Raw genomic sequence first — 229,003 nt, forward strand, 5'->3', positions numbered from 1 at the left:
CTCCGCGCGGAAAACATCGATTTTTATCGGCAAAAACATCTTCTCGAATAACTCCCCGGGGATTCTACTGTCGCCCTCCGCATTCGGCTCATCGGCCAAAACGCTGCTCGATGAGATCAATTGCACGAGTGACGCCATCCTCGTTTTGCATCTGCATTCCGAGTTCGGCAGCCCGGCGGCGCATAGGCTCCGACTGCAGCACCGTGCAAATGGCTTGCGCCAGTTGCCGTGCTGTCACGGTATTCCTGTGCAAAACCTTGCCGGCGGCGCCAACACGCCTCAACTCGTCTCCCCAGAACTGCTGATCGAATGCATGCTCGACCACGATGGACGGACGTCCGGAGCGCAACGCAGAATGCGAAGTGCCGGCACCGCCGTGGTGGACGATCGCGGCACACTGCGAAAATACTTGCGCGTGCGGCGCCTGCATGCAGCGAAAGACATGCGAGGAGACGGCGACAGTTCCACCCGACTGGATCACGGCACGGCACCCTGCCAGTTCGACCGCTTCGCTCATCAAGGCCTCAAAGGATTCACCCTGAAACTGGGTCAGCGAGCCGAATGTCATGTAAAGCGGCGGCGCCCCGGCGTCGATGAAGTCCTGCAGACCTGGCGGCATCGGAATCGGGTGCGCGCCAGGAGGATAATGCAAGTCGCCGCAGATGTGGATGTGGGAACCCCAGTCGCCGCGTCGCGGACTCAGGGCGGGAGTGCATGCGATCAGGGTCAGGTCTTTCGATACATAGAGCTGTTCCTGCATGCTGGCCAGCGGTGGCAGGCCTTCACGCTGCCGCAGGACTTCGGCGCGGCTGAACATCTTCTTGCGGCCGACATAATCGCCGAGCTTCCAGGTCAGGCTGTTAAGAAAACCGCCCAGGCTCGGTCCGAACAGCGGAATTTCCCGGGTACTGACTGCAAGCGGGGCCAGCGCGATCGAAACACGCGGACAACCGGCCTTCTCCGCCGCCGTCAGCAACGTGTGGCAGACCATATGGCCGATCACGATGTCATTGTCGGCGCACAGCGCCTGAGAGGCTGCATACATGGCATCGAGGGCAGGATCAAAATAGCGCTGCATCACCAGCACGAACTGTTTCATCGGGTCGTTGGTGCGCACGATATCGACCAGTACCGGATCAAGCCCGTTCGGAAATCCATCGTAGGCGCGTACTGCGGCAAAACCGCCGGCAGCTGCATACCCCGCGTAATCCTTGTTATCGACACTGGTGTAGGCGACGGTCACCCGATGTCCGGCTGCCTGCAGGCCGTGCGCAAGCGCCATGAACGGCAGAATATCGCCGTCGCTGCCCCAGGTCTGGATTCCGATTTTCATGATGCCCTCACGGTTGCGGGAAACGGTCGCGCAGCAATGTAGCGACCAGTTCCACCATGCTGTTGACGTCGAAGTCGCTGTCGCGCAGCCCAGCCACCAATCCAAGCAGATAGAACGACCAGAAAGCCAGCGTGACTGACATGGCATCGTCGAACGGCGCAATTTCGCGCCGGTCTGCCGCAGCCACGAACAAGGTGGCGACCCGATCGAGGAAGGCCATGGTTTTGCCGTGCACGATGTCGCCGGCCGGCCCGCCAAGAAACAGCGACTCCTTGACGAGCACACGCGAAAACGCCTGGTGACGCGCATAATAGCCGTACAGATGCAGCAGAAGATGACGCAGTTGCTGATGAATGTTCTTTCTCGGCAGCGTCTCGAATGCCTGCTCGATGACCACGCTGATATCTCCCTCGAACGTGGCGACGAGAATGGCCGACTTGTCCGGGAAGTGCTTGAACAGCGTGCCCAGTCCCACGCCACAATGCCCGGCAAGCTGGCGCATGGTGGTGCCGTCATAGCCGTTCTGCTGAAACAGCGTATACGCAGAGGCGAGAATGAGCTTGCGCGTTTCCTCCTTCTGCCGGTCGCGATGTGTAGGTTTCTGTTCCGCTTGCATCATGAAGAGCTCGAATTGATTGAACATGAATTCTTAGTGAACATGTTCACCATAAATAAGCTTCATCTCCCTGTCAAGCCATGCGCTGCAATAGTCACAACACGCAGATAAAAAATAACGGCCGAAGCGATTTTGTATTTGCTACGCTATATCTCTGGCAGCAGGTGTGCACGAGCGCTTTTATATGAATGACAATCGCCCACCATTCCGTGTTGCCGTTTTACGTTGACCAGCTTGATGGAATTTCCATGAATCTCACCACTCCCGCCCTGCTGTTTCCGGCCATCTCGCTCCTTCTGGTGGCATTCACCAATCGCTTTCTGGTCACCGCGCAACTGATCCGCCAACTGCATGCGAAATATGAAACCGGCGCCAAGGATGTCGTCATCCGGCAGATTTCCAATCTTCGTACGCGCATCATGCTGATCCGTCGCATGCAGGCGCTGGGCGTATCGGCTTTCATCCTGTGCGCGCTGTCGATGTTCCTGATCTTCATCGACGTACAGGTCGTGGCGCAGGTGGTGTTCGGACTGAGCATCTTCCTGCTGGTGATGGCGCTGCTGTTTTCCCTCTATGAAATTTCGATCAGCACCAAGGCGATCGAGATCGAGATGGAGGACATGGAACACGCTCTCGGTCTGCACCGGGAACCATGAAACGGAATGCAGCGCGTGATACAGTAAGGTCTTGTTGTTTTCCGTTTGCGATGGCCCGCCCCTTTCAGCCAGCCCTCACATCGCAATCCCGTATTGCGTCATGAATCCACATATTCTCCCCATTGCCCGCAATGTCTTCGGCGAACCGCTGGTGCCGTGTTCCTTCGATCCGGTCACCGGCTTCTTCCGCGACGGCTGTTGCAAGACATGCGAGGATGACGTCGGCAACCATGTGGTCTGCGCGGTCATGAATCCGACCTTCCTGATGTTCAGCGAAGCGTCGGGCAACGATCTGAGTTCGCCGCGCCCGGGTTTTCCCGGCCTCCAACCGGGCGATCAGTGGTGCCTTTGCGCAAGCCGCTGGATCGAAGCCTGGCGTGCCGGCATGGCGCCGCAAGTCGTTTTGGAAAGTACCAATCAGGAAGTCCTGCAGCTCGTCAGTCTGGAAGTGCTCAAACGGCATGCCTATAAGCCGCGCGAGGAACAGGATTGCTGAGCTGCCACACGAAGATGCTGGAAAGCAACTTCAGGCAGTGATAAGCTGGCCCCATAACGATACGGAGACTGTTGGCCTTGACCATCATCCACAAACAAGTCGCGCTGCAGGATGCGGAGCCCGGCATGGTGCTGTCCGACGACCTGTTCGATTCGCAAGGGCAGACCCTGCTGCCGGCCGGCGCCACGCTGACCGAGCAAACCATCGCCTCGCTCGCGCGGCACGAGGTCGAATGGCTGCGTATCGAGGCAGGCAGAATGAGCCCAGAGGAAGAAGCAGCACAACGGGCCCATTACGCGCAACGCATCGCGCATCTGTTCCGTCACCAGGACGACAGCCCCGCCGCCGCGCTGCTGCACGCCTACATCCGCAAGTATCGACTCGGGGAGGAAGCGTGATGCCCAATCCGCCGGCTTCCCACTCCCTCGCGTTCGACCAGGTGATGCAGCAGATCCACGATCTGCCGACGCTACCCGTGATCGTGCAGGACCTGCTCAAGAGCATCGACAGCGACGACGCCGATATCCACCTGATCACCCGCAAGGTTTCCCAGGACCAGGCGCTGTCGGCCAAGGTCCTGCGCTTTGCCAACTCCTCCTTCTACGGCGTGCAGTCGCGCGTCACCACGATCCAGCAGGCCATCACGCTGATCGGCGTCGATGCCGTCAAGCACATGGCCAGTGCCAGCACCCTCACGCGACTGTTCCCGAGCGAACATCTGGCCGGACTAGATTTCACGGCGCTATGGCGGCATTCCGTCGCAACCGCGGTCTGCGCGCGCGTGCTGGCACGTCATCTGCATGTCAATCAGGATTACGCCTTTACCGCCGGTCTGATGCACGACATCGGCCGGCTCGTGCTGGTCATTTACTTTCGCGACCAATACCAGAAGGTGCTGGCCTATCGTGAAGAACAGGACAGCCATCTGATCGAAGCCGAACGCGACATCATGGGCATCGATTACGTGATGACCGGCGTGGCGCTGGCAACCCACTGGAATTTCTCGGACTCCATCCGCAACGCGATTGCCGGCCACTACCGTCCCGAGAACCAGAAGGTGCATTCGCTGGCCTCGATCGTTCACATTGCCAATGCGATCGTGCGCGCGCTCGACCTTTCCCGCGACGAAAACGATCTTGTGCCACCGCTTTCCCAGGCAGCATGGGACGATCTGGCCCTGAGCGAGGAAACCTATCTGCGCGTGTTCCACGAAACCGAGGTGATGTTCGAGGAAATCAGCAGAATTCTGCTGACCGACGACTGACCGTTGCACAAGTGGTGCGGAATGCCGCATCATGCACGTTGTAGCGGCACAACTGCCATCACAGCTTGCCCGCAGATTCCGCCATCCCCGAGCATATCGATGTCTTCACATACCTTCCTCTGGCACGACTACGAAACCTTTGGCGCACAGCCGCGCCGCGATCGTCCTGCCCAGTTTGCGGCGATCCGCACCGACGCCGAACTCAACGAGATCGGCGAACCGATCATGATCTATTGCAAGCCGGCCAACGATTTCCTGCCCGATCCGCAGGCATGCCTGATCACCGGCATCACGCCGCAGGTCTGCCTGGAACGCGGCATTCCCGAACATGCGTTCGCGGCAGAAATCGAAAAGGTGCTGTCGGCCACCGGCACCATCGGCGTCGGCTACAACACCATCCGCTTCGACGACGAAGTCACCCGCTTCCTGTTCTGGCGCAACCTGATCGATCCCTACGCGCGCGAATGGCAGAACAGCTGCGGCCGCTGGGACCTGCTCGACGTGGTGCGCACCGCCTACGCGCTGCGCCCGGAAGGCATCAACTGGCCGACGCATCCGGACGGCCGCCCGAGCTTCCGTCTGGAAGACCTGAGCAAGGCCAACGGCCTCGTGCACGAGGCCGCGCACGATGCGCTGTCCGACGTGCGCGCCACCATCGCGCTGGCGCGCCTGATCCGCCAAGAGCATCCCAAGTTGTTCGACTTCTGTCTGGGCCTGCACAAGAAGGACCGTGTGGCTGCCGAGATCGGCCTGCCGCAGCGCCGCCCGCTGCTGCACATCACCGGCATGTTCCCGGCCGAGCGCGGCTGCCTGGGCGTGGTATGGCCGCTGGCCGTGCATCCGACCAACCGCAACGAGGTGCTGGTATGGGACCTCAGCGAAGACCCGTCCGAACTGACGACGCTGGATGCGGAAACCATCCGCCAGCGCCTGTTCAGCCGCAGCGCCGACCTGCCGGAAGGCGTGACGCGCCTGCCGGTCAAGTCCATCCATCTCAACAAGTCACCCATCGTGATCGGCAATCTCAAGACGCTGTCGGCCGAGCTGTGTGCGAAGTGGAATATCTCGCTCGACGATGCGCTGCGCCATGCGGAGATCGCAGCAGCCGTACCCGACATGAGCGCGATCTGGCAGGACGTCTTCCAGCGCCCGCAGGAAGAAACGCCGGATGTCGATGAGGATCTCTACGGCGGCTTCATCGGCAACGGCGACCGCCGCCTGCTGCAGGATCTGCGCGCGCTGTCGCCGGAAAGACTGGCCGAGGCGCGACCGGCATTCGCCGATGTACGACTGGAAGAATTGGTGTGGCGCTACCGCGCGCGCAATTTCCCGCACACGCTGGACGAGGAAGAACAGGCGCGCTGGGAAGAACATCGCACCGCTCGCCTGTTCGAAGGCGCCGGCGGCGCGCGCACGATGGACGATCTGTTCGCGCAGATCGATGCGTTGTCGGAGACGGCAGACGAGCGCGCCGAAGCCATCCTGGGCGCGCTGTACGATTACGCCGAATCGATCGCGCCGGAAATTGCATGACCGACCGTTCTTGGTAATTTCCTCAAGAATGCGGGTTGACGGAGCCGGCTTGCGTCGGCTCGCGTATGATGGACACTTTCGGCACAACAGCGCCAGTTCGTTCATCGTTCCGCGATGAAACCGGCGTCAACCATCCACACCATGCACGACCAAGCCTTTTCCCGCCTGCAGGACGCCATGCAAGCCCTGCGCCAAAGCCGCATCTCGATTGCCGACTTCTGCCGCGTGTGGCGCAATGAAAACGCGCTTCTGCAGGCACTGCCTGCGCGCTTTGCCACCGTGATGGAAGACCTGCTCGGCCGGCTCGAGGCGGGCAGCCTGTTCACGGAAGAAAGCTGCTCCTTCAGCCAGATCGATCTGCTTGCCACGCTCGACACCTGGCTCGACAAGGCACAACAGACCCTGCGCTCTCCCTCCAACTGAACCACCGACATGCAACAGATCGATTTTGACCTCAACGACGAATACGTCGAACTGAACCAGCTGCTCAAGCTCGCCGGCCTCTGCGAAAGCGGCGGCGCGGGCAAGATGCTCGTCGCCAGCGGCAAGGTCCAGGTGGACGGCCGGCAGGAATTGCGCAAGACCTGCAAGATCCGCGCGGGCCAGGTCGTGCAGCTCGGCAATGTGCGCATTCGCGTCAACGCCGTATAGTTCAAGGCCGCACGCATGACTCGCGCATCGGAAGACACGGCAATGCATCCCGCGGAAAGACTGCTGTTCGTCGATCTTGAAACCACGGGGGCCAATGCCTTCAATGATCGCATCACGGAAATCGGCATCGTCACTGTCGAACCGGATGGCCGCATCGACCGCTGGTCCAGCCTTGTCAATCCTGGCGTGCCGATTTCTTCCTTCATCCGCCAGTTGACCGGCATCGACAACGCGATGGTCGCCGATGCACCTGCCTTCGGCGATCTGGCGCACGAACTGGATGCACGCCTGTCTCAAGGATTGTTCATCGCGCACAATGCGCGCTTCGACTACGGCTTCCTGCATCATGCATTTGTCCGTACCGGCCGCGCTTTACACGCCGAAGCGCTGTGCACCGTGAAACTGTCGCGGCGCCTGTATCCGCAGGAAAAGAAGCATAGCCTCGACACGCTGATCGCACGGCATGCGCTCGTTCCCGCAGCACGCCACCGCGCACTTGCCGATGCCGACCTGCTCTGGCAATTCTGGTGTCGGCTACAGGCCGTCATGCCGGCTGCCACGCTCGCGGATGCGGTGACCGCATTGCGCCATCTGCCAAAGATCCAGATGCCGGAAATCGCAACGGTGGAAACACATACCGTGGCCAGCGCCGCAGCATGATTGCGACGGGCGCTTCCAAAGACGTTCTGCAATTCCGGGAAGTCAGTCAGGAAAGATAACGGCCAGAGTGCACCGTCATGGTCGCACCGCGGATAGGTTCCGCCTCGGCAGATGCCAGATAAAGCGCGAGCATCGCCACTTCATAAGCCCTTCCGCCACGCTGCCCGATCGATGCGATCCGCTCTTCCTCGGAAATCACAGCCGGAGCCAATGGCCCTACATGCGCCGCGACAATGGTATTGAAGTTCGCCGATGAGCCAACCTGCAGGACTTCCATGACGGAAGACTTCTCTGCATGTTCGACAACACGGATGAGACGCGCCGAACACAGCGTCTGCAAATCACGAAGCCATTCGGCTCCGCAGGATCGATGGACGATCATGACGTCCGGCATGCCATATCGCGCATGGATATCCGCCATCGCCTGCCTCAATGCAGCCGCATCATCCATCTCGCACGTATCGATATCCGGCGACAGGTTCAACCCATGCATCTGCTGACGTGCCTGCACCAGATCGGCATCATGCGTAAGCAGTAATGCAATCCGATATCCGGCTTCCTCGAAACGGAAGCACACCGTTGCCACCGCGCTGTCGAGCTGATCGGCAAGAATCAGGCACAAACGCATGCTAGCGCTCGATCGCTATCGCGATGCCCATGCCGCCACCAATGCACAGGCTTGCCAGCCCCTTGCGCGCATCGCGCCGGACCATCTCGTGCAGCAGCGTCACCAGGATGCGACAACCGGAAGCGCCAATCGGATGCCCGATCGCGATCGCACCGCCGTTCACATTGATCTTGCCTGTGTCCCAGCCCATCTCGCGGTGCACGGCAATCGCCTGCGCCGCAAAGGCTTCATTGATTTCCATCAGATCGACCTCCTCGTGCGTCCAACCTGCCTTATGCAGACAACGCCGCACCGCGGGAATCGGCCCCAGGCCCATGAAAGCGGGATCTACACCGGCAGAAGAAACGGCCTTGATCGACGCCATCGGCTTCAACCCGAGCGCCTCGGCCTTCTTCCTGTGCATGAGGATGACCGCAGCGGCACCATCGTTGATACCGGCCGCATTACCCGCCGTAACTGTGCCGTCGTGCACGAAGGCGCGTGGCAAGGCCGCCAGCGCTTCGCGCGTCGTACCCGGACGGATGTATTCGTCACGCGCGAACGATGTCGCGGCCTTGCTGCCATTCGCCTGCACCGGAATGATCTCGTCGGCGAAGCGGCCCGCCTGCTGTGCTTCCGCCGCCTTGCGATGCGAGGCATAGGCGTATTCGTCTTGCTCCAGCCGCGTGATGCCGAAGCGCTGCGCGATGTTCTCTGCCGTCATGCCCATGTGATAGTGGTGATAAGCGTCAACCAGGCCATCCGTCAGCACGCTGTCCTTCAGCGCGACGTCACCGAGCCGCACGCCTTCGCGTCCCTGTTGCAGCAGGTGCGGCGCTGCACTCATGTTTTCCTGTCCACCCGCGATCACCACTTCGGCATCGCCGCATTGAATCGCCTGCGCGGCCAGTTGCACCGCTTTCAAGCCGCTGCCGCAGACCTTGTTGACGGTGAATGCCGGAATCATTTCGGGCAATCCCGCGCCCATTGCCGCCTGGCGCGCCGGATTCTGCCCGCAGCCCGCAGTCAGCACCTGACCAAGGATCACTTCGCTGATCTCTTCTGGCGCGATGTCGGTACCTGCCAGCAGCACACGAATCACTTCCGCGCCCAACACCGTCGCCGGCGTATGCGCCAATGCTCCGCGAAACTTGCCGACGGCGGTCCTGCCCGCCGCGACGATGACCACATCCGCCATCACTCCCCCGCTGTCTGATCCATATCGAATGCCGGTTATCTTGAATCCTTGGTACTCCCAAAAGGCCTGCCTGCATGGCATCGGGCTATCCGTTAATTCGCCACGTTATCGTCAAACGAAGCACAAGGCAAACCGAGGCGTCCGTCGGTGTGTAGAGGAAGAAGAATCCAAAGGAAGGAGTGAGAGATTGGGCCGCAGCGGAAGAATGGGGAGGCCTGAAGCCCGAGCCAGAGTCCGCCCCCCAAGCTTGAATCTAAAAGCCCAAAGCCCCGAAGCTTAAGCCTCAAAGCAAAAACCCCCACCAACGCATGTTGATGGGGGTTTTCTAATAAAAGCCTGACGATGACCTACTTTCACACTGGTTGCAGCACTATCATCGGCGCAAAGTCGTTTCACGGTCCTGTTCGGGATGGGAAGGGGTGGTACCAACTCGCTATGGTCATCAGGCATAACTTGTAAAGCTGCCTGCGTCACCGCTGAACCTGGTGAATCGCAAACAACCCAATCTGGAAGAAGTAAATATGGGTAATGATCGTGTCGCACCTGGCGAACACTATACTGAACTATAACTGTCAATGTTATAGGGACAAGCCTTACGGGCAATTAGTACTGGTTAGCTTAATGCATTACTGCACTTCCACACCCAGCCTATCAACGTCCTGGTCTCGAACGACCCTTCAAGGAGCTCAAGGCTCCGGGAAATCTCATCTTAAGGCAAGTTTCCCGCTTAGATGCTTTCAGCGGTTATCTCTTCCGAACTTAGCTACCCGGCAATGCCACTGGCGTGACAACCGGTACACCAGAGGTTCGTCCACTCCGGTCCTCTCGTACTAGGAGCAGCCCCCTTCAAATTTCCAACGCCCACGGCAGATAGGGACCAAACTGTCTCACGACGTTTTAAACCCAGCTCACGTACCACTTTAAATGGCGAACAGCCATACCCTTGGGACCGGCTACAGCCCCAGGATGTGATGAGCCGACATCGAGGTGCCAAACTCCCCCGTCGATATGAACTCTTGGGAGGAATCAGCCTGTTATCCCCAGAGTACCTTTTATCCGTTGAGCGATGGCCCTTCCATACAGAACCACCGGATCACTATGTCCTACTTTCGTACCTGCTCGACTTGTCAGTCTCGCAGTTAAGCACGCTTATGCCATTGCACTATTAGCACGATGTCCGACCGTACCTAGCGTACCTTCGAACTCCTCCGTTACACTTTGGGAGGAGACCGCCCCAGTCAAACTGCCTACCATGCACTGTCCCCGATCCGGATAACGGACCAAGGTTAGAACCTCAAACAAACCAGGGTGGTATTTCAAGGATGGCTCCACGAGAACTGGCGTCCCCGCTTCAAAGCCTCCCACCTATCCTACACAGATTGGTTCAAAGTCCAATGCAAAGCTACAGTAAAGGTTCATGGGGTCTTTCCGTCTAGCCGCGGGTAGATTGCATCATCACAAACACTTCAACTTCGCTGAGTCTCGGGAGGAGACAGTGTGGCCATCGTTACTCCATTCGTGCAGGTCGGAACTTACCCGACAAGGAATTTCGCTACCTTAGGACCGTTATAGTTACGGCCGCCGTTTACTGGGACTTCAATCAAGAGCTTGCACCCCATCATTTAATCTTCCAGCACCGGGCAGGAGTCACACCCTATACGTCCACTTTCGTGTTTGCAGAGTGCTGTGTTTTTATTAAACAGTCGCAGCCACCAATTTTTTGCAACCTCTTCGTCCTTCTGGCGCAGGCCAGTCAAACTACAAAGGCGTACCTTATCCCGAAGTTACGGTACCAATTTGCCGAGTTCCTTCTCCCGAGTTCTCTCAAGCGCCTTAGAATACTCATCTCGCCCACCTGTGTCGGTTTGCGGTACGGTCTCGTTAGACTGAAGCTTAGAGGCTTTTCTTGGAACCACTTCCAATTGCTTCGCGGCACAAGGCCACTCGTCACATACCCTTGAATTGCGCTGCCGGATTTGCCTAACAGCCTTCTTCGATACATGAACCGGGACATCCAACACCCGGACAACCTTCCGCGATCCGTCCCCCCATCGCATCTAACGACGGTGCAGGAATATTAACCTGCTTCCCATCAGCTACGCATCTCTGCCTCGCCTTAGGGGCCGACTCACCCTGCTCCGATGAACGTTGAACAGGAAACCTTGGGCTTACGGCGTGGAGGCTTTTCACCCCCATTATCGCTACTCATGTCAGCATTCGCACTTCTGATACCTCCAGCATCCTTTACAAGACACCTTCGCAGGCTTACAGAACGCTCTCCTACCATATGCATAAATGCATATCCGCAGCTTCGGTGACTGGCTTAGCCCCGTTACATCTTCCGCGCAGGACGACTCGATCAGTGAGCTATTACGCTTTCTTTAAAGGATGGCTGCTTCTAAGCCAACCTCCTGACTGTTTTAGCCTTCCCACTTCGTTTTCCACTTAGCCAATCTTTGGGACCTTAGCTGGCGGTCTGGGTTGTTTCCCTCTTGACGCCGGACGTTAGCACCCGACGTCTGTCTCCCAAGCTCGCACTCATCGGTATTCGGAGTTTGCAATGGTTTGGTAAGTCGCGATGACCCCCTAGCCATAACAGTGCTCTACCCCCGATGGTGATACTTGAGGCACTACCTAAATAGTTTTCGGAGAGAACCAGCTATTTCCAAGTTTGTTTAGCCTTTCACCCCTACCCACAGCTCATCCCCTAATTTTTCAACATTAGTGGGTTCGGTCCTCCAGTGCGTGTTACCGCACCTTCAACCTGGCCATGAGTAGATCACTTGGTTTCGGGTCTACACCCAGCGACTGAACGCCCTATTCGGACTCGATTTCTCTACGGCTTCCCTATACGGTTAACCTTGCCACTGAATGTAAGTCGCTGACCCATTATACAAAAGGTACGCAGTCACCCCACAAGGAGGCTCCTACTGTTTGTATGCACACGGTTTCAGGTTCTATTTCACTCCCCTCCCGGGGTTCTTTTCGCCTTTCCCTCACGGTACTGGTTCACTATCGGTCGATATCGAGTATTTAGCCTTGGAGGATGGTCCCCCCATGTTCAGACAGGATTTCACGTGTCCCGCCCTACTTGTCGCAAGCCTAGTTCCACACTACTGATTTCGCATAAGGGGCTATCACCCTCTATGGCCGCACTTTCCAGAGCGTTCTGCTATCAATAATGCTAAATCTTGCAGGCTGTTCCCATTTCGCTCGCCACTACTTTGGGAATCTCGGTTGATTTCTTTTCCTGCAGCTACTTAGATGTTTCAGTTCGCCGCGTTCGCTTCACATACCTATGTATTCAGTATGTGATGACCTAAAAGGCCGGGTTTCCCCATTCGGAAATCTGCGGATCAAAGCTCGTTTGCCAGCTCCCCGCAGCTTATCGCAAGCTACTACGTCCTTCATCGCCTGATATCGCCAAGGCATCCACCATGTGCACTTATTCACTTGTCCCTATAACGTTGACCTCTGTTGCCAGAGACGTCATAGAGTCTTTGAGTTTAGCGTTTGCCGTATTTCCAAAGCGAATCTTCTAAAACTTAAGATCACTTCGTAATACTTGGTTGATACAATCATTACCCATCGACGCCACCAACAATGCTTGCGCATCATCGATCACATCGATCAATAATCTTTACTTCTTCCAGATTGTTAAAGAACAAAAACAGCCAATGATCGTTAAACGATCAAACCTAAATCCAATCGCATCGCGATCGACTTAGGTTTGATGTCTTGGTGGAGGTTGACGGGATCGAACCGACGACCCCCTGCTTGCAAAGCAGGTGCTCTCCCAGCTGAGCTAAACCCCCAAATCCTGTACCACACATTCTTGGTGGGTCTGGTTGGGCTCGAACCAACGACCCCCGCGTTATCAACACGGTGCTCTAACCAACTGAGCTACAGACCCGTTCGGATCAGTACCAACCAGCATGCACAGACTTCACTGCTTGCCTGCACACTGCCGACATTCACTGTTCTTCTTCTACTCAACAGACCGATAAGTGTGAACGCTTGACTTTCGTGCGTACTCTAGAAAGGAGGTGATCCAGCCGCACCTTCCGATACGGCTACCTTGTTACGACTTCACCCCAGTCACGAATCCCACCGTGGTGAGCGCCCTCCTTGCGGTTAGGCTACCCACTTCTGGTGAAACCCGCTCCCATGGTGTGACGGGCGGTGTGTACAAGACCCGGGAACGTATTCACCGCGACATGCTGATCCGCGATTACTAGCGATTCCAACTTCATGCAGTCGAGTTGCAGACTGCAATCCGGACTACGATACACTTTCTGGGATTAGCTCCCCCTCGCGGGTTGGCGGCCCTCTGTATGTACCATTGTATGACGTGTGAAGCCCTACCCATAAGGGCCATGAGGACTTGACGTCATCCCCACCTTCCTCCGGTTTGTCACCGGCAGTCTCATTAGAGTGCCCTTTCGTAGCAACTAATGACAAGGGTTGCGCTCGTTGCGGGACTTAACCCAACATCTCACGACACGAGCTGACGACAGCCATGCAGCACCTGTGTTCCGATTCTCTTTCGAGCACTCCCTGATCTCTCAGGGATTCCGGACATGTCAAGGGTAGGTAAGGTTTTTCGCGTTGCATCGAATTAATCCACATCATCCACCGCTTGTGCGGGTCCCCGTCAATTCCTTTGAGTTTTAATCTTGCGACCGTACTCCCCAGGCGGTCAACTTCACGCGTTAGCTGCGTTACCAAGTCAATTAAGACCCGACAACTAGTTGACATCGTTTAGGGCGTGGACTACCAGGGTATCTAATCCTGTTTGCTCCCCACGCTTTCGTGCATGAGCGTCAGTGTTATCCCAGGGGGCTGCCTTCGCCATCGGTATTCCTCCACATCTCTACGCATTTCACTGCTACACGTGGAATTCTACCCCCCTCTGACACACTCTAGCCGTGCAGTCACAAATGCAATTCCCAGGTTAAGCCCGGGGATTTCACATCTGTCTTGCACAACCGCCTGCGCACGCTTTACGCCCAGTAATTCCGATTAACGCTCGCACCCTACGTATTACCGCGGCTGCTGGCACGTAGTTAGCCGGTGCTTATTCTTCAGGTACCGTCATTAGCAAGCGATATTAGCGCTCGCCGTTTCTTCCCTGACAAAAGAGCTTTACAACCCGAAGGCCTTCTTCACTCACGCGGCATTGCTGGATCAGGGTTGCCCCCATTGTCCAAAATTCCCCACTGCTGCCTCCCGTAGGAGTCTGGACCGTGTCTCAGTTCCAGTGTGGCTGGTCGTCCTCTCAGACCAGCTACTGATCGTCGCCTTGGTGAGCTCTTACCTCACCAACTAGCTAATCAGATATCGGCCGCTCCAATAGCGCGAGGTCCGAAGATCCCCCGCTTTCATCCGTAGATCGTATGCGGTATTAATCCGGCTTTCGCCGGGCTATCCCCCACTACTGGGTACGTTCCGATATATTACTCACCCGTTCGCCACTCGCCACCAGGAGCAAGCTCCCGTGCTGCCGTTCGACTTGCATGTGTAAGGCATGCCGCCAGCGTTCAATCTGAGCCAGGATCAAACTCTTCAGTTCAATCTCTGTTTTGTGGCTTTCGCCAGCTTCTTTCGAAGCGTCGCTCACTCAAAATACTGACAGATAATTTCTTACCTATATTCTTCGTGAGCATTTAATGTTTTGAGCTTCGGCAAAACTGCACCGCGCACTTCCATCAAACGCCCACACTTATCGGCTGTTAGTTTTTAAAGAACCTGTCTGCCAGACCTTCCGGCCTTCGCTGCGAAGCGTTGTGTTCGTCAGCAGCAGAGAAACGAGATTATGCGGTAGGTTTCGGTTCTCGTCAACATCTTTTTTAAAAGATTCGCTTCAATTTCTTTTTCGAAGCACCGTCAACAAAATACTCAAACCACCAGTCAAAAAAACCAGCCCTCCTCTCGGAAAACCGCCTCTTTCAACCCCCGTCTCGCAACGGGAGGCGAACTATATCAAACACCTTTGAAACTTGGCAAGCGCTTTTCGAGAAAAGCCTGCATTCCTTCCTTTTGGTCTTCGGTGGCGAAGGTGCCGTGAAACAGACGGCGCTCGAACAGCAGGCCTTCGCCGAGTGTCGTTTCGTAGGCGCGGTTGACGGATTCCTTGATCATCATGACGGTCGGCAGCGACATGGCGGCAATCACTTCGGCTGCGGCGAACGCTTCGTCCAGCAACCTGTCGGCCGGCACGATGCGCGAGACCAGGCCGGCGCGCTCCGCTTCTTCGGCGTCCATCATGCGCGCGGTCAGACACATGTCCATGGCCTTGGACTTGGAGATCGCGCGTGGCAGGCGCTGGGTGCCGCCGGCACCGGGAATGATGCCGAGCTTGATTTCGGGCTGACCGAACCTGGCGGTATCGGCGGCAATGATGAAGTCGCACATCATCGCAAGCTCGCAGCCGCCACCCAGGGCGTAGCCGGCGACGGCAGCGATCACCGGCTTGCGCACGCGTCGGATCTGCTCCCAGTTGCGCGTGATGAAATCGCTCTTGTATACGTCGGCGTAATTGAGTCCTGCCATTTCGGTGATGTCGGCACCGGCGGCAAAGGCTTTCTCGCTGCCGGTCAGGACGATGCAACCGACGTCGTCGCTGCCGTCGAACGCCAGCAGGGCGTGCCCCAGCTCTTCCATCTGCCGGTCGTTCAGCGCATTCAGGGCAGCCGGACGGTTCAGCGTCACCAGGCCGACCCGGCCGCGCGTCTCTACCAATATATGTTCGTATTGCATGCTCATCTCCCGAGAAGGAATCCTTATTTGGGCAGCAGCACCCACATGCTGCCGCGCTGTTTCATGCGGCCAGCGATCTCGCCGGCCTGCGCACCAAAGCCCCAGAAGAAATCGGCACGCACCGGATTCTTGATGGCACTGCCGGTGTCTTGCGCCATCACGAGGCGCTGCAGCAGTGTCTTGCTGCCGGGTTGGGTGGTGGCAAGGAAGACCGGCGCACCCAGCGGAATGTAGGCAGGATCGACGGCAATCGAACGCTGCGGCGTCAACGGCAGGCCCATCGCACCTTTCGGGCCGACGTTCGGATCGCTGATTGCTTCCTCGCGGAAGAAAATGTAGCGGGGATTGGCGTTCAGCAGTTCTTCCTGGCGCGACGGATTGGCGGCGACCCAGGCCTTGATGCCCTGCATGGAAGCCTGATCCATGGTCAGCTCGCCCTTGTCGATCAGATAGCGGCCAATGGATTTGTAAGGCTGGCCGTTCTGGTCGGCATAGGCGATGCGGATGACTTCGCCATGAGGCAGTTGCACGCGGCCGGAGCCTTGCACCTGCAGGAAGAAAGCCTCGATCGCATCATCCACCCAGACGATCTCCTTGCCGGCCAGCGCATTGGTGCGCATGAGCTCGGCACGCCCCGGATAGGCGACGACCTTCTTGCCTGCCAGCTTGCCACGCAGGTTCTGGCCCTTCAGATCCGGATAGATGGAGGTGAAGTCGATGGTCAGCAGGTCGTCGGGCGCGCGATGCAAAGGCGTCTGATAGACGCCGCCGCGCTTGCGCGCACCGCGCAGCAAGGGCTCGTAATAGCCGGTCACGGTGCCGGTCTGGGTGCCGTCGGTATTGTTGACCTGGTAGGGCGTGAAATTGGTTTCGAAGAAATTGCGGACTGCCGTATCGTCGCTGCCGTCGATGCGCTTGGCCGCATCGCAGGGCTTGCGCCAGTCGGGACGACGCGTCAGGATCGAGCACGACGACAGGAAGGCACTCCATGCCTCGCTGTGCCTGTCGGCCGACCATCCGGGCAGTTTGGCGAAACTCGATGGGCGCAATGCGGAACTGATGACGGTGCGCGGGCGGTCGATGGGCGGCGTGACGTCGTCCGGCTTGTCGGTGTCGGGCAGGGCCGGATGGCCGGGCGTGGTTTCGGGTTCGACCGGGGCCGGCTGGCGCGGCGTGGTGGTACAGGCGGCAAGCGCCAGCAGAAGCGATGCAAGTAAACTACGACGAAGAATCATGGACATAAGGAGAATGCAATGTGGCTGTTGTTTGTTGAAGCAGGCATCGCGCTGTTTCTGCTGGTGTTCATCGTCTGGTGGACCATGTTCGCCGGCCGGAAACCGCCGCGACCGCCTGCACGAAAACCTTTGCCGCCGGCAAAGGAGGAAGGCGAGCGACAGGATTAATGCAGCGTGCGCGGCAGCGACAGCACAAATTCGGGAATGACGGCTTCAAAGCGGTGCCCGTCCTCGGACACGCAGAAATACTCGCCGCGCATCGAACCCTGCGGCGTCGCCAGCGAGGTGCCGCTCGTGTATTCGAACTGTTCGCCCGGCCGCAGCAGCGGCTGGTTGCCGACCACGCCGAGTCCGCGCACCTCTTCGGTGTGGTTGTTGGCGTCGGTGATGATCCAGTGGCGCGAGATCAGCTGCGCCGGCACGCTGCCGGTATTGCGAATGGTGATCGCATAGGCGAACACGTAATGCGACCGCGCCGGATCGGATTGCTCTTCCAGATACTGCGTTTGCACCGTGACCGTGAATTGGTAGGAAGCCATCTCTTTCCTTGAAACCTTCGCAGCCCGGTGATCGAACGGCAAAAGCAGATTGAACATTGAAGAAGCGTACCGATTTGGCAACGGCCTATTGCACACGAAATCGGCAGGCGGCGCAAGCAGGCGCGCAGGACGGCAAGGTAGAATAGCGGCTTCCCGTTCCCCGATCATCATCATGACCTACCGCATCGCTCCCAGCATCCTGTCCGCCGACTTCGCCCGCCTGGGCGAGGAAGTGCGCAATGTCGTCGCCGCCGGCGCCGACATCATCCACTTCGACGTGATGGACAACCATTACGTTCCGAACCTGACGGTCGGCCCGCTGGTCTGCGAAGCGATCCGCCCGCACGTGCAGGTGCCGATCGACGTGCACCTGATGGTCAAGCCGGTTGACCGCATCATCCCCGACTTCGCCAAGGCCGGCGCCAACATCATCACCTTCCACCCGGAAGCGTCCGAGCACATCGACCGCTCGCTGCAACTGATCCGCGACAACGGCTGCAAGGCCGGTCTCGTGTTCAATCCGGCGACCTCGCTGCATTATCTCGAGCACGTGATGGACAAGCTGGACATCGTGCTGCTGATGTCGGTCAACCCGGGGTTCGGCGGCCAGTCGTTCATTCCGCACACGCTGAAGAAAATCGAGATGGTACGCAAGCTGATCGACGAATCGGGCCGCGACATCATGCTCGAGGTGGACGGCGGCATCAAGATCGACAACATCGAAGCCGTCGCGCGCGCCGGCGCCGACACCTTCGTCGCCGGCTCGGCCATCTTCGGCAAGCCGGACTACAAGGCCGTGATCGACGCCATGCGCGGCGAACTGGCAAAGGTCTAGATTCACGATGATCAATCAGCCTGCCGGATTCAGCAAAGAGTTCACCCACATTCGCGGTGTCATCGTCGATCTCGATGGCACCATGCTGCACACCGCGCAGGATCTGCATATCACCATCAACCGGGTACGGCATGACCTCGGCCTGTCGGCACTGACTCTCGAGACCGTGATCAGCTTCGTCGGCAAGGGTGCAGAAAACCTGGTGCGTTCTTCATTGCTTATCGACCAGCCGGAAGAACAGGTCAACGCCCGTTTTCCTGCCGCCATGCAGTTGTTCAACCTGCACTATCAGGAAATCAACGGCGACTACGCCACCGTTTATCCGGGCGTGCACGAAGGCTTGCAGGCCATGCAGGCAAAAGGGTTGCGCCTTGCCTGCGTGACCAACAAGCCGATGGATTTCACCATTCCATTGCTGTACAAGACCGGCCTGCGTGATTATTTCGAGGTGGTTTACGGCGGCGACTCGTTCTCGCGCAAGAAACCGGATCCCATGCAGTTGCTGCAGGTCTGCGCAGATTTTGCGCTGGAGCCGTTTGAAGTCGTCGCCATCGGCGACTCGATCAACGATGCGCAGGCGGCGCGCGCCGCCGGCTGCCGCGTGCTGACCGTGCCGTATGGCTACAACCACGGCCACGCTATACAGGAAGTTGACAGCGATGGTATAGTTTCCTCGCTGCTCGACGCAGCCCATCTTATTTCAACCTGAAACACACATGTCTTCTCCCGACAAAAAACGTTTCGCAACACCCGGCACGCATGAGGCCTGGCTGTGGCGACGCTGGCAATTCTGGCGCTGACCGCCACTTGCCGCCGATCGCGCACGCTTGTGCGAACGGCAACGTTTTTTGCAGTATCCGCTAAAGGATCAAACCGCTCGACTACAATAGCGGTCCGGAGAAAACCATGACTGAAACCGAATTCAACTCGCTGGCCGCGCAAGGCTACAACCGCATTCCGCTGGTCGCACAGGCCTTTGCCGATCTCGAAACCCCGCTGTCGCTGTATCTCAAGCTGGCACAGACGCGCAACGGTGGAAAAAACTCCTTCCTGCTCGAATCCGTGGTCGGCGGCGAACGCTTCGGCCGCTATTCCTTCATCGGCCTGCCCGCCAACACCCTGCTGCGCAGCTTCGGCACGCGCGTCGAGGTGGTGCGCGACGACCAGGTGATCGAAACCTTCGACGGCAATCCGCTCGATTTCATCGCCGACTATCAAGCGCGCTACAAGGTTGCGGTCGCGCCCGACATGCCGCGTTTCTGCGGCGGACTGGCCGGCTACTTCGGCTACGATGCCGTGCGCCACGTCGAGAAACGCCTCGCACACAGCGCGCCGAAGGACGACCTCGGCCTGCCGGAAATCCTGCTGCTGCTGACCGAGGAACTGGCCGTCATCGACAATCTCTCGGGCAAGCTTTATCTCATCATTTACGTCGATCCGGCGCAGCCGCAAGCCTTCGAGCAGGGCCGCAAGCGCCTGCAGGCACTGCGCGCCTCGCTGCACCAGGCGGTCGAAGCGCCGCTGACGCTGGCGTCCAAACGTACCGAAACCATCCGCGAATTCGACAAGGCAGATTACCTGGCCGCCGTCGCGCGCGCCAAGGAATACGTGATGGCCGGCGACCTGATGCAGGTGCAGATCGGCCAGCGCATCAAGAAGCCCTATACCGACGCGCCACTGACGCTGTACCGCGCGCTGCGCTCGCTGAATCCGTCGCCCTATATGTACTTCTACAACTTCGGCGACATGCAGATCGTCGGCTCGTCGCCCGAGATCCTGGTGCGCAACGAGTCGATCGCCGACAGCAGGAAGAAGGTCACGATCCGTCCGCTCGCCGGCACGCGCCCGCGCGGCGACACGCCAGAGAAAGATGCCGCGCTGGCCAAGGAACTGCTGGCCGATCCCAAGGAGATCGCCGAACACGTGATGCTGATCGATCTCGCGCGCAACGACATCGGCCGCATCGCCGAGATCGGCAGCGTGAAGGTCACCGACAAGTTGGTCATCGAAAAGTATTCGCACGTGCAGCACATCGTCTCCAACGTTGAAGGCACGCTGAAGGATGGCCTGACCAATCTCGACGTGCTGAAAGCCACCTTCCCGGCCGGCACGCTGTCCGGCGCGCCGAAAGTGCGCGCGATGGAAATCATCGACGAACTGGAACCGACCAAGCGCGGCATCTATGGCGGCGCCTGCGGCTACCTGTCGTTCGGCGGCGAGATGGACCTCGCGATCGCGATCCGCACCGGCGTCATCAAGGACGGCATGCTTTACGTACAGGCGGCCGCCGGCATCGTCGCCGATTCGGTGCCCGAGATGGAATGGCAGGAAACCGAGAACAAGGCCCGCGCTGTGCTTAGAGCCGCAGAGCAGGTGCAGGACGGCCTGGATGGAGAAATCTGACATGGCAAATATTCCACAAGCGGGCATTGTTGGGGCGAAGGCTAACCTGCGCAAAGCGCAGGTTAAGCGTAGCGGCCGTAGCCACAACTTCCATCGCGCCGTATTGCGCGCAGCGGAACAGGTACAAGACGGACTGGACGGGGAGATCTGACATGCTGCTCATGCTCGACAATTACGACTCCTTCACCTACAACCTCGTGCAGTATTTCGGCGAGCTCGGCGAGGACGTCCATACGGTGCGCAACGACGAGATCACGCTGGAAGAAATCGAAGCACTGAAGCCGGAACGCATCTGCATTTCGCCCGGCCCGTGTTCGCCGGCCGAAGCCGGCGTCTCGATCCCGGTGCTGCAGCACTTCGCCGGCAAGCTACCCATCCTCGGCGTGTGCCTCGGCCACCAGGCCATCGGCGCGGCGTTCGGCGGCAAGGTGGTGCGCGCGCAGCAGGTCATGCACGGCAAGACTTCGCCGATCGAACACACGGGCGTCGGCGTCTTCAAGGACCTGCCGAGCCCCTATACGGTGATTCGCTATCACTCGCTGGCGATCGAGCGCGCCTCGCTGCCCGACTGCCTGGAAGTGACGGCATGGACCGCCGACGGCGAGATCATGGGGGTGCGCCACAAGCAGTTCGACATCGAAGGCGTGCAATTCCATCCGGAATCCATCCTGTCCGAACACGGCCACGCGCTGCTGAAGAACTTTCTTGTCCGCTGATCCATAGAGAAAGAATCGCCATGCCCATTACCGAACAGGAAGCCCTGCTGCGCTGCATCGAACACCGCGAGATCTTCCACGACGAGATGCTGCATCTGTTCCGCAAGATCATGAGCGGCGAGATGTCGCCCGTCATGATCGCGGCGCTGACCATGGGCCTGCGCGTGAAGAAGGAAACCATCGGCGAGATCGCGGCGGCAGCGCAGGTCATGCGCGAATTCTCGACCAAGGTGCCGCTGGACGATACCGCCGGCCTGCTCGACATCGTCGGCACCGGCGGCGATGGCGCGCACACTTTCAACATTTCGACCGCCTCGATGTTCGTCGCGGCAGCGGCCGGCGCGCGTGTCGCCAAGCATGGCGGACGCAGCGTGTCGTCGTCGTCGGGCAGCGCCGACGTGCTCGAATCGCTGGGCGCCAACATCGATCTGAAGCCTGAATTGGTGGCCGAAGCGATCCGCCAGACCGGCATCGGCTTCATGTTCGCGCCCAATCACCATGCCGCGATGAAGCATGCGGCGCCGGTCCGCCGCGAACTCGGCGTGCGCACCATCTTCAATATCCTCGGCCCGCTGACCAATCCGGCCGGCGCGCCCAACATCCTGATGGGCGTGTTCCATCCGGACTTGGTCGGCATCCAGGTGCGCGTGCTGCAGCGCCTCGGCGCGCAGCACGCGGTCGTGGTCTGGGGCCGCGACAACATGGACGAGGTCTCGCTGGGCGCGGCCACCATGGTCGGCGAACTGGTTGACGGCAACATCCGCGAATACGAAATCCATCCCGAAGACTTCGGCCTGCAGATGACGTCCAGCCGCAACCTCAAGGTCGCGAACTCGGCCGAATCGAAGGCCAGGATCTTCGAGGCGCTCGACAACACCGACGGACCGGCACGCGACATCGTGGTGCTCAATGCCGGCACCGCACTGTATGCGGCCGGCGTCGCAACCTCGATCGCCGATGGCATGACCAAGGCGCGCGCCGTCATCGCGTCCGGCGCCGCGCGCGCCAAGCTCGAGCAGTTCGTGCGTGTGACGCAGGAACTGGGCAAGGCCTGAACCGCCCTTACTGGAAAAAACGCTGGGAAAGAACGATGTCAGACATTCTCAACAAGATCCTCGCCGTCAAGACTGAAGAAATCGCCGCGGCCAAGAAATACCGCAGCCTAGCCAGCCTGCGCGATGAAGTCGAATCCGACCGCGAGGCGCGCGCCGGATTGCGCGGCTTCGAGGCGGCCATGCGCGCCAAGATCGCCGACGGCCGCGCGGCGGTGATCGCAGAAGTGAAGAAGGCTTCGCCGTCCAAGGGCGTGCTGCGCCCGGACTTCCAACCCGCCGAGATCGCACAGAGCTACGCTGCGCATGGTGCGGCCTGCCTGTCGGTGCTGACCGACGTGCAATTCTTCCAGGGCGCGCCCGACTACCTGAAACAGGCGCGCGCCGCCTGTGCGCTGCCGGTGCTGCGCAAGGATTTCATCGTCGATCCGTATCAGATTTATGAAGCGCGTTCGTGGGGTGCCGATTGCATCCTGCTGATCGTCGCCGCGCTCGACCACGGCCTGATGGCCGAACTCGAAGCCTGCGCGCACGAGCTCGGCATGAACGTGCTGGTGGAAGTGCACGATGCCGACGAACTGACCGCCGCGCTGCGCCTGAAGACCGCCCTGCTCGGCATCAACAACCGCAACCTGCGCACCTTCGAGACCACGCTGCAGACCACGCTCGACCTGTTGCCGCGCATTTCGCCGGACAAGCTGGTGGTGACCGAATCGGGCATCCTCGGGCCGGACGATGTGAAGAAGATGCGCGATGCCGACGTGCACGCCTTCCTGGTCGGCGAAGCCTTCATGCGCGCCGCCGATCCGGGTACCGAACTGGCCAGACTGTTCAGCTGAAAAGGGAAGTCACGAAGAACATGCCGCGATGACGGGATTCCGCATCGCGGCATTTTTCATTTGCGGCGGAGCCAGCCCTCGCGCAAGGCCGGCTGTGCTGCCGGTTTCGCATCCAGCGCGAGCGTGACATTGGGGAAGTCCGATACCGCCATGCGCGCATCGAAGGTCAGCAATTCGTCACGGCGGAAAGCGTGGATCACGAAGCGGTCGCCGAGGCGGTAACGCGCCAGCAGCGCGTCGATGTTGCTGCCGTTCACGCGCAGGCCGTCGATGGCGACGATGATGTCGCCAGCCGACAGCCCCGCCTTCTGCGCCGCCGAACCCTCGAAGATGGTGCCGACCTTGCAGTCGTTGCCTTCGCGCACGGTGCGCATGCCGAGCGCGGCGCGGCCGCGGCTGCGTTCGTCCTTCAATGTCACGCCGAAAGGCGCGAGCAGGCGCGCCAGCGGCAGGTCATCGGTGCCGCGTACCCAGCGATCCAGCGTGCGCTTGAGCTTCAGGCCGGTGACGCTGTCGAACAGTGCATCGACTTCGTCCTCGGTGATGCCGCGGCCGCCACGTTCGGTATAGAAGTCGCGGCCGTACTGCTGCCACAGCGCGCGCATGACGTCGTCGAGTGATTTGGCGCCGCCGGTTTCGGCGCGTATCGTCAGGTCCAGCGCCAGCGCCACCAGCGAACCCTTGGTGTAGTAGCTGACGATGGCGTTGGTCGCGTTCTCGTCCTGGCGGTAATACTTGACCCACGCATCGAAGCTCGATTCGGCCACGCTCTGCCTGGTGCGGCCGGCGCCGCGCAGCACGCCGTTGACGGTCTTGGCGATGAGCTTCAGGTAGGCGGTCTCGTCGATCGCGCCGCTGCGTACCAGGATCAGGTCATCGTAATAACTCGTGAAGCCCTCGAACAGCCACAGCAGCGGCGTGTAGTTTTCCTTGCTCAGATCGTAGGGTGCGAAGGCGGCCGGCTTGATGCGCTTGACGTTCCAGGTATGGAAATACTCGTGGCTGCACAGGCCGAGGAAGGTGCGATAGCCTTCGCTCATCTCGCTTTTTCCCTTGACCGGCAGGTCGCCGCGCGAGCAGATCAGCGCGGTCGAGGCACGATGCTCGAGTCCGCCATAGCCCTCGCTGACCACCATCGTCATGAAGACGTAGCGGTCCATCGGCGCGCGCCGCGTGCGCGGCTCGAACAGCGCGATCTGCGCCTCGCAGATCTTCTTCAGGTCGGCCGTGATGCGATCGAGATCGAGGTTCGGCACCTTGCCCGTAAACACCACGTCGTGCTGCACGCCCCAGGCCTTGAAGGAGGCCAATGCGAAGGTGCCCATCTCGACCGGATGGTCGATGAGTTCGTCGTAATTCGCGGCGGCATAGGTGCCGAAGCCGTAGCGGCGCGCCTTCAGGCGCGGCATGGCAGTCGCCACGCGCCATTTGTCGTATTCGGCACCGGCCGGCTTGCGGATGTCGGCCACATGCTCGCTCTCCTCCTGGCCGTGCACGCGCAGGAACACGCTGGTGCCGTTGAAGAATCCATGTAGCTGGTCCAGATGCGCGGTGCGCACCGACAGGTCCCAGGCATAGACTTCGTACTCGAGCGTCAGCGGGCCGTCGCATGGCGCGGCCTGCCAGGTGTGCTTGTCGATCTTCTTCAGTGCGATCTTGCGGCGGCCGCAGGTGGCGGCGATCTGCACGATGTTCTTGGCGAATTCGCGGATCATGTAGCTGCCGGGAATCCAGGCCGGCAGCGAGAACAGCTGGCCTTGCGGATCGGGCGCGGCAACCGTGACGGTGACGCCGAACAGGTGGGCGGCGGGATTCTTGGGAACGATGGTGTAGTGGATGGAAGTCATCGGCACGAATGGTCGGCGGGAGAAGGCACTAGTGTAGCGGCATTGCCCGCCGCATGCAGGTGCGCCGGGCAAACGAAAGGCGCCGGCATCGGCTGATGCACGGCGCCTTGCGAAACGCACGGCTTACTTGATCGACGACAGCTTGGCTTCGAGCGCCTTGGTATCGATCGCGCCGGGGATGCGCGAACCGTCGGCGAAGATGATGGTCGGCGTGCCGGTTACTTTCATGCTGCGGCCCAATTCGATGACCTTCTCATGCGGCGTGGTGCAGTTGGCCGGCGCGGTCGGCGGCAGCTTGCCGTTCAGCATCCAGTCGCTCCATGCCTTGGAACGATCGGGCGCGCACCAGATGTTGCGCGACTTTTCGATCGAATCAGGCGACAGGATGTTATAGAAGAAGGTGTAGACGGTGATGTTGTCCACGTCTTCCAGCGTACGGCGGAAACGCTTGCAGTAGCCGCAGTTCGGATCCTCGAAGACTGCGATCACGCGCTTGCCGTTGCCCTTGACTTCCTTCATCGCCAGTTCGAGCGGCAGGTTGCCAAAGGTGACCTTGTTGATCTCGTCGAGGCGCGCCTTGGTGTAGTCCTGATAGGTGCGCGTATCGACCACGCGGCCAACGAACAGGTACTCGGCCTTGGCATCGGTATAAATGATGTCGCCGTTGACCTGCACTTCGAACAGGCCCGAGTAGGGCGTCTTGGTGACCGATTCGACCTTGGCTTCTTCGCCCAGGCGCGGCGTGATCGCCTTGCGTACCGCTGCCTCCTGCGCGGTTTCGGCCCAGGCGCTCATCGAGACCAGCGTTGCCAGCATGGCAGCTGCCCATGTTGCTGCTTTCATCATGTATCCGTTTCTAAGTGGGGAATTCAAAACGATTTGCCGACCGCATGGCCGATCAATCTCCGTTTTAGGACAGGCAAGCGGTTCACGAGGTTCAATCCGAGGTTGCGGGCGATGCGCACCGGCTCCAGATCGGTGCCGAACAGGCGCGCCAGACCGTCGGTCGTGACCTGCATCAGCAGGATGTCTTCCTTGCGCGCCCGCGCATAGCGCGACAGCACGCGTGCGTCGCCGCAGTCGCGATGCTCGCCGCGCGCGGCGACGATGCGCACCAGCGCCTCGACGTCGGCAAACCCGAGATTCATGCCATGCCCCGCGAGCGGATGCACGACGTGCGCGGCATCGCCGATCAATGCGGTGCGCGGTGCCGTGATCGCATGCGGGCGGATCAGCGAGAGCGGGAACGACTTTGCGACTTCCGGCTGCAGCGGCGTGAGCCGGCCCAGCGGTTCGGCCGCATAGGCAGCCAGGCGCTGCGCCAGATCGGGCAACGGCTCCTTCATCAACTGCTCGGCCAGCGCATCCGGCGCCGACCACACGAGCGAAACGCGATCATCGGGCAAGGGCAGCAGCGCGACGATGCCCTCCTGTGCCGAAAACCATTGATGCGCAACGCCGCGATGCGGTTTCTCGCAATGGAAATTGGTGACGATCGCGCGCTGGCCGTAGGAACGGTAATCGACGCCGATGTCCGATTGCGCGCGCACCCACGACTGTGCGCCGTCGGCGCCGACCAGCAGTTCGGCCGCAATGACGTCGCCATTGTCGAGCGTCACGCGCGCCGCCGCATCGCCGACCGCGATCGACACCGCGCGCCCCTGCACGAAGCGGATGTTGGATGCAAAGCGCAGCGCCGCATCCAGCGCCTGATTGAGATTGCGGTCCTCGACGATCCATGCCAGCGCACCGACGCGCGCACCGTAGGAATCGAAGGACAGCGCGCCGGCCTGCGCGCCATCGCCGCGCACGTCCATCGCATCGACCGGCGCCACGCGCGTTGCATCCAGCGCATCCCACACCTTGAGCGAGGACAGCAGGCCGTGCGCGGTATGGTTGACCGCATAGACGCGCACGTCCCAGTCGCCCTGCTGCACTGGTGCTTCGCGCTGCGGCCGCAGCAGCGTCACGCTCAATCCCGCCTGCGCAAAGCCGAGCGCCGCCACCTTGCCGATAGCGCCGTCGCCGACGATGCAGATGTCGCTTTGTATTTGCATGAGCTGTTCCCGGGGAGTTGAACAATGAGCGAACAATGAATGTTGCCACATTATAGCGGCTGCCTTCCCTGTCATTTGCATTCAATGCTTGCATATCCCGTCAGGTTTGCTATACTTGCCCGCCTTGGCCTGGTAGCTCAGTCGGTAGAGCAGAGGATTGAAAATCCTTGTGTCGGTGGTTCGATTCCGCCCCGGGCCACCAAGAACATCAAACGCCCGCCTGCATCATGCAGCGGGCGTTTTTGTTTTGGTCGTTCGCGGCATGAACTATCGCGCACCCAAAAAAAATCCGCCGACAGGCGGCTGTGGCAGCCGATGCAGGCGGACGATGGATGATGGCGGGCGCGATCTTGGCGATCACCCCGCCGCGACTTACCCGATAGCGGGCAGGAGCGGAATGCCCCAGTCGAACACGGCATTGAGAAACGCCACGAACAGCAGCGTGCCGAGCAGAACGCCGGTGCTGAACATCGCGATGGCTTTCAAATCTTCCTTGTCGCGAATATCAAGCCCATGGGACATATGCGGCAGATGCCAGGAATCAAAAATATGCGTATTCATGATTTACCTCCTGTTGGTCTGACTGCATGGGTACTGCGATTTCAGTATAGAAAAGCTTTGACGATAATCAACCAAATTTTCACAATTTCTTAACATTCAAAAAAACAGGTGCGGCGCTCGATGTCTGTAGGAAAAGACATCAAAATGACCGCAACAGATGTGAAAACTGTGACATTTTCCCCTTAATTTTGTGAAATATTGTCACATCGACCGGAAATGGCATGTACATAAAAATAGTTTTGTTAAATTAGGTACCAGATTCAATCCACAACTTGCCCCGCGCCATTTCGGCGCCATTCAACATTATGCGAATTGCCGTACTCGACGATGACCGCAGCCAGACGGATCTGGTGTGCCAGGTGCTCGGCGCTGCCGGTCATGCGTGCCATCCTTTCCAGCGCGGCCGCGACATGCTCAATCAACTGCGTCGTGAAAGTTTCGACATGCTCATCATCGACTGGCAGGTGCCTGACCTGAGCGGCGCCGATGTGCTGGCCTGGGCGCGCGAGAAGCTGGCGCCCAATCTTCCGGTACTGTTCATGACCAGCCGTTCCGGCGAAGATGACATCGTTGCCGGCCTCGCCGCCGGCGCCGACGATTACATGATCAAGCCGATCCGTCGCGGCGAATTGCTGGCGCGCGTGCAGGCCTTGCTGCGGCGCGCCTATCCGAGCCAGAATCCGGTCGAGCAGATCCAGTTCGGCAATTTCGTGTTCGAAACGCGCACCGGCCGCCTGACCGTATCGGGCACGCCGATCGAAGTCACGCAGAAGGAATTCGATCTCGCCCTGCTGTTCTTCCGCAATCTCGGACGGCCGCTGTCGCGCGCCTACATCCTCGAAGCGGTATGGGCACGCGATGTGGAGATTCCGTCGCGGACCATGGATACCCATGTCTCGCGCGTGAGGAGCAAGTTACAATTGCGGCCTGAGCATGGATTTCGTTTGGCTCCGGTCTATAGCTACGGCTACCGCCTGGAGCAGATAACCGCTTGATTGCGCCCGGGCTGCGCGGAGAGAGAAGCATGCGCATCACCCTTGAAAAATTGCGTTTCTTCACGGTGTTCCTCGTGACCGCCGTCCTGCTGTGGAACCATGCTGCCGCGCAACCGCCCGGCAGCATCGCCGTCACCCCGTCAGGCATCATCTATCACGCCAAGGCCGGCGATACTCTCATTTCCATCGCCAGCACTTACACCACCCGCAGCGCCAACTGGACCATTCTCGGTTCGCTCAATCGCATCGCACGCGACAAGGGCATCCCGATCGGCACCCCGATTATGATCCCGGCCGACCTGCTGCTGGACGAACCGGACGAAGGCAAGGTCATCGCCCGCAACGGCACCATCGTCGCCACCTATCCCGACGGCAGCACCAGCACGCTGAATGTCGGCAGCCGCATCGTCGAAGGCATGGTCCTCAATACCGGCGCCAACAGCTTTTTGACCGTGGCCTTGCCGGACCAGTCGCGCATCTCCATTCCATCCAACAGCCAGGCGCAGGTCGCCCTGTTGCGCAGGACGCTCTATACCGCCAGCCCGCGCGTGGAGATCGCCTTGCAGCAAGGCAGCGTGGTGTCCCGCGTCTCGCCGCTGCAAGCCAACAAGGGCAGCTACAAGGTGCGCACACCGGTATCCGTGGCCGGCGTGCGCGGCACCGAATTCCGCGTGCGGCTGGTCGATGGCGAAGCCGCGACCGAAGTGCTCGATGGTCGCGTGCTGGCAGCCCTGCCGCGCGAGGCCGACGGCAAGCTGCTGGAACGCGCCAAGGGGAATTTCACCGGTCGCACCGCACTGGGCCCGATCACCGACCTGCTGCCGCCACCGCAACTGGCGGGCATGCCATGGCGCTTGCAGGACCGCGCGCACTTTGCGCTGGCGCCGCTGAAGAGCGCCGACAGCTACCACGTGCAACTGGCCAGCGATGCCGACATGCTGAACATGATTGCCGAGGCCAGCGGCCCGGCGCACGACATCGTGCTCGACAACATTCAGGAAGGCAGCTACTTTGCGCGCCTGTCCGCCATCGATACCAACGGGCTGGAAGGCATGCCGCGTACCGTGGCCGTCACCATCCGCGATCGACGCGTGCCGCCAACGAGCCAGCCGGCCCAGCCCGCCCCGTTCGTGGCGAGCAGCGATCCCCAAGAACTGGTGCTGCGCTGGCCCGGCTCTCCCGACGGCAAATACAATGTGCAGGTTGCCCGCGACAGCGACTTCAGCTGGCTGACCTACAGCACCAACGTGACCGGCACCGAAGCACGCTTCCCGCGCCCGGCCTTTGGCACGTATTTCGCGCGCGTGCAGCACGTCGAGGCCGACGGCAGCAGCAGCGCCTACTCTTTCGCGCAGACCCTGATCGTGACCGACCAGTGGATCATCAACGACGGCCAGCCGTTGAGGCCGAATCTGTCCTCTTCCCGCAGCGAACGCTGATCGTCCGGCGCGATGGCGAACCGCTGGCTTTCTCCCTTTGCGCGTCTGGCTCTGCGCGAATGGCTGGCGCTGTTCGTCGGCCTGCTCGGCCTGACCATGGTACTGGGGTGGCAGAACGGCCTGGGGCGCCTCGACCAATCGCTTTACGACCTGTTCCTTTCCTCTCACAGCAAACCGGTACGCGATGACATCGTCATCGTCGCCATCGACGACTACAGCATCGCCCAGCTCGGCCGCTGGCCGTGGCCGCGCAAACATCATGCGCAGGTAATCGAACGGGTGGGCGATGCCGCGCCGCGCGCGATCGGTCTCGACGTCATTCTGTCCGAGGCCGCGCCCGATGCGGATGGCCGGCAAGGCGACGAAAGGATGCGTGCAGCACTGCAGCGTACGCCGAGCGTGCTGCCCGTGGTCATGACCAGCGCGGGCATGGGCGTGACGGCCGGCCTGCCGATCGCCGAACTGGCGCAGGCGGCGCGTGCGCTTGGCCATATCGATCTCGCGCATGACAGTGACGGCGTGGTGCGCAGCGTCTTTCTGCATGAGGGCCAACAGGACCGGCGCTGGCCGCAGTTCGCACTGGCTCTGCGCACGGTCGGAACCGCAGGTACCGGCGACATGCCGCGCAGCGCCGCAAGGACGATCGATGCCGACGACGACTGGGTACGCACCGACCGCATGTTCATTCCGTTCGATCGCGGTGTCGGCCGCTTTCCGACCATTCCCTATGTCTCGGTCCTGCGCGGCGAAGTAGCGGACAGCTTCTTCCATGGCAAGTACGTGCTGATCGGCGCCACCGCGCTCGGCATGGCCGACGCGTATCCGACGCCGGTATCCGGATCGGCGGGAGCCATGCCCGGCATCGAGATTCATGCCAATGTGCTGTCCAGCCTGCTGGAAGAACATCACATCGGCATCGCGGCGCCATGGCAAACCGCGCTCTTCAACGTCGCGCCGGTCTTCATGGTGCTGCTCGGCTGCCTGCTGCTCTCGCCGCGCCTGTCCTTGCTGGGAACCGGCGGTCTGGTACTGGTCACGCTGCTGGCCAGCTATATCGCCCTGCGCATGGGATTATGGCTGCCGCCATCGGCGGCGGTGCTGGTGCTGCTGCTGTCCTATCCCTTGTGGAGCTGGCGGCGCCTGGAGGCGGCCATCACCTATCTCGGCCAGGAGTTCATCCGCCTCGACAGCGAACCGCATCTGCTGCCGGAGTCGACCGCGCCCGCGTCCCGCGAGGTGGCAGACGTTCTCACGCAGCGCATCTCGGCCATGGAAAAAGCCGCGCACCGCGTGCGAGACCTGCGACAGTTCGTTTCCGACAGCCTGGACAGCCTGCCCGACGCCACGCTGGTAACCACCATCGATGGCCGCATCGTGCTGGCAAATCGCCATGCAGCCGACTACTGCCGCTCGCTTGGCCTGCACCAGACCGCCAGTCTCAGCATTTTCCAGATACTCGACCATTTGCATCATCCCAAACCGCTCAATCAGGGCACGGGCCAATCCTTCAAGTGGTCGGAGCTGTTCGATCTGCGATACGCCGCCGGCTATGCCGATGGCATTTCCACGCAGGATGCGCATGGTCGCGATCTGCTGGTGAAAAGCGCGCCTAGCCACTCGTCGGGCCACCAATTGATGGGCTGGATCGTGAGTCTGATCGACATTTCGACGATTCGCGCCGCCGAACGCAGCCGCGACGAAACCCTGCGCTTCCTGTCGCACGACATGCGCGGTCCGCAGGCTTCCATCCTGGCGCTGCTCGAACTGCAGAACGAGGCGGGCTCGGCCTTGCCGCTGGAAGAACTGTTTGCGCGCATCGAGAAGGCCTCGCGCCGCACCTTGGGCCTGGCCGACAACTTCGTGCAGCTGGCGCGCGCCGAATCGGACGAGTACCGCCTGGAAGAGATCGACTTCCACGATCTGCTGTTCGACGCCGCCGACGAGATCTGGTCGCTGGCCAAGAGCAAGCACATCACGGTGCAGGTGGACAACGCCGAAGACGATTGCGCGGTCAGCGTCGATCGCACGCTGATGACACGCGCCCTGACCAATCTGCTGTCCAATGCCATCAACTACAGTCCCGAACACACCACCATCCGTTGCACCATCCGGCGCCGCGAGACGCTGGTGAGCTGCAGCATTCGCGATCAGGGCTACGGCATCGCGCTCGAGGACCAGGCACGCCTGTTCCAGCGCTTCCAGCATATGGAATCGTCCGATCATGCGCGACATGATGGCGTCGGTCTCGGACTGGTGTTCGTGAAGACCGTCATCGAACGCCATCACGGCGACATCAGTTTTGTCAGCGCGCCAGGCGAAGGAACCACGTTCACGCTCACGCTTGCGTGCTGCACAGTTGCCTGAGAGCCACGCCGCACCGCCTCCTCATAGGGGGCGGCAGGCTATAATAGGAACGTTATTCCACGATGCGTGCCATTCATGCAACTCGTCGCCGTCGGCATCAACCACACCACCGCGCCCGTCTCCCTGCGCGAGAAGGTCGCGTTCCCGGCTGACCAGATCGGTCAGGCGGTCGCTTCGGCACGGTCGTGGTACGGCAATCGCGCTCCCAAGGTCTATAGCGACGAAGCGGCGATCCTCTCAACCTGCAACCGCACCGAACTCTATGCCGCCAGCCATCTGCCGGGCGGCGTCAACGAAGCGATCGACCTGACCGCGCACTTCCTCGCCGACTACCACAAGCTGCCCTATACCGATCTGCGTCCCTATCTGTATGCGCTGCCGCAGGAAAACGCGGTGCGTCATGCCTTCCGCGTCGCTTCCGGACTCGATTCGATGGTGCTCGGCGAACCGCAGATTCTCGGGCAGATGAAGGATGCAGTGCGGCAGGCGGAAGCCGCCGGCGGCCTCGGCACCTATCTGCACCAGATGTTCCAGCGCACCTTCGCGGTGGCCAAGGAAGTACGCAGCACCACCGAGATCGGCGCGCACAGTGTCTCGATGGCCGCCGCCGCGGTGCGGCTGTCGGAACGCATCTTCGATACGCTGGCCGAACAGCATGTGCTGTTCATCGGCGCCGGCGAGATGATCGAACTGTGCGCGACCCACTTCTCCGCGCAGAACGTCAAGTCGCTGACCATCGCCAATCGCACGCTGGAGCGCGGCGAATCGCTCGCGCACCGGCTCAGCGGCACCGCGATCCGTCTGGCCGACCTGCCCGATCAGCTTGCGCGCTACGACATCGTCATTTCCTCGACCGCCTCGTCGCTGCCCATCATCGGACTCGGCATGGTCGAGCGCGCGATCAAGGCGCGCCGCCACAAGCCGATGTTCATGGTCGATCTGGCCGTGCCGCGCGACATCGAAGCCGAAGTCGGCCGCCTGAACGACGTCTTCCTTTACACCGTCGACGATCTCGGCGCCTTCGTGCAGTCGGGCGTCGAACATCGGCAGGCCGCCGTCGCGCAGGCCGAGGCCATCATCGAACACCGCGTGCAATCCTTCATGCACTGGGTCGATGCACGCGCCGTGGTACCGCTGATCCAGGACCTGCAGGAATCCGGCGAAGCCATGCGCACCGCCGAACTCGAACGCGCACGCCGCCTGCTGGCCCGGGGCGAAGACATCGACACCGTGCTCGAAGCGCTCTCCAAGGGACTGACCGCCAAGTTCCTGCACGGTCCGCAGCAGGCGCTCAACAACGCCCAGGGCGACGAACGCGCGCGCCTCGCAGCCCTGCTGCCGCAACTGTTCCGCACCAAGCGCTAGCGACGCTGCACGCCTTCGCCTGCCTTGCAGGCAGTGCCGCGTCCGCCGCGGCTGCCTTACCTCTTCCACATTCAGGACCGATTCCCATGATGAAACCATCGATGCTTGCCAAGCTCGATCAATTGACGGAGCGCCTTGCCGAGCTGGACGCCCTGCTGATGCAGGAAAACGCCACGGCCGACATCAACCACTACCGCAAGATGACGCGCGAGCATGCCGAGCTCGGACCGCTGGTCGCGCTCTATCGCGACTACATGCAGGCGAACACGGATATCGAAGCCGCGCAGGACATGCTGTCCGATCCCGACATGAAGGAATTCGCACAGGAAGAGATCGAAGCCGCGCGCGCCCGCATGGAACAGCTCGAACTCGACCTGCAGAAGATGCTGCTGCCCAAGGACCCCAACGACGAACGCAATATCTTTCTCGAAATCCGCGCCGGCACCGGCGGCGACGAATCGGCGCTGTTCGCCGGCGACCTGCTGCGCATGTACACGCGCTACGCCGAACGCAACCGCTGGCAGGTCGAGATCGTCTCGGCATCGGAATCGGAACTCGGCGGCTATCGCGAGGTGATCGCGCGCATTGTCGGGCATGGCGCTTACTCGCGTCTCAAGTTCGAGTCGGGCGGTCACCGCGTGCAACGCGTGCCGGCCACCGAAACCCAGGGCCGCATCCACACCTCGGCCTGCACCGTGGCCGTGATGCCGGAAGCCGACGAGGTGGAGGATATCGACATCAACCCGGCCGACCTGCGCATCGACACCTTCCGCGCCTCGGGCGCCGGCGGCCAGCACATCAACAAGACCGATTCGGCGGTGCGCATCACGCACATTCCGAGCGGCATCGTGGTCGAATGCCAGGACGACCGCAGTCAGCACAAGAACAAGGCTCAGGCAATGAAGGTGCTGGCCGCACGCATCAAGGACGTGCAGCTGCGCGAACAGCAGTCGCAGGAAGCCGCCACGCGCAAGTCGCTGATCGGCTCGGGCGACCGCAGCGAGCGCATCCGCACCTACAATTTTCCGCAGGGCCGCATGACCGACCACCGCATCAACCTGACGCTGTACAAGCTCGACTTCATCATGGACGGCGACCTCAACGAACTGACCACCGCACTGACGACCGAACATCAGGCAGAATTGCTGGCATCGCTGGCCGACGCCAGTTGAGCCGGCACTGAAACCAAATGCACACCAACCCACTCTACTTCGGCATTCCCTTACGGACCGTCCAATGAAAACAACCAAGTCCCAGTTGATCGCGATCGGCCTGATTGCCATCGCCCTGCTTGCCTTTGCCCTTTATCTGCAGCACATCGAAGGCATGCAGCCATGCCCGCTGTGCGTGATCCAGCGTTACCTGTTCGCCGCCATCGCCGTGCTGAGTCTGGGTGCGGCCGCGCTGCCGCCGACGGGTGAGCGCATCGTCGCCGGCATCGGCGCGCTGACGGCGATCGCCGGCGCCGGCGTGGCGGGCTGGCACATTCACGTCAAGTCCAATCCCGACGTATCGTGCGGCATCGATCCGCTTGAAACTTCCCTGAATACCTTTCCGACCGCCGACTGGCTGCCCTTCCTGTTCAAGGCCGATGGCCTGTGCAGTACCGACTACGCGCCGATACTCGGCCTGTCGATCCCGCAATGGTCGCTGCTGTGGTTCGCCGTGCTCGGCGTGGTCATGATCCGCATTGCGCTCGCACGTCGCTGAAAGCGGACGCATGAATCCGATCGAGGCCGGCCTCACGCTGGAAGAGGTGTTGCGCATGGCCTTGCTGCCGCCGCTGGAAATGCGCCTGTTCCTCGAACGGACGCTGGCACTGACACGCGTGCAGCTCATCACGCAGTCGCACCGTACGCTGACCGAAGCGGAAGCCCATGCGCTGTCTCGGCTCGTCACGCGCCGGCTCGCCGGCGAACCGGTCGCCTACCTGCTCGGCGAACGCGAATTCTTCGGCCTGTCGTTCAAGGTCGATCCCTCGGTATTGATTCCACGCCCGGAGACCGAACTGCTGGTCGAACTGGCACTCGATCGTCTGCCTGCAGCCGGCCGGCTGCTCGACATGGGCACCGGCTCCGGCGCCATCGCAGTGGCCATTGCACACACACGGCCTGACGCCGTGGTCCATGCGCTGGATGTCAGTCCCGCCGCACTGGCAACGGCACGCGGCAATGCGCAACGAAATGGCACGACCGTCCATTTTCTGCAGAGCGACTGGTTTGCGGCGCTGGAAGACGATGCCGTCTTCGATCTCATCGTTTCCAACCCGCCCTACATTGTCGCCGGCGACCGCCATCTGGCAGAAGGCGATCTGCGCTTCGAGCCGGTTAACGCGTTGACCGATCACGGCGATGGCCTGTCGGCGCTACGCATTCTTTGCCAGCAAACACCCGCGCATCTTTCAGCGGGCGGCTGGCTGTTGATGGAACACGGATACGATCAGGCGAGTGCCGTGCGCGCCCTGCTTGCGCAGAGTGGATTCGAAGCAATCGAAAGCTGGCGCGATCTGGCCGGCATCGAGCGCGTCAGCGGCGGCCGCCTCGCGTCGCGTTGAGCAACGCGTCAGCCTGCCAATGCCGTATCCAGCAGGCGATGCAGCGTGTCGAAGTCCGGTTCGCCGACATAGCGCTTGATGACCTGTCCCTGCTTGTCGATCACCAGCGTGGTCGGCGTCAGCTTGATGTCGCCGAAGGCGCGCGCCAGTTCGCCACGGCTGTCGAGCGAGACCGTGAACGGCAGCTTGCGCGTCTCGACGAAGTTGAGCACGTAATTGGGCGGATCGTAGGCCATCGCCACTGCAATCAGCTCCAGCCCCTTGCCCTTGTATTTTTCGTAGGTGTCCACCAGTTCCGGCATCTCCTTGACGCAGGTCGTGCAGGAAGTGGCCCAGAAGTTCAGGATCGTCACCTTGCCGCGCAAATCCTGCGTGGTGATCCGCTGCCCCTGCAGATCGATGAAGGTGACGTCCGGAATCGTCTCCTTCTTCGTCAGCGAAAAATAGCCGACCGCGGCGATGAGCACGATCGCCACCAATGCGAGTATCGTCAGACCGCGACGACGGGAAGAGACGGCAGAAGTTTCTTGCATGATGGACAGTCACCGCAACAGTGGATGAGGACGCTCCATTATAGTCAGCCCGCCTGCAACGGACAGGCCGGCTGCACCATTCATTTCGACATCAGGTCCCGCATGCGACGGCGCATTTCGCGTTCGATGCGCTGCTCTTCCTTCCAGTCGTCGCGGATCGCGCGCCATAGCGAAATCGCCATCAGCACCACCACCAGCGCAAACGGCAATGCAAACACGATGGTTGCCGTCTGCAACGCATCGAGCCCGCCTGCCAGCAGCAGACTGATGGCAATGCCCGCCACCAGCACGCCCCATATGATCTTGATGCGCGACGACGGATCCGCCTGACCGCCGGTGCTCATCATGCCGAGCACCAGGATCGCCGAATCGCCCGAGGTGACGAAGAACACCAGCACCAGCACGGTGGCGATGACGGACATGATCAGGCCCAGCGGCATCTGCCCGAGCATGGTGAACAATGCCGTCGACAGATTCTCCTGCACCGCCTGCGCCATCGGCAGGCTCTGCCAGATTTCCATATGCAAGGCGGTACCGCCGAACACCGAGAACCAGACGAAGGCGGCCAGCGATGGCGCGATGACGGTGCCGATCACGAACTCGCGGATGGTGCGTCCGCGCGAGACGCGCGCGATGAACAGGCCGACGAACGGCGACCACGAAATCCACCAGGCCCAGTAGAACACGGTCCACTCGCCGACCCATTCGCTGTCGCGGAACGGCGTCATGCGCAGGCTCATCCGGACGAATTCGGTCAGGTAGTTGCCGAGCGTGCTGGTCAGCGTATCGATGATGGTCACCGTGGGACCGAGCACGAACACCATCAGGGTCAGGAAGGCGGCCAGCAGCATATTGGCCGACGACAGCCATTTGATGCCGCGCTCGACGCCGCTGATCGCGGAGACGATGAAGATCGCGGCCGTGACGACGATGATGACGATCTGCGCCGGCACCGAAACCGGCACGCCGAACACTACCGACAGCCCGCCATTGATCTGCAACGCGCCCATGCCGAGCGAGGCCGCCACACCGAAGGCGGTCGCGATCACGGCCAGGCCGTTGAAGATGCCGGACATGCGCTGGATCGGCCGCCACGGCAAGGCGCCGGTGGATTCGCTGACCAGCGAGACGCCGTCGCGGCGATAGAGAAAGAAGGCGATCGCGAGTGCGACGATGCTATAGACTGCCCATGGATGCACGCCCCAGTGAAAGAAGCTGTAGCGCATGGCGGCGCCTGCTGCCTCCGGCGTCAGCGGAAGAATGCCCGGCGACGGCTTGGCGTAGTGCGAGAGCGGCTCCGACACGCCCCAGAATACGAGGCCGATGCCCATGCCGGCCGCAAACAGCATGGCGAACCACGATGGCAGCGAGAAAGCGGGCTCTTCGTCTTCCTTGCCGAGCTTGAGGTTGCCATAGCGGCTCAATGCGAGGAACACCGAAAACAATACCAATCCCAGCACGACCCACAGATAGAGCCAGCCGAAATTCCTCGTGATCGCCGCCATGGCGAGATGGGATATGGAACCAAGCGTGGCTGGCGACAAGACGCCCCACAACACGACAGCGGATATCAGGCAGGCCGGAAAGAGCAACTGCATATCTTTCTCCTGAAAACAGACAAGCAGCACAAAGCGGACTTGCGGATGATGCGACAACCGGTCAACAGACCGATGAGCCTGGCGGCTCGTGAATGAAGAAGTGACATTGTACGCCTGTTGGACGCATGACCGGGCCGCGGTTGCCAAGCGGCGATCGAACGACCTTCAGTCTTCCGGCCAGCCGGATGCGATATAGACGGAGGCCACCGCCGCCGGCATCGGCACATCCATGGCCACGCATATCGCGCGCAGCAGGTCCGCCATCACCAGCTGCAGCGGCTTTCCGGGTTCGGCTGCCGCCAGCAGCCCCTTGATCAGCGCCGGCTTGAGCAGCGGCGCCAGTTGATCGACGCGCTCGAGCATGGCCGTGATCCGGGTGCGGCGCAAGGCGACCGGCGGCAGCAGGTCGCCGGGTTCCAGCGCCAATTGCGGACAGGCGCCGATGATGCGGGAAAACACCGCGGACGGCGGCTGCTTCTCGAGCGGCGCCACCACATGCGCCGCCAGCGAAAACAGGCCCATGCAGTCATGCCGCACGTCGGACAGGGAGTGGAAACGGATCGGCGCCGCGCGCTGGGCGCGCGCGTCAAGTCTGCGCAGCAGCACGATCTGCAAAATGAATTCCTGCAGCGTCACGCGCCGGTCTTCCGCAACCAGCCGTTCCACATGATCGAGCATCGCCATGTGCGCGCCGACCGGCAGCCGCCGCAATGCGGGAATCGACAGCTCCAGCAAGGGCAGACGGGCATTGTGCGGCAATGCGCGGATCGCGACCGCCATCGACAGGATGGCTTCGCTCTGCTGCGGCAGATGACGCTGCAGAAAATCGCGTTGTGCCTCCGCTTGCATGGTGCCGCTTTCCATGAACAGGGCCAGCACCAGCGCGACGGCGGCGTGCGGATCGTGCGCTGCCCGATCGATGTCCGGAGCCAGGCGAATCTGCCGCAAGGGACCATCGCCATAGGCCTGCGCCGCCGCGGCCGCGATGTCGCTCGCCGCCTCGCTCCTCGCAGCCTGCACTTCGACATCATCGACGTCGCTGGCGGTAAAGGACAGTTCCGGCAGGTGCCGTGCCGGTGCGGCGGTCGCCGCCCGCGATTCGGCTGCCGGCGCTTCCAGCCAGGTCCTGTTGCGACCGTAAATGCGATGCAGACGTTCCTGCAATGGCGGGTGCGTCGCGAACAGACCTTCGAGCAATCCCGGTTTGATCGCATTCAGAAAAAGATGCGAGAGATGCTCGGCATTGCCGTGCGCGATGCGCGCTTCTTCGCCGCCGTTGTGCACCAGCCCGCCGATCTTGCGCAGGGCATTGCCGATCCCGTCCGGATTGCGCGTGAACTGCACCGCGCTGGCATCGGCCAGGAACTCGCGCTGACGCGACACTGCCGCCTTGATCAGGCGCGCGAAGAAAAGACCGATATATCCGACCACGAACAGAACGCCGCCAGCCGCCACCACGAACAGATGAAACGGCATGCCGTCATTGCCGTCGCGCCGGCGTGGCGCGCCCAGCAGCGAGGAGCGCGTGCTGATTCCCATCATCTGCTGTCCGAAACCGGCCACCATCTGGATGCCGAACAGCACGCCGATCAGCTGCAGGTTAAGACGCATGTCGCCGTTCAGGATATGACTGAACTCGTGCGCCACCACGCCTTGCAGTTCGTCGCGCGACAGGCGCTCGAGCGTGCCGCGCGTCACCGCGATCACCGCCTCATTGAGACTGTGGCCGGCGGCAAAGGCATTGATCGACGGTTCGCGGTCGAGCACATAGATACGCGGACAGGCAATGCCCGATGCCAGCGCCATTTCCTCGACCACGTTGATCAGGCGACGTTCCTGCGCATCATGCGTGTCGGTGGCGAGCAGTCGCCCGCCCGCCATGCGCGCCACCGCGTCGCCACCCTCGCGCAGATTGAAGAATTCGACCAGCATGCCGCCCAGGATCAGCATGAGCGTCGCCAGCGTATTGGTCAGGAAAAAGTATTGCGGATAACCCTGTATGGCCTGCGCATGTCCCTGCAGCCAGCTCCACAGCAATGCCATGGTCACATTGACGGCAACGACGATGGCTGCAACGGCAAGGATGAACAGCGCGACCAGTTTTTTCGTCTGGCGCCGCGCCCTGTCCTGCTGCTCGAAGAACTTCATGAAGTGGAAAAGAAGATTGCCGTGCGCACCGCTGTATCCTCGCGCACGGGAAATGCCATGCTGCGTTCCTTCAGAACGACACCTTGACCGCCTTGCGCTCTTGCGCCGACTCGGTCGCCTCCAGCAGTTCCGCCGGTCGGAAACCGAAGGTGCCTGCGATCAGCGAACCCGGAAACTGCTCGATCGCCGTGTTGTAACTCATGACGCTGTCGTTGTACCCCTGTCGGGCGAAGGCGATGCGATTCTCGGTACTGGTCAGTTCCTCGCTCAACTGCATCATGGTCTGGTTGGCCTGCAGTTCCGGATACGATTCGGACAGTGCGAACAGCCGGCCCAGCGTCGCGCCCAGCGCGCCTTCGGCGGCCGCCACCTGGCGCACCGCCGCTGCATCGGTCGGATTGCCGGCCACCTTGCCGACCGCCGCTGCCGCCTGATTGCGCGCGGCGACCACGGCTTCCAGCGTCTCGCGTTCATGCGCCATGTAGGCGCGGGCCGTCTCCACCAGATTCGGAATCAGGTCATGCCGGCGCTTGAGCTGCACGTCGATCTGTGCGAACGCGTTGCGAAAATGATTGCGCAGGGCCACGATGCGGTTGTATATACCGATGGCCCAGAACACCACCAGTGCAACGATGGCCAGGACAGCAAGCACTGCAATCATCTCTTCTCCCCAATAAAAAAGCTGCCCGACTTGCGCCGGGCAGCTTCAATATACCATCCAATTATTTCTTTACGGAAACTTTTCTGTCATTCATCCAGTTGGGCATCGCGCACGGCCTTCCGCTGCGTATCCGGCGTGGAAGCCAATGCACGGTACTCTTCGTCGCTCAGGTATTCGAACACGCGCACCACTTTCTGTACACCGCTCACGCCGCGCACCACCTCGGTTGCCAGTTCTGCTTCCTGATGCGTGACACGGCCCATCAGATAGACGGTGCCGCTCTCGGTCACGACCTTGATCGCATTGACGTAGAGACCTTCCTTGTCGATCAGCGCCGCCTTGACCTTGCCGGTGATCAGCGTGTCGTTGGAACGCGACGTGAAGCTGGACGTGCCGGCCACCGCAAGCTCGTTGATGACTTCGCGCACGCCTTCGACGCTCGCCACTTCCTGTGCCGCAATAGCCTTCGATTGCTCATCGCGCACCTGGCCGGTCAGCAGCACGCGCCGGTTGAAGCTCGTGATCTTGACGTTGTCGCCAGCGGCCAGCTTGCTGTAGACGCGCTCGTCGCCCTTGAAGGAAATGGTCTTGTCGTCGGTCTGGGTACCCAGCGTGCGGCGGTCGGTAGCCGCCAGCGTTCCCACTACCGCAGCGCCGCCGAGCACGACCCCCGCGCACCCTTGCAGTGCCAGGACCGAGGCGCCGCACAACAGCGCCATGGCGACAGGACGTCGCACCGCAACCAGACAACGATTCAGATCAATCATGTTCATCCCCTCCGAAAAGTGCGACGTCGATGCCGTCGCACAAACAATGCAGCGTTAATGAATGTACTTCCTTGATGCGTGCCGCACGATCGTGCGGCACGCAAATATGGACGTCGGCATCGGTCAGCACCTTGCCGATCGCACCGCCTCCCTTTCCCGTCAGTGCCACTACCCGCATGTCCCGCTCCAGCGCCGCTTCGATCGCGGCCACCACATTGGCGGAATTGCCGGAAGTGGAAATCGCCAGCAGCACATCGCCGAACTGGCCGAATGCCTGCACCTGCTTGCTGAAAATTTCCTGAAAACCGTAATCGTTGCCGACGGCAGTCAGGATCGAGGTATCGGTCGTCAGTGTCATCGCCGGCAGCGGCAGGCGTTCGCGCTCGAAACGACCGACCAGCTGTGCCGCGAAATGCTGACAATCGGCGGCGGAGCCGCCGTTGCCGCAGGCGAGAATCCGGTTTCCATTAGACAAGGCGCCGAACATGAGTTCCACCGCCTGTGCAATCGGATGGGCAAGTTGGGAAGCGGCCTGGATTTTCAGCTCGGCGCTTTCGCGAAAATGGCCGAGTATGCGTTGAGTATTCATGATGGTCACGATTATAGAGCAGGCCATCGCCTGCCAATGGCATGGCACTCAGGTCTCGATCGCGTTTCTGAGCCAGTCCAGGACATCGCCGTCGATCGCGACCACGTCGAAGCGGCAGGGCGGCGGCTGGCGGTAGCGTTGCAGGAATATCTGGGCGGCCCCGATCAGGCGCCGCTGCTTGGCGGGCGTGACGCTGGCTGCCGCGCCGCCAAAGTCGCGACGCGCGCGTTTGCGCACCTCGACGAACACCAGCGTCGCGCCATCCTGCATGATCAGATCGATCTCGCCACCCTTGCAGAGGAAGTTGCGTTCGACCAGTTGCAGGCCATGCTGCCGCAGATGAAGCAGCGCGGCATCCTCGCCGCGGCTGCCTTCCTCCTGCCGTGCTGTTCGCGGACGCGGGAGGAAGGGAAGCGGCATGGCGCACATGACCTTGTTACTGCGGATCCAGCGGCCGCACCACGCCTTCGTGATAGATCGCCGGCTGCAACGTGCGCTCGAAACGCGGCGTGCCGCTGCCAAAGTGCACCGTCAGCTTGCCGGTCACACCGTCAATGGTGAAGTCGGTCTGGCGCAATGCAATGTTGTGCGCGACGCGATAGGCATCGATGCCGAGCGCATACAGGCGCTCGATATCGGTGCTGCGGCGCTGCTCGGGATTGGCCGGCAAATGCGGATAGGTCATCACCGCCGCATGGTCGGCCTGCAATTGCCATGGCATGTCGAGCAGCCGTACGCCCTCGAGATCGAGCAGCGGCGTGGCCGTTGCCCAGTCTTCGCGCGCGTGGGGATTCAATTGCGAAATGCCGTAGGTCGTCACCTCGCCGCCGATCGCCAATCGCAATTGCACGGTCTGTGCCGCGTCGAGCGCGACGAACAGCAGCGCCGGCCGCGCCGACTGGAGTCGGTTGCGCAGTTCGAGCAGACCATTGCCATCGATGAAGCCGCCGTTCATCGGCAACTCGACCGCTTCGGCCTGCAAGCCCATGCCACGCCATGCGGAGACGAAGGCAGCCGCCGCGCGGCGCTGCCACGATACGCCGGTCGAGATCGCCACGGCCTTCATCGCGCTCTTGCCGCTGCCGTTGAGCGCGGCAATCTGGCGCGCCTCATCCTCTACCGACAACCCCATTGCGAGCAGACCGGGCGACAGGCCGGCTTCGCTCGCCTCGGGCTGCGCCAGCGCGATGGTCGGCTTGACCACCGCGTGGCTCTGCACGATGGCAGTCACGCCGCTGCGCGTCAGCGGACCCACCACGATGTCGGCACCGGCGGCTGCCTGTTGATAGGCGATCAGAACGTCCTGCGGCACATCGCCGGTTTCAACGAGGTTGACCACGATATTGGCCGGCTCGTGCTGCCAGGCCGCCATGAATCCGGCGCGCACCGCGTTGGCGACGTGCACCAGTCCCTCGGACCGAGTCGGCAGCAGCAGCGCGATCCTGGTCGGCGCCACGATGGGCACCACTTCCGGCGCCAGCACCGGTTCCGGAATGGCACTGCCGACCGGTTCGTTGACGAACTGCTCGAGCGTGAGGTCGGTCTGCGCCAGCTGCATGCCGTCGAGCGACACCTGCGCGCCAGCGGCGACATCGTCGGCGAACGTTGCGTTTGCCCACACGGGAGCGCACAATCCGCTGATCAATCCCGCCAGTACGAAACCTCTCGCCCAATGTCCCAACATTCGAATCCTCCCATGACTGACCCTGCCGCCGATGCGGCTGCGATTGCACCGATTATGCATGATGTGGCGCAGCAGACTTTTCCTGCTGCCACATTATATGTGGTGGCCACACCGATAGGTAATGCCGGCGACATCTCGCTGCGCGCGCTGCACGTGCTGACCATTGCCGACGCCGTGGCCTGCGAGGACACGCGCAACACCGGCCACCTGCTGTCGCGCTACGGCCTGTCCAAGCCGCTGATCGCGGCGCACCAGCACAACGAGCGCGAGGTCGCCGAGCGGCTGATCGCGCGCCTGCAGCAGGGCGAGCGGATCGCGCTGGCGTCGGACGCCGGCACACCGGCGGTGTCCGATCCGGGCGCGCGCATCGTCGACGCCGTGCGCGCGGCCGGCTTGCGCGTGGTGCCGCTGCCCGGCGCCTGTGCCGCGATCGCCGCGCTGTCGGCCAGCGGCCTGCTCGACGACGGCTTCCATTTCGTCGGTTTTCTGCCGGCCAAGGCCGGGCAGCGCGAAACGATGCTGGCCGGACTGACTGCGGTGCGCGGCACGTTGATGTTTTACGAGGCACCGCATCGCATCGAGGAAACCACGGCGGCGCTGGCCGCCGCCTTTCCGCCCGAGCGGCAGATCGTCTTTGCGCGCGAGCTGACCAAACTGTTCGAGGAAATCCACCGCTGCGCACTGGCCGATGCCGGCGACTGGCTGGCGCAGGATGCTACGCGCCGCAAGGGCGAATTCGTGATCCTGCTGGCGGGTGCAGCGACCGACACCGACGACCGCCAGGCCGAGAGCGACCGCATCCTGTCCATCCTGCTGGAAGAATGCCCGGTCAAGCAGGCCGCCACGCTGGCGGCGCGCATCACGGGACAGAAGAAGAATGCGCTGTACGACCGCGCGCTGGAACTGAAAGCCGCCGGCAACGAATCGAGCCGGCTGGCATAGGAGCATGTCGCGCCGGCGTCAGCGCTGCACGATGAAAGGCTTGATGCCGCTGCTCTGCTCGACCTGACCGGCGATGGTCGCTGCGTCGTCGCGCGTGGCGAAGGGACCGCTGTAGATGCGATAGAGGTTGTCGACCGATTCCACATGCAGCGAAGCCAGCAGGTGCGCAGTGCTTTGCGACAGCCGTGCGCGCGCCGCTTCGGCATTGGCCGATTGCGAGTAGGCGCCGAACTGCAGGTAGTAGCCGGCAGCGGCCTGCGGCGCGGCGGGCTGGGTGGAAAGCGCAGGCGCAGGTGCCGTTACCGGCGCCGCACGCTGCATCGCATCGGCTTGCGGTGCAGCCGACACCGGCTGCAGCACAGGTGCCGCCAGCGTGCTGGACTGCACGCTCGGCACCAGCGAATCGCTTCCGGCCTCGACGCCGGCAACCGCAGTGCGGCTCCTCTTCTCGGCCAGGATGCGTTCGATATCGGCCGGCAGCAGCCGCTCGACTTCGAGTTCGGTGCTGCCATGGCTGATGTAGCCGAGGCGCAGCGCCGCCGTATAGGACAGATCGATCACGCGGCCAGAACGGAACGGGCCGCGGTCGTTGACCCGCACGATCACCTGCCGGCCGTTGCTGACGTTGGTCACGCGCGCATAGGACGGAATCGGCAGCGTCGGATGCGCGGCCGTCATCTTGTACATGTCGTACCGCTCGCCGGAGGAAGTTTTCTGGCCGTGGAATTTCTTGCCGTACCAGCTGCCATGGCCGCGCACCTTGTACGGGCGGTCATCGGTGAACGGAACGTAACGCTTGCCGAACACCACGTAGGGGCTGTTGCCGCGTTTCGAATACGGTTCGATGCGCGGTTCGGCATCGGCCACCTCCATCAACCCTTCCGGAATATTGTCGCCGGGACCATCGTCGAGATAGTAGCCGCCGCGCCCGGAACCTGCCGCCGGCAAGGCCGGATAACCGCTGGACTTGGTGCTGCCCGCCGTTTGCGCCGGCTTGCCCGAAGAAGAACTCGACGGCGGCGTGGTGCTGCAACCGGCCAGCAGCAGAAGCGTCAACGCAGACAGGACACCGGCTACCTGCGGACGGAAAAAGAATCTGGACAACATTGCTTCTCCTCGAAACGCCACGGCATGCGCGGCATTCAACTCTGCATCAGCTTGCGATGCCGCTGGATGCTCATCAGTATTCCGACGCCGAGGCCCAGCGTCACGAACGCCGTGCCGCCATAGCTGAAGAACGGCAGCGGCACACCGACGACGGGCAGAATACCACTGACCATGCCCATGTTCACGAAGGCGTAGGTAAAGAAGATCATCGCCAGCGCTCCGGCCAGCAGGCGAGTGAACAGCGTCGGCGCCTGCGCCGCGATCACCATGCCGCGCCCGACCAGCAGCAGGTACAGGATCAGCAGCACGACGTTGCCGATCAGTCCGAATTCCTCGGAATAGACGGCGAAGATGAAATCGGTGGTGCGTTCGGGAATGAACTCGAGATGCGCCTGCGTACCGTTGAGCCAGCCCTTGCCGGTCAGCCCGCCGGAACCGATCGCGATCGTCGACTGGATGATGTGGAAACCCTTGCCAAGCGGATCGGTGGTCGGATCGATCAGCGTCAGCACGCGGCCACGCTGGTAGTCGTGCAGCATCGACCACGCGATCGGCAGGCTCGCCAGCACCGCCACGATGCCGGCGGCAATCACCTTCCACGACAGGCCGGCGAAGAAGACCACGTAGAAGCCCGCGCCCAGCACCAGCAGCGCCGTGCCCAGATCGGGCTGGCGCATGATGAGCGCGACCGGCACCATCAGCAACACGCCGGCGATCACGAATTCGCGCCAGCGGGTCGACTCTTCGCGTTTCTGAAAGAACCAGGCCAGCATCATCGGCATCGCGATCTTCATGATCTCGGACGGCTGGATCACCACGCCGATATCGATCCAGCGCCGCGCGCCGTTGCGGATCAGGCCGAACTGCGCCACCGCCAGCAGCAGCACGACACCGCCGACATAGAGCGGCACCGCGAACCGCATCAGCAGTTGGGGCGGCACCAACGCAGCGATCCACATCACCAGCAGCGACAGCGTGATGTTGCGCAGATGGTCTTCGATACGGCCCGGGAAATCGATGCCTGCAGAATAAAGCGTGATCGTACCGACTGTCATGATCAGGATCACGATCAGCATCAGCGGCCCATCGAATACGCGCACGTAGGGCGCGATCAGCTGCAGTGGGGAACGTTTTTCGAGACTCGCCATGCCTACTCCACCATCTCGCCATCGAGCGCCATCATCACGGGCGCCGCGACCGGCTTGCCGTCCTTGTCTTCCGGACGCTTGCCGAGCAGGTAATAGTCGAGCGCCATCTTGGCGATCGGCGCGGCAGCTGCCGATCCGAATCCGCCGTTTTCGACGATCAGCGCAATCGCGATCCTGGGCTTGTCGATCGGCGCGAACGCCGTGTACAGCGAGTGATCGCGATGCCGATCCTTCATTTTCGACGCATCGTATTTTTCATTCTGCCTGATCGTGATTGCCTGCGCCGTTCCGGTCTTTCCGGCCGACTCGTAACCGGCATTGCGGAAGACGCGCGAACTCGTGCCTTCCTTGACCACGCCGGCCATGGCGTGCTTGACGAAGTCGATGTTCTCCTGCTTGAGCGGAATGCGGTAGCTCTCCTTGTGCACCGTCAGCGCGCGCTCTCCGCTCACGCCATCCTCAATGGATTGCACCAGATGCGGCTTCATGACCACGCCGTTGTTGGCAAGCGTGGCCGTCGCATGCGCGAGCTGCAATGGCGTGAAGGCGTTATAGCCCTGGCCGATGCCGATCGAAATCGTCTCGCCCGCGTACCAGCGCTTCTGCTCGGGCTTGCGATAGGCCTCGCGTTTCCACGCCGTCGAGGGCAACACGCCGCTACGCTCGAACTCGAGGTCGATGCCGGTCTTCTGGCCAAAGCCGAACGGCTTCATGAAATCGTGAATGGTATCGACACCGAGTTCACTGGCGAGAATGTAGTAATAGGTATTGCACGACTGCGCAATGGACTTGTACATGTCGACGATGCCATGGCCGTTGGGCTTGTCGTCGCGGAACCGGTGGTTGCCGAACCAGAAATAACCGGGGTCAACGATCGAATCCGAGGGCTTGCGCTTGCCCAGCTCCAATGCCGCCAGCGCCATGAAGGGCTTGTAGGTCGAACCCGGCGGATAGGCGCCCGACAGCGGGCGGTTCAGCAGCGGATGATCGGGCGAATTATTGAGTTCATCCCAGCTCTGCTGGTCGATGCCTTCGACGAACAGATTGGGATCGTAATTCGGCATCGAGACATAGGCGAGGATGTCGCCGGTTTCCGGCTCGATCGCGATCAGCGCACCGCGCCGGTCGCCGAAGGCCTGTTCGACCACCTTCTGCAGTTCGATGTCGATCGACAGGATCAGGTTGGAGCCGGGCGTGGCCGGCGTGCGCGACAGCGTGCGGATCGGCCGCCCGCCGGCCGAGACCTCGACCTCCTGATAGCCGGTGCGGCCGTGCAGGACTTCCTCGTAGCTGCGCTCCACGCCTTCCTTGCCGATATGCTCGGTGCCGCGATAGTTGGCCGATTCGCCATTTTCATCGATGCGCTTGACGTCGCGGTCGTTGATGCGTCCGATGTAGCCGATCACGTGCGCCGCGGTCGCGCCCTGCGGATACTGGCGGAACAGGCGCGCCTGCACTTCGACGCCGGGGAAGCGATAGCGCAGCGCCGAGAAGCGCGCGACTTCCTCGTCGGTCAGGCGCACGCGGATCGGCGAACTGGCGAGGTTGCGCGACTCTTCGCGCAGCTTGCGGAAGCGGCGGCGGTCACGCGGCGTGATCTCGACCACGGTCGCCAGCTCGTCGATCAGTTCCTCGAGATCGCCCTGGATCTTGGACGGCGTGATCTCCAGCGTGTAGGCCGAGAAATTGCGCGCCAGCACCACGCCGTTGCGGTCGGTAATCAGGCCGCGATTGGGCACGATGGGAATCACCGAGATGCGGTTGTCCTCGGCCTGCGCCACATAATCGTCGTGCTTGAATACCTGCAGCCAGAAGAAGCGCGCCGCCAGGCAGACGAACAGCACGAACACCAGCGCACCGGCCACCGACAGGCGCAGCCGGAAGCGATGCAACTCGCGTTCGGTATCCTTGAATTCAGTCATGCTTTTCCGGTAGCGGATCGCGCGCGGACGCGGACCTCAACATTCTCTCTTCATGACGCGCACGGCCGTCAAATCGGCCGCGTGTCGTCCTTGTCGGTGGCGCGGCGTTGCGGTGCCAGCAGCAGCCACGTGACGAACGGCCACAAGATGGCGGCCACCAGGCTCTCGGCAAAGATCAGCCAGCCCGGGAACGGGCCGCCCACCATCAGCCGCACCACCAGCCCGACCAGTTGCGCCAGCAACATCAGCGCGAACACATGCAATGCCTGCACTCCCATCGGAAACCACAGCACGCGACGGTGGATCATGATCGCGAAGTAGGACAGCAGCGTATAGGCCAGCGCGTTCTCGCCCAGCAGCGATGCATCGTGCACGTCCATCAGCAATCCCATGAAGAAGGCGATGCCGATACCGACCTTGCGCGGCTGATGGATGCTCCAGAACACCAGCGTCAGCGCGACGAAGTCAGGAATGCCGACCCACTGCCCCCATGGCAGCAGATTGAGCAGGAAGGCAATCAGCAGACTGAACGCGATGAACAGCGGGCTGGCCGGCAGCAGGATGTAATGCGGATGCTGGCTCATTGCGGCGCCTCCGGAGCGGTTTCTTCCTGCGCGGCAGGCGCTTCAGGCGCCTTTTCCTCCACTACGTCGCCGCGACTAGTCGCATGCTGCAGCAAGCCTTTCTTGCGGCCGGCCTGCTTGTTCTCATCGGGCGGACGCGGCTCGTACTTGTTTTCCACCAACAGGATCAGGAGCTGGCGATTGCGGTCGAAGCCGGCGGTCGGCTTGCAGACGATGCGCGCGAACATGTCCGACTTGCGCTCGACCTCGGTGACGGTCGCCACGGCCAGTCCCGCCGGATAGATGCCGTCGATGCCCGAAGTAACCAGCACATCGCCTTCCTGGATATCGACGTTGGACGGCTGGAACCGCAGTTCCAGCAGGTTCGACTGGCCACGGCCGTAGGCCACGCTGCGCAGGCCGTTGCGCACCACCTGCACCGGCAGCACCTGATCCTTGTCGGTCACCAGCGTGACTTCGGAACTGAACGGGAACACGCGCGTGACCTGCCCCACCACGCCGACATGGTCGATGACCGGCTGGCCGCGTTCGACGCCACTCTGGCTGCCGCGATCGAGCATGATCTTGCGCGTGAACGGATCGCGCGTGTCGTAGAGGATTTCGCCCATGATGGACTTGACCGGCAGGCGCTCCCTGGCTTCGAGCAGATTGCGCAACTGGGCGTTTTCCATCAGCAGCAACTGCCCCTGCTGCAAGGCGTGCGCATCGATGGTCTGTTGCCGCTTGAGTGCCTCGTTCTCGGCCTTGATGTCGGTCAGCGTGGTGAAATAGTCGCCCACGTAATACAGTACGTCGCGCGGCGCCATGGCAACGACCTGCAAGGGATAGAGTGCGGTGGACACCACCTGCCGTACCACGCCGAGCGTGCGCATGTGGGAATCGATGAACAGCAACACCAGCGCAATCAGTGCAAAGCACACCATCTTCGCGCGTGCCGAGGCACCTTGTTTGAAAAGCGGTGGTGGGCTGTATTCCATTTAATGCCTGGGGGAGCTGCCGGGGATGGCTGAAATGCGGGTCGCCAAAGTGCGGATCACGGACTGGCGCCGCCGGTCCTGCATGAGGCCGGCGGCGGCAAGAGACTCTGTTTCGCTACGGACTTTCTTCATCGGTTCATGCGTTCATCGAAGAATGCGCACAAGCCGGGACGATTACTCCTGCGAGAAGATCGAACCGAGCTTGTCCATGCGTTCGAGCGCCATGCCGGAGCCGCGCACCACGCAGGTCAGCGGATCTTCGGCGACGATGACCGGCAGGCCGGTCTCTTCCATCAGCAGGCGGTCGAGATCGCGCAGCAGCGCGCCGCCACCGGTCAGCATCATGCCCTTCTCGGCGATGTCGGCGCCAAGCTCCGGCGGCGTCTGCTCGAGCGCGTTCTTGACAGCCGATACGATGTTGTTGAGCGGATCGGTCAGCGCCTCGAGAATCTCGTTGCTCGAGATCGTGAACGAGCGCGGGATGCCTTCGGACAGGTTGCGGCCCTTGACTTCCATCTCGCGCACTTCGGCGCCCGGGAAGGCCGAACCGATTTCCTTCTTGATCGCCTCGGCGGTCTGTTCGCCGATCAGCATGCCGTAGTTGCGGCGGATGTAGTTGACGATGGCCTCGTCGAACTTGTCGCCGCCGACGCGGATCGAGCTGCGATAGACCATGCCGCCGAGCGAGATGATGCCGACTTCGGTAGTGCCGCCGCCGATGTCGACCACCATCGAGCCGGTCGCCTCGGCCACCGGCAGGCCGGCGCCGATCGCGGCCGCCATCGGCTCCTCGATCAGATAGACCTGCGCGGCACCGGCGCCCAGCGCCGATTCGCGGATCGCGCGGCGCTCGACCTGGGTCGAACCGCAGGGAACGCAGATGATGATGCGCGGCGAAGGCTTGAACAGCTTGGTGTCGTGCACCATGCGGATGAACTGCTTGAGCATCTGCTCGGTGACGGTGAAGTCGGCGATCACGCCATCCTTCATCGGGCGGATCGCCTCGATGTTGCCCGGCACCTTGCCCAGCATCTGCTTGGCTTCCTTGCCGACCGCCATGATGGTTTTCTTGCCATTGGGACCGCCCTGCTGACGGATCGCCACGACCGACGGCTCGTCCAGCACGATGCCGGCGCTGCGCACATAGATCAGCGTATTGGCGGTACCCAGATCGATCGCCAGATCGTTCGAAAAATAACTGCGTAAGAATCCAAACATGAATTGTCCTGAGGCGCGAACGAGCGCGCATGGGTCGATGAAAGACTGCTTAATTGGTCGCGTAAAGCGTATTCGTGCCGCGGCAAGTCCGCGTGGCAAGCTTGTTCTCGCGGCGCCGGCAAGGCATTAGCCGCGTATTCTACCTTATAATTCCGCTTGATTTGACCCACAAAAATCGCAAAAACAAGCGGCTTGTGCACGATCTTGCCGCCAACGGGCAGGAACAGACACGCATTTTGTCCAAACCGGTTTTTCTTAACATTTTGTCAGCGGCCCGGCCGCTTCCCGACCCATGTCTCTCGAACTTTCCGACGTCAAACGCCTATCGATCCTCGCGCAGATCGAACTGACCGACACCCAGTCTGCCCAGACACTGGACAAGCTCAACGGCATCTTCGCCCTCGTCGAGGAATTGCGCGCGATCGATACCAGCGGCGTCGAACCGCTGAACCACCCGATCGCCGCCGTGCTGCCCGAACTGTCGCTGCGCCTGCGCGAGGACGTCGCCAGCGAACCCGACCGCCGCGACAACTACCAGAAGCCGGCACCGGCCACGCAGGACGGCCTGTACCTGGTTCCCAAGGTCATCGAATAACAAAGACGGCAAGGCCCGCTCTGCCCTCGACGCCTGTTCGTCGCCACCGCATCCGATTCTCACCATGCACACCAAGACCCTCAAAGAACTCTCCGACCTGCTGCACGCCAAGGAAATCTCGGCGACCGAGCTGGCCTCGCTGTTCCTCGCGCGCATCCACGCCAGCGACCTCAACGCCTTCCTGCACGTGGACGACGAACTGACGCTGCAGCAGGCCAGACAGGCCGACCAGCGGCTGGCTGCCGGCGACGCCACCGCGCTGACCGGCATCCCGATCGCGCACAAGGACATCTTCGTCACGCGCGACTGGCGTTCGACCGCGGCCTCGAAGATGCTCGAAAACTACGTGAGTCCGTTCGATGCCACCGTGGTCGAGCGCTTTAATCAAGCCGGCACCGTCACGCTCGGCAAGCTCAACTGCGACGAGTTCGCGATGGGTTCGTCCAACGAGAATTCGTACTTCGGCGCGGTGAAGAATCCGTGGGACACCAGCGCGATTCCGGGCGGCTCGTCCGGCGGTTCGGCCGCCGCGATTGCCGCGCGCCTGGCACCGGCCGCCACTGCCACCGACACCGGCGGCTCGATCCGCCAGCCGGCCGCGCTGTGCGGCGTGACCGGCATCAAGCCGACCTACGGCCGCGTCTCGCGCTTCGGCATGATCGCGTTCGCGTCCTCGCTCGACCAGGGCGGTCCGATCGCGCAAACCGCCGAAGATTGCGGCCTGCTGCTCAACGCCATGTGCGGCTTCGACGAGCGCGATTCGACCAGCGTCGAGCGCCCGTCCGAGGATTTCACGCGCGAGCTGAACGCGCCGCTGCAGGGCCTGCGCATCGGCATTCCTCGCGAATACTTCGGCGAAGGCCTGGCAGCCGACGTCGAGCAGGCGGTACGCGCCGCGCTGACCGAGTTCGAGAAACTCGGCGCCACGCTGGTCGATATTTCGCTGCCCAAGACCGCGCTGTCGATCCCGACCTATTACGTGATCGCGCCGGCCGAAGCGTCGTCCAACCTGTCGCGCTTCGACGGCGTGCGCTACGGCTACCGCGCCAGCGACTACAAGGACCTGTCCGACATGTACCGCAAGACGCGCGCCGAAGGTTTCGGCGACGAGGTCAAGCGCCGCATCCTGGTCGGCGCCTACGTGCTGTCGCACGGTTATTACGATGCCTATTACGTGCAGGCGCAGAAGATCCGTCGCCTGATCGCGCAGGACTTCCAGCAGGCCTTCACCCAGTGCGACGTCATCATGGGGCCGGTCGCGCCGACCGTGGCGTGGGACCTCGGTGCGAAGGCCGACGATCCGGTCGCCAACTATCTGGCCGATATCTATACACTCTCGACCAGCCTCGCCGGCCTGCCCGGCATGTCGATTCCATGCGGCTTCGGTCAGGGCGAGAAAAACGGCAAGCGCCCGGTCGGCCTGCAGTTAATCGGCAATTATTTCGCGGAAGCGAAGCTGCTCAACGTCGCACACCAGTACCAGCAGGCGACCGACTGGCACGCGCGCCAGCCGGCCGGCATCTGAAGAACCAAACACATCAGCACACAACGCTCGAGAGCGAGGAAAACTATGCAGTGGGAAGTAGTCATCGGTATGGAAACGCATGCGCAGTTGACGACCGCATCCAAGATCTTCAGCGGTTCGCCGACGCGCTTCGGCGCCGCGCCCAATACGCAGACGTCGCCGGTCGATCTGGCATTGCCGGGCGCGCTGCCGGTCATGAACCGCGCCGCCGTCGAACGCGCGATCCAGTTCGGACTCGCGATCGATGCGCACATCGCGCCGACCTCGGTGTTCGCGCGCAAGAATTACTTCTATCCCGATCTGCCCAAGGGCTACCAGATCAGCCAGATGGACCTGCCGGTAGTGCAGGGCGGCAAGGTCTCGTTCGCGCTCGAGGTTGACGGCAAGACCGAGATCCGCTCGGTGCAATTGACGCGCGCGCATCTGGAAGAAGATGCCGGCAAGTCGCTGCACGAGGATTACCACGGCATGAGCGGCATCGACCTCAACCGTGCCGGCACGCCGCTGCTCGAGATCGTGACCGAACCCGACATGCGCAGCGCAGCCGAAGCGGTCGCCTACGCCAAGGCGCTGCACACGCTGGTGACCTGGCTGGGCATCTGCGACGGCAACATGCAGGAAGGCTCGTTCCGCTGCGATGCCAACGTCTCGGTACGCCCGGTCGGCCAGAAGGAATACGGCACGCGCTGCGAGATCAAGAACCTCAACTCGTTCCGCTTCCTCGAAGAGGCGATCAACTACGAGGTGCGCCGCCAGATCGAACTAATCGAGGACGGCGGCCGCGTAGTGCAGGCGACGCGCCTGTACGACCCGGACCGCAAGGAAACGCGCGAGATGCGCAGCAAGGAAGACGCGCAGGATTACCGCTACTTCCCCGATCCCGACCTGCCGCCGCTGGTCATCGGCGAGGAATGGATCGCGCGCGTAAAGGCCGCCATGCCGGAACTGCCGGGCGCGATGCGCGAACGCTTCGTGCGCGACTATGCGCTGTCCGAATACGATGCCGCCGTGCTCACGCAGTCGAAGGCGATGGCCGCCTACTTCGAAGCCGTGGTCGCCAAGGGCGGCAAGGATCAGGCCAAACCCGCCGCCAACTGGCTGATGGGCGACGTCGCCTCGACCCTGAACCGCGAAGGCATCGAGATCGACGCCGCACCTGTGCAGCCCGCGCAACTGTCGCTGCTGCTGCAGCGCATCACCGACGGCACCATCTCCAACAAGATCGCCAAGGAAGTGTTCGGCGGCATGTGGGAAGCGAAATCGGACAATGCCGCGCTGGCCGACGAGATCATCGAAGCCAAGGGCCTCAAGCAAATTTCCGACAGCGGCGCGCTCGAGAAGATCGTTGACGACGTGCTGGCCGCCAACGAGAAATCCGTCGCCGAATACCGCGCCGGCAAGGAACAGGCGATCAACGCGCTGATGGGCCAGGCGATGAAGGCCAGCCGCGGCAAGGCCAATCCGGCACAGCTGACGGAAATGCTGAAGAAGAAGCTGGCCTCCTGACCGCACGTGGCTCAACAAAAAAGCGCGCCGGCTGGCGCGCTTTTTTCATGCAGGAGCGATTCATGCGGATTCGCCTTCAAGCGCAGAACAAGGCGGAGTGCCGAAGGCAGTGCCGATGCACGGCAAGGTCCCCAACGCAGTTATGCGCTGGCGAATCCGTATCAGTCGAAGCGCGTGGTCTGCTTGCTGTCTTGCACGTACCAGATGACCAGCACGATCCAGCCGATGATCGGAACGAAACCGATCAGTTGCCACCAGCCGCTGCGATCGGTGTCGTGCAAGCGTCGCGCCGAGACCGCGATGTTCGGCAGCAGCAGCGCCAGCGACAACAGTTGCGGTAGCCGTTCGCTGATCAAACCCAGCACGAAGGCGGCGATCACGTTGAACAGCACCCACCACCAGAATTCCGAACGTGTGGCGCGGCCCTTGAAGTCGGCGTATTTTCTGAAGCAGGTACGTATCGATTCCGTGAACGTCATGATGCTCCCCTCTCCTTGTCGTTGCGGTGGCTGAATCCTGCCCGCATCATACGCTGCGCATGGCGCAATGGTGATTTTTTGGCAAACGCCGCATTGCAGGCGTGCGTTGCAAGAAAAAACGTCTGACTGCGCGCAATCTATTTTGCGGATTGCACGGACAACTGCCGGCCGGCGAGTTCGCGGTAACGCTGCAGGATGCTGTCGTACTTGCCGTTGAGGCGCACCAGATCGTCTTCGGCGTCCTGCAGGCTGCGGCCGATGGCGCGCATGCGCACTGCGGCGCGTTCCTGCGCGGCGGCATCGCCATCCGCCGCCTCCCATTCCTGCCGTGCAACCAGCAGCGCTCCCTTGTGCTGCACGACCAGGTTGCCGAGCGAGGCGCTTTCGCGCTGGCGTGCGACTTCGATGTCATCCTCGCTGCGGTAGCGCGACATCAGCGCATGGTCGGCACGCTGGCGTTCGCGACGCGCATCTTCCTCGGCCTGGCGCTGGCGCCGTTGCTGGTCGAGGACGCGCTGCTGTTCCGCCGTCGGCGGCGCCGCGATCTCGCGCCGGAACACACCGTTGCGGCCGTATTCGCGCACCGTGCGGTCGGCGCATTCGGGAATCGGACGGTCGGAGGTCAGGGTGCGGCCGGCGGCATCCTTGCAGGCAATGATGCCCGCGTGCGCCGCCATCGGGTACAGCAACCAGAGAACCAAGAGTTTTCCTGCCATACCCGCCATGCTGCCTCCCTGCTGCATCAGCTCACGCCATATCTCCTGCGATAGGCGGCCACCGCTTCCTTGTATTGCGCGAGCTCCGGATTGGCGCCCGCGTTGGAAATGTATTCGAACAGATCTTCCAGATTGCCGATCGACACCACCGGGATGCCGTAGGCCTTGCTCACTTCCTGCACCGCCGAATGCGCGGACAGCGCATCGTCCTTGCCCGAACGCTCCATGCGGTCGAGCGCGATCAGCACCGCGCATGGCGTGGCACCGGCGGCGCGGATCATATCGACCGATTCGCGCACCGAGGTGCCGGCCGAGATCACGTCGTCGATGATGACCACGCGTCCTTCGAGTTTGGCGCCGACGATGGTGCCGCCTTCGCCGTGGTCCTTCGCTTCCTTGCGGTTGAAGGCGAACGGCACGTCGCGTCCCTTGTTGGCCAGCGCCACCGCGGTCGCCGACGCCAGCGTGATGCCCTTGTAGGCGGGGCCGAACAGCATGTCGAATTCCACGCCCGATTCGAGCAGCGTCTGCGCATAGAACTCCGACAGGCGCGCCAGCGTGCCTCCCTGGCTGAACAGGCCGGCATTGAAAAAGTACGGCGAGGTGCGGCCTGCCTTGGTGACGAATTCGCCGAAGCGCAAGACGCCGGTTTCTACCGAAAATTGGATGAATTCCTGCCGTAAATTGTTCAAGACGACTCCGTAACGGGATGAAAAGTGACGAAATTTGTCGCGCCGCAGCGCGCCAGGGCCACATTTTAAATCCTTCCCGCCCGCGCAGGACCACAATGCAAGCCATGTGCCTGCCCTCCTGCCACGACGATTGCCGTGACGGCTGCCGGGGCCGGCCGGCGCCGAATCGGGTATCCTGTCGCCTCTTTCCGCATTGCCCACATCATGAAGATCATTTCCGCCAACCTGAACGGCATCCGCTCGGCTGCCAGAAAAGGCTTCTTCCCCTGGATGGCCGCCCAGAAAGCCGATTTCGTCTGCGTACAGGAACTCAAGGCGCAGGCCACCGACATGACGACCGAGTTCCTGACGCCGGAAGGCTATCTCGGTTACTTCCACTACGCCGAGAAGAAAGGCTATTCGGGCGCGGGCGTCTATTGCCGCCGCGAACCGGACAACGTGCAGATCGGCTTCAACTGCCCCGAGTTCGACGCCGAGGGCCGCTACGTGCAGTGCGACTTCGGCAACCTCAGCGTGATCTCGGTCTATTGTCCTTCCGGCTCGTCGAGCGAGGAACGGCAGCAGGCCAAGTTTCGCTTCATGGACCTGTTCCTGCCGCACCTGATCGAACTCAAGGCGCTGGGCCGCGAGTTCGTCATCTGCGGCGACTGGAACATCGCGCACAACGAGATCGACCTCAAGAACTACAAGGGCAACCGCAAGAATTCGGGTTTCCTGCCCGAGGAGCGCGCGTGGCTGACGCGCATCTTCGACGAGGTCGGCCTGGTCGATGTATTCCGCAAGATCGATGCGCGCCCCGAGCAATACACGTGGTGGAGCAACCGTGGCCAGGCCTGGGCCAAGAACGTCGGCTGGCGCATCGATTACCAGATCGCCACCCCCGAGTTCGCAGCGGCTGCGCAGAGCGTCGCCATCTACAAGGACGAGCGCTTCAGCGACCATGCGCCACTGACGATCGATTACAACTGGCCAGTCTGACGGCACGCCGCTTCATCGAGGCGTCATGAAGGCGCGCCATACTCGAAGGCCGATACAGGCGACACCGCCGTATCGGCTTTTTCAATTCGACTTTTCCAACCCGGCCTGTTCCGCTACGGCGTGCCAAGCGCAGCGCGCGCGGCCGCACTACAATGCCGTTTGCATCGCCCCAGTCCGGCTCATTCCATGTCTTCCGTCGTCATTCCTGCCCCCTCTCGTCTCACGCGCATCGCCGCACCCTTCCTGTTCATCCTGCTCGGCGTGATCTATGCGTCGTGGGCGGCGCGCATTCCGGCGATCCGCGACAACCTGACGCTCGATCCGGCGCAGCTCGGCTTCGTGCTGCTGGGCGCAGGCATCGGCGCGGTCACCTCGTTCCCGCTGGCGGCATGGATGGTTGACCGCTTCGGCGGACCGCGCGCTGCCTGGTATGCGGGGCTTGGCCTGCTGCTCACGTTGCCGTGCCTGGCACTGGCGCCCTCGCTGTTCTGGCTGATCGCGGCAGCGTTCTGCCTCGGCGCCGGCTCGGGCTGCTTCGACGTCGCCATCAATGCCATCGGCACCGAGCAGGAACGTCTGGCCGGGCGCTCCACCATGTCGCTGCTGCATGCATGGTTCTGTGTCGGCACGCTGTCCGGCGCGCTGCTGGGAGCGGCGATGGCCGGCATGGGCATCACGGTCGCCGTGCATTTCAGCCTGATCGCCATCGCCATGCTGCCGCTGCTCTATCTGTGCGCGCACAGCCTGCCGTCCATGCGCGCCGAACGCGATCCGACCCGCAAGCTGTTCGCGGTGGCGCACGGTCCGCTCGTGATGCTCGGCATCATCGGTTTCTGCGGCGCGGTGGCGGAAGGCTCGATCGCCGACTGGAGCGGCGTCTTCATGACTGACCGCCTGCACGTGCACGACGGCGTGGCACCGCTCGCCTTCGCCGGCTTCGCCTGCCTGATGCTGCTGGCGCGGCTGGTATGCGACCGATTCAAGGACCGCTTCGGCGCGCGCAGGGTGGTGGCGAGCGGCGCGCTCCTGGCCGCCGCCGGACTCGTGATCGCACTGCTGGCAGTCAATGTACCGGTCACGATCGCAGGCTTCGCCCTGGCCGGCGCCGGACTGGCCGCGGTATTTCCATTCGTGTTCAGCGCTGCCGGCCGTCACGGCTCGACCGCGCTGGCGGCGGTCGCCACCTTCAGCTACAGCGGCGGCCTGATCGGCCCGCCGGTGATCGGCTTCTTCGCGCATCACTGGGGCTTGTCGTTCGGCCTGTGCTTCGTCTCCGTGCTGGCGATCGGCATCGCGATTGCGGCCAGCCGCGCGCGCTGGCTCGAGTAAACGGCAAGAACCTCTCTGCCGGCCGCGATCAGACGGCGCCGATCACCCCGCCATCGTCACGCGTGATGAGCACGGTGGTCGAGCGCGGGCGCGTGACGCCATCGCTGGCCGGATAGCTGATGCCCGGATGCTGGATGTTGATCCACATCGCGCGGCTGTCGGGACTCCAGGTCAGGCCGGTGATTTCGCAGCCGCGCGGGCCGACCAGGAAGCGCCGCACCTCGCGCGTGGCCGGATCGGCGCACAGGAGCTGGTTGCAGCCCATGGTCTGCATCACCGGTTCGGCATCGTCGTAATCCGTCTCTATCCAGAGCCGCCCGTCCTTGTCGAAGGCGAGCCCGTCCGGCGAGGAAAACAGGTCGCCCTTGATGTTGCCGGTCAGATGCGCCGGCACCGGCCTGCCGTCGGCATCCTTGCTGCCGTCCGCCTCGCCCGCCAGCAGGAACAGTTCCCAGCGGAAGGTGGTGGCGGCCGGATGGTTGCCGGCTTCGTTGATGCGCAGGATCTGTCCGTGCAGGTTCTGCGGGCGCGGATTGGCGGCATCGACCGCGAACTTGTCGCCGCGCTGGTCGTTGTTGGTCAGCGTGACGAACACGTCGAGCGACTGCGGATGCACGGCAGCCCATTCCGGCCGGTCCATCGGCGTGGCGCCGAGCAGGTCGGCGGCGGCGCGCGCGTTGAGCAGCACCTCGGACTGGCTGGCGAAACCGTTCTCCGCAACCAGTCCTTCATTACCATGCACGAGCGCCTTCCATTCACCGGAACCGTCGGCCGCCAGCCTGGCGACGTACAGCGTGCCGCTGTCGAGCAGGTCGCGGTTGGCCGCCGGATTGGCGGCATCGTAACGGCCGGCCGGGACGAATTTATAAACGTATTCGCCGCGCGTATCGTCCCCGGAATAGAAGGCCATGCGGCCGTCGGCCGCCACCGACGGCGTGGCGCACTCGCGGCAGAAGCGGCCGAAGGCGGTACGCTTGACCGGCTTGCTGTTCGGGTCGAAGGGATCAATTTCCACCACCCAGCCGAAGCGATGCGGTTCGTTGACGTAGCCGCCGTGCGGTTGCGTCGCGTCGGGCGTGGCGTCGAAGCGCGGATCGGCGCTTTCCCACGAGTAGGTCTTGCTGGCGCTGCCGTTCGAGATGCCGTAGCGCTTGTGCGAAACGCGCTGCGCATAATCCTCGCGATCGCGGTTGACGAAATAGTTGTGCCAGTTTTCCTCGCACGCGAGATAGGTGCCCCACGGCGTGAAGCCGCGCGAACAGTTATTGAGCGTACCCAGCACCTCGCGCCCCGACGGATCGGCCGCCGTCTTCATCGATGCGTGGCCGGCCAGCGGTCCGCTGATGCGCATCGGCGTCAGCGCCGAGATGCGCCGGTTGTAGTGCGACGGATAGATGCGCTGCCACTGTCCCTGGGCATCCTTGCTCACCTCGATCACGCTCACGCCGTGCGCTGCCTGCTCCTTGCGCACCTCGGCCAGCGGCCGCCTGCCGCCGACTTTGCTCATGCCTTGCGGATGCAGGGTCGGGTTGACGTATTCGTGATTGATGACCAGCAGGCCGTGACGATCGGGATCGTCTGCGAACGGAAAATAATGCATGCCGTCGTGGTTCTCGCCCGCCTGCAGCGACTGCGCCTGCCAGCCGTCGCTGGCGTCGGCCTTCCAGGCCGGCGCACCACGCTCGACCGGATCGCCCCACGAGAAGAAGGCACGCGCGGTATAACCTTCGGCCACGATCACGCGATCGAATGCCGGATCCTGCTGCACCGGGATGCCGTCGAATCCGATCAGGCGCGCCGGCAGTTCGCCTGACGCCTTCTGCCCGCCTTCCAGCCCGCAGCCGCCGAGAAATCCCAGCGCCGCCACACCGAGGCCGCCCTTCAGGACATGGCGCCGTGTGACGCTGGAAAGAGCTGCCAGCGCCGGGTTGTTGCTGGGGTTGATCGCCAGATCGTCATGCGCCTGCATCTCCTGATGGAAGCGTGCGCATTCCTGTTCCATATGCTTTTTCATGGGTCATTCTTCATCGTTGAAAGTACCGGGCACCTGCTCGCGCCTATTGCACACCCTGCGCGATGCGGTACTGGAAAGTGTTGTTTACGTCGGGCACGGCCACGGCCCGGCCATCGATCACGCGCGGTTCGTAGCGGAATCCCCTGGCCGCCTCGAGCGAGGGGCGAATGAAGAGCGGATGACAGTCGCCCACCACCTGCGGCTGCTCGACGCGTCCCATGGCGTTGACCGTGTAGCTGACGGTGCAACTACCCTCGATGTTCTTGTCCAGCGCCCGTTGCGGATAGGCGGGCGCCTTCTTCTCGATGGGCAGATACTGCCGGCTGGCCGCCAGCCGCTCCGCTTCCATCTGCCGCACTCGCGCTGCCTGCTCGGCTGCCTCGCGCGCGCGTTGCTCGGTTCGTTGCTGATCAGCCTGACGCTGCGCCTCGGCCTCTCTCTGCACAGTATCGTCTTGCGATTCCTGCCGATCTTCGCGCGGTGCCGTCTCCGGCACGGCCTTGGTCTCCGGCTTCATCCGCTTGTGCGCCAGCTCGGCGCGCTCAGGGCTGGGCGGCGCGATCGGACGAGGCAATTCTTTCTTCTGCGGCGCAGGTTCAGGTGCCGCCGTCACCGGCTCGGCGACCGGCTGCGGTGCAGAGACAATCATCGCAATACGGATACTGGCAGGCGGCGGTGCGGGCGGCATCGGCGCCTGCCAGTTCAGCAACAACGAAGCACCGATCAGCAGGTGAAAGCCGATTGCCAGCCCGCCCGCCGTCAGCTTGCGAGCCGGCAGATCGGGCTTCATGGACAACGCAAACATCGGGCTCTCGGACATGGCCGCTGCACTCATTGCGGTGCCTCGGTGACCAGCCCGAGACTGCTGACGCCGCCGCGCTGCAGGGCGGCGATGCCGGCCACCACGGTCGCATAGTCGGCGGCGCGGTCGGCGCGCACATAGACCTGGGTGTCGCCGCGCTCGGCGATGATGGCGCCGACCTTGCGCATCATCTCGTCGAGGCCGACCGCGCTGTCGGTCTGCCGCGTGGTATCGAGTTCGCTGCCGAGGTTCCAGTAGTAGCTGCCATCGGCCTTGACCGACAGCGTCAGGATCTGGCGCTCGGCGTCCACCGGCAACGCCTCGCTGGCGACCTTCGGCAGTTCGAGCTTGACGCCCTGCAGCAGCATCGGCGTGGTCACCATGAAGATCACCAGCAGCACCAGCATGACGTCGATGTAGGGCACCACGTTCATCTCGGCCTTGGGACCGTACTTGCCTTGCGGTTTGCGCATGCCGTTCCGCTCCTTACGCCGCCATCGCTTCGGCCGGCCGGCGCACGGCGCCATGCAGGAGTCGATGCAGGCGCATCTGCAGCTCGTTGCCGAAATGGTAGTAATGCGCGCCCAGCGTGGCGGCACGCGCACTCAGGCGGTTGTAGGCGATGACGGCCGGAATCGCCGCGAACAGGCCGATGGCCGTGGCGATCAGCGCTTCGGCAATGCCGGGAGCGACGGTCGACAAGGTGGCCTGCTGCACCTGCGACAACCCGATGAAGGAATTCATGATGCCCCACACGGTGCCGAACAGACCGATGTAGGGGCTGACCGAACCGACCGTGGCGAGAATCGACAGGCCCTGCTCGAGCTGCGTTTCCTGTTCGCCGATGGCGACCAGCATGGCGCGCTCGACGCCTTCGCGCACTTCGTCGGCGGCCATGCCGGGTTCGCCCGCCAGCTGCAGGTATTCGTGGTAGCCGGCCAGGAACACCGGCAGCACGCCGCCGTCGTCCGGCGCGCGGCGCGTGTCCTGATACAGACGGTGCATGTCGGCCGTCTGGCGGAAGCGCGCGCGGAACTGTTGCAGTTCCTTTTCGCGCCGGCGCAGGCCCGCATTGCGCAGGATGATCAGATACCAGCTCAATACGGACGCCAGTACCAGGATCAGCATCACCGCCTGTACCAGCAGACTGGCGTCGGCGATCAGCCCCCAGATCGTCATGTGTTCAAGTGTGTCTTGCATGGGAGATTCCTCGCTGTCCGTCCCGCCGCATGCGAGCGGGACGCTTCATTGAATGACATTCATGTTGCAGCTTGATGACCACGGCGTTCATTCCAGTCCGAGCGCGTCAGCCACCGCCGACCACGGCAGGTACTTGTAATTCTGGTTGCCTTCCGGCATGCGCTTGCGGCCGTCCTGCACCACCAGCATGCCGCGCTGCCAGATGCCGCCGAGATTGGCCGAGGTCACCTCGAGGCCATCGGTTTCCGACACGCCGTCTATGCCCTTCTCGGCATCGAGGCCGATGCGGAAGGCGCCGCGCGGCGCATAGGGCGGCCTGCCATCGAGCACGACATAACTGTCGTTGCCCTGGCTCGAAATCACCAGATAATCGTTGCGCTGTCCCTGATAGAAGGCGAGTCCCTCGATATCGTCATGCACCAGCGGACCGACGCCGATCACCTTGTCGAGCTGCGGCGCCACTTCGGCACGCGCATCGAGCGCCCACACCGCAACATCTTCCTCGCCAACGAACAGGCGCTGGTTGCGGTCATCGGCCACGCAGCCTTCGGGCTGGCTGGCGACCCGGAAGCGGCGCACTTCCTCGCTGGCGATGCGTCCCTGCACGGAACGCAGGCGGTATTGCACGAAGGTGCCGTCCTTGCCATTGGGAATCGCATACACGCGGCCCTTGTCGTCCTTGAACATGCAGATGCCATAGATGTCCTTGAGCGTGGTCGCCTGCTGTCCGAGATCGCTGACCTTGCCACTGCTGCGATCGATGCCGAACAGGTGCAGGCTGTCATGGTCGCGGTTGGTCGCCACCGCAAGATCGATCAGGCGGCCGTTGTGCATGAAACCGGCACGGATATCGACATTGTTCAGACGTCCCACGCGCAGGTCCTGCAACTGCCGACCCTGCAGGTCATAGACCAGCAGGCCGCCCTGCTTGTCGGTCGCCAGCACGCGGCTGCGCGCCGGATCGGTCGGATGCACCCAGATCGCCGGATCGTCGGCGGCGTCACCCAGGCTCGGCACGCCATCGGTCTGCACCTGCGCCGGCAGTACCGGCAATGCGGCACGCTTCTGCGGCGCCGGCGGCAGCCAGTCGAGCGATGCACGGTGCAGGCCGCGCTCGTCCTGGATCAGCAGCGCAAGGCCAGCGCCATCGACACGCGCGCTCAGGTTTTCCGGTTCATCGAAGGCATCAAGCGCGATTACCGGCCGGGCCTGCCAGCGCTTCTTCCTTCCCTCCTGCACATAGCGATGCAGCGTCTTTTGCTCGGCATCGAGCAGCAGCACGCCGCCCGGCACCACTGCCATGCCGGCCGCGCTGCCGGCAATGTCGCCGAACGGCTTGACCGCCGCCACCGGGTAACGCACCAGATCGGCTTCGGCATGCGCCTCGTAGGCCCACAGGCCGACCTTTTCCTCGTTCACGTAGAGCAGTTCCGCTTCGTCATCGACGCGGCAGAACTCGCTGGCAGGCGGCAGGCTCAGCGCGCGCACGCGCTGCGGCCGGCCCAGCGGCGTCGCATGGTGTGCCACCAGCCATTGTTCGCCCAATCCTTCTTCGCCAACCAGGAACAGAAAGGCATTGGCCGTGCTGTCGCGATAGAGGCAGACGCCATCCACCTTGAACGACGGTCGCGGCAGATACTGCGGCGCGCTCCAGCGGCCGGCCGTCATGCCGACCACCATCGGCTGCTGGCGATCGACATCGACGGTTGCCAGCAGAAAACCCTGCGCATCTATACGGTGATCGATGGCGCCGAATTTTCCAGGCAGGCGGCTCAGTTCCCGACCGTCCTGCGCCAGCACCAGCAGCCCCTTCTTCTTGTGCACGACCAGGCGGTCGGCGCCAGCCAGAAAACGGTCGTCGGACAGCAGCTGCGCGCTTTCCACCTTGAGTTCGCGATCGATGGCCGCTGCCTGCAAGGCAGGAACCGCCGCCGGTGCAGGCACCGGCGCCTGCTGTTCGGCCACCTGCGCCGACACGCTGCGCGGATGCTGACAGGCAGACAGTCCCAGCACGAGCGCCAGCAGCAGGCCGCCTTTCATGAATGGATGTTGCATAGGCATGTTTCGTTCTTTCGTATGATCAGAAATCGGTCAGGGTCAGGCTGATCTTGTAGGTCGGGCCGTACTTTTCGTACTGCGCGTTGAGATCGCGGCGACCGCTGTAGATGTAGTAAGACTCGTTGGTCAGGTTCTGCGCCATGAACGAGAGCTTGATCTTCGGCGTGATGTAGTAGCTCGCGCTGAAATCGACGAACAGCTGCGAATCGGCGTGGCGATCGCGATTGGCGTCATCGACGGCCGCCACCTCGGCCAGATAGCTCGACTTGTAGTTGGCCGACAGGCGCGTGCTGAACTTTCTGTTCTCCCAGCCCAGCATCAGGTTGCCGACCTTGCTCGACTGGTTGGGCAGATCGATGGTGCGGCGCGTGCCCAGTCCTTCGATCTCGGCGCGCGAATGGCTGAAGGTGGCATTGGCGCCGACCAGCAAGCCGTTCCACGGCGACGGCAGCCAGTCGAGCTTCTGCGAATAGGCCAGTTCCAGACCATAAAGTTTGGCCTCGTTGCCGTTGGCGAAGGTCACGGCCTCGCTGAAGTCGGCCCATCTGCCGTTGCCGGCCAGATCGGTCTGATAGACGAAGTTTTTGATGTCCTTGTGGAACACGAAGGCCGACAGCACGCCGGCACGGCCCATGTAATGCTCGATGCCGACGTCGATGTTGCGCGCCTTCAGCGGATCGAGATCGGGATTGCCGAAGCTGGCTTCGTCGTCGTCGATCACGAAGCCCGGCGCCAGCGCCTCGAAGGTCGGACGCACCACGGTATTGGTCCAGGCCGCGCGCAGCTTGGTGCGGTCGTTCAACTGATAGCTGCCATGCAGGCCCGGCAGCCAGTGGTGATAGCGCTTGATGCTGTTGTTCTCCTCGAACTCGCCATCGTTGATGCCGGTGCCGCTGGCCGAGAAACGCGTGCCCTCGTAGCGCAGGCCGGCGATCACGCGCCATTTGTCGATGTCGATGGTGTTCATCACATAGGCGGCGTTGATGTCTTCGCTCATGCGGAAATCGTTGATGCGCGATTCTTCCTCGTCGTAGGCAGCGTTGTGGTCGAGCGTGGCCAGCAGGCGGCGGATCGCGGCGTCGCTGATGCCGGGGCCGAAGTAGCCGAGACCGTAACGCGCATTGCTGCCGGCATAGCTGTCGAGTCCCGTGGGCGCACTGCCGAAATCGTCATACTTCCAGACGTTCAGTTCGTTGCGCTTGTCGCGGCGGCTGATCTTGCCGCCGAACTTGATTTCGGACGCATGGCCGTTCCAGTCGTACTGGCGCGCAAGGTCGAGGCGGATGCTCTTTTCGGTATCGGTGGTCTTCTGCGATTCCGCTTCCACCTCGTCCAGCGTGAATTCGGTCGGATCGTAGAAGCCGGCACCAATGTTCAGGCGCGGCCGGCCCGGATTGGTGTAGCCTGCATTGGAGAAGTCGTCATTGCCTTCGAAGCCGGCGCCGGCGATGCCGAACGGCAGCTTTTCGCTGGCCTTGCTGTAGCCGAGCTGGCCGCTGGCGGTCCACAGGCCGAACGAGCGTTCGCCGCCCAGCACATAGGACTGGATCTGCTGCGTTTCCTTGCGACTCTTCAGTTCACGGTAGCCTTCCGCATCGCCGGTCTCGCCCGGCGCCAGCGGATCGGCGAATTCCACGCCGGCCGCATTGCGCTGCTCGGTATCCGAATAGCGGCTGAACAGCGTGCGCAGATAATAGTTGGACGTGTCGTCCGGCTGGTAATCGAAGTTCAGACCCACGCCCAGGCGTTCGCGCGTGATGTCGTAGCGGCGCTGCTCCATTTTCTCCAGCCGCGGCACGGCCGGGTCCGACAGGTCCCAGGCGCCTCCGGTCTCGACGTTATCGGAACCGAACTTGCGCTTCTGCCAGCTCACGGCCGCCGCCACGCCGAAGTTCTTGCGACCGCCGCCGATGTCGAAGCGGTTACTGATCGCGCCCGAGATCTTGGGGCTGTTCTCGCCGCTGTTGTCGTCGTGGCTGCCTTCGACCGACAGCGTGCGGAACAAACCTTCGTGATCGAAGGCCGACAGGCTGTGCACCTCGACCGTGCCGCCCAGCGAGTTGGCGTCCATGTCGGGCGTCAGCGTCTTGACCGCGGTGATCGACTGGATCAGTTCGCTCGGCAGCACGTCGAGCGCCACCGCGCGACGATCGCTTTCCGGCGCCGGCACCAGCGTGCCGTTGATGGTGACGCTGTTGAGATCGGGCGCGATGCCGCGAATGCTGACGAAGCGCCCCTCGCCCTGATCGCGCTCGACCGAGATGCCGGGAATCCGCTGCAGGGCTTCCGCCGCGTTGTCGTCCGGCAGCTGGCCGATACCGTCGGCATGCACCACGCTCTGGATACGATCGGAACGGCGCTGCTCGCCGAGCGCCTTGTCGATCTGCACCGCCTGGCCGACGACATCGACGTATTCGACCGCATTGCCGTCCGCGCTCTGCGCGGCCGCCGTGGTCGAGAGGCTCGCCATGGCAATCGCCATCAGGCTCAGCCTGAAACCTGCAGCACAGGTCTTCCCTGAATTCATGCACACATTCATCACAACTCCCCTTGGATAATTTGCCCACGCCCTGTCGAGGACATCGGGGCGCATCTTGACCATGCGATGTGACAGTTCCATGACAGACCAGACGGGAGTCGCGTGAAACGGGTGGAATTGCGTGGTGTTGCCGATGAATCTGAGCTGATTTGACCATCCGGCGACTGGCCTGCGAGCAGTCCGCGCATACTCGGCGGCATGGACAAAAAGTGCTCGCAATGCATGGCCAGCCTTGGTGCACGCCACCGGCCGATACCGGATGCTCTGCGCGTTCGGTAAAAAAATCTGCACGAGCGCTGCGCTGAATTGACCCGTTGCAGCCATGCCGCATGTCACGGAACTGCAATGTTTGCGCATTAGCATGCAGCAGATCGTCAACCATCGCGGCCGCGCGCCGCACCATCCCATGCACCCGTTCTTCACGCATCGCACACTGACGCTGGCCGGGCTGGCACTGGCCGCCATCGCCGGCCTCTACCTCTATCTGCTGGCCGGCGACGTCAAGCCGTGGGCCGAGATCGACTGGATGGACGTCTTCGCCGAAGGCGGCACCGCGCTGTTCGCGCTGCTGTGGCTGATGCTGCTGCTGACCAGCCGGCCGTCGGGTCGCGTCACGCATCTGCTGGCCGTCGGCCTGTGCTGCTTCATCTTCTCGTGGTGGATGGACATGCTTGACGAATTCATCGTCATCCCATCCACCGTGTTCTGGGACAACTGGCTGGAAAACCTGCCGATCCCGATCGGGCTGCTCATCCTCAGTTGCGGCATCTATCAGTGGCATCGCGAGGAACTGGCAATCCGCCTGCAGATGACCAAGCGCGAGCGCGTGTTCCGCGAACATCGCCTGTTCGACAAGCTGATCCCGCTCGGCGGCGCCGGTTATCTGCGCGAACAAGTAAAGATGGCGGTGCGCGAATCGGGCCGCCAGCAGCAGCCGCTGGCGCTGGTCGCCATCGACATCGACGACTTCCACCAGATCAATCGCCACCACGGCCCACAGGAAGGCGACAACGTGCTGCAGTCGGTCACGCAACTCCTGCTGCTGAACCTGCGCGGCCAGGACCTGCTGTGCCGTCTGGCCGGCGACCGCTTCGTCGCCGTGCTGCCCAACACCGGCGAAGCGGCGGCACGGCAGATCGCCGACGAATTGCGCAGCGCCGTCGCCAGCCTCGCCTACAAGACCACGGGACAAGGCGAGCGCATCCATCTGTCGGCCAGCACCGCCGTCACCATGGCACTGGACGAGGATTCGGAAACACTGATCGCGCGCGTCAACCTCGACCTGGTGCACGCCAAGCAGAACATCACCGCCAGTTCCTGAACCGTGGCCATCAAGCTCAAGGGCTACGAGCGCGACAGCAGCTTCATCGCAGCGCGCCACCAGCCCGCCATCCTGCTCGACCTCGGCATGTCGCGCGGCATCGACAGCCATCTGCTGCTGCGCGGCACGCAGCTGTTTCTCGACGACATCCTGAGCGGACACAAGCAGATCAGCCCGGCGCAGTTCCTCGCCATCATGGCCAACGTGCACAAGCGGCTGGACGCCGACGACACCAGCTTCCTGTACGGCCAGCGCCTGCTGCCGGGCCATCTTGGCGACGTCAGCCAGGCGCTGCATCACGCCGGCAACCTGCGCCAGGCCCTGCAGCACCTGTGCGCCTGCCATGCGCTGCTGTCGCCGCTGCTGACGCCACGCCTGGTCGAAAGCCGCACGCATGCCTTCGTCTATTGGCAGGACAGTTGCGGCGCCGGCAGCATGCGCACCTTTCTGGTGGAAGCCGGCGTCACCGCCGTGGCCGCCATGACGCGCTGGCTGTCGGGGGAACGGCTGCCATGGCGCTTCAGCTTCATGCATGCGCGGCCGTCCTACATCGAGCAGTACTGGGTACATCTGGGAGAAGACCTGGCCTTCGGCCAGCAGCTCGACATGATGGTGCTGCCGCGCGCCTGGCTCGACCGTCCGTGGCAAAACACCTCGGCCATCGGCCTGCAGACGGCGCTGGCCGGCAGCCGCGCGCAGATGGACGCACTCGAATGGCAGGAGAGTTTTCTCGACACGCTTTACAACCACCTGCGCCGGCACATCCGGCAACCGCTGCATCTGGATGGCGTGGCCGAGGCGTTCGACATGAGTCCGGCCTCACTCAAGCGCAAGCTGCAAAAGCACGACACGCACTTCCAGGAACAACTCGATCTGGCGCGCAAGCATGTCGCGCTGTACCTGTATCAGGTCGAAGGCTGCAGCAACCAGGAAGTTGCGCATTACCTGCGTTTCAACGACATCAACAACTTCCGCCGTTCCTTCAAGCGCTGGACCGGCTGCGCGCCCGGCCACCTGCAACCGGCCTGCTTCTGAAGCTGCTTCCAACCCTGCTTGTGACGCCTTCGGCGCCGCTTGCCGCCCGTCGCCTCTTGTGTCAGCATCACTGACTTGTCGGCACGGCCGGCATTCCCTACAGGCAAGGCAATCACACAATGATCTTTCGCAACAGCAGCGCCGGGCATCGGTCGTGGTCGGACACGCTCAAGGTCTATCTCGAACCGGCCACGCTGCGCATGCTGTTCCTCGGCTTTTCGGCCGGCCTGCCGCTGATGCTGGTACTCGGTACGCTGTCCTTCTGGCTGCGCGAAGCCGGCATCGACCGCAGCACCATCGGCTACCTGAGCTGGGTCGGCCTTGCCTATGCATTCAAGTGGATGTGGGCGCCGCTGGTCGATCGCATGCCGATCCCGCTGCTGACGCGCGCGATGGGCCGCCGCCGGAGCTGGCTGCTGCTGTCGCAACTGGCGATCATGGCGGGGCTGGCCGGCATGGCCTTCAACGACCCACGCCTCGCGCTCGAACCGGTGGTGTGGTGCGCACTGATGGTGGCCTTCGGCTCGGCCACGCAGGACATCGCGCTCGACGCCTTCCGCATCGAATCGGCCGACATCGACCGCCAGCCGGCGCTGGCGGCGAACTACCAGACCGGCTACCGGCTGGCGATGATCTGGGCCGGCGCCGGCGTGCTGTGGATCGCGGCGCGCGCCGAACTGGCCGACGTCGGCGACTACCAGCCGCATGCATGGCGCGTCGCCTACCTGGTGATGGCGGCATCGATGCTGGTCGGCGTCGTCACTGTGCTGTTCTGCAAGGAACCGGCACGGCGTGAACTGCCGCCGGCGAAGAATCTCGCGGCATGGCTGGACGACGTGGTGATCGGCCCGTTCCGCGAATTCATCCTGCGCTATCGCTGGCAGGCCGTGATCGTGCTGTCGCTGATCGCGGTCTATCGGATCAGCGACGTCGTGATGGGCATCATGGCCAATCCGTTCTATGTCGATATGGGCTACACCAAGGACGAGGTGGCGGCGGTGACCAAGGTGTTCGGCGTCATCATGACGCTGCTGGGTGCCTTCATCGGCGGTTCGCTGTCGATGCGCTTCGGCATGATGCGCATCCTGACGCTGGGCGCGATCCTGAGCGCGGCCAGCAACCTGCTGTTCGTCTGGCTCTCGGGCCATGGCCACGACGTCAGCGCGCTGGTGTTCGTGGTCTCCGCCGACAACCTGGCCGGCGGCATCGCCAGCGCCGCCTTCATCGGCTACCTGTCGAGCCTGACCAACATCAGCTATTCGGCCACGCAGTACGCGCTGTTCAGTTCGATGATGCTGCTGGTGCCGAAATTCATCGCCGGCTATTCGGGCGCCTACGTGGATGCTTTCGGCTATGCGAATTTCTTCACCGCGACCGCGCTGCTCGGCGTGCCGGTGATCGTGCTGCTGTGGCTGGCCGCGCGCGTGGTACCGCTCGGCAAACCCGAATAATCCCGATGGAATCTGCGATCAGACGATGAGCGGCAACGCCGTCGTCGTCCCGATTGCGGATGGTGGTTGAATCGCCGTTACTTCTTGCGCAGGCGGAACACGGCGAGGCTGCCGCGCCAGTTCGGCAGGAAATCGACGGGCTTGCCGTCGTCGAGCGCCACGCATTCGAGCACGCGCAAGCCGACCTCGTCGGCCAGCTCCTCGAAATCGCGGATCGTCGCGCAGCGCAGGTTGGGCGTGTCGTACCACTCGTAGGGCAGGCTCTTGGAAACCGGCATGCGCCCGCGCAGCAGCGCGATGCGATGCGGCCAGTAGGCGAAGTTGGGGAAGGAGACAATCGCTTCCTGCCCGACGCGCGCGATGTCGCGCAGCACGCCTTCCACGTCCTTCATCATCTGCAACGCCGACAGGCACAGCACGGTATCGAAGGTATCGTCACCGAAAATCGACAGGCCGGCTTCCAGATCGCGCTGGATCACCGACACGCCGCGCTCCACGCACAGCGGAATCATCGCGTCGTCGATCTCGATGCCGTAGCCGGTGCACTGCTTGTCCGACTGCAGATAATCCATCATCACGCCGTTGCCGCAGCCGAGGTCGAGTACGCGCGTGTTCTTTTCCACCCAGTGCGCGATGAACGCCAGGTCGGGCCGCAGCAGGCTCAGTTGTTCGAAGTTCATGCGCATGCTCCCGCCGTTTCGACCGTGGAGAATTCCGCCGCCATGCGGTTGAAATAGGCGCGCACCACGTTCATGTAGCGCGCATCGTCGAGCAGGAAGGCATCGTGGCCGTGCGGCGCGTCGATCTCGGCATAGGTCACGATGCGCTCGTTGGCGACCAGCGCCTCGACGATCTCGCGGCTGCGCTCGGGCGCGAAACGCCAGTCGGTCGAGAACGACACCACCAGGAACTTCGCGCGCGTGGCTTCCAGCGCCTTCGCCAGGTTGCCGCCAAAGTCCTTGGCCGGATCGAAGTAATCGAGCGCCTTGGTGATCAGCAAGTAAGTGTTGGCGTCGAAGTAGTCGGAGAACTTGTCGCCCTGGTAGCGCAGATAGGATTCGATCTCGAAATCGATGCCGTAGCCGAACTGGTAGCTGCCCGAGCGCAGGTCGCGCCCGAACTTGGCCGCCATGTCGTCGTCGGACAGGTAGGTGATATGGCCGAGCATGCGCGCCACGCGCAGGCCGTTCCTCGGCACCACGCCATGTTCGTAGAAATCGCCGCCGTGATAATCCGGGTCGGTCAGGATCGCCTGCCGCGCGACGTCGTCGAAGGCGATGTTCTGCGCCGACAGTTTGGGCGTGGAGGCGATCACGAGACAATGCCGCAGCCGCTCGGGAAACTGGATGCTCCACGACAGCGCCTGCATGCCGCCCAGCGAACCGCCCATCACCGCCGCGAACTGCGCGATGCCAAGTTCATCCGCCAGCCGCGCCTGCGCCTGCACCCAGTCCTCCACCGTAATGACCGGGAAATGCGCGCCGTACGGCTTGCCGGTCGCCGGATTGGTATGCATGGGTCCGGTCGAGCCGAAGCACGAACCGAGGTTATTGACGCCGATGACGAAGAAGCGGTCGGTATCGAGCGGCTTGCCGGGTCCCACCATGTTGTCCCACCAGCCGCGCGTGCCGGCATCGTCGCCGTAGGTACCCGCCACATGGTGCGAGGCATTCAGCGCGTGGCAGACCAGCACCGCGTTGGAACGGTCGGCATTGAGCGTACCGTAGGTCTCGTAGACCAGCGTGTAGTCGGAAATCTGCGCGCCGCTCTGCAGAGGCAGCGGCGTCGAAAAGAACATCGATTGCGGAGAAACGATCCCGAGAGAATTCATGTTGTCCATTCAGGTGGAGCACGCCCCGTCGGCACTTCCCGCGCCGAAAACAAAAAAGCCCGAAAGCGTTGCGCTTGCGGGCTAATTCGGAACTCTGCTGAGCACGCTTTAGCCGTATTTGTTACGCGCCCGCAAGCTGATATCAAATCGGCGCAATGGCATAAGGATAAACAAGTCCCGGAATGGCGTCAAACCGGATGGGACCGACGTTGCATTTCCCACAATCCTTGGTGCCCCTATCTCAGGAATCGGTCGGCAATGCTGTCTTTCACATACAGTTGGCGCAACAGATACTGGTCGAGACGTTTCCGGTCCGGGCTGCGCAGCTTGATCAATGACGGCAATTCTCCACGAACTCTCGAAAAGAAAAGCCGTATCTTGAGCGGCGTACGTCCCCATTTGCCCAGCACATGCAACGCATAGGGCCCGTCTTCCGCTTTCCCCAGACACAGGCGGTAACGACCGCCGCCCTGCAGAACGACCTGCATGGCCAGGTGAATGCTCAGATATTCGGGGATATCGATGTTCTGCCGGAGCTGGTCATAGCTTCCCCGTTCCCGCAGATACGCGACATATTCGGCACCACTGCGCGGAATCGCCGCTGCCACAAATTCGCGCAAGGCATCCCCGATAAACGCACTGCCTGCAGGCGCCGCCATGAACCAGCTTTCCACGACCGGAGATGTTGTCCGCGTCGTGTATTGTTCAAGGTAGTAACCGACGAAGTCGGCCCCGGCTTCAAGCTGCCGGCGTCCCACCCATTCAAGCGATTCGGTCAGTATCGTGCTCGCATCGAGCCAGATGCCGCCATGTCGATACAGCAGTTCGAGCCGAATCCAGTCAGAGCGCTTGGCAACGGGAATCCGGCCCAGATGGGCAGCCACCTCGGGAAGGTACTGGGGAAGCGTCTCGTCATTCAGGATACAGATGCGGAAATCCGGATTGAAGCGGCGCCAGTTCTCGAAACAGCGCTGGATCAGCAACGGTGGCTGTGCGCCGTTCCAGTATGCCCAGATAACAGACGGTATCTCTCCCGCAGGCGGCCTGTCGCTTCGCTCTTCCGGCGAGCCTGTTTCATAGGCGGCAAATCGCTGAGGAGCGATCTCTTCCAATGGCCGGGCACGCCAGCGATAAAAACGCTGGAACCAGCCTGCCAGCCAAAGTTCTGCTCTTGTCTTGAAAGTCAAATCTTGCATGGCTTCAATTCCATTGCCGTGAAAACCAATGATGGAACTTCGACCACTTTATCCATTGCCCGCGTCTCAGATACGCCTGCTCCAGCTCGCGCGCCGACAAAGGGGAGGACGCCTCGAAGTCCGCCCGGAATTGCAAGGCCAGCGCACGCACTTCGTCGCCCGACAATGCATCGGTCCGGCGGGACAGATATCGTGTCGCACCGATGAAATTGCGCGCGCATTGATGCGCGAGCGCGAAACGAAACGATGCATCGCCAGCCCATCCCTGGCTATCGATCTGGTCATAGAAATTCATCAGCGCCGCGGACTGGTCACACGCTTTTTTCGCATTCATCGACGCCAGAATACTGCTGATGCGCTGGCGATAGGCAACCCATGAATGCGCAACATGGTAAAAACTGTCCGCCCTGGCCGCCATCAGCAACATCGTGCGCATGTCTTCGAAATACCTGCCTTCGGGAAATCGCAAACCGCCATGCCACAGGGATCGACGGGAAATCTTCGACCATGCATGCAACTGGCCGGTACGCAGCAAGCCGGTCAGCAGATGCGCACGATCATGCAGTAAAGCATTGGTTTTCCCCTTGAAGGTACGCCTGCAATGCTCTCCGCGCAGCCGATGCTTGAGTCTGGGCCTGTCCCGCCAGACCTGAAAATCGCAGAGAACAACATCAGGAGCGTGTGCATGCACCACGGCATGAAGCTCCGCCACCGCCTCGGGAAGCAGCTTGTCGTCCGAGTCGAGAAACCAGAGATACTGTCCCCTGGCCGCGTCGATCATCGTGTTGCGCGCAGCACTCAAGCCACCGTTCTTCGCATGCTGCAGAACCGTGATGCGCCCACGCCATTGTTCTTTCAACTGCAACATCAACTCCCACGATCCATCCGTGGAGCAGTCGTCGAGCAGGATCACTTCCACTTCTTCGTCGACCTGGCTCATGACGGAGTCGACACACTCCTTCAAATACGCTTGCACGTTGAAAACCGGAATAAGTATGCTCAGCCAGGGAGAAGAAGGTGCCGGGTTCGCCGTGCCGATGAGGTTATTCACGTCCGGCCCTCGTTTCCTGCGATGGCCGACCGCTCATGATCGTTGCAAACAGGGATTCATAGTCGCTTGTCATGCGTTCCATGCTGTAGTGACCGATGGCGTCGCGACGTGCGGCGTCAGCCATGCGCTGGGCGCCAACATCGTCACGCAGCAGATCTTCCAATGCATCCGCCAGCGAAGATGGAGAAGCGTGCTCCGCCAGCAGACCATTGTACCGATGATCGATGACTTCCTGCACACCGACGACCTGGCTGCCAACCACCGCGCAGCCGGCGGCCATCCCCTCGATGAGGGACAACGGCATGCCTTCATAGTGCGTGGCCAATACGCATATCCGGTGCTGCATCAGCAAGGCAGGCACATCACTGCAGAAACCGATAAAGTTCACCTGCTCCTGCAACCCCAGTTGGTTGCACAATTCCTGAGCCGCATGCTTGTAACGCATCTTGCCGCCGCCGGCGAATTGCAATGTTGGTCGCAAGCCGCGATCGCGCAATAGCGCCAAGGCGCGAAGCAGGGTTTCATGATCTTTCTGCCGCGCAAAACGGGCTGCCATGACAATACCGGGAATGCGCGCCGCCAGTTCCGGCACCGGCCCCTGATAGGGAACCAGACGAATGCCGTTTGGTATGGCCATCGTCTTTTCCGCAGGAAAACCGCGCGCCAGCAAACTGGACCGCACGCCTTCCGAACAGCCGACGATGGCATCCGTGCATTTGCTCAACCACAAGGCCTGGCTCAAACGACATCGCGAATATCGCTCACGCGAATTATGCTCGACGTGAATCATGTGCGGCACCTTTGCCAACAGCCCCGCATAGCGTCCCCACAAATGATCGCTGAAACCGTGCGCGACCAGAATGTCCGGACAAAACCGGCGACAGATTCGCGCGAGTTGCCAGATCGTGACGGCATGGGACCATCCCGCGACGACCTCGACATCCAGTCCTTTCTGTCGCAACGCCTCGACTCGCCCGGACTCCGTATTTCGCTTCCTGCGCAAGACCAGCTTGGCGTCGAAATTCCCCGATGCCCGATGCGCTTCCACCAAGTCGATCGCGACCTGGGTGGCACCTGAGAAGCCACCCGTCACGAAATGCAGAACGCGCGGCGCACGTATGCCAGCCCGTGCATCCGCATCGACCCGATTGGCAACGGCTGGCATATCAGCCATAAGAAATATTCTCTTCGGAATCCTTCAGGCCCGACAGCGTCGACCAAAGGATGATGACGAAAAACGTGAAGGCAATGATGCCAATGTTGTGCACGAAGAAATGCTGCGATTGCCCGAATACGAAATACATCACGGGCAGCGTGATGCCGCAAAGACGCAAGGCCAGTTCTTCCCTCCATAAACGAGGCGTGGCTTCCCGCTTTTTCATGCGGCGCGCCGTGGGCCAGAAAATCCAAAGCGTATAGAGATAGAGAAAAGCCTGGACAAGCATCCCTGGTATCCCCGTTTTCACCCAAAGGTCGATGAACTCGTTGTGGATGAAATTGAATTGGCGAGTCGATTTCGCATACCGGCCATCATCCACCCGCTGGTGCATTTCCCTCAGATACTCACGCGCGCCCCATCCGAAGAACGGTTTTTCCTTTATCATCTCGACCGCCGTGCGATATTGCTCCAGTCTTATGCCGAGAGAGCTGGAAGTTCTGGTTTTGTCCGACAACTGCAGATATTCGCTCACTTCATGCTGGGCCTTTTCGAAACGGTCGCAAAGCATGTGCGTATTCGTTGCCGCGATAAGGACGGCCGCCACGATGATGGTCAGGCCAAACTTCTTGAAGAGATCGCGCCGATAAGAAAAAACGAAAATTCCCATCAGGGGAATGATCGCGCCCAGCGCAATCCATCCGCCACGCGATGCCGACAATATCGACGCTTCCACGCCAAGTGCGATGCAAAACAGGATGCCGGCACGATGCATCCAGTTTTTTTCATGCCAGAAGACACTGAGTTGTATCGCGAGCATTGTCGCCATCAGCAAGGCAACATTGCCCCATTGAATGGCATTCGTATAACCATTCGCTCTTTCAAGCTCCAGATGATAAACCTGCCACAATCCCGTCAATCCGGCTCCCGCGCAGCCGATGGCCAGTCCCCAGTAGAACGCTTGGCGTTTGGGAGGAAATGTCACCGCATACATCAGGCAAAGTATGCTGACAACAAATTTGGCGGACCGGTCCACCCGACTCAATCCGTCGCCAAATGCGTATAGCTCGAACCACAAGACAGCCATCGCGAAAAAAGACGCTGCAATGCCTATGGTGACCCTGGAGTACGATTCGCGTACCAGGCGTGGCAGACAAAACAATGCGGCAAGAAGAAAAATCGCCACCCCATATTGATATCCCGATCTAAGCCATAAAGCAGTGGCTGGCATCATGAATGCCGCGATCGATGCAATCGTTCGCAGCAAGTCCTCATTGAGCTTCTTCAAAAAATCCTCTTCTTCTCAATCATCAAAACCGTGCGGATTCATCGTCTGCCATCGCCACGAGTCCCTGCACATCTCCGCCAGTCCTCTGTCTGCACGCCAATTCAGCAAGTTTTCTGCCAATCCCACATCTGCATAACACTCGGCGATGTCTCCCGGTCTGCGCGCCACCACCTGATAATCGATGGGCCGTCCACTCGCCTCGGCATAGGCACGGACCACTTCGAGAACGCTATAGCCGGTTCCCGTCCCCAGATTGACGGTAAAGGATGGCGCTCCTTCGAAAAGATGAGCGACGGCCCTGACATGTCCCAGCGCCAGGTCCACGACATGGATGTAATCGCGCACTCCCGTGCCGTCCCTGGTCGCATAATCGCCACCATAGACGTTCAGTTTCTCCAGGTTGCCGACAGCCACATTGGCGACATAAGGAAACAGATTGTTCGGTATCCCCTTGGGCGACTCTCCCAGCAAACCGCTGGCATGGGCGCCAACCGGATTGAAGTAGCGCAGATATCCGATACGCCATTCGGGATCGGCCGACTCGAGATCGCGCAGGATCCGCTCGCTCATCAACTTGGTGCGACCGTAAGGGTTGGTCGCGCTGACAGGGAAATCCTCCCTGATCGGTACTGAAGCCGGATCACCATACACCGTGGCGGAAGAGCTGAAGATGAAATTCCTGACGCCGGCATTTCTTGCCGCCTGCAGCAGCGTCACCAATCCCGTCACGTTCACATCGTAGTACTCGAGCGGCTTGGCGACCGACTCGCCGACGGCCTTGAGGGCTGCAAAGTGAATGAGCGCATCGATGCGATGGGAAGCAAATACATCGGCAAGCAGTTGCGCATCCCGCACGTCGCCCTTGATGAATACGGGATGTTTGCCGGCAATACCGGCAACGCGTTCGAGCACTTTCTCCGAGCTGTTGCACAGATTGTCGAGTCCGATGACCTGATAGCCGGCCTCCAGCAGTTCGCACCAGGTATGCGACCCGATGTAGCCCGTCGCACCCGTCAGTAATATGGTTTTCATTATTCGTAGCGGTCCGTCAATGGCAATGCGCCGTTCAAATTGCTGCGCTACCCGGATCGGAGCAGTCGTTGCCACCTCGTCAGCATCAGTGGGGAGAATTATAAGACCTGCAAGCGTTCAACCGCATCCGCGACAGCCGTCGGCTCGTAGGTACGCAGAATCCTGCGCGTGGCCGGCTCGATCACACCCAGATCGCTGTTGATGATTTCGTTCTTCACCGACAGCAGTTGCGCCGGATGCATGGAGAACTCGCGCAAACCCATGCCGAGCAGCAGGCGCGTCATGCGCGTATCGCCGGCCATTTCACCGCAGACCGAAATCGGCACGCCGGCCTTGGCAGCGGTGGCGATCGTATGCGAGAGCAGGAACAGGATGGACGGGTGCAGCGGATTGTAGAGATGCGCCACTTCGTGATCGACACGATCGATGGCGAGCGTGTACTGGATCAGGTCGTTGGTGCCGATCGAGAGAAAGCTCAGGCGCTTGATGAATAGCGGCAGCGCCAGCGCCGCCGCCGGAATCTCGATCATGGCGCCGACCGGCAACTGTTCGTCGAACTTGACGTTCTGCTTGCGCAACTGCGCCTTGGCCTGCTCGATCAGCGCCAGCGTCTGATCGATCTCGAAGGCATGCGCCAGCATCGGAATCAGTAGCTTGATCGGACCGAAGGCCGAGGCGCGCAGGATGGCGCGCAGCTGGGTCAGGAACATCTGCGGTTCGGCCAGGCAGAAGCGGATCGCGCGCAGGCCGAGCGCCGGGTTGAGCGAGGTGTGCTCGATGAAATCGATGGGCTTGTCGGCGCCGATGTCGAGCGTGCGGATAGTGACCGGCCGTCCCTTCATGGCGATCACGGCCTGCTTGTAGGAAGCGAACTGTTCGTCCTCGCCCGGCAGCGCCGATTCGGCGGGACGGTTCATGAACAGGAACTCGGAACGGAACAGGCCGACGCCATGCGCGCCGCCGTCCAGCGCCTGCGGGCAGTCGTCCGGGAATTCGATGTTGGCCAGCAGCGTGACCGGCGTGCCGTCGATGGTGACGGCCGGCGTCTTCTTGAGCTTGCCGAGTTTCTTGCGTTCGCGCGCGAGTCGTGCCTGGCGTTCGCGGTACTGTTCGAGCACCAGGTTGGACGGTGCTACCACTACCACGCCGGCGTCGCCGTCGATGATGAGCCAGTCGTTCTGCTTGATCAGCGTGGAGGCATGCGAGACGCCGACCGTGGCCGGAATGTCGAGACTGCGCGCGACGATGGCCGTGTGCGAGTTCTGCCCGCCAAGATCGGTGATGAAGCCGCTGAAGGCGCGGTCGCGGAACTGCAGCATGTCGGCCGGCGAAATGTCGTGCGCGACCACGATCATGGCGGGCGCGCCGTCACCGAGCTCGCCCGGCTTGGGCAGCAGGTTGGCGCTGCCGGTCAGTACCTTGAGCACGCGCTCTCCGACCTGTTCGATATCGGCCTTGCGTTCGCGCAGGTAGGCATCCTCGATCTCGGCGAACTGCGACGACAGTTCCTCGATCTGCGTCGCCAGCGCCCATTCGGCGTTGTAGTGTCGCGTGCGGATGATGTCGAGCGGCACTTCGGACAGCATCGGGTCCGACAGGATCAGCACGTGCACGTCGATGAAGGCGCCCAGTTCGGCCGGCGCATCCTTGGGCAGCTCGCTCCACAGCGTCTGCAGCTCCGTGTGCACGGTGGCGATCGCCGACTGCAGGCGCGCGACCTCGGCCTCCACCTGATCGGCCGCGATCAGGTAATGCTGCACGTCCAGGGCGGCCGGCGACAGAATGTGCGCGCGCCCGATGGCGATGCCGCGCGAGACCGGGATGCCGTGAAGCGTGAAGGAAATCATCGAATTGTCCGTGTCGTTGAACTTGAACGAAAGGTCTGAACGGCGAGTCGGCGCGCAACGCCGGACGCGCGCCGCAATTATTCGTTTTCGCCGAATCTGTCCTGAATCAACTGCACCAGCGCATCGAAACATTCCTGCTCGTCAGGACCGTTGGTCTCCAGCGTGACCATGGAACCCTTGCCCGCCGCCAGCATCATGACACCCATGATGGATTTGGCGTTGACGCGGCGCTTGTTGCGAGTGAGCCAGACTTCGCTCTTGTATTTGGTGGCAAGCTGGGTCAGCTTGGCGGAGGCGCGTGCATGCAGGCCCAGCTTGTTGATGATTTCGATTTCCTGTTCGATCATTCTTTTGTCTTTTTGTATCTGAATGGAAGGGAAGAAAAAAGTCAGCAGGTCAGTTGGCCGCCAGGCGCACCCGGTTATCGACACGCACGGCGCCTCCCTGCCCGCCCGCAAGCGCCATCTCGACCGTGACATCCAGCGTATCGTCACGGTAAGTCATCGCGCGCAGCAGCATCGGCAGGCTGATGCCGGCGATCACCTGCACGTTTTCGGCACCGCATAATCCCAGCGTGCAATTCGACGGCGTGCCGCCCATCACGTCGGTAATGACCATCACGCCGGAACCGTCGTCGAGGCGACCGATGGCTTCACGCGCCAGCCGTTCCACCTCCTTGGTGTCCTGATCGGCATTGACGTCGATCGCCTCCAGCCGCTCCGGCTGTGCGCGAAATACGTGCGTCACCGCAGAGATGAATGCCTGCCCCAGCGGAGCATGCGTCAACAAGAGAATACCGACCATCCGTCTTTCATCCAAAAAGTGTCATCGTCGCAAAGAGACGGCGATGCTCAGCCATTCCAGCGCGCCGCATGCCGTTCCAGTGCATCGACGAACATCGCGGCGACGTCGAAACCGGTCTGCTGGCGAATTTCCTGGAAGCAGGTCGGGCTCGTCACGTTCAGCTCGGTCATGTAGTCGCCGATGGCATCCAATCCTACCAGCAACAGGCCGCGCTGCAGCAGCACGGGCGCCAGGCTTTCGCCGATCTCGCGGTCGCGCGCCGAGATCTCGCGCGCCTCGCCGCGGCCACCTACTGCCAGATTACCCCTGATTTCGGTCCCTTGCGGAATACGCGCCAGGCAGTATGGCACGACCTCGCCGCCGATCAGCAGGATACGCTTGTCGCCGGCCGTGATCTCGGGAATGTAGCGCTGCACCATGATGGTCGCGCTGCCATTGCCGGTCAGCGTCTCGATGATGGAACCCAGGTTCATCGCATCGCCCTTCACGCGGAAGATGCCGATGCCGCCCATGCCATCGAGCGGCTTGAGGATGATGTCGCGATGCTCGGCGTGGAAAGCCTTGATGCGTGCCGCGTCGCTGGTCACCAGCGTCGGTGCGATGAACTGCGGGAATTGCGCGATCGCCAGCTTTTCGTTGAAGCTGCGGATCGCCTCCGGCTTGTTGAAGATGCGCGCGCCCTGCTTCTGCGCCAGTTCCAGCAGATAGGTCGCGTAGATGTATTCCATGTTGAACGGCGGATCGGTGCGTTCGAGCACCGCATCGAAGGCCGTCAGTCCGCTTGCAGCGGGCGCGTCCTGGCGAAACCAGTCATCGTCGTCACCGGTCAGCGTCACGCGCGACACGTTGGCGACCACGCGGCCGCCTTCGAACGCCATGTCCTTGTGCCGGAATACGTGAATCTCGTGGCCGCGCCGCGCCGCCTCGGCCATCATGGCGTAGGTCGAATCCTTGTAGATCTTGAAACCCGCGAGCGGATCGGTGACAAAAGCCAGTTTCATTGCATGCTTTCCGTATATGCCGGGCCGTGCGCCGGCCAATCGTGCATTGTGCCATCAACGGCGGCAGGCTGCGGCCGGCGCGGCATCAATAGACTTCGGGATTCGGATCGGTCTTTTCCATTTCGAGCGAGGCCGCCAGCAGCGCCAGCCGCGCCACCACGCCATAGATATAGAAGCGATTCGGCGCCGCCGTGCCCGGCTTGGCCTGGTAATCGGGCAGCGCGTGCTGGTGCGCGAATGCCAGCGGCACGAAATGCGCGCCCGGCGCATTCAGATTCTCGTGATTGCCGCGGTCCGCATGCACACGATAGAAACCGCCGACCACGTAGCGGTCGATCATGTAGACCACCGGCTCGGCCACCGATTCGTTGATGTGCTCGAAAGTCGGCACGCCTTCCTGGATGATGACGTCCGACACTTCCAGGCCGTCCTTGACTACCGACATCTTGTTGCGCTGCTTGCGGTTCAGGCCCTTGACCTCGCTCGCGTCGTGCACCGACATGATGCCCATGCCGTAGGTGCCGGCATCGGCCTTGATGACGACGAAGGGCTTTTCCTTGATGCCGTATTCCTTGTACTTCTTGCGCATCTTGGCCAGCAGCGTATCGACGTTGGCCGCCAGCCGGTCCTCGCCGGTCGCCTCGTTGAAATTGACGTCGTCGCACTTCATGAAGAAGGGATTGAGCATCCACGGATCGACGTCGATCAGCTTGGCGAATTTCTTGACCACCTCGTCGTAGGCGGCGAAGTGATTGGTCTTGCGACGCACCGCCCAGCCCGCGTGCAGCGGCGGCAGCAGATTCTGTTCGTTGAGGTTTTCCAGAATCGACGGCAGACCGGACGACAGATCGTTGTTGAGCAGGATGGTGCAGGGATCGAAGTTCTTCAGACCCAGCCGGCGGCCGTTGGCCGAACGCTCGAGCGGTTCCAGCGTCAGCGTGGTGCCGTCCGGCAATTCGATCGGCGTCGGCGCCGTGACTTCGGGCGACAGCGAGCCGAGACGTACATTGAGGCCGGTCTGGCGGAAGATCTGCATCAGGCGCGCCACGTTCTGCAGATAGAACGTGTTGCGTGTATGGCCTTCCGGAATCAGCAGCAGGTTCTTGGCATCCGGACAATATTTTTCGATTGCCGCCATCGCCGACTGCACGGCCAGCGGCAGCATCTCGGGCGACAGGTTGTTGAACCCGCCCGGAAACAGGTTGGTGTCGACCGGCGCCAGCTTGAAGCCGGCGTTGCGCAGATCGACCGAACAGTAGAACGGCGGCGTATGTTCCTGCCACTCGAGCCGGAACCAGCGCTCGATGGCCGGCGTGGCTTCGAGAATCTTTTTCTCGAGATCGAGCAGGGGGCCGTTCACGGCCGTGACGAGATGCGGAACCATAAAAACCTTTTCTGCGGGAACGATTGCTTCGGCCTGCAATTTTAAGGGAAAGTCCGTTCTTTCCCTGCACGAAAGACATCGCCTGATTGAAGAAGGCTATCCAGATGGGGCCGATCATCGCAAATAAAACCCCGAAAAACTTCTGAAACAAAAAAAGCGCCCCGATCGGGGCGCTTTCGAAAACCCGGCAAACCCGGGCAGGAACAATGAAACGGATCAGGAATGGTAGGCCGATTCGCCGTGGCTGGTGATGTCCAGACCTTCGCGTTCCGCTTCGTCGGAGACGCGCAGACCGATGACCATGTCGACCAGCTTGTAGGCCACGAAGGACACCACGCCGGACCACACCAGGGTGATCGCCACGCCCTTGAGCTGGATCAGCACTTGATGGGCCATGTTGAAGTCTTCCGCACCGGTACCGCCCAGCGAGGGAGCAGCCAGCACGCCGGTCAGGATGGCGCCGACGATACCGCCAACGCCGTGGACGCCGAACACGTCGAACGCGTCATCCGCACCCAGCATGCGCTTGAGGCCACCGACACCCCACAGGCAGACCACGCCGGCGATCAGGCCCAGCACGATCGAACCCATCGGACCGACGAAACCGGCAGCAGGCGTGACCGCCACCAGACCGGCAACCGCACCGGAAGCCGCGCCCAGCATCGAGCCCTTGCCCTTGAGCATGGATTCGGCAGCGATCCACGACACCGCGGCAGCGCCGGTTGCCAGGATGGTGTTGATGAAGGCCAGGCCTGCACCGCCGCCAGCACTCAGCGCCGAACCGGCGTTGAAACCGAACCAGCCGACCCACAGCAGCGAAGCACCGATCATGGTCATGACCAGCGAGTGCGGCGGCATGGCTTCCTTGCCGAAACCGACACGCTTGCCAACCATGTAGGCGCCCACCAGACCGGCCACACCGGCGTTGATGTGAACCACGGTACCGCCGGCGAAGTCGAGCGCGCCGTCTTCAAACAGCAGGCCGCCTGCAGCCCAGACCATGTGTGCCATCGGGATGTAGCTGAAGGTGAACCACAGCACGGCGAAGGCGATCACGGCAGCAAACTTCATGCGCTCGGCGAACGAACCGACGATCAGCGCGCAGGTGATGGCGGCAAAGGTCGATTGGAAGGCAACGAACACGTATTCCGGAATCGTGCCGGACAGCGTGTCGGGCGTGATGCCGCTCAGGAACAGCTTGTCGAAGGTGCCGTAGAACGAACCGCCGCCGGCGAACACCAGGCTGTAGCCGTAGATCACCCACAGGATCGGGATCAGCGAGAACAGCATGAATACCTGCATCAGCACAGACAGCATGTTCTTGGAACGGCCGAGGCCGCCATAGAACAGCGCCAGGCCAGGCACGATCATCAGGATGACCAGCATGGTCGAGGTCAGCATCCAGGCGGTATCGCCCGCGCTCAGGACCGGCTCTGCCTCTGCGGCAGCCGGTGCTTCGGCGGCAGGCGCTTCCGTCACGGTCACCACGGTTTCGGCAGCCGGCGCCGTGCCTTCCTGCGCGAACGCAGGCGTGCCCACACCCATTGCCATCAACAAGGCTCCCATTGCCAGAGCACTTGCGAACAGTTTCTTGATACTCATTGTTATCCCCTTAAAGTGCTTCTTTACCGGTCTCGCCGGTGCGGATGCGGACGACCTGCTGCAGGTCATAGACGAAAATCTTGCCATCGCCGATCTTGCCGGTACGCGCCGACGTCTCGATCGCTTCGATCGCGCGATCGACGATCGCGTCATCCACGGCCGCCTCGATCTTGGTCTTCGGCAGGAAATCGACCACGTACTCGGCACCACGATACAGCTCCGTATGGCCCTTCTGGCGGCCGAAACCCTTGACTTCCGTCACGGTGATGCCCTGCACGCCGATCGCAGACAGGGCTTCCCGCACTTCATCCAGCTTGAAGGGCTTGATAATTGCAGTAATCAGCTTCATTGGAACCTCTTGCGTTGGGTTTCGATTAGAACGATTTGGAAATCGACAGAACTGCAGCCGTACCGCTCAAATCCTTGGTCTTCGTACCAGCGGTATTCGTATAGGTGTACAGCGATTCATCCGCGTTCGTACCGATCACAGCGAGACCGATTGTTGCAAAACCGAAGTCGCGCTCCAGCGAAACCTTGTAATCGGTGTAGTCAAGATCACCATTGTGGCGAACCTTTTGATGACCGACATGGAAGCCCAGCGTGGTCTTGTCAGCCACCTCGAAATCAGCACCCAGCTCCAGGTAGCCTGAACCCTTGGTGTCGTCAAGTCCGAAGAAATCGGTCACGGTGTGGCTGTATTTGGCCGAGAACCATTTGTACGAACCCGAAACGTATACTTCAGTGGTATTCGCGCTGACGTCGGTGCCCGGGTAGTAGTAACGCAAGACACCAACGTCCATACCGAAGTCTGGTGTCACATTGAATTTATAGCCGCCGTAGAGATCCATCTCTACATTGCCGCCAGGGAACACGGCATCGCTGACGTTGGAGTTCCAGTTGCCGACATAGAAGCCGCTCGAATGCTCATAATCGAAACCGCCTTGCACTGCGGGTTGTTTGAAGGTCTGAGAAATACCGCGGAAGCGGTAATCGGTGACAACCGAAACATTACCCGTGAAAGAATGTTCTGGCGCAGCCTCTTGAGCGTGAGCCACGCCACCCATGAACACACCCGCTACAGCTGCTGCAAGAATCAGTTTTTTCATGATATTCCCTTTAAGGTTGAAAGTAGAAACCAAATATTGGTTGTCCTCGATCACCCATTTAGCAGAACTCATGCCAGCTTTTTCCCGCAGGATGTATTATCGTTTTTATCAGTAACCGCCGTTCCCGTCTCTGCATCTTCGTGCGGGCACGTTCGATACGCACCTTTCATGCGCAATCCACTGCGGAATGCACAATATTGGTGCGAAAACAGTGCATTTTTATAAGAGGTCGCCATGGATAAGTCCAATTTTATTAACGATATGCAAAACCGTATCAACCAGGTACTCGAAAATTCACCAGCAAAGGACATCGAGAAGAATCTGAAAGCGATGATGACGCAGGGATTCTCCAAACTGGACCTGGTCACGCGCGAGGAATTCGATATCCAGGCGCAGGTGCTGGCCAATACGCGCGCCAAACTCGAAGCGCTGGAGGCACAGGTCGCCATCCTGGAAGCCCAGGCCAAGGACAAGGCCTGATCCACACCATGCCGGGCTGACAAGGCTGCGTGTGCCAAATGCAGCCTGACAAAGAGGGAGGCCGTCGATGCGAACCGGCGACGAAGAATACTTCCGCACCTGCGTGGCCCAGGAACGTAGGCTCGCGCACCTGCTCGGCCATGCCATCACAACATGGAAGAGCTGCACGACAGCGCAGGCGTGCTGTGGGACGGCAATCAACCCCTGCCGCAATGGACGCGCCAATGGGAGGCGTGCGGCCCGCTCCTGGCACAATACAGACTGACGATCGATTACGGCCGGGATGCCAAGGCGCCGCAGGATACCGTCATCACGGTCGGCGGCGCCACGGTCCATTGCAGCGACCATCCTTCCGCCGACCATGCCCTGCGTCATGCGATCGTCAAGGCAGTCATCCAGCACATCGAGCACGAACAGCATCACCCGTAACGACCGCCGCACACCCATAAAAACAAAAGGGAGCGCAATGAGTCTTGCCGTGTTAACCAGCCGGGCACTGGCCGGCATGCAGGCGCCTGAAGTCATGGTGGAGGTCCATCTCGCCAACGGCCTGCCTTCGTTCACCATCGTCGGCCTGCCCGAGACCGAGGTCAAGGAAGCGCGCGACCGCGTGCGTGCCGCGCTGCAGAACGCGGGCTTCGAGTTTCCGACACGGCGCATCACGGTCAACCTCGCGCCAGCCGATCTGCCCAAGGAATCCGGCCGCTTCGACCTGCCGATCGCGCTCGGCATTCTCGCCGCCTCGGGCCAGATGCCGGCCGACACGCTGGCGCAATACGAATTCGCGGGGGAATTGTCGCTGTCGGGCGAACTGCGCCCGATCCGCGGCGCGCTGGCGATGACCTTCGCCATGCAGCGCGCGCAAACGACGCCCGCCCGCGCCTTCATCCTGCCGCGCGCCAATGCCGACGAAGCCGCCCTGGTCGGCAATGTCGCCATCCTGCCGGCCGACTCGCTGCTGCAGGTCGTCGCGCATTTCGCCGCGCACGATGCCGACGCGCGTCTTGTCGCACATGTCCCGCAGGCCGATGCGACACAGCCCGTCTATCCGGACCTGGCCGACGTCAAGGGCCAGGCGCAGGTCAAGCGCGCGCTCGAGGTGGCGGCAGCCGGCGCGCACAGTGTGTTGATGGTCGGTCCGCCCGGCACCGGCAAATCCATGCTGGCAGCGCGCTTCGCCGGCATCCTGCCACCGATGACGGATACCGAGGCGCTCGAATCGGCCGCCGTGCAATCGCTGACCAATGGTTTCAGCGCCAGCCGCTGGCGCATGCGTCCGTACCGCGCGCCGCATCACACGGCCTCCGGCGTGGCGCTGGTCGGCGGTGGCGGCACGCCGCGCCCCGGCGAAATCTCGCTCGCGCATCACGGCGTGCTTTTTCTTGATGAATTGCCGGAGTTCCAACGCTCCGTGCTCGAAGTGCTGCGCGAACCGCTGGAGTCGGGCCGCATCACGATCTCGCGCGCCGCCCGGCAGGCCGATTTTCCGGCACGCTTCCAGTTGATCGCGGCGATGAATCCGTGCCCGTGCGGCTACCTTGGCCATGCTTCCGGAAAATGCCGCTGCACGCCCGACCAGGTCGCGCGCTACCAGGGAAAGATTTCGGGACCGCTGCTCGACCGCATCGACCTGCAGATTCAGGTCGGCGCCTTGCCGCATGAGGAACTGCTCGACGGCACGCCTGGCGAAAGCTCTGCGGATATTGCGCAGCGTGTGGCGCGCGCCGCACTGCTGCAACATGCGCGACAAGGTAAACGCAACAATCTTCTGTCAGGCAACGAAATCGAGACGCATTGCCGGCCCGATGCGGCCGGCGAACAGTTGCTACGCACCGCCATGAGCAAGCTGAACTGGTCGGCGCGCGCCTATCATCGCGTGCTCAAGGTCGCGCGCACGATTGCCGATCTTGCGCAGGCAAGCCGCATCGAACAGCCGCATGTGGCAGAGGCGATCCAGTACCGACGCGCGATGCGGGATCAGTAAGCTAAGCGCGAAACAGGAAAACGATCGTTCCGCACCGGTTCCGCCCTCATGGCGATTCGGCTATTTCCGCCCGGCCTTTCGGATAGGGATGCAGGCAATAGACCGTCCCCTTCTGTGCATTCATGTGCGGCTGCGGATACGTGCCTTCGATGCGGTAGAAAATGGCCTTGGAAAAGACCACGCGCTCGCCAACTGCATGCGCATCCTTCAGTGCACTTTTCTTGAGGCAGGCCTTTTCGGTGCGTTCGTACAGGGCCTGCCATGCGGCGTCCGAGGAAGCAAAGGCCGAAGCAGACGCCAGCAGCAATGCAAACAGGGAAAAACGTTTTTTCATGATGCGCTCCTCAACCGATACGACATAGCCGCAATGAATGATGGAGCAGGCGAATCGTGCGAAGTTCCTGCCTGCGGCATCAGGAAAACCGGTCCGCATCGAAAGCCAGCCGGTTCCAGGTCACACCCAGATGCACATCCGTTTTCAATGCGACCAGTTGCCGCGACACTGCCAGTTGCCCGGCATCCCGACGCAGGCGCTCGCCCATCGCATCTTTCAGGATGCCGGCACCGGCCATGATGCGCTCGATGCTGCCGTAATTCTGCAGCAGGCGTGCCGCCGTCTTGACGCCGACCTTTTCCACGCCCGGAATGCCGTCGGCGGCATCGCCGGTCAACGCGAGCAGATCGGCAAGCATTGCGGGCGGCACGCCGAATTTCTCCTCGACCCACGCAGCATCGTGCCACTCGTTGCGAAAATGATCCCACAGCAACGCGCCATTCGCGATCAGCACATGCAGGTCCTTGTCGGTCGAGGCCACGATCGCCTCGCCGCGTCCCTCGTCCAGCCAGCGCAGCACGCAGGTGGCGATCGCATCGTCCGCCTCCACCTGCGGCACGCTGACCACCTGCATGCCCCACTCGGCCAGCCGCGCATGAAAGTCGATCAACCCGTCGCGCAGCGCCGCCGGCATTTCCTCGCGATGTTCGCGATAGCGCGGGTAGAGCGCGTGCCGCCACGTCGGACCGCCGTGATCGAAAGCGGCCAGCACGTGCGTGGGCCGATGCGTGACCAACAGCTTGCGAAAGGAAGACAGCGAGTGGCGCAGGGCGGTCTCGGCCTTCAGCACCGGATCGGTTTCGGCATTGGCCTCGTAAACGCGGCGCACGATGTTGAGGCCGTCGATCGCGAGCAGTTTTCCCATCCGTGCTGTCCTGACTGGTGAAATGACAATAGATCGATTTTACGCGCCCTGCCGCCTGCCGCAAGATGGAACGCCGGGTGTACCATGCAGCATCTCACCGGGAGTTCTCCGCATGCGACCGTTCCTGCCTTGCCGAAGCCTGCTGTACGCCGCGCTGGCACTGACGCTCGCTGCCTGTACGCCTGCACTGGACTGGCGTGAAGTGCGCAGCGATGACGGCGGCTACGCGATCCTCATGCCCGCGCGGCCGGCCACTGCATCGCGCACCATCGACCTCGATGGCCTGGCCGTCGCCATGACCATGACGGGCGCAGAAGTCGACGGCGTCGCATTCGCGGTCGGCACCGCCGAACTGCCGAACGCGGCGGCAGCCCACCAGGCCCTGGCCGCCATGCAGGAAGCATTGGTGCGCAACATGCACGGCGCCGTTACGGCCGACAGGACACTGGCGGTGCCGCGCGGCACGCAAGGTGGCGCAATGGTAGTGCGTGAAATCCATGCGAACGGCCCTGCTTCTCCGGCCACGCATGGCCAGGCACGCACCATGCGTGTGCGGCTGACAGCCGTCGAGCAACGCGTCTATCAGATTCTGATCAGCGGTCCCCAAAACCATATCGACGACGACATGGCCACTATCTATTTCTCTTCCTTCCGGTTGAACTGAGCACACCGTCTTGCTGTCCATCATGCATGCTCCGCCGGCAGGCAAATGCGACATTTCCCCGCCTGCGGCAATGCCTGATTGCCATGCGCGAGAAGGAAAAAGACAGCGCTGTTGCGCACCGACAAAATCGTGCTATCGTTTCAGCACACCTAACAAGAAAAGGAGGCCGCCCATGTTAGTCACTTTCAAATCCAGGGCCAGCGCGGAAGTTCTGATGTACGAAGAACATGCGAACCGGATTCTCGATCTCCTGCACAAAGATCACAAACAGGGTGTCATCACCGCCGGGGAAACCGCCGCCGCCATCAAGATTCTCGAAGCGGAAATCAGCACGCTCAAGGCCAAGGAAATTCACGCCACCTCCGAAGCCATCGAACGCGACGTGGTTGCCCATCACAACGAAAACGGCGACGACAACGAGCATGAACAACTCGAAACCGTCAGTTTTTCCTCGCGCGCCTATCCGCTGCTGGAAATGCTGCGCGCAGCCAACAAGGAAAACCGCGATGTCCTGTGGGGCGTCCTTCCATGATTCGATCGCCAGTTCCCGTTCAACGGCACGCCATGCGCGTGCCGTTTGTTTTTCAGCGCCATCCTCGGCTTCTCAGCTTTGGCCGCTACAATGACGGTCCGAATGTTTCGTACGGTCGCCGGCATGCATTGCCGTCAGGCCGTGCCTCTTTGCCCGATTTCCCTTGAGTAAGCCAAACCTCCCTCCCGACTCCCTCGCCTTCAGCCTGCACGGCGCCGCACAAGCCATCGCGGCTGTCGGGCGCGGCGTGGCACTGCCGCAGGCACTGATCAAGGTATGGGCGCAATGTTCCGCCTCGCCGCAGGCGCGCGGCGCGATCCAGGACCTGTCCTACCACGCCATGCGCAACATGGGGCGAGCCGAAGCCCTGCTCAACGCCATGACCACGCGGCAGACCGAGCCGGCCGAGCTGCATGGCCTCATCTGCTGCGCACTGGGCCTCTTGTCCGATCCGGCAGAGCAGGGCGAACACGCGCGCTATCCCGCCTTCACGCTGGTGGATCAGGCGGTTGCCGCGGCAGCAGGCGATCCCAGGCTTGCGCATGCCAAGGGCATGGTCAATGCCATCCTGCGCCGCTTTCTGCGCGAACGCGAAGAATTGATGAAACGCGCGGCCGGCACGCAGATGGCACGCTGGAATTATCCGAACTGGTGGATAGACCGCATGCGTTCGGCCTATCCGCAGGACTGGGAAGCCATACTGGAAGCCGGCAACCGGACGCCGCCGCTGACATTGCGCGTCAATCGACGCAGGATCGCCGTCGAGAAGTATCTGGCCGACCTGGCCGCACAAGATATCGCGGCGACGCGCATCGGCGAGGATGCCGTCCGCCTGGCGCAAGCCGTGCCGGTCGGCCAGATTCCGGGGTTCGCGGACGGCCTGGTTTCGGTACAGGATGCGGCAGCGCAATTCGCAGCCGGCCTGCTCGATGTGCAGGACGGCATGCGCGTGCTCGATGCCTGCGCCGCACCCGGCGGCAAGACCTGCCATATCCTGGAGCAGGCGCAGGTTGATCTGCTGGCGCTCGATCACGATGCGCAACGGCTCAAGCGCATCGACGAAAACCTGCAGCGCCTGCAACTGCCGGCCACGTTGCGGCAGGGCGATGCAGGCAAAACGGACTGGTGGGATGGACGGCATTTCGACCGCATCCTGGCCGATGTCCCTTGTACCGCCTCGGGCATCGTGCGGCGCCACCCGGACATTCGCTGGCTGCGGCGCAAGGGCGATACAACACAATTGGCCGCCATTTCGGCCGGAATTCTCGACAACCTTTGGCAGATGCTCGAGCCGAATGGTAAATTGCTGTTTGTGACATGTTCGTTGTGGCCGCAGGAATCGGAGGCGCAGGCCGCAGCCTTCGCGCAGCGCCACGGCGCGTTGCGGCTGCCGGCGCCAGGACAATTGCTGCCGACCGCGACCGACGGACGCGACCACGACGGCTTGTTCTATGCACTGTTCCAGAAGCCTGCCGCATGAATCCCTGACCGACCAATCCATTCCGGCGACCACCTGCCGCAACACGCGTGAACAGAAAACGAATCTCTGGCTTCTTCTGGCTGATCAGCATCGTGCTGCTTGCATTCTCGCTTCATCTTCCCGCCGCGCATGCGGAAGGCATCGAGGTAAGCGAAGCGCATCTCGAACATTCGGAAGAAGGCTATCGTCTTTCTGCCAGCTACGCGCTGGATCTCAACCGCGGTCTCGAGGATGCGCTGAACCGCGGCATCCCGCTCTACTTCACGACCGAGATCGAGATCGTGCGGCCGCGCTGGTACTGGTTCGACGCCAAGGACGTGGTGCGCAGCCAGACCATCCGCATCTCGTACAACCTGCTGACACGGCAGTACTACGCCGCCATGACCGGCCGCATCCACCAGAGCTTTGCCACGCTCGACGATGCGCTGTCGATGGTGCGCCGCCCCAACCGCTGGGTGATCGCCAGCAACGACGAACTCAAGCCGGGCCAGAGCTACGACGTCAGCGTGCGCATGCAGCTCGACGTCGCCCAGCTGCCCAAGCCGTTCCAGGTGCATGCAATGAACAGCAGCGACTGGAAGCTGGCTTCCGACTGGTACCGTTTCTCCTTCACGGCGGACTGACGTGACCAGGCTGCTGCGCTATCTGCTGGTGGTCGGCGGCGCCGTCGTCAGCATCCTGCTGTTCCTGCTGGCGTCGGCCTCCGAGAATTCCAATCTCTTCGAACGCAACTATCCGTGGCTGCTGATCCTGAACGCGGCGGTCGCGGCGTCGCTGCTGGCGCTGGTCGGGCTGCTGCTGTTCCGCCTCTACAAGCGTCACCGCGCCGGCAAGTTCGGCTCGCGCCTGATGGCACGGCTGGTGCTGCTGTTCGCGCTGATCGGCATCCTGCCGGGCGCGGTCATCTATACGGTGTCAGTGCAGTTCGTCTCGCGCTCGATCGAATCGTGGTTCGACGTGCGCGTCGAATCGGCACTCGAGGCCGGCCTCAACCTGGGCCGCTCGGCGCTCGACTCCTCGCTGCGCGAACTGCAGGTCAAGGCGCGCAACATGGCGCTCGAACTGGCGGAGATGTCGGATGCCACGCAGATCACGCAGCTGTCGCGCATGCGCGACCAGAACCTGCAGCAGGATGCGCTGATCGTCACCAGCAACGGCCAGATGATCGCCAGTTCCGGCTCGCAGCTCGGCTCGCTGCTGCCGGACTTCCCGAGCGCCGAGATGATGCGCCAGGCGCGCCTGACGCGCAGCTATGGCGCCATCGAAGGCACCACCGAGTTCCAGGACAATACCAGCGAAGCCGGCAACAATACGAACACCATCACGGCGCCGGCCGCCAGCACGCCGAGCCTGCGCTTCCGCGTGCTGGTCGAGATTCCCAATTCCACGCGCGCGCTGTCGCTGCAGACCGAGCAGCGCTATCTGCAGCTGATCCAGCCGGTGCCGGAGCAACTGGCGCGCAATGCCGAAGCCCTGCGCGTGGCCTACAGCGAATACCAGGAACGCTACCTGGCGCGCACCGGCCTGCGCAAGATTTATATCGTCACGCTGACGCTGACGCTGCTGCTGGCGATCTTCGGCGCCATCGCCGCCGCCTTCCTGATTGCCAGCGACCTCGCCAAGCCGCTGCTGCTGCTGGCGCAGGGCACCAAGGCGGTGGCCGAGGGTGACCTGTCGCCGCGCCCCATCGTCAGCACTTCCGACGAGCTCGGCACGCTGACGCAGTCGTTCAACACCATGACGCGCCAGCTGTCCGACGCGCGCGCCTCGGTGGAAAGGAACCGCACCGAGCTGGAAGCGGCCAAGGCCTATCTCGAATCGGTGCTCGCCAACATGTCGGCCGGCGTGATGGTGCTCGATCGCCAGTTCCGGCTCGTGACCTGCAACGAATCGGTGGAACGCATCCTGCAGCACGATTTTTCGCAGCATGTCGGCAAACCCCTTGGAGAAATCGAGGGACTCGCGCATTTCGCGCAGGTCATCACGCAATCGTTCTCGGCGCAAAGCGCGCAATCGGCAGCCGGCAGCACGGCCGACGCCAACCTGCACTGGCAGCACCAGATCGACGTGCCGCGCCCCGACGGCGGCGAAGGCGAGAACGATATCTCGCTGCTGGCACGCGGTTCGCGCCTGCCGGCGGTGCGCGAGGGCGGCTACGTGGTGGTGTTCGACGACATTTCCGACGTCATCTCGGCGCAGCGATCGATCGCCTGGGGCGAGGTCGCGCGCCGCCTGGCGCACGAAATCAAGAATCCGCTGACGCCGATCCAGCTGGCGGCCGAACGCCTGCACATGAAACTCGAAGGCAAGCTCGAGGATACCGACGCCAGAATGCTCGAACGCAGCACCGAAACCATCGTCAACCAGGTCGCCGCCATGAAGCGCATGGTTGATGACTTCCGCGATTACGCGAAGACACCGCCTGCCATGCTGACCTCGCTCGACCTCAACGCGCTGATCGAGGAAATCCTGCACCTCTATCTGGCCGGTGACGATCGGGATATCATTCACGCGTCGCTGGCGAACGGCCTGCCGCAGATCATGGGCGACGAGACACAGCTGCGGCAAGTGATTCACAACCTGCTGCAGAACGCGCAGGATGCGGTGATGGAAAAACACCTCGCCGCCAAGGCGGCGGCCGGCGAAACGCCGCTGCAGACCGACGCGCCTCGGGCTGACCCACCCCGTATTGATATCATTACCGAGGAAATCCACTATCGCAGTTCGGATGGCGCGGTCAGCAACGCGGTGCAGTTGACGATCACCGACAACGGGCCCGGTTTCTCGGCGAAGATTCTCGCGCACGCATTCGAACCCTACATCACGTCCAAACCGCGCGGCACCGGGCTGGGCCTGCCGATGGTGAAGAAGATCATCGAAGAACACGGCGGACGCATAGACATCCGCAACCGCAGCACTGGCAGCGGTGCAAAAGTGGCAATTTTGCTGTTAAAGTTATCTTCCTGATGCCAACAGCGGCGTAAAGTCGCGGGCAAGGGAGGGCAAACATGAAGGGGGCAACCGATGGCCAATATTCTAGTTGTTGACGATGAGATGGGAATCCGGGAATTGCTGTCCGAGATTCTCGGCGACGAGGGGCATGTCGTCACCACGGCGGAAAACGCGCATCAGGCGCGCACCGAACGCGCCGCGGCCAAACCCGATCTCGTGCTGCTCGATATCTGGATGCCGGATACCGATGGCGTCACGCTGCTCAAGGAATGGCAACGCGACGGCCTGCTGACGATGCCGGTCATCATGATGTCGGGCCACGCCACCATCGATACCGCGGTCGAGGCGACTCGCATCGGCGCCCTCAACTTCCTCGAAAAACCGATTTCCCTGCAGAAGCTGCTCAAGGCCGTGCAACAAGGCCTGTCGCGCGGACAGGAACCGGCGCGCACGGCGCCCCCGGTACGCGCGCCGATCGCGCCGATCGACCAGCCGATTTCGCGCCCGCTCGACCATGCCGCCGTAACGCCGCAGCCAGCCGCGCCTGCCTACAGCAATACCCCCGCCGCCGTGGCGGCACCGCTGCCCAGCGCGCCGGATGCGCACTTTTTTTCCGCCTCGTTCGACCTGCCGCTGCGCGAAGCACGCGACGCCTTCGAACGCGCCTATTTCGAGCATCACCTGGGACGCGAGGGCGGCAGCATGACGCGCGTGGCCGAGAAGACCGGTCTGGAACGCACGCATCTGTACCGCAAGCTCAAGCAGCTCGGCGTCGAGCCCGGCAAGATCGCCAAACGGGGAGCATGACCACCGCCACACTCGTCACCGGCGGCACCGCAGCCTCGCGCGAAGCAGCCATCCATTCCCTGCTCGACTCCTCCGCCACCGCCGTCATCCTCGAAGGTTTGCCCGACGGCCATCCGTTACTGGATACTTCCGCTTTTCCCTCGTTGCAACTTTCCCGCATCGCTCCCGGCTGTCTTTGCTGCACGGGAAATCTGGTCATGCGCGTGACACTCAACCGGCTGCTGCGCACTCGCCCGGAACGGCTGTACATCGGCGTAGCCAGCGATGAACACCTGCCTGCCTTGCGTACCTTCCTCCAAAGCGCACCATACGACCGCCTGCTGACGCTGACCGATGATGTCGAATTGACATAAGCCGGGCAACTTCCTTCCCTTTTTTCTGTCTTTCGTGTGAGGGGAGGAAAAAATGTCCGGACAAGGCATCCTTCTTGCTCAATCTCTGTTGCAATCTGCCGTTAATGAAGTGCAAGCAATTGTTTCAATGCCGCACGGCAATCTTGAAAATGTTCATTCAAGCGCCATGTTCCTATCAACGCAATGCTTTCGATTGCGATCGCCACAGGAGGGTCTAATGAACCTGATCTACAACAGTGAGCAATACAGCGTCGTCGAATTCGGGGTGGATGACGAGCAGGACGCGTTGCGTTTCGGCGGCTACGAAATCATGGACAAACCGGCGCAACGCGAGATCTTCATCGCCGGACCGATGGCGGAAACGTTCCGCCAGAGCGTGCGCAACCTGATCGCAAGCGAACCGAGCGAGGAAGAGATCGACGATTTCCTCGGCGGCTACGACGTGATGATGAGCCAGCCGATGACTTTCCACTGAACGTCGTCTGGCTTAGAATCCGGATGCCTGCACGATCGCAGCGATCGTGCAGGCATTTCTTTTTCCGGTTTCCTCTTTTTCGTTTCGACTGCGTGCATGCGCGCCAATTCTTCTCCCATTGTCAGCAGCCAGACCGGCATTCATGAGCAACTGCATGCGCTGGTGACGCGTCACGCGCAGCACCCGTTCCGCAAGCCGGTGGCCGCCTACAACCAGGCTGCCTTCGACGACAGCATCGCGCACTGGCAGCGTGCCGGCGGGCGGCCGCTGATCCTGGATACCGGCTGCGGCGTCGGCCTGTCGACACTGCACCTGGCGACGCAGTATCCCGACCATTTCGTGATCGGCATCGACCAGTCGCAGGACCGCATGGAACGCAACACGCACTGGCCGGCGCCGCTGCCGGACAATCTGGCCTGGGCGCGCGCCGACCTCGTCGACTACTGGCGGCTGCTGCTGGATCACCGCATCTTCCCGGCACGGCAATATCTGCTCTATCCGAACCCGTGGCCCAAGATCGGGCATCTCGCGCGGCGCTGGCATGGCCACGCCGTGTTTCCGACCATCGTCGCACTCGGTGGCCACATCGAATGCCGCAGCAACTGGCGCATCTACGTCGAGGAATTTTCTGCCGCGCTCACGCAGTTGAGCGGCATCGCGGTGGCGGCGGAACCCTATCGTCCGCAGACGACGATCACGCCCTTCGAGGCCAAATACCAGGCGTCGGGCCACGCGCTGTGGCGCTGCCATGCGCAGCTGTCGCGGCGAACGTGATACCGTATTGCCCCGTCTCCCGTCTTTTTTCAGTGTTTCGCCATGTGCCAGCTTCTTGCAATGAATTGCAACGTCCCGACCGACATCGTGTTCAGCTTCACCGGTTTCGCGACACGCGGCGGCGGCACCGACCATCATGCGGACGGCTGGGGCATCGCCTTCTTCGAAGGCGCCGGCGTGCGCCACTTCGTTGATCATGAAGCGGCCGTCAAATCGCCGATCGCCGACCTGATCCGCAAGTATCCGATCAAGTCCAAGAACGTCATCGCGCATATCCGCAAGGCCACGCAGGGCCGCGTCTCGCTCGAGAACTGCCACCCCTTCGTGCGCGAGCTATGGGGCCGCTACTTCGTGTTCGCACACAACGGCGACCTCAAGAATTTCGTGCCGGAACTGAACGGCCCCTACCAGCCGGTCGGCACCACCGACAGCGAAGCCGCCTTCTGCTACATCCTGCAGGAACTGCGGCGCCGCTTCGACGATGCGCTGCCGATGCTGCCCGAACTGACCGCCGCGATCGGTGAACTGTGCGCGGAGATTGCGCGCCACGGCACCTTCAACATGATGCTGTCGGACGGTTCGGCGCTGTTCGCGCACTGCTCGACCAGCCTGCACTACATCGTGCGCCAACATCCGTTCTCGGAAGCCGTGCTCAGCGACGAGGAAGTCAAGGTCGATTTTTCCGAAGTCACCACGCCCGACGACCGCGTCGCCATCATCGTCACCGAACCGCTGACCACCAACGAAACCTGGACCTCGTTCGGCGAAGGCGAGCTCAAGGTCTTCATCGACGGTCTGCCGCTGGACGACTGACTTACATTTACAGCAGTGGTGCCAACAGGCGCGCCGCCTGCTCGTGCAGCTTTTCGGTCCATGGCCGGTTCCGCCATTCCTCATAGGTGATGCGGTGCGCATGGCGCAGGTCGTCGTTGAATACCGCCACCTGATCCCTGGCGAACGCGGCGTTATAGACGTTCAGGTTGGCTTCGTCGTTCATGCGGAAAGAGCGGTCGTCAAAGTTGGTAGAGCCGACCGAGACCATCAGGTCGTCAACGATCATGACCTTGCAGTGATACATGGTCGGCTCGTACTCGTAGATCTCGATGCCGGCCTGCAGCAATTCGCCCCACATGCCGCGCGACGAGCGCCGCACCACCTCGACGTCCATGTGCTCGCCCGGCACGATGATCTGCACCTTGACGCCGCGCCGTGCGGCATCGATCAGCACGCGCCGCGTCATCTCGTCCGGCACGAAATACGAGACCGCCAGCTGGATGCTCTTCTGCGCCGCCGTCAGCGCCAGCAGGTACATCAGGCGCATGCTTTCGCTGCCGCCCTGCGGCGAGCTGCTGAAGACCTGCGCGTGGTCGTCGCCGACCGGCTTCAGTTCGGGAAAATAATCGGGGCCGTCGAGCACATGGCCGGTGGTCTTGATCCAGTTGTCGATCGCCACCGCCTGCATCTGCGCCACTACCGGTCCTTCGACGCGATAGTGCGAATCGCGCCAGTGATCCGGGTCCTGCGCGTGGCCGGTCCACTGGCCGGCGATGCCGACGCCGCCGGTGAAGCCGATGCGCCCATCCACCACCAGCAGCTTGCGGTGCGTGCGGTTGTTCATGCGCGCCAGGTTGTACCACTTGAGCGGGTGGTACTTGCGCACCTCGACGCCAGCCGCTTCCATCAGGTCCAGATAGGACTGTTCCATCTTGCTGCTGCCGACCCAGTCGATCAGCACGTGCACCTTGACGCCGGCACGCGCGCGTTCGGCAAAGGCTTCGGCGAACTCCTTGCCGATCGCTTCCGACCAGTAGATGTAGGTTTCGAAATTGATGGTCTTCTGCGCGCCGCGGATCGCCTCCAGCATGGCCGGAAAAATTTCCTCGCCGTTCTGCAGCGCCTGCGCGCGATTGCCGCCGACGATGGCCGGTCCCAGCAGTACACCCATGGTGCGTTCGAACTGCGGATCGGCGACCGAATACAGGCGCGGGATGTCCTCGCGGATCTTCTTTTCGCCGAGCGTCAGGTTGAGCGCGAGAAGCACGACCACCAGCGTCGTCAGCACGCTGCCGAGAATAATGAGGATTTTGCTTTTTCTTGAGCGGTCTTTCCAGATTATTCTCGTGCGCATGTCGATGTTCTTCTACGTTAGGTTGGGTGCCAGCCAGCGCTCGACGTCTTCCTTCGCGACGCCCCTGCGCGCAGCCATGTCGCTGACCTGATCGTCGCCGATCTTGCCGACGACGAAGTACTTTGCCTCCGGGTGCGCAAAGTAGAAGCCGGATACCGCCGCGCCCGGAAACATCGCGAACGAGTCGGTCAGCATCATGCCGATCTCCTCCGCCCTCAGCACGCGGAACATGTCGGCCTTGACCGTATGCTCGGGGCAGGCCGGGTAGCCGGGCGCGGGACGGATGCCGCGATAGGCTTCCTTGATCAGTTCCTCGTTGCTCAGATGCTCGCCCGGCACATAGCCCCACAAGTCGGTACGCACGCGTTCGTGCAGGTACTCGGCAAAGGCTTCGGCCAGGCGGTCTGCCAGAGACTTGAGCATGATCGACGAGTAGTCGTCATGCGCATCCTCGAAGCGCTTTTCGTATTTCTCGATGCCGAGCCCCGCCGTGACCGCGAACAGGCCGATGTAGTCGGCCACGCCGGATGACTTGGGTGCGATGAAGTCGGACAGGCACTGATTGGGACGTTGTACGCCATCGATGACCGGTTTGACTGTCTGTTGCCGCACACCGTAATACGTAAAGGCGACCTGCTGGCGCGTGTCGTCGGTATAGACCTCGATGTCGTCGTCGTTGACCGTGTTGGCCGGCAGCAGGGCGATCACGCCGTTGGCGGTCAGCCAGCGGCCTTCGATGACCTTCTTGAGCAGCGCCTGTCCCTCGGCGAACACCTTGGTGGCGGCGTCGCCCACCACCTCGTCGGTCAGGATCGCGGGGTAGGGACCGGCCAGGTCCCAGGTCTGGAAGAACGGCCCCCAGTCGATGTAGCGCGCGATGGTCGCCAGATCGATGTTGCGGAATTCGCGGCGGCCGATGAACTTGGGCTTGACCGGCGCCGCGGCGCCGTCGAACGGCAGCTTCATGCGGTTGGCGCGCGCGTCGGCCAGCGTCAGCAACGGCACCGTCTTGCGGTTCGCGTGCTGCTCGCGGATGCGCTCGTAGTCGGCCGCGATCTCGGCGATGTAGGCATCGCGCTGCTCGGGCGTCAGCAGCGACTGCGCGACCGACACCGAGCGCGAGGCGTCCGGCACATAGACCACCGGGCCGTCGTAGTTGTTGGCGATCTTGACCGCCGTATGCGCGCGGCTGGTGGTGGCGCCACCGATCAGCAGCGGCATGCGCAGGCCGCGGAAGTATTCGTCGCGCTGCATTTCCTTGGCGACATAGGCCATCTCTTCCAGCGACGGTGTGATCAGTCCCGACAGGCCGATGATGTCGGCATTCTCTTCCTTCGCCTTGGCGAGGATCTCCGAGCACGGCACCATCACGCCCATGTTGACGACCTCGAAGTTGTTGCACTGCAGGACCACCGACACGATGTTCTTGCCGATGTCGTGCACGTCACCCTTGACGGTCGCGATCACGATCTTGCCCTTGGGCTTGCTGACGATGCCGGTCTGTTCCTCGAGCAGACGCTTCTCCTCCTCGATGAACGGGATCAGGTGCGCCACCGCCTGCTTCATCACGCGCGCCGACTTGACCACCTGCGGCAGGAACATCTTGCCCTGCCCGAACAGGTCGCCGACCACGTTCATGCCATCCATCAGCGGACCTTCGATCACGTGGATAGGACGGCCGCCATTCTTCAGCAGTTCCTGCCGCGCTTCCTCGGTATCCTCGACGATCCATTGCGTGATGCCGTGCACCAGCGCATGCGACAGCCGCTGCTGCACGGTGCCGCTGCGCCATTCGAGCGTGGCTTCTTCCTTCTTGTCGCCGGCCTTGAGCGTGGCGGCGAATTCGATCATGCGTTCGGTCGCATCCTCGCGGCGGTTCAGCACCACGTCCTCGACGCGCTCGCGCAGTTCGGCCGGCAGGTCATCATAGACGCCGACCATGCCGGCGTTGACGATGCCCATGGTCATGCCGGCCTTGATCGCGTGGTACAGGAACACCGTGTGGATCGCCTCGCGCGCCGGGTCGTTACCGCGAAAGCTGAAGCTGACGTTGGAGACGCCGCCGCTGATCTTGGCGCGCGGCAGGTTTTCCTTGATCCAGCGCACCGCGTTGATGAAATCGACCGCGTAGTTGTTGTGTTCCTCGATGCCGGTCGCGACCGCGAAGATGTTCGGATCGAAGATGATGTCTTCCGGCGGGAAGTCGAGTTCGTTGACCAGCAGCCAGTAGGCACGGCCGCAGATCTCGATCTTGCGCTCGAAGGTGTCGGCCTGGCCCTTCTCGTCGAAGGCCATGACGATCACCGCGGCGCCGTAGCGGCGGCACAGGCGCGCCTCGTGCAGGAATTTCTCCTCGCCTTCCTTCATCGAGATCGAGTTGACGATGGCCTTGCCCTGCACGCACTTGAGGCCGGCCTCGATCACGCTCCACTTCGACGAGTCGATCATGATCGGCACGCGCGCAATGTCGGGTTCGGACGCGACCATATTCAGGAAGCGCGTCATCGCAGCCTGCGAATCGAGCATCGCCTCGTCCATATTGATGTCGATGACCTGCGCGCCGTTCTCGACCTGCTGGCGTGCCACTGCCAGCGCCTCGTCGTACTGCTCGTTGATGATCAGGCGCGCGAAGGCCTTCGACCCCGTGACGTTGGTGCGCTCGCCGACGTTGACGAACAGCGAGTTGTCGTCGATGACGAAGGGCTCGAGGCCCGACAGTTTCAGCGACTGGTCAACCGTCGGCACCGTGCGCGGCGCGATGTTCTTCACTGTCTCCGCGATCGCGCGGATGTGGTCGGGCGTGGTGCCGCAGCAGCCGCCGGCAATGTTGACGAAGCCGCTCTCGGCGAAATCCTTGAGCAGCGAGGACGTCACGTCAGGTGTCTCGTCGAAGCCGGTGTCGCTCATCGGGTTCGGCAGCCCCGCGTTCGGATAAATGCAGACATAGGTGTCGGCGATCTTCGACAGCTCTTCCGCATACGGCCGCATCAGCGCCGCGCCGAGCGCGCAGTTGAGGCCGACCGTCAGCGGCCTGGCATGGCGGATCGAATGCCAGAACGCGGGCACGGTCTGGCCCGACAGGATGCGGCCCGAGGCATCGGTCACGGTGCCCGAGATCATGATCGGCAGCCGCTTGCCCGACTCCTCGAAGAACTGGTCGATCGCGAACAGCGCAGCCTTGCAGTTGAGCGTATCGAAGATGGTCTCGACCAGCAGCACGTCGGCACCGCCCTCGACCAGGCCGCGCGTCTGTTCGAGATAGGCGGTCGCGAGCTGATCGAAGGTGACGTTGCGTGCGCCCGGGTCGTTGACGTCGGGCGAGATCGACGCGGTCTTGGGCGTCGGGCCCAGCGCGCCAGCAACGAAGCGCGGCTTGTCGGGGGTCGAATACTTGTCGCAGGCCGCGCGCGCCAACCGGGCCGAGACCACGTTCATCTCGTAGGCCAGGTGCGCCATGTGGTAGTCGTCCTGTGCCACCGTGGTCGCGCCGAAGGTATTGGTCTCGATCAGGTCGGCGCCGGCGGCCAGGTATTGTTCGTGGATCGTGCTGATGACGTCGGGACGGGTCAGCGACAGCAGTTCGTTGTTGCCCTTGACGAACAGTTCCTTGCCCGGCACCGAGAAATCGGCAAAACGCTCGCCGCGATAATCCTCTTCGGTCAGCTTGTACTGCTGGATCATGGTGCCCATCGCGCCATCCAGGATCAGGATGCGTTTGGCCATGAGGTCGCGCAAAAGCAGTTCGGTATCGGAAAGGGCGTCGCGTTTCATTCGTCTTCTCTGTGGTATTCGCGGTGGCGTGGCGTCAAATGCAAAAAACCCGGCCTGCAAACGGGACCGGGTTTCGCACCAACGCCGCTTTAGCAGTATTTGTACGAACGGTCATGCCGACCGTTCCGCGCCCGCAAGCTGGTTTGACCTTTTCAATCAAATCGGCGCAGGCAAAATTATACGTGAAATCAATGGTTTGCGACAGGCCACCGGCCCGCGCCGTAGGTACGCATTCCGTGCCGGCTCACGAGAAGACGCCGCCTTCGAGCGGAAAGCCCTTGAGGAATTCGGTGGCCGGCAGGCGCTTGCCGCCCGGCTTCTGCAGTTCGGCCACGCGCAGCGCACCGCTGCCGCAGGCAACCACGATGCCGTCCTGCGGATTGGCGGCGATCACCTGACCCGGCTGCCACTGCGCCGAGTCAACCGGCAGCGCCGACCAGAACTTGACGGCGGTGCCGTCGAACTGCGCAGCCGCGCCAGGGAAGGGATTGAAGGCGCGTATCTTGCGCGCCAGCAGCTCGGCCGGCTGCGTGAAGTCGAGCGCGGCCTCGTCCTTGGCGATCTTGGCGGCATAGGTCACGCCGTCGGCCGGCTGCGGCGTCGCCGCCAGCGGACCTTGCGCGCGCCGGCGCAGCACGTCGACGATCATCTCGCCGCCCAGTTGCGCGAGCTTGTCGTGCAGGCTGACCGTGGTGTCGTCGGCCGCGATCGGCAGCGACTGCATGGCCAGCATGGGACCGGTATCGAGGCCGGCGTCCATCTGCATGATGGTGATGCCGGTTTCGGCATCGCCCGCCTCGATCGCGCGATGGATGGGCGCCGCACCGCGCCAGCGTGGCAGCAGCGAGGCATGGATGTTGATGCAACCGAACGGCGGAATGTCGAGCACCGATTGCGGCAGGATCAGGCCGTAGGCCGCCACCACCATCACGTCATGCGGCGTCGCCTTGAGCAGCGCGTGTGCCTCGGCCGCGACTTCGGCGTGCTTGCCGTCGAGCCGCAGCGACACCGGCTGCGCAACCGGAATGCCGTGCGCAACGGCGAACTGCTTGACGGCCGAGGCCTGCAACTGCATGCCGCGTCCGGCTGGGCGGTCGGGCTGGGTCAGGACCAGCGGAATTTCGAAACCCGCCGCGTGCAGCGCGGCCAGGGCGACCGCCGCGAATTCGGGCGTACCGGCAAAGATGATTTTCATGCGGCGATTGTAGTACGGCAGACAGCGAATGCGAACCGCGTGCCTGAAGGAAACGCAAGGGGCAACGCGACGGGCGATTCAGGAAGAAATGGAAAACGGAAGTACGGCGATACGCGATCGCGGACGCGATCAGCGCGTCGCCACGCGCTGTGCACTGCGCGCCATCTCGCGCTCTTCCTTGACCAGCTTGGTCTTGATGCGGTTGCGCTTGAGCGGCGACAGGTACTCGACGAACACCTTGCCCTGCAAATGATCCATCTCGTGCTGGATGCAGACCGCCAGCAGACCGTCGGCCTCGAGCTCAAAGGGATTGCCCTCCACGTCGAAGGCGCGCACCTTGACGCGCGCCGGACGCTCGACGCCATCGTAGATGCCGGGCACCGACAGGCAGCCCTCGTCATAGACCTGCTTTTCCTCGCTGGCCCACAGGATTTCGGGGTTGATGTAGGCGCGCAGTTCGTCATGCGCCTCGGAGGTGTCGATGACGATCACGCGCTCGTGCACATCCACCTGCGTCGCCGCCAGGCCGATGCCGGGCGCCGCATACATGGTCTCGGCCATGTCCTCGACCAGCTTCTTGAGACGCGCATCGAACACCGTCACCGGCTTGGCGATCTTGTGCAGGCGCGGGTCTGGGTACCGCAGGATGGTCAATATGGACATACGACTTTTGCGCAACAGCGCGACGATGGGTTGACTGGTGGTTCTTGCTAGTTCGGGGGTTTGTGTGCAGAATTTGATTCAATTTAGCAAGATTTCAACAAGGAAACTCGCTTCTGCCGCCCGCAACTGCACTATGTAAATGGCGTCACAACTGGTCGAAACAACCCGGACAAACCATGAAAAATTTTAGCATAGCTGCACTTTGCCTCGTTTTCAGCGCCACCCTCGCTCCCGCCGTCCATGCCCAATCCGCCACCGCCAGCGTGAGCGGCAATGCCCGCTGCACCTTCCTGCCGAACGCGCCGGATCAGCATGTGGTGGTGCGCGGCGACACGCTTTGGGGCATTTCGGGCCGTTTCCTGCAGCAACCATGGTGCTGGCCGCAGGTGTGGGACATGAATCGTGACCAGATTCGCAATCCGCACTGGATCTATCCGGGGCAAATCGTCTATTTCGACCGCGTGACGGGCCGCCTGCGGCTCGGCGCCGCTGGCGCGGCAGACAACGCCGGCGACACGCAGAACGTGAAGCTGTCGCCGCGCATCCGCAGCGACGAGCTGGATGGCGAGGCCATCGCCTCGATTTCCCTCAGCGAGATCGGCCAGTTCCTGACGCAACCGCTGATCATCGACGCCGACGAACTGGCGGGCACGCCGCGCATCGTCGCCACGCGCGAGAACCGCGTGGTGCTCGGCAATGACGACACCGCCTATGTGCGCGGCGACCTGCAGGGTCACAACGACTTCCAGGTATTCCGCGCCGGTAAACCGCTGAAGGACCCGAGCAGCGGGAAGATCATCGGCTATGAAGCCGCTTTCCTCGGCACCATGCTGCTGCAGCGCGCCAGCCGTGCCGACAACGAGCCGCACAGCTTTGTCGTCACCCGCGTCAAGGAGGAAATAGGCGTGGGTGACCGCCTGCTGCCGGTCGAGCCGAAACCCTTCATCAACACTGCGCCGCACCCGCCTCTCGAAGCGGTCGAGGCCCGGATCGTGTCGGTCTATGGCGGCGTCTCGCAAGCCGGGCAGAACCAGATCGTCACCATCAATCGTGGCCGCAACGACGGCATCGACATCGGCACCGTGCTGCAGCTGCAACGTCTCGGCAAGACCATGACCGATACCACCAGCGGCCGCAAGGAAGTCATCAGGCTGCCCGATGAACGCTATGGCAATCTGTTCGTGTTCCGCGTCTTCAACAATATTTCCTATGGCCTGGTAATGCAGGTCCGCGATACCGTGCAGGTCGGCGACATCGCCAGCTCCCCCGAATAAGGCATGCCGGACAGCGTGTTTCAGCAAGCGGAACATGCCGTCCCCGAGGATGAGCTGGCGGCGTGGCTGCGGCTCATGCAGACGCCCGGCGTGGGTGCCGAAACCGCACGCCGCCTGCTCGGACATTTCGGCCTGCCGCACCAGGTCTTTTCCACAGACGTTCCCGCACTCCGACAAGTCGTCGGTGAACGCATCGCGCACGCCTTGCTGGGTGCGCCCGACGGCGAACGGCAGGCGCTGATCGAACGCAGCCTGCTCTGGAGCGCACAGGCCGGCAATCACATCGTCACGCTGGCCGATGCCGCTTATCCGGCGGCGCTGCTGCAGATTCCCGATCCGCCCGTCATGTTGTACATCAAGGGCCGTATCGACCTTCTGTCGCAGGCGTCGATCGCGGTGGTCGGCAGCCGCAATGCGACCGCACAGGGCGTCGCCAATGCCGGCGCGTTTTCGGCAGCGCTGAGCCACGCCGGATTCGCCATCGTCTCCGGCATGGCGCTCGGCATCGATGCCGCGGCCCATGAAGGAGGCCTGCAGGGACATGGCTCGACCATCGCGGTGATCGGCACCGGCATCGATCTCGTCTATCCGGCACGCAACCGCACACTTGCGCACCGCATCGCCGAACAGGGCTGCATCGTCAGCGAATACGCGCTCGGCGTACCGGCCATTGCCGGCAACTTCCCGCGCCGCAATCGCATCATCAGCGGCCTGGCGCGTGGCGTGCTGGTGGTCGAAGCGGCGCTGCAGTCGGGTTCGCTGATCACGGCGCGCATGGCGGCCGAGCAGGGGCGCGACACCTTCGCGATTCCCGGCTCCATCCATTCGCCGCTGGCCAAGGGCTGCCATCAATTGATCAAGCAGGGCGCCAAGCTGGTGGAATCGGCGCAGGACATCCTCGAAGAACTGCAGTATGCGGACGTGCCGCAGGCCGCAGCCATCGGGAAGATCGCGTCGGACTCCACTCCGCCCGCGGAAACCGGCAGCGTGCTGCACGCCATGGGTTTCGACGCGGTCGATGCGGATACGCTGGCCATGCGCTGCCAGATGGACATGACCGCCCTGCATGCCGAGCTGCTGATGCTGGAACTCGACGGCCGCATCGAAATGCTGCCAGGCGGCAGCTATCGACGCATCGACTGATACGGATTGCTTCAAGCGCAGAACAAGGCGGGGTACCGCAGACAGTGCAGACACCCGGCAAGGCGCCCCAACGCAGTAATGCGTTTGAAGGCGATCCGTATGAGTCATTCGTTGATGACTTGCCATGCCTCGATGCCATCCTGAAAACGAAACCGTTTCCAGCTCTTCATCCGCTTTCATTTTGAACATCGCGCACGCGCAACATCCCCGGTCTTTTCTGTCGAGCCTGGCCGTTTTAGGGTATGCTTGACTCCAGTAAGCGCTGTCCCTGATCTGCCGCTGTCGTCACTGTTCCCTGCATGCATTGAAGAACGTGATTCTTGCATTCGATCCTGGCGCCATTCGCAAGAGTGCCGCCTTAACCCAAGCGCTACGGTGAAGCCATGTTCGACGTTCTAGTTTATTTGTACGAAACCTACTACCGCCCGGATGCCTGCCCGGAATCCGAGGTGCTGGTCAAGAAACTCTCCGCCATCGGTTTCGAGGAGGAAGAGATTGCCAAGGCGCTCGGCTGGCTGACCGCGCTGGCACAGACCAACGATACCTTTTCTTCCGATCTGCAGCCGCACCAGACCGCGTTCTCGTTCGGCATGCGCATCTATGTCGATCGCGAGACCGACGTCATCGGCACCGCCGGCATCGGCTTCATCCAGTTCCTCGAATCGGCCAAGCTGATCAATCCGGTGCAGCGCGAGATCATCGTCGAGCGCGCGCTGGCCGCGGCCGAATCGCCGATCTCGCTCGACAAACTCAAGGTCATCGTGCTGATGGTGCTGTGGAGCCAGGGCAAGGAGCCGGATGGCCTGTTCCTCGACGAACTCTTTCTCGACGAAGACGACGGCGCGCCGCGCATGCTGCACTGAGACGGATTACCATTTTCTTTTCGCTGCATCGTTCCGGCCCGCCGCCGACGATGCAGCATCATGCCTGTTCGACAATTCCCCCCTCGCTTCCCGACTGCTGCTTGCGGTTTTCGCCGCAACCCGCTTATCATTGCCCGCTTGACGGGCATGTAATTGTTATATTAGAACCCGTGCCTCGCCGAAACATGCTTTGTGGCATGATTCGCCGACGACATCCTGCGCGCCTGGCCGCGCCTCTTTCGAGACCCTTATATATATGAGCAAAACCCTCATCATTGCCGAGAAGCCATCCGTCGCGAACGATATCGCGAAGACGCTCGGCGGCTTCACCAAGCACGATGAGTACTTCGAATCCGACGAATACGTCCTCTCGTCCGCGGTCGGCCACCTGGTCGAGATCGCGGTGCCCGAGGAATACGACGTCAAGCGCGGCAAGTGGACCTTTACCCATCTGCCGATGATCCCGCCGCACTTCGCGCTGAACCCGATCGCCAAGACCGAGTCGCGCCTGAAGGTGCTCAACAAGCTGATCAAACGCAAGGATGTCACCGCCCTGATCAACGCCTGCGACGCCGGGCGCGAGGGCGAACTGATCTTCCGCCTGATCGCGCAGTACGCCAAGGCCAAGCAGCCGATCAAGCGCCTGTGGTTGCAATCGATGACGCCGACCGCGATCCGCGAGGCATTCAAGAACCTGCGCGACGACCAGGAAATGCTGCCGCTGGCCGACGCCGCGCGCAGCCGCAGCGAGGCCGACTGGCTGATCGGCATCAACGGCACGCGCGCGATGACCGCCTTCAACTCGAAGGAAGGCGGCTTCTACCTGACCACCGTCGGCCGCGTGCAGACGCCAACGCTGTCGATCGTGGTCGAGCGCGAGGAGAAGATCAAGAAGTTCGTGCCGCGCGACTACTGGGAAGTGCGCGCCGAGTTCGTCTGCGCCGCCGGCATCTATCAGGGCCGCTGGCTGGACACCAAGTTCAGGAAGGACGAGACCGATCCCGAGAAGCGCGCCGAGCGCCTGTGGAGCAAGGCAGCCGCCGAGTCCATCGTCGCCGCCTGCCGCGGCAAGATCGGCATCGTCACCGAGGAATCGAAACCAACCACCTCGATGGCGCCGGCGCTGTTCGACCTCACCAGCCTGCAGCGTGAAGCCAACGCGCGCTTCGGCTTCTCGGCCAAGAACACGCTGGGCCTGGCGCAGGCACTGTACGAAAAGCACAAGGTGCTGACCTATCCGCGTACCGATTCGCGCCACCTGCCGGAAGACTACCTGCCGACCGTGCTGGAAACGCTCGACGTGCTGGCCGAGAACAACAACTACCACCAGTTCGCCAAGCAGATCACGAACAACAAGTGGGTCAAGCCGAACAAGCGCATCTTCGACAACACCAAGATCAGCGACCACTTCGCGATCATCCCGACCACGCAGGCACCGAAGAACCTGTCCGAGCCGGAGCAGAAGCTCTACGACCTCGTCACGCGCCGCTTCATGGCGATCTTCTTCCCGGCCGCCGAATTCCAGGTCACGACGCGCTTCACCGAAGTCTCGGGCCACCAGTTCAAGACCGAAGGCAAGGTGCTGACCAATCCCGGCTGGCTGGCCGTCTATGGCAAGGAAGTCATCGACGAGAAGGATCCGGAAAACAGCGGCAATCTGGTGCCGGTCGCCAGGGACGAAAAGGTGCAGACCGAATCGGTGGTCGCCAACGGCCTCGTCACCAAGCCGCCGGCACGCTATTCGGAAGCCACGCTGCTGTCGGCGATGGAAGGCGCCGGCAAGCTGGTTGACGACGGCGAACTGCGCGATGCCATGGCCGGCAAAGGCCTCGGCACGCCGGCCACGCGCGCAGCCATCATCGAAGGCCTGCTGACCGAGAAATACCTGATCCGCGAGGGCCGCGAACTGATCCCGACCGCCAAGGCCTTCCAGCTCATGACTCTGCTGCACGGCCTCGGTGTCGATGAACTGACCGAACCCGAACTGACCGGCGAGTGGGAATACAAGCTGGCGCAGATCGAACGCGGCAACATCAGCCGCGAGGAATTCATGCGCGAGATCGCGCAGATGGCGCAGATCATCGTCAAGCGCGCCAAGGAATACGACAACGACACGATTCCCGGCGACTACGCGACGCTGCAGACGCCGTGCCCGAACTGCGGCGGCGTGGTCAAGGAAAACTACCGCCGCTTCGCCTGCACCAAGTGCGACTTCTCGATGAGCAAGGTGCCGGGCAGCCGCCAGTTCGAGATCGCCGAGGTCGAGGAACTGCTGGCCAACAAGACCATCGGCCCGCTGCAGGGCTTCCGATCCAAGATGGGCCGTCCGTTCGCCGCCGTGCTGAAGATCGTGCGCGACGAGGACATCAACAACTACAAGCTCGAGTTCGACTTCGGCCAGAACAACGACGACGAGAACGCCGAGCCGGTTGACTTCAGCGGCCAGGAATCGCTGGGGCCATGCCCGAAATGCGCGGGCGGCGTCTATGAAATGCCGCTGTCCTACGTCTGCGAGAATTCCGTCGCCAAGCCCAAGACCTGCGACTTCCGCAGCGGCCGCATCATCCTGCAGCAGGAAATCCTGCCCGAACAGATGCGCAAGCTGCTCAACGACGGCAAGACCGACCTGCTGCCAGGCTTCGTCTCGCAGCGTACGCGTCGCGCCTTCAAGGCCTATCTGGTCAAGGGCAAGGACGGCAAGGTGAGCTTCGAGTTCGAGCCGCGCAAGGAAAAGGCGCCGGCCAAGGGCAAGGCCGCAGCGGTCGAGGGCGACGAGGCCACGGCAGACGCTGCACCATCCAAGGCCGCCGGCAAGACCGCCAAGGTCCCGGCAAAGAAAGCGGCAGCGAAGAAGCCTGCCGCCAAGAAGGCTGCGAAAAAAACCGCAGCCTGATCATTCAGGCCACAGTCACAAAAGCCTTTCCCTGACAGGAAAGGCTTTTTGTTTTGCGCGCCATGTCCGCGGCAACATCAATCGATGCTCACGCCTTCCAGCCGCAACAGAAACCGCTTGCGATCCAGCCCGCCCGCATAGCCGGTGACCGCGCCCGACGAACCGATCACGCGATGGCAGGGCACGATGATCGATACCGGGTTCCTGCCGATCGCCGCACCGACTGCACGCAGTGCCTTGGGATTGCCAAGCTTTTGCGCATGCTGTGCGTAGCTGGTGCACTTGCCGTGCGGGATGTCGCGCAAGGCCTGCCATACGGCGCGCTGAAACACCGTTCCGTTCAGATCGAGCGGCACATCGAATACCGTGCGCCTGCCGGCAAAATACTCGTCCAGCTGCCTTGCCGCCTCCTTCAGATGACGCGCCGCCGGCGAACCCGCATCGGGCGGCGACCAGCCGTCTTTGCCCTTGAAGTGGCGATGCCCTTCAAAGTAAATGCCGCAAACTCCGTCGTCGGTGGCGGCAATCAGCAGATTGCCCACCACGCTCGGATGGTCCATGCATGAAATCATGATCTCTCCTTGCCGACATGCGTCGGGCTTCAATGAATCAGGCAAGCGAATGCCATAACAACAGGGCCGCATAACTGCGCCACGGCGACCAATGCGCCGCCCGCGCGTTCAACTGCCGTTCCGTCAGGCGGCCGCCCTGTTCGCTTTCCACCGCCGCTTTCTGCAATCCCAGGTCGCCTGCGGGAAACGCGTCGGGAAACCGCAATGCGCGCATCGCAATGTATTGCGCGGTCCACTCGCCAACGCCGCGCACCGTCTTCAATTGCGCAATCGCCTCTTGCAACCGGGTGCCGGGCCTTGGCTGCAAGCCACCCTGCATGGCAAATGCCGCCAGATTGCGAACGGTCTCGGCACGCGATATCGGCACGCCGATCGCGGCAATCTCCGTCGCGGCAAGCGCAGCCAGCCGTTCAGCCGATGGAAAATGATGCGTGACGCCGGCAAATGGCGTGTCCGCCTCATCGCCAAACAACCGCGCGAGCCGACCACACACCGTGGTGGCGCCAGCCACGCTGACCTGCTGCCCCAGGACAGCGCGCAACGCAAGCTCGAAGGTATCGAACGCACCCGGCACGCGCAGGCCTGGCGTACGGGCGATCTGTACCGCCAGCAACGGATCGGCCGACAGATGCAAGGCGATGACATCGGGATTGGCATCGAGATCGAACTGCCGATGCATGCGCGCCACCAATGGCATCAGCACAGGTGCCAGGGATGCCGACAACGACAGTTCAAGCTGATTGCGTTGCGCCAGATGCACGACCCGCATCCAGCCGACCGCGCCGTCGAGCCGGATGCTGCGCGCGTATTCCCAGCGCCCGTCGTTGCAGACGCATGCCTCGACACCCGGAGTCGCGCGCCTGCCGACATACTGCATCATCGCGTCCCATGCAAAAGGCGGACGATAGGCCAGCCGCAGGGTAAGGGCATCCGGTGCGGTCGGTGCCGACGTTTCCGTCGCGCGCCGGATGGCCGTCGGCGCCATGCCATACCGCGACTGGAACAAGGCATTGAAGCGGCGGATGCTGCCAAACCCCGCCGCATAGGCGACATCGCTCATCGGCAGATGCGTTTCCTGCAGCAGCTTCTTGGCAAACAGCAGGCGTTGCGTCTGTGCCAGTTCGACCGGGGTCACGCCAAAATGCTGCAGCAACACGCGCCGCAACTGGCGCGACGACAGGCCGACCTCGTCGGCCAATCGCTCGGTGTCACCGTCGTTCAATGCACCGGCGGCAATGCGCTGCCACACGGCATGCGCGAGGTTCTGTTGCAGGGCATAGGGCGCCAGCTCGGGACGACAACGCAGGCAAGGACGGAATCCGGCCGCTTCCGCTGCAGCGGCGCTATTGAAGAACACGCAGGAAGAGGCGCGCGGCGTCTTGACCCCGCACACCGGCCGGCAATAGATGCCGGTGGTCCTGACCCCCGTGAAAAATACGCCGTCGAAGCGCACGTCCTTGGCCGCCAGCGCGCGATAGCAGCTCGCCGCGCTCAATATCTCGCCGTTTCGGCTGTCGATGATGTCCGGGGTCTCCATGACGACGTTATACGCGTCGCACAGTACAGCGTCTAGCCGTTTTCGGACACTAGTATTTTGTGGGAATATCTCCGGAGCGGCAACCTGTCCAATGCAGAAGAACGGGTGTTTCTTTCAACCGTACAGAAGAGTCTGCACATAAAACCGTGGCGATAAAAAAGCCGCATGCCTCGTGAACATGCGGCTTCGACATGTGCCGGCGGCGATCAGGCCGCCAGCGCCATTTCTTCCTGCGAACGTGTCAGCAGCACCGGGATCGATTTCGAGGTCGGCGTGTTGCAGATGTCGCCCGTGCTGTGCAGCGGCACAAGCGGATTGGTTTCCGGATAGTAGGCGCCGATGCAGCCGCGCGGGATGTCGTAGGCGACGATCAGGAACCGGTTGGCGTGGCGCTCGATGCCGTCGTCCCACACGGTGGACATATCGACCCACTCACCGGCCTTGAAACCGAGCATTTCGATGTCCTCCGGATGCATGAACACCACGCGGCGCTGGCCGAACACGCCGCGATAGCGGTCGTCGAGCGCGTAGATCGTGGTGTTGTACTGGTCATGCGAACGCGTCGTCATCAGCGTCATCAGCTTTTCGCCGTGCAGCGCGCGGGCGCGGCGGATCGGCGTGTCGCGCTGGACCGGATGGGCGATGAAGTTGGCCTTGCCGGTATCGGTCAGCCATTCGCGCTCGCGCGAGGCGACGCGCAGGTGGAAGCCGCCCGGTTTGGCGATGCGTTCGTTGTAGTTTTCGAAGCCGTCGAGCACGCTTTCGATCGCATCGCGGATACGGTCGTAATCGGCGGCGTAGCCGAGCCAGTCGACCTTGCCGGAACCCAGCGTCGCATGCGCGATGTTGGCGACGATCGCGGTTTCCGACATCAGGTTCTTCGAAGCCGGCTTGTTCATGCCGTAGGAGATGTGCACCATGCTCATCGAATCCTCGACCGTCACACCCTGCGGCACGCCGTTCTGCACATCGATCTCGGTACGGCCCAGCGTCGGCAGGATCAGCGCATTCCTGCCATGCGCGAGATGGCTGCGGTTGAGCTTGGTGGTGATCTGCACCGTCAGCTCGCACGAGCGCAGCGCGTCGAAGGTGCGCGGCGTGTCGGGCGTCGCCATCACGAAGTTGCCGCCGAGGCCGATGAAGACCTTGACGTGACCTTCGATCATTTCGTGGATGGTTTCGACCACGTCGAGGCCGTGCTCGCGCGGCGGTTCGAAGTCGAATACCTTGCCGAGCCGATCGAGGAACTCCCGCGACGGCTTTTCCTCGATGCCGACGGTACGGTTTCCCTGCACGTTGGAATGGCCGCGCACCGGGCACAGGCCCGCGCCTTCGCGACCGATGTTCCCGCGCATCATCATCAGGTTGGACAGCATGTGCACGGTCTGCACCGAATGCTTGTGCTGTGTGATGCCCATGCCCCAGGTCGCGATCACGCGCTTGCCGTTGACATAGATGCGCGTCAGCGTTTCGATGTGCTTGCGCGAGACGCCGGCTTCGTCGATCAGCTCCTGCCAGTCCTGCGCGCGCAGATCGGCGGCGAAGGCATCGAAGCCGGCCGTGTGCTGCTCGATGAAGGCGACGTCGAGTACGCGTTCGCGGCCTTCGGCCACGGCTTCGTCGTCGAGTTCCAGCGTGCGCTTGGCGACGCCCTTGATCAGCGCGAAGTCGCCGCCGAGTTTGGGCTGGATGAAGGTAGAGGCGATCTTGGTGCTCGACATAGTCAGCATCTCGACCATACTCTGCGGATCGGTGAAGCGCTCGAGGCCGCGCTCGCGCAGCGGATTGATCGAAACGATCACGGCGCCGCGTTTCGAGCATTCGCGCAGTTCGCCGAGCATGCGCGGATGGTTGGTGGCCGGGTTCTGGCCGAAGATCAGCAGCGTGTCGGCATGCTCGAAATCGTCGAGCGTGACCGTGCCCTTGCCGACGCCGACGGTCGCCGGCAGACCGCGGCTGGTCGCCTCGTGGCACATGTTGGAACAGTCGGGAAAGTTGTTGGTGCCGAACATGCGCACGAACAACTGATAGACGAACGCCGCCTCGTTGCCGGCGCGGCCGGACGTATAGAAGGCTGCCTGATCCGGATTGTCGAGCTTGTGCAGATGCGTGGCGATGAGCTGGAAGGCATCGTTCCACGCGATCGGCACGTACTTGTCGGTGACTGCGTCATAGACCATGGGATCGGTCAGGCGGCCGTGCTGCTCGAGTTCATAATCGGATTGCTCGAGCAGCGCCGCCACGGTGTTCTTCTGAAAGAACTCGGGCGTCACGCGCTTGCTGGTGGCTTCCGCCGCCACGGCCTTGACGCCGTTCTCGCAGAACTCGAAAGTCGAGGCATGCTGGCGATCGGGCCAGGCACAACCCGGGCAGTCGAAACCCTCGGGCTGATTCTGCTTGAACAGCGTGCGATAGTTGCCGCCAGCGACCTTTTCCTTGATGAGATTGATGGCGACATACTTGACCGCACCCCAGCCGCCGGCGGCGTGGTGATAAGGTTCGATGCTGGCTTTGGACTTCGACTTTTCCATGACGATCAGGATTCCGTTAAGCACGGTTCGGACGTCCTGCTCGGGCTGCGCACGCACGTCCTACCACCGCATGGCGACAGCGTACGATTCCATGACAGCGGAATGGGCATACACATTTCCGCAAATAAAAAGAGTACAGTTCGGATGAAGCACTGCTTAATATTTGTGCAGTGAATACGAGTCATAAGTCATGGAAAAAGAGACATGACTATCATCAGGGGTATGTGTGAAGCTGTACGAAAAACTGGCAAGCGACATCGAGGAACAGATTGCCCGTGGCGTTTTTCGCGCCGGAGAAAGACTGCCATCCATCCGGCAGATGAGCCGCCATCATGAACTGAGCATCACGACCGTGGTCCATGCCTACCTGCTGCTCGAAAGCAAGGGCATCATCGAAAGTCATCCGCAATCGGGCTATTTCGTGCGCGAGGCAACCGCTGCGGAACAACCCGAGTTGCGCATCTCGCAACCGATCGCGGTGTCCTCGCATGTGGACGTGAGTCGCCTCGTGCTTTCCACCCTGCGCTCGATCAGCGCGCATGACGCGATCCCGCTTGGCTCCCCCTATCCGGACCCCACGCTGTTCCCATCCGAAAAGATCAATCGCCGCGCCTACAGCATCGCGCGCCGCCGCACGCAATGGGGCGTGACCGATGCGCTGCCGCCGGGCAATCCGCAACTGATCCGCCAGATCGCACGCCGCTATCTGCAGAACGGCACACCGATCGATCCCAACGAGATCGTCGTCACCATCGGTGCCACCGAAGCCATCAACCTGTGTCTGCAGGCGGTCGGCAAGACCGGCGACACGGTGGCAGTGGAGTCGCCGACCTTCTATGCGATGCTGCACGCGATCGAGCGCATGGGGATGAAGGCGATCGAGGTTGCCACCCATCCGCAGGAAGGCATCGATCTCGATGCGCTGAAGGAAGTGATGGACCGGCAGCCGATCGCAGCCTGCATGGTGATGCCGAACTTCCAGAATCCGCTCGGCTTCCAGATGCCGGACGAAAAGAAGCGCGCGCTGGTTGACCTGATCACGACGCGCCGCATCCCGGTCATCGAGAACGACGTCTATAACGAACTGTATTTCGGCGACGTGCATCCGAGTTCGCTCAAGTCCTACGACAGCGAAGGCTACGTCATGCACTGCGCCTCGTTCTCCAAGAGCCTGACCACGGCCTCGCGCATCGGCTGGGCGCTGCCGGGCCGCTATCGCGATCAGGTCGAGAAGCTCAAGTTCCTCAATACGCTGACGACGCCGACCTTTCCGCAGCTGGCGATTGCCGAGTATCTGGAACACGACGGCTACGAACATCACCTGCGGCAGGTGCGCAAGCTCTATGCGCAGCAGGCCAACATGATGCGCGCGGCCGTGCATCGCTTCTTTCCGGCCGGCACGCTGACCTCGCAGCCGCGCGGCGGCTATGTGCTATGGGTCGAACTGCCGGCCGGCGTCGATTCGATGAAGCTCTACGAACGCGCGCTCGAACGCGGCATCACCATCGGCCCGGGCACCATGTTCTCGGTCGGCGACACCTACCGCAACTTCATCCGCCTCAACTACAGCTACGCGTGGTCGCGCGAGATCGACGAGGCACTCAAGACCGTCGGCCAGTTGGCTGCCGATTGCCTGCGCGAACGGCGCTGACCGAAACGTCTTCTTCCGGGCGCATTCGGTTGATGCGCCGCATGCCGCCCTCTATAATCGATCCGAACCATGGCACATCGCCCCGCAGAGGGCGGCCGCCTCGGCAGGCGAGACGAAGGAGACGATCATGCAGGATGCATCGCAACAGACGGACGGGCTGGATCCGGCCAAGGTAACGATATTACGGCAGCTATGGGAAGCCTCGCAGGAAAGCGATGGCGCCTGGTCGCTAGCCAAGCTCAGCAAGCGCGCCGGCATTCCGATGAGCACGCTGCTGCGCATCCTCAACGAATTCGACACTGCCGGCATCGTCGATCTGACCGAGCAGGAAGACGGCCGCCGTTTTGCCGCGCTGAACGCGGACGGCCTGGCTCTTTTCCCCTCGCTTTTCAGCACCCAATGAAATGAAGCGCGTCCGGCCGAGGTAGCGGCGGCCTGTCCCTCGCGGTCCGGTCCGCATCGCGACCGCCAGGCCGGCGCTCTCATCCGTACGCCGGCAGGTCACGCACCATCGCGGTGCCTGCCGCAATTCCCTTCCTGCTGAAAGGTGAAGTAACCGATCTCGACAGTTCCCTTTTCAGGCGCGGCCCGGAAGGCGAGAGTGCCGATGCATGAAAGACAGGCTTGCTGTTCTGTAAGTGTGGAGTAAGAAAAAAACGGAAAGATGGCGCATCGGTCTTCCCTCTGTAAAAACAGGGGAAAATCTTCTTTCTGCCCGTACAGTCCGCTACAATCGAATCACATCGGACAGTCGGCCGATAGAAACACGATATCGCAGCATCGATGCGCATCAACGCTTGATAGTTGTCGTTTCATCGTTGTGCATCAACCCTGCGTTCTCCCTGCATACGGCGCCGAGCCATCGGCGCCCCGAAAAAACGAAAGGAGTCGCCCACCCCCTCGTCGGACAAGCCGCAGAGCCTTGCCGAGCCCGCCATACCCGATGTTCGAATGCTTCCGGATCGCTCCTGCATCCCGGACGCCTTCTGCAAGTGATGTTCAGCGTTACTCTAAAAAACACAAAGGAGACAGACAATGAAATCGAATCACGATCAGAAAAAACCGGAATCCTCCGCCCGCCCGTCGCGCCGCAAGTTCATCGGCACGGCCGCTGCCACCGGCGGCGCCGCAGCCCTCGCATTCCCCATGATTTCCACCGCGCAGTCGGTGACCAACCTGCGCTTCCAGAGCACCTGGCCCAGCAAGGACATCTTCCACGAATACGCACTCGACTTCGCCAAGAAGGTCAACGACATGACCGGCGGCGAACTCAAGATCGAGGTGCTGCCGGCAGGCGCCGTGGTGCCGGCCTTTGGCCTGCTCGATGCAGTCTCGAAAGGGACGCTCGACGGCGGCCATGGCGTGATGGGTTACAACTATGGCAAGCAGGCAGCAATCGCGCTGTGGACCTCGGGACCGGTGTTCGGCATGGATGCCAACATGGTGCTGGCATGGCACAAGTACGGCGGCGGCACGGCACTGCTCGAAAAACTCTACTCGCAGATCGGCGCCAACGTCATCTCCTTCCTTTCCGGCCCGATGCCGACCCAGCCGCTCGGCTGGTTCAAGAAACCCATCACCAAGCCCGATGACCTGAAGGGCCTGAAGTTCCGCACCAACGGCCTCGCGATCGACCTCTTCACGGCGATGGGCGCGGCGGTGAACGCGCTGCCGGCCGGCGAGATCGTGCCGGCACTGGACCGCGGCCTGCTCGACGGTGCCGAGTTCAACAACGCCAGCTCGGACCGCGTGCTCGGCTTCCCCGACGTGTCCAAGGTCTGCATGCTGCAGAGCTTCCACCAGAGCTCGGAGCAGTTCGACATCAGCTTCAACAAGACCAAGTACAACGCGCTGGCACCCAAGCTCAAGGCCATCATCGCCAACGCGGTGGAAGCGGCCTCGGCCGACATGTCGTGGAAGGCGATCGACCGCTACTCGACCGACTACCGCGAGATGCAGACCAAGGACGGCGTCAAGTTCTACAAGACGCCGGATGCCGTGCTGCAGGACCAGTTGCGCATCTGGGACGAGATCGTGGCCAAGAAGGGCGCCGACAACGCGCTGTTCAAGGAAGTCGAGAAGTCGCAACGCGAGTTCGCCGAACGCGCCATGAAGTGGGACATGGATACCAACAACAACCGCCGCATGGCCTACAACCACTATTTCATGAGGAAGGCGGCACCGAAGAAAGGATGATGTCCATCCGGAACGCGCCGTTCCTGCACTGAACGGCGCACGAAAGGAAGCGCGTGCCGCGCCAATCGCGGCACGCGTGCTCTGCAAGGCAACCGGAGGCATTCATGCAGCAACTTCTGTTTTTCATCGACAAGATCAGCACCTGGGTCGGACAGGCCTTTTCGTGGCTGATCGTCGCTCTTACCCTGCTCATTTCGTGGGAAGTATTCTCGCGCTATGTGCTCAATCATCCGAATCCGTGGTCGTTCGACCTCATGATCATGATGTACGGCGCCGCCTTCATGATGGCCGGCGCCTACACGCTGGCCAAGAACGGCCACGTGCGCGGCGACGTGCTCTACGGCTTCTTTCCGCCGCGCCTGCAGGCCGGGCTCGACCTGGCGCTGTATTTCCTGTTTTTCATCCCCGGCATCGTCGCGCTGATCTGGGCCGGCTATGACTACGCGGCCGAATCGCTGGCGATTCGCGAGCATTCGACGCTGACCGCCAATGGTCCGCCGCTCTATCCGTTCAAGATGGTGATTCCGATCGCCGGCGTGCTGCTGATCATGCAGGGCGTGGTCGAGATCATCCGCTGCGTGATCTGCCTGCGCGATGGCGCATGGCCGAAACGCGAGGAGGACGTGGAAGAGGTCGATGTCGACAAACTCAAGGCCATGGTGCACGTCAAGGATTCGGACATTGCCGAAGCCGATCGCGCCCTGGTCGAAAAACAGGGAGGTCAGCCATGAAGAAGGAAGCCTGGTTCGGCCTTTCCATCCTGTTCGCGATCATCGCCGTCATCGTCATCTTCACACCGTCACCGTCGGAGATGACCAACGGCCACCTCGGACTGCTGATGCTGGCGCTGGTGGTGGTCGCCATCATGCTCGGTTTTCCGACCGCCTTCACGCTGATGGGCATGGGCGTGATGTTCGCGTGGTTCGCCTTCTATAGTCGCGATCCGACACTGGCGACACAGCTCACGCTGGACCTGATGGTGCAGCGCGCCTATTCGGTGATGGCCAACGACGTGCTGATCTCGATCCCGCTGTTCATCTTCATGGGCTACCTGGTCGAACGCGCCAACCTGATCGAGAAGCTGTTCAAGAGCATGCACATCGCGCTGGCGCGCCTGCCCGGCTCGCTCGCCGTGGCGGCCATCGTCACCTGCGCCGTGTTCGCCACCGCCACCGGCATCGTCGGTGCGGTCGTCACGCTGATGGGCCTGCTGGCACTGCCGGCCATGCTCAAGGCCGGCTACAGCACGCAACTGTCGGCCGGCTCGATCACCGCCGGCGGCTGCCTCGGTATCCTGATCCCGCCCTCGGTGCTGCTGATCGTCTATGGCGCCACCGCCGGCGTCTCGGTCGTCAAGCTGTATGCGGGTGCGCTGTTTCCGGGCGTGCTGCTGACCGTGCTCTACATCGGCTACGTGATCATCCTCGCCAAGCTCAAGCCCAACCTTGCGCCGCCGCTGCCGCCGGAAGAACGTCGGGTGATCCTGCCGGCGCATGCGGAGAAAGTGTCCGCCTCGTTCGGCAGGAAGGCGTTGCCGAGCCTGCTGCGCGCCATCAAGGGCCGCCGCGCCGCCGACGTACCGCTGCGCACGCTGCTGTCGCAGCTCGGCATTGCGCTGTTGCCGGCGCTGGCGTTCGCCGCGGTCATGGGTTTCAGCTACCACCTCGTCACGTCGCCGAAAGGCAGCATCGTCGACACCAGCGAGATGGGCTTCGACATCGGCGACAGCTACAGCCAGGACTACGGCGGCCTGGCCGAACCGGAAATCGAGGGTGGCTTCGGCGAACCGCCAGCGATGGAAGCCACGCCCGACGATGGCGGCCTGGCCACGCCGCCGCTCGAGTCGAGCGCAACCGACAGCCTGGCCGAACCGGCCGGCGCGGAACCGCCGGCCGCAGCACAGGAAGCGGCACCGGATGAAGCGAAGGCAGCGGCCGATCCTTCGCAGCGTACGCCGGCACCGACCGCCTTCTGGATCGTGTTCTTCGTCGGCCTGGCCCTGCTGCTGGCGTTCTACGCGATCTTCACCTTCGCGCGGCTCGAGATCTTCAAGATGCTGCTCGGTTCGCTGTTCCCGCTCGCGCTGCTGATCATGGCCGTGCTCGGCACCATCGTGTTCGGCCTGGCAACGCCGACCGAGGCGGCAGCCATGGGCGCCTTCGGCGGCATCGTGCTGGCTGCCTGCTATCGGCGTTTCAACTTCACCATGCTGCGCGAATCGGCCTTCCTCGCCGCCAAGACCAGCGCCATGGTGTGCTGGCTGTTCGTCGGCTCGTCGATTTTCTCGGCCTCGTTCGCGCTGCTGGGCGGACAGGAGATCATCAACGACTGGGTGCTCGGTATGGACCTGACGCCGGTGCAGTTCATGCTGCTGGCGCAGGTCATCATCTTCCTGCTCGGCTGGCCGCTCGAGTGGACCGAGATCATCGTCATCTTCATGCCGATCTTCATCCCGCTGCTGCCGCACTTCGACATCGATCCGCTGTTCTTCGGCCTGCTGGTCGCGCTGAACCTGCAGACGGCCTTCCTGTCGCCGCCGGTCGCCATGTCGGCCTTCTATCTGAAGGGCGTGGCGCCGCCGCACGTGACGCTGAACCAGATCTTCCTCGGCATGATGCCGTTCATGGGCATACAGATCATTGCACTGGTTGTGCTCTACATGTTCCCTGCGATTGCACTCTGGCTGCCGGGCGTGCTTTACAACTGATACCGGCACACGCCGCAAAAAGGGGATGCTGCGGCATCCCCTTTTTTATCGATCCCGCTGTACTGCCCCGCGTTGTATTCCTGCATCGCGCTTCCCGCTCCTTGCCGTGCGATCGGGGACCTGCGTTAAAATGAGAACGATTCTTATATACAACCGATGCGAAAAACGCATCGTCCCCGGGAGAAAACATGCCTGCGCCAGAAGCAGCCTTGCAGCAGAAAATGCACGCACTGTATTGCGAGCATCGCGGCTGGCTGTTCAACTGGCTGCGCCGCAAGCTCGGCTGCGCGCACAATGCCGCCGATCTGACCCAGGACACCTTTCTTCGCATCATCACCTCGCGCGATGCGCTGCTTGGCATGCGCGAACCACGCGCCTATCTGGCGACGACCGCCAAGCGCCTGCTGGTGGACCAGACACGGCGCCAACTGCTCGAACAGGCCTATCTCAAGGAACTGGCGGTGGTCACCGCCCGGCTGGAAGACAGCCCGTCGCCCGAACGCATCATGCAAACGCTGCAGGCGCTGGTGCAGATCGAAGCGGCGCTCGACGGCCTGTCCGTCAACGCCCGTCAGGCCTTCCTGCTGCACTACCTGGACGGACAGACGCATGCCGCCATTGCCGCTGCGCTCGGCGTCTCGACCAAGATGGTGCAGAAGTACCTGATCCAGGCCCTTGCCCACTGCCAGCGCCCGCTGGAGGATTGAGTGGACGACGAGCGCAAGGGCGAGGATATCGCCGAGCAGGCCGCCGCCTGGATCATGCGGCTCACCTGCGACGACGAGACCGAGCGCGCACGCGCACAGGCCGGCTTTGCCGCCTGGAAAGCAGCCGATGCGCGCCATGCTGTGGCGGCCGCGCGCATCGAATCCTTCGTCGGCAGCGTACAGGACATGCGGCAGGACGCCGGCGACAATCTGCGGCCGGTACATGCCGCGCTCAACGCGGCGCATGAAGGCACGCGCCGCCAACGGCGACGCACGAGCGCAAGACGCATCGGCGGCGTGCTCCTGCTGGCATGCGCACTGGCCGTCCCGGCCTGGCTGGCGCTGCAGGGCGGCCAACCCGTGCATCTGCTGGCCGATCTGCGCAGCAGCGAAGGGCAATGGATCACGCATACCCTCACCGACGGCAGCCGCATCACCTTGAGCGGCGTCAGCGCCGTCAACCTGCGCTATGACGAACACAACAGGACCATCGACCTGCTGCATGGCGAGATTCTGGTGGACGTAGCCAAGGATGCCGCGCGTCCGTTCCTGGTCCGGACGCCGCTGGCGACCATCCGCGCACTCGGAACGCGCTTTGCGGTCACTCATCAGGACGATGCCTCGGTGCTCGACATGTTCGAATCCAGGGTGTCGGTGCACACGCACGCTGCACACAGCAAGCCGGAAGACCTCGTGGTGGAAGCCGGACAACGCGTACGACTGGGACAACGGGGCGTGGACCGCATCGAAGCCATCGATGCGACCCGCACCGAGGAAGGGTGGCGTTCCCATCGGCTCGTGATCCGCGATCGGCCGCTGCCCGAAGTGCTCGAACAGCTCATGCGCCATCGTCGCGGCCGCATCCATTACGACGCGGCCGAACTCGCGCACATCCGCGTTTCCGGCGTGCTGCCGCTCGACGACACGGACCAGGCCCTGCAATTGCTGCAGACGAACTTCCCCGAACTGCGCATGCGCTTTCTGACGGCGCGCTGGGTCTGGGTGGGGCTGCAAGCCGGCGGCTGACGGATTGGCAGGATTTTTTTGGGTTGATGGTTCCAATTTTTCTTTTTCGTTCGTCAATGCAGATGAGCACAACGAAAAGGAACCGCTTTCCATGACCCGCAAACCATCTTCTTTCCCGCATCGTCGCCTTTCGCCGCTGGCGATCGCCCTGCAATTCACCTTTGTTCTGGCCGCCGCCGGCCCCTTTGCCGATGCGCTCGCACAGGCTCGCCAGTACGACATTCCAGCCGGTCCGCTGGAAGAAACCCTCAATCGCTTCGCGCAGGAATCCGGCGCCGCCATCGTGGTGGATGCCGGCAAGGTCGGCAAGCTGCGCTCGCCCGGACTGAGCGGCACGCATGACGTCGAGGACGGTTTCAATGCACTGCTGCGCGGCACCGGCTACGTGATCGACAAGACACAGGCCGGCTACGTGCTGAAACCGGCCGCCCCTGCCAGCACGCCGGGCGTGACACCGATCAAGGCCGAACCGCGCCAGGACAATTTCCTGCAGGAAGTCGTGGTGACCGCCTCGCGTTCCAACATGGAAGCCGAAAAGGCACCGCAAACGGTACAGATCATCGGCAAGCAGGAAATCGAGCAGCAGCTCGCTCTGTCCACCAATTCTTCCGATGTGCTGAGCAACCTGATCCCGTCCTATACGCCAAGTCGCGGCAAGATGAACGGCAGCGGCGAAACCCTGCGCGGCCGCACGCCGCTGATCCTGATCGACGGCGTGCCGCAGTCCAATCCGATCCGGCCGACCGGACGCGAAGCGCACACCATCGACTTCTCGATGGTCGAACGCATCGAGGTTGTCCAGGGCGCCAATGCGATCAACGGCCTCGGCGCTACCGGTGGCACCATCAACATCATCACGCGGCGACCGGCCAACGGTTCCTTCAACCAGCACGTCGATGTGCAGGCCACCATGCCGACCTCCGGCATCGACAGCGAGGTCATGAACTACAAGACCACCTATCGCGCAGACGGCCGGCAGGACAAGCTCGACTACCTGTTCGCACTGAGCTACGAGGACCAGGGACTCCAGCGCGATGCCAAAGGCAGATCGATCGGTACCGACAATACGCAGGGCGACCTGATGGATTCGCGCGGATACGACATTCTCGGCAAGATCGGCTACTGGCTGACCGACGACCAGCGCCTGCAGTTCTCCGTCAATCACTATCGCATCAAATCCAAGGCTGGCTATACTGCCGTCGCCGGCGACCGTGCGCAGGGCATCCCGACTACATCCATCGAGGCACAACCACCGGGCACGCCGCCATGGAACGACGTCTGGACCACCGCCGTCACCTATGATCACTACGATCTGGCCGGCATGGAACTGTCCGCCATGGTGTTCCATCAGAAGTTCGAGGCGCTGTTCGGCGCCACCGATTCGACCACCTTCCAGGATCCGCTGATCGCGCCGGTCGGCACCCTGTACGATCAGTCGCGTGCCTCGTCCAGCAAGTACGGCAGCAAGGTCAACCTGACCAAGTCCGATCTTCTCGACGGCCAGCTCAAGGCGACTGTCGGGTTCGACACGCTGATCGACAAGGGCGAACAGGATCTCTACGGCACCAATCGCACCTATGTCCCCGAATCGACCTACAACAACCTGTCGCTGTTTGCGCAGGGAGAATTCAAGCTGCGTGACAACCTTGTGCTGCACGGCGGCGTGCGCAAGGAATATGCCGACCTCAAGATCGACAGCTATCGGACGCTGGCGGCGTACAACAATGTCGAGGTACAGGGCGGCAAGCTCAATTTCGACGAAACGCTTTATAACGTGGGCCTGACCTTTACTCCGGTACAGGACCTGACGCTGTTCACCAGCTATTCGGAAGGGTTCGGCATGCCGGACGTCGGCCGCGTGCTGCGTGCCATCAACACGCCTGGACAGACCATCGCCCAAATGCACACACTGGCGCCCATCCTCACCGAAAGCATCGAACTCGGTGGCCGCTTCAAGCGTGGAAACTGGGATGTGGAAGCCAGCCTCTATCAGTCCGACTCCGACTACGGCACGCGCGTCGTCCGCGAGAACGACGCCTTCATGCTGGCACGCGAGAAAAACCGCGTGCAGGGGATGGACGCCAGCCTCGGCTACCGCTTCAGCAAATCGCAACGTGCACGGCTTGCCTATGCGCACTCCAAGGGACGCTACGACAGCGATGCAAACGGCAGCCTCGATGCGCGGCTCGATGGCGCCAACATCGCGCCCAATCGCCTGATCGCAAGCTGGTCTTCGGACTGGAACGACAAACTGTCTTCCTTCTTCCAGGTACAGCATGCCTTCAGCAAATCGTTCGGCGACCCGGACAAGGAATTCAAGGGCTATACGCTGGTCGACGCAAGCATGCGCTACAAACTGCCCAAGGGCACGTTGCGCCTGGCCGTCGCCAACCTGTTCGACGAGAACTACATCACCTATTACTCGCAGAGCGCGCTGGTCGAACCGCTGCGCTATTTCGCGGGACGGGGCCGCACGCTGACCATCGGCTATTCGCTGGACTTCTGATCGCCACTCACAGGCGAAGCGGCGCATGCAATCGTTGCGACGGTTGCATGCGCCGTTCTTTTTTCAGGCAGGATTGCAGGCTGTGGCTGCGCTCGCTGATGTACTTTTTGCCGCAATCGCATTGCCGGCACGCCCCGCCGGCTTGCGCCCGAGCTGCGCCGAGATGAACTGCCCCGCGTCCACCACCGCATCGAGATCGATGCCGGTTTCGATTCCCAGACCCTGCATCATGTAAAGCACGTCCTCGGTCGCAACATTGCCGGTAGCGCCTTTCGCGTAGGGGCAGCCGCCAAGGCCGGCGACCGACGCGTGATAGATCGTGATGCCGACCTCCAGGCTTGCATAGATGTTGGCGAGCGCCTGGCCGTAGGTATCGTGGAAGTGGCCGGACAGGCGTTCGATAGGAAACACCTCGGCGGCGCGCTGCATCACGGTCTGCACGTGGCGCGGCGTGGCGACGCCGATGGTGTCGGCAATGTCGATCTCGTCGCAGCCGAGGTCGCGCAGTTGCATCGTAACGTCGGCCACCGCATCGGCCGTGACCTCGCCCTGATACGGACAACCGAAGGCGCAGCTCAGCGCGCCGCGCAGGCGCATGCCGTTTTCCTTTGCCGCGCGCGCGACCTCGACGAAGCGCGCGATGGATTCCGCGATCGAGCAGTTGATGTTGCGTTGCGAGAAGGCCTCCGACGCCGCCGCGAAGATCACGACTTCATCGACACCGGCCGCCAGCGCCGCCTCGAAACCCTTCATGTTCGGCACCAGCGCCGAATAGAAGGTGCCGGGCCGGCGCGTGATGCCGGCCATGACCTCGGCCGAGGTTGCCATCTGCGGCACCCATTTGGGCGAGACGAAGGACGCCGCCTCGACATTCGCAAAACCCGCTTGTGACAGGCGGTTAACGAGTTCGATCTTGACCGCCGCAGGAATCGTCTGCGGTTCGTTCTGCAGACCGTCGCGCGGACCGACTTCGACGATCTTGACGGAGCGCGGCAGGGAAGGGAGCGGCATCGCGGGCCTCTTGCAGTTCAATGAGGATTTCAATGAAAAACGGCCGGTCGCAACCGGCCGCCGGATGAATGCGCCGCGCTTACGACGTCACCGCGCAGCGCGCGTCGATCGCGTTGTTGCGCGTGTGCATGCCGAGCTTGTTGAGCAGCGCGACGTCGGCATCGGCTTCCGGATTGCCGGTGGTCAGCAGCTTGTCGCCATAGAAGATCGAGTTGGCGCCGGCGACGAAGCACAGCGCCTGGATCGCCTCGCCCATTTCGCGGCGACCGGCCGACAGGCGCACGCGCGCCTTCGGCATCGTGATGCGCGCAACCGCCACGGTGCGCACGAACTCGAGCGGATCGATCGGCTCGGTGCCGTGCAGCGGCGTGCCTTCGACCTGCACCAGGTTGTTGACCGGCACCGATTCCGGATACGGGTCCATGTTGCAGAGCTGCGCCATCAGGCCGGCGCGCTGCAGGCGCGATTCGCCCATGCCGACGATGCCGCCGCAGCAGACCTTGATGCCGACGCCGCGCACGCGTTCCAGCGTGTCGAGGCGGTTCTGGTAGTCGCGCGTGGAGATAATGTTGTTGTAGAACTCGGGCGCGGTGTCGAGGTTATGGTTGTAGTAGTCGAGGCCGGCGTCCTTCAGCTTTTCCGCCTGACCTTCACCCAGCATGCCGAGCGTGGCGCAGGTTTCCAGGCCGAGCGCCTTCACCTCACGCACCATTTCCTCGACCTTTTCGAGATCGCGGTCCTTGGGTTCGCGCCAGGCGGCACCCATGCAGAAGCGCGTTGCGCCATGCGACTTGGCTTCGCGCGCGGCGGCCAGCACTTCGTCGAGCGGCAGGATCTTCTGCGCCTTCACGCCGGTGTCGTAGCGCGCCGCCTGCGGACAGTAGCCGCAGTCCTCGGGACAGCCGCCGGTCTTGATCGACAGCAGGGTCGCGAACTCGACTTCGTTCGGATCGAAATGTTCGCGGTGCACGGTCTGCGCGCGGTAGATCAATTCGTTGAACGGCAAGTTGAACAAGGCAAGCACGTCCTCGACCGGCCACTTGGTCGGAACGATGGGCGCGACCGGCTTGGCAGCCGGCTGGAACGTGATGGGTTGCGACGACATGAAAAAACTCCTGACTTTAAATTCCTGATGCGACTCTAATGCGCCTTGCCGGGCCATCCCGGCAACAGCGTGCAATCCAGATGATCGGCGGCCGCAGCCGCCATCGGCGCGGCCAGACGCGGCACGCAGCCGAGCAAGGGCGCAGGCAAACGGGCCTGCAGCGCTTCGACATTATCCCTCGCAAATGCCATGCCCGGATCGACCGTATTGGCGATCCAGCCAGCCAGCGTCAGGCCGCGCGCGGCCATCGCCTCGGCCGTCAGCAGCGCGTGGCTGATGCAGCCCAGGCGCAGCCCGACCACCATTATGACGGGCAAATCGAGTTCGCGGGCCAGATCCGCCGTGTCTTCGGTGTCGGAAAGCGGCACGCAGAAGCCGCCCACGCCTTCCACCACCACGGCGTCGGCCTGTGCCGCCACCTGCGCATAACATCCTGCAATATGCGCAATATTCATCTCAACGCCCATCAACTTCGCCGAAACATGCGGCGCCGCCGCTTCCTTCAGCAAGTAGGGCACGGCCAGTTCGGGCGGCAATTTTACGTTGGCGGCTGCCGCCAGCAGATCGGCGTCCTCATTGTGCCAGACCTCGCGCCCGGCTTCGCTCGTTACGGTGACGCCGGCCGCGATCGGCTTCATGGCGGCTACACGCAAGCCTTGACGTACCAGCGCCGTCACCAGCGCGGTCGAAATCAGGGTCTTGCCGATTTCGGTATCGGTGCCGGTGACGAACCAGGCGTGCTCTGCGCTCATGAGCCGGCCTTTTCGAGTTGGTGGACGGCAGTCAACAAACGAGACACATCGTCCGCCGTATGTGCAGCCGACAGCGTCACGCGCAGGCGCGCGGTGCCGGCCGGGACTGTCGGTGGACGAATCGCCGGCACCCACAGTCCCTGCTCGTACAACGCCGCTGCCACGCGCAGCGCTTCACCGTTGTCGCCGATCACCAGCGGCTGGATCGCGGTGTCCGACGCAATCGGCTGCCAGCGCGTCAGGCGCAGGCCGTCGCGCCATTGCGCAATCAGTTGCTGCAGATGCGCGCGCCGTGCCGCGCCTTCCTCGCCGGCAATGATGTCGAGGCTGGTCAGCAGCGCATGCGCGACGGCCGGCGGCGAGGCGGTCGTGTAGATGTAGGCACGCGCGCGCTGCACCAGCCATTCGATCACGCTCGCATGCGCGGCAACGAAGGCGCCGGACACGCCGGCCGCCTTGCCCAGCGTGCCCATATAAATCAGGTTGGGTGAGCGCAGGCCGAGCAGCTCGAGCACGCCGCGCCCTTGCGCGCCGAGTACGCCGAAGCCGTGCGCATCGTCAACCACTAGCCAGGCATCGTACCGCTCGCACAGCGTCAGCAATTCCTTCAGCGGCGCCAGATCGCCATCCATGCTGAAGACGCCGTCGGTCACCACCAGCTTGCCGGCGGCCGTGCTTGCCTGCAGCAAGCCGGCGAGCTGCGCATGGTCGCCATGACCATAGACCCTGACCTGCGCGCGAGACAGGCGCGCACCGTCGATCAGCGAGGCATGGTTGAGTTCTTCCGAGAACAGTTCGACTTCCGCGCCGCCCAGTGCGCCCAGGATCGCCAGGTTGGCCATGTAGCCGGTCGAGAAATACAGTGCGCGACCATCATCGATCTGCGGCGCCATGAAAGCGGCCAGACGCTCCTCGAGCGCCGCATGCGCGCGCGCATGGCCGCTGATCAGGTGCGAGGCACCGCTGCCGGCGCCATGCAGCGCCGCACCTTCCTGCAGCGCGGCGACGATGCGCGGATGCGCAGCCAGTCCCAGGTAGTCGTTGCTGCAGAAGGCCAACATGGCACGCCCGTCAACCTGCACGTGCGGCGCGCATGGCGACTCCGCCACACGCAAACGCCGCCGCAGGTGCTGCGCATCGAGTTCGGCAATGCGCGCCTCGAGGCCGGCGATCAGCCTGCTCATTCGATCACCTGCTGGAACACGCGCTGCGTGCGTTCGGCCAGCAGATCGATTTCATCGTCGGCCAGGATGTAGGGCGGCATCAGATAGACAGTACAGCCGATCGGACGCAGCAATAGTTCCTGCTCGAGCGCGGCCGTGAAGAAGCGGCGCGAGAAGCTGGCGGCCGCATCGGCGTCGTCGATCACGGCGTCGAAGGCCCAGATCATGCCGCGCTGGCGGAAATTGCTGACTTGCGCATGGTCGGCCAGCGGCGCCAGCGCCGCCGTCAGGCGCGTCGCCTTGTCACGGTTGCTTGCCAGCACGTCGTCTTCCTCGAAGATCGCCAGCGTCGCCAGCGCCGCGCTGCACGCGAGCGGGTTGCCGGTATAGGAATGCGAATGCAGGAAGCCGCGCGTGACGTCCGCATCGTAGAAGGCGCGATAGATATCGTCGCGCGTCATCACCAGCGACAGCGGCAGGTAGCCGCCGCTGATGCCCTTGGACAGGCACAGGAAATCGGGCCAGATCGCCGCCTGTTCGCAAGCGAAGAAGGTGCCGGTACGGCCGCAGCCGACCGCGATCTCGTCGGCGATCAGGTGTACCTGGTAGCGGTCGCACAGCGCGCGGATTTCCTGCAGATAGACGGGATCGTGCATCGCCATGCCGGTCGCGCACTGCACCAGCGGCTCGACGATGATGGCGGCAATGGTGTCGGCATGCTGTTGCAGCAGCACCTCGAACTCCTTGGCTGCGCGGCGCGCGACGTCCGCCGCGCTTTCGCCATCCTGCGCGCAACGCGCATCGGGACTGGCGATCACGTGCGCGCGCTGCAGCAGCGGACCGTAGGCATCGCGGAAGATGGCGACGTCCGTCACCGCCAGCGCACCGATGGTTTCGCCGTGGTAGCTGCCCTGCAGGCAGACGAATTCCTGCTTTTCGCTGCGCCCCAGATTGCGCCAGGCGTGGAAACTCATCTTGAGCGCGATCTCGACCGCCGACGCGCCGTCCGATGCATAGAAGCAATGGCCGAGCATCTGGCCGGTGCGTTCGGCCAGATGCTCTGACAGCGCCACCACCGGCTCGTGCGTGAATCCGGCCAGCATTGCATGCTCGAGCCGGTCGAGCTGTTCCTTGACGGCGGTGTTGATGCGCGGATTGGCATGGCCGAACAGATTGACCCACCACGAACTGATACCGTCGAGATAGCGCTTGCCATCGGTATCGAACAGCCACGCGCCCTTGCCGCGCGCCACCGGTACCAGCGGCACGGTTTCGTGATGCTGCATCTGCGTGCAGGGATGCCAGACGCTGCGCAGGCTGCGCGCGACCAGACCGTTCTGCTTGTCGGATTCCGTCATGCGTGGGTGACCTTTTTCTGTTCTGCGGGAAACACGCCGTCGATGTAGAACCAGCGGCCATCCTCGCGCACGAAGCGGCTGACTTCATGCAGGCGCTGGGCGCGGCCGGCGATCTTCGAGCGCGCGACGAATTCGACCGTGGCTTCGTCGCCGGCGGCAGAAAAATTCCTCACCTCCAGCCCGAGCCAGCGCATCTCGGTCTCGTGCACCAGTTCTTCCTGCGGCGGCCGCGTCGAGGCGTGCCAGGTGTCGTGCACGTAGCGCATCTCGCCGAGCACGTAGGCACTGTAGCGCGAACGCATCAGGCGTTCGGCATCGGGCGCGGGCATACCGTCATGGAAAGGTTTGCAGCACTGTGCGTAATCGGCGCCGCCGCAGGGGCAGGCCGCGATGGCCGGTTTCTTCATTGTCTGCCGCGTGGTTGTGGCGGGAAAAGCGGCGCGCCGCCGTTGAAAAACAGGGGCGCGCGACAGCCGGTAGAATGGCGCGTTCGCACCAAGTACGAAACGCAGGATCAGGCCGGCTCAAGGCCGCTATTGTAACGCGGCGGCCCATCCCGCCGCCCGGAGAACCACGATGAACCCGCTGGAAGCCCAACTCGACTATCCGCTCGGCGACGCGCTGCCCGAAGCCGGCACGCTGATGGACGTCGCACCCGGCATCAAGTGGCTGCGCATGGCGCTGCCGTTCGCCTTGAGCCACATCAACCTGTGGCTGCTGGAAGACGAGTTCGATACCGGCGCCGGCCGCATACGCGGCTGGACCGCGATCGACTGCGGCATCGGCAACGAGGCCACGCGCGCGGCGTGGGAAAGCATCTTCGCCACGCAGCTCGACGACCTGCCGATCGTGCGCGTGATCGTCACGCATTGCCATCCCGATCACGTCGGCCTCGCCGACTGGCTGTGCGCGCGCTGGAATGCGCCGCTGTGGATGACCACCGGCGAATACGCGTTCGCGCGCATGATGTCGGCCGGGTTGCCGGGCGCCGACGGCACTGCCATGTTTCCGTTCTTCCAGCATCACGGCCTGTCGGACCCGCAGATGCTGGAAGAACTCAAGGGCCGCAAGAGCTATTACCCGACCTATGTGCCGGCCGTGCCGCAGCGCTACACGCGCATGTACGAGGACCAGGTGTTCCGCATCGGCGCGCACAGCTGGCGCGTGATCACCGGCTTCGGCCACTCGCCCGAGCATGCGGCGCTCTATTGCGCCGAGCTTGGTGTGCTGATTTCCGGCGACATGGTGCTGCCGCGCATCTCGACCAATACGTCCGTGTTCGCCATCGAGCCGGAATCCAACCCGGTCCAGCAATTCCTCGATTCGCTGAAAAAATACATCACGCTGCCCGAAGACACGCTGGTGCTGCCCTCGCACGGCAAGCCCTTTCGCGGCATGCACGTGCGCATCCGCCAGTTGAACGAGCATCACGCGGCACGACTGGAAGAAGTGCTGGCCGCATGCAGGACGCCGCAGTCGGCGGCCGACATCGTGCCCATCATGTTCACGCGCAGGCTGGATGCGCACCAGTTGAGCTTTGCGCTCGGCGAGGCGCTCGCGCACCTGCACAAACTGTGGTTCGACGGTCTGCTGCAGCGCGTGGAAGGCACGGACGGCGTGGTGCGTTTTCAGGCGTATTGAAGTCCGGCAGCGGCTGGCGGCCTCATCCCTTTCACACGAAGGAACACGACATGCATCACTGGATTCTGCTCGGGCTCGCCATTCTCGCCGAAGTCATCGGCACCTCCGCCATGAAGGCCAGTGAAGGCTTCACCCGCGTGGCGCCTTCGCTGATCACGGTGGTCTTTTACGGCATCGCCTTTTACCTGCTGTCGCTGACGCTGCGCACGATCCCGGTCGGCATCGCCTATGCCGTGTGGTCGGGCGTGGGGATCGTGCTGATCTCGCTGGTGGCGTGGGCGCTGTACGGGCAGAAACTCGATGCGGCCGGCATGATCGGCATCGGTCTGATCATCGCCGGTGTGGTCGTGCTCAACGTGTTTTCAAAGAGCAGCGCGCATTGACATGCGCGGCTTGGATAGAAACGAAGAGGGGAATATGCGCCGTCAGGCGCGCAGGAAAGAAAGACTCAGACGCGGCAGTCGATGAACTGATGCGCCAGGGCAATGCCGGCGTTCACGCATTCGTCAACCGAGCAATAGCCGCGGTCGCAGCAGACCTCGAGTTCGCGAAAACCGATGGATTGCTGCTCGGTCACGACAATCAGCGGGCAGTAGTGGCAATCCTCGCAATCCTTGTTCTCGCTGCACAGGCGCGCCGTCACCTGCAGCGGCCACCCGCGATAGGTCTCGCGATGCGTCTTCATCGCGGCGCGACGGATGTTTTCGAGGTACTGAAGCGTGTTCATGCGTATTCGATTGCGGCCAGCCTGTTTTGTTTCCGCCTGATGCGGAAATCCGGATCAGTATAGTTGAGAACGATTCTCGACTTCAACCCTTTTCAACGATTCCACAACGCAAAACACCTTGCTTCTTTTGCAAGGATGCCAATCCTTCTCAGCGATCCGCCGCCACCACGCGCTGCCGCCATTGCCGCGTGCGCTGCCGCACCGCCTCTTCATCGATGGTCTGCAAGGAGCGCTGGTCCAGCAGACATTGACCATCGACCCATACGTGCGTCACGCAATGACCGACCGCCGTATAGACGAGCTGCGAGGCGGGCCGATAGACCGGCTGTTGCGCCAGGTCGGCGAGCGAGACGGCGATAAAATCGGCGCGCTTGCCCGCTTCCAGGCTGCCGACCAGCGCATCGATGCCGAGCGCGCGGGCGCCGTTCAGCGTCGCCATCCGCAGCGCGGCATGCGCATCCAGCACCGCAGCGTCGCCGGCCACCGCCTTCGCCAGCAATGCGGCGGCCTTCATTTCGCCGAACAGGTCGAGATCGTTGTTGCTGGCCGCGCCGTCGGTGCCGAGCGCGACGTTGACGCCGGCCTGCAGCAGCTGGCCGACCGGACAGAAGCCGCTGGCGAGCTTGAGATTGGATTCCGGGCAATGCACGACGTTCGCGCCGCTCTGCTGCAGCAGGGCGATGTCGCCGTCGTCGAGCTGCGTCATGTGCACGCATTGCGTCGCCGGGCCGAGCACGCCGAGCTCCATCATGCGCTGCATCGGCCGCTTGCCATGTTCCTGCAGCGAGGCGCGCACTTCGCTGGCGGTTTCGTGCAGATGGATCTGGATCGGCATGGTGCGTTCGTGCGCGAGGGCGACGATCCTTTCCAGCCACCTTGGCGACACCGTATAGGGTGCGTGCGGACCGAAAGCGACGCGAATGCGCGCATCGCCGCGATACTGCTCCGCCAGCGCCAGCCCCTTGTCGAGATAGGTCTGCGGGCCGTCGCCCCAGGCGGTCGGGAAATCCATGACCGGAAACGCCGCCTGGCAACGCATGCCGGCGCCAGCGGCGGCCTGCACGATCTGTTCGGGAAAGAAATACATGTCCGAGAAACAGGTGGTACCGCTGCGGATCATCTCGGCCATCGCCAGTTCTGTGCCGTCGCGCACGAAGTCGGCCGCCACCCATTGCTTCTCGGCCGGCCAGATGTGTTCGTTCAGCCAGGTTTCGAGCGGATGATCGTCGGCAAAGCCGCGCAGCAGCGTCATCGCCGCATGGCCATGCGCATTGATCAGGCCCGGCAGCAGTACGTGGTCGTCGAGCTGCAGGGTACGCCGTGCCTGGTAGCGCTGCCGCGCTTCGTGCTGCGGCAGCACGGCGACGATGCCGCCGCCGTCAACCACCAGCGATGCATGCTCGAGCACCTGGCATGCCGGCACGATCGGGATGATCCAGCGGGCATGGACGATGAGGTCAACGGTGGTCATGGGCGTGGAATCGGTTGAAACATCAGTCGGGCGCGCGCGTCTTGCGCGGTGCATTGGCGAATGCCGCGTCGTACAACCAGTTCGGCAGCAGGCGCAGCAGCCTGGCCACCACGCCCATCTGCCATGGAATCACGCGGTAGCTCTTGCCGGCCTCGATCACCGCCGCCGCCTGGCGCGCGAAGTCCGCAGCCGGCATCAGGAAGGGCATCGCATAGTCGTTGACCTGCGTCATCGGCGTATCGATATAGCCGGGCGCGATCGTCACGACCTCGATGCCGTCCTTCTTCAGTTCCACGCGCAGCGATTCGCAGTAGCTGATGACTGCCGCCTTGGACGCACTGTAGGCGCCGGCACCCGGCAGGCCGCGTATGCCGGCCACGCTGGCGATGCCGACCAGCCGGCAGCCGCCATGACCGGCGCGCGCCTGCTGCCGCATCGGTTCGATGAAGGGCGAGAAGGTGGCTGCCGTCGCCATCACGTTGGTGTCGAGGATACGCGCGAAGACATCGAGGTCTTCCGTGCATTCGGTCAGCGTGCCGCGCGAGATGCCGGCGCTGGCGATGACGATGTCGATGCCGCCGGCCTGCGCCATGAAATCCTCGGCCGCCGCGCGCAAGGCATCGTGCCGGTTGACGTCGAGTGCGTACAGGCAGTGTCGCGCGCCGTTCGGCAGTTCCGCCGCCAGCGTCTCCAGCACCTCGCCGCGCCGTGCGACCAGTCCGAGCAGCGCGCCGGTCTGCGCATAGTGGCGTGCCAGCGCGGCGCCAAGGCCGCTGGAAGCGCCGGTGATGAATACGCGTTGCGGTCGAGTTTGCATGCCCTGCCTTCCAAACCAGTTGTCCAAACAAAAAGTCCGCCCTCTTGCGAGACGCGGACTTCGTGACGATTCAAGCGGCCGCCGGCGCCATGCGCGGCGGTCCCTGCATCATTTCGCGGATTGCGTCAGGAGCCAGTCCATCACGCGCAGCGTGGATTCGTGCAGCACGTTCTCCGGCGTGCCGCGTCCCAGGCCCTTGCCGACGATGGACGGCGAGGTGATGAAACGGCCGTCGATCGCGATCATCGGCACGCCGTCCACCTGGTAGGCATTCTGCAGTTGCGTGGCGCGCTGCACCTTGGTCTGCACGCCGAACGAGTTATAGACATTGGCGAACTGCTTGCCGTCAACACCCTGCTTGACGGCCCAGGCGTTGATCTGCGCATCGGTGTCCAGCGGCTGACGCTCGATGTGGATGGCGCGGAACACCTTGGCATGCAGCGCATCGAGCTTGCCCATGGCTTCCAGCGTGTAGTAGAGCTTCTGTTGCGGCACGAAGGAATCGCGGAAAGCGATCGGCACGCGCTTGAAGTTGATCCTGTCGCCCTGTTTCTTCACCCAGGCTTCGAGCGAGGGTTCGAGCAGGTTGCAGTGCGGGCACGAGTACCAGAAGAATTCGATGACCTCGGTCTTCTTGCCGCCTTCGGTCTGTTGCGCCTTTTCCAGCACGCGGTAGTCAACGCCGTTCACCGGCGACGACGGCGACGCGCCGGCCGCGAATGCGAACAGGCCCAGGCTTGCCGCGGCCAGCAGATGTTTGATGAAACGCATGGAGTCCCTTTCTATTTACCGAAGAATATCGTCGCGATCACTTGCCGATGCGCACGACCGCGACGTCGATGCCGTTGTCAGACAACTTGCCACGCACGCGGTTCATGGTTTCGGTCTGGCCGAAGGGGCCGATGCGCACGCGGTGCAGGGTGCCGGTCTCGGCCTGCCGTTCGGACACGGTGGCCTCGAAGCCGAGCAGCGCCAGCTTGGCCTTCATGCTCTCGGCATCGGCCCGCTCGCGGAAGGCGCCCGCCTGCAGATAATAAATCCATTTCTCGTCGGTGCCGGCCAGCGCGGCTTCGGCGCGTGCGGTCTCGGCGCGTTCGGCTGGGGTCGGCTGGCGGTTCAGGCGTTCCTCGGGCACGGCCGGCGACGGCGGCGCCACACCTTCGGTCGGATCGGCGGCCGGTGCCACCGGCACCTGCGGCTTCTTGCCGTACATCGGCCGGTTCGGATCGGCCGGCTCGCCGGTCTGCGAATTGATGCGGTCCGACGGCGCCATCTTGTTGGTGAACGGCAGCGGCGTCTTGGAAATCATCAGCGCCACGCCGACCGCGATGCCAAGGCCGATGATGAGGCCGAGAATCAGGCCGAGCAGAGTGCCGCCGGCCTGTCTGTGTAGATTCTTTTTCATGTCATTCCTGTACTTGCGCACGCTCCATCCGCATCGGTGCGGACACGCCGATCAGCGCAAGACCGTTGCGCAGCACCTGGCGCGTCGCATGCATCAGCGCCAGACGCGCCATCTTGAGCGCGACGTCATCGACCAGCACGCGTTCCGCATTGTAGTAGCTATGCAATTCACCCGCCAGATCGCGCAGGTAGAACGCGACCTGGTGCGGGCCGAGTTCTTCCAGCGCCTTCTGCAGCATCTCGGGATACTCGGCCAGCTTGGCCAGCAGCGAGGCCTCGCGCGGCGCCGTCAACGGCGACAGATCCACCTGCAGCAGATCGGCCTCGTCGCCGTCGGTCCACTGCGCGAGCACCGAGCAGATGCGCGCATGCGCGTACTGCACGTAATAGACCGGGTTCTCGTCGGATTGCGCGAGCGCCAGATCGACGTCGAACACGAATTCGGTATCGGCCTTGCGCGAGATCAGGAAGAAACGCACCGCGTCGCGCCCGCGCGTGAGATCGCGCACGTCGCCTTCCGCCTCGTTACCGCCATCGCCCGCCGACCATTCGATCAGGTCGCGCAGCGTGACGTAGGAACCGGCGCGCTTGGAAATCTTCACTTCCTCGCCGTTGCGCATGACGGTCACCATCTTGTGCAGCACGTAGTCGGGATAACCTTCGGGAATGCCGATGTTCAGCGCCTGCAGACCGGCGCGCACGCGCGCGATGGTGCCGTGGTGGTCGCTGCCCTGCACGTTGATGGCCTGCGTGAAGCCGCGCTGCCACTTGACGGTGTGATAGGCGACGTCCGGCACGAAATAGGTATAGGTGCCGTCCGACTTCTTCATCACGCGATCCTTGTCGTCGCGGTAGTCGGTGGTGCGCAGCCACAGCGCGCCGTCCTGCTCGTAGGTCTTGCCGGCCTTGACCAGCGCATCGACCGTGCGCGCGACCTTGCCGTCGCCGTAGAGCGAGGATTCGAGGAAATAGTTGTCGAAGCGCACGCCGAAGGCCTGCAGGTCCAGATCCTGTTCGCGGCGCAGGTAGGCGACCGCGAATCTGCGGATGGACTCGATGTCCTCGACGCGGCCGCTGGCGGTGACCGGCTCTCCATCGCTGGCGGCGACCGTCTTCTTCGCCAGGAAGTCATTGGCGATGTCCTGGATGTAGTCGCCGTTGTAGGCCGACTCCGGCCAGCCGGCGTCGCCCGGCTTCAGGCCGTTGGCGCGCGCCTGCACCGAGGTCGCCAGCGTGGCGATCTGCACGCCGGCGTCGTTGTAGTAGAACTCGCGCGTGACGTCATAGCCCTGCGCCTGGAACAGCGACGACAAGGCGTCGCCAAGCGCGCCCTGGCGGCCGTGGCCGACGTGCAGCGGGCCGGTCGGATTGGCCGAGACGAACTCGACGATGATCTTCTTGCCGGTGCCGCCGAAGCCGCGGCCGTAATCGCCGCGCTGCTGCAGGATGGTGCGCACCACTTCCTGGCGCGACGCCGCCGTCAGGCGCAGGTTGATGAAGCCGGGACCGGCGATCTCGGCCGACTCGACCAGCTCCTTGCTGTCCGGATTGGCGAGCAGGGCGGCGACCAGCGCCTGCGCCACTTCGCGCGGGTTCTTTTTCAGCGGCTTGGCGATCTGCATCGCCAGGTTGCAGGCGACGTCGCCGTGCGAGGGATCGCGCGGACGCTCGAGCACGATGTTCGGTTGGAGTTCGGTGCCGGCCACGAGCGGCGCGACGGCAGCCTGGAAGAAGGCGGTAAGACGTTGTTTTTGTGCTGCAAGCATGGATGAGGATGCGTCGCCCACGGCGCCGCAGGTTGATGGAAACAGTCCGGGCATTATACCGGCTGGACGATTGATTTCCTGACATCTGGCGCACCCGCGCCAACCCGCCGCCCGGCCCCGCACGACCACCGTGCCCTCCCGCCTGCCGCAAGACGGTTCCGTTTCTTCACAAAAACTTGAGATGCCCGCGCCTATACTCGATCGCATCGCATCCGTTGTCAGGCAGTCGCTGGTTTTCAAACATCCATTCCAAGAAGAAGGAGACAGACCATGCTTGAACTATTGTCGGACCCGCACGCGTGGATGGCATTCATCACACTGACCGCACTCGAGCTCGTCCTGGGCATCGACAACATCATTTTCATTTCCATCCTGGTTGACAAGCTGCCGGTCGAACGACGCGAATTCGCGCGCAAGCTGGGCCTGTTCATCGCCATGTTCATGCGCATCGGCCTGCTGATGGTGCTGGCGTGGATCGTCGGTCTGACGGCGCCGCTGTTTACCGTGATGCAGCAGGAAATCTCGGGGCGCGACCTGATCCTGATCGGCGGCGGCCTGTTCCTGATCTGGAAGAGCACGGGCGAGATCCATCAGGGGCTCGAAGGCGAGGAGGGCCATACCTCGAGCGCGGTCAAGGCGACCTTCAGCGCCGTCATCCTGCAGATCATGGTGGTCGATCTGGTGTTCTCGCTGGATTCCATCATCACCGCGGTCGGCATGGTCGATGAACTGGCGGTGATGGTGGCAGCGGTGATCGCCTCGGTCGGCCTGATGATGGTGTTTGCGGGACCGATCGGGCGCTTCGTCTCGGCGCATCCGTCGATCAAGATGCTGGCGCTGGCGTTCCTGGTCGCCATCGGCGTGGTGCTGATCGCCGAAGGCTTCGACCAGCACATTCCGAAGGGCTACATCTACACCGCGATGGCGTTTTCGCTGGTGGTCGAACTGATCAACATCCGCGCGCGCAAGAAGGCGGCACGGCCAGTCAAGCTGCACGCGCCGTATGCGAGCGACGAGGCAAACCCGCCGCCGCACTGATCGGCACTATCCCGGGCCGGCGGTATGCATGCAAGCGCGTGCCGCCGGCTTGTGCGAGGATGCAGGCTGTCCTCATTCAACGCCTGCCTCATGGATTCCGCTTCCTCGCTCCTCCAGTCCCAGCCGACATTGACCGGCGACACGGTCGAACTGCGGCCGCTGCAAGCCGAACATGCCGAACAGCTGCTCGACGCCGCCGCCGACGGCGAACTCTGGAACCTCAAGGTCACCGTCATTCCCGGCCCGGCCACGGTCGATGCCTACATCGCCGCCGCCCTGGCCGGCCGCGATCAGGGCACGGTGATGCCGTTCGTCATCGTGCGCCGCAATACCGACGAGAGCGGCACCATCGTCGGCAGCACGCGCTTCTGGAAGATCGACCGCGCCAATCGCAAGATGGAAATCGGCCATACGTGGCTGGCGCGCTCGGCGCAGCGCACGCGCATCAATACCGAGGCGAAGTTCCTGCTGCTGCGCCACGCCTTCGAGCAGATGCAGGCCACGCGTGTGCAGTTCACCACCGACGAGCGCAATGCAGCCTCGCGCGCCGCCATCCTGCGCCTGGGTGCGCTGCAGGAAGGCATCATCCGTCACGAGCGCATCATGCCGGACGGCCACATCCGCAATTCGGTGCGCTTCAGCATCATCGAACCGGAATGGCCGGCGGTGAAGGCAAGGCTGCTGGAAAGACTGGGAACGGAAACCGCCTATCTGTCGGGACAATAGGCGTCGATGAAGTGCGCGATGCGGAAGGCCTGCGGGTCCCACTCGCGGCGCGTCAGGCGCTCGATGGCGGTGAAGACATAGGTTTCCACCACCAGATTGCGGTCAGCCTCCAGCGAGACCGTGACGGCCTCGCGCCGGTATTCGCTGCCCTCGAAGACATCGAGCGTCAGCAGGTCGGCGTCATCGACGTCGAAATACAGCACGCCGTTGACCGCCGCGCCCGCCTGCCGCACCAGCCCCGGATAGGTCTCGCCGCTGACTTCATAGCGCGCGAAGCCCGGCAGCAGGGCCGGCGCCGAACGGTATTCGCCGCGCACCACACGCTGCCACACCGCGGGGAACATCAGCGAACCGTAGGTGAAGATATCCATGTCAGAAGGTATGAATGAATCCGGCGTGGCCCGATGGCCCGCCAGAACGTGCGCGATCAAGGCGCACAGCGCAGACGTGGTTCGAGCCACGGCGAGCATTTGCAACGCAGAGCGCGCGTGTTCTGGCGAGGCAAGCGGACATGATGGGTTCTTTCATACCTTCTTAGTCCTCCAGAGATTGCTGGATGCGACGCACGCGCTGCTTCCAGCGATAGCGCGCCTGCAACTGCCAGATCACGCTGACCAGCACATAGCCGAGCAGGGCCGATACGATCGCGAACACCAGCAGCCCCAGCATCAGCTGCGGTCCCACGCCCTGCACCCATTCCAGCGCGGTGTGCCACCAGCTGCTGACATCGCCCTTCAACTCGGGCATGGCGCCGACCGCATTCGGATCGAAACCGTCATCGGCCGCGCTGTCCTCGCCCAGTATCCACTTGCCGAGCCGGTAGGCAGCGTAATAGAGCGGCGGCACCGTGAACGGATTGGTCACCAGCGTGGCGAATGCGGCCACCGGCAGGTTGACACGAAAGATGACGGAGCCGATCGCACCCAGCAGAATCTGCGCGATCGGGCTCAGGATGCCGAAGAACAGGCCGACGGCCATGCCGCCCGCCACGCCGCGGCGGTTGAATTGCCACAGGTAATGATGATGCAGATAACGCCGCAACGGCTTCAGGTAGCGATTCTCCTGAATGCTCTGCGAGGTCGGCATGTGCTTGAAAAACCGGCTGCGACGCATGAAAGACAAACCTCCGGACACGGGAAATGGACACTGCTGGACTTCTTCCGACCGCAAAAGCCGCCGGTAATTCAACCGCCACGCTGCGCGGCTTGATCAGCGCGGTGCCGCCAGCGCCGCGATCGCCTCGCGATCGGTCATGAAGATGTGTTCGTTGCCCAGCACCTCTATCCAGCCGGCATCTTCGAGCACGTCCCACACCTGTTTCTTGATGGCCGTCACGTACAGTTCGACGCCCATGCCCTTGAGCGCGGTCTGCAGCGACTCCAGCGTATCGACGCCGGTGGCATCGATGTCGTTGACCGAACCCACGCACAGCAGGATGCGGCGAATCTGCGGTTCCTGGCTGCAATGTTCAGTGACGAAACGTTCGAGCGCGGCGCCGGTCAGGAAGTTGAGCGCGGCATCGATGCGCACCGCCAGCAGATCGTCGGCCAGGCGCGGCAGATCGAAGCGGCGGCTGTCGCGCAGCGTGCCGTCCTTGTGTTCGCTGACCTCGATGATGCGCGGCTGCATGTGACGGTACAGATAGCAGACCATGGTCAGGCCGATGCCGGCCACCACGCCCCAGTGCAGGCGCGGCATCGCCACCAGCGTGACGACGAAGGTCACGATGGCGATCGCCGCATCGTCCCTGGCGATCGCGAACAGGCGCTTGAAGGCGCCGAAATCGAACAGGCTGAACACCGGCATGATGATCAGCGCCGCCAGCACCGAGCGCGGCACATAGAACAGCAGGTCGGTGAAGAACAGCAGGCACAGCAGCACGCACAGCAGCGTGAACAGCGTGGCCCAGGCGCTGTTCGCGCCCGCGTACAGGTTCAGCGCCGAGCGCGAGAACGAGCCGCTGACCGGAAACGCGCCGCTGAAGCCGCTCGCCACCTTGGCCAGTCCCTGGCCGATCAGTTCCTGGTTCTCGTCCCAGCGCTCGCGCCGCTTGCGCGCCAGCACGCGGCAGCTCGACATCGCCTCGGTGAAGCTGATCAGCGCCAGCACCAGTCCGGCCGACCACAGTTCGCGATGCTGTTCGAAGGTAATGGCCGACGGCAGCACCAGCGGCGGCAGACCCTTGGCGATCTCGCCGACCACTTCGCCGCCGGCCGGCGCGTAGCCGAGCACCCAGCTCAAAAAGGTGCCAAGAATCGTGACCAGCAGAATGCCGGGAAAACGCGGGAAGAATTTCTTGCTCAGCCACAGCATCAGCAGCGCGCCAAAGCCGAAGGCCGAGGTCATCAAGACGTGCGACGGCGCTTCTGCCACGCGTGCGGCGACCGCCGCCGGATCGTTGCTGAACAGATCGGGAATGCCGACCAGCGTCGGAATCTGCGACGCCATGATGATCAGCGCCGCCGCATTAATGAAGCCGACGATCACCGGCTGCGACACCAGGTTGGACAACCGTCCGAGCCGGAACGCGCCGAGCAGGAACTGGAACAGGCCCGAATAGATCGACAGCCAGATCGCCAGTGCGACCCACTGTTCGGACGCCGGCACCGCATGCGAACTCAGCGAGCCGAACACCAGCAGGCTGCTCAAGGCCGCCGGCCCGACCGCCAGCAGCGCCGACGAGCCCCACAGCACGCCGACCAGCGTCGGGATCAGCGCCGCGTACAAACCGGTCGCCGCCGGCATGCCGGCCAGCGTGGCATAGGCCACCGCCTGCGGGATCAGCACCAGGCCGACGCTGAAGCCGGCCCAGGCATCGCTCTTGAGCGAAGACAGCGTGGGCCGTGGCCAGTGCAGGAAGGGGAAAAAACGCTTGATATCGAAGGGAGTCATGTAAACCGTCTGAAGCCGTCTGAAGCGAGCAAACAGCCGGGCACGCCCCGGCGCAACAGCAGCTATTGTATTTTGTTCCTGCCCCGCGCTGTCGGTCGGATGCCGGCCGGCTGCTTTCCCCCGTTTTGGCTCGTTTCCGGGCGGCGCGTAAAATAGCGGCCATGGACATCACGCTCACGGAACTCGAACAAGCCATCAACCACTGGCGTACGCTGCATCCCTCGCACGGCGAGGAACGCGCGCTGTCGGCCGAAGTCGATACGCTCGCCACGCTGTACGCGCTCATGATCTTCCACCGCCGCAGCAGCCTGCCGCTGGCCGACGCCAAACCCGAAGCGCGTCAGCTCATCGAAGACTGGCGCACCCGGAAAAACCCGCCGGCCTGACCGCGCCGGCGTCCCTTTCCCGCAACAAAACGCCGTCCGGCGCGACGCGCGGTTGCGTGCTGCCCGGGCTTTGCTCGATAATCGATAGTCATTCTCATTTGAACACCATGCCGCGCATCGCATGCGGGCAGGCCAGCCTTCATGAGCGCCCCGGACTATTCATCGCCGCCCTCCATCGACATCCTCTACAGCGACCATCACGACTGGCTGCAGGGATGGCTGCGGCGCCGTCTCGGCAATGCGGCCGACGCGGCCGACCTCGCGCATGACGCCTTCGTGCGTCTGCTGACCGCGCCCAAACGCTTCGACAGCCCGCCCGAGGCGCGCGTCTATCTGCGCACCATGGCCAGCGGCCTGTGCGTGGATCTGTGGCGCCGGCGCCAGATCGAACAGGCCTGGCTCGACACGCTGGCGGCCCAGCCCGAAGCGCTGGCGCCGTCCGCCGAACAGCAGGCCATCGTCCTCGACGCGCTGCACGAGATCGATACCATGCTGCGCCAGCTGCCGCCAAAAGCGGCCAGCGCCTTCGTCATGGCAGTCGGCTGCGACATGAGCGACAAGGAAGTCGCGGCCGAACTCGGCGTATCCACGCGCATGGTGCGCAAGTACGTCGCGCAAGCCATGCTGCACTGCCTGCTGCTCGAAGCGCGGCACGCCACCTGACCGCATCCGCATGAGCGCCCTTCCCCCCGCCGACCGGCTCGACGTTACACACCCCACGCTCGAACGCGCCGCCGAATGGTTTGCGCTGCTGCGCTCAGGCGATGCCAGCGAGGCCGACCGCGCGCACTGGCAGGCCTGGCTCGCCGCCAGCGAGGAAAACCGCCATGCCTGGCAATACGTGGAACGCATCAGCGGCCGCTTCATGCCGCTGCGGCAAGGCGAACACGGCCGCACCGCTGCCGACGCCTTCCAGACCGCGCGCAGCCTGATGACGCGACGCCGCCGCGTCCTGCTCGGCATCGCCGCCTGTGCCGGCAGCGGTGTGCTCGGCTGGCAGGTCTGGCGCCACACGCCGGTAGCCGGCATGGCGCTGGCCTGGGTGGCCGACTACCACACCGCCACTGGCGAAGTGCGCGACGTGTCGCTGTCCGACGGCACCCACGTCTGGCTCGGCACCGCCAGCGCCTTCAACGAGCGCTATGCCGGCGACCTGCGCCGGCTCGATCTGGTGCGCGGCGAAATCCTGATCCAGACCGGCAGCGACGCGCTGCGCCCCTTCGTGCTCGACTCGGCGCACGGCCGCATGCGCGCGCTCGGCACGCGTTTTACCGCACGGCTGGAAGACGACGCCACGCTGCTGGCCGTGCACCAGGGCTCGGTCGAGATCCGCACCGGCAGCAGCGGTGCCACCACCGTCGTGCAGGCAGGACAGCAGGCGCGCTTCACGGCTACCGGCATCGGCCGGATCGAACCCGCCGATCCAGGGCGCGAAGCCTCGGCGCGCGGCATCCTGATCGCGCAGAACATTCCGCTCGAACAGGTGGTACAGGAACTGCGCCGCTACCATCCCGGCCATCTCGGCCTCGATCCCGCCATCGCCGGCCTGCCGGTGTTCGGCAGCTATCCAGCGCACGACGTTGCGCGCACGCTCGCGATGCTGGCCTCGGTGATGCCGATCAGCGTCCGCCAGCCGTTGCCGTGGTGGATCAGCATCGGCCCCGACGAATAAAAAAACTCCGAAAAGCGGTTCCGCTTTTGCGGGTCTCGTTCGATCAACGCTATGAGACCGCTCCATCGTCGCGTTCCATCGACCACCGCCACCCATCCGCACCGCCATTCCGGGCACAGGCAGCCGGACACGATCGCGCGACGCAGCGTCTCCATCGACGATCAACCCTATCGAGAAAGAATCTTCATGTCCCGCCCTGTCCCTTACGTGCAACGCACCGCGACCGCACACCGCCGCTTGCGTCCTCTCTCGCTTGTGCTGGCCCTGCATCTCGCCTTTGGCGGCGGCCTGCTGGCCGCCGGTGCCTGGTCGACATCGGCCCATGCCCAGAGCACCGATGCCGTCCATCAATACGATATTCCGGCCGGTCCGCTCGGCAACGCCCTGACGCGCTTCAGCGCCGAAACCGGCATCCTGCTCGCGGCGCCCGCCGATCTGGTGCAGGGCAAGAACAGCAACGGCGTGCGCGGCGGCCACAGCATCGCCACTGCGCTGCATGCGCTGCTGGCCGGTACCGGACTGGAAGCGGTGCAGGAAACGCAAGGCCAGTATCGGCTGCAGCCGCTGGACAAGACCACCACGCTGGCGCCTGTGACGGTGACCGCGGCGGTGCAGGCCGAACCGACCCGGGCCTATGCCGGCGGCCAGGTGGCGCGCGGCGGGCGCATCGGCATGCTGGGCGATCAGGATGTGTTCGACACGCCCTTCAGCGTGACGAGCTACACCGAGGAACTGATCCAGAACCAGCAGGCGCGCACCGTCGGCGACGTGATTCTGAACGACGCCTCGACACGGCTCGCCAGCTCCAGCCAGGGCGCGGGCGAGACCTTTTCGATCCGCGGCTTCAATACCGGCGGCAGCGGCGCCGAACTCTACGACGGTCTGCCCGGCATGTCGCACCGCCGCTATTCGACGGTGGAGAAACTGGAACGCGTCGAAGTCTTCAAGGGCGCCAACGCGCTGCTGACCGGCACCACCGGTTCGGTCGGCGGCACCATCAACCTCGTTCCCAAGAAACCGCTCGAGCAATCGCTAACACGACTCGATGCCACCTACGAATCAGAATCCCGCGTCGGCGTGCATGCGGACGTCAGCCGCCGCTTCGGCGCGGCCGAACAGTTCGGCATCCGCGTCAACGGCATCTACCGCGACGGCGAATCCGCCTTCGAAAACAACAAGGAAGAACTGAAAGACCTGAGCGTGGCGCTGGAAGCGCGTACCGGCAAGCTGCGCACCTCGGCCATCTTCGACTATTCGGAACAGAACATGACGGGCGGCAACCAGCAATTCAACGCACTGTCCGCACCGCCCGCCGCACCCGATCTCGGCAAGGCCATCCAGCAGCCATGGGAGCGTATCGACTCGCGCTTCCTGCGTGCCATGCTGAAGGCCGAATACGATCTGGCGGACAACTGGACGCTGCATGCCGCCTATGGTGCGACCGATTTCAAGGGCTACTGGCTGCGCACTTCCGGCACCGCGCTCGATACGGCAGGCAACTTCAACAGAAGCGCCTTGCAACAGGCCGACGTGCAGAGCGCCAACACGGGCCTCGCCGGCATTCGCGGTCACTTCAAGATCGGCAGCGTCACGCACAAGCTGTCGGCGGAATTCCTGCGCACCGAAACCGAGAGCGGCAGGATAAGCGCCGCCATCCCGAACCCATCGCCTTCCTCGAACATCTACCAACCGGTCTTCGTCCCGCGTCCTGCGATCGGACCGCTCGAACGCGATCCGCGCAAGACCTCGGAAAGCATCGTCGAATCGACCGCCATTGCCGACACCCTCGGCTTCCTGAACGATCGCGTGCTGCTGACGGTCGGTGTACGTCACCAGCGTGTCCAGAGCAGGAATTTCAATGCCGTGACCGGTGCCATTTCCGGCACGCCGTACGACAAGTCGGCGACCACGCCGGCGGTGGCGTTGCTGGTGAAAGCCAGCGACACGCTCTCGCTCTACGGCAACTACATCGAATCGCTGGAATCCGGCCCGACCGCGCCGAGCGGCACGGTGAACGAGGGCGAGCTCTTCCCGCCATCGAAAACCAAGCAGGTCGAGGTGGGCGCCAAGCTCGATCTCGGCAAGGTCGGATTCACGGCAGGCTTGTTCGAGCTGGCGCGCCCGAGCGGCATCATCGACTCCGCCAATCGCTTCGACGTGAACGGCGAACAGCGCCATCGCGGACTCGAATTGAGTGCCTTCGGCCAGCCGCATCCGCAATTGCGCGTGCTGGGCAGCGCAACCTACATCGACAGCAAGCGCACCAAGACGCAGGATGGCACCCTTGACGGTTACGATGGCGTCGGCGTGCCGGACCTGAGCGCCGTGCTCGGCTTCGAATGGGACAGCCGCGCAATCGAAAACCTGACGCTCACCGGCCGCGTCAATTACACAGCACAGCAATACATCCGCGACGACAATTCGCAGTCGATCCCGTCCTACACCCTGTATGGCGTCGGTGCACGCTACAAGACCAAGCTGGGCGGCAGGGATGTCACGATACGCGCCAGCGTGGAGAATCTGTTCGGCAAGGATTACTGGACCACCTTCGTCGGCAGTCCTGGCCTGCTGTATCTGGGCTCGCCGAGAAGGGCGTTCCTTTCGCTGTCCATGGACATCTGACGAAAACAAGAACGGCACCGCTCGGTGCCGTTTTTTATTGACCATGCGCGATTGGTGTCTAAGCCACCATATGCCGTGCCTGCCGGCGCGTCAGGCTCGACAGCGCTTCCTGCGGCGCAGCCTTCCGTTCTTCCTTCACTTCCGCCTTGCGCGCACCGGCCTGGCCGGCATAATCGCTGCGCACCAGCTCCCGCGCCGCGGTGGAATCCATGCCTTGCAGCACCAGCCATTGCGTGACCAGCGTCGCCAGCTTTTCGAGCGCGATGCGGTTGGTGGCATCGGTCGTCTTGTACAGCCAGTTTGACAGCCGCATGAAATTGGCGAACGGCGAAGCGCCGAGAAGCACCGGCAGCGTATTGCCGAATCGCCCGGAATTGGCGACCAGGTCCCAGTAGCGCGCAAAGCGCACCAGTTGCTGCATCTCGGCAAAGTCGATGCGGTCGGTGGCGAGGATGGAATAGGGCGGATACGGATCGAAGACGAGTTTGTATTCTTCGGTATGGCGGATGATGGGCGTGCCGCGCAGGCGCTTGAGGATACCGAACTGGATTTCGTGCGGTCCGAGCGCGACCAGCCTGTCGAAGCCGCGCGCGAAACTTTCCACGTCCTCGCCCGGCAGGCCGGCGATCAGATCGACGTGCAGGTGCGCATGCGTGTGTTCGCACAGCCAGCGGATGTTCTCGGCCGCCTTCTCGTTGTTCTGCCGACGGCTGACCAGCGTCTGCACCTCGGGATTGAAGCTCTGGATGCCGACCTCGAACTGCAGCGTGCCGGGCGGGAACTTGAGGATGCTCTCGCGCAGCGCTTCCGGCAGGTGATCGGGCACCACCTCGAAGTGCGCATAGACCGGATCGTCGGGATGCGCGGCCAGCTTGTCGAGGAAGAACTGCATGATCTTCAGGCTCACCTTCACGTTGAGGTTGAAGGTGCGGTCAACGAACTTGAACAGCCGCGCGCCGCGTGCATGCAGCGCGTCCATCTGCGCGAGGAAGGCATCGATGTCGAACGGCCACGCGGTCTTGTCGAGCGAGGACAGACAGAACTCGCACTTGAACGGACAGCCGCGCGAGGCTTCCACGTAGAGCGTGCGGTGCGCGATGTCCTCGTCGGTATAGAGATCGTAGGGCATCGTCACGTCGTCCAGCGGCCGCTGCACGCCGGCATGGATCTTCATCAGCGGCTTGGGGCCATGCAGGATCTGGCGGCACAGCGCGGGAAAGGTGACGTCGCCCCAGCCGGTCACCAGGTAGTCGGCCAGCTTGACGATCTCCTGCTGCTCGGGCTCGTACGAGACTTCCGGTCCGCCCAGCACCACCACGACCTCGGGTGCGACGCGCTTGAGCAGCGCCACTACCCTGGTGGTCTCTTCGACGTTCCAGATATAGACGCCGAAACCGACGATGCGCGGCTTGTGTGCGAGCAAACGCTCGACGATATCGGATGCGCGCGCGCCGATCACGAACTCCTGCAGGATGGTCCGGCTGCGCAGCTCGCCCATGTTTGCCAGCAGATAGCGCAGGCCGAGCGAGGCATGCGTGTAGCGGGCATTGAGGGTGGAAAGCAGGATGGTCATGGGAAGTGCGCAGAATCGCAATAAAGCCGCAGCAAAACCGCCATTCTACGCTGCAGCATGTAAAGCAAGCTTGACATAGCCCGATTTGCCGCCTACGATGTAAAGCATCCTTTACACAACGCAGGAGAACGTCATGTCGGACGTTAGCAATCACAAGCCCTATTACCGGGAACTGGGCGGCGCGCTCGCGCTTTACATGGTCATGCTGGTGGCGTCGCTGTGGTACGGCCATCGGCTCGACAACGGTCCCTTGCAGGCCATCGTCTATGCCAGTCCGATGCTGGCCTTCTTCCTCGGCGTGTGGGCCGTGGTGCGGCAAATCCGGCGTTCGGACGAATTCATGCGCAAGCTCTCGGTCGAACATCTCGCCATCACCGCCGGCGTGACGGCCGGATGGACCTTCACCTACGGCTTCCTCGAAAACGCCGGCTTCCCGCGCCTGTCGATGTTCACCGTGTGGCCGGTCATGGGCGCGGTGTGGGCCTTGCTGAGCATCGTCGATGCGATACGCCATCGATGAACAATCATCTGCGCACCCTGCGCGCCGAGCGCGGCTGGAGCCAGGCCGATCTGGCCACGCGCCTGAACGTCTCGCGCCAGACCATCAACGCGATCGAAACCGGCCGCTACGATCCGAGCCTGCCGCTGGCATTCGCCATGGCAAACGCGTTCGAACTGCGGATCGAGGACATCTTCATTCCCGAATGATGCTGGTCAACCTGCTCAGCGCTTCGCTAGGCGAGAAAGGCAACGGATGAGGCGAACGATCTGCGGTAAGGTATGCCTGCCATTCACCTTCTTCGATTGTCGCCGCCTCATGCTGCTTCCGCGTCTTTTTCGCCCGTTGTTTCTTCTTTCCTGCTGTCTCGCCTTGCAATCCGCCTACGCCGCGCCAGCCGCGCGCAGCACAGCCGTTGACGTCGCGATGTGTACAGGCTTGCGCAGCGCCGGCGTGCTGCATGCCAACGCGCCGATCGGCTGCGAGCGTTTGCAGGTCGTGCGTTTTTCGTACGTCGATTTCGACGGCAGGCAGCACGACGACGGCGAGATCATGGTGATGGATGCCGCCGCGCCGCAGGTGGCCGCGCTGTTCGACCAGTTGCGCGCGCGTGGCTTCGCCTTGGCCGGTGCGCGCCTGATGCAGCATTATCGGGGCGACGACCAGGCCTCGATGCGCGCCAACAACAGCTCCGCCTTCAACGACCGCGCCATCACCAACGCCAGTGCGCCGTCGCTGCATGCCTACGGCCTCGCGATCGACATCAACCCGGTGCAGAATCCGTTTGTCGAGATCGGCAAGGACGGCCGCGCGCAGGTCAGCCCGACGGCCGGCGGCCGCTACCTGAACCGGCAGACGACGCGTCCCGGCAAGCCAGCGCGCAAGGGCATGGCGGAAGACGTGGTCGAACTGTTCGCGCAGCACGGCTTCACGATCTGGGGCGGCGACTGGGACGCGCCCATCGACTACCAGCATTTCCAGGTAAGCCGCACGCTGGCGAAGAAGCTGGCGGCACTGCCGCCGGCGCAGGCCCGCGCCGCGTTCGAGGAACACGTGCAGGCCTACCGCAACTGCCGGCGCGACAAACCGCGCGCGACCTGCACGCATTGAGGAAACGATCATGACCGTACGCCGTATCGTCGCCAACATCGCCACGCCGGACGTCGCACGCGCGACCGTCTTCTATCGCGACGTACTGGGACTGTCGCTGCTGATGGATCACGGCTGGATCGCCACCTATGGCAATGACGAGCAGGCCGTGGTTCAGGTCAGCTTCGCCAGCGAAGGCGGCAGCGGCACGCCGGTTCCCGATCTGTCGATCGAGGTCGATGACGTCGATGCCGTGCTGCAAGCCATGCGAGATGCCGGTTTCGACATCGTGTATGGCCCTGTCAACGAACCCTGGGGGGTGCGCCGTTTCTATGTGCACGACCCGTTCGGGCGACTGGTCAATATACTGTCGCATGCCTGACGATTAACAGCCCAGACAACAATACGCATCATCGGGAGACTTCCATGCTCATCAATTGCGTCGCCTACCAGGACGGCACCAAGCTGTCCGACATTCCGGTCGAACAGATCAGCGACTATCTCGAAAAGCCTGACTGCTTCGTCTGGGTCGCGCTCAAGGACCCGTCGCCCGAGGAAATGGCGCAGATGCAGGCCGAATTCCATCTGCACGAACTGGCAGTGGAAGATGCGCTGCACGGCCAGCAGCGCTCCAAGGTCGAGGAATACGGCGACTCGCTGTTCGTGGTGGTGCCGACCGCCGAGATGATCGACGGCACGCTGCATCGCGGCGAGCTCGACATCTTCGTCGGCCGCAACTACGTGCTGTCGGTGCGCAGCAACAGCCGTCAGAGTTTCCTCGGCGTACGCGCGCGTTGCGAACGCGAGCCGCAGCAACTGCGCAAGGGTTCGGCCTTCGTGCTGTATGCGCTGATGGACGCGGTGGTTGACAGCTACTTCCCGGTGGTGGAAGCACTCGAAAGCCAGCTCGACCGCATCGAGGGCAACATCTTCAACGTCGGCGAGCAGCGCGAGAACATCGAGCAGCTCTACGATCTCAAGCGCGAGGCCGCCGTGCTCAAGCACATCGTCGCGCCGCTGATGGAAGCGACCGGGCGGCTCTACGGCGGGCGCGTACCGCCCTTGTGCGAAAGCACGCGCGACTATTTCCGCGACGTCGGCGATCACCTGTACCGCATCAACGCGCTGACCGATGCGATCCGCGAGACCATCACCACCGCGATCCAGGTCAACCTGTCGATGGTCGCCATCGAGGATACCGAGATCAACAAGCGGCTCGCCGCCTGGGCCGCCATCTTCGCTGTCGCCACCGCCTTCTTCGGGCTGTGGGGCATGAACTTCAAGTACATGCCGGAACTGGACTGGAAATTCGGCTATCCGCTCGCCATCGCCATGGTCAGCAGCGTGTGCGGCTATCTGTACTACCGCTTCAGGCGCTCTGGCTGGCTCTAGGGAAGCGCGTAGCTCAGGCGCGTGCCGTTGATGGTGATCCTGCCGTCGTTCACCAGCAGTTCGATGATCGCCGCCAGTTCCGCGTCATCCAGACTCTTCTGGAATTGCGCGGCAATGCTGCTGGCCAGCGTGCGCACGGTGCGCGGCCGTGTGCCGTTTCCGGCCAGGCGCTGCCAGACGGCATCGGCCCGCTCCCGCGTCTTGTCTGCCGCGCCGGATGCAATGAAATGGATATCGGCCACCGCTTCCACGCGGTCGGCTGCGATGCCGAGTTCCTTCAGATGCGCAATCAGCGGATCGAATCCGCGGTCATGCGAGACGATGTGGAAACAGGCCTGCGGATCGAGTGCAGCGATACGACCGATGTAGAACGCGATGTGGAAATCCAGTGCATTGGGGCCGATGCCGGAGATCTTGATGTATTGCGCGCGTTCGCCAAGCTTCTGCATGGCCGAGGCGACATCGTAGGGCAGGCGCGACTGCGTGCTGCCGACGAACACCAGCAGCCTGAAATGCTCGGCATCGACCTCGTCGATGAAGCGCGGCTGCACGTTCTCGAAATCGATCAGGATGTAATGGGTTTTCATCGCCGTTCCGCCTACACACGAAAAGTGATCTTGAAGCGGCAACCTTACATCCAATCGCGGCGAAGCGGTTATTTGCGCGGCGCCAGCATGTCGAGTGCCACCGCTTCGGCGACGCGGATGCCGTCGATCGCGGCCGACATGATGCCGCCCGCATAGCCCGCTCCTTCGCCGGCCGGGAACAGGCCGCGCGTGTTCAGGCTCTGCAGATCGTTGTCGTTGCGCTTGATGCGCACCGGCGACGAGGTGCGGGTTTCGATGCCGGTCAACACCGCGTCGTGCATCGAGAAACCCTTGATCTGCCTGTCGAATGCAGTGAGCGCCTCGCGGATCGCCTCGATCGCATAATCGGGCAGCGAGGGATTGAGGTCGCCGAGCTTGACGCCCGGCTTGTACGACGGCTGCACCGAACCGAACTGGGTGGATGGCCGGTTGGCGATGAAGTCGCCGACCAGCTGGCCCGGCGCATCGTAGTTGCTGCCGCCAAGCTCGAACGCGCGCGACTCCCAGAAACGCTGCATCTCCATGCCGGCCAGCGGCCCGCCCGGATAATCCTCGGGCGTGATGCCGACCACGATGCCGGCATTGGCGTTGCGCTCGTTGCGCGAGTACTGGCTCATGCCGTTGGTGACCACGCGCCCCGGTTCCGAGGTTGCCGCCACCACGGTGCCGCCGGGACACATGCAGAAACTATAGACGGAGCGGCCGTTCTTCGCGTGGTGCACGAGCTTGTAATCTGCCGCGCCGAGGATGGGATGGCCGGCGCTGGGACCGAAGCGGCAGGCATCGATCAGCGATTGCGGATGCTCGATGCGGAAACCCATCGAGAACGGCTTGGGCTCGATATAGACGCCGCGCTTGTGCAGCATCTCGAAGGTGTCGCGCGCGCTGTGGCCGATGGCGAGCACCACGTGCGATGCATCGAGCTGGCTGCCGTCGGACAGGATCAGGCTGCGCATGCGACCGTCCTCGATCACGATGTCATCGACGCGGCTTTCGAAACGGAACTCGCCGCCGAGCTGCACGATCTTCTCGCGCATCAGTTCGATCATCTTGACCAGGCGGAAGGTGCCGATGTGCGGCTTGCTGACGTACATGATCTCGGGCGGCGCATCGGCCGCGACGAATTCGGTCAGCACCTTGCGGCCGTAATGCTTCGAGTCCTTGATCTGGGTCCACAGCTTGCCGTCGGAAAAGGTGCCCGCGCCGCCTTCGCCGAACTGCACGTTCGACTCGGGCTGCAGTTCGCGCTTGCGCCACAGGCCCCACGTGTCTTTCGTGCGTTCGCGCACTACCTTGCCGCGTTCGAGGACGATCGGCCTGAAGCCCATTTCGGCCAGGATCAGCGCCGCGAACAACCCGCAGGGGCCGAAGCCGATCACCACCGGCCGCTCCTTCTGCTCGGCCGGTGCCTTGCCGACGAAACGATATTCGGTGTCCGGCGTGGGCGCGAGGTGGCGCTTGTCCTTCACGCGCTTGAGAGCGGCGGCTTCGTCCTTGACCTCGACGTCCAGCGTATAGACCAGCAGGATTGCGCTGCGCTTGCGCGCATCGTAGCCGCGGCGGAACACCGTATGCGCGAGCAGGTCGCCGCGCGCGATGCCGAGGCGCGTGACGATCGCATCGATCAAATCGTCGTCGCTGTGGTCCAGGGGGAGTTGTACGTCGGTCAGTCGCAGCATGCTTGAGAATCCAGCCGACCCGTGAAGAACGCCGCGCCGGGGTCGGGTCGGCGGCAGGGCGCTATTCTACCCCAGCGCCTTTTGCGAATGCGGCGCTCCCTTGCATGGGCGTGCATGACTTTGCACCCATCACTTCAGCACTTTTGACAATATTTATCCTTCCATGCCTGATGCGAGATGCAGGCTCCTTTCAGGCGGCAAGGCAGGCCTGACGTTGTTTTTGCGGCACGACCCGCGCCGCACCTTGTTGACCCCGGGAAATGTTTTGATTACTGTGGACCGCGCCAGCCCATGCGTCGCAGAACGTCAGGGCAAGCCATGCGAGACGCTGGTTTCACCACATAAACAGCGCACCAAGCAGTCGAGACGAGAAAAAGAAGGAGGAGTCATGCACGCCATTGCCGCGCACGCGCGATCTTCATGGCTGTCCGACAGGCCGCTTCATTCCCTGCCGTGCACCCACAGCCACACCGCCATTTCCATCCCGCCGGAGCCCGGGCCGCACGTCCGCAGCGCCTGAACCACCGTCATCCACCGCGACCATCCGTCATGGCGGACGGCGGTCGCATCTGCATAGTCGAGACCATCATGCTGAAAAACATCACGATCAAATCGCTGTTGCTGTCGGTCATGGGCCTGCTGTCCGTGCTGCTGATAGCCACCGGCGCCATTGGGCTGTACTCGCTGCACGCCACCGACGAATCGCTGAAGACGGTCTATGAAGACCGTACCGTGCCGCTCGGCCATCTGAACAAGGTGATTACCGATCTCACCATCAACCAGCTCGATCTGGTGTCGTCCATCTATGCCGATCCCGACCAGATGACGCGCACCATGGACGCGATCGAAGCGCGCCTGAAAGGCATCGACCAGGCCTTCGCCGCCTATGCCGCGACCGATGCCACCGAGGAAGAAAGACAGGTTGCCGAACGCTTCTCCACCGACTACCGCGCCTTCCTCGACAAGGCACTGCAGCCCGCCATCGCCTTCGCACGCGGCGGCAACATCCTGCGCGTGACGGAGATCGTCAACGAACGCATGGGCGACCTGATCCGGCCGGTGCGGCAGGACATCAACGCGCTGGTGGACATGCAGCTGCAAGTCGCGCAGGCGGAGTTCAACGAGTCGCAACGCCTGTTCGCGCTGGTGCGCAGCATCTCCATCGGCGTCATCGCGTTCGGCGTGCTGCTGGCCGGCCTGATGGCGCTGTTCCTGATCCGCGCCATCGCCCGGCCGCTGCACGACGCGGTGCAGGTCGCGCGCAGCGTCGCCGCCGGCGACCTGACGCAGCGCATCGAAGTCGATTCCACCAACGAAACCGGACAGTTGCTGCAGGCGCTGCGGGACATGAACGACAGCCTGCTGCGCACGGTCGGCGCGGTACGGCACAGCACGGAAACCATCACGGTCGCCGCCGGCGAGATCGCCTCCGGCAACGCCGACCTGTCGAGCCGTACCGAGGCACAGGCCGGCTCCTTGGAAGAAACCGCCTCGTCGATGGAAGAACTGACCTCGACCGTGCGCCAGAACGCCGACAATGCGCGCCAGGCCAACCAGCTCGTGGTATCCGCCTCCGAGATCGCCACCCGCGGCGGCAACGTGGTCGGACAGGTCGTCGCCACCATGGGCGATATCCAGGACAGCTCGCGCAAGATCGCCGACATCATCGGCGTCATCGACGGCATCGCCTTCCAGACCAACATCCTGGCGTTGAACGCAGCAGTCGAAGCCGCGCGTGCCGGCGAGCAGGGCCGAGGCTTCGCGGTGGTGGCCGCCGAAGTGCGCACGCTGGCGCAGCGCTCGGCCGCTGCCGCCAAGGAAATCAAGGGCCTGATCGACGACTCGGTCGGCAAGGTCGCCTCCGGCAGCAGGCTGGTGGACGAAGCCGGCGCCACCATGGGCGAGATCGTCACCTCGGTGCGACGCGTGGCCGACATCATGAGCGAGATCACGGCCGCCAGCCAGGAACAGAGCGACGGCATCGAACAGGTCAACCAGGCGATCGGCCAGATGGACCAGATGACGCAGCAGAATGCAGCGCTGGTGGAGCAGGCCGCGGCGGCGGCGCAGAGCATGCAGGACCAGGCACGCGAACTGTCGCGCGCGGTCGGCATCTTCCGCCTCGATCAGCAAGCCCTGGTCGTCGAAACGACATCGACGCCGCCCGTCCTGCAGGACGAACGGCTGCCCCGACTGGCCGCCCAATCCGCCGTGGCGGCGTAAAGCGCACCCGCGTAGCGAATCCCCGATTGTCGGCAACCGGGGTTTGTTGGACAATGGCGCACGGCGATGCCTGCGGAATGGCATCGCCGTTTTCTTTATCCAGCCCATTGCCGACATTCCCATGACCGCTTCCAGCAAGCCCAGCAAAGCCGCCAAGCCATCCTCCGACAAGCCGTACTTCGTTGTCCGCAATTCACCGATCCACGGGCGCGGCGTGTTTGCCGCCCGCAAGATCCCGGCCGATACCTTCATCGTCGAATACGAGGGCGAACGCATTGGCGACAAGCAGGCCAGCAAGCGCATGGGAGCGGATCCCGACAATCCTTTCCACACCTTCTTCTTCAGCCTGGAGAACGGCAGGATCATCGACGGCGGCGTTGACGGCAGCGAGGCGCGCTGGATCAATCACGCCTGCGACCCGAACTGCGAGGCGCGCGAGGAAAAAGGCAGGATTTACATCTACTCCCTGCGCGACATCCGCAAGGGCGAGGAACTGAACTACGACTACGGACTGGTGCTCGACGAGCGCTACACCAAGAAGGTCAAGAAAAACTACGAATGCCGCTGCGGCTCGCCCAAATGCCGCGGCACCATGCTGGCGCCCAAGAAAAACAGCGGCAAGAAGAGCAAGAAGAAAGATTAAGCTACCGCCACGCCCGCCTCGCTATCCACCTGGACATTTCCGTGAAACCTCCCGCCCGCCCCCGCTACTCCCTCGGCTTCTTCCTGCCGCACGCCCTGCGCTGGCTGGTAACGGGTTCGCTGCTGGTGTTGCTCGGGATCGGCGTCTATATCGGCGTGCGGTTCTACCACATCAATAATCAGCTCTATCTGTGGTGGAACGACATGCGCCCGTCGCAGACCGCCGCGCCGCCGCAGGCCGGCAGCCTGCCGCTGGACACCTACCGCATGGAAATCGACGGTCGCCAGGTAGCCGGCATCGACCGCAATCTTTCGGGACTCGCTTTCGATGGCGACGCAAAACAGTTGATCGGCGTCATCAACCGTCCGGCGACGCTGCTGACGATGGACCTGGACGGCCGCATGCTGCGCCGGCTGCCGTTGCGCCACGCGTCCGACGTGGAAGGCATCGCCTACCTGGGCAACGGACGCATTGCACTGGTCGAGGAAAAGCACAATCGCATCGTCATCGCCACGTTGCCGAAGGAAAACGCGCGCGAACTGGACCTGCGCGATGCGGCCTCGTTCGCCTTCGACATGGACAGGCCGGATCGAAAAATCAAGAATGTGGGTTTCGAAGGGCTGGGATACGACCGCGGGCGCGACCTGCTGTACGTTGCCAAGGAGCATTCGCCGCGCGCCCTGTATCGCATCAAGGGACTGGGCGAATACCTGAACAGCGGGCGCATCGCGATCCGCGTCGAAAATCTCGATCACTGGCTGGACAGCCGTCGCGTCGGCACCGATGTTTCCTCGGTTGAGGTCAATGCCGGCAACGGCCACCTGTTGCTGCTGAGCGACGAATCGCAACGCATCGTCGAACTCGACGCCGCCGGCACCGTCGCCAGTCAGTTGGAACTGAGAAACGTGCCCGGCAGCAAGCGCGGCATTCCGCAGGCGGAAGGGCTGGCGCTGGAACCGGACGGCACCCTCTATCTGATCAGCGAACCCAATCTTTTCTACCGGCTGAAGCCAGGGTCCGCCAATGCGGATCCGGGCCTCGCATTGGCAAAACAACATATTCATCAATGAAATAACAGATATTGGAAAAGGAAATTGGCGGGGTTTGACGGCGCTCCCTATACTTGCACCTGTCTCCTCTATGTCTCCTCCTTTGATATAGATTCAGCCCGCTCCCGCAGCGGGCTTTTTTTTGCCCGCGCATCAACACGCACCAATTCGATGCAGAACGGCACCTGCTCTTTCCTGCACACATCTCCTCCGACCTTTCGATGCATTATTCGCTTTATGAATAATGCATATATGAAATCAAAATTGGCCTGCCAGACGGCCGATCCCTATACTTCAGTTGTCTCCTCTATGTCTCCTCCTTTGATATAGATTTAGCCCGCTCCCGCAGCGGGCTTTTTTTTGCCTTTTCCCTTCCGCTTCCCTCTCAACCGCCCTTCCGATGCAGATGACAGTCGCGCGCGTGGTCGTTGACCATGCCGATGGCCTGCATGTAGGCATAGACGATGGTCGAGCCGACGAACTTGAAGCCGCGCTTCGACAGATCCTTCGACAACCGGTCCGACAGTTCCGTCTTCGCCGGCGTTTCCGAGGTACTTTTGCGCGTGTTCAGGATCGGCTTGCCATCCACGTAGGCCCACAGGAAGGGGTCGAGTCCGCCGACCTCGTCGCGCAGGCGCAGGTAGGCTTGCGCATTGGTGATGGTGGCCGCCACCTTGAGCCGGTTGCGCACGATGCCGGGATCGGCCAGCAGCTGCGCGACCTTGGCGGCGTCGTAGCGGGCGATCTTTTCGGCATCCCAGCCGTCGAACGCGGCGCGGTAGCTTTCGCGCTTGTTGAGGATGGTGGACCAGCTGAGCCCGGCCTGGGCGCCTTCCAGATTCAGCATCTCGAACAACCGCGTTTCGTCGTGGCAGGGCACGCCCCATTCCTCGTCGTGATAGGCGACGTAGGCAGGATTGGCGAGATTGACCCAGGCGCAGCGCGGAATGGCGGAATCGGAACGGGAAGAGGTCATGGCGGTGGACGACGAAGCAAAAACCGCATTATGACCCGCCGCTTGTGCAAATGCCGCGGCTGGTGAAGAATGGCGCCTCCCGCCTTCCCGGAACCTCCATGCCCCTGTCCATTTCACTCCGCCGCCACCGTACCGTCACGAGGCTTTGCCATGCATGAGGCGCCTGACGTTTCGGACGTCGCGCCCAATTCTGCACGCGTGGCCGTCATCGGCGGCGGTCCGGCCGGACTGATGGCGGCGGAAACCATTGCTGCCAGCGGCGTGCCGGTCGATCTCTACGACGCGATGCCGTCGGTCGGCCGCAAGTTCCTGCTGGCCGGCAAGGGCGGCATGAACCTCACGCACGCCGAACCGGCCGATGCCTTCCGCAGCCGCTACGGCGCACGCGCGGACCGCATCGCACCGCTGCTCGACGGCTTCGGCCCGGACGACTTGCGCGCGTGGGTGCACGATCTCGGCATCGACACCTTCGTCGGCAGTTCGCAACGCGTGTTCCCGACCGACATGAAGGCCGCGCCGCTGTTGCGTGCCTGGCTCAAGCGCCTGCGTGAACAGGGCGTGCATTTCCACATGCGGCACCGCTGGCTGGGCTGGGACGAACAGAACAAGCTGCGCTTCGTCACACCCGAAGGCGAACGCACGATGCGGGCCGATGCCGTGGTGCTGGCGCTCGGCGGCGGCAGTTGGGCGCGGCTCGGTTCGGACGGCGCCTGGCTGCCGCTGCTGCAGGAGCAGGGCATCGCCAGTGCGCCGCTGCAGCCGGCCAACTGCGGTTTCGACGTGCCATGGAGCGCGCACTTCCGCGAGCGCTTCGCCGGCCAGCCAGTCAAGGCAGTGAGCGCTGGCTGCCACGATACAGACGGCAAGCTGCCGCAGCGGCAGGGCGAGTTCGTGATTTCGGATACCGGCATCGAAGGCAGCCTGGTCTATGCGCTGTCGGCGCCGCTGCGCGAGCAGATCAACCGCGAAGGTCACGCCACGCTGACGCTGGACCTCGCCCCGGACCGGTCGGCCGAACGCGTGCTGGCGGAAGTCGGCCATCCGCGCGGCTCACGCTCGCTGTCCAGCCACCTGCAAAGCAGGGTCGGAATTGCCGGCGTCAAGGCCGGGCTGTTGCGCGAGGTGCTGGACAAGGAAACCTTCAACGACGTCGCCGCGCTGGCGGCCGCGATCAAGGCGCTGCCTCTGCGGCTCGCCGCCACACGCCCGATAGACGAAGCCATCAGCAGCGCCGGCGGCGTGCGCTTCGAATCGCTGGATGCGCAGTTGATGGCGCAGGCCATGCCCGGCGTATTCTGCGCCGGCGAGATGCTGGACTGGGAAGCGCCGACCGGCGGCTATCTGCTGACCGCGTGTTTTGCGACCGGGCGCGCCGCCGGACGCGGCGTCATCGACTGGCTGGCGCGCGGCAAATAATCAAGCCCGTCAGACCAGCCCGCGCTCTGCCAGCTCGCGCTTGACGTAGGCATAGAACACCGGCGCCGCGATCAGCCCCGGAATGCCGAACAGCGACTCCATCGCCAGCATGGCGGCCAGCAGTTCCCAGGTGCGCGCATCGATGCGGTGACCGATGATGTGCGCGTTGAGGAAGTATTCGAGCTTGTGGATGCCGATCAGGAACGCCAGCGAGATCAACGCGATGTGCAGCGAATGCGACAGCCCGATCACGACCACGATGGTGTTCGAGATCAGGTTGCCGATCACCGGCAGCAGCCCGACCACGAAGGTCACCACCACCATGGTCTTGCGCAGCGGCAGTTCGACGCCGCACAGCGGCAGGATCACCAGCAGATAGAGTCCGGTCAGCACCGCATTGATGGCGGCGATGCGCACCTGCGCGAACACCACGTTGCGAAACGCCACGTGCAGCGTCGCCACGCGTGCATGCAGGGCGCCGGCCAGCGGACGATAGACCGGCGTGGTGGTGGTGTCGTAGAGCGCCGCCATGGCGCCGATGATCATGCCGATCAGGATGTGCGCCAGCACGCGGCCGGCAGAGGTGCCGAGCAGGCGCGCCTCGCCCGCATGCTCGTGCAGCCACGCCACGATCATGGTGCGCAGCGCTTCGGCGTCCACCGGAATGTAGGCGGCCAGCCAGGCCGGAATCTGGCCGCGCGTGGCTTCCAGCACGTCGGCAATCCTGGCCGGCAGCGCGTGCACGCTGCCGATGTCGCCGCGCAGAAAACTCACAGCACCCCAGATGCCCAGCGTCAGCACCGTGACGATGGCGGCGCTCAGAAACGCCACCGCCACCATGCGCGCGCGCCGGCCTTCCAGCCTGCGGCCAAAGTGCGGCGCCAACAGCTGCACTAGCGAATAGACGAGCAGGCCCGAGAACAGCGCCGCCAGCAAACCCTGATGCAGGATCAGCAGCAGCGCGAAGGCCGCCATCACCCACGAGGCGATCGTCACGCCGTCGGGACGCGCGGCGGAATCCGGAACGGGAGAAGACATCGCGCCATTCCTTATTTGGCGAGCGGGATCGGATTGCCGTGCGGCACCGGCACCGCCGTCACCGCGTTCTGCGGGCTGCCGTCGATCAGCTTGTCGGAATAGGTCAGATAGACCAGCGTGTTGCGCGCCGGGTCAACCATGCGCACGATGTGCAGGCGCTTGAAGAGGATGGACGTGCGCTCGGAGAACACGTCCTCCTGCTGCGGCAGCTTGCCCTTGAACACCAGTGTATTGCCGACCTGGCGGCAGGCGATGGACGCGTCCGACTTGTCCTCGGCCAGTCCGACCGTGCCGCTGATGCCGCCGGTCCGCGCGCGCGATACGAAACAGGTCACGCCCTGCACCTTGGGATCGTCATAGGCCTCGATCACGATGCGGTCGTTCTTGCCGAGGAAGCGGAACACCGTGCTGACCTCGCCGATCTGCTGCGCCTGCGCGCCGGCTGTGAACAGCGAAAGCGACAGCATCACCAAACCCGTTTGCCAGGACTTCATCTTCTTCTCCATGTTCTTGCGCCGTGCCCCGCGAACGCCGTATCCGAAGCAGCTTACGTGCATCGCGCCGTACCAACAATGTCATAATCGCGCATCCCGACCTTTTTCACAGGAACACACATGATTCTCGAACTCGTGGACATCCGCATCCAGCCCGGCAAGCAGGCCGAATTCGACGAAGCCGTGCAGCGCGGCCTCAGCACCATCATCGGCAAGGCCAAGGGCTACCAGGGCCATGCCATCAACAAGGGCATCGAATCGCCCGAGCGCTACGTGATCCAGATCTACTGGGCCACGCTGGAAAACCACACCGTCGATTTCCGCGAATCGCCGGCCTTCCAGGAATGGCGCGGCATCGTCGGTCCCTTCTTTGCGTCGCCGCCGGCGGTCGAGCATTTCAATCTGCTGGCGAAGGCGGGTTGATCACCGCATTTTCTCCGGCCACTGGATTGCCGTAAAAAAGCCTCGATTCCTTCCGGATATCGAGGCTTTTTTCATCAGCACCGTCAGAAACGCATCACTGCCATTTCTCCGGGTGGTAGCTCTTGAAGTTCTCCGAATAGTCGCGCAGATTTTCGCGCAGCATCTTCTCGAACTCGGTGCGGAAATACTTGATCGCCGGTTCGATCTCCTTCTTGAAGGTCTCCGCGTCGGGCGCATCGGCCGAGGCGGCAAAAGCGTTGTAACGCGCCGCCGCGTACATGATGGCGGCACAGATCTGACCACGGTCTGCGGTCTTGCTTTCCTCGTTGGCAAGCTGGATGAAGTGGTCGGCCGCATCCCAGAATTTCTGGTGCGGGTCCGCAGGGCGCGGGCGGGAAAGGCTCTTGGCGTTGAAGTTGTCGTCACTCATGATCGGAAAATGTTCGTCTGGAAATAATCAGGCCGAATGGCATGCAGTCGGCATTTTCACACGAAACGACCATGCCGTCTGTCGCGCCGCCTCACACCCAGGGATCGTAGGTGCCGAAATTCCACAAACGACCCTCCGGATCGCGACAGCTGAAACCCTGGCCGCCGTAGTCCTCGAACTTCAGTTCGACCACGATTTCCGCACCGGCCGCCTTGACGCGCTCGTACATCGCCGCCGCATCTTCCACGATCAGGTAGGGGCTCTGCGTTTCGTAGCCGCCGATCTCGTCGGGCTGCCGGATGAAGGCATCGAAATCCGTCTTGTTGCGCACCGAACCGATCATGACCATGCCGTTGCCGAAGGTGAGCTGGGCATGCAGGATGCTGCCATCGGGATTCTTATAGACGTCATCCACCTCGAAGCCGAAGGCCTTGCACAGCCAGTCGATGGCGGCTGCCGCATCGCGGTAGCGCAAGCCGGGGATGATGGTTGCCGTGGTCTTTCTCGCAGTCATGGGTTCCTCCTGAATCAATTCGATATGGACGAGATGCCGTCATGGCTCTCCTTTTTGTTCTGCGACAACGCCGGGTTTCAATTGTTCCTGCTGTACAGATTGCCAATAGCTCCTTTTAAGCTACAATGCATTGCATTTGCAACGCAAAAAGACCAGACATGAAAACCGCATCCTTTCCCTCCCTGCGGGTCGATCCTCAACTACGCGAGGACACCGAGAATGTGCTGCTCGAAGGCGAAAGCCTGTCGCAATTCATCGAAAGTGCCGTGCGCAACCAAGTCAGCCTACGCAAGGCCAATGCCGAATTCCTCGCACGTGGACTCGCATCCCGCGACAAGGCGCGACAAACGGGGCGCTATGTCGATGCCGATAACGTCCTGGGGAAATTGCAAAAGACCCTGCAATCCGGCAAAACCAAACGTGCCAAGGCATGAACCGCCATACCGTCCGCTTCACCGAAGAAGCCGCGGCCGACCTGCAACGCCTTTACGAATACATCATCGAACGCGACCCACATGGCACGGAAGTGGCGGAACGCGCGCTGGAGAGCATTGCGCAGGGCATCGAACTGCTCAAGCAATTTCCCTATACCTGCCGCAAGGCGGTCGCGGACAATCCCTATCTGCGCGAACTCGTCATCTCTTTCGGCTCGACCGGCTATGTAGCGCTATTTGAAATCGAGCCACACGATATCGCCACCATCCTGGCGGTACGCCATCAAAGAGAGTCGGATTATCACTGACGCACCGGCTTCTCCATCATGAAGAAACCGATTTCCTAATCTGCCTGCATGCGCGCAATCTGGCGGTCGTGCCAGCGGCACAGGATCAGCAGCGCGAACAGCGCCCCCATGCAGGCAAACCACATGTCGGACGGCGTATCCCATTCGTCGCCCTGCAGGCCGAGGAATTCGTCGGCACCCTGTCCCATGATGAGCGCCGCCCACCATTCGATGATCTCGTACCAGGCGCTGATCGCCATCGCCACGCACAGCGAAAGAAACGCCGCCATCCTGCGGCCCGTCACATACCCGTTGCGCAGCAGGATTTCCTTGGCCACCATCGCCGGCACCAGTCCCTGCCAGAAGTGCCCGAGCTTGTCGTAGGGATTGCGCGCCAGGTCCAGCCAGTCCTGCACCACAAAGCCGATCGGCACGCGCGCATAGGTGTAGGTGCCGCCGCCGATCAGGATCAGCGCATGCAGGAAGATCAGGAAGTACAACAGCCCGGTCAGCGGAAAGCGCCGGTAGGTCAGCGCCAGCACCGGCACCGCGATCAGCACCGGCATGACTTCCATCAGCCAGGTCAGGCGGTCATAGGGATCGATGAAGGAGACGACGAGCGCCACCGCGATCAGGGCGGTGGCGATCAGAAGATGACGGGGCGGCGACGAGCAAGCGATAGTCATGAAAATACATGGAGCCGGGAAGTCATCACCATACCCGTTTTGCTTCCGCATCGCCATCGTCCGACACACTTGCAACGACCGGGAAATCACCTAGCAATCCATGGCCACCGACACCTGCACGCTGCGCGGCATGCCCTGGTTCAGCCAGCCGTGGTGGTTGCTGTAGAGCGTGCCAAGATGCTGTTCGGTGGATTCTGCTGCGGACATGAAAATCGGGGAGGCCGGTCAGAAACGGCTCGACGCAACACAGTCGCTACGTGGCGTGGCTCATCAATAACAGCGCACACTCATTTCCGACGCTGCAACGCGGTCGCATCCAGCGCTGCGCCGGCAGTGATGAAATGCCCGCCCGCAACATGATGGATGGTGCGCAGAGCGTCGTGTCCGTCGAAATGCCAGCGGCCGTTGCTGAAGACACGCGTGTCGGATTGCGCGGCCAGGATTTCGCCGAGGAACAGGTCGTAGGTCTGCTGGATGTACGGCTCGGGATAGAGGCGGCATTCGAGCCAGCCGACGCAGCCTTCGATCAGCGGCGCATCGGTGGCGGTACCGGCAAACACGTCCAGGCCATAAGCCGCAAACTTGTCGATGCCCTCGTCTTCCATCATCGTCTTGCCGGAAGTGCTGCCCAGCGTTTCGGTCAGATCGGCCAGCGCCACGGTCGGCACCTGCAGCGCGAAATGGCCGGATGCTTCCAGCAGGGTACGCGTGTAGGTGCTCTTGTCGATCACCACCGCGACCTTGCCCGGCTTGAAGTCGAGCGGCATGGCCCATGCCGCTGCCATGATGTTGCGCCGGCCGCCGTGCGCGGCACTGACCAGCACCGTCGGGCCGTGATTGAGCAGGCGATAGGCCTTGTCGGGAGCAACCGGCTGACGAAAACGGGAGGCAGAGAGATCGGACATGGAGATGACGACGGGCGTAGTGATCGGAGGGCTTCAAGCGTAGCGCAATTGCGCGCCTGCCGCTGCGGACGAACTTCGGTAGCGACTCAACCGCTGCGCTTGACCCGCAGCAATCCGGCAAGCGGCTTCAGCCAGCGTGGCCTCCACGACAGCACGAAAGCGATGCTCATCGCCGTGGCCGTCACCAGCACGCCCCACAGCAGCGAACCGAAACCCGCGCCCTGCGAAAACACCAGCAGCGGCAAGGCCAGTGCTTGCAAAACCAGGCCCATCGTCATCAACACACGCTGGCTCACCCGCCGATCGGCTGCGAGCGCGGTCACCGCCTCCCAATGCCGCTCCTGGCCCAATGCCAGCAGACCGAAACCGAGCAGGCTCGCCACACAGGCAAGGACAAGGCTCACGCATTCAACCACGCGCGCCCTCCGTCTTGTTCGCTGCCGCGGCCTTTGCACGCGTACCCGGCTTGTTCTGTCGCACTTGCTTGATGCGCACGGCAGCCCATGCGGCCAGTGCGGCCCCCAGCAACAGCATCAGGTCGAGCCCGGCCACCTGCCAGTCGCCGCGCATGAGCGTGCGAACGAGGTGGTCGCCGGTGGTGACCGCATTGAGCACGACCGCAAGCAGCGCCAATGCGGCAATCGCCCAGCATTGTTCGCTCCATGCACGGCGTGCCGGCTGGCCCGGCGCTTCGGCGCGCCGCCATGCGGCGTGGAAGAAGGTGCCGAGCCAGACCAGATAGAAGACCCAGACTTCGAGTTCGGCGCGCGCCTGGCCGGCAAAGTGGGTATCCAGCGGCAGCAGGCGGTTCACCACCAGATAGGCCATCGTCGCCAGCACGATGCCGCTGACGCTGCCGACGGTCAGCGCTTCCACCACGCGCACGCCGGACAGGCCTTTCTTGGCATGGCTTGCGCGCCGCGATTCCAGCCAGAACAGAAAGCCGGTCGCGATCATCACGCAGCCCGACAGGCCGGCGAGGAAATACAGCCAGCGCAAACCCCAGTGATTGAACTGAATGAAATGCATGCCCGAGATGAAGCGATGTACGCCAACCACCGGCCTGGCCTCGAAGCGATACAGCAGCGCGCCGGTCTGGCCGTCGAAATACAGCTGGTCCAGATTCATCGTCACCTCGTGCGCGTAGCTGCGGCGCACTTCCACATAGGCGCCGGCATCGCCCGGATGCCAGACGCGCACGAAGGTCGCCTTGCCGCCGGGCCACAGGCGCTCTGCCTCGGCCACCATCGCATCGAGCGAAGCCAGCTGACCGGGCTGTTCGAGCCGCGGGCGCGTATAGCGCCCGATGGCTTCGATCTGGAAGGCCGCCTGCGCCTGCTTGCCCGTTCCGTAGGCGCCCTCGTAGGCCTGCGGGAAGTAGATCTGGACGAAGATGATCAGGCCCGACAAAGTAATCAGGAAATGAAACGGCAGGCCGAGCACGCCGGTCAGGTTGTGCAGGTCGAGACTGGCGCGCTGCAGATACTTCTTCGGCCGGAATAGAAAGAAGTCGGCAAAGATTTTCTTGTGGATGATCACGCCCGAGACGAGCAGCACCAGCATCGCCATGCCGGCCAGGCCAACCAGCCAGTAGCCAAGGCCCAGCCAGTCGATGTGCAGATGGAAGTGAAAGGGGAAGAAGAAGCCGGTACCGGCCAGACTGCCCTGCTCCGCGATCAACGTGCCGGTGGTCCCGTCCACCGCGCGCGTGACGAACTCGCCATCGGCCTTGCGCGCAAACAGCCGCAGATGCGCGGTGCGCTCGTCCGGAAAGCGCACCCCCCATTGCAGATTGCCGTCGGCCAGCGCGGTCACGGCCGGCAGCACGGTGCGGTCCAGCGAGACCGGCGCTGCCGGGGCCGCGATACGCGTGCCCGGCTGCATCCAGCGGTCGAACTCCTGGTCGAACACAGTCAGCGTGCCCATCCAGAAGATCGCGAACAGCACACTGCCGATCACCACGCCGGCCCAGGTATGCAGCCATGCCATCGCTCTGCGGAACGGACCCATCGCTTACGCTCCCGCCTGCGGCATGATCCGCAGCAACAGCACGCACAACAGCAGCCCGCCCAGCGTTACCCCATAGAGCCGCGCCAGGCTGCGCACCGCAAAGGCCCAGATCAGCCACCCAAGATAGACCAGGAAGCCCGACATGGCCGCCAGTGCGACCGCTTCCGCGCGCGCCATGCCGGCCAGCGCGATCAGCGCGCCGGCCACCGCCACCAGCTTGGTGACGAGAAAATAGCCGAGCGGCACGGCTGCAAGCAGGCGTGCCGTGGTGCGGAAGGCGGGATGGGTGGTCAAAAATGGCATGGTGCGCAGTTTATCCTGTCAGACAGAATTACATAAAGCACCAACCACAATGACCATACGGTCTTTCGTCAAAAACTGAAGGTGGCCGAAAGCGCGAGCGTGCGCGGAGCGCCGGTAAGCAGACGTGTCGATTCGAAGTAATTGCTGTCGAACAGGTTGACCAGACTTGCCCGCAAGGTGACAGGCGTATTACCGGCCTTCAGCAGATAGCGCGCGCCAAGGTCGTAACGTGTCCACGACGGAATCTCCAGCGTATTGGCCGCATCGATGAATTGGCTGCCGGTATGGATCGCCCGTGCCGTCAGCGTCAGACCGGTTGCGAAAGGCGTATCCCATTCCATGCTCAGGTTGGCAGAAAACTTCGGCACCTCGACGGCGAAGTTCCCCTCGTTGACGCCGTTTTGCGTCCTGGTGAGCTTGGCATCGAGCAAGGTAAAACCACCGATGACACGCACGCCACGCGCGACTTCACCAAAGCTTTCCAGTTCCAGGCCGCGATTGCGCTGCTCGCCATCGACACCGAACACATTGGTCACCGGATCGGTGATACCCGATGGGCGCGTGATTTCGAACAAGGCCAGTGTGGTCAGAATCTTGCCGGAATCGTGCTTGACGCCGACCTCATGCTGCTTGCTGACGAAGGGCGGGAAGATGTCGTCCGCGTTTTGCGCGGAAGCCGGCGGCGTCGGTCCGCGTGACAATCCCTCGATGTAGTTGCCGTACAAGGACCAGCCATCCCAGGGCTTGACCACCAGGGCAACGGATGGCGACGTGGCGGAACGGTCATAGGCCACGATGCCGAGATTGGTTTCCTTGATCTGCTGGCGGCGCACACCCAGTGTCAGCAATACGCGACCATCTATGAACTCCAGCGTATCGGCAATCGCGACGCCGTTGAATTCCAGCCGCTGATTGGCCAGGCTGGGCGGCGCATTGAATACCGGTACCGGCTCCGCATTCGGATCCGGATTGTAGATATTGGTGCCGCTGCCGGTTGCCGCAGCGCTATATGTCCTCAGCGCTTGATCGAAACGAAAACCCGAGTAACCGATAACCAGATTGTGTTTGATCGATCCGGTTTCGAATTTTCCGCGCAGCTTGGCGTCGGCTGCCCTGCCTTCGCGCTCGTAGATGACAAGGCGATTGGCCGTCGGGCGGCTGTAATCGCCCTGCGCATTCAACAGACGCATGCCCAGCGAAGTCAGTTGCGTCTCGTCGATATCCTGCGCTCCCAACGCCACACTACCGGTCCAGTTCTCGTTGAAATCGTATTCGGCACGAACGAGGCTCACCAGCCGCGACGTGTCGGTGTAATTGAATGGCGGAAGGAAATTCCTGCCTGCCTCGGGTGCTTTCGGCACCGGCACACCCGGACTCAGTGTCATGGCCGTCAACGGCGAGCCGTCCAGACGCTGATCTTCCTGATTCAGATGCGCGAACAATCGGAAGCGGTCACCCAGATAATCGAGCACGACGCTGGCATGCGTGGCTTTTTCATGATTGAAGTCATAGGTCGTATCGCCCTCGCGATGCGCGAGGTTGGTCCGTATGCCCATGCGCTGGTCCGGTCCGAAACGCCGGCTCACATCGAGATGCGCAGCACCCTGCGATTCGCCGATATACGACAACGTCAATTCGGTCAGCGGATCGGCTGTCGGCCGCTTCGGTACCAGGTTGACGCTGCCACCGATGCTGCCGCCCGCCGGCACGCCGTTGAGCAATGCGCTCGGACCACGGAATACCTCGACCCGCTCTATGCCTTCCACAGCATTACGCCGCGTGTTCGTCATGCCGTACATGCCATCGTAGGCAATGTCGTTCCCGACGGCGACGCCAAAACCACGAATCGAGTAGGTGTCGTTCTGGCTGAAGCGTGAACTGTTGCGGCGCACGGACGGACTCGACTCCAGTGCCTCGCCCAGTGTTTGCGATTGGGTATTGCGGATGAATTCCGCTGTAAAGCTGGACTGGCTGAACGGCGAATCCACGACATCCGTATTGCCAAGCAAACCGAGCGATCCGCCGCGCGCCACCTGTCCGCCCGCATAGGCAGGCGGCAAATCCCTGTTCGTCGTACCCGCGACATGCACCGCAGGCAGCACCGCATCGTCGGTCGCACCCGAGCCGGCAGCCTCCGCACGCAGCACATAATTTCCATCCTTCAGATGCACTGCCTGCAAGCCGCTGCCAGCCAGCAACGCGCGCAGACCGGCTTCCACCGAATACGATCCGTTGAGACCAGCCGACTGCTTCCCGCGCGTCTGCTCGGCGTCGAAGGACAGCGTGATGTCGGCCACGGCTGCGAAGTTGCTGAGCGCGGTGCCCAGCGGCGCCGGCGCGATGGTGTAGCTGCGCACGGTCTGCTGCGCGTGGGCGGTGGACGCCTGCAGCAGGCCGGCGACCGGTACGGTAATCAATGCGCAAACCAGCATGGCACGCGCCATGGGGCGCAGGGACAAGGTATGCGTGGCACGGCGGCGTGCTGCGTAGCGGGAAGGAAGATGCTGCGACATGATGACGGGATTCCTCGATGTTCGTTGCGGCAGCACCGGATGCGCTGCTTTCATCGGGTAGGCCGAACGAGACGGAAAAAGAGCAACCCCTGCGAGAAAAATATTTTTGCGCCGGCCTATAACGCTTCGATCCGCGCCCAATAGCGCGTGACGAACGCGATGCGCACCGGCAGCGAGGCAGTCAGGTTGGCGAGGATGGCGTCGGTATCGTGCAGGCGAAAGGCGCCGGAGATGCGCAGGTCGGCCACGGCTGGATCGCAGGCCAGGTGGCCGGGCCGGTAGCGCGTCAGTTCGCGCACGAAGTCTTCCAGGCGCTGATCGATGGCGATCAGCTTGCCGGCCTGCCATTGCGTCTGCCGCTCGTCCGCCGCAACCGGTGCCGACACCTCGGCCGCGGTGAAGCTGGCCTGCTGCCCGGCCTGCAAACGGATGGCCGTGCCGTGTTGCGGCGTGATCTGCACCGCGTGTTCGAAGACGGCGACGTGCGTGGCGTCACCCTCGCGGCGTACCGCGAAGCGCGTGCCGAGCGCGAGGATTTCGCCCTGCGCGGTGCGCACGGAGAACGGGCGTTGTGCGGGATCGGGCGCGGTCTGCACCAGGATTTCGCCGGCATGCAGATGCAGCAGGCGCACCGATGCGCTGTAGTTCACGTCAACCGCGGATGCGGTATTGATGTCGAGCGTGCCGCCATCGGCCAGTTGCACGCGGCGGCGTTCGCCGGTGCGCGTGCGGTAGTCGGCATTCCAGCTTTGCCACGGCAGGGTTTCGTACGAGGCCACGCCGAGCAGGCCGGTACCGATCAGTGCGAGCAGGATGCCGTTCACACGGCGGCGCTGCGCGCGCGCTTCGCTCAGGGTCGGCGCGACCAGCCTGCCCGACACTTCGGTCAGCCGGCGTTCCAGTGCCTGCATCTGCTGCCACGCCTGGGCGTGCCGCGCGTCGGCTGCCAGCCAGCGCTGCCAGGCTTGCTGCTCGGACTCACCGGCCTGCTCGTCATTCAGACGCACGTACCAGTGCGCGGCGGCTTCCAGCAATTCCGTCGGCAGGCGCGCGGCGGAGGAAAGGGGCAGCGACGACATTTATTCGGCAGACAGGATCAGGCAGTGCGTGAGGGCGCGCACCAGGTGCTTCTTGACGGTGGTGATCGAGATGCCGAGCCGCGCGCCGATCTGCGCGTAGGTCAGCCCTTCGAACTGCGCGAGCATGAAGATCTCGCGCGCACGCGTGCCCATGTCGTCGAGCATGCGGTCGATGGCCACCAGCGTTTCGAGCACGATGGCGCGCGTTTCGGGCGAGACCGCCTGCGGCTCGGGCTGCGCCGCCAGCGTTTCCAACCATGCGCGTTCGATCGCCTGCCGACGGAAGCGGTCCGTCACCAAGCCGCGCGCGATCGTCGCCAGGTATTCGCGCGGCTGTTGAATGGCTGCGGCGTTGCGCGCCACCAGCACGCGCAGGAAAGTATCGTGCGCCAGATCGGCGGCGTCGCCGGCATTGCCGAGCTTGCCGCGCAGCCACGACTGCAACCACCCGTGATGGTCGCTGTAGAGCGTGGCGAGCTGCTGGTGCGCGGGAGAATCGGCGGAAGACATGCGGAAAGGAAGAAGGCAACAAACAAGAATGGTTCTCATTCTATATGAGCGAACGCAGCGCCCACAAACGCGGACGCGGCAAACGTGACAATCGCGCCACACTCGTGGGCAAGTTGTCCAGTTGCCCTGTGCCAGTGCGCGAAGTAATATGGCGAGCAATTCAACCGTCGGACGCCGCTCTTCCATCATGAAAACCGCCCGCACCATGCACCGCATCGCGTGGATCGCCTGTTTCGCGATCCTGCTTGCCGCATTGGCGCCCGCGATTTCACATGCCCTTGCGCCCCACACCGGTCAGCAGGCATTCGTGGAGATTTGTACGGCTCAAGGCAGCAAGCTGATTGAAGCCGCAGATCAGAAAAATCCCGAGTCTCCGCAACCTCAGCAACACACCGACCACTTCGAGCACTGCCCATTCTGCAAGAGCAACAACGTCGCCAACGGCCTGCCGCCGACGGTATTTCCGCTGTTTGCAACCCTCCAGCAACCCAGTCACTTCCCCATCCTGTTCTATCAGGCGCCTCGCGGTCTGTTCGTCTGGACGACCGCTTCGCCTCGCGCTCCTCCCGTCCTTTCCTGAGTTTCCATCTGACCGCATCCTTGCATGAGAAAGGGATGCGCTGACCGATTCATATGGTTTTGGCGACAACCGCCGACCAGATACCGGCTCGCGTTCGCGCCCAAACTGACAGCAGTGGCGACTTCACTGTCGTTTTTCCTGCCGACCACCTGTCATCCGGCGTACGCCGTCGAAACGCAAGAAAGGCCCGGCCTCGCCAGTCGTCCCATTCCTATTGAGGAGAACACATGAAAAACTTTCTTTTTGCCGTATTTCTACTGACTTTCAGCATCGGTTCCATGGCGCAGATCACGGTGGCTGATCCCTGGGTTCGCGGCATGGTGTCCGGCCAGAAATCAACCGGTGCCTTCATGCAGCTGAACAGCGCGGAAGATACTCGTCTTGTCGATGCCAGCTCTCCCGATTTCGTCGTCGAAATTCATGAAATGTCGATGCACGGCGACGTCATGCGCATGAAGCAGATCGATGGCATCGATCTGCCCGCCGGCAAAACCGTCGAACTGAAACCCGGCAGCTATCACCTGATGTTTATCGATGTGAAAAGGCAACTCAAGGAAGGCGACATGGTGCCGCTGACTTTGCGTTTCGAGAATGCCCAACAGGTCTCGCAAACCGTCAAGGTGAACGTGCCCGTCAAGGCACTCAACAGCACGGGACCCGCCATGTCCGAAAAACACCAGCACAATCATTAAACACAGGCCGGAAAGTCATTTTGTGTTCACGCATGTGAAAAATCGGCGCATTCGTCTGTTCGTCATCAGGATGGCCTGCCTGGCTATCCTGATGATGTCGCTCGCGCCGCTTATTTCACATGCCATCGCGACAGACAAGGCGCAAAGCCTCCATCAGGTCGCGCTCGAAATCTGCACAGCGGATGGCAGCAAGACGATCGTCACCGACCACGATCATGACCCGCTTTCCGACCACGGTTCCCTTGGCCATCTCAAGCATTGCCCCTTCTGTGTCAAACATGCGGTTCCGCTGGGTCTGCTCCCCGGCCCGGCCATCCATCTGCCGATTGCAGACGGTACGCCTGCTCCGCCAGCCTCATTCAGCCGGATTACAAGATCCTTCCACGCCTGGGCCTCCGCCCAACCACGCGCTCCGCCCGGATTTTCCTGAAACCGAATCCGTAACCGCTTCTTTTCTGCAACAGGAAGCGATGCCGTCATTCATTGCATGACCGTGCAAGGCACGCATGCACAAAGGGAAATCCATGAAACACATTTTTCTGGCGCCCATGCTCGGTGCCATCATGTCTGCCTATGCGGCAGATGACCAGATCACGACGCTTCCGGTGATCGATGTCGGCGTCGACACCTCGGCGCGACTGCTTGCGCAGCCGGCCACCACTGCCTCGCGCCTCGACCTTACGCCGCTGCAAACCCCGGCCAGCATCGATGTCATCACGCGCGCGCAACTCGAAGCGCGCGGCGACAACAACCTCAACGACGCCATCACGCGCGCCGCCGGCATCAGCGCCATGCCGCATCCGGGCAACGGCAACAGCGCGCTGTCGGCGCGCGGCTTCACCGATTCCGCTTCCGTCATGCGGCTGTACGACGGCACGCGCCAGTACGGCGGCGTCGGCATCACCTATCCGTTCGATACGTGGTCGGTCGAGCGCATCGAGGTGTTGCGCGGTCCGGCATCAGTCATCTATGGCGACGGCGCCATCGGCGGCGTGGTCAACGTGGTGCCGAAGAAGCCGACGCGCGGTCCGATCCGCAACGAGGTGCAGGCCACCATCGGCACCGACGACACCCAGCGTCTCGGCTTCGGCAGCGGCGGCGCGATCGACGACAAATGGTCATACAGAATCGACCTCAGCGGCGACCGCTCGGACGGCTGGGTCGATATGGGCGAATCGCGCAACCTGAATTTTTCCGGCGCGCTGCAGCTCGATGTATCGCCCGATCTGCGCTTCAAACTCAGTCATGCGCAAGGCCGGCAGGAGCCGATGCGCTACTTCGGCACGCCGCTGATCGATGGCGTGCAGGTGAAGGCACTGCGCGAGAAGAACTACAACGTCGGCGACGGCACGATCCGCTTTGATGACCGCTGGACCGAACTGTCGGCCGAATGGACGCCGAACGCGGACGTCACCGTGCGCAGCAAGCTCTACGTGATCGACAGCAAGCGGCACTGGCGTAACGCGGAAAACTATGTTTACAACGCCAGCACTGGCCGTATAGATCGCTCGGGAGACACGGAGATCTTCCATGACCAAGCGCAGATCGGCAACACGACGGACGTGACCTTTCGCGGGAAGTTGTTCGGTCTGAAGAACCAGCTCTCGGTCGGCTTCGACGTCAATACGAGTTCTTTCCAGCATCGCAACAACAACTACGTTGGCACGCCAACACCGCCTAGCGTCGATCCCTATGGGCCAGTACCGGGCAACTTTGTCAGTGACGAACCAACCATTGCGCGCTATCGCAACAAGGCCGACCAGTACGCGCTGTTCGTCGAAGACCGCATCGAATTCAGCGAACGATGGTCGGTCGTCGGCGGCCTGCGCTACGACCACGCCGATGTCTCGCGCGCCAACCTGATCGACGGCAGCCAGGACTTCGACAAGACGTATTCCAACATCGGCTGGCGCATCGGCAGCGTCTATGCGATCACGCCCGACCTGTCGCTCTACGGCCAGTATGCGGAAGCGGCCGATCCGGTCGGCGGCCTGCTGATGATCACGGCCGCCAACAGCGCCTTCGACCTCTCGACCGGCAAGCAGCTCGAGGTCGGCATCAAGCAGGTGTTCGACAACGCAGCCGGCAAGGGCGAGTGGACACTAGCGGCCTATGGCATCCGCAAGAACGATCTGCTCACGCGCGACGCCAGCGATCCGAACCGGCGCGTGCAGGTCGGCCAGCAATCGTCGCGCGGCATCGAGGCGAGCCTGTCGCTGGCGTTCGCACGCGGCTGGCAGCTCGATGCCAACGCGGCGGTATTGCGGGCGCGCTATGACGACTTCAGCGAAGCGGTCGGCGGCGTGGCCGTCTCGCGCGACGGCAAGGTGCCGCCCAATGTGGCGGAACGCCTCGCCAACGTCTGGCTGAGCTGGAACTTCAGGCCCGACTGGATTGCCAGCGCGGGCCTGCGCCATGTCGGCAAGCGTTACGCCGACAACGCCAACACGCTGGCGCTGCCGTCCTACGCGACCACCGATCTCGCGCTGCAGTGGAACGTCGCGCCGGACACCACGCTCGCGTTGCGCGGCTTCAACGTGTTCGATCGTGACACCTTCACCACGGCCTATTACACGGCGACGCAGTGGCTGCGCGGTCCCGGCCGGCGCATCGAACTGACGGCCACGCATCGTTTCTGACGCCGCATCACATCCGCGCGAATCCAACTCAACAAAGAACTATTTTTACATTCAAACCAAAATGAAATCATCTCGCCACGGCATCCATCGGCCCAATAGAACAGCGGTCCTGATTGCGCTTCTGTTTCCCGCAACGGTACTGCCCTCGATACCCGTTTTCGGACAGACAATCGATGAAGCCACCTTACCAGCCGTCAACGTCACTGCCGCACAGGAAAACGGCAAACTTAATCTCGATACGCCAGCCGCCACCGGTAGCCGACTCGGATTGACGCCGCGAGAAACACCTGCCAGCGTGACCATCGTGGACCGCGCCGCCATCGAAGCACGCGGTGCCGAAGATACGCAGGAAATTCTCAAATCCATTCCCGGCGTCACCGCGCACAACGCGCCGGGAAGCATCGGTGTCAGCTATCGCGGCTTCGGCAGCGGCTCGCTGAGCCAGCTTTACAACGGCATCGACGTCAAATATACGATTGCCAATCGCGCCGTCGATGCATGGATTTACGATCGGGTCGAAGCGATCGGCGGACCTTCGAGCTTCCTCTACGGCGCCGGCGCCGTAGGCGGATCGATCAACTACATTACCAAGCTGGCACAGCGGCAAGATATTTCGGAAGGACGAGTCCGGATCGGAACGGACGATCTGAAAGAGTTATCGATCGGTCTGAATCGCCGTATTGCGGGTGGAGAAGGGGAAGGGGCCTCCCATTACGCCCGCATCGATCTCAACCATCGCGATGCCGGAAGCTGGATTGAGGGAACGAAGACGAAATCCACGCAGCTTGCAGCTTCCCTGCTATCGGATTTCGGCCGTGGCTTCACGCATACGCTGGCTTACGAATACCAGAGCGACAAGGTGGATCGCCCGTATTGGGGAACGCCTTTGCTGAATCCGGTTGCAGGCACCCTGAATATTGACAGGAACACGCGCTTCAAGAACTACAACAGCGCAGACGGCATCTATGAACAGCGGGTGCACTGGCTGCGTTCCATTGCAGACTTGCAGGTAAACGATGCCCTGCATATTTCCAACACCTTCTACGCATACGATGCACAACGCGACTATCGCAATGTAGAAAGCTACCGTTTCGATCCCTCCAATACACAGGTCATTCGCTCCAGTGCGCTGCTGCAAAGACACGATCAGCGCCTGGTCGGGAATCGCGTCGACGCCACGTATAAGAGCCATCTCGGCGAGAAACGCAGCGACTGGTCATTTGGAATCGATGTCAGCCTGAACAAGCAAACCCGCTTCCCCAACAGTCTTTCTGGAATCGTCAGTACGGTGAATCCCTACGACTTCGATACGGAGCGCTTCTTCGATATCCCCGGCATAGCGCCCGGCTTCAACCCTGACCGCACCAACAAGGTCACAACGGTTGCCGCGTATCTGGAAAATCGCACATTCCTTCTGCCGTCCCTGCAGTTGGTCACCGCCTTGCGGCACGAGCGCATCGACCTCGATCTGGTTAATCGCCGTGCCGTCACCGCAAGCAATCCTGCCGGATACCAGCGCAGCTACAACCCAACTACGGGCCGCATCGGTCTTGTCTGGGAAGTCACGCCCAATGTCATGACGTATGTGCAGTATGCGACGGCAGCAGATCCACCAGCAGGCTCGCTTTCGACCGCAACCTTTGGCAATGCGATCAACAATACTGATCTGACCACTGGTCGACAGTTCGAGGCAGGAGGCAAGTTCGATTTCTGGGAGGGCAGGGGCAATGCGGGGATCGCGCTGTATCGCATCACCCGCAAGAACATCGCCGTCACCGACCCGGACAACAGCAACAACACGCTGCTGGTCGGCGAACAAAGCTCGAAAGGCATCGACCTTTCGGTAGGACTGCAGGCGACAAAGGCATGGTCCATACAGGGCAATTTCACCTACGTGGATGCCACCTACGAGAACTATTACCAGAATGGGGTCTCCCTAGCCGGCAAAACGCCGACCGGCACTCCCGCTACGGTGGCAAATCTGTGGACGACCTATGCGTTCACGCCGGCATTGAAAGGAACCGTGGGAATACGACGTGTCGGCAAGATTTATGGCAACGCCGCCAACACGACCATCTGGCCTGACTACACGCTTGTCGATCTTGGCATGAACTATCAGATCAACCGCCAGGTTTCATTGATCGGCCGCATCAGGAACGTCACCGACCGCATTTACGCCGCCAATGCCGGCAGCACGTCGGTCTATCTTGGCGCACCGCGCACTGCCGACGTCTCCTTGCGCATCGTCTTCTAAGCGGGGGCGGATCATGCAAACCCGCTTGAAACGCTGGCTGTTTCTCATCCATCGATGGCTGGGCATCGTCGCCTGCCTGTTCTTTGCGATGTGGTTCGTTTCGGGTGTCGTCATGATGTATGTCGGCTATCCAAAACTGACCGAGCGGGAACGTCTGCTGCATCTTCCAGCGCTGAATGCACAGGCCCCGCTACTGGCTCCCGAGGAAGCGCTGAAAAAGGCCGATGCACAAGGGCCTTTCGAGGAACTAAAACTCGCCAATGCACGAGGCGGACAGCCTGTCTATACAGCCATCCCGGCTCCACAGCAGCTCGCCGGACAGGTTGGAAAAAAAGGGCGTCCGGAGCCCATCATCATCGATGCGCGTAGCGGCCAGCGGCTGAGCGGTACGGATCGCAATCTCGTCATGGCCAGCGCCGCAGCCTATGCCGGACCATCGATCACTGCAAGCTATGTCGATGCGATCGGCGAAGATGCGTTCACGCATTCGCGAGCGCTTGATGCGCATCGCCCTCTGCACCGCGTACAGCTGAACGATCAGGACGGCACGCTGCTCTACATCTCCGGAAGGACAGGGGAAGTCGTGCGCGATGCAACACGTAACGAACGCATCTGGAACTATGTCGGAGCCTGGATTCACTGGCTCTATCCGTTGCGCGGCAACGTCTTCGATGCTTGGTGGACCGACACCGTGATCTGGCTCTCGATCGGCGGCACCGTAGTCGCGCTGACAGGCACCGTAGTCGGCATTCTGCGTTGGCGATTCACGAAACCCTATCGCAGCGGTTCGCGCTCGCCCTATCAGCGCGGCCTCATGCGCTGGCACCATCTGTTCGGCCTGTCTTTTGCTGTCATCACCATCACCTGGATTTTCAGCGGGCTGATGTCGATGAATCCGTGGCGCATCTTCGATAGCGGCGCGGCGTCGCTGCAAACCGGTCTGATGCATGGCAGCAGTCTCGCGAAGACCGAGCTGGATACAAGGCCACAAACCCTGCTGCAGGCGATCGGCGGACCGGTGAGCGAACTACGCTGGAATCGCCGCCTGGGCCGCAACATCGTGACCGCACATGGCGCAGCAGGCATGTCCGTCGTGCTCGATGGTCGTACCGCGCAACCCTATGCTCCTGATCGAGAAGTACTGATCGCGGCCAGTCGCCATTTGATGCCCTACCCGATCAAGGCCGTTCACCAACTTGATCGCTACGATCTCTATTACTACGCACGCGAAGAGCACACCATGACCGGCGGTGGCGAGAAACCCCTGCCTGTCATTCGCGTAATCTTCGACGATCCCGCTGCGACCTGGGTGCATATCGATCCACATACGGGGGCCATTCTCGGGAAAACCGACAGTCATCGACGCGCCAGCCGCTGGCTGTTCGCCATGCTGCACAGTTGGGACTGGCTGCCGCTGCTCGAACGGCGGCCGCTGTGGGACATCCTGCTTGTGGCACTGAGTCTGGGCGGCGGCATACTCAGCATCACCGGCGTCGTCATCGGCTGGCGCCGCATCGACAGAAAACTTGGAGCCGGCGGCCGGCATGCATAGGCTTTACAGGTTCCAGCCCGTCCTATTGCCTTTCATAACCGACTCTTCAGCAAGCCTGATCAACCTGACCATCATCACAAGGAGAAGATATGCAGTCATTTCAAGAACAGGAAACAACTCGGCTACGCCATTTTCATTACGTGACGGCTTTGCTGCTCCTCGCGGTCATGCTGTTGGCAGGCTGCAAGAAACCGGAGCCGCCAACCTCTTCCATAAAACTGAAGGGTTCACTCGACAGCTCGTTTACGCTTTATGACCCTGCCGGGAAACAGGTATCCCTGACCGACTTCAGGGGCAAGGCCGTGCTGCTCTTTTTCGGCTTTGTCCAATGCCCGGATGTATGTCCGACGGCATTGACACGTGCCGCACACGTCAAGCAACTGCTCGGTGCCGATGCAGACCGGCTGCAGGTCATCTTCGTTTCCGTTGATCCGGAACGGGATACGCCGGAAATACTCAGGGAATACACGGCAGCATTCGGCAAGGATTTTCTCGGCCTGACCGCCGATGCGCAGACCATCAGGAAGACCGCCGATGCGTTCGGTATCTACTATACGAAAGTCCCGACCGGCAGCTCCTACACCATGGATCACACCACGATTTCATATCTGTATGCGCCGGACGGAAAGATTTACGCTGCAATCACCGCAGACAGCCCGGCGGAGGAAGTGGCGCGAGATGTAAGAAACGTGCTCGCTGACGGAACCAGCTGACCGAACAAGACCAACCCTGGCGAATCGCCATTTACAGGATTTTCGAGATACATCGACAGGGGATTGCCGGAGGGACTTCGCACACCGGCTGTTTCGAGTACCCTGACTCAGCGTCGGTCGGAGGAGAACAGGTCGCGCGTTGCCGGGCGCGATACGCCGGGGCGTTGGACTTCGCCGCACACATCGCAGTGAATCACTTCGCAATGGCGGTACATCTGGCGCAGCTTGCGCTCGGCATCGCTGCGATCGATGCCGCCGATCACGATACTGTTGAGGCGCTGGCCTTCGCGCGTCTTGAGCGAAAAATCGTACTTCAACATCCGGATCCTCCCTTCGTTGCAGCTTCACACCGTGTACGGACATGATGGCGATGCTAATGCCATTTCCCTCTTCGGCAAAAAACGTCACATAATTTGACAGAAAATGTCGCTTTTTTCGGCTAATTCCCCATTTTGAGTGTCAGCCACTATAAACCCGGGGAAGGTTTGCTGAAAAGTAATTTTCTAGCAATTTACGGACCATCTGTCGCTTTTTTGGCGAATACCAGGCCTGCGCCGGACCTGCGCAACCTTTGCAGCACGCTGAGGTCACAAAGGGCCTGTCACCATTTTTGGAGGATTCCCGTCATGCGCGTCGATATCTACAAGAGGGCAGAACACCACGGCCAATTCACTTATCTGGCCGTGCCGGAAGGCAAGATCATTCCCGAAGAAGCGATCAATACCGACTGGGAACTGAGTGAACGCGGCATCGATGTCGAGGACAATGCCACCCATCTTCCGGACTTTTCGATCGATGCTCCGCACGAACAGATCCGCGCCAAGGGCTACGCCATCACCAGCGTCAAGGAACTGGCCGACAAGTAACCACGCGGCGGCGCCCGCCGCCTTCCCTCATCCAGAGAAAGGACCACGCCGCATGCCCGTGCCACGCATCTCCGCTCCATTCTCCCGTCCGCTGCCAATCCGGCCTTCCGCCATCTTCTGCGCCGTCGTCTTCGGCGCGACCGCCCTGCACGCGGACGCGCAAACCGCGCTGCGCACCGAGGTGGTGGCGCAAGGGCTCGATCATCCCTGGGCGATCGCCTTCATCGATGCCAAAAACATGCTGGTCACCGAGCGTTCCGGCAAGCTGCTGCTGATCCGCCCCGGACAGCCGACGCTGAACGTGGGCGGCCTGCCGAAGATCGCCGTCGGCGGCCAGGGCGGCCTGCTCGATGTGATCGCCGACAGCAAGTTCACCGCCAACCGCACCATCTATTTCTGTTACAGCGAGGAAGCCAACGAGCGCACCGGCGGCAGCGGCAATTCGACCGCGCTGGCCTCGGCGCGGCTGTCGGACGACGGCAAGACGCTGAACGATCTCAAGGTACTGTTCAGCCAGAAACCAAAGCACCACAGCGGACTGCACTTCGGCTGCCGCATCGTCGAGCATCCGGACGGCACGCTGTTCATGACGCTCGGCGAGCGCTCGAACCGCGCGCCCGATGCGCAAACCCTGGACAACCACCACGGCAAGGTGATCCGCATCCGCAAGGACGGTTCGGTGCCGCCCGACAATCCCTTCGTCGCCACCAACGGTGCGCTACCCGAAATCTGGAGCTACGGCCACCGCAATGCGCAGGGCGCGGTGCTGGGTAGCGACGGCAAGCTGTGGCTGCACGAGCACGGCCCGCAGGGTGGCGACGAGGTCAACCGCGTCGAAGCCGGCAAGAACTATGGATGGCCCGTCATCACCTATGGCGAACAATATGGCGGCGGCAAGGTCGGCGGCGGCATCACGGCCAAGGCCGGCATGGAACAGCCGGTCCATCAGTGGACGCCGTCGATCGCGCCGTCCGGCATGGCCGTGCTGCAGAGCGAACGTTATGGCAAGGCGTGGCAGGGCAGCATGTTCGTCGGCTCGCTGGTGTTCCGCAACCTGGAACGGCTGGAATTCAAGAACGGCAAGGTGGTGCGCGTCGAGAAACTGCTGCCGGATCTGAAGGAACGCGTGCGCGACGTGCGCGAGGGACCGGACGGCTATCTGTACATTGCCACCGACGAATCGCCGGGACGCATCCTGCGCCTGCTGCCAGTACGCTGAACCGCGACTGCGGCGTCAGGCGGCGATATGGAAGGGATTGACGCGCAGGGTGGCGTTGGCGATTTCCGGATCGAAACGCCCGTAGGTCTGCGCCAACCGCGTGGCAATGCGCTCGGCGGCCTGTTGCTGCTGCGCCTGGGCTTCGGCCTGCACCGGCTCGGTCTGGCTGGCCTGATGCACTGACGACTCCTGCGGACCGATGGCGCCGTCGCGGTTGAGATCGGCGGCTTCGCGCCCGCTACCGGCGGCGGCAAGGGCAATTGCGCTGCCCGCTGCGGGCTGCCCTGCATCGTCCGTGCGCGCAGTGCCTGCATCGATACGATCGATACCGACTTCAAATTCGCTGTCGTCGGCGCGCACGCCACCGTCGGCACTGTTCGGCAGCAACGGCTGCGCTGCAGCTCCGGCACCCGCTTCAATATTGTTGCCCTCATCGGAGGCCAGTTGCTGCGCGGCGCGATCGAGATAATCGTTGTTGGTATCGAGACTGGAAACCGTCTGCGTGCCCGGCAGGCCCGCTTCGGCGTCGGCACGCGCAAGGCGCGACTGCTGCAGTTGCATTGCCAGTTCGTCGCCGACCTGCCGTTCGTTGCCGGCCTTGCGTTCTGCCTGATCCTCGCGCCGCGGTCCTTCCTCCTGCTCGCGCCCGGCGGGCGGGTTGACGGCGCTGGTGCGGCTATCGACGCGGGTGAGCAGATCGCCGGCAATACGGGTCGCATCGGTTCGCTGAACCGGCCATGCGTTGCCTATGTTTGCGATCATGCTTCCCCCGATTTGAAAGGCCGGCCGCCAATGTACTGACGGCGACCGTCTTGCCCGTGCGCATCATATTGCCACAAAGCCTTGCGGTATTGATACCCCCACTCACTTACAATAGCGGCTCTGATCAAGGGAGCAAGCATGTTTGGCGAATCCATCGAAGCACTGTTGCAGCAAAAACGCGTCCGCCTCGGGCTGGGCATTCTCTGTATTTTCTTCGCCGTCACCGGCGCCCATCAATTGCTGACCGGCAGCGAAACCGCCGACCTGTTGCGCGGCGGCGGCAACCTTTTGGCATGGGGCGGCTTCGCCGTGCGCAACCTGACCAAGGCCTACGGCCGCGAACAGGGCGGGCTCAACATTCCGATCAATGTCGGCATCGTCATGATCATTGCCGGCTGGTTCTTCTAAGTGCAAGTACCCACTTTCATGGAAAACTACAGTCGGCAGTATCGTCACTTCAAGGGTGGCATATACGACTTCGTCTGCGCAGCGCGGCTGGAATCCGATCCGGATGTCACGATGATCGTTTATACGGCGGCCGACGGTTCGTACTGGACGCGTCCGGCCAGCGTCTTCTTCGAAAAGATCGCGCACCAGGGTCGCATCGTGCAGCGCTTCACGCCGATTGCCGACGGCAATTGATTCACACCACGGCTGGTGGCACTGCCGCCGGTCGTTCATTCGTTTTTCTTTCATGACCGACTTTTCCGATCCGGACGATTCCGAACAGCACGCCATTCACGAAGACCGCCTGTGGCGTGACGACGGCTGGACCGCGCGCGTAATCAAGAACGAGGATGACGACGGCTGGGCGGTCGAGATGATCAAGGATGGCGAAGCGGAACCGGCGCTGGTCGGTCCGTGGACCATGGGCCGCGACAAGAAGAACCCCAAGCCGCTCGATGTATCGGCCTTCCACACGCTGGTGAAAACCGCCAGCGAAGTGCTGCGCCGCCACGAGCAGCAGTTGCACGCCATGCTGCACAAGAGCGTCACCGTCGATAGCGACGGCCGTACCCTGGACGTGACGCTCGACATCGTGCCCGACGAGGACGATCCCTACGCCACGCTGTCGGCACATGACGAGAATGGAGATCAGCTCGCCAGCGTGCGGGTATCGCCCGCTTTCAAGCTGACGCGCGCGAGTGCGCAGCAATGGGTCGCCGGCGGCTGCCAGCGCCCGCGCGAGAATTTCTGAATGGAGATGTGCGGCGCACGCGCATCGCACGCGCCTCAAGACAGGCGAACCCTGCTTTTCAACGACCCTGCGCCTTGTCGCCGCGCAGCGTCATCACGGCGCTGATCACGGTCGCCGCCACCTTGCCGTCATCGCGCACGATGTCGCAGTGGTAATGCGTGATGGTCTGGCCGCTCTGCACCGGGCGCGCGACGGCGCGCAGCGTCGAGGTCCAGACCGGACGGAAGAAATTGATCTTGAGGTCGATGCTGGCAAACGATTCGCCTTCCTGCATCAGCGTCGAATGCGCAGTGCCGATCGCGGCGTCGGCCAGTTCGCACAGCAGACCGCCATGCACCGTGCCCTGCTGGTTGCCGTGCAGGCCCGGCGAGGCATCGATCTCGACCGTGGCGGTACCAGCTCCGACTTCGACGATGCGGATGCCGAGCGTGCGCGAAATGGCGGTCGGATACTGCATGTGCGTGACATCGGTCTCCTGCAGCGTGCCGTCCAGCGACTTCTGCAGCCATGCCAGCACCGGCAATCCGTCGGTTTGCCCTGTCATCGCTCCTCCCTGAAGAATGGCCCGACCGCGCGGGCGTGTGCTTACGGTGCGCGATTGAGCGCGCGTTCGATTTTCTTGTCGGTGTTGTACTGGCTCAGCGCATAGACGGCCCAGATGGCGGCCGGCACCCAGCCGATCAGCGTTATCTGCAGAATCAGGCAGATGATGCCGGCGAACGGACGGCCGATGGTGAAGAAGGTGAGCCACGGAAGAATGAGGGCGATCAGCAGACGCATGACGGTTCCTTGAATGATTGATGCAAGAATGGCAAATAGGGATGATACCGCGTCAGGCGAGCCGCGCGTATAGCCGCGCGAATTCCTCGTCGAGGCTGTTGTCCGGCAACCTGCTGTTGCCGCGGCCGTACCAGTAGCGCGCATTGCCGAGGTCGCCCTCGACGCGGTGCAGATAGCCGTGAATCTGGCACGACAGTTCGTCGCCGTGCACCTGCACCAGCGCGTGCGACTCTTCCCACGCGCCTGCCTTTGCCAGGTCCAGTACCTTTTTATGGTCACATGCCATGTTGCTTCCTTCCTGCTTGTTCGTCGGCCTCAGCCGAATCGTTCCACTTCAAAAATCTCGGCAAAGGATGCGTCCAGTGCCGCGCCCGCCTTGCGGTTTATGTCCAGCACGCGTTCGTCGAATCCCTTGCCGCGCGTATTGAGGTTGCGCTGGTGCTGCGAGCGATGCAAACGCAACAGCTCGGCCTTCCATGCCGCATCCGCGTCGTCGAACGGCAGATAGAGATCGGTGCGAATCCTGAGCGTCTTCGCATCCTGATTCAACAGCGCCCACATCGTCCACTGTTCGGCCTGCGCCACCGCGCGGAACAGCGCATAGGTGCGCTGGTGCGTGACGTTGCTGTCGTTCCCGTGCGGCATGAACACCAGCTGCGGTTTGCGCGCGGCCAGGTAATCGCGGATGCGCGCATGGTTGGCATCATCCAGACGCGGATTGCCGCCTTCGTCGGGCGGCAGCTTGAGAAAGGTGATGCGCTCCGGCGGCAATCCGAAGAATGCGCAACTCGCCTGCTGTTCCTTTTCGCGCAATGCGCCTTTCTCTTCGTCGGTGGATGCGCCCTGGTAGCCATCCTCGACGCCGCTGGCGCCGGTGGTCAGCACTGCCAGATGAATGGTCGCGCCATGCCGATGAAAATGCCGCAGCGTCAGGCCGATCGCATCGAAGTCGTCGGGATGCGGCGCCAGTACGGCGATCGTCAGTCCGTCCGGCAGCGGCAGCGTGCGCAAGTCATGCGGACCATGATCGTACGGAAGGTCGAACATCGATAGTGCTCCCGTCATGCCCGGATCGTACCGGCGCGCAGTGCAGCGACGGTTTCCGCATGGCCGCCGATCAGCACGCCGTCAACAAACACCTGTGGGAAAGTCGGCCAGCCGCTCCACATCTTGATTGCCAGGCGCGGCTTCCACATCGACAGATAGCTGCCATATTCGAGATAGCGGAATTGTACGCCGGCATCCGACAACGCCTTGCGCACCTTGCCGACGAAGGGATTCTGCGCCATGCCGACGACCACGATGCGGTTGGCGGCAATCGCCGAAGTCACCTCGTCGATCGTCTGCCGGTGATAGGCGGACATCGCCTCGAGCACGGACGGTGCCACGCTGTGCGACGGTAACAGGGGACGACTCATTGCAGCCTCCGGCTTCAGTGTTCATTGACCGGCAGCGATGCCGGATGATGCGGTTCCGAACCATGGCCGCGCGCCTGGCGCGTCATGCGCTTGAGCCAGTGTTCGAGATCGTCGATATACGTGAACACTGCCGGCACCACCAGCAGGCTCAGCATGGTCGAGGTGATCAGGCCGCCGATCACAGTGATCGCCATCGGCGAACGGAAGCTCGGATCGGCACCCAGTCCGAGCGCCAGCGGCAGCATGCCGGCACCCATCGCGATGGTCGTCATCACGATCGGTCGTGCACGCTTGTGGCAGGCGTCGACCAGTGCCTCGAAGCGTGCCATGCCTTCGCGCCGCGCCATGATGGCGTAATCGACCAGCAGGATCGAGTTCTTGGTGACGATGCCCATCAGCATGATGAGGCCGATCATCGACGGCATCGAGAGCGCCTTGCCGGTCAGCAGAAGCAGCACGAAGGCACCGCCGATCGACAGCGGCAGCGCCGCCAGGATCGTGACCGGCTGCATGAAGTCGCGGAACAGCAGCACCAGCACGCCGTAGATGCAGAGCACGCCGATCGCCATCGCCAGGCCGAAGCTCTCGAACAGCAGCTGCATTTCCTGCGCATCGCCGAGTTCGGCGATCTTGACCGCCGGCGGCAGATTGCGCATGGACGGCAGCGCGCGCGCTTCCTCGTTCAGTTCGCCAAGCGAACGCGAGCCGAGTTCGACATCGAGCGTGACGTTGCGGCTGCGATTGAGACGATCGATCTGCGCCGGTCCGCTTTCCATCGTGACCGTGGCGACATTGCCGAGCATGACCGGACCATTGCGGCCCGGCACGGTCAACCGCTCGATGGCGGCAAGGTCCGCACGCACGCCGTCCGGCAGCTTGACCAGGATCGGCACCTGCCGTTCGGTCAGGTTGAGCTTGGGCAGGTTCTGGTCGTAATCGCCGGCGGTCGCCACGCGTACCGTCTCGCCGATGCTGGCGGCAGTCACGCCAAGATCGGCGGCGCGCGCCACGTCGGGTCGCACGATGATCTCGGGCCGCACCAGCGAGGCGCTCGAACTGACGTTGCCGATGCCGCGTAGCGTGCGCAGTTCACGCTCGACCTTGCGCGCCGCGTCGTTGAGCGCCACCGGATCCTCGCTGCGCAGCACCAGTTGCATCTTGACGCCGGTATCGGGCGGACCGACCGTGAAGCGCGCACCGGGAATGTCGGCAATGTTGGCGCGGATGCCGTTCTCGATCTGCGCCATGGTCTGCTTGCGGTCGCTGCGGTGCGTGGTGGTCAGCGTCAGCACCGCGCGCCGCGCCTCGGCCGCCGCGCCGGGTGCGAACGCGTCGCCGCTGGAACCGCCGCCGATCGAACTGAAGATGCTCGTGATGTTCTTGTCGGCGCTCACCGCCAGCCGCACACGCTCTGCCACGGCAGTGGTCTCGGCCAGCGTGCTGCCGGGCGGCAGTTCGATGTTGATCTGGGTCTGACCGCGATCGGCCGGCGGCACGAAGCCGGTCGGCAGCAGTCCGACCAGCGCCACCGAACAGACAAAGAACAGGCCTGCCGCCGCCACCGTCGTCAGCCGATGCGTGAGACACCAGCGCATGGCGCGCATGTAGCGCTGCATGATCCAGCCATCCTTCTCGACGTGTTCCTTTTTCGGCTTGAGGATGTAGGCCGCCATCATCGGCGTCAGCAATCGCGCCACCACCAGCGAGGCCAGCACCGCAAGCACCGCGGTCCAGCCGAACTGCTTGAAGAACAGGCCCGGAATGCCGGCCATGAACGCGGTCGGCAGGAACACCGAGACCAGCGCGAAGGTGGTGGCGATGACCGCCATGCCGATCTCGTCGGCCGCCTCCATCGCGGCCTGCATCGGCGTCTTGCCCATCGCGAGGTGGCGCGAGATGTTCTCGATCTCGACGATCGCATCGTCGACCAGCACGCCGATCACGAGCGCAAGGGACAGCAGCGTCACCGTGTTGAGCGTGTAGCCAAAGTAGCTGAGACCGAGAAAGGTCGGAATCACCGACAGCGGCAGTGCGGAAGCGGCGACGATGGTGGCACGCCAGTCGCGCAGGAACCACCAGACCACCAGCACGGCGAGAATCGCGCCTTCGTACAGCAGCTCCATCGAGCCGTCGAAGTTTTCCTCGACCGGCTGCGCGTTGTCGATCGCTTCCTTGAAGACCACGTTGCGATTGTTCGCCTGCAGTTCTTCCACCGCCTGCTTCGCGCCTTCGGCCACCGCCAGTTCGCTGGCACCCTTGGTACGGAAGATCTCGAAGCCGACCACGGTCTGGCCATCCTGCGAGGCGGTGGCGCGGCGCTCGGCAATCGTGTCGATCACATCGGCAACCTGATCGAGCCGAATGTGGCGTCCGTCTGCCAGCGGAATGTCCATGCGCGCCAGCTCGGCCGCGGTCTGCACGGTGGCGATGGTGCGCACCGCCTGCTCGGCGCCGCTGACGTCGCCGCGTCCGCCCGGCGCCTCCTGCTGCACCAGGCGCAAACGGCGCGAGACGTCGATGGCCGACACATTGAGGGCCGACATCTTGTCGGGATCGAGTTCGATGCGCACTTCGCGCTTGACGCCGCCGACGCGCTTGAAGGAACCGACACCCGGCACGCTCAGCAGACGCTTGGCAACGGTGTTGTCGACGAACCAGCTCAGTTCCTGCTCATCGAGATTGCTGTCGGGCGCGGCCGATGCAGTGAAGGTCAGCACCACGCGGCCGGCGGTCGATACCTTGGTCACGGCCGGATCGCGCAGATCGGCCGGCAGGTCGGCACGGATCAGCGCCACCGCATCGCGCACCTCGTTGACGGCGTCCGACAGATTCTTCTCGAGCACGAACTCGACCGTGATGGTGGCCACGCCGTCGAGCACCTTGGTATAGATGTTCTTGATGCCCTGCAGCGAAGCGATCGAGTCCTCGATCTTGCGCGCCACCTCGGTCTCGAGCTGCGCCGGCGCGGTACCCGGCAAGGTGGCCGTCACCGTGACGATCGGCAGTTCGATGTCCGGAAAGTCCTGCACCGCGTTCGATTTGAAGGCGAGCAATCCTGCCAGTCCCAGCAGGATGAACAGCATGATCGCCGGGATCGGGTTCTTGATGGATAGCGAGGAAAAATTCACGCCGGCTCCTAGTTGGTCTGGCCCGGCACCGCCGGTGTCGCGCGCGGCGGATTGGTCACCGCATTGGCCTTGGATTCGTCGCTCGGGATCGGCGCTGGCGCGCGCGGTGCCACCGGCTGTGCCGGCGTTTCCGGTTCGGCGGCCGGCGTCTGCAGCGGTGGCGGCTGGTCAACCACGTGCACCAGATCGCCATCGTTGAGGAAACCGGCACCGCTCTGCACGATCACCGCATCCGGCGCCAGCCCTTCGATGACTTCGACACGATCGCCGAGGCGACGGCCCGGCAGAATCTTGACCTGGGTAACGCGCCTGTCGGCGTTCAGGCGGAACACATAGCTGAAACCGTCGCGAATCACCACGCATTGCTGCGGCACCGTGATCGCATTCGACTCGCCGAGTTCGAACGCGCCGCTGCCGAACATGCCGGCACGCACCGGCGGCACCTTGGGCGCGGTCGGCAGCAGATCGACATAGACCAGCGCGACACGGTTGCTGGTGTCGACCGTCGGCGCGATCATGCGCACCTTGCCCTTGACCTCGGAGCCGTTGGCGGCGCGGATGGTGGCGCCGGTGCCCGGCGCGAGGCGGCCGAGTTCTTCCGAGGTCACCTCGGCACGCCACTCGAGCCGGCCCTGGCGGATCATGCGAAACAGTTCGGTGCCGGCGCCCACTACCGCGCCGACGGTCGCGCTGCGCGACGAGATCACGCCATCGTCGGGTGCCAGTACCTCGGTCTGCGTCAATCGCAGCTGCTGCGCTTCCAGCGTGGCACGCGCGGCTTCGGCACGCGCCTTGGCGGTCTGTGCGGTGGTCAGGTACTGATTGATCTGCTGCGCACTCAGCGCGCCGGTAGTTTCCAATGTCTTGGCACGTTCAGCATTGTTCTGTGCATCGGCCGCATTGGCTTCGGCTTCCATCAGCGAGGCGCGCGCCTGCGCCACCTCGGCCTTGGTGGAAGTCGGCGAGAAGGTTGCCAGCACCTGGCCGCGCTTGACCGTATCGCCGACATTGACGCGCACCTCGGTCAGCTTGAGGCCGTTCGATTCGTTGCCGATGATGGCTTCCTGCCAGGCGGTGATAGTGCCGTTCGCGGTCAGGCGGATCGGCAGGCTGGCCTGCGATGGCTGCACGGTGGTGACCGTCAGCGCCGGCTTGGCGGTTTCCTCTGCGGCCGGCTTGTCCGAGCCGCGCGAGAAGATGGCGATCAGGACCGCAATCAATACGACAACGGCGATGAGCGCGATGACAATGTTCTTTTTCTTGATGGATTTCATTTTTTAGTCCGGCACAGGATTTGAATTCGGAATCGGGTTCGGGGAGAGAGAAGACGACACGGCCGCCTGCGCTGCCTCGTCCGGATTGCGCCAGCCGCCGCCGGCGGCACGGTACAGTGCAACCCATGCCGTCATGCGCTCGCGCTCCAGCGTGACGGCGTTGAGCTCGGCCGCCAGTCGCAGACGGCGAGCGTCTTCCAGTTCGACCAGGCTCGCCAGACCACTGCGATAACGTGCCTCGGTCGCCTCGAACGAATTGCGATAGCCGTCAACCGCCGTTCTGGCGTCTTCGTTGCGTGCCGCCGTGCTTTGCAGATTGACCAGCGCTTCCTCGACTTCGCGCACCGCCTGCCGCACCGTGCTGCGATAACTGACCACGGCCGACTCGTAGTTGGCGCGCGCCGCATCGACATTGGCGGCGCGGCGGCCGCCATCGAACAGCGGCACGGTCAACTGCAGCGGACCGACGCTCCAGGTTTCGAGATTGGTCGAGACGCCGGCGGAATCGAAGCGCGCCACGCCGATCGAGCCGCTCAGGGTCAGGCGCGGATAGCGTGCCGCCATCGCGCTGCCGGTTTCGGCGCTGGCGGCAGCCACCTCGCGCTCGGCCACGAACACATCGGGACGCTGCACCAGCGTTTGGGCCGGCAGGCTGGCAACGGCAATCACCGATGTGGTCTCGCCCATGGGCGAATCCGCCAGGCGAGTGCGCAACGCCGGCTCCTCGATGGCGGTCAGCGCCACCAGCGCCTTGACATCGATCTCGCACAGGGCCTGCTGCTGGATCGCGCGGCCGTTGGCTTCGGCTGCACTGGCGCGTGCCAGCGCGGCGTTGGCCGGCGCCTCGAATCCGGCCTTGGTGCTCAGGTCGGCCAGGCGCGCGGTCTCTGCGCGCGAGGCGGCGTCGGCACGCGTCACCGTCACCAGCTTCTCGCAGGTGCGCAGGCTGTAATAGCGATTGGCGACCTCGGCCGCCACGGCCACGCGAGCGTCGTGCCAGCCGGCCTGCGCGCCCTGATACCGTGCCACCGCCGCACGGCGCGTGGCGCGATTGGCGCCGAACACGTCGATCTCCCACGACGGCTGCAGCGCCGCCTGATAGGTCGTGTTCAACGGCAAAGGCTGCTGGGTATTGGTGCGCTGCACGCTGCCGGCCAGATCCAGTGTCGGCAACAGCGCCGCGCCGGCTGCCACCGCATTGGCGCGCGACTGCTCGATGCGGGCCTGCGCCGAAGCCACATTGGGACTGGCGACCTGTGCGGCATCGATCAGCTGCACCAGCAGCGGATCGTTCTGCTGCTGCCACCATTGCGACAGATCGGACAACGTGCCGTGATGCGGCAGCTGTGCCGCCGCCGGATCGATGGCCGCCGGCAGCGATGCCGCCGGTGCATGCCATTGCGAAGGTGCCGGCGCATCGACGCTGGCCGGTGGTGCCTTGAGCGCGCACCCGGCCAGCCAGAACGGCAGGGTCATGCAGACGGCGAATCGGAGGGAGGTAGTCATGTCTTTTTCTTTTTGGAAGGAACCGATGCCGCTTCTTGCCTGCCAGCCGGCGCGCGTTGCGCGATTGCCGTTTCGACCATGGCTTGTGCGTAATCGGCCAGCTGCGCGGCCCAGCGGTCGAGCTGCGCCGGCGAATCGATCAGCGCCGGACGAATGGCCTGGATGATGTCGCGCGACACATAGATCTGCAGCGCCAGCCCGCTGATGGCAAATGCCAGGCGGTGCAGGTCGTCGTCGGCCCGCTTGATGCCCATGTGCTGTTGCAGCACGCGGATCAGCGAGGCGTGCGAGGGATGGATGGTCTTGTCGATCTCTTCGGCCCAGATGCCGGTCGGCTCCAGCATTTCGCGGAAATGCAGGCGAATGCAGAGTTGCACGAGTTCGGACTGCTTGAGCGGCGCGAGGAAATCGGTGAAGAACAGGACCAGCGCCTCGTGCAGCGTCAGATGCTGCGCGTCGTCGAGCACGCTGCGTTCGCAGAAACCGCCGAGCGGCTCGGTAAAGGCGGCGCGATAGAGTCCGGCCTTGTCCGCGAAATAGTATTTGATGGAGGCGACGTTGATGCCGGCGGCCTGCGCGATGTCGCGCGTGGAAGTCTTGCTGAAACCCTTTTCCGCAAACAGCCGCAACGCGGCGTACAGCAGGCGGTGGCGCGCCTCGGCACCGTCCGCGCGCTGGCGACGCGTGGCGTCATGCGGTTCGGGTTCGGTGATGGCCGGTGCGGCCGGACGTGGCGATGATGGGCGGGTGGCTGTCATGCCGGCCATTAAACCACATAATCAAACGTTTGATTTAACTAAATCGATTGTTTGAACAGGGAAAAGAGGCGTAGCGCACAAAGCGCCGGTGCCGCCGATCGACGGGGGCAAGGCCCGGATCGGCTGGCAAGCCGCCTGCTCAGTAGCCGGATGCCTTTGCCAGAAGGGCCGCGTATTCGTCGATGCCGAACGGCTTCATGAGCCAGCCGACATCGGTCGGCACATCATCGCCGCGCGCATAACCGCTGGCGACCGTGATGTTGAGCGGCTGGATGTCGCGTGCCTGGCGCGCCAGATCGAGGCCGGACATGCCGGGCAAGCCGATGTCGGTCACCATCACATCGAAGGGCTCGGCGCGCAGCAGGTCGAGCGCCGCTTCGGCGGAAGGACAACCCTGTGCCTCGTGGCCGAAGAAATGCGTCATTTCGATCATGCCTTCGAGCGCATCGGGGTTGTCCTCGACCAGCAGGACACGCAGCTTGTTGTCTGTTGTTGCCAATTTTTATCCGACCGCCATGCGATGAACGGCAGTTCGTTCCGTTTGTTGTCCGACCTTTATCCAACCTGGCAGCGATTCTACGCGCCAACCCTTGTCTTCAGTGTGACTTTTCGCACAGTCGGTTCATTCTTCGGCCATGGATACCGGCAGAAACGACATCATGAACACGCAAATGGAAACGATACCGAGCAGGACTGCGCCGAAATCCTGGCTGAATGCAAACCATGCAATGGCCAACAACATGCACAGCGAGGAAACGGTCTTGAAGAGATTGATCATGACGACTCCGGCAAACATGTCTGAAAAAGACTTTGTTAAAAAATGTCAAATGCAGCGATGCGGCTAATGAAAACAGGAACGAGGAAGATTCTCCATAGGTGTCCAGCGCATTTTCTTGTAGGAAAATGCCGCATTTGTGATCAAACAGATCATGGCGTGAAAGCCGCCATCCGCGCGCTTTCTCTATACTGCGAGGTTTCGCCGGCGCCCATCCCCGACCTGCTGCACGCATGAACGACGCTCTTTTACTGTTTGGCGCCATCGCCACCTCGCCGCTCGAGATCGCCTCTTTCTCGCTGGCGCTCGTCATGGTGCTGCTCAACATCCGGCAATCGCCCTGGGCATGGCTGTTCGCGATCGCCTCGGCCGGCCTGTACGCGGTGGTATTCCGCGATGCGCGGCTCTATGGCGACATGGCCTTGCAGTTCGTCTTCATCGCCGTCTCGCTGTGGGGCTGGTACCAGTGGCTGTTCGGCGGCCGCAATCATCATGGCGTAACTGTCTCGCGGCTCGGCAACAGGGGCTGGATGCTGGTGGCGCTTGCGTGGGCACTCGGCTACTTCGCCGTTGCCGCCGTCCTGCACGCCTTCACCGACAGCGACGTGCCGCATATCGATGCGTTTCTGACGGCCGGCAGCCTAGTCGCGCAGGCCCTGCTGACGCGCAAGATCGTGCAGAACTGGCATCTGTGGATCGTCATCGACCTGCTCTACGTCGGGCTCTACATCCACAAGGACCTGTATCTGACCGCGGTGCTCTACGGCCTGTTCGCGCTACTCGCATGGGTCGGCATGCGCACCTGGAACAGGACATTGCAGGCAGGCGCGCCATGACCCGTCCCGCGATGCGCATCGCCATTCTCGGCGCCGAATCCAGCGGCAAATCGACGCTGGCGGCCGCGCTCGCCGCGCACTATCACACGGTCTGGGTACCCGAGTACCTGCGCGAGTTCGTCGAGGCAAGGCAGCGCACCCCGCGCGCCGACGAGCAACTGTTCATCGCCACCACCCAGATCGAACGCGAGGAAGAAGCCGGCACGCGTGCCCATCGCTTTCTGTTCTGCGATACCACGCCGCTGATGACCGCCATTTACAGCGAACACTATTTCGGCGCGGCGGATGCCGAACTGCAGGCACTTGCCGCCATCCACGACTACGCGGCCACCGTCGTCGCGGCGCCGACCACTCCCTGGCTGCCCGATGGCCTGCAGCGCGATTCCGATGCGGTACGCCAGCATGTCCACGCCAGACTGGTGCACAGACTGCACGAAGCAGGCATTGCCTACCTGCTGGCAGATGGCGATGTCCCGGCGCGCGTGGCACAGGTCGTTGCATGGCTGGAGAAGCTGGACATGCAATGAAAAAGCCGCCCGAGGGCGGCTTTTTTGTGACCGTCGCTACCGATCAGAAATCGAACTGCGCCGACAGGCGGAACACGCGCGGCGCGCCCGGGATCAGGTAGCCGCCGAAGGCATTGGCGGCATCGCCCCAGTAAAACTTGTCGAACACGTTATCGACACCGAAGCGCAGCGTGGTGGCGGTATCGCCGAACTTGGTGCGGTAACGCGCGCCGAGGTTCAGCACGTGGTAACCGTCAACACGCTTGTTGAGCGCAGCGATCTCGCTGTTGGGCGCGAACACCTTGCTGCTCGAATAGATCCAGGTCGCGTTCAGGCCCAGGGCCGGCAGCTGCGGCAGCGTGTAGTCGGCAAACACGGCCGACTTGAACCTGGGCACGTTGCCGACACGCTTGCCTTCGACATTGGCGTCACCCGTGCCTTCCATCTTCGCCTGCAATGCGGTGAAGCTCGCGCCCATCAGCAGATTGCGCGTGGCGCGTCCCTGCGCCGACAGCTCCAGACCCCGATGCACTTGCTTGCCGGCGACCACATACATACCGGTCGGATTCAGGTATTCGTTGTCGCGCTTGATCTGGAACAGTGCGGCCGCCACGCTGATGTCGGGCGTCAGGTCGGTCTTGATGCCGATTTCCACCTGCTTGGATTTGTTGGGATCGAGCACCGACTCGGCGTTCGGATTGCCGGCCGGGACTTCGCCGCCCGGTTCCAGTCCCTGTGCATACGTCGCATACAGCGAGAGATCGGCGCGCGGGCTATAGACCAGCGCCACGTTTGGCAGCACGAATCCCTTGTCGGTGTTGCGGATCTCGGTGCCGCTGGCATCGAACTGCACGCGATCGACCTCGGTATAGCGCACGCCCGCATGCAGCTTGAATTGCTCGTTGAGCGTCAGCACGTCCTGCACGAACACCGAGCGCTCCTCGTCCTTGCGACGCAGGGCGACCGGTTCGGTCGGCAGCAGCGTCACGCCGCGCTGCACGCCGCTCCAGATATTGCCCGGACCGTCGGCCGGCGTGAACAGGTATTCGGCAAAGTTGTCGCGGCGGCTCAGGGTCGAGATGCCGGTCGTCAGGTCGTGGCGCACACCGCCGGTCGCGAAGCGTCCCTGCAGCAGGGCTTGCGCGGTGGTCACGGTGCGCTTGTCGTTGTCGCGCCGCAGGTCGTACAGGCCGAAGTCGCCGTTGGCGCAATAGCCGACCGGTGCATTCGTGGCCGGGCAGCCCGAGGCCAGCGCCACCGCGTCGTCGCGCCGCAGCTCGAAGCGATTGGCCTGCAGCGTGGTGCGCCAGTTGTCGTTGAGTTCGTATTCGAACTTGATGCCGAGGTTGTTGGTGTCGTCGGTGACGGGCAGGCTCCACGACTGGTTGTTGAGCATGGTCTTGCCACTGACGCCGGTCGGGATCACGTGGTCGTCGCCAAGCAGCTGGAAGCCGGGCACCGTCAGCTGCGACTTGTGCTGATAGTCCATGTCGATCGACAGCAGCGCGCGCGGACTCAGGCGCCAGTCGAAGGCGCCCGAGACGAAGCGGCGATTGCCATCCGAGCCGTGCACATAGGACTTGATGTCTTCCGCTGCGGCATTGATGCGGTAGCCGAAGCGCTTGTCCTCGGTACGGCCGCCGAGGTCAACCGCGCCATAGACCGTGCCGCGCTCGCGCACCTCGAAGGTCGCCGAGCGCAGCGGCTCGTCGGTCGGACGCTTAGTCACGTAATTGAGGATGCCGCCGGACGAGGCCACACCGGCCTGCAGGCCGGCCAGTCCCTTGAGGATCTCGAAGCGTTCCTTGTTCTCCATCGGGATCGCCGAGTGGGCGAGGATCACCATGCCGTCCTTGCGATAGTTGCTGCCCATGTCGAGCGTGAAGCCGCGGATCGCGAACCAGTCGGACAGGCCGACCGCGTTGTACGAGTTCTGCACGCTGGCGTCGTACTTGACGGCGTCGGTGGCGGTGCGGATGCTGCGCTCCTGCATCTGCTCGTGCGTGACGACGCTGATCGAGGCCGGCGTCTCGCGCAGCGGCGCTTCCGAGAAGCCGCCGATGGCGGCGTTGCGCGCGATGCCGTCGGCCGGCGCCGAAGTCACCACCACGGTCGGCAGCACGTTGTCGGAAGAATCGGCCTGCTGCGCGAAAGCCGCAGGCGACAATGCACAGGCGACGGCCAGGACGATCAGTTTGTGACGGAAAGGAAGGACGGACATTGGTTTGCTCACTCGCTCGCGTTGAGGACATGCGTGCGGAGGAATGAACAAAGCGTCGGTGCAGGACGAAACCCGGGTGGACTTTTTGCGCTTCCCTACGCTGGCATTATCCAGGTCAGGTTCAAGGGTTTCATCTCACCCGAAGACTGCGTCTTCAGGACCCCTAGCGTGGGCCGCATACTAGCATCGAACATCGCGAAAGCCAAGGTTGTGCGTGCTTGACCCTGCGCGCGGGAAGGACTTGCCGACAAATGACGCGGCGCCGTGCATGCAGCGCAGCAGTGCGATAAGAGAGGGAAGGAAGAAAAAAGAGGGGTGGTCCGGCGCGTGCGCGGATGTTGCAACCGCGCGACGCCGCACCATCAGCGCGCCTGTCCGCTAGGCGGACAGCGCCGGCCGAGCGACGCTAGGCATCGCGGCTCTTTTTTGCAGCGGACGCAGCCTTGCCGCGCTCCTTGATCGCGTTGCGGTTCTGGTGATCTTCGCGCGCATCGGCGGATGCCGGTATGTGTTCGATGCGGGTGATGTCCGCATCGACTGCAATCGGATCGCTGGCCGGGAAACTCATTTCGATGGCGTCGTCGAGCAGTTCCTCGATCACGCTGTCGGTATCGATATCCGCCTGCGGCTCGCTGGCACCGACCGGCACCGGATCGCTGGCCGGAAAGGTATCGACCAATGCGTCATCCAGCGCGTGTTCCTCGCGCGAGGCATGCTCGGGCGTCACATGGGCATTCTTTGCCGCCTCTTCCTTGCGCTCGGCAATCGATTCCTTCTTCGGAGAATGTGCCATGAGAAACTCCTTCTCGCTTGCGGTGATGATGTCGATCAGACACACGGCGCTGCCGCGCGTTCAACCGTCCTGACGCGGATACTGCACGCGCAGCACCGTCAATTCCTCTTCGCCATCGGGACCCTCGAGCGTCACGCTGTCGCCCTCCTCGCTGCCAAGCAGCGCCTGCGCCACCGGCGACAGCCAGCTGACGCGGCCGTGCGCCGGATCGATCTCGTCGAGGCCGACGATGTGCACCTCGTGCGCCTGTCCTGCCTCGTCCTCGTATCGTACATGGGCGCCGAAGAAAATGCGCCCGCCGTCTTCGTGGATGCCGGGATCGACGACTTCGGCCATGTCCAGGCGCGATTGCAGATAGTGCATGCGCTGCTCGCGTTCGGCCTGCGCCGGCCCACCATCGGCATCGCGCTCGTCGTGCAGTTGCTGCCATTCCTGCTGCAGCCGGCGATAGCCGGCCGGCGTGATGTAGTTGCGCACGCCGGCCGGCATTTCCGGTAGCGGCACGACGGTATCGTCGTTGCCGGATTCCTTGACGAAAGCCTTGTTCATGATGCCTCCGTGTAGTCGATGATCAGAATAGCGCGGAAAGGACGAAGCGATCGGTACGATGCATCACACACGCGTGCTTGCGTGGGGACAGGGCCGACGACTGGAGATTGGGGAGGGACAAGCTGCCGGCGACGCCGTGGTTGCATGGTGTCGCCGGCACAGGGAAATGCGGAAGGAGCGGCGGATGCCGACTCCGGTCAGGATGCGTCGGACCAGAGCTTGCCGCCGGTGGCCCAGTCTTCGCGCTTGACGTCCTGGATGATGATATCGACCGACTCCGCGCTCGAACCAAGCGTGGCGACGGTGGCTTCGGTCACGGCCTTGACGAAGGCGCGCTTCTGTTCGACGGTACGGCCTTCGAAGAGCTGGACGTTGATGGTAGGCATGATTTTTCCTTTCTATGGTCTGAATGGGGGGAAATTGAAAACGATGGCGCAGGGCGCCGAAATCGGACGAGACTAAATGCTTAGTCCCGATAAGCGGGCGACACCGCGTCGAGCTTGCGCAGCAGCGCCGGCCATTCGAGGATGCCCTCGGGCGAGCCGTCGCCGAGCAGTTCGCGGTAGGTCTTGGCGCAGACCTCGGGCGGCGGCACGTTGAGCGCTCCGCCGCCGGCCTGCGCCTTGAGCTGGAACGAGCAGGCCTTGTCGAGCGTATCCATCAGCGTGTAGGCCTCGGCCACGGTACGGCCGGCGATCAGCGTGCCGTGATTGCGCAGCAGCATGGCCGGGTAGTCGCCGAGGTTGGCGATCAGGCGGTCCTGTTCGGCGGCCGACAGCGCCAGCCCTTCGTAGTCGTGATAGCCGATCTGTTCGTAAAAGCGCAGCGCATGCTGCGACAGCGGCAGCAGGCCGCCCTGCTGCATGCCGACCGCCACGCCGTTCTCGTTGTGCAGGTGCATGACGCACATCGCATCCGGGCGCGCCGCATGGACCGCGCCGTGGATCGCAAAGCCGGTCACATTCACGCGTGCCGACTGGTCGCCGATGATGTTGCCGTGGATGTCGATCTTGACCAGGCTGGACGCCGTGATCTCGTCGAAGTGCCAACCGAAGGGATTGATCAGGAAGCGGCCTTCCTCGCCCGGCACGGTGGCCGAGATGTGCGTGTAGATCAGGTCGTCCCAGTTCTTGAGCGCGGCCAAGCGGTAGCAGGCAGCCAGATCGACGCGCACCTGCCACTCGGTGGCGCTGATGTCGGCGGGCGCCTGAGCGGAGGACGAAGCGGAAGACAGGGCAAACGGGGAGGCGGACATGGCAAAAACCTTAAGACTTCCGCAGAGCGGACTTGAATCGACGAGACAGACCCAGATTAGACAGACCCAGATTATAAAGCCGTCACATTCCTTGCGTATCCTGCAAAGGCAGCACCAAGGAGGCAAGGAATCGTGCGCTTCCTGCTCAAAGCGGCAGAAGCCTGCATAATAGCCCGTTCGCTATTCGCTTTTGGCCGACTCACCGCTATTCGATAGTGAAAACAAATCGAAAATTTAAAGTAAATCAATTATACAAATGATTGAGATGCCTTTAAGATTCGAGCTATCACTTCTTTTTCATCAACCCAGTAAGGAAATACGACATGTCCCTTATCAATACGCAAGTGCAACCTTTCAAGGCCCAGGCTTTCCATAACGGCAAGTTCATCGAAGTCACCGAGCAATCGCTGAAAGGCAAATGGTCCGTGCTGATCTTCATGCCGGCCGCCTTCACCTTCAACTGCCCGACCGAAATCGAAGATGCAGCTGACAACTACGCAGAATTCCAGAAACTGGGCGCCGAAGTCTATATCGTCACGACCGACACCCACTTCTCGCACAAGGTCTGGCACGAAACCTCGCCAGCCGTCGGCAAAGCCAAGTTCCCGCTGGTCGGCGATCCGACCCACAAGCTGACCAACGCGTTCGGCGTGCACATTCCTGAAGACGGCCTGGCTCTGCGCGGCACCTTCGTCATCAATCCGGAAGGCGTCATCAAGACCCTGGAAATCCACGACAACGCGATCGCACGCGACGTTTCGGAAACCGTTCGCAAGCTGAAGGCAGCCAAGTACGTTGCCGAGCATCCGAACGAAGTCTGCCCGGCCAAGTGGAAAGAAGGCGAAAAAACCATCGCTCCTTCGCTCGACCTCGTCGGCAAGATCTAAGTCTCGACCGCAGTAGCAGCAAATGTCCGGGCCGCGTGGCCCGGACATGCAGGACCTTTATCAAACCGTAAAGAAAGCAGGGACCATCATGTTGGATGCCAATCTCAAAACCCAATTGCAGGCTTATTTGGAGAAGATCGTGCAGCCGATCGAGATCGTTGCATCGCTCGATGGCAGCGACAAGTCGCGCGAACTGCAGGAGCTCCTGCAGGAAATCGTCGTGCTCAGCAACAAGATCACGCTGATCGAACGCACCGATGACGACGAACGCAAACCCTCCTTTGTCATCAAGCGCCCGGACGCACACGCAGGCATTCAGTTCGCCGCGATTCCGATGGGCCACGAATTCACCTCGCTGGTGCTCGCCCTGTTGCAGACAGGCGGCCACCCGCTGAAGATCGAAGAATCGGTCGCCGAGCAGATCCGCAACCTGGATGGCGACTACGTCTTCGAGACCTATATGTCGCTGTCGTGCCATAACTGCCCGGAAGTGGTGCAGGCGCTGAACGTCATGGCGCTGCTCAACCCGCGCATCCGTGCCGTGACGATCGACGGCGGCCTGTTCCAGGACGAAGTCAAGCAACGCGACATCATGGCGGTGCCAACCACCTTCCTGAACGGCGAACCCTTCGAGTCGGGCCGCGTCAGCATCGAACAGATCCTGGCCAAGATCGACAAGGGTGGCGATACCCGCAAGGCGGCCGAACTGAGCAAGAAGGACCCGTTCGACGTGTTGATCGTCGGTGGCGGTCCGGCCGGTGCGGCAGCGGCGATCTATGCCGCGCGCAAAGGCATCCGTACCGGTGTCGTTGCAGAACGTTTCGGCGGCCAGGTGCTCGATACGCTGTCGATCGAAAACTTCGTCTCGGTACAGGAAACCGACGGCCCGAAATTCGCCGTCGCGCTCGAGCAGCACGTGCGTGCCTATGACGTCGATATCATGAACGTCCAGCAGGCAGCCGAGCTGGTGCCGGGCAAGACGATCGAGATCAAGCTCAAGAACGGCGCTTCGCTCAAGAGCAAGACTGTGATCCTCGCCACCGGCGCGCGCTGGAGAACCATCGACGTACCGGGCGAAGCCGAGTATCGCAACCACGGCGTGGCCTATTGCCCGCATTGCGACGGGCCGCTGTTCAAGGGCAAGCGCGTGGCCGTGATCGGCGGCGGCAACTCGGGCGTGGAAGCGGCGATCGATCTGGCCGGTATCGTCGGCCATGTGACGCTATTCGAGTTCGCACCCGAACTGCGCGCCGACGCCGTGCTGCAGAAGAAGCTCTACAGCCTGGCCAATGTCACCGTGATCACCTCGGCGCAGACTACCGAGATCACCGGCGACGGCAAGCGTGTCAACGGCATCGTCTACACGGACCGCAAGTCCGAAGAGACCAAAACGGTCGAACTGGAAGGCGTGTTCATCCAGATCGGCCTGGTGCCGAACACCGAATGGCTGAAGGGCACGGTGGCGCTGTCGCGCCACGGCGAGATCGAGGTCGATGCACACGGCCGCACCTCGGTGCCGGGCGTATTCGCTGCCGGCGACGTGACGACGGTGCCCTACAAGCAGATCGTGATCGCGGTCGGCGAAGGCGCGAAGGCATCGCTGTCGGCCTTCGACCATCTGATCCGCAGCTCGGTCGACGACGACATCGTCGCCACCAAGAGCGGCGAGACCATTCCTGCCTGATACGCCTCGTCAGCCTGAAACGAAAAAAGCCGCAGCAATGCGGCTTTTCTTTTTGGTCCAACGTGCGACAGCACGGCCGGTGCATGACAACGCCGGCCTGTCGCAGGGAAAGCGGCTCAGCGCAGCAGCAAGACCAGCACGATGATGACGAGCAATGTTCCTATTCCGATATACATATGACTTCCCTCCAAATGGATGAATGAGGTCATGAAATCATGGACCTGTCGCGCCGCTCTGTTCGCTACGTCACATTGATGCAGGCAAGCATCCTCATTTTTTGCAAACAGCGATTCAACTTCCCGGCAAGTTGCTGCACAATGAACACGCTTACGGCAACCTTCGCCTGAAGGTACACAACAACACTGAGGAGATCATGATGAAGATGTCCAGTCCATCCAGCATGTCCCGCTTTGCCGCCTTCTCCACGCTGTCTGCATTTTCCGCGCTTGCCATGCTGGCCTCACCGGCCTCGGCACAGACCGCCGGAAGCAATGTCTTCAACGTCGGCTGGTTCCACTTGTATACCGACGATTCGAGCCAGCCGCTGACCCGCACTTCGCCACCGCCATCGTTCACCTATGCCGGCAGCGGCTCTTCCGTCGGCAGTGCCGACACGCTGGGCATCGCCTATACGCGCTATCTGACCGATCACTTCTCGCTCACGCTCGACGCCGGCGTGCCGCCCAAGTTCAAGCTCGACGGCAGCGGCACGCTGGCGCCGCTCGGCCGGCTCGGCACCGCCAAGCAATGGAGTCCCGCCATCGTTGCCAAATGGCACTTCGGCGAACCCACACAGAAATGGCGTCCCTATGTCGGCGTGGGCGTCACCCACGTCTGGTACTCGAGCGTCAACCTGTCGCCATCCCTGCAGGGACTGGTCACGGGCGGCACCGGCACGGCGACCGCCAACCTGAGCTCGTCGTGGGCGCCGGTTGCCAATGTCGGCGTCAACTACAGCCTCAACGAAAAATGGTCGATCGGCTTCTCGCTGTCCTATATTCCGCTCGACACCGATGCCGAGATCATCGGCCGCAATGCCGCCGGCACCGTCATCAGTCGCCACAACACCAATCTGACGCTCGATCCCTACGTGGGCTTCCTGTCGATCGGCTATCGCTTCTGACCCCGTTTCCCCGCCTTCCCGCGGCCGCCTTGTGCGGCCGTTTTTGTCGGCCGTTCGCCACACCTTTCGTGTCGTACAACAAGATTTAACAGTGCCGCGCCCGCTCATGGGTGTGCCAGCCAGCCTTATCTGGGTATGATGTTTCTCAGAAGAATGAAATCCGCGGCACAGACCGCTGACCAGGAGACATCATCATGCAGGCCCTTGCACGCACACTTTCGAGGCTGGGTATCGGCGCCCGGCTCTTCCTGACCCTTTTCCCCTTGCTCGTACTGCTGGTGGGCGGCCTGCTGTTCGTCGGCAACCGCACCACCGTCGCCGCGATCGAACGCCAGGCAGCCGATGCCATCATCGCGCAGGCAAAACTGGCCGCAGCGACCTCCTCCGACCTTGGCACGCTGCGCGCGCGTTTGCAGACACTGAAGGTCGGTCAGACCGGTGCTTACATCGTGCTGGAAGACGGCAAGCTGCCGCCAGCGCAGTCGGACGGACTTCCCTATCAGGCGCTGTTGCAGCAGAAGGAAGGCATGCTGCATTACCAGCCGGCCGGCAAACCCGTGCACCTGGCAGCAGTCACCCATGTGGCGGATCGCAACTGGACCATCGTCGGCGACACCGTAGCCGACGAATTCACGGGCGACGCGCATTCCCGCTACCTGATGCTTGCCGGCGGCGCGCTGCTCGCGCTGATCCTCATCATGACCGTGCTGCATCTGAGCCTGCGCCGGCACATAGGCGCCCCCTTGCGCCAGGCCACGCTGCTGGCGCGCCAGCTTGCCACCGGCGATCTGACCACGCGCGTCGAACATCGCCGCCATGACGAAATGGGCCAGCTGCTCGGCGCCGTCAACAGCATCGGCCAGGGACTGGCCAACGTCGTCTGGCACATCCGGCAGGGCACGGAAAGGCTGACGACCGCCACCGGCGAGATTGCCGCCGGCAACCTGGACCTGTCGTCACGCACCGAACAGCAGGCCGGCTCGCTGGAGGAAACCGCCTCCGCGATGGAACAGATGACTTCCACCGTCAAGGGCAACGCCGGCAATGCCACCGAAGCCAATCGCCTCGCGCGCACCGCATCGGAAGTGGCAGTCAAGGGCGGCGAAGTGGTCGGCGAGGTCGTGCATACGATGGAAGCGATCGACCAGTCCTCGCGCCGTATCGTCGATATCATCGGCGTCATCGACGGCATCGCGTTCCAGACCAACATCCTCGCGCTCAACGCTGCCGTCGAAGCGGCCCGCGCCGGCGAACAGGGGCGCGGCTTCGCGGTGGTGGCAGGCGAGGTGCGCAACCTGGCGCAGCGCAGCTCGGCCGCCGCCAAGGAGATCAAGACGCTGATCGAGGATTCCGCAAGGCGCGTGCAGGATGGTGGCAAGCTCGTCGCGCATGCCGGCTCAACCATGCGGGAAGTCGTCGCCAGCATCCAGCGCGTCGATGCCATCATGGAAGAAATCAGCAATGCCAGCCGCGAACAGAGCATCGGCATCGAACAGGTCAACGAAGCCATCGCCCAGATGGATCAGGTCACGCAGCAGAACGCCGCGCTGGTCGAACAGGCCGCGGCGGCAGCCGACGCCCTGCAGAACCAGACCGCCGAACTGAAGAACGTGGTCGACGTCTTCAAGATCAAGAGCGGCAGCCACGGTTCGCAACAGGAAGCACTCGAGATGGTGGAAAAAGCCATCGATGCCATGCGCGAGCAGGGCATAGAAAAAGCGTTTGCCGACATCAACAACAAGCTCGGCCCGTTCTGCGACCGCGATCTGTACGTGGTCGTCTATGACATGCAGGGCAGGAACCTGGCCCACGGCGCCAACGAGTCGCTGATCGGGAAAGACCTGATCGACGCCAAGGACGGCGCCGGCAACCTGTTCGTGCGCGAACGCATCGCCATCATCGAGGAACGCGGCAAGGGCTGGCAGGATTACATGTTCCTCAACCCGATCAGCAAGCAGATCGAGGCCAAGTCCATGTATCTGGACCGGTATCAGGACATGATCGTCGGCTGTGGCGTTTACAAGACCTGACGGAAGAGCGCCGATTACCGTTCTTCGTGCCTCAGCCCACCAACGAACCACACGCGTCGTGCTAAGCTGATTGCACCACTATTCCCGAAGGAGGCGATCATGGCCATCAAGAAATTGAGCACGCAGGAGTTCCTCGACGAACTCAATCGCAACCTCAAGGAGCATCCGGGCTACGAGGAATGGATGCAGTTCGTGCCGCCGCCCGACGGCGTGGTGCCGGATACCGTCGAAGGCTTCGAGCGCGCGGGGCCGGAACCGCGGCATTCGCTCTACGATCTGGTGGCGCTCAAGGTCGGCGAAGCGTTCGAGATCTTCCCGAAATAATTCCACGCGCCCAGCGACTTCCTTCCGCGCACCTTCAGCCGTGTGAACGGCGCGGCAGATCGAGAATGGCGTCAAGCCCGCCACCTTCCCGATTGCGCAGCGTCAGCGCGCCATGGTGCGCCTGCGCCACGGTGCGCGCAATGCTCAGGCCGAGGCCGAAGCCACCGGTCTTCGGATTGCGCGAACCTTCCACCCGCATGAAGGGTTCCATCACCTGCTCGAGCATGTCCGGCGGAATGCCCGGACCGCGATCGCTGATGACGATACGCAGGTTTTCCGCATTGTCGATGACGTCGATGCGCGCCTGTTCGCCATAACGGATGGCGTTCTCCAGCAGGTTCTGCAGACAGCGGCGCAGACTGCGCGCATAGCCGGGAATCGGTGCCGCGCTGCCGACGACGACGACATGGGCGCCGATTTCCTCGGCATCCAGCCGCAGGCTGTCGAGCAGGGTATCGATATCGACGCTGCGCAACTGCTCGTCGCTGTCAATGTTGCGCACGAAGTGCAGGGTGGAAGTGACCATGGCTTCCATCTCGTCGAGGTCCTTGCGGAATTTCTCGCGTGCCGCTTCGTCGCCGAGCATCTCGGTACGCAGCTTCATGCGCGTGATCGGCGAACGCAGATCGTGCGAGACCGCTGCCAGAAAGCGCGTGCGCTCGGCGATGCTGTCGATGAGCTTGCGCTGCATCATGTTGAATGCCTGTGCCGCCTGCCGCACTTCCACCGGACCGGTGACGTCCAGCGGCGGGCTATGGATGTTCTCGCCGAGCCGCTCGGCCGCGTTGGCGAGTTTCTTCAGCGGCTGCATGACCAGCCGCACCACCACCAGCGCAATCAGCACGATGGCGACGATGCGCAGGACATAGATGCGCATCAGGTAATCGTAGAGCGCCGTCATCGGCGCCATGCTCAGGCCCGCCTGACCTTCCTGCGCATCGATCTGCAGCCAGCGGCGGTCCGGCAGTTCCACCTGCAGGACGAAATGCCCGGAAGGGAAGTTGTCGCGGAAGAGGGACAGGAAATCGTTCTTGCCGCCCTGGTCGGTCTGCAGCTCGGCCTTGAGGAAGCGTGTCTGCAAGGGCTGACCGACCTGCTGCTCCAGCACGTGATCGAACATCTGCGTGATGGCCGCATGATGCGTTTCGAGCGCGGGCAATCTTTCCGTGGGCTGCGCAATCTCGCGCATGCTGAAGCGCGGTTCGTTCAGACTCTGCAGGATGGCGGAGCGCTGATCGGGTGGCGCCGCCTGCAGCAGACGGATGCGCATCGCGAGCTCACTCGCAACCAGGCGCGTCGGCACTTCCATCGCCTTGCCATAGCGCATGTCGAACCAGATGGTGCCGGTCAGGAACTGTGCCGCCAGCATGCCGATCACCATGATGATGACCAGCCGACCCGTCAGCGAACGTGGCCAGAGCCGTTTCATTGTTCGATGGCGACTTCGGCGGTCAGCATGTAGCCGGTATTGCGCACGGTACGGATCAGGGCCGGATGGCGCGGGTTTTCTTCCAGATGCTGGCGCAAGCGGCTGACGCAAACGTCGATCGAACGATCGAAGGGCAGGCTTTCCTTGCTATAGACGTTATTGAGCAGATACTCGCGGCTCAACGGACGATTGGCATGGTCGAGCAGGGTTCGCAGCACCATGTAATCCGAACTGCCGAGCGAGATGACGGGACCTTCCGCCGTTTGCACCTGGCGCGCACGCGTATCGAGCCGCCAGCCGGAGAAGGTGATGAAGGCCGGCTCTTCACGCGCGCTCTGGAACGGATAGCTGCGCGCACGCTTCAGCACTGCCTTGATGCGCGCCACCAGTTCGCGCGGGTCGAAGGGCTTGGGCATGTAGTCGTCGGCGCCGACCTCGAGACCGACGATGCGATCCACCGGCGAACCGCGTGCAGTCAGCATGATGACAGGCGTCTCGTGTCGCACGCGCAGTTCGCGGCACAGGGCCAAACCATCCTCGTCCGGCATCATCACATCCAGCACGATCAGATCGATCTGCACGGTCGCCAGCACCTGCCGCATCTCCTTGCCGTCAGCGGCAGTCCAGACGCGATAGTCGGAAGACTGCAGGTAATCGGACAGTAGCTGGCGAATCTCCGGGTCGTCGTCAACGACGAGGATATGATCGGATTTACTCATGGCAGGATGGATGCAGGAAACCAACAGGATTGAACGGAACCACGAAAGGCAAGCCGCATTTTTGTAATCGAATATGTTGCACGACGCATCCGACACATTCGATTACATTTCTCTCGAATAACGCCGAGCCGGCTGCGCAACCACTGCATGATCTGATGCATGGCCGCAAATCATTATCCTACAAAAGGTCTATTGCCATGCACGTCAACACGTCCGAACTCCGGATGCGAAGAAGCGCGGCTCCTTGATTCACCGTCACCGGCGAACTGCCTTCATGACACCTGCGCTTCACCTTTCCAGGCTCCGGCTGGTGTAATCTTTCATTACCGCGGCACAAAGAAGCCGCCTTCCAGAAAACACCCTCCGTACCGGCGGTACAGGAAGGGGCGGAGGAGACATGAGAAAGACAGCCTGCGTCCTGCTTGCCCTGTGCATGGTCGCCTGCAACAACAGCGACGACATCAGGACCGGCGAAGCGGCACAGCGGCACGCGCTGCTGTCGGAGCCAGCCTTTGCCTTCGATGCGCAAGAGTTTGCCGATGCGTTCAACGCCGCGGCGCGCCGGCACGGCAGCGCTTTCCGCATCGATCACATCGACGTCCGGCATGGCGCCGTGCATGACTACTTTCAGCAGGTGTTCGGTGCCGGCATGTCGCTCACGGCCGGCATTTCCAAGGAAAGCGGCCGCATCACGAGCGTGACGGCACTGGTGAATGGCAGCGATGCGGACGCCGACCGCAAGAAGCTGCTGATACTCGCCGAGATCGTCATGAGCGCCACCAATCCCCGTCTGCCGCGCGAGCAGAGCGTTGCCACCGCAACGGCCATGCTGCAGGAAGTCAGTGCCTCATCGGACGCCCATCCCTTTCCGCAACGCTTTGTCGACCACGTCCGCTACGGCCTGCGCAATGACAGCGGCGTCGGCTATTGGTTGATCGCCAATCCGGCATGACCTAGAGTGATAGACGCAGCCCCGCGATTTGGAACATGCGGATGCGGCTGGTATCATGATGGCCAGCAATGTCGCTCCCGATCGGCCGATCGCCGATCGTTCCAGGGAATTTCCAGCACCATCTTTCGCGGGATGACCGCTTCATCCCGTTCGGCGCCCACGGCGCCACCGCACTGCAGCAGAATGCGGATCCTGGCTCGTACCATCCGCCGCTGAACTTCCTGCGATATCGTCGCCGACACGAGGTGTCATCCGATCCATCAACATCCGCTCTGTGGAGGAAACCGGTTTGAGTTCGTTCTCTCATCACCGCAACATGCACCCATCCCTCTCCCATCCCTTTCTGCGTCACCTGCCGGGCTTCGTGCTGGCGTTGCTGCTGGCGCTATCGCTGTCCACCGCCCTCGCGCAGAACACGGACACTCCGCAAGCTGGCACCTCGGGCGTCACAACCTCCTACTCGGCACTGGCGGATCTGCTGGAAACCGAAGCGACCCGCAAGCAACTGATCGCCGAACTGCGCTCCCTGGCCGCACAAGCGGCACCGGCAACCGCCACGCCTGCCGAATCGAAACAGGCAGCAACGCCTCCTGTGGATGACAACAATGTGCGATCGGCACCGATTGGGCAGGACAGCAATGTGCTCTTCTCGCGCAATATCGCCGACGGCATCCAGAATTTCATCGGCAGCGTCAGCGCAGATTTCTCCGAAGCACTCGCCTCCGTGCGCGCCATGGGAACCCGCGACGAAACCGTGGAAGGACTGGACAACCGGCTGTCGCACGCATGGCGCCTGATCCTGCCGGACCTGCTGCTGGTCATGTTCGCCACCATCGTCTCCTTCCTGTTCTTCCGTGCCATCGCGGCGCGCATCTATGCACGCAGCAACAGATGGATCACGGCCGCACCCGCCGTACCGCATCCCGACACGGCCGGTGAATCGGCGCGCTTCGTCGGCTCCGAGCTGTATCGCAAGTCGGTCGCCATCATCTTTGCGATGGTCGTCGATACGGTGGCAATCGTGCTGGCGGGTGCCGTCGGCTATGCGGTCGGCCTGTTCGGTATCGGCGAGCCGGAGCAGATTTCCACCATTGCATCGCTGTTCGTCAATACCTTCGTCGCCGTCGAAATCGTCAAGGCACTGGTACGCGGCGTGTTCTCGCCGCGTTTCGACCGTCTGCGCCTGTTCACCATGAGCGACGATATTGCGCGCTACTGGTGCACCTGGCTGGAGCGCGTGATCGGCATCATGGGCTACGGCATCATGGTGCTGGTGCCGCTGGTGAAGACCATCGTCTCGCCCACCATCGGCCATCTGCTCGGCATCGTCATCATGCTGGCCGTTTATATCCATGCGATCAACACCATTCGCATCAACCGCAAGACGGTGCGCGAGAACCTCGAAGCCTATGCCGCAACTACCTCGACCAGCTTTTTCTCGACGCTGATACGCATTCTCGCGCGCGTCTGGCATACGCTGGCCATCGTCTATTTCACGGTGCTGCTGATCGTCAGCCAGATCGCGCCGCACGATGCGCTGCCCTTCATGGCCGAAGCCACGCTGCAGACGCTGATCGCGATCGGCATCGGCCTGCTGCTGTCGACCGTGGCCTCGTCCATCCTGGCGCGGCGCATCCGCCTGTCCGACGATCTGCGCAAGCGCCTGCCGATGCTGGAATCGCGCATCAATTCCTACGTGCCGCCGGCACTCAAGGGCTTCCACGTGCTGAACCTGATGGTGGTGACGCTGGTAGTGCTCGACGCGTGGCGCGCCTTCAACCTCGGCGCGTGGATCGCGTCCGACCGCGGCAGCGCGGTCATCATCGCCACCGTGCACGTCGCCATCATCCTCGTGATCGCCGCACTGATCTGGACCACCATCGCCAGCATCATCGAACACCGACTGAGCCCGGTCGGTCTGCGCGCGCCGAGCGAGCGCGAGAAGACGCTGCTGGCGCTGTTCCGCAATGCCGCGCTGGTAGTGATCGTGACGCTGACCATCCTGGTCGTGCTGTCGCAGATCGGCATCGACATTGCACCGCTGATCGCGGGCGCCGGCGTGGTCGGCCTGGCGATCGGCTTCGGCGCGCAGAAGCTGGTGCAGGACGTCATCACCGGCGTTTTCATCCAGCTCGAGAACGGCATGAACCAGAACGACGTGGTCGAGGTGGCCGGCATCTTCGGCACGGTCGAGAAGATCACGATCCGCTCGGTCGGCATCCGCACGCTGGATGGCGGTTTCCACATGATCCCGTTCTCGTCGGTGGACAAGGTATCCAATCACACGCGCGACTTCTCGTATCACTACGGCGAGTACGCGATCGCCTATCGCGAGAATGTCGATGATGCGATGGCCGAGCTGCGCAATGCCTTCAACGAACTCATGCAGGATGCGGAAATGGCCGATGCCGTGCTGGAAGACATTTCCATCCCGGGCGTGACCTCGCTGCACGAACGCGGCTACAACATCCGCGTGCTGATCAAGACCAAGCCCGGCATGCAGTGGCCTGTGCAACGCGCCTTCAACCGATTGGTGAAACAGTATTTCGACGCCGCCGGCATCGAGCTACCCTACCCGCACACCGTGTTGTCCTTCCATCAGGAAAAGGATGGCACGATCCCGACGCTGCCGGTCATGCCGGCCGGCGGTGCTGCATGAAGATGAACAGCGCAACCGACAACGCGAACGACTGGGCCACGCGCCTGGTCGCGCTCGCCGGCACCGAGAAGCAGGAAGATGGCGCGCACGACATCCATCATTTGCACCGCGTATGGAAAACCGCGCAAATCCTGCTGCAAGACCATCCGCATGCCGATGCGCTGGTGGTGCAAGCCGCCTGCTACCTGCACGACATCGTCAACCTGCCCAAGAACCATCCGCAGCGCGCACAGGCCTCTCGGCTCGCCGCCCGACGCGCCGGCGAAATGCTGCACGCCGCAGGTTTTCCCGCCGATCGGCTGCCGCAGGTGGCACATGCCATCGAGGCGCACAGCTTCTCCGCCGCGATCACACCCACCACCGTTGAGGCGCAGATCGTGCAGGATGCCGACCGTCTCGATGCGCTCGGCGCAGTCGGGCTGGCACGCCTGTTCTATACCGCCGGCCGCATGGAATCGGCCCTGGCCCATGGCACCGATCCGCTGGCGCAGCAACGTGTACTGGATGACCGGGCGTACGCACTCGACCACATCGAGGCCAAGCTGGCAAAGCTGCCCGCCACCATGCAGACACAGGCCGGAAGAAGATTGGGAGAAGAAAGATTGGCGTGGCTGCGGCAATTCCGCAGCGTCTTTGTCGCCGAATGGCGTTGAGAGCAAGGCAGAGAAAGAAACCCCGCCACTCGGTCAGGCGATCGACAGTACCTGGCTGCCTATCCACGTCTGCCCCGGCTGCATGATCACCGGTGCCGAGGCACATGCCGCTTCGACACACAGCATGTGGCGCCAGTCGTCATCGGGCATATCCTTCAAGGTCTGCACCAGTTGTGGCCCCGGATTCCAGACCACCGTATCGGTAAAACCGGTCTTGCCGATCTGCAGCGCAGGCTTTCCTTCCTCGCGCAACTGCACGGAAGCCGGCGGCGCAAGATAGACGCGATCGAGTTCGGCATCGATTCTGATGCTGCCGTCGGGATCGATCACCTCCACATTGTCGGCCGTCGCATCCTGATAATGCGTGCCCTGCAAACCCGCCAGCTCCGCCTTGGCGATGTCATCGACATGCAGGTAGCTGTGCAACGCGCCGGTAAACGGCCAGGCTTCATCACCGCTGTTGGTCACCTGCAATGTCAACGCCAGGCGATCCGCTTCAAGCGCCACTGTCAGCTGCGCGACGAAGGAGCAGGGCCAGATCGAACGCGTGCGCGCATCGTCCCGCAAGGTCAGCACCGCCACGCTGCGCTCGGCGTCGTGATTGACGAGCGACTCGAGCGTCCACGGCACTGCGCGCGCAAAACCATGCTTGAGAATCGGACCGCGCACCGAGAACTGCGGAAAGCAGATCGGCACACCGCCGCGGATCGCCGGCGACAGCGTCGAAGCATCCGCCTCGCCCTGCTTGGCGCCGCCGGTCTGCACCGACAGATAGAAACGTTCGCGACCGTCCGAGGCACGCCACGACAACACCTGTGCGCCCTGTCGCGCGATTCTCACCTCGCTCTTGCCGCAAACCAGCGTCAGGCAGGGCAGGCCCAAAAGGTTGTCATGAAAGGCATCGGACAGGACCATATCGTTGGGTGCGGTGGGCAAGGTGCTCATCAAGTTTCTTTCTGAAAACGCTGAAGTAACAGGGTTAATTTAGTAACGCGAGTTGGATTGGAAAGAAATACGGCTAGCGATGGATGCCGACGCCGACATCGATCTCGCCATAGACTTCCACTCCGGATTTTTGCCTTGGTGCATCAGCGGAGCCCGCGCAGCCTGCAAGAGCCAGGCCGAACAGACTCAATATGCAAAGACGCAACAAGGCAGTGTTCGATCGTTTCATTTCCGACTTTCCTAAAAGTAGCTGTCTGATAGACGCGACAGCACGCGCGGAATTCCTCAGGCAATCCAAAACAATGCCGCCAGCCGGGAAACCCTCGATATCTCTGTAGTGCCACTTGAGATTCTGTGGTTCGCGACACACGAATTTTCCATGCGGCAATCCATGCTTGCAAAAGTTTACATGCCTATGTGATTTGGCGCACACGCCAATGACCGACTATCAAGTACCTTTAGTCTGTGAGATTGGCATTCGGCCTTTTGCAAAACCGAATGGCAATCAGGCGTATGCACGGCCGCCGTGCATTCCAATTTCTCGGGAGGTCACCATGCGAACCGTACTCGAAAATCCGCAACAGAACGATCAACGGGCCATCTTCTCTTCCTACCAGGGCCTGCGCGAAGGAGATTGGGAAGGCTATCGGCATGCGCTTGCCCAATGCCGTTCAGCCGGCGACACGTGGGAAGAAACCACCGACACCCTCGATCGCAAACGCCAGTTCGCGCTTGCCTATCTCGGACGTCGCGCCATGCTGTATGGCGGCGCCTGCAGCAGGACCGCGCCACGCATCCTGACCCAGCAATTCGTCATGGATCTCGAAAAGAACAATCGTGGCAAACGCTATACGCGATATCCATGGCTGGAAACGCTGATGAAACTGCTGGCGGAAATCGAGGCGCTGCAGGAGCAGCATGCATCGACCAATGTCATTTCGCTGGTCAAGACCGGTGAACGGCAAACCACCACCAAATAGAAACAAGCAATGATGGCGGCCATGGAAGGCTGCCATCACTAGTCTCTCAAACAACCTGCACCATGAACTTCGGAATCGCGAAGAAGTTATAGCCACCCTTGTTGAAGGGAACGCTGGCTGGCTGCGCATGACCATTGCGATCCGTCGTTCGCGTCTCGATGACATAGTCGCCGGGCGCCGGCGCAAAAGGAAATGCGAAGCGTACCCAGGTATAACGGTTGATCTGCGGATCAATGATGCGAGCAGCCTGCCACGCCCCGCCATTCACGCGCACATCCACCCTGCGAACCCCGGCATTGGGCGCCCAGGCATATCCGCGCAGCATTTGCGGGCCGGCCTTCAACACCGGACGTTCTCCTCTTCCCAGCGGATAATTGGCAGGCATGTCCGGCTGCCGGTCCAGCACCAATGGCAAGGCCAGCGTGGAACGCCCTTCCTGCCAGGTGACAGGAATGCCCAGCAGCTGTTCCGGCCGCACGAAGCGGAACTCATCGTTCGGCGCCGGTTTGGGAGGCGGATAATCCGGCCCCATCATCGTGTGGTCATAGGTATTCAGCCGGACCCAGAAGTCATGCGACGCAATCTTGATCTCGGTCAGCCATTTGGTGGAAGCGCCGCCACACCAGCCAGGTACCAGCGCACGAACCGGTGCGCCATGGTCCGGCGGCAAGGGCATGCCGTTCATCTTGAACGCCAGGCCGATTTCGTCGGGACGCTCCAGCACATCCTGAATCGACATCGGCCGTCCTGTATCGGATTCCGTATTCGGCTCCTTGCCATCCACACCCGACCAGAACAGCACCGCCTTCGCATTCTTCTTCAACCCGACCAGATCGAGGATGTAGCTCATCGGGACATACTCCCACTCCGCCTGCCCGACACCGCCCAGTCCCCAGCCATTGCCGACCACGCGCTGCGGCTCATTGAGAAAGCCTTCCTGCTCCCAGAACAGCGAACGGCCGTTGCCCGTGCACTGCATGACGCTGATGATCGAACGCGACGGCATCTTGAGCAAATCGTCATACGTGATCGTCATCTCCCGCTCGACCGCATCACCGTGAATCTTCAACTGCCAGTAGCGCGGATCGACACGCCTGTCGAGTTCGGGACGCGGCGTCGGGAAGGCATTGCGAATGTAGAACTGAGAGACGGGCGTGATGTAGGTATCGAAGTTCCACCACGCGCCGCCCTGATTGGTCTTGTTCAGATCGGTCAGCAAACCGACGTCCTTGACAAACGAAGGATGAAACCGGCTTGGCCCACGACCAGCCTCACCAATCGTCAGGCGCGCGTTCGGCAAGGTCTGTGCCGCAGCCTGCGCCAAGGCAGGGAAAGTGGAAGTGGCACCTGCAGCCATCGCCGTCACGAAGAAGCGACGGCGGCTGGTGTTCAGTTGAAGTTCCTGCTTTGCTGACTGGACGAGACGAGCGAAATCATCTTGGCGGGACATATGCGCTCCTTGGAAGTAATCGAATGATAAAAATATCATTCTTCGTGCGATTACCTACCATCAGGCACGTTCATTCCGAAGAGAAACAAAGTCTTGGCGCCGGGTTTTCAGCAATATAGATAATTGAAGATGGCCACTTCAATCATCCAGCCAGGCGCCTATCAGCAATGGCGTATTGTGCGTCGTATCGAACAGCACGCCATGCAGCTTCTTGCTGTAGGCAATCAAATGATGGCTCTCGTGCAACGGCACGACAGGGACCAGATCTGTCAGCAGCCTCTGGGCCTCTATGTACAGTGCCCGCCGTGTCTCTGGATCCTGTGTCTGCCGAGCGCGTTGCAGGATATCGTCCAGGCGAGGATCGGCGATGCGCGCGGTATCCTGGCCGAAGATGTTCTGGCGCGAACGCTGACTGCTGTGGTAAAGCAGGTATAGAACGTCGGGCGTGGCTGCCGACCACCAACCACCGGTCAACGCATCATATTGTCCCGCTCCGACCAGACGAATCAGTTCTTCCGAGGGTACCGACTTCAACCGCAGCTCGATACCGACTGCCTTGAGATCGGCCTGCATCTTCAGCACGGAAGCCGGCGGCGTCCTTTCTCCACCGGTGGTCAGCAACTCCGCGGAAAGGCGCTGTCCATCCTTGATCCGTATGCCATCCTTGTCGCGTTTGCTCCATCCTGCGCCGTCGAGCAGCTTGGTTGCGCGTTGCGGGTTGTAGGCCAGTACATCCTTGTATGTATCGATGTATCCCGGCGTATTGGTGCCCAGGTAGTCTGACTTTGGAATGAACTCTCCCGCTCCGAGCGTACGCGTCACCGCGTCGCGATCAATCGCGATCGCCGTTGCGCGGCGGATGCGCACATCGTCGAAGGGAAAGCGGCTCGTGTTGAATGCAAGGCCGCGCATCGGGCTTCCCGGCCGGACACGGTTAGAGAACACCAATGCCGGGTCGGCGCGCAGACGCGGACCGTCCGCCAGGGATGCCTCGAACGTCAGTTGCTGTTTGCCATTCTGCAGTTCCGCCGTACGCTGCGCATCGTCCCTGATGCCTTCGATTACGATGCCATCCAGATAGGCCGCTCCGCGGTGCCGAATATAGTCGGGCGCCCACGCATAGTCGGCGCGCCGCTTCAGAAATATCCTTTTCCCGGGTTCGTTCTCCGCAACGACGAAAGGCCCGGTACCGATCGGACGAACGGCAATGCTGTCCGGATCATCGATGATCTGGCGTGGCGAGATAAAACCCAGCCAGGTCTGCGCAAGGAAAGAGAGGAAGGCAGGATAAGGAGTATCCAGCCTTGCCTCGAACGTGACAGGATCGATGACCACACCTTCCACATACGGGGAGAGATAACCGGCGGAGATGCGCGAACGCCCGCCCAGCTTCTTGATGCGGTCGAAGTTGACGCGTACCGCTTCCGCATCGAAGGGCGTACCGTCACTGAAGGTCACACCTTCGCGCAGATGGAAGGTATAGGTCTTTCCATCGGGAGAGATGGTCCACGATCTGGCCAGCCATGGCGTCGGCTCACCCGCGTTGTCCAGATAAATGAGATTGTCGAAGACAAGGCGGCTTTGCCAGAGCAGATTGCCGACAAACTCGGTATGGATGTCGAAAGACCTGGGCACATACGAGGCGCTGGCGTGCAGAATGCCGCCCTGTTTTCCAGCCGACTGCTCCACATAATCGCTGGCTGGATAAGTCAAGGCGCCCTGTGCATGCTCCTGTGAAAAAGCGGGACCGAACAGGCCAATCGACAATGCGGATACGATGAGAAATCGACGGCGAACAAGAGGAAACATAGAACCCACTCCTGAGTGAAATTAAAAACTTAGGCAAAGCATTTAGCCATGTGGATTTCATCGACATACCGATCATCTACCTTGAGCGACCGGCGGCGGATGCCTTCCCTGACAAAGCCGACTTTTTCATATAAACGGATGGCACGATCGTTATGCGCCATAACGGTCAATTCAAGACGGCTGATGCCCGCCACCACGCGCCATTCTTCAAGCTCTGCAAACAGGCGCGTACCGATACCCTGTCCCGCGTGTGCTTGCAAGACGCCAATCGCAAGCTGCGCGCAATGACGATTGCGCTTCAGCCTGCCACCAATGGCGCCAAGAAACCCGATGGCCTCGCCATCGCTCAATGCAAGGATCACCGTCGAGTTGTCTCTGGCCAGTAGTGCCCGAATATTGTTCCGTTGGCTTGCGACATCCGTATCGCGCTCCTCGGGTTCGTACAGCATCAGCTTGGTCTCGACGTCCAGCCTCTGATTGAGGCGAATCAACGAAGCGGTATCCGACTCGCGCAGCGGACGGATTTCGATACGCGGCCGCATCAGACTTTCAATCCCCGGTCGCCGATGACATGTACATAGACTTCCTCCAGACTGGGACGCGACGTCGCAATCTGACGCACGCCTGATGCCACCAGGAATTCAAGCACCGGCTGCAGCGCCGACGACTGCGCCAGTTCGATGCGGTGCGAGTACGCCCCGCCGGAAACATTGACGACCGAACGGACACCGGAAAGAATCTGTATCTTCTCGATCAGACCGTGATCGGCGTGAGAGAAATCGACACGCTCGTGCTCGGAGATCAGGCGCGCGAGACTGGAAGGCGTTTCCACCGCAATCAGGCGGCCATGATCGATCAATGCCACGCGATCGCAGACCGCTTCTGCTTCCGCCATGTCATGCGTCGTCAGAAGAATCGTGCAGCCGTTTTGCTTGAGATCCTTGACGAGTTGCCGGAAGTCGCGTGCGGCAAGCGGATCCATGCCGATGGTCGGCTCATCCAGGAACAGCACGCGTGCGTTCGAAATCAGCCCTCGCGCCAGATGCAACCGCTGCTTCATGCCACGAGAATAGGTTTCCACCCGCGTGTCCGCCCTTTCCAGCAAGCCGACGCGGTCGAGAAGGGCATCTACCCGCCGATTGGTTTCGCGCACCGGTACGTCATACAGCGCGGCCCAGTAGCGCAGGCTCTCGCGGGCAGTCAATTGCGTATAAAGTCCACGATCGCCGCCAAAGACGACACCGATCAGACGGCGTACGGCGGCCGTATCGGTCACGACATCGTGCCCGAGTATCGAGGCGCTGCCGCTGGTCGGCAACAGCACGGTGGAGAGAATCTTGGTCAAGGTGGTCTTGCCGGCGCCATTCGGCCCCAGCAGTCCCCGAATCTCGCCTTCCTCGATATCCAGCGACATGCCTTCCAGGGCGACGATATCGCGGCCATCCGGCGACCGATAGACGCGGCGCAGGTCGTGAGTCCTTACGGCAGACATGAAATTTCCCTAATCAAGATCGATCGAACCATTGGCACGTCCTCTTTCCGCAAAGCGATTGAAACTCAGCCAGGCAAGAGCCAGCCATCCGATTCCCACCGCAAGCTCGATGCCGACTCCGGACAGAATGGTTGCCGCATCACCGCCATCGATGAACACACGCAATACCTGCAACCCATGCGTAATCGGCAGCAGGCTGGCGACAAACTGCACTGGTTCGGACCAGAACGTGACCGGAACATTGATACCAGTCAGCGTCATCAATCCGAAGATCAGCGCCCACCCGATCAGATTGCGTGCCGGCGGATAGAGATTCGAGAAGGAACCGAGAAAGGCCGAGAAGAAGAAGGTACTCAGACTCATCAGAGTCACGAATGCCGGAACCACGGCCAGAACATCCCAACGCAACCTGAAATCAAATGCCACAAGCAGAATGAGAAAGGTCAGCAACGACGACACGATCCAGCCCAAGGCCCAGATCGACATCCTGCCCATGATTGCCGGTGCCAGATTGGCCGGTGCGATCACCAGCAGCGGGTAAGTCCCGTCATAGCGATCCCAGGCCGCTGCCGCAATTGCCCACGAGCCCATGCCGGCCGTCGCTGCGTTGCCGATCAGGAGGTAGTAGAGAATCTCTTCCGAACCGAGCAGGCGTCCGACCAGAACCCATATCAATACACTGGTCAGGATGCGCAGCATCCATCCGCCAAGCCAGATCTTTCAGGTCCAGAACACGGAAAAATCGCGCGCCCCGACCAGCAACCCATAGCGAAACACGCGCAAGGCTTTCATGTCAGCCCCAATCTGCCGTTTTGTCTGAGTTGATCGAGCATGCGATTCATCGTCACCGCGCCCAGCACTGCCGATACGCAGCCGATGAGAATCAGCATGCCGACCTGAAAGACAGCATCCACCGGCTCGGCGGCCGCAAAAGACAAGCGCACAATCTCGGCAGACCAGTAAAAGAAGAACAGTGGCGACAATACCTGCAACCATGCCGGCAAGAACGCAATGGGAACCAGCACACCGCTCATCAGATAGAACGGTCCATAGACGGCGTTCTGTATCGTGCGCGTCTGCCGCGCGAGGCTGAACAACGCAGCCGTCAAAACGGCCGTTCCCGCTCCAGCAAAGGCAGTGGCCAGAAGTGCAAATGCGAGAGTCGCAGGATGATGGACTTCAATCGATATGTCGAAGACAAGCTTTGCCAGCAGCCACGCTTCGAAAAAACCCGCCAGTCCAAGAAAGGAAACGACAAATGCGCGTGAAGCGAGAATGACCGGATACGATGCAGGCGTGGCCACCAACAGTTCAAGCCGCTGATGACTGCGATCGTTCGATACGATTTCGCTCGATACTGCGAAGCACATCTGACCGATGGAAAACAGCAACGCCGCCGTCAATGCATAACTCGCGAGATCGGCCCGATTGGAAGCAATGAAGATGGCAAGAGCCGGCAAGACCTGCAACGGCATCGCGAGTACGGGTGTCAGAACGCCCCAGTCTCGAACCGACAATTTGAACTGAGTCTGCAACGTAACCAGCACAAGCCTGAACATGGCGGCAATCTATTTCGCGAAGCCATCTAGAGTAGCTTTCTGCCTTGCTGCAAGCAAACAAGAAATAATGCTGACGATATACGCAGGATTGCTTTAGGGAGGACCAGGTATCACGTAAGGTAAACAGGATTTTTCGTAATCCCACTCGCAATGAAAAGCAGTGAGCATGGGAGTTACCCTGTTATGAATGGTGGAAATAATAATGCTGTTAAATCGAATCGAGTCAGTCATTTTGTTTGTGTATTACTTCCAACGTCGGAAATTGAAGCGGGGCTACGTCTAGAATATTTATCTCATATTTATGGGATACCGTCATTCCCCCGGATTCAGGCCTAATGCTCAGTTGCAATAACTTCATAGTTTAGAGCATTAATAGAAATGCACCCTGAGGTTGCGCCATAACTATCTCGCGGTATCGATCTAGCCCAAAACGAAAATAGTAGAGTGAGCCGCCATAATGCTTGATCAAATGTTCACTACGGAAAATTTCCGTCGCATTTATGATTCTGAGAATCGCAAGGGTATCGACTTAGCTACCCGCTATTTCCCCACGCTTGAGCCGCTTACATCCGCCGTGCGCGACAAGGTTCAGGAAATTCGTAACTTACGGAAAATCGAAGTCTCCCTAAAGGCTGATGAGTTTGATGCAAAGCTGCTTACGCTGAAAGCGGAACTAACGAGCTTAAAAGCAACCAAGTCATCTGCAATTGATTCTTTATTGGATGGTATAAGTCAAAAAGTACTCAAGCAGAGCTTCAAAATTGGGCTTTCCCAGAAAATTGGCCCAAAAGGAAAGCCTGTTTTTTGTATCGATGCCGAGCCTGAAACTTTTTTTGTCATCAAACAACTCCAAAGCAATATCCATCGCATATATGGTGTAAAACAAGCGAACCGTCACGACTTGGTTTGCCAGCTTCGCGATACATTAGGAAGCAAGTTTCCTTTCGAACTTGTGCGCACCGATATCGCCTCATTTTATGAAAATATTGATCGTGAGCGTTTAGTTGAAAAAATTGATCGCGATCAGTTATTAAGTCCAGCATCAAAGAAGTATGTCAAACAAATTCTCAATTCCTACGGTGCACTTTCCGGCTCCACAACTGGGATTCCCAGAGGGGTTGGCATCAGCGCTTATTTGGCGGAACTGTATCTAAGGCGGATTGACAACTCGATCAGAAAAATCGCTGGCCTAGTCTTGTATTGTCGGTTTGTTGATGACATCGTAGCCGTCTTCGCACGACCGCCAATCGGTAAGGACTTAGGGTCGTATAAAGATCTGATTATCAAGATCTTGAACGATGAGGGACTCACACACAACACAGCTAAGACAAGGGAGCTCAAACTGGCCGATAGCAGCCCGAAGAAGTTCGAGTATCTAGGTTATCGTTTTCATCTCACGCCCGCTGGGATTGCGCTTAGCCCTAGCGCAGCGAAGGTAGTGAAATATGATGAGCGGATGAGTACAACTTTCGCGGAGTATTGGCGAGAACGCCCCGTCAATCCCAAGGGCGCATATAGAAAATTAGTCGCCCGAATAAAATTTTTGACGGGTAACACACGGCTCTCTAATAGTAAGTCATCCGCTGTCACCGGCATTTACTTCAATAATTCAATTGTGACTGACTTAACTAGTTTCAAGCGTCTTGATAGACGCCTAAAAATACGTATTGCAGAACTCAAGCGAAGCAGCCTACAAAAGCAACTGAAACGCTTGAGTTTCACAACGGGTTTTGAGCAACGTCGATATCATAATTTCAGCACTAGAGAACTTCAGATGATCGTAAAGGCATGGAAACATGGCTAAGCGGCGGGTCTCTCTCACTCATAGAAAACAACGATCCGTATTAACGGACATGCTGCCTTTCGAGGTACCTCCGACATTTTCGAATCGTGGTTACTATCGCTTTTTAAGAAACAATGGCGTGGAAATCGAAAAGGGCAAGTTGCACTGGAATTGTGAAACGAGTGCTCTTGATGAAACAATGCGTCTACTATTCGGCATTAAATCTGGCACCCCAATTTCCACCGATGTCGTAATTGAATGGGGCAAGAAGAGAGAACGCCGCTCCGTACCTCTTCGCAGATGCGAGATGGCAACCATTCCGTTCAATTTCCGTGTCGCTCACAATCTCGATGGGCGCACGCTAAGTGTTGTGCATCCTCGCAATCAGGTAGAAGTTGCGAGCTTCTATGCGACTCACAGCGCACTGATCATTTATCACACCTCCGCCAGTGAGTTTTCCATACGTCGGCCTGTATCAGTTTCGCGCTATGTCTACTTCAAGGATAGGCTTCACGACGAGCGCATGGATGCTGCTACTGGCGTGGAAGAGGAAGATCGTGAGTACGAGCAAATCGGTTCCTATTTCGTTTACCGTAAGTATCGGAATATTCATCGTTTTTTTGAATCGCACGAGTATCATCGTAGCGAGAAAAAATACGATGCTTTGGTTCAGATTGATGTAAACAAATGCTTTGACAGCATCTACACACACTCACTTCCCTGGGCAATTTTGGGAAAAGATCAGACGAAGTTCGGTCTGGAGGAATCGAAAAATACTTTTGCTGGGCGATTCGATGCGCTTATGCAAAATCTAAACCATAAGGAAACCAACGGTATCGTTATTGGACCAGAATTTTCTCGAATTTTCGCCGAAATTATTTTGCAATCTGTCGACGCTGAACTCCTTCAAAAATTGGCCGATAGAGATAATCTGATTCATAAAGTCGATTATGAGATTTTCCGGTACGTAGATGATTTCTTTGTTTTCTATAATATGGAAACCACCCAGTTAAAGATCTTCGAGACTCTTCAAGAAATCCTCAAGTCCAAAAAACTGAGTATCAACACAGCGAAAATTAAGCACTACCAAAAGCCGATCATCACCGAGATTACGATCGCCAAAGAGCGCATCTCAAGTCTTTTGAATGAAGAGATCGATCCGGTGTGTGAGGAGGAGGCTTCAACCGCCCCACCTACTCCTCCTAAACAACATCTTGTTTGCGTTATAAACGCGAATCGATTGATTGTCAGGTACAAATCCGCACTTAAGGAGTCCAACGTAACCTATGGCGATTTACTGAATTACACTTTCGCTATAGTTGAAAGTAGAATTGAAAAGCTGTTCAAAGCATATATTTCGAGCGATAAATCAGATCGTGACCGTAAGCGCCTTTCTAACGCCTTGCTCGCGATCATGGAATTTGCTTTTTTCGCGTATTCGGCAAGTCCAAAGATCAATCACACAATCCGGCTCTGTCGGATGATTACTATCTCTGTAAACTTTCTTCATGCTCAGGTAATGCCTTATGAGCTGAAGCACTTGCTGTTTAAGTACGTCCACGATAACGTCATGCAGCAGCTCGAAAAAACGACGATGAGTATTCATCGAGAAGTGGAGAGCCTCTATCTTCTTATTTGTCTTTCGCAAATAGGTCGAGAATACTGGCTTCCCGAATCGGTCCTCCTCCGTCATTTCTTAATCAAAACGGAAGCCAGCACTGGAGAGTATGTTCGTCCTGTTGGCTTCATGAGCCACTTCTCGATCACAATACTACTGTCCTATATCAAGGGAAAAGTTCGTTATACCAAGTTGAAAACATTTGTTGAAACACACCTCGTCGCCAAAACCGAGTACATGAAGGCTCACTGTCCCGATGATGCTGAGACCCTAATCA

General features: G+C 62.2%; 218 protein-coding genes, 3 tRNA genes, 3 rRNA genes and 1 riboswitch (1 of these 225 running past the window's edge). Of the genes, 103 read left to right on the forward strand and 121 right to left on the reverse strand.

Translation table 11 applies throughout. The features are described 5' to 3' along the window. Positions 1–88: 88 nt before the first annotated feature. The gene (locus IEV38_RS02120) at positions 89–1,333 is read right to left on the reverse strand and encodes a glycosyltransferase (RefSeq protein ID WP_188394509.1); all 1,245 of its coding nucleotides are present in this window, start codon (positions 1,331–1,333) and stop codon (positions 89–91) included. A gap of 7 nt (positions 1,334–1,340) precedes the next feature. Then, a complete protein-coding gene (locus IEV38_RS02125; RefSeq protein ID WP_188394510.1) occupies positions 1,341–1,952 on the reverse strand; it encodes a TetR/AcrR family transcriptional regulator in 612 nt (203 codons plus the stop codon). A gap of 245 nt (positions 1,953–2,197) precedes the next feature. Between IEV38_RS02125 and IEV38_RS02130 the strand changes: the two genes are divergently transcribed. From IEV38_RS02130 to IEV38_RS02165, 8 genes are all read left to right on the forward strand, one after another. Then, a complete protein-coding gene (locus IEV38_RS02130) occupies positions 2,198–2,605 on the forward strand; it encodes a DUF2721 domain-containing protein (protein WP_188394511.1) in 408 nt (135 codons plus the stop codon). 100 nt (positions 2,606–2,705) lie between these two features. Further along, on the forward strand, positions 2,706–3,101 hold the full coding sequence (locus IEV38_RS02135) for a DUF2237 family protein (RefSeq protein WP_188394512.1): 396 nt from the start codon (positions 2,706–2,708) through the stop codon (positions 3,099–3,101). A gap of 77 nt (positions 3,102–3,178) precedes the next feature. Then, on the forward strand, positions 3,179–3,499 hold the full coding sequence (locus tag IEV38_RS02140; protein ID WP_188394513.1) for a hypothetical protein: 321 nt from the start codon (positions 3,179–3,181) through the stop codon (positions 3,497–3,499). Next, positions 3,499–4,365 (forward strand): HDOD domain-containing protein, encoded by an 867-nt coding sequence (locus IEV38_RS02145; RefSeq protein ID WP_188394514.1) that lies wholly within the window; start codon positions 3,499–3,501, stop codon positions 4,363–4,365. Before IEV38_RS02140 ends, IEV38_RS02145 begins: the two co-directional genes overlap by 1 nt. A gap of 99 nt (positions 4,366–4,464) precedes the next feature. Then, a complete protein-coding gene (gene sbcB / locus IEV38_RS02150) occupies positions 4,465–5,898 on the forward strand; it encodes an exodeoxyribonuclease I (RefSeq protein ID WP_188394515.1) in 1,434 nt (477 codons plus the stop codon). Positions 5,899–6,039: 141 nt separating this feature from the next. Further along, entirely contained in the window at positions 6,040–6,321 is a 282-nt protein-coding gene (locus IEV38_RS02155; RefSeq protein WP_188394516.1) for a hypothetical protein, read from the forward strand. Between the two features lie 9 nt (positions 6,322–6,330). Next, positions 6,331–6,549 (forward strand): RNA-binding S4 domain-containing protein, encoded by a 219-nt coding sequence (locus tag IEV38_RS02160; protein ID WP_188394517.1) that lies wholly within the window; start codon positions 6,331–6,333, stop codon positions 6,547–6,549. Positions 6,550–6,564: 15 nt separating this feature from the next. Then, positions 6,565–7,209, forward strand: coding sequence for a 3'-5' exonuclease (locus IEV38_RS02165; protein WP_229728503.1), 645 nt, complete (start codon positions 6,565–6,567; stop codon positions 7,207–7,209). Positions 7,210–7,255: 46 nt separating this feature from the next. Here the strand turns inward: IEV38_RS02165 and IEV38_RS02170 are convergent, their stop codons facing one another. The 9 genes from IEV38_RS02170 to mltA form a co-directional block, all read right to left on the reverse strand. Continuing rightward, the gene (locus IEV38_RS02170) at positions 7,256–7,837 is read right to left on the reverse strand and encodes a Rossmann-fold NAD(P)-binding domain-containing protein (RefSeq protein WP_188394518.1); all 582 of its coding nucleotides are present in this window, start codon (positions 7,835–7,837) and stop codon (positions 7,256–7,258) included. Position 7,838: 1 nt separating this feature from the next. Further along, the gene (locus IEV38_RS02175) at positions 7,839–9,014 is read right to left on the reverse strand and encodes an acetyl-CoA C-acetyltransferase (RefSeq protein ID WP_188394519.1); all 1,176 of its coding nucleotides are present in this window, start codon (positions 9,012–9,014) and stop codon (positions 7,839–7,841) included. 334 nt (positions 9,015–9,348) lie between these two features. After that, a 5S ribosomal RNA gene (gene rrf, locus IEV38_RS02180) occupies positions 9,349–9,461 on the reverse strand. A 135-nt stretch (positions 9,462–9,596) separates the two neighbouring features. After that, positions 9,597–12,473 (reverse strand): 23S ribosomal RNA (locus IEV38_RS02185). Between the two features lie 280 nt (positions 12,474–12,753). Beyond that, positions 12,754–12,829 (reverse strand) — tRNA-Ala (locus IEV38_RS02190). Between the two features lie 21 nt (positions 12,830–12,850). Beyond that, positions 12,851–12,927 (reverse strand) — tRNA-Ile (locus IEV38_RS02195). 126 nt (positions 12,928–13,053) lie between these two features. Beyond that, positions 13,054–14,586: ribosomal RNA gene (locus tag IEV38_RS02200) — 16S ribosomal RNA — on the reverse strand. Together the 16S, 23S and 5S rRNA genes with 2 tRNA genes alongside form the textbook arrangement of a ribosomal RNA operon. 410 nt (positions 14,587–14,996) lie before the next feature. Continuing rightward, complete coding sequence (locus tag IEV38_RS02205; protein ID WP_188394520.1) at positions 14,997–15,773, reverse strand: enoyl-CoA hydratase; 777 nt, start codon at positions 15,771–15,773, stop codon at positions 14,997–14,999. 23 nt (positions 15,774–15,796) lie between these two features. Then, positions 15,797–17,008, reverse strand: a complete 1,212-nt coding sequence (mltA, locus tag IEV38_RS02210; RefSeq protein ID WP_371869830.1) for a murein transglycosylase A — start codon at positions 17,006–17,008, stop codon at positions 15,797–15,799. 18 nt (positions 17,009–17,026) lie between these two features. On the opposite strand from mltA, the gene IEV38_RS02215 reads away from it, so the two are divergent. After that, the gene (locus IEV38_RS02215; protein ID WP_188394522.1) at positions 17,027–17,176 is read left to right on the forward strand and encodes a hypothetical protein; all 150 of its coding nucleotides are present in this window, start codon (positions 17,027–17,029) and stop codon (positions 17,174–17,176) included. Here the strand turns inward: IEV38_RS02215 and apaG are convergent. Continuing rightward, positions 17,173–17,547 (reverse strand): Co2+/Mg2+ efflux facilitator ApaG/CorD, encoded by a 375-nt coding sequence (gene apaG, locus IEV38_RS02220; protein ID WP_188394523.1) that lies wholly within the window; start codon positions 17,545–17,547, stop codon positions 17,173–17,175. The genes IEV38_RS02215 and apaG overlap by 4 nt on opposite strands. 169 nt (positions 17,548–17,716) lie before the next feature. On the opposite strand from apaG, the gene rpe reads away from it, so the two are divergent. From rpe to trpC, 7 genes are all read left to right on the forward strand, one after another. After that, positions 17,717–18,382 (forward strand): ribulose-phosphate 3-epimerase, encoded by a 666-nt coding sequence (gene rpe, locus IEV38_RS02225; protein WP_188394791.1) that lies wholly within the window; start codon positions 17,717–17,719, stop codon positions 18,380–18,382. Positions 18,383–18,389: 7 nt separating this feature from the next. After that, positions 18,390–19,091 (forward strand): phosphoglycolate phosphatase, encoded by a 702-nt coding sequence (locus IEV38_RS02230; protein ID WP_188394524.1) that lies wholly within the window; start codon positions 18,390–18,392, stop codon positions 19,089–19,091. A 197-nt stretch (positions 19,092–19,288) separates the two neighbouring features. Further along, complete coding sequence (gene trpE, locus IEV38_RS02235) at positions 19,289–20,785, forward strand: anthranilate synthase component I (protein ID WP_188394525.1); 1,497 nt, start codon at positions 19,289–19,291, stop codon at positions 20,783–20,785. A gap of 1 nt (position 20,786) precedes the next feature. Continuing rightward, the gene (locus tag IEV38_RS02240; protein WP_188394526.1) at positions 20,787–20,936 is read left to right on the forward strand and encodes a hypothetical protein; all 150 of its coding nucleotides are present in this window, start codon (positions 20,787–20,789) and stop codon (positions 20,934–20,936) included. Between the two features lies 1 nt (position 20,937). After that, positions 20,938–21,501, forward strand: a complete 564-nt coding sequence (locus IEV38_RS02245; RefSeq protein ID WP_188394527.1) for an aminodeoxychorismate/anthranilate synthase component II — start codon at positions 20,938–20,940, stop codon at positions 21,499–21,501. A gap of 20 nt (positions 21,502–21,521) precedes the next feature. Continuing rightward, positions 21,522–22,556, forward strand: a complete 1,035-nt coding sequence (gene trpD, locus IEV38_RS02250; RefSeq protein ID WP_188394528.1) for an anthranilate phosphoribosyltransferase — start codon at positions 21,522–21,524, stop codon at positions 22,554–22,556. Positions 22,557–22,591: 35 nt separating this feature from the next. Continuing rightward, positions 22,592–23,392, forward strand: coding sequence for an indole-3-glycerol phosphate synthase TrpC (trpC, locus tag IEV38_RS02255; protein WP_188394529.1), 801 nt, complete (start codon positions 22,592–22,594; stop codon positions 23,390–23,392). Between the two features lie 56 nt (positions 23,393–23,448). Here the strand turns inward: trpC and IEV38_RS02260 are convergent, their stop codons facing one another. From IEV38_RS02260 to IEV38_RS02270, 3 genes are all read right to left on the reverse strand, one after another. Further along, a complete protein-coding gene (locus IEV38_RS02260; RefSeq protein WP_188394530.1) occupies positions 23,449–25,239 on the reverse strand; it encodes a M61 family metallopeptidase in 1,791 nt (596 codons plus the stop codon). Positions 25,240–25,362: 123 nt separating this feature from the next. Next, on the reverse strand, positions 25,363–26,085 hold the full coding sequence (locus IEV38_RS02265) for a DsbC family protein (RefSeq protein WP_188394531.1): 723 nt from the start codon (positions 26,083–26,085) through the stop codon (positions 25,363–25,365). A gap of 23 nt (positions 26,086–26,108) precedes the next feature. After that, positions 26,109–27,296 (reverse strand): FAD-dependent monooxygenase, encoded by a 1,188-nt coding sequence (locus tag IEV38_RS02270; RefSeq protein ID WP_188394532.1) that lies wholly within the window; start codon positions 27,294–27,296, stop codon positions 26,109–26,111. A 126-nt stretch (positions 27,297–27,422) separates the two neighbouring features. Between IEV38_RS02270 and IEV38_RS02275 the strand changes: the two genes are divergently transcribed. Further along, positions 27,423–27,498, forward strand: a tRNA-Phe gene (locus IEV38_RS02275). Positions 27,499–27,668: 170 nt separating this feature from the next. Here the strand turns inward: IEV38_RS02275 and IEV38_RS02280 are convergent. Continuing rightward, positions 27,669–27,857: a hypothetical protein gene (locus IEV38_RS02280; protein WP_188394533.1), complete on the reverse strand. Its 189-nt coding sequence runs from the start codon at positions 27,855–27,857 to the stop codon at positions 27,669–27,671. A gap of 305 nt (positions 27,858–28,162) precedes the next feature. Here IEV38_RS02280 and IEV38_RS02285 point away from each other — a divergent pair, with 305 nt between their 5' ends. The 7 genes from IEV38_RS02285 to prmC all read left to right on the forward strand — a co-directional run bounded on the left by IEV38_RS02285 (position 28,163) and on the right by prmC (position 36,574). Then, entirely contained in the window at positions 28,163–28,852 is a 690-nt protein-coding gene (locus tag IEV38_RS02285; RefSeq protein WP_188394534.1) for a response regulator transcription factor, read from the forward strand. Between the two features lie 29 nt (positions 28,853–28,881). Then, a complete protein-coding gene (locus tag IEV38_RS02290; RefSeq protein ID WP_188394535.1) occupies positions 28,882–30,291 on the forward strand; it encodes a FecR domain-containing protein in 1,410 nt (469 codons plus the stop codon). A 12-nt stretch (positions 30,292–30,303) separates the two neighbouring features. Then, on the forward strand, positions 30,304–32,655 hold the full coding sequence (locus IEV38_RS02295) for a CHASE2 domain-containing protein (RefSeq protein ID WP_188394536.1): 2,352 nt from the start codon (positions 30,304–30,306) through the stop codon (positions 32,653–32,655). A 75-nt stretch (positions 32,656–32,730) separates the two neighbouring features. Further along, positions 32,731–34,020, forward strand: coding sequence for a glutamyl-tRNA reductase (gene hemA / locus IEV38_RS02300; protein ID WP_188394537.1), 1,290 nt, complete (start codon positions 32,731–32,733; stop codon positions 34,018–34,020). 89 nt (positions 34,021–34,109) lie between these two features. Continuing rightward, positions 34,110–35,192, forward strand: a complete 1,083-nt coding sequence (gene prfA, locus IEV38_RS02305; RefSeq protein WP_188394792.1) for a peptide chain release factor 1 — start codon at positions 34,110–34,112, stop codon at positions 35,190–35,192. Between the two features lie 64 nt (positions 35,193–35,256). Next, positions 35,257–35,730 (forward strand): disulfide bond formation protein B, encoded by a 474-nt coding sequence (locus IEV38_RS02310; protein ID WP_188394538.1) that lies wholly within the window; start codon positions 35,257–35,259, stop codon positions 35,728–35,730. Between the two features lie 10 nt (positions 35,731–35,740). Continuing rightward, positions 35,741–36,574, forward strand: coding sequence for a peptide chain release factor N(5)-glutamine methyltransferase (prmC, locus tag IEV38_RS02315; RefSeq protein ID WP_188394539.1), 834 nt, complete (start codon positions 35,741–35,743; stop codon positions 36,572–36,574). Between the two features lie 8 nt (positions 36,575–36,582). On the opposite strand, the gene IEV38_RS02320 is transcribed toward prmC, so the two are convergent. The 8 genes from IEV38_RS02320 to IEV38_RS02355 all read right to left on the reverse strand — a co-directional run bounded on the left by IEV38_RS02320 (position 36,583) and on the right by IEV38_RS02355 (position 44,491). Further along, positions 36,583–37,107: a TlpA disulfide reductase family protein gene (locus IEV38_RS02320; RefSeq protein WP_188394540.1), complete on the reverse strand. Its 525-nt coding sequence runs from the start codon at positions 37,105–37,107 to the stop codon at positions 36,583–36,585. 80 nt (positions 37,108–37,187) lie between these two features. Then, positions 37,188–38,705 carry a BCCT family transporter gene (locus IEV38_RS02325; RefSeq protein ID WP_188394541.1) on the reverse strand — a complete coding sequence of 506 codons (1,518 nt, stop codon included), beginning with the start codon at positions 38,703–38,705 and terminating at the stop codon, positions 37,188–37,190. A 165-nt stretch (positions 38,706–38,870) separates the two neighbouring features. After that, positions 38,871–40,853 (reverse strand): M48 family metallopeptidase, encoded by a 1,983-nt coding sequence (locus tag IEV38_RS02330; protein WP_188394542.1) that lies wholly within the window; start codon positions 40,851–40,853, stop codon positions 38,871–38,873. Between the two features lie 70 nt (positions 40,854–40,923). Beyond that, positions 40,924–41,514: a LemA family protein gene (locus IEV38_RS02335; protein WP_188394543.1), complete on the reverse strand. Its 591-nt coding sequence runs from the start codon at positions 41,512–41,514 to the stop codon at positions 40,924–40,926. 86 nt (positions 41,515–41,600) lie between these two features. Beyond that, a complete protein-coding gene (locus IEV38_RS02340; RefSeq protein ID WP_188394544.1) occupies positions 41,601–42,281 on the reverse strand; it encodes a BON domain-containing protein in 681 nt (226 codons plus the stop codon). Further along, positions 42,274–42,870, reverse strand: coding sequence for a phosphoheptose isomerase (locus IEV38_RS02345; RefSeq protein ID WP_188394545.1), 597 nt, complete (start codon positions 42,868–42,870; stop codon positions 42,274–42,276). Before IEV38_RS02345 ends, IEV38_RS02340 begins: the two co-directional genes overlap by 8 nt. 48 nt (positions 42,871–42,918) lie before the next feature. Further along, positions 42,919–43,290: a YraN family protein gene (locus IEV38_RS02350; protein ID WP_188394546.1), complete on the reverse strand. Its 372-nt coding sequence runs from the start codon at positions 43,288–43,290 to the stop codon at positions 42,919–42,921. Positions 43,291–43,306: 16 nt separating this feature from the next. Next, on the reverse strand, positions 43,307–44,491 hold the full coding sequence (locus IEV38_RS02355) for a penicillin-binding protein activator (RefSeq protein WP_229728504.1): 1,185 nt from the start codon (positions 44,489–44,491) through the stop codon (positions 43,307–43,309). 75 nt (positions 44,492–44,566) lie between these two features. On the opposite strand from IEV38_RS02355, the gene rsmI reads away from it, so the two are divergent. Beyond that, on the forward strand, positions 44,567–45,496 hold the full coding sequence (gene rsmI / locus IEV38_RS02360) for a 16S rRNA (cytidine(1402)-2'-O)-methyltransferase (protein ID WP_229728505.1): 930 nt from the start codon (positions 44,567–44,569) through the stop codon (positions 45,494–45,496). Between the two features lie 18 nt (positions 45,497–45,514). On the opposite strand, the gene IEV38_RS02365 is transcribed toward rsmI, so the two are convergent. The 6 genes from IEV38_RS02365 to IEV38_RS02390 form a co-directional block, all read right to left on the reverse strand. Beyond that, a complete protein-coding gene (locus tag IEV38_RS02365; RefSeq protein WP_188394548.1) occupies positions 45,515–46,603 on the reverse strand; it encodes a septal ring lytic transglycosylase RlpA family protein in 1,089 nt (362 codons plus the stop codon). Between the two features lie 35 nt (positions 46,604–46,638). Then, positions 46,639–47,751, reverse strand: a complete 1,113-nt coding sequence (gene rodA / locus IEV38_RS02370; RefSeq protein WP_188394549.1) for a rod shape-determining protein RodA — start codon at positions 47,749–47,751, stop codon at positions 46,639–46,641. A 2-nt stretch (positions 47,752–47,753) separates the two neighbouring features. Next, entirely contained in the window at positions 47,754–49,673 is a 1,920-nt protein-coding gene (mrdA, locus tag IEV38_RS02375; RefSeq protein WP_188394550.1) for a penicillin-binding protein 2, read from the reverse strand. Positions 49,674–49,741: 68 nt separating this feature from the next. After that, positions 49,742–50,257: a rod shape-determining protein MreD gene (gene mreD / locus IEV38_RS02380; RefSeq protein WP_188394551.1), complete on the reverse strand. Its 516-nt coding sequence runs from the start codon at positions 50,255–50,257 to the stop codon at positions 49,742–49,744. Beyond that, the gene (mreC, locus tag IEV38_RS02385) at positions 50,254–51,234 is read right to left on the reverse strand and encodes a rod shape-determining protein MreC (protein ID WP_188394552.1); all 981 of its coding nucleotides are present in this window, start codon (positions 51,232–51,234) and stop codon (positions 50,254–50,256) included. The genes mreD and mreC overlap by 4 nt, the downstream gene beginning before the upstream one ends. Positions 51,235–51,408: 174 nt before the next feature. Further along, entirely contained in the window at positions 51,409–52,452 is a 1,044-nt protein-coding gene (locus IEV38_RS02390; RefSeq protein WP_188394553.1) for a rod shape-determining protein, read from the reverse strand. A 292-nt stretch (positions 52,453–52,744) separates the two neighbouring features. Here IEV38_RS02390 and gatC point away from each other — a divergent pair, with 292 nt between their 5' ends. The 3 genes from gatC to gatB all read left to right on the forward strand — a co-directional run bounded on the left by gatC (position 52,745) and on the right by gatB (position 56,078). Beyond that, a complete protein-coding gene (gene gatC, locus IEV38_RS02395; RefSeq protein WP_188394554.1) occupies positions 52,745–53,047 on the forward strand; it encodes an Asp-tRNA(Asn)/Glu-tRNA(Gln) amidotransferase subunit GatC in 303 nt (100 codons plus the stop codon). A gap of 64 nt (positions 53,048–53,111) precedes the next feature. After that, the gene (gatA, locus tag IEV38_RS02400; RefSeq protein ID WP_188394555.1) at positions 53,112–54,572 is read left to right on the forward strand and encodes an Asp-tRNA(Asn)/Glu-tRNA(Gln) amidotransferase subunit GatA; all 1,461 of its coding nucleotides are present in this window, start codon (positions 53,112–53,114) and stop codon (positions 54,570–54,572) included. 45 nt (positions 54,573–54,617) lie between these two features. After that, entirely contained in the window at positions 54,618–56,078 is a 1,461-nt protein-coding gene (gene gatB / locus IEV38_RS02405; protein ID WP_188394556.1) for an Asp-tRNA(Asn)/Glu-tRNA(Gln) amidotransferase subunit GatB, read from the forward strand. Positions 56,079–56,239: 161 nt separating this feature from the next. Here the strand turns inward: gatB and IEV38_RS02410 are convergent, their stop codons facing one another. The 3 genes from IEV38_RS02410 to pyrE all read right to left on the reverse strand — a co-directional run bounded on the left by IEV38_RS02410 (position 56,240) and on the right by pyrE (position 57,965). Next, the gene (locus tag IEV38_RS02410; protein ID WP_188394557.1) at positions 56,240–56,557 is read right to left on the reverse strand and encodes a DUF805 domain-containing protein; all 318 of its coding nucleotides are present in this window, start codon (positions 56,555–56,557) and stop codon (positions 56,240–56,242) included. Between the two features lie 137 nt (positions 56,558–56,694). Further along, entirely contained in the window at positions 56,695–57,258 is a 564-nt protein-coding gene (locus tag IEV38_RS02415) for a DUF4124 domain-containing protein (RefSeq protein WP_229728506.1), read from the reverse strand. 41 nt (positions 57,259–57,299) lie between these two features. Next, the gene (gene pyrE, locus IEV38_RS02420; protein ID WP_188394559.1) at positions 57,300–57,965 is read right to left on the reverse strand and encodes an orotate phosphoribosyltransferase; all 666 of its coding nucleotides are present in this window, start codon (positions 57,963–57,965) and stop codon (positions 57,300–57,302) included. 201 nt (positions 57,966–58,166) lie between these two features. Between pyrE and IEV38_RS02425 the strand changes: the two genes are divergently transcribed. Together IEV38_RS02425 and IEV38_RS02430 are read left to right on the forward strand one after the other, a co-directional pair. Further along, positions 58,167–58,943 (forward strand): exodeoxyribonuclease III, encoded by a 777-nt coding sequence (locus IEV38_RS02425; protein WP_188394794.1) that lies wholly within the window; start codon positions 58,167–58,169, stop codon positions 58,941–58,943. A 186-nt stretch (positions 58,944–59,129) separates the two neighbouring features. After that, on the forward strand, positions 59,130–60,272 hold the full coding sequence (locus IEV38_RS02430; RefSeq protein WP_188394560.1) for an MFS transporter: 1,143 nt from the start codon (positions 59,130–59,132) through the stop codon (positions 60,270–60,272). 28 nt (positions 60,273–60,300) lie between these two features. Here the strand turns inward: IEV38_RS02430 and IEV38_RS02435 are convergent, their stop codons facing one another. From IEV38_RS02435 to IEV38_RS02460, 6 genes are all read right to left on the reverse strand, one after another. Further along, positions 60,301–62,286 carry a PhoX family protein gene (locus IEV38_RS02435; protein WP_229728507.1) on the reverse strand — a complete coding sequence of 662 codons (1,986 nt, stop codon included), beginning with the start codon at positions 62,284–62,286 and terminating at the stop codon, positions 60,301–60,303. A 43-nt stretch (positions 62,287–62,329) separates the two neighbouring features. Then, positions 62,330–63,121 carry an energy transducer TonB gene (locus tag IEV38_RS02440; RefSeq protein WP_188394561.1) on the reverse strand — a complete coding sequence of 264 codons (792 nt, stop codon included), beginning with the start codon at positions 63,119–63,121 and terminating at the stop codon, positions 62,330–62,332. Continuing rightward, positions 63,118–63,561, reverse strand: coding sequence for a protein TolR (tolR, locus tag IEV38_RS02445; RefSeq protein ID WP_188394562.1), 444 nt, complete (start codon positions 63,559–63,561; stop codon positions 63,118–63,120). Before tolR ends, IEV38_RS02440 begins: the two co-directional genes overlap by 4 nt. A gap of 13 nt (positions 63,562–63,574) precedes the next feature. After that, entirely contained in the window at positions 63,575–64,288 is a 714-nt protein-coding gene (gene tolQ, locus IEV38_RS02450; protein ID WP_188394563.1) for a protein TolQ, read from the reverse strand. An 87-nt stretch (positions 64,289–64,375) separates the two neighbouring features. Then, a complete protein-coding gene (locus IEV38_RS02455; protein ID WP_229728508.1) occupies positions 64,376–66,343 on the reverse strand; it encodes a phytase in 1,968 nt (655 codons plus the stop codon). Positions 66,344–66,368: 25 nt separating this feature from the next. After that, the gene (locus tag IEV38_RS02460) at positions 66,369–68,873 is read right to left on the reverse strand and encodes a TonB-dependent receptor (RefSeq protein WP_188394564.1); all 2,505 of its coding nucleotides are present in this window, start codon (positions 68,871–68,873) and stop codon (positions 66,369–66,371) included. Between the two features lie 373 nt (positions 68,874–69,246). Here IEV38_RS02460 and IEV38_RS02465 point away from each other — a divergent pair, with 373 nt between their 5' ends. From IEV38_RS02465 to IEV38_RS02475, 3 genes are all read left to right on the forward strand, one after another. Further along, complete coding sequence (locus IEV38_RS02465; RefSeq protein WP_229728509.1) at positions 69,247–70,206, forward strand: GGDEF domain-containing protein; 960 nt, start codon at positions 69,247–69,249, stop codon at positions 70,204–70,206. A gap of 3 nt (positions 70,207–70,209) precedes the next feature. Then, positions 70,210–71,241, forward strand: a complete 1,032-nt coding sequence (locus IEV38_RS02470) for an AraC family transcriptional regulator ligand-binding domain-containing protein (protein WP_229728510.1) — start codon at positions 70,210–70,212, stop codon at positions 71,239–71,241. A gap of 119 nt (positions 71,242–71,360) precedes the next feature. Next, a complete protein-coding gene (locus IEV38_RS02475) occupies positions 71,361–72,692 on the forward strand; it encodes an AmpG family muropeptide MFS transporter (protein WP_188394565.1) in 1,332 nt (443 codons plus the stop codon). Between the two features lie 77 nt (positions 72,693–72,769). Here IEV38_RS02475 and metW read toward each other — a convergent pair whose 3' ends face one another. From metW to IEV38_RS02550, 15 genes are all read right to left on the reverse strand, one after another. After that, on the reverse strand, positions 72,770–73,372 hold the full coding sequence (metW, locus tag IEV38_RS02480) for a methionine biosynthesis protein MetW (protein WP_188394566.1): 603 nt from the start codon (positions 73,370–73,372) through the stop codon (positions 72,770–72,772). Continuing rightward, a complete protein-coding gene (gene metX, locus IEV38_RS02485; protein WP_188394567.1) occupies positions 73,369–74,523 on the reverse strand; it encodes a homoserine O-succinyltransferase MetX in 1,155 nt (384 codons plus the stop codon). The genes metW and metX overlap by 4 nt, the downstream gene beginning before the upstream one ends. A 236-nt stretch (positions 74,524–74,759) precedes the next feature. Then, positions 74,760–75,719: a glycosyltransferase family 32 protein gene (locus tag IEV38_RS02490; protein ID WP_188394568.1), complete on the reverse strand. Its 960-nt coding sequence runs from the start codon at positions 75,717–75,719 to the stop codon at positions 74,760–74,762. A gap of 4 nt (positions 75,720–75,723) precedes the next feature. Further along, complete coding sequence (locus tag IEV38_RS02495; protein WP_229728511.1) at positions 75,724–76,770, reverse strand: glycosyltransferase family 2 protein; 1,047 nt, start codon at positions 76,768–76,770, stop codon at positions 75,724–75,726. Next, positions 76,763–77,935, reverse strand: a complete 1,173-nt coding sequence (locus IEV38_RS02500) for a glycosyltransferase (RefSeq protein WP_188394800.1) — start codon at positions 77,933–77,935, stop codon at positions 76,763–76,765. The genes IEV38_RS02495 and IEV38_RS02500 overlap by 8 nt, the downstream gene beginning before the upstream one ends. A gap of 1 nt (position 77,936) precedes the next feature. Further along, a complete protein-coding gene (locus tag IEV38_RS02505; protein WP_188394569.1) occupies positions 77,937–79,214 on the reverse strand; it encodes an O-antigen ligase family protein in 1,278 nt (425 codons plus the stop codon). Positions 79,215–79,229: 15 nt separating this feature from the next. After that, positions 79,230–80,249 (reverse strand): UDP-glucose 4-epimerase GalE, encoded by a 1,020-nt coding sequence (gene galE, locus IEV38_RS02510; protein WP_188394801.1) that lies wholly within the window; start codon positions 80,247–80,249, stop codon positions 79,230–79,232. 95 nt (positions 80,250–80,344) lie between these two features. Beyond that, the gene (gene ptsP, locus IEV38_RS02515) at positions 80,345–82,093 is read right to left on the reverse strand and encodes a phosphoenolpyruvate--protein phosphotransferase (protein WP_188394570.1); all 1,749 of its coding nucleotides are present in this window, start codon (positions 82,091–82,093) and stop codon (positions 80,345–80,347) included. 77 nt (positions 82,094–82,170) lie between these two features. Next, a complete protein-coding gene (locus IEV38_RS02520; protein ID WP_188394571.1) occupies positions 82,171–82,440 on the reverse strand; it encodes an HPr family phosphocarrier protein in 270 nt (89 codons plus the stop codon). Between the two features lie 49 nt (positions 82,441–82,489). After that, positions 82,490–82,897, reverse strand: a complete 408-nt coding sequence (locus IEV38_RS02525) for a PTS sugar transporter subunit IIA (protein WP_188394572.1) — start codon at positions 82,895–82,897, stop codon at positions 82,490–82,492. Positions 82,898–82,944: 47 nt separating this feature from the next. Then, the gene (gene gshB / locus IEV38_RS02530) at positions 82,945–83,898 is read right to left on the reverse strand and encodes a glutathione synthase (protein WP_188394573.1); all 954 of its coding nucleotides are present in this window, start codon (positions 83,896–83,898) and stop codon (positions 82,945–82,947) included. Between the two features lie 85 nt (positions 83,899–83,983). Beyond that, positions 83,984–85,282, reverse strand: a complete 1,299-nt coding sequence (gshA, locus tag IEV38_RS02535; protein WP_188394574.1) for a glutamate--cysteine ligase — start codon at positions 85,280–85,282, stop codon at positions 83,984–83,986. Positions 85,283–85,498: 216 nt separating this feature from the next. Then, complete coding sequence (locus IEV38_RS02540; RefSeq protein WP_188394575.1) at positions 85,499–86,884, reverse strand: ammonium transporter; 1,386 nt, start codon at positions 86,882–86,884, stop codon at positions 85,499–85,501. A 10-nt stretch (positions 86,885–86,894) separates the two neighbouring features. Next, positions 86,895–87,233, reverse strand: coding sequence for a P-II family nitrogen regulator (locus IEV38_RS02545; protein WP_188394576.1), 339 nt, complete (start codon positions 87,231–87,233; stop codon positions 86,895–86,897). Between the two features lie 25 nt (positions 87,234–87,258). Next, on the reverse strand, positions 87,259–88,062 hold the full coding sequence (locus IEV38_RS02550; protein ID WP_229728512.1) for a TorF family putative porin: 804 nt from the start codon (positions 88,060–88,062) through the stop codon (positions 87,259–87,261). Between the two features lie 162 nt (positions 88,063–88,224). On the opposite strand from IEV38_RS02550, the gene IEV38_RS02555 reads away from it, so the two are divergent. The 3 genes from IEV38_RS02555 (at position 88,225) to IEV38_RS02565 (ending at position 90,454) form a co-directional block, all read left to right on the forward strand. After that, positions 88,225–88,470 (forward strand): accessory factor UbiK family protein, encoded by a 246-nt coding sequence (locus IEV38_RS02555; RefSeq protein ID WP_188394577.1) that lies wholly within the window; start codon positions 88,225–88,227, stop codon positions 88,468–88,470. A 153-nt stretch (positions 88,471–88,623) separates the two neighbouring features. Beyond that, complete coding sequence (locus IEV38_RS02560) at positions 88,624–88,899, forward strand: aminoacyl-tRNA synthetase (RefSeq protein ID WP_229728513.1); 276 nt, start codon at positions 88,624–88,626, stop codon at positions 88,897–88,899. 37 nt (positions 88,900–88,936) lie between these two features. After that, entirely contained in the window at positions 88,937–90,454 is a 1,518-nt protein-coding gene (locus IEV38_RS02565; RefSeq protein ID WP_188394578.1) for a YifB family Mg chelatase-like AAA ATPase, read from the forward strand. 46 nt (positions 90,455–90,500) lie between these two features. On the opposite strand, the gene IEV38_RS02570 is transcribed toward IEV38_RS02565, so the two are convergent. Then, the gene (locus IEV38_RS02570) at positions 90,501–90,788 is read right to left on the reverse strand and encodes a hypothetical protein (protein ID WP_188394579.1); all 288 of its coding nucleotides are present in this window, start codon (positions 90,786–90,788) and stop codon (positions 90,501–90,503) included. Positions 90,789–90,867: 79 nt separating this feature from the next. Then, complete coding sequence (locus IEV38_RS02575; protein ID WP_188394580.1) at positions 90,868–91,653, reverse strand: 5'-3' exonuclease; 786 nt, start codon at positions 91,651–91,653, stop codon at positions 90,868–90,870. Positions 91,654–91,765: 112 nt separating this feature from the next. Between IEV38_RS02575 and IEV38_RS02580 the strand changes: the two genes are divergently transcribed. The 10 genes from IEV38_RS02580 (at position 91,766) to IEV38_RS02625 (ending at position 100,503) form a co-directional block, all read left to right on the forward strand. Then, on the forward strand, positions 91,766–92,317 hold the full coding sequence (locus IEV38_RS02580; RefSeq protein ID WP_188394581.1) for a hypothetical protein: 552 nt from the start codon (positions 91,766–91,768) through the stop codon (positions 92,315–92,317). A gap of 172 nt (positions 92,318–92,489) precedes the next feature. Further along, a complete protein-coding gene (locus IEV38_RS02585) occupies positions 92,490–92,849 on the forward strand; it encodes a DUF1840 domain-containing protein (RefSeq protein ID WP_188394582.1) in 360 nt (119 codons plus the stop codon). Between the two features lie 163 nt (positions 92,850–93,012). Continuing rightward, positions 93,013–94,329, forward strand: a complete 1,317-nt coding sequence (gene rsmB, locus IEV38_RS02590) for a 16S rRNA (cytosine(967)-C(5))-methyltransferase RsmB (protein ID WP_188394583.1) — start codon at positions 93,013–93,015, stop codon at positions 94,327–94,329. A gap of 47 nt (positions 94,330–94,376) precedes the next feature. After that, positions 94,377–94,952, forward strand: a complete 576-nt coding sequence (locus IEV38_RS02595; protein ID WP_229728514.1) for a DUF4390 domain-containing protein — start codon at positions 94,377–94,379, stop codon at positions 94,950–94,952. 1 nt (position 94,953) lies between these two features. Beyond that, the gene (locus tag IEV38_RS02600) at positions 94,954–97,296 is read left to right on the forward strand and encodes a sensor histidine kinase (RefSeq protein WP_188394584.1); all 2,343 of its coding nucleotides are present in this window, start codon (positions 94,954–94,956) and stop codon (positions 97,294–97,296) included. A 57-nt stretch (positions 97,297–97,353) separates the two neighbouring features. Continuing rightward, on the forward strand, positions 97,354–98,088 hold the full coding sequence (locus IEV38_RS02605; protein WP_188394585.1) for a response regulator: 735 nt from the start codon (positions 97,354–97,356) through the stop codon (positions 98,086–98,088). After that, the gene (locus tag IEV38_RS02610; RefSeq protein WP_188394586.1) at positions 98,085–98,441 is read left to right on the forward strand and encodes a GTPase; all 357 of its coding nucleotides are present in this window, start codon (positions 98,085–98,087) and stop codon (positions 98,439–98,441) included. Before IEV38_RS02605 ends, IEV38_RS02610 begins: the two co-directional genes overlap by 4 nt. A gap of 217 nt (positions 98,442–98,658) precedes the next feature. Then, complete coding sequence (locus IEV38_RS02615; RefSeq protein WP_188394587.1) at positions 98,659–98,916, forward strand: BTH_I0359 family protein; 258 nt, start codon at positions 98,659–98,661, stop codon at positions 98,914–98,916. Positions 98,917–99,012: 96 nt separating this feature from the next. Beyond that, positions 99,013–99,690 carry a tRNA (guanine(46)-N(7))-methyltransferase TrmB gene (trmB, locus tag IEV38_RS02620; RefSeq protein ID WP_188394588.1) on the forward strand — a complete coding sequence of 226 codons (678 nt, stop codon included), beginning with the start codon at positions 99,013–99,015 and terminating at the stop codon, positions 99,688–99,690. Between the two features lie 42 nt (positions 99,691–99,732). Then, entirely contained in the window at positions 99,733–100,503 is a 771-nt protein-coding gene (locus IEV38_RS02625) for a class II glutamine amidotransferase (RefSeq protein WP_188394589.1), read from the forward strand. Between the two features lie 7 nt (positions 100,504–100,510). On the opposite strand, the gene cls is transcribed toward IEV38_RS02625, so the two are convergent. The 4 genes from cls to def form a co-directional block, all read right to left on the reverse strand. Next, a complete protein-coding gene (gene cls / locus IEV38_RS02630; RefSeq protein WP_188394590.1) occupies positions 100,511–101,818 on the reverse strand; it encodes a cardiolipin synthase in 1,308 nt (435 codons plus the stop codon). Between the two features lie 12 nt (positions 101,819–101,830). Beyond that, the gene (metH, locus tag IEV38_RS02635; RefSeq protein ID WP_188394591.1) at positions 101,831–105,589 is read right to left on the reverse strand and encodes a methionine synthase; all 3,759 of its coding nucleotides are present in this window, start codon (positions 105,587–105,589) and stop codon (positions 101,831–101,833) included. 244 nt (positions 105,590–105,833) lie between these two features. Next, entirely contained in the window at positions 105,834–106,784 is a 951-nt protein-coding gene (fmt, locus tag IEV38_RS02640; protein WP_188394592.1) for a methionyl-tRNA formyltransferase, read from the reverse strand. A 129-nt stretch (positions 106,785–106,913) separates the two neighbouring features. Beyond that, positions 106,914–107,447 carry a peptide deformylase gene (gene def / locus IEV38_RS02645; protein WP_188394593.1) on the reverse strand — a complete coding sequence of 178 codons (534 nt, stop codon included), beginning with the start codon at positions 107,445–107,447 and terminating at the stop codon, positions 106,914–106,916. Between the two features lie 176 nt (positions 107,448–107,623). Between def and IEV38_RS02650 the strand changes: the two genes are divergently transcribed. The 4 genes from IEV38_RS02650 (at position 107,624) to IEV38_RS02665 (ending at position 113,620) form a co-directional block, all read left to right on the forward strand. Beyond that, positions 107,624–108,721, forward strand: a complete 1,098-nt coding sequence (locus IEV38_RS02650) for a LysM peptidoglycan-binding domain-containing protein (RefSeq protein WP_188394594.1) — start codon at positions 107,624–107,626, stop codon at positions 108,719–108,721. A 3-nt stretch (positions 108,722–108,724) separates the two neighbouring features. Further along, positions 108,725–109,864: a DNA-processing protein DprA gene (dprA, locus tag IEV38_RS02655; RefSeq protein WP_188394595.1), complete on the forward strand. Its 1,140-nt coding sequence runs from the start codon at positions 108,725–108,727 to the stop codon at positions 109,862–109,864. A gap of 383 nt (positions 109,865–110,247) precedes the next feature. After that, positions 110,248–110,727 (forward strand): Smg family protein, encoded by a 480-nt coding sequence (locus tag IEV38_RS02660; RefSeq protein ID WP_188394596.1) that lies wholly within the window; start codon positions 110,248–110,250, stop codon positions 110,725–110,727. Positions 110,728–110,983: 256 nt separating this feature from the next. After that, a complete protein-coding gene (locus tag IEV38_RS02665) occupies positions 110,984–113,620 on the forward strand; it encodes a DNA topoisomerase III (protein WP_188394597.1) in 2,637 nt (878 codons plus the stop codon). 77 nt (positions 113,621–113,697) lie between these two features. Here IEV38_RS02665 and IEV38_RS02670 read toward each other — a convergent pair whose 3' ends face one another. From IEV38_RS02670 to IEV38_RS02680, 3 genes are all read right to left on the reverse strand, one after another. Next, positions 113,698–114,192, reverse strand: coding sequence for a methylated-DNA--[protein]-cysteine S-methyltransferase (locus tag IEV38_RS02670; RefSeq protein ID WP_188394598.1), 495 nt, complete (start codon positions 114,190–114,192; stop codon positions 113,698–113,700). A gap of 37 nt (positions 114,193–114,229) precedes the next feature. Then, positions 114,230–115,729: a DNA-3-methyladenine glycosylase 2 gene (locus IEV38_RS02675; protein ID WP_188394599.1), complete on the reverse strand. Its 1,500-nt coding sequence runs from the start codon at positions 115,727–115,729 to the stop codon at positions 114,230–114,232. A gap of 206 nt (positions 115,730–115,935) precedes the next feature. Beyond that, positions 115,936–118,260 carry an FdhF/YdeP family oxidoreductase gene (locus IEV38_RS02680; RefSeq protein ID WP_188394804.1) on the reverse strand — a complete coding sequence of 775 codons (2,325 nt, stop codon included), beginning with the start codon at positions 118,258–118,260 and terminating at the stop codon, positions 115,936–115,938. Between the two features lie 226 nt (positions 118,261–118,486). Here IEV38_RS02680 and IEV38_RS02685 point away from each other — a divergent pair, with 226 nt between their 5' ends. The 8 genes from IEV38_RS02685 (at position 118,487) to IEV38_RS02720 (ending at position 129,053) form a co-directional block, all read left to right on the forward strand. Next, positions 118,487–119,911, forward strand: coding sequence for an aminotransferase-like domain-containing protein (locus IEV38_RS02685; RefSeq protein ID WP_188394600.1), 1,425 nt, complete (start codon positions 118,487–118,489; stop codon positions 119,909–119,911). Positions 119,912–120,038: 127 nt separating this feature from the next. Then, entirely contained in the window at positions 120,039–120,314 is a 276-nt protein-coding gene (locus tag IEV38_RS02690; RefSeq protein WP_188394601.1) for a helix-turn-helix domain-containing protein, read from the forward strand. A 632-nt stretch (positions 120,315–120,946) separates the two neighbouring features. Further along, on the forward strand, positions 120,947–122,107 hold the full coding sequence (locus IEV38_RS02695; protein WP_188394602.1) for a TRAP transporter substrate-binding protein: 1,161 nt from the start codon (positions 120,947–120,949) through the stop codon (positions 122,105–122,107). A gap of 104 nt (positions 122,108–122,211) precedes the next feature. Next, positions 122,212–122,838, forward strand: coding sequence for a TRAP transporter small permease subunit (locus tag IEV38_RS02700; RefSeq protein ID WP_188394603.1), 627 nt, complete (start codon positions 122,212–122,214; stop codon positions 122,836–122,838). After that, the gene (locus IEV38_RS02705; protein ID WP_188394604.1) at positions 122,835–124,814 is read left to right on the forward strand and encodes a TRAP transporter large permease; all 1,980 of its coding nucleotides are present in this window, start codon (positions 122,835–122,837) and stop codon (positions 124,812–124,814) included. The genes IEV38_RS02700 and IEV38_RS02705 overlap by 4 nt, the downstream gene beginning before the upstream one ends. A gap of 188 nt (positions 124,815–125,002) precedes the next feature. Continuing rightward, the gene (locus IEV38_RS02710) at positions 125,003–125,521 is read left to right on the forward strand and encodes a sigma-70 family RNA polymerase sigma factor (protein ID WP_188394605.1); all 519 of its coding nucleotides are present in this window, start codon (positions 125,003–125,005) and stop codon (positions 125,519–125,521) included. Beyond that, positions 125,522–126,547: a FecR family protein gene (locus IEV38_RS02715; RefSeq protein ID WP_229728515.1), complete on the forward strand. Its 1,026-nt coding sequence runs from the start codon at positions 125,522–125,524 to the stop codon at positions 126,545–126,547. It abuts the gene before it with no gap. A 91-nt stretch (positions 126,548–126,638) separates the two neighbouring features. Further along, complete coding sequence (locus tag IEV38_RS02720; protein ID WP_188394606.1) at positions 126,639–129,053, forward strand: TonB-dependent receptor; 2,415 nt, start codon at positions 126,639–126,641, stop codon at positions 129,051–129,053. Between the two features lie 63 nt (positions 129,054–129,116). Here IEV38_RS02720 and IEV38_RS02725 read toward each other — a convergent pair whose 3' ends face one another. The 6 genes from IEV38_RS02725 to IEV38_RS02750 form a co-directional block, all read right to left on the reverse strand. Further along, entirely contained in the window at positions 129,117–130,064 is a 948-nt protein-coding gene (locus tag IEV38_RS02725; RefSeq protein ID WP_188394607.1) for a hydroxymethylglutaryl-CoA lyase, read from the reverse strand. 79 nt (positions 130,065–130,143) lie between these two features. After that, on the reverse strand, positions 130,144–131,169 hold the full coding sequence (gene bioB, locus IEV38_RS02730; RefSeq protein ID WP_188394608.1) for a biotin synthase BioB: 1,026 nt from the start codon (positions 131,167–131,169) through the stop codon (positions 130,144–130,146). 35 nt (positions 131,170–131,204) lie between these two features. Then, positions 131,205–131,921, reverse strand: coding sequence for a dethiobiotin synthase (gene bioD, locus IEV38_RS02735; protein ID WP_188394609.1), 717 nt, complete (start codon positions 131,919–131,921; stop codon positions 131,205–131,207). Continuing rightward, a complete protein-coding gene (bioF, locus tag IEV38_RS02740; protein ID WP_188394610.1) occupies positions 131,918–133,105 on the reverse strand; it encodes an 8-amino-7-oxononanoate synthase in 1,188 nt (395 codons plus the stop codon). The genes bioD and bioF overlap by 4 nt, the downstream gene beginning before the upstream one ends. Beyond that, entirely contained in the window at positions 133,102–134,442 is a 1,341-nt protein-coding gene (gene bioA, locus IEV38_RS02745) for an adenosylmethionine--8-amino-7-oxononanoate transaminase (protein ID WP_188394611.1), read from the reverse strand. Before bioA ends, bioF begins: the two co-directional genes overlap by 4 nt. Then, positions 134,439–134,849 (reverse strand): YchJ family protein, encoded by a 411-nt coding sequence (locus tag IEV38_RS02750; RefSeq protein ID WP_188394612.1) that lies wholly within the window; start codon positions 134,847–134,849, stop codon positions 134,439–134,441. Before IEV38_RS02750 ends, bioA begins: the two co-directional genes overlap by 4 nt. A gap of 169 nt (positions 134,850–135,018) precedes the next feature. Between IEV38_RS02750 and IEV38_RS02755 the strand changes: the two genes are divergently transcribed. Beyond that, complete coding sequence (locus IEV38_RS02755; RefSeq protein ID WP_188394613.1) at positions 135,019–136,083, forward strand: MBL fold metallo-hydrolase; 1,065 nt, start codon at positions 135,019–135,021, stop codon at positions 136,081–136,083. A 50-nt stretch (positions 136,084–136,133) separates the two neighbouring features. Further along, the gene (locus tag IEV38_RS02760; RefSeq protein WP_188394614.1) at positions 136,134–136,466 is read left to right on the forward strand and encodes an SMR family transporter; all 333 of its coding nucleotides are present in this window, start codon (positions 136,134–136,136) and stop codon (positions 136,464–136,466) included. A 65-nt stretch (positions 136,467–136,531) separates the two neighbouring features. Here IEV38_RS02760 and IEV38_RS02765 read toward each other — a convergent pair whose 3' ends face one another. The 6 genes from IEV38_RS02765 to argS form a co-directional block, all read right to left on the reverse strand. Beyond that, positions 136,532–136,810, reverse strand: coding sequence for a hypothetical protein (locus tag IEV38_RS02765; RefSeq protein ID WP_188394615.1), 279 nt, complete (start codon positions 136,808–136,810; stop codon positions 136,532–136,534). Positions 136,811–136,958: 148 nt separating this feature from the next. Further along, positions 136,959–138,281 carry a TRZ/ATZ family hydrolase gene (locus IEV38_RS02770; protein WP_188394616.1) on the reverse strand — a complete coding sequence of 441 codons (1,323 nt, stop codon included), beginning with the start codon at positions 138,279–138,281 and terminating at the stop codon, positions 136,959–136,961. A gap of 22 nt (positions 138,282–138,303) precedes the next feature. Beyond that, the gene (locus IEV38_RS02775; RefSeq protein WP_188394617.1) at positions 138,304–139,098 is read right to left on the reverse strand and encodes an SDR family oxidoreductase; all 795 of its coding nucleotides are present in this window, start codon (positions 139,096–139,098) and stop codon (positions 138,304–138,306) included. A gap of 108 nt (positions 139,099–139,206) precedes the next feature. Then, entirely contained in the window at positions 139,207–139,869 is a 663-nt protein-coding gene (locus IEV38_RS02780; protein ID WP_188394618.1) for a thiol:disulfide interchange protein DsbA/DsbL, read from the reverse strand. Positions 139,870–139,906: 37 nt separating this feature from the next. Next, complete coding sequence (locus tag IEV38_RS02785) at positions 139,907–140,503, reverse strand: SPOR domain-containing protein (protein WP_188394619.1); 597 nt, start codon at positions 140,501–140,503, stop codon at positions 139,907–139,909. 1 nt (position 140,504) lies between these two features. After that, on the reverse strand, positions 140,505–142,268 hold the full coding sequence (argS, locus tag IEV38_RS02790; protein WP_188394620.1) for an arginine--tRNA ligase: 1,764 nt from the start codon (positions 142,266–142,268) through the stop codon (positions 140,505–140,507). A 270-nt stretch (positions 142,269–142,538) separates the two neighbouring features. Here argS and IEV38_RS02795 point away from each other — a divergent pair, with 270 nt between their 5' ends. Together IEV38_RS02795 and IEV38_RS02800 are read left to right on the forward strand one after the other, a co-directional pair. Then, complete coding sequence (locus IEV38_RS02795) at positions 142,539–143,306, forward strand: TerC family protein (RefSeq protein WP_188394621.1); 768 nt, start codon at positions 142,539–142,541, stop codon at positions 143,304–143,306. 90 nt (positions 143,307–143,396) lie between these two features. After that, entirely contained in the window at positions 143,397–144,032 is a 636-nt protein-coding gene (locus tag IEV38_RS02800) for a GNAT family N-acetyltransferase (protein ID WP_188394622.1), read from the forward strand. Here IEV38_RS02800 and IEV38_RS02805 read toward each other — a convergent pair. From IEV38_RS02805 to IEV38_RS02815, 3 genes are all read right to left on the reverse strand, one after another. Beyond that, entirely contained in the window at positions 144,014–144,403 is a 390-nt protein-coding gene (locus tag IEV38_RS02805; RefSeq protein WP_188394623.1) for a gamma-glutamylcyclotransferase family protein, read from the reverse strand. The genes IEV38_RS02800 and IEV38_RS02805 overlap by 19 nt on opposite strands. A 163-nt stretch (positions 144,404–144,566) precedes the next feature. After that, entirely contained in the window at positions 144,567–145,145 is a 579-nt protein-coding gene (locus tag IEV38_RS02810) for a DUF2062 domain-containing protein (RefSeq protein ID WP_188394624.1), read from the reverse strand. A gap of 96 nt (positions 145,146–145,241) precedes the next feature. Continuing rightward, the gene (locus IEV38_RS02815; RefSeq protein ID WP_188394625.1) at positions 145,242–146,924 is read right to left on the reverse strand and encodes a SulP family inorganic anion transporter; all 1,683 of its coding nucleotides are present in this window, start codon (positions 146,922–146,924) and stop codon (positions 145,242–145,244) included. A 161-nt stretch (positions 146,925–147,085) separates the two neighbouring features. Between IEV38_RS02815 and IEV38_RS02820 the strand changes: the two genes are divergently transcribed. From IEV38_RS02820 to IEV38_RS02835, 4 genes are all read left to right on the forward strand, one after another. After that, positions 147,086–147,310, forward strand: a complete 225-nt coding sequence (locus IEV38_RS02820) for a DUF3717 domain-containing protein (protein ID WP_188394626.1) — start codon at positions 147,086–147,088, stop codon at positions 147,308–147,310. A 141-nt stretch (positions 147,311–147,451) separates the two neighbouring features. Next, entirely contained in the window at positions 147,452–147,973 is a 522-nt protein-coding gene (locus IEV38_RS02825; RefSeq protein WP_188394627.1) for a sigma-70 family RNA polymerase sigma factor, read from the forward strand. A gap of 10 nt (positions 147,974–147,983) precedes the next feature. Beyond that, on the forward strand, positions 147,984–148,982 hold the full coding sequence (locus IEV38_RS02830) for a FecR domain-containing protein (protein WP_188394628.1): 999 nt from the start codon (positions 147,984–147,986) through the stop codon (positions 148,980–148,982). 186 nt (positions 148,983–149,168) lie between these two features. Further along, positions 149,169–151,604: a TonB-dependent receptor gene (locus tag IEV38_RS02835; RefSeq protein ID WP_188394629.1), complete on the forward strand. Its 2,436-nt coding sequence runs from the start codon at positions 149,169–149,171 to the stop codon at positions 151,602–151,604. Positions 151,605–151,662: 58 nt separating this feature from the next. On the opposite strand, the gene IEV38_RS02840 is transcribed toward IEV38_RS02835, so the two are convergent. Next, positions 151,663–153,177, reverse strand: coding sequence for a B12-binding domain-containing radical SAM protein (locus tag IEV38_RS02840; protein WP_188394630.1), 1,515 nt, complete (start codon positions 153,175–153,177; stop codon positions 151,663–151,665). Between the two features lie 133 nt (positions 153,178–153,310). On the opposite strand from IEV38_RS02840, the gene IEV38_RS02845 reads away from it, so the two are divergent. From IEV38_RS02845 to corA, 5 genes are all read left to right on the forward strand, one after another. Continuing rightward, entirely contained in the window at positions 153,311–153,697 is a 387-nt protein-coding gene (locus IEV38_RS02845) for a hypothetical protein (protein WP_188394631.1), read from the forward strand. Continuing rightward, complete coding sequence (locus IEV38_RS02850; RefSeq protein ID WP_188394632.1) at positions 153,694–153,885, forward strand: helix-turn-helix transcriptional regulator; 192 nt, start codon at positions 153,694–153,696, stop codon at positions 153,883–153,885. The genes IEV38_RS02845 and IEV38_RS02850 overlap by 4 nt, the downstream gene beginning before the upstream one ends. Before the next feature lie 163 nt (positions 153,886–154,048). After that, positions 154,049–154,786, forward strand: coding sequence for a M15 family metallopeptidase (locus tag IEV38_RS02855; RefSeq protein WP_229728516.1), 738 nt, complete (start codon positions 154,049–154,051; stop codon positions 154,784–154,786). Positions 154,787–154,796: 10 nt separating this feature from the next. Beyond that, positions 154,797–155,147: a VOC family protein gene (locus IEV38_RS02860; protein ID WP_188394634.1), complete on the forward strand. Its 351-nt coding sequence runs from the start codon at positions 154,797–154,799 to the stop codon at positions 155,145–155,147. A 44-nt stretch (positions 155,148–155,191) separates the two neighbouring features. Next, positions 155,192–156,157 carry a magnesium/cobalt transporter CorA gene (gene corA / locus IEV38_RS02865; RefSeq protein WP_188394635.1) on the forward strand — a complete coding sequence of 322 codons (966 nt, stop codon included), beginning with the start codon at positions 155,192–155,194 and terminating at the stop codon, positions 156,155–156,157. Here the strand turns inward: corA and IEV38_RS02870 are convergent. Together IEV38_RS02870 and IEV38_RS02875 are read right to left on the reverse strand one after the other, a co-directional pair. Continuing rightward, complete coding sequence (locus tag IEV38_RS02870; RefSeq protein WP_188394636.1) at positions 156,154–156,744, reverse strand: PIN domain-containing protein; 591 nt, start codon at positions 156,742–156,744, stop codon at positions 156,154–156,156. The genes corA and IEV38_RS02870 overlap by 4 nt on opposite strands. A 68-nt stretch (positions 156,745–156,812) precedes the next feature. Beyond that, the gene (locus IEV38_RS02875; RefSeq protein WP_188394637.1) at positions 156,813–158,423 is read right to left on the reverse strand and encodes an NAD(P)/FAD-dependent oxidoreductase; all 1,611 of its coding nucleotides are present in this window, start codon (positions 158,421–158,423) and stop codon (positions 156,813–156,815) included. A gap of 588 nt (positions 158,424–159,011) precedes the next feature. Here IEV38_RS02875 and IEV38_RS02880 point away from each other — a divergent pair. The 3 genes from IEV38_RS02880 (at position 159,012) to IEV38_RS02890 (ending at position 162,359) form a co-directional block, all read left to right on the forward strand. Next, the gene (locus IEV38_RS02880; protein ID WP_188394638.1) at positions 159,012–160,646 is read left to right on the forward strand and encodes a methyl-accepting chemotaxis protein; all 1,635 of its coding nucleotides are present in this window, start codon (positions 159,012–159,014) and stop codon (positions 160,644–160,646) included. Between the two features lie 121 nt (positions 160,647–160,767). Beyond that, positions 160,768–161,289: an SET domain-containing protein gene (locus IEV38_RS02885; RefSeq protein ID WP_188394639.1), complete on the forward strand. Its 522-nt coding sequence runs from the start codon at positions 160,768–160,770 to the stop codon at positions 161,287–161,289. Continuing rightward, the gene (locus IEV38_RS02890) at positions 161,205–162,359 is read left to right on the forward strand and encodes an SdiA-regulated domain-containing protein (RefSeq protein WP_188394640.1); all 1,155 of its coding nucleotides are present in this window, start codon (positions 161,205–161,207) and stop codon (positions 162,357–162,359) included. Before IEV38_RS02885 ends, IEV38_RS02890 begins: the two co-directional genes overlap by 85 nt. Positions 162,360–162,723: 364 nt before the next feature. On the opposite strand, the gene IEV38_RS02895 is transcribed toward IEV38_RS02890, so the two are convergent. After that, positions 162,724–163,314, reverse strand: a complete 591-nt coding sequence (locus IEV38_RS02895; RefSeq protein WP_188394641.1) for a DNA-3-methyladenine glycosylase I — start codon at positions 163,312–163,314, stop codon at positions 162,724–162,726. Positions 163,315–163,464: 150 nt separating this feature from the next. Between IEV38_RS02895 and IEV38_RS02900 the strand changes: the two genes are divergently transcribed. Then, positions 163,465–164,730: a TIGR03862 family flavoprotein gene (locus tag IEV38_RS02900; protein ID WP_188394642.1), complete on the forward strand. Its 1,266-nt coding sequence runs from the start codon at positions 163,465–163,467 to the stop codon at positions 164,728–164,730. Positions 164,731–164,739: 9 nt separating this feature from the next. On the opposite strand, the gene IEV38_RS02905 is transcribed toward IEV38_RS02900, so the two are convergent. Both IEV38_RS02905 and IEV38_RS02910 read right to left on the reverse strand, forming a co-directional pair. Further along, complete coding sequence (locus IEV38_RS02905) at positions 164,740–165,768, reverse strand: AI-2E family transporter (RefSeq protein WP_188394643.1); 1,029 nt, start codon at positions 165,766–165,768, stop codon at positions 164,740–164,742. Between the two features lie 11 nt (positions 165,769–165,779). Next, positions 165,780–166,262, reverse strand: coding sequence for a CreA family protein (locus IEV38_RS02910; RefSeq protein WP_371869825.1), 483 nt, complete (start codon positions 166,260–166,262; stop codon positions 165,780–165,782). A gap of 120 nt (positions 166,263–166,382) precedes the next feature. On the opposite strand from IEV38_RS02910, the gene IEV38_RS02915 reads away from it, so the two are divergent. Further along, positions 166,383–166,685 carry an antibiotic biosynthesis monooxygenase family protein gene (locus tag IEV38_RS02915; protein WP_188394645.1) on the forward strand — a complete coding sequence of 101 codons (303 nt, stop codon included), beginning with the start codon at positions 166,383–166,385 and terminating at the stop codon, positions 166,683–166,685. Between the two features lie 94 nt (positions 166,686–166,779). Here IEV38_RS02915 and IEV38_RS02920 read toward each other — a convergent pair whose 3' ends face one another. Together IEV38_RS02920 and IEV38_RS02925 are read right to left on the reverse strand one after the other, a co-directional pair. After that, positions 166,780–167,115: a DUF3144 domain-containing protein gene (locus IEV38_RS02920; protein ID WP_188394646.1), complete on the reverse strand. Its 336-nt coding sequence runs from the start codon at positions 167,113–167,115 to the stop codon at positions 166,780–166,782. 91 nt (positions 167,116–167,206) lie between these two features. Continuing rightward, positions 167,207–167,629, reverse strand: a complete 423-nt coding sequence (locus IEV38_RS02925; RefSeq protein WP_188394647.1) for a VOC family protein — start codon at positions 167,627–167,629, stop codon at positions 167,207–167,209. 158 nt (positions 167,630–167,787) lie between these two features. Between IEV38_RS02925 and IEV38_RS02930 the strand changes: the two genes are divergently transcribed. Together IEV38_RS02930 and IEV38_RS02935 are read left to right on the forward strand one after the other, a co-directional pair. After that, a complete protein-coding gene (locus IEV38_RS02930) occupies positions 167,788–168,063 on the forward strand; it encodes a YlcI/YnfO family protein (RefSeq protein WP_188394648.1) in 276 nt (91 codons plus the stop codon). After that, positions 168,060–168,371, forward strand: coding sequence for a type II toxin-antitoxin system RelE/ParE family toxin (locus tag IEV38_RS02935; RefSeq protein WP_188394649.1), 312 nt, complete (start codon positions 168,060–168,062; stop codon positions 168,369–168,371). The genes IEV38_RS02930 and IEV38_RS02935 overlap by 4 nt, the downstream gene beginning before the upstream one ends. A 35-nt stretch (positions 168,372–168,406) precedes the next feature. Here IEV38_RS02935 and IEV38_RS02940 read toward each other — a convergent pair whose 3' ends face one another. From IEV38_RS02940 to IEV38_RS02975, 8 genes are all read right to left on the reverse strand, one after another. Next, positions 168,407–169,036: a DUF2238 domain-containing protein gene (locus tag IEV38_RS02940; RefSeq protein ID WP_188394650.1), complete on the reverse strand. Its 630-nt coding sequence runs from the start codon at positions 169,034–169,036 to the stop codon at positions 168,407–168,409. A 287-nt stretch (positions 169,037–169,323) separates the two neighbouring features. Beyond that, on the reverse strand, positions 169,324–169,941 hold the full coding sequence (locus IEV38_RS02945) for a flavin reductase family protein (protein ID WP_188394651.1): 618 nt from the start codon (positions 169,939–169,941) through the stop codon (positions 169,324–169,326). 86 nt (positions 169,942–170,027) lie between these two features. Continuing rightward, the gene (locus tag IEV38_RS02950) at positions 170,028–170,345 is read right to left on the reverse strand and encodes a DUF3325 family protein (RefSeq protein WP_188394652.1); all 318 of its coding nucleotides are present in this window, start codon (positions 170,343–170,345) and stop codon (positions 170,028–170,030) included. Positions 170,346–170,349: 4 nt separating this feature from the next. Then, positions 170,350–171,930 carry a PepSY-associated TM helix domain-containing protein gene (locus IEV38_RS02955; protein ID WP_229728517.1) on the reverse strand — a complete coding sequence of 527 codons (1,581 nt, stop codon included), beginning with the start codon at positions 171,928–171,930 and terminating at the stop codon, positions 170,350–170,352. Positions 171,931–171,954: 24 nt separating this feature from the next. Beyond that, positions 171,955–172,254, reverse strand: a complete 300-nt coding sequence (locus IEV38_RS02960) for a hypothetical protein (RefSeq protein ID WP_188394654.1) — start codon at positions 172,252–172,254, stop codon at positions 171,955–171,957. Between the two features lie 68 nt (positions 172,255–172,322). After that, positions 172,323–174,767: a TonB-dependent receptor gene (locus tag IEV38_RS02965; protein WP_188394655.1), complete on the reverse strand. Its 2,445-nt coding sequence runs from the start codon at positions 174,765–174,767 to the stop codon at positions 172,323–172,325. Positions 174,768–174,883: 116 nt separating this feature from the next. Beyond that, positions 174,884–175,846 carry a FecR domain-containing protein gene (locus IEV38_RS02970; protein ID WP_188394656.1) on the reverse strand — a complete coding sequence of 321 codons (963 nt, stop codon included), beginning with the start codon at positions 175,844–175,846 and terminating at the stop codon, positions 174,884–174,886. Next, positions 175,847–176,356: a sigma-70 family RNA polymerase sigma factor gene (locus IEV38_RS02975; protein WP_188394657.1), complete on the reverse strand. Its 510-nt coding sequence runs from the start codon at positions 176,354–176,356 to the stop codon at positions 175,847–175,849. A 187-nt stretch (positions 176,357–176,543) separates the two neighbouring features. Between IEV38_RS02975 and IEV38_RS02980 the strand changes: the two genes are divergently transcribed. The 7 genes from IEV38_RS02980 to IEV38_RS03010 all read left to right on the forward strand — a co-directional run bounded on the left by IEV38_RS02980 (position 176,544) and on the right by IEV38_RS03010 (position 184,786). Further along, positions 176,544–176,936, forward strand: a complete 393-nt coding sequence (locus IEV38_RS02980; protein WP_229728518.1) for a DUF2946 domain-containing protein — start codon at positions 176,544–176,546, stop codon at positions 176,934–176,936. Positions 176,937–177,163: 227 nt separating this feature from the next. Next, complete coding sequence (locus tag IEV38_RS02985) at positions 177,164–177,628, forward strand: copper chaperone PCu(A)C (RefSeq protein WP_188394658.1); 465 nt, start codon at positions 177,164–177,166, stop codon at positions 177,626–177,628. A gap of 22 nt (positions 177,629–177,650) precedes the next feature. Beyond that, positions 177,651–178,058, forward strand: a complete 408-nt coding sequence (locus IEV38_RS02990) for a DUF2946 domain-containing protein (RefSeq protein ID WP_188394659.1) — start codon at positions 177,651–177,653, stop codon at positions 178,056–178,058. Between the two features lie 94 nt (positions 178,059–178,152). Next, the gene (locus tag IEV38_RS02995) at positions 178,153–180,267 is read left to right on the forward strand and encodes a TonB-dependent receptor (RefSeq protein ID WP_188394660.1); all 2,115 of its coding nucleotides are present in this window, start codon (positions 178,153–178,155) and stop codon (positions 180,265–180,267) included. A 61-nt stretch (positions 180,268–180,328) separates the two neighbouring features. Next, positions 180,329–182,521: a TonB-dependent receptor gene (locus tag IEV38_RS03000; RefSeq protein ID WP_188394661.1), complete on the forward strand. Its 2,193-nt coding sequence runs from the start codon at positions 180,329–180,331 to the stop codon at positions 182,519–182,521. Positions 182,522–182,534: 13 nt separating this feature from the next. Further along, positions 182,535–184,073: a PepSY domain-containing protein gene (locus tag IEV38_RS03005; protein ID WP_188394662.1), complete on the forward strand. Its 1,539-nt coding sequence runs from the start codon at positions 182,535–182,537 to the stop codon at positions 184,071–184,073. An 89-nt stretch (positions 184,074–184,162) separates the two neighbouring features. Continuing rightward, complete coding sequence (locus IEV38_RS03010; protein WP_229728519.1) at positions 184,163–184,786, forward strand: SCO family protein; 624 nt, start codon at positions 184,163–184,165, stop codon at positions 184,784–184,786. A 107-nt stretch (positions 184,787–184,893) separates the two neighbouring features. Here IEV38_RS03010 and IEV38_RS03015 read toward each other — a convergent pair whose 3' ends face one another. Next, positions 184,894–185,106: a hypothetical protein gene (locus IEV38_RS03015; protein WP_188394663.1), complete on the reverse strand. Its 213-nt coding sequence runs from the start codon at positions 185,104–185,106 to the stop codon at positions 184,894–184,896. Between the two features lie 306 nt (positions 185,107–185,412). On the opposite strand from IEV38_RS03015, the gene IEV38_RS03020 reads away from it, so the two are divergent. Continuing rightward, entirely contained in the window at positions 185,413–185,652 is a 240-nt protein-coding gene (locus tag IEV38_RS03020; protein WP_188394664.1) for a DUF6139 family protein, read from the forward strand. A 52-nt stretch (positions 185,653–185,704) separates the two neighbouring features. After that, positions 185,705–186,871, forward strand: coding sequence for a PQQ-dependent sugar dehydrogenase (locus tag IEV38_RS03025; protein WP_188394665.1), 1,167 nt, complete (start codon positions 185,705–185,707; stop codon positions 186,869–186,871). Between the two features lie 15 nt (positions 186,872–186,886). Here the strand turns inward: IEV38_RS03025 and IEV38_RS03030 are convergent, their stop codons facing one another. After that, positions 186,887–187,633: a hypothetical protein gene (locus IEV38_RS03030; RefSeq protein WP_188394666.1), complete on the reverse strand. Its 747-nt coding sequence runs from the start codon at positions 187,631–187,633 to the stop codon at positions 186,887–186,889. A 138-nt stretch (positions 187,634–187,771) separates the two neighbouring features. On the opposite strand from IEV38_RS03030, the gene IEV38_RS03035 reads away from it, so the two are divergent. From IEV38_RS03035 to IEV38_RS03045, 3 genes are read left to right on the forward strand one after another with little or no spacing between them, the layout of a single operon-like run. Continuing rightward, on the forward strand, positions 187,772–188,041 hold the full coding sequence (locus tag IEV38_RS03035; protein WP_188394667.1) for a hypothetical protein: 270 nt from the start codon (positions 187,772–187,774) through the stop codon (positions 188,039–188,041). An 18-nt stretch (positions 188,042–188,059) separates the two neighbouring features. Beyond that, on the forward strand, positions 188,060–188,275 hold the full coding sequence (locus IEV38_RS03040; RefSeq protein WP_188394808.1) for a DUF1653 domain-containing protein: 216 nt from the start codon (positions 188,060–188,062) through the stop codon (positions 188,273–188,275). A 52-nt stretch (positions 188,276–188,327) separates the two neighbouring features. After that, entirely contained in the window at positions 188,328–188,831 is a 504-nt protein-coding gene (locus IEV38_RS03045) for a hypothetical protein (protein WP_188394668.1), read from the forward strand. A gap of 58 nt (positions 188,832–188,889) precedes the next feature. Here the strand turns inward: IEV38_RS03045 and IEV38_RS03050 are convergent, their stop codons facing one another. The 11 genes from IEV38_RS03050 to IEV38_RS03100 all read right to left on the reverse strand — a co-directional run bounded on the left by IEV38_RS03050 (position 188,890) and on the right by IEV38_RS03100 (position 198,473). Continuing rightward, positions 188,890–189,375: a PaaI family thioesterase gene (locus IEV38_RS03050; protein WP_188394669.1), complete on the reverse strand. Its 486-nt coding sequence runs from the start codon at positions 189,373–189,375 to the stop codon at positions 188,890–188,892. A 41-nt stretch (positions 189,376–189,416) separates the two neighbouring features. After that, the gene (locus IEV38_RS03055) at positions 189,417–189,611 is read right to left on the reverse strand and encodes a YqaE/Pmp3 family membrane protein (protein ID WP_188394670.1); all 195 of its coding nucleotides are present in this window, start codon (positions 189,609–189,611) and stop codon (positions 189,417–189,419) included. Between the two features lie 52 nt (positions 189,612–189,663). Then, positions 189,664–189,897, reverse strand: a complete 234-nt coding sequence (locus IEV38_RS03060; protein ID WP_188394671.1) for a hypothetical protein — start codon at positions 189,895–189,897, stop codon at positions 189,664–189,666. A 29-nt stretch (positions 189,898–189,926) separates the two neighbouring features. Then, complete coding sequence (locus IEV38_RS03065) at positions 189,927–190,658, reverse strand: PIG-L deacetylase family protein (protein ID WP_188394672.1); 732 nt, start codon at positions 190,656–190,658, stop codon at positions 189,927–189,929. A gap of 14 nt (positions 190,659–190,672) precedes the next feature. After that, positions 190,673–191,029, reverse strand: a complete 357-nt coding sequence (locus tag IEV38_RS03070; protein WP_188394673.1) for a glutaredoxin domain-containing protein — start codon at positions 191,027–191,029, stop codon at positions 190,673–190,675. 14 nt (positions 191,030–191,043) lie between these two features. Then, entirely contained in the window at positions 191,044–194,157 is a 3,114-nt protein-coding gene (locus tag IEV38_RS03075; RefSeq protein ID WP_188394674.1) for an efflux RND transporter permease subunit, read from the reverse strand. 8 nt (positions 194,158–194,165) lie between these two features. Next, on the reverse strand, positions 194,166–195,431 hold the full coding sequence (locus tag IEV38_RS03080) for an efflux RND transporter periplasmic adaptor subunit (RefSeq protein ID WP_188394675.1): 1,266 nt from the start codon (positions 195,429–195,431) through the stop codon (positions 194,166–194,168). A gap of 3 nt (positions 195,432–195,434) precedes the next feature. Then, the gene (locus IEV38_RS03085; protein WP_188394676.1) at positions 195,435–196,937 is read right to left on the reverse strand and encodes an efflux transporter outer membrane subunit; all 1,503 of its coding nucleotides are present in this window, start codon (positions 196,935–196,937) and stop codon (positions 195,435–195,437) included. Next, the gene (locus tag IEV38_RS03090) at positions 196,934–197,695 is read right to left on the reverse strand and encodes a CerR family C-terminal domain-containing protein (RefSeq protein ID WP_188394677.1); all 762 of its coding nucleotides are present in this window, start codon (positions 197,693–197,695) and stop codon (positions 196,934–196,936) included. Before IEV38_RS03090 ends, IEV38_RS03085 begins: the two co-directional genes overlap by 4 nt. A 139-nt stretch (positions 197,696–197,834) precedes the next feature. Further along, positions 197,835–198,194 carry a response regulator gene (locus IEV38_RS15355; RefSeq protein ID WP_268234698.1) on the reverse strand — a complete coding sequence of 120 codons (360 nt, stop codon included), beginning with the start codon at positions 198,192–198,194 and terminating at the stop codon, positions 197,835–197,837. A gap of 123 nt (positions 198,195–198,317) precedes the next feature. Next, positions 198,318–198,473, reverse strand: a complete 156-nt coding sequence (locus tag IEV38_RS03100) for a hypothetical protein (protein ID WP_188394678.1) — start codon at positions 198,471–198,473, stop codon at positions 198,318–198,320. Between the two features lie 230 nt (positions 198,474–198,703). Here IEV38_RS03100 and pnuC point away from each other — a divergent pair, with 230 nt between their 5' ends. Next, complete coding sequence (gene pnuC, locus IEV38_RS03105) at positions 198,704–199,306, forward strand: nicotinamide riboside transporter PnuC (RefSeq protein ID WP_188394679.1); 603 nt, start codon at positions 198,704–198,706, stop codon at positions 199,304–199,306. Beyond that, on the forward strand, positions 199,303–199,833 hold the full coding sequence (locus tag IEV38_RS03110; RefSeq protein WP_188394680.1) for an AAA family ATPase: 531 nt from the start codon (positions 199,303–199,305) through the stop codon (positions 199,831–199,833). Before pnuC ends, IEV38_RS03110 begins: the two co-directional genes overlap by 4 nt. Before the next feature lie 43 nt (positions 199,834–199,876). Here IEV38_RS03110 and IEV38_RS03115 read toward each other — a convergent pair whose 3' ends face one another. The 5 genes from IEV38_RS03115 to IEV38_RS03135 form a co-directional block, all read right to left on the reverse strand. Further along, a complete protein-coding gene (locus tag IEV38_RS03115; protein ID WP_188394681.1) occupies positions 199,877–202,033 on the reverse strand; it encodes a TonB-dependent siderophore receptor in 2,157 nt (718 codons plus the stop codon). Between the two features lie 75 nt (positions 202,034–202,108). After that, positions 202,109–202,208: riboswitch (TPP riboswitch) on the reverse strand. A 231-nt stretch (positions 202,209–202,439) separates the two neighbouring features. Then, entirely contained in the window at positions 202,440–202,826 is a 387-nt protein-coding gene (locus IEV38_RS03120) for a hypothetical protein (RefSeq protein WP_188394682.1), read from the reverse strand. Positions 202,827–202,886: 60 nt separating this feature from the next. Continuing rightward, the gene (locus IEV38_RS03125; RefSeq protein ID WP_188394683.1) at positions 202,887–203,375 is read right to left on the reverse strand and encodes a GreA/GreB family elongation factor; all 489 of its coding nucleotides are present in this window, start codon (positions 203,373–203,375) and stop codon (positions 202,887–202,889) included. A 197-nt stretch (positions 203,376–203,572) separates the two neighbouring features. Next, complete coding sequence (locus IEV38_RS03130) at positions 203,573–203,761, reverse strand: 4-oxalocrotonate tautomerase (protein ID WP_188394684.1); 189 nt, start codon at positions 203,759–203,761, stop codon at positions 203,573–203,575. Positions 203,762–203,841: 80 nt separating this feature from the next. Further along, complete coding sequence (locus IEV38_RS03135) at positions 203,842–204,630, reverse strand: class II aldolase/adducin family protein (RefSeq protein ID WP_188394685.1); 789 nt, start codon at positions 204,628–204,630, stop codon at positions 203,842–203,844. Positions 204,631–204,953: 323 nt separating this feature from the next. On the opposite strand from IEV38_RS03135, the gene ahpC reads away from it, so the two are divergent. From ahpC to IEV38_RS03160, 5 genes are all read left to right on the forward strand, one after another. Next, positions 204,954–205,517: an alkyl hydroperoxide reductase subunit C gene (gene ahpC, locus IEV38_RS03140; protein WP_188394686.1), complete on the forward strand. Its 564-nt coding sequence runs from the start codon at positions 204,954–204,956 to the stop codon at positions 205,515–205,517. 88 nt (positions 205,518–205,605) lie between these two features. Beyond that, entirely contained in the window at positions 205,606–207,201 is a 1,596-nt protein-coding gene (gene ahpF / locus IEV38_RS03145) for an alkyl hydroperoxide reductase subunit F (protein ID WP_188394687.1), read from the forward strand. A 382-nt stretch (positions 207,202–207,583) separates the two neighbouring features. Continuing rightward, positions 207,584–208,324 carry an OmpW/AlkL family protein gene (locus IEV38_RS03150; protein WP_229728520.1) on the forward strand — a complete coding sequence of 247 codons (741 nt, stop codon included), beginning with the start codon at positions 207,584–207,586 and terminating at the stop codon, positions 208,322–208,324. Positions 208,325–208,518: 194 nt separating this feature from the next. Continuing rightward, on the forward strand, positions 208,519–210,354 hold the full coding sequence (locus tag IEV38_RS03155) for a methyl-accepting chemotaxis protein (protein WP_188394688.1): 1,836 nt from the start codon (positions 208,519–208,521) through the stop codon (positions 210,352–210,354). Positions 210,355–210,453: 99 nt separating this feature from the next. Continuing rightward, a complete protein-coding gene (locus tag IEV38_RS03160; RefSeq protein WP_188394689.1) occupies positions 210,454–210,678 on the forward strand; it encodes a hypothetical protein in 225 nt (74 codons plus the stop codon). 34 nt (positions 210,679–210,712) lie between these two features. Here the strand turns inward: IEV38_RS03160 and IEV38_RS03165 are convergent, their stop codons facing one another. Together IEV38_RS03165 and IEV38_RS03170 are read right to left on the reverse strand one after the other, a co-directional pair. Continuing rightward, complete coding sequence (locus IEV38_RS03165; RefSeq protein ID WP_188394690.1) at positions 210,713–212,107, reverse strand: ATP-binding protein; 1,395 nt, start codon at positions 212,105–212,107, stop codon at positions 210,713–210,715. Further along, positions 212,104–212,826 (reverse strand): response regulator, encoded by a 723-nt coding sequence (locus IEV38_RS03170; RefSeq protein ID WP_188394691.1) that lies wholly within the window; start codon positions 212,824–212,826, stop codon positions 212,104–212,106. Before IEV38_RS03170 ends, IEV38_RS03165 begins: the two co-directional genes overlap by 4 nt. 397 nt (positions 212,827–213,223) lie before the next feature. On the opposite strand from IEV38_RS03170, the gene IEV38_RS03175 reads away from it, so the two are divergent. The 3 genes from IEV38_RS03175 (at position 213,224) to IEV38_RS03185 (ending at position 217,090) form a co-directional block, all read left to right on the forward strand. Next, entirely contained in the window at positions 213,224–213,778 is a 555-nt protein-coding gene (locus IEV38_RS03175) for a hypothetical protein (protein ID WP_188394692.1), read from the forward strand. A gap of 289 nt (positions 213,779–214,067) precedes the next feature. Next, positions 214,068–216,437: a mechanosensitive ion channel domain-containing protein gene (locus IEV38_RS03180; RefSeq protein WP_188394693.1), complete on the forward strand. Its 2,370-nt coding sequence runs from the start codon at positions 214,068–214,070 to the stop codon at positions 216,435–216,437. Further along, on the forward strand, positions 216,434–217,090 hold the full coding sequence (locus IEV38_RS03185) for an HD domain-containing protein (protein WP_188394694.1): 657 nt from the start codon (positions 216,434–216,436) through the stop codon (positions 217,088–217,090). The genes IEV38_RS03180 and IEV38_RS03185 overlap by 4 nt, the downstream gene beginning before the upstream one ends. Positions 217,091–217,123: 33 nt before the next feature. On the opposite strand, the gene IEV38_RS03190 is transcribed toward IEV38_RS03185, so the two are convergent. Next, positions 217,124–218,035, reverse strand: coding sequence for a D-hexose-6-phosphate mutarotase (locus IEV38_RS03190; protein ID WP_188394695.1), 912 nt, complete (start codon positions 218,033–218,035; stop codon positions 217,124–217,126). A gap of 554 nt (positions 218,036–218,589) precedes the next feature. Here IEV38_RS03190 and IEV38_RS03195 point away from each other — a divergent pair. Next, entirely contained in the window at positions 218,590–219,015 is a 426-nt protein-coding gene (locus IEV38_RS03195; protein ID WP_188394696.1) for a hypothetical protein, read from the forward strand. A gap of 46 nt (positions 219,016–219,061) precedes the next feature. Here IEV38_RS03195 and IEV38_RS03200 read toward each other — a convergent pair whose 3' ends face one another. From IEV38_RS03200 to IEV38_RS03225, 6 genes are all read right to left on the reverse strand, one after another. Beyond that, entirely contained in the window at positions 219,062–220,465 is a 1,404-nt protein-coding gene (locus IEV38_RS03200) for a molybdopterin-dependent oxidoreductase (RefSeq protein WP_188394697.1), read from the reverse strand. A 138-nt stretch (positions 220,466–220,603) separates the two neighbouring features. After that, a complete protein-coding gene (locus IEV38_RS03205) occupies positions 220,604–222,274 on the reverse strand; it encodes an ABC transporter substrate-binding protein (RefSeq protein WP_188394698.1) in 1,671 nt (556 codons plus the stop codon). 29 nt (positions 222,275–222,303) lie between these two features. Next, positions 222,304–222,816: a GNAT family N-acetyltransferase gene (locus tag IEV38_RS03210; RefSeq protein WP_188394699.1), complete on the reverse strand. Its 513-nt coding sequence runs from the start codon at positions 222,814–222,816 to the stop codon at positions 222,304–222,306. Beyond that, positions 222,816–223,766 (reverse strand): ABC transporter ATP-binding protein, encoded by a 951-nt coding sequence (locus IEV38_RS03215; RefSeq protein WP_188394700.1) that lies wholly within the window; start codon positions 223,764–223,766, stop codon positions 222,816–222,818. The genes IEV38_RS03210 and IEV38_RS03215 overlap by 1 nt, the downstream gene beginning before the upstream one ends. 9 nt (positions 223,767–223,775) lie before the next feature. Beyond that, positions 223,776–224,465 (reverse strand): ABC transporter permease, encoded by a 690-nt coding sequence (locus IEV38_RS03220; RefSeq protein WP_188394701.1) that lies wholly within the window; start codon positions 224,463–224,465, stop codon positions 223,776–223,778. 89 nt (positions 224,466–224,554) lie between these two features. After that, on the reverse strand, positions 224,555–225,325 hold the full coding sequence (locus IEV38_RS03225; protein ID WP_188394702.1) for an ABC transporter permease: 771 nt from the start codon (positions 225,323–225,325) through the stop codon (positions 224,555–224,557). 469 nt (positions 225,326–225,794) lie between these two features. Here IEV38_RS03225 and drt3a point away from each other — a divergent pair, with 469 nt between their 5' ends. Next, entirely contained in the window at positions 225,795–227,129 is a 1,335-nt protein-coding gene (drt3a, locus tag IEV38_RS03230) for an antiviral reverse transcriptase Drt3a (RefSeq protein ID WP_229728521.1), read from the forward strand. After that, positions 227,122–229,003, forward strand: the 5' portion of a protein-coding gene (gene drt3b, locus IEV38_RS03235; RefSeq protein ID WP_308633524.1) for an antiviral reverse transcriptase Drt3b. The gene runs 191 nt beyond the window's last position; the window shows 1,882 of its 2,073 coding nt (coding positions 1–1,882); the start codon lies at positions 227,122–227,124; the stop codon falls past the right edge of the window. Before drt3a ends, drt3b begins: the two co-directional genes overlap by 8 nt.

This window comes from Oxalicibacterium flavum, from assembly GCF_014635065.1.
GTDB lineage: Bacteria > Pseudomonadota > Gammaproteobacteria > Burkholderiales > Burkholderiaceae_D > Oxalicibacterium > Oxalicibacterium flavum.

Bases quoted from the DNA above. Each gene is read 5' to 3' on its own strand.
- IEV38_RS02120 (WP_188394509.1), bottom strand. From the start codon at position 1,333: ATGAAAATCGGAATCCAGACCTGGGGCAGCGACGGCGATATTCTGCCG.
- IEV38_RS02125 (WP_188394510.1), bottom strand. From the start codon at position 1,952: ATGATGCAAGCGGAACAGAAACCTACACATCGCGACCGGCAGAAGGAG.
- IEV38_RS02130 (WP_188394511.1), top strand. From the start codon at position 2,198: ATGAATCTCACCACTCCCGCCCTGCTGTTTCCGGCCATCTCGCTCCTT.
- IEV38_RS02135 (WP_188394512.1), top strand. From the start codon at position 2,706: ATGAATCCACATATTCTCCCCATTGCCCGCAATGTCTTCGGCGAACCG.
- IEV38_RS02145 (WP_188394514.1), top strand. From the start codon at position 3,499: ATGCCCAATCCGCCGGCTTCCCACTCCCTCGCGTTCGACCAGGTGATG.
- sbcB (WP_188394515.1), top strand. From the start codon at position 4,465: ATGTCTTCACATACCTTCCTCTGGCACGACTACGAAACCTTTGGCGCA.
- IEV38_RS02155 (WP_188394516.1), top strand. From the start codon at position 6,040: ATGCACGACCAAGCCTTTTCCCGCCTGCAGGACGCCATGCAAGCCCTG.
- IEV38_RS02160 (WP_188394517.1), top strand. From the start codon at position 6,331: ATGCAACAGATCGATTTTGACCTCAACGACGAATACGTCGAACTGAAC.
- IEV38_RS02165 (WP_229728503.1), top strand. From the start codon at position 6,565: ATGACTCGCGCATCGGAAGACACGGCAATGCATCCCGCGGAAAGACTG.
- IEV38_RS02170 (WP_188394518.1), bottom strand. From the start codon at position 7,837: ATGCGTTTGTGCCTGATTCTTGCCGATCAGCTCGACAGCGCGGTGGCA.
- IEV38_RS02175 (WP_188394519.1), bottom strand. From the start codon at position 9,014: ATGGCGGATGTGGTCATCGTCGCGGCGGGCAGGACCGCCGTCGGCAAG.
- IEV38_RS02205 (WP_188394520.1), bottom strand. From the start codon at position 15,773: ATGCAATACGAACATATATTGGTAGAGACGCGCGGCCGGGTCGGCCTG.
- mltA (WP_371869830.1), bottom strand. From the start codon at position 17,008: ATGATTCTTCGTCGTAGTTTACTTGCATCGCTTCTGCTGGCGCTTGCC.
- IEV38_RS02215 (WP_188394522.1), top strand. From the start codon at position 17,027: ATGTGGCTGTTGTTTGTTGAAGCAGGCATCGCGCTGTTTCTGCTGGTG.
- apaG (WP_188394523.1), bottom strand. From the start codon at position 17,547: ATGGCTTCCTACCAATTCACGGTCACGGTGCAAACGCAGTATCTGGAA.
- IEV38_RS02230 (WP_188394524.1), top strand. From the start codon at position 18,390: ATGATCAATCAGCCTGCCGGATTCAGCAAAGAGTTCACCCACATTCGC.
- trpE (WP_188394525.1), top strand. From the start codon at position 19,289: ATGACTGAAACCGAATTCAACTCGCTGGCCGCGCAAGGCTACAACCGC.
- IEV38_RS02240 (WP_188394526.1), top strand. From the start codon at position 20,787: ATGGCAAATATTCCACAAGCGGGCATTGTTGGGGCGAAGGCTAACCTG.
- IEV38_RS02245 (WP_188394527.1), top strand. From the start codon at position 20,938: ATGCTGCTCATGCTCGACAATTACGACTCCTTCACCTACAACCTCGTG.
- trpD (WP_188394528.1), top strand. From the start codon at position 21,522: ATGCCCATTACCGAACAGGAAGCCCTGCTGCGCTGCATCGAACACCGC.
- trpC (WP_188394529.1), top strand. From the start codon at position 22,592: ATGTCAGACATTCTCAACAAGATCCTCGCCGTCAAGACTGAAGAAATC.
- IEV38_RS02260 (WP_188394530.1), bottom strand. From the start codon at position 25,239: ATGACTTCCATCCACTACACCATCGTTCCCAAGAATCCCGCCGCCCAC.
- IEV38_RS02265 (WP_188394531.1), bottom strand. From the start codon at position 26,085: ATGATGAAAGCAGCAACATGGGCAGCTGCCATGCTGGCAACGCTGGTC.
- IEV38_RS02270 (WP_188394532.1), bottom strand. From the start codon at position 27,296: ATGCAAATACAAAGCGACATCTGCATCGTCGGCGACGGCGCTATCGGC.
- IEV38_RS02280 (WP_188394533.1), bottom strand. From the start codon at position 27,857: ATGAATACGCATATTTTTGATTCCTGGCATCTGCCGCATATGTCCCAT.
- IEV38_RS02285 (WP_188394534.1), top strand. From the start codon at position 28,163: ATGCGAATTGCCGTACTCGACGATGACCGCAGCCAGACGGATCTGGTG.
- IEV38_RS02290 (WP_188394535.1), top strand. From the start codon at position 28,882: ATGCGCATCACCCTTGAAAAATTGCGTTTCTTCACGGTGTTCCTCGTG.
- IEV38_RS02295 (WP_188394536.1), top strand. From the start codon at position 30,304: ATGGCGAACCGCTGGCTTTCTCCCTTTGCGCGTCTGGCTCTGCGCGAA.
- hemA (WP_188394537.1), top strand. From the start codon at position 32,731: ATGCAACTCGTCGCCGTCGGCATCAACCACACCACCGCGCCCGTCTCC.
- prfA (WP_188394792.1), top strand. From the start codon at position 34,110: ATGAAACCATCGATGCTTGCCAAGCTCGATCAATTGACGGAGCGCCTT.
- IEV38_RS02310 (WP_188394538.1), top strand. From the start codon at position 35,257: ATGAAAACAACCAAGTCCCAGTTGATCGCGATCGGCCTGATTGCCATC.
- prmC (WP_188394539.1), top strand. From the start codon at position 35,741: ATGAATCCGATCGAGGCCGGCCTCACGCTGGAAGAGGTGTTGCGCATG.
- IEV38_RS02320 (WP_188394540.1), bottom strand. From the start codon at position 37,107: ATGCAAGAAACTTCTGCCGTCTCTTCCCGTCGTCGCGGTCTGACGATA.
- IEV38_RS02325 (WP_188394541.1), bottom strand. From the start codon at position 38,705: ATGCAGTTGCTCTTTCCGGCCTGCCTGATATCCGCTGTCGTGTTGTGG.
- IEV38_RS02330 (WP_188394542.1), bottom strand. From the start codon at position 40,853: ATGAAGTTCTTCGAGCAGCAGGACAGGGCGCGGCGCCAGACGAAAAAA.
- IEV38_RS02335 (WP_188394543.1), bottom strand. From the start codon at position 41,514: ATGATTGCAGTGCTTGCTGTCCTGGCCATCGTTGCACTGGTGGTGTTC.
- IEV38_RS02340 (WP_188394544.1), bottom strand. From the start codon at position 42,281: ATGATTGATCTGAATCGTTGTCTGGTTGCGGTGCGACGTCCTGTCGCC.
- IEV38_RS02345 (WP_188394545.1), bottom strand. From the start codon at position 42,870: ATGAATACTCAACGCATACTCGGCCATTTTCGCGAAAGCGCCGAGCTG.
- IEV38_RS02350 (WP_188394546.1), bottom strand. From the start codon at position 43,290: ATGCCGCTTCCCTTCCTCCCGCGTCCGCGAACAGCACGGCAGGAGGAA.
- rsmI (WP_229728505.1), top strand. From the start codon at position 44,567: ATGACTGACCCTGCCGCCGATGCGGCTGCGATTGCACCGATTATGCAT.
- IEV38_RS02365 (WP_188394548.1), bottom strand. From the start codon at position 46,603: ATGTTGTCCAGATTCTTTTTCCGTCCGCAGGTAGCCGGTGTCCTGTCT.
- rodA (WP_188394549.1), bottom strand. From the start codon at position 47,751: ATGGCGAGTCTCGAAAAACGTTCCCCACTGCAGCTGATCGCGCCCTAC.
- mrdA (WP_188394550.1), bottom strand. From the start codon at position 49,673: ATGACTGAATTCAAGGATACCGAACGCGAGTTGCATCGCTTCCGGCTG.
- mreD (WP_188394551.1), bottom strand. From the start codon at position 50,257: ATGAGCCAGCATCCGCATTACATCCTGCTGCCGGCCAGCCCGCTGTTC.
- mreC (WP_188394552.1), bottom strand. From the start codon at position 51,234: ATGGAATACAGCCCACCACCGCTTTTCAAACAAGGTGCCTCGGCACGC.
- IEV38_RS02390 (WP_188394553.1), bottom strand. From the start codon at position 52,452: ATGTTTGGATTCTTACGCAGTTATTTTTCGAACGATCTGGCGATCGAT.
- gatC (WP_188394554.1), top strand. From the start codon at position 52,745: ATGTCTCTCGAACTTTCCGACGTCAAACGCCTATCGATCCTCGCGCAG.
- gatA (WP_188394555.1), top strand. From the start codon at position 53,112: ATGCACACCAAGACCCTCAAAGAACTCTCCGACCTGCTGCACGCCAAG.
- gatB (WP_188394556.1), top strand. From the start codon at position 54,618: ATGCAGTGGGAAGTAGTCATCGGTATGGAAACGCATGCGCAGTTGACG.
- IEV38_RS02410 (WP_188394557.1), bottom strand. From the start codon at position 56,557: ATGACGTTCACGGAATCGATACGTACCTGCTTCAGAAAATACGCCGAC.
- IEV38_RS02430 (WP_188394560.1), top strand. From the start codon at position 59,130: ATGTCTTCCGTCGTCATTCCTGCCCCCTCTCGTCTCACGCGCATCGCC.
- IEV38_RS02435 (WP_229728507.1), bottom strand. From the start codon at position 62,286: ATGAAAAAGCATATGGAACAGGAATGCGCACGCTTCCATCAGGAGATG.
- IEV38_RS02440 (WP_188394561.1), bottom strand. From the start codon at position 63,121: ATGAGTGCAGCGGCCATGTCCGAGAGCCCGATGTTTGCGTTGTCCATG.
- tolR (WP_188394562.1), bottom strand. From the start codon at position 63,561: ATGCGCAAACCGCAAGGCAAGTACGGTCCCAAGGCCGAGATGAACGTG.
- tolQ (WP_188394563.1), bottom strand. From the start codon at position 64,288: ATGCAAGACACACTTGAACACATGACGATCTGGGGGCTGATCGCCGAC.
- IEV38_RS02455 (WP_229728508.1), bottom strand. From the start codon at position 66,343: ATGCAACATCCATTCATGAAAGGCGGCCTGCTGCTGGCGCTCGTGCTG.
- IEV38_RS02460 (WP_188394564.1), bottom strand. From the start codon at position 68,873: ATGAATTCAGGGAAGACCTGTGCTGCAGGTTTCAGGCTGAGCCTGATG.
- IEV38_RS02465 (WP_229728509.1), top strand. From the start codon at position 69,247: ATGCAGCAGATCGTCAACCATCGCGGCCGCGCGCCGCACCATCCCATG.
- IEV38_RS02475 (WP_188394565.1), top strand. From the start codon at position 71,361: ATGATCTTTCGCAACAGCAGCGCCGGGCATCGGTCGTGGTCGGACACG.
- metW (WP_188394566.1), bottom strand. From the start codon at position 73,372: ATGAACTTCGAACAACTGAGCCTGCTGCGGCCCGACCTGGCGTTCATC.
- metX (WP_188394567.1), bottom strand. From the start codon at position 74,523: ATGAATTCTCTCGGGATCGTTTCTCCGCAATCGATGTTCTTTTCGACG.
- IEV38_RS02490 (WP_188394568.1), bottom strand. From the start codon at position 75,719: ATGCAAGATTTGACTTTCAAGACAAGAGCAGAACTTTGGCTGGCAGGC.
- IEV38_RS02500 (WP_188394800.1), bottom strand. From the start codon at position 77,935: ATGCCAGCCGTTGCCAATCGGGTCGATGCGGATGCACGGGCTGGCATA.
- ptsP (WP_188394570.1), bottom strand. From the start codon at position 82,093: ATGATTTCCTTCACGCTTCACGGCATCCCGGTCTCGCGCGGCATCGCC.
- IEV38_RS02520 (WP_188394571.1), bottom strand. From the start codon at position 82,440: ATGATCGAACAGGAAATCGAAATCATCAACAAGCTGGGCCTGCATGCA.
- IEV38_RS02525 (WP_188394572.1), bottom strand. From the start codon at position 82,897: ATGGTCGGTATTCTCTTGTTGACGCATGCTCCGCTGGGGCAGGCATTC.
- gshB (WP_188394573.1), bottom strand. From the start codon at position 83,898: ATGAAACTGGCTTTTGTCACCGATCCGCTCGCGGGTTTCAAGATCTAC.
- gshA (WP_188394574.1), bottom strand. From the start codon at position 85,282: ATGGTTCCGCATCTCGTCACGGCCGTGAACGGCCCCCTGCTCGATCTC.
- IEV38_RS02540 (WP_188394575.1), bottom strand. From the start codon at position 86,884: ATGAGTATCAAGAAACTGTTCGCAAGTGCTCTGGCAATGGGAGCCTTG.
- IEV38_RS02545 (WP_188394576.1), bottom strand. From the start codon at position 87,233: ATGAAGCTGATTACTGCAATTATCAAGCCCTTCAAGCTGGATGAAGTG.
- IEV38_RS02550 (WP_229728512.1), bottom strand. From the start codon at position 88,062: ATGAGTTCTGCTAAATGGGTGATCGAGGACAACCAATATTTGGTTTCT.
- IEV38_RS02555 (WP_188394577.1), top strand. From the start codon at position 88,225: ATGGATAAGTCCAATTTTATTAACGATATGCAAAACCGTATCAACCAG.
- IEV38_RS02560 (WP_229728513.1), top strand. From the start codon at position 88,624: ATGGAAGAGCTGCACGACAGCGCAGGCGTGCTGTGGGACGGCAATCAA.
- IEV38_RS02565 (WP_188394578.1), top strand. From the start codon at position 88,937: ATGAGTCTTGCCGTGTTAACCAGCCGGGCACTGGCCGGCATGCAGGCG.
- IEV38_RS02570 (WP_188394579.1), bottom strand. From the start codon at position 90,788: ATGAAAAAACGTTTTTCCCTGTTTGCATTGCTGCTGGCGTCTGCTTCG.
- IEV38_RS02575 (WP_188394580.1), bottom strand. From the start codon at position 91,653: ATGGGAAAACTGCTCGCGATCGACGGCCTCAACATCGTGCGCCGCGTT.
- IEV38_RS02580 (WP_188394581.1), top strand. From the start codon at position 91,766: ATGCGACCGTTCCTGCCTTGCCGAAGCCTGCTGTACGCCGCGCTGGCA.
- IEV38_RS02585 (WP_188394582.1), top strand. From the start codon at position 92,490: ATGTTAGTCACTTTCAAATCCAGGGCCAGCGCGGAAGTTCTGATGTAC.
- IEV38_RS02605 (WP_188394585.1), top strand. From the start codon at position 97,354: ATGGCCAATATTCTAGTTGTTGACGATGAGATGGGAATCCGGGAATTG.
- IEV38_RS02610 (WP_188394586.1), top strand. From the start codon at position 98,085: ATGACCACCGCCACACTCGTCACCGGCGGCACCGCAGCCTCGCGCGAA.
- IEV38_RS02615 (WP_188394587.1), top strand. From the start codon at position 98,659: ATGAACCTGATCTACAACAGTGAGCAATACAGCGTCGTCGAATTCGGG.
- trmB (WP_188394588.1), top strand. From the start codon at position 99,013: ATGCGCGCCAATTCTTCTCCCATTGTCAGCAGCCAGACCGGCATTCAT.
- IEV38_RS02625 (WP_188394589.1), top strand. From the start codon at position 99,733: ATGTGCCAGCTTCTTGCAATGAATTGCAACGTCCCGACCGACATCGTG.
- cls (WP_188394590.1), bottom strand. From the start codon at position 101,818: ATGCGCACGAGAATAATCTGGAAAGACCGCTCAAGAAAAAGCAAAATC.
- metH (WP_188394591.1), bottom strand. From the start codon at position 105,589: ATGAAACGCGACGCCCTTTCCGATACCGAACTGCTTTTGCGCGACCTC.
- fmt (WP_188394592.1), bottom strand. From the start codon at position 106,784: ATGAAAATCATCTTTGCCGGTACGCCCGAATTCGCGGCGGTCGCCCTG.
- def (WP_188394593.1), bottom strand. From the start codon at position 107,447: ATGTCCATATTGACCATCCTGCGGTACCCAGACCCGCGCCTGCACAAG.
- IEV38_RS02650 (WP_188394594.1), top strand. From the start codon at position 107,624: ATGAAAAATTTTAGCATAGCTGCACTTTGCCTCGTTTTCAGCGCCACC.
- dprA (WP_188394595.1), top strand. From the start codon at position 108,725: ATGCCGGACAGCGTGTTTCAGCAAGCGGAACATGCCGTCCCCGAGGAT.
- IEV38_RS02660 (WP_188394596.1), top strand. From the start codon at position 110,248: ATGTTCGACGTTCTAGTTTATTTGTACGAAACCTACTACCGCCCGGAT.
- IEV38_RS02665 (WP_188394597.1), top strand. From the start codon at position 110,984: ATGAGCAAAACCCTCATCATTGCCGAGAAGCCATCCGTCGCGAACGAT.
- IEV38_RS02670 (WP_188394598.1), bottom strand. From the start codon at position 114,192: ATGATTTCATGCATGGACCATCCGAGCGTGGTGGGCAATCTGCTGATT.
- IEV38_RS02675 (WP_188394599.1), bottom strand. From the start codon at position 115,729: ATGGAGACCCCGGACATCATCGACAGCCGAAACGGCGAGATATTGAGC.
- IEV38_RS02680 (WP_188394804.1), bottom strand. From the start codon at position 118,260: ATGGAAAAGTCGAAGTCCAAAGCCAGCATCGAACCTTATCACCACGCC.
- IEV38_RS02690 (WP_188394601.1), top strand. From the start codon at position 120,039: ATGCAGGATGCATCGCAACAGACGGACGGGCTGGATCCGGCCAAGGTA.
- IEV38_RS02695 (WP_188394602.1), top strand. From the start codon at position 120,947: ATGAAATCGAATCACGATCAGAAAAAACCGGAATCCTCCGCCCGCCCG.
- IEV38_RS02700 (WP_188394603.1), top strand. From the start codon at position 122,212: ATGCAGCAACTTCTGTTTTTCATCGACAAGATCAGCACCTGGGTCGGA.
- IEV38_RS02705 (WP_188394604.1), top strand. From the start codon at position 122,835: ATGAAGAAGGAAGCCTGGTTCGGCCTTTCCATCCTGTTCGCGATCATC.
- IEV38_RS02710 (WP_188394605.1), top strand. From the start codon at position 125,003: ATGCCTGCGCCAGAAGCAGCCTTGCAGCAGAAAATGCACGCACTGTAT.
- IEV38_RS02720 (WP_188394606.1), top strand. From the start codon at position 126,639: ATGACCCGCAAACCATCTTCTTTCCCGCATCGTCGCCTTTCGCCGCTG.
- IEV38_RS02725 (WP_188394607.1), bottom strand. From the start codon at position 130,064: ATGCCGCTCCCTTCCCTGCCGCGCTCCGTCAAGATCGTCGAAGTCGGT.
- bioB (WP_188394608.1), bottom strand. From the start codon at position 131,169: ATGTCGTCGCAACCCATCACGTTCCAGCCGGCTGCCAAGCCGGTCGCG.
- bioD (WP_188394609.1), bottom strand. From the start codon at position 131,921: ATGAGCGCAGAGCACGCCTGGTTCGTCACCGGCACCGATACCGAAATC.
- bioF (WP_188394610.1), bottom strand. From the start codon at position 133,105: ATGAGCAGGCTGATCGCCGGCCTCGAGGCGCGCATTGCCGAACTCGAT.
- bioA (WP_188394611.1), bottom strand. From the start codon at position 134,442: ATGACGGAATCCGACAAGCAGAACGGTCTGGTCGCGCGCAGCCTGCGC.
- IEV38_RS02750 (WP_188394612.1), bottom strand. From the start codon at position 134,849: ATGAAGAAACCGGCCATCGCGGCCTGCCCCTGCGGCGGCGCCGATTAC.
- IEV38_RS02755 (WP_188394613.1), top strand. From the start codon at position 135,019: ATGAACCCGCTGGAAGCCCAACTCGACTATCCGCTCGGCGACGCGCTG.
- IEV38_RS02760 (WP_188394614.1), top strand. From the start codon at position 136,134: ATGCATCACTGGATTCTGCTCGGGCTCGCCATTCTCGCCGAAGTCATC.
- IEV38_RS02765 (WP_188394615.1), bottom strand. From the start codon at position 136,810: ATGAACACGCTTCAGTACCTCGAAAACATCCGTCGCGCCGCGATGAAG.
- IEV38_RS02770 (WP_188394616.1), bottom strand. From the start codon at position 138,281: ATGACCACCGTTGACCTCATCGTCCATGCCCGCTGGATCATCCCGATC.
- IEV38_RS02775 (WP_188394617.1), bottom strand. From the start codon at position 139,098: ATGCAAACTCGACCGCAACGCGTATTCATCACCGGCGCTTCCAGCGGC.
- IEV38_RS02780 (WP_188394618.1), bottom strand. From the start codon at position 139,869: ATGCGTTTCATCAAACATCTGCTGGCCGCGGCAAGCCTGGGCCTGTTC.
- IEV38_RS02785 (WP_188394619.1), bottom strand. From the start codon at position 140,503: ATGAAAAAGAATCTACACAGACAGGCCGGCGGCACTCTGCTCGGCCTG.
- argS (WP_188394620.1), bottom strand. From the start codon at position 142,268: ATGCTTGCAGCACAAAAACAACGTCTTACCGCCTTCTTCCAGGCTGCC.
- IEV38_RS02795 (WP_188394621.1), top strand. From the start codon at position 142,539: ATGCTTGAACTATTGTCGGACCCGCACGCGTGGATGGCATTCATCACA.
- IEV38_RS02800 (WP_188394622.1), top strand. From the start codon at position 143,397: ATGGATTCCGCTTCCTCGCTCCTCCAGTCCCAGCCGACATTGACCGGC.
- IEV38_RS02805 (WP_188394623.1), bottom strand. From the start codon at position 144,403: ATGGATATCTTCACCTACGGTTCGCTGATGTTCCCCGCGGTGTGGCAG.
- IEV38_RS02810 (WP_188394624.1), bottom strand. From the start codon at position 145,145: ATGCGTCGCAGCCGGTTTTTCAAGCACATGCCGACCTCGCAGAGCATT.
- IEV38_RS02815 (WP_188394625.1), bottom strand. From the start codon at position 146,924: ATGACTCCCTTCGATATCAAGCGTTTTTTCCCCTTCCTGCACTGGCCA.
- IEV38_RS02820 (WP_188394626.1), top strand. From the start codon at position 147,086: ATGGACATCACGCTCACGGAACTCGAACAAGCCATCAACCACTGGCGT.
- IEV38_RS02825 (WP_188394627.1), top strand. From the start codon at position 147,452: ATGAGCGCCCCGGACTATTCATCGCCGCCCTCCATCGACATCCTCTAC.
- IEV38_RS02830 (WP_188394628.1), top strand. From the start codon at position 147,984: ATGAGCGCCCTTCCCCCCGCCGACCGGCTCGACGTTACACACCCCACG.
- IEV38_RS02835 (WP_188394629.1), top strand. From the start codon at position 149,169: ATGTCCCGCCCTGTCCCTTACGTGCAACGCACCGCGACCGCACACCGC.
- IEV38_RS02840 (WP_188394630.1), bottom strand. From the start codon at position 153,177: ATGACCATCCTGCTTTCCACCCTCAATGCCCGCTACACGCATGCCTCG.
- IEV38_RS02845 (WP_188394631.1), top strand. From the start codon at position 153,311: ATGTCGGACGTTAGCAATCACAAGCCCTATTACCGGGAACTGGGCGGC.
- IEV38_RS02850 (WP_188394632.1), top strand. From the start codon at position 153,694: ATGAACAATCATCTGCGCACCCTGCGCGCCGAGCGCGGCTGGAGCCAG.
- IEV38_RS02860 (WP_188394634.1), top strand. From the start codon at position 154,797: ATGACCGTACGCCGTATCGTCGCCAACATCGCCACGCCGGACGTCGCA.
- corA (WP_188394635.1), top strand. From the start codon at position 155,192: ATGCTCATCAATTGCGTCGCCTACCAGGACGGCACCAAGCTGTCCGAC.
- IEV38_RS02870 (WP_188394636.1), bottom strand. From the start codon at position 156,744: ATGAAAACCCATTACATCCTGATCGATTTCGAGAACGTGCAGCCGCGC.
- IEV38_RS02875 (WP_188394637.1), bottom strand. From the start codon at position 158,423: ATGCTGCGACTGACCGACGTACAACTCCCCCTGGACCACAGCGACGAC.
- IEV38_RS02880 (WP_188394638.1), top strand. From the start codon at position 159,012: ATGCTGAAAAACATCACGATCAAATCGCTGTTGCTGTCGGTCATGGGC.
- IEV38_RS02885 (WP_188394639.1), top strand. From the start codon at position 160,768: ATGACCGCTTCCAGCAAGCCCAGCAAAGCCGCCAAGCCATCCTCCGAC.
- IEV38_RS02890 (WP_188394640.1), top strand. From the start codon at position 161,205: ATGCCGCTGCGGCTCGCCCAAATGCCGCGGCACCATGCTGGCGCCCAA.
- IEV38_RS02895 (WP_188394641.1), bottom strand. From the start codon at position 163,314: ATGACCTCTTCCCGTTCCGATTCCGCCATTCCGCGCTGCGCCTGGGTC.
- IEV38_RS02900 (WP_188394642.1), top strand. From the start codon at position 163,465: ATGCATGAGGCGCCTGACGTTTCGGACGTCGCGCCCAATTCTGCACGC.
- IEV38_RS02905 (WP_188394643.1), bottom strand. From the start codon at position 165,768: ATGTCTTCTCCCGTTCCGGATTCCGCCGCGCGTCCCGACGGCGTGACG.
- IEV38_RS02910 (WP_371869825.1), bottom strand. From the start codon at position 166,262: ATGAAGTCCTGGCAAACGGGTTTGGTGATGCTGTCGCTTTCGCTGTTC.
- IEV38_RS02915 (WP_188394645.1), top strand. From the start codon at position 166,383: ATGATTCTCGAACTCGTGGACATCCGCATCCAGCCCGGCAAGCAGGCC.
- IEV38_RS02920 (WP_188394646.1), bottom strand. From the start codon at position 167,115: ATGAGTGACGACAACTTCAACGCCAAGAGCCTTTCCCGCCCGCGCCCT.
- IEV38_RS02925 (WP_188394647.1), bottom strand. From the start codon at position 167,629: ATGACTGCGAGAAAGACCACGGCAACCATCATCCCCGGCTTGCGCTAC.
- IEV38_RS02930 (WP_188394648.1), top strand. From the start codon at position 167,788: ATGAAAACCGCATCCTTTCCCTCCCTGCGGGTCGATCCTCAACTACGC.
- IEV38_RS02935 (WP_188394649.1), top strand. From the start codon at position 168,060: ATGAACCGCCATACCGTCCGCTTCACCGAAGAAGCCGCGGCCGACCTG.
- IEV38_RS02940 (WP_188394650.1), bottom strand. From the start codon at position 169,036: ATGACTATCGCTTGCTCGTCGCCGCCCCGTCATCTTCTGATCGCCACC.
- IEV38_RS02945 (WP_188394651.1), bottom strand. From the start codon at position 169,941: ATGTCCGATCTCTCTGCCTCCCGTTTTCGTCAGCCGGTTGCTCCCGAC.
- IEV38_RS02955 (WP_229728517.1), bottom strand. From the start codon at position 171,930: ATGGCATGGCTGCATACCTGGGCCGGCGTGGTGATCGGCAGTGTGCTG.
- IEV38_RS02960 (WP_188394654.1), bottom strand. From the start codon at position 172,254: ATGCCATTTTTGACCACCCATCCCGCCTTCCGCACCACGGCACGCCTG.
- IEV38_RS02965 (WP_188394655.1), bottom strand. From the start codon at position 174,767: ATGTCGCAGCATCTTCCTTCCCGCTACGCAGCACGCCGCCGTGCCACG.
- IEV38_RS02970 (WP_188394656.1), bottom strand. From the start codon at position 175,846: ATGTCGTCGCTGCCCCTTTCCTCCGCCGCGCGCCTGCCGACGGAATTG.
- IEV38_RS02975 (WP_188394657.1), bottom strand. From the start codon at position 176,356: ATGTCTTCCGCCGATTCTCCCGCGCACCAGCAGCTCGCCACGCTCTAC.
- IEV38_RS02980 (WP_229728518.1), top strand. From the start codon at position 176,544: ATGAAAACCGCCCGCACCATGCACCGCATCGCGTGGATCGCCTGTTTC.
- IEV38_RS02985 (WP_188394658.1), top strand. From the start codon at position 177,164: ATGAAAAACTTTCTTTTTGCCGTATTTCTACTGACTTTCAGCATCGGT.
- IEV38_RS02995 (WP_188394660.1), top strand. From the start codon at position 178,153: ATGAAACACATTTTTCTGGCGCCCATGCTCGGTGCCATCATGTCTGCC.
- IEV38_RS03000 (WP_188394661.1), top strand. From the start codon at position 180,329: ATGAAATCATCTCGCCACGGCATCCATCGGCCCAATAGAACAGCGGTC.
- IEV38_RS03005 (WP_188394662.1), top strand. From the start codon at position 182,535: ATGCAAACCCGCTTGAAACGCTGGCTGTTTCTCATCCATCGATGGCTG.
- IEV38_RS03010 (WP_229728519.1), top strand. From the start codon at position 184,163: ATGCAGTCATTTCAAGAACAGGAAACAACTCGGCTACGCCATTTTCAT.
- IEV38_RS03015 (WP_188394663.1), bottom strand. From the start codon at position 185,106: ATGTTGAAGTACGATTTTTCGCTCAAGACGCGCGAAGGCCAGCGCCTC.
- IEV38_RS03020 (WP_188394664.1), top strand. From the start codon at position 185,413: ATGCGCGTCGATATCTACAAGAGGGCAGAACACCACGGCCAATTCACT.
- IEV38_RS03025 (WP_188394665.1), top strand. From the start codon at position 185,705: ATGCCCGTGCCACGCATCTCCGCTCCATTCTCCCGTCCGCTGCCAATC.
- IEV38_RS03030 (WP_188394666.1), bottom strand. From the start codon at position 187,633: ATGATCGCAAACATAGGCAACGCATGGCCGGTTCAGCGAACCGATGCG.
- IEV38_RS03035 (WP_188394667.1), top strand. From the start codon at position 187,772: ATGTTTGGCGAATCCATCGAAGCACTGTTGCAGCAAAAACGCGTCCGC.
- IEV38_RS03040 (WP_188394808.1), top strand. From the start codon at position 188,060: ATGGAAAACTACAGTCGGCAGTATCGTCACTTCAAGGGTGGCATATAC.
- IEV38_RS03045 (WP_188394668.1), top strand. From the start codon at position 188,328: ATGACCGACTTTTCCGATCCGGACGATTCCGAACAGCACGCCATTCAC.
- IEV38_RS03050 (WP_188394669.1), bottom strand. From the start codon at position 189,375: ATGACAGGGCAAACCGACGGATTGCCGGTGCTGGCATGGCTGCAGAAG.
- IEV38_RS03055 (WP_188394670.1), bottom strand. From the start codon at position 189,611: ATGCGTCTGCTGATCGCCCTCATTCTTCCGTGGCTCACCTTCTTCACC.
- IEV38_RS03060 (WP_188394671.1), bottom strand. From the start codon at position 189,897: ATGGCATGTGACCATAAAAAGGTACTGGACCTGGCAAAGGCAGGCGCG.
- IEV38_RS03065 (WP_188394672.1), bottom strand. From the start codon at position 190,658: ATGTTCGACCTTCCGTACGATCATGGTCCGCATGACTTGCGCACGCTG.
- IEV38_RS03070 (WP_188394673.1), bottom strand. From the start codon at position 191,029: ATGAGTCGTCCCCTGTTACCGTCGCACAGCGTGGCACCGTCCGTGCTC.
- IEV38_RS03080 (WP_188394675.1), bottom strand. From the start codon at position 195,431: ATGAAATCCATCAAGAAAAAGAACATTGTCATCGCGCTCATCGCCGTT.
- IEV38_RS03085 (WP_188394676.1), bottom strand. From the start codon at position 196,937: ATGACTACCTCCCTCCGATTCGCCGTCTGCATGACCCTGCCGTTCTGG.
- IEV38_RS03090 (WP_188394677.1), bottom strand. From the start codon at position 197,695: ATGACAGCCACCCGCCCATCATCGCCACGTCCGGCCGCACCGGCCATC.
- IEV38_RS03100 (WP_188394678.1), bottom strand. From the start codon at position 198,473: ATGATCAATCTCTTCAAGACCGTTTCCTCGCTGTGCATGTTGTTGGCC.
- pnuC (WP_188394679.1), top strand. From the start codon at position 198,704: ATGAACGACGCTCTTTTACTGTTTGGCGCCATCGCCACCTCGCCGCTC.
- IEV38_RS03110 (WP_188394680.1), top strand. From the start codon at position 199,303: ATGACCCGTCCCGCGATGCGCATCGCCATTCTCGGCGCCGAATCCAGC.
- IEV38_RS03115 (WP_188394681.1), bottom strand. From the start codon at position 202,033: ATGTCCGTCCTTCCTTTCCGTCACAAACTGATCGTCCTGGCCGTCGCC.
- IEV38_RS03120 (WP_188394682.1), bottom strand. From the start codon at position 202,826: ATGGCACATTCTCCGAAGAAGGAATCGATTGCCGAGCGCAAGGAAGAG.
- IEV38_RS03125 (WP_188394683.1), bottom strand. From the start codon at position 203,375: ATGAACAAGGCTTTCGTCAAGGAATCCGGCAACGACGATACCGTCGTG.
- IEV38_RS03130 (WP_188394684.1), bottom strand. From the start codon at position 203,761: ATGCCTACCATCAACGTCCAGCTCTTCGAAGGCCGTACCGTCGAACAG.
- IEV38_RS03135 (WP_188394685.1), bottom strand. From the start codon at position 204,630: ATGTCCGCCTCCCCGTTTGCCCTGTCTTCCGCTTCGTCCTCCGCTCAG.
- ahpC (WP_188394686.1), top strand. From the start codon at position 204,954: ATGTCCCTTATCAATACGCAAGTGCAACCTTTCAAGGCCCAGGCTTTC.
- ahpF (WP_188394687.1), top strand. From the start codon at position 205,606: ATGTTGGATGCCAATCTCAAAACCCAATTGCAGGCTTATTTGGAGAAG.
- IEV38_RS03150 (WP_229728520.1), top strand. From the start codon at position 207,584: ATGTCCAGTCCATCCAGCATGTCCCGCTTTGCCGCCTTCTCCACGCTG.
- IEV38_RS03155 (WP_188394688.1), top strand. From the start codon at position 208,519: ATGCAGGCCCTTGCACGCACACTTTCGAGGCTGGGTATCGGCGCCCGG.
- IEV38_RS03160 (WP_188394689.1), top strand. From the start codon at position 210,454: ATGGCCATCAAGAAATTGAGCACGCAGGAGTTCCTCGACGAACTCAAT.
- IEV38_RS03165 (WP_188394690.1), bottom strand. From the start codon at position 212,107: ATGAAACGGCTCTGGCCACGTTCGCTGACGGGTCGGCTGGTCATCATC.
- IEV38_RS03170 (WP_188394691.1), bottom strand. From the start codon at position 212,826: ATGAGTAAATCCGATCATATCCTCGTCGTTGACGACGACCCGGAGATT.
- IEV38_RS03175 (WP_188394692.1), top strand. From the start codon at position 213,224: ATGAGAAAGACAGCCTGCGTCCTGCTTGCCCTGTGCATGGTCGCCTGC.
- IEV38_RS03185 (WP_188394694.1), top strand. From the start codon at position 216,434: ATGAAGATGAACAGCGCAACCGACAACGCGAACGACTGGGCCACGCGC.
- IEV38_RS03190 (WP_188394695.1), bottom strand. From the start codon at position 218,035: ATGAGCACCTTGCCCACCGCACCCAACGATATGGTCCTGTCCGATGCC.
- IEV38_RS03195 (WP_188394696.1), top strand. From the start codon at position 218,590: ATGCGAACCGTACTCGAAAATCCGCAACAGAACGATCAACGGGCCATC.
- IEV38_RS03200 (WP_188394697.1), bottom strand. From the start codon at position 220,465: ATGTCCCGCCAAGATGATTTCGCTCGTCTCGTCCAGTCAGCAAAGCAG.
- IEV38_RS03205 (WP_188394698.1), bottom strand. From the start codon at position 222,274: ATGTTTCCTCTTGTTCGCCGTCGATTTCTCATCGTATCCGCATTGTCG.
- IEV38_RS03210 (WP_188394699.1), bottom strand. From the start codon at position 222,816: ATGCGGCCGCGTATCGAAATCCGTCCGCTGCGCGAGTCGGATACCGCT.
- IEV38_RS03215 (WP_188394700.1), bottom strand. From the start codon at position 223,766: ATGTCTGCCGTAAGGACTCACGACCTGCGCCGCGTCTATCGGTCGCCG.
- IEV38_RS03220 (WP_188394701.1), bottom strand. From the start codon at position 224,465: ATGCTGCGCATCCTGACCAGTGTATTGATATGGGTTCTGGTCGGACGC.
- IEV38_RS03225 (WP_188394702.1), bottom strand. From the start codon at position 225,325: ATGTTCAGGCTTGTGCTGGTTACGTTGCAGACTCAGTTCAAATTGTCG.
- drt3a (WP_229728521.1), top strand. From the start codon at position 225,795: ATGTTCACTACGGAAAATTTCCGTCGCATTTATGATTCTGAGAATCGC.